184 protein-coding genes and 5 pseudogenes (3 of these 189 running past the window's edge) are annotated in these 230,686 nt (G+C 43.5%); 92 read left to right on the top strand and 97 right to left on the bottom strand.

What is annotated here, in order from left to right; translation table 11 throughout:
- Window positions 1–7, bottom strand: the 5' portion of a protein-coding gene (locus tag NPE20_RS04055; protein WP_256537322.1) for a hypothetical protein. Its footprint begins 167 nt before the window's first position; the window shows 7 of its 174 coding nt (coding positions 1–7); the start codon lies at window positions 5–7; its stop codon lies off the left edge, out of view.
- A protein-coding gene (locus NPE20_RS04060) for a TolB family protein (RefSeq protein ID WP_256537323.1) crosses the window boundary here: on the bottom strand, window positions 1–798 show its 5' portion. Its footprint begins 27 nt before the window's first position; only the first 798 of its 825 coding nucleotides appear in the window; its start codon is at window positions 796–798; its stop codon lies beyond the left edge, outside the window. The genes NPE20_RS04055 and NPE20_RS04060 overlap by 34 nt, the downstream gene beginning before the upstream one ends.
- 188 nt (window positions 799–986) lie before the next feature.
- Complete coding sequence (locus NPE20_RS04065; RefSeq protein WP_256537324.1) at window positions 987–3,029, bottom strand: alpha-amylase family protein; 2,043 nt, start codon at window positions 3,027–3,029, stop codon at window positions 987–989.
- Between the two features lie 31 nt (window positions 3,030–3,060).
- A complete protein-coding gene (locus NPE20_RS04070; protein WP_256537325.1) occupies window positions 3,061–5,385 on the bottom strand; it encodes a glycoside hydrolase family 95 protein in 2,325 nt (774 codons plus the stop codon).
- A 140-nt stretch (window positions 5,386–5,525) separates the two neighbouring features.
- A complete protein-coding gene (locus tag NPE20_RS04075; protein WP_256537326.1) occupies window positions 5,526–6,731 on the bottom strand; it encodes an SGNH/GDSL hydrolase family protein in 1,206 nt (401 codons plus the stop codon).
- 114 nt (window positions 6,732–6,845) lie between these two features.
- A complete protein-coding gene (locus NPE20_RS04080; RefSeq protein WP_256537327.1) occupies window positions 6,846–8,075 on the bottom strand; it encodes a DUF4998 domain-containing protein in 1,230 nt (409 codons plus the stop codon).
- 29 nt (window positions 8,076–8,104) lie between these two features.
- Window positions 8,105–9,349: a DUF5000 domain-containing lipoprotein gene (locus NPE20_RS04085; RefSeq protein ID WP_256537328.1), complete on the bottom strand. Its 1,245-nt coding sequence runs from the start codon at window positions 9,347–9,349 to the stop codon at window positions 8,105–8,107.
- 39 nt (window positions 9,350–9,388) lie between these two features.
- Complete coding sequence (locus NPE20_RS04090) at window positions 9,389–11,299, bottom strand: RagB/SusD family nutrient uptake outer membrane protein (RefSeq protein WP_256537329.1); 1,911 nt, start codon at window positions 11,297–11,299, stop codon at window positions 9,389–9,391.
- 28 nt (window positions 11,300–11,327) lie between these two features.
- Window positions 11,328–14,588, bottom strand: coding sequence for a SusC/RagA family TonB-linked outer membrane protein (locus NPE20_RS04095; RefSeq protein ID WP_256537330.1), 3,261 nt, complete (start codon window positions 14,586–14,588; stop codon window positions 11,328–11,330).
- Between the two features lie 621 nt (window positions 14,589–15,209).
- On the bottom strand, window positions 15,210–16,862 hold the full coding sequence (locus NPE20_RS04100; protein ID WP_256537331.1) for a sodium:solute symporter: 1,653 nt from the start codon (window positions 16,860–16,862) through the stop codon (window positions 15,210–15,212).
- 16 nt (window positions 16,863–16,878) lie between these two features.
- A complete protein-coding gene (locus tag NPE20_RS04105) occupies window positions 16,879–18,111 on the bottom strand; it encodes an enolase C-terminal domain-like protein (protein ID WP_256537332.1) in 1,233 nt (410 codons plus the stop codon).
- Entirely contained in the window at window positions 18,111–18,941 is an 831-nt protein-coding gene (locus NPE20_RS04110; protein ID WP_256537333.1) for an SDR family NAD(P)-dependent oxidoreductase, read from the bottom strand. The genes NPE20_RS04105 and NPE20_RS04110 overlap by 1 nt, the downstream gene beginning before the upstream one ends.
- Before the next feature lie 370 nt (window positions 18,942–19,311).
- Between NPE20_RS04110 and NPE20_RS04115 the strand changes: the two genes are divergently transcribed.
- Window positions 19,312–20,220: an AraC family transcriptional regulator gene (locus NPE20_RS04115; RefSeq protein WP_256537334.1), complete on the top strand. Its 909-nt coding sequence runs from the start codon at window positions 19,312–19,314 to the stop codon at window positions 20,218–20,220.
- 8 nt (window positions 20,221–20,228) lie between these two features.
- Here NPE20_RS04115 and NPE20_RS04120 read toward each other — a convergent pair whose 3' ends face one another.
- Complete coding sequence (locus NPE20_RS04120; RefSeq protein WP_256537335.1) at window positions 20,229–21,059, bottom strand: phytanoyl-CoA dioxygenase family protein; 831 nt, start codon at window positions 21,057–21,059, stop codon at window positions 20,229–20,231.
- A gap of 155 nt (window positions 21,060–21,214) precedes the next feature.
- Between NPE20_RS04120 and NPE20_RS04125 the strand changes: the two genes are divergently transcribed.
- A complete protein-coding gene (locus tag NPE20_RS04125; RefSeq protein ID WP_256537336.1) occupies window positions 21,215–22,060 on the top strand; it encodes an AraC family transcriptional regulator in 846 nt (281 codons plus the stop codon).
- Window positions 22,061–22,063: 3 nt separating this feature from the next.
- On the opposite strand, the gene NPE20_RS04130 is transcribed toward NPE20_RS04125, so the two are convergent.
- The 4 genes from NPE20_RS04130 to NPE20_RS04145 form a co-directional block, all read right to left on the bottom strand.
- Window positions 22,064–22,897, bottom strand: coding sequence for a sugar phosphate isomerase/epimerase family protein (locus tag NPE20_RS04130; protein ID WP_256537337.1), 834 nt, complete (start codon window positions 22,895–22,897; stop codon window positions 22,064–22,066).
- Between the two features lie 83 nt (window positions 22,898–22,980).
- Window positions 22,981–23,709, bottom strand: coding sequence for an MIP/aquaporin family protein (locus NPE20_RS04135; protein WP_256537338.1), 729 nt, complete (start codon window positions 23,707–23,709; stop codon window positions 22,981–22,983).
- Window positions 23,710–23,733: 24 nt separating this feature from the next.
- Window positions 23,734–25,245 carry a glycerol kinase GlpK gene (glpK, locus tag NPE20_RS04140; protein WP_256537339.1) on the bottom strand — a complete coding sequence of 504 codons (1,512 nt, stop codon included), beginning with the start codon at window positions 25,243–25,245 and terminating at the stop codon, window positions 23,734–23,736.
- Window positions 25,246–25,299: 54 nt separating this feature from the next.
- Window positions 25,300–26,886 (bottom strand): glycerol-3-phosphate dehydrogenase/oxidase, encoded by a 1,587-nt coding sequence (locus NPE20_RS04145; RefSeq protein WP_256537340.1) that lies wholly within the window; start codon window positions 26,884–26,886, stop codon window positions 25,300–25,302.
- A 204-nt stretch (window positions 26,887–27,090) separates the two neighbouring features.
- Between NPE20_RS04145 and NPE20_RS04150 the strand changes: the two genes are divergently transcribed.
- On the top strand, window positions 27,091–28,437 hold the full coding sequence (locus NPE20_RS04150; RefSeq protein WP_256537341.1) for an FAD-binding protein: 1,347 nt from the start codon (window positions 27,091–27,093) through the stop codon (window positions 28,435–28,437).
- 83 nt (window positions 28,438–28,520) lie between these two features.
- Here the strand turns inward: NPE20_RS04150 and NPE20_RS04155 are convergent, their stop codons facing one another.
- On the bottom strand, window positions 28,521–28,982 hold the full coding sequence (locus tag NPE20_RS04155; RefSeq protein ID WP_256537342.1) for a hypothetical protein: 462 nt from the start codon (window positions 28,980–28,982) through the stop codon (window positions 28,521–28,523).
- Window positions 28,983–29,359: 377 nt separating this feature from the next.
- Between NPE20_RS04155 and NPE20_RS04160 the strand changes: the two genes are divergently transcribed.
- From NPE20_RS04160 to NPE20_RS04175, 4 genes are all read left to right on the top strand, one after another.
- Window positions 29,360–29,578: a CHC2 zinc finger domain-containing protein gene (locus NPE20_RS04160; RefSeq protein WP_256537343.1), complete on the top strand. Its 219-nt coding sequence runs from the start codon at window positions 29,360–29,362 to the stop codon at window positions 29,576–29,578.
- Window positions 29,575–31,389, top strand: a complete 1,815-nt coding sequence (locus tag NPE20_RS04165) for an AAA domain-containing protein (protein ID WP_256537344.1) — start codon at window positions 29,575–29,577, stop codon at window positions 31,387–31,389. The genes NPE20_RS04160 and NPE20_RS04165 overlap by 4 nt, the downstream gene beginning before the upstream one ends.
- Before the next feature lie 299 nt (window positions 31,390–31,688).
- Complete coding sequence (locus NPE20_RS04170) at window positions 31,689–34,868, top strand: GH92 family glycosyl hydrolase (RefSeq protein WP_256537345.1); 3,180 nt, start codon at window positions 31,689–31,691, stop codon at window positions 34,866–34,868.
- 181 nt (window positions 34,869–35,049) lie between these two features.
- Window positions 35,050–35,796, top strand: a complete 747-nt coding sequence (locus tag NPE20_RS04175) for a DUF72 domain-containing protein (protein WP_256537346.1) — start codon at window positions 35,050–35,052, stop codon at window positions 35,794–35,796.
- 74 nt (window positions 35,797–35,870) lie between these two features.
- Here the strand turns inward: NPE20_RS04175 and NPE20_RS04180 are convergent, their stop codons facing one another.
- The 4 genes from NPE20_RS04180 to NPE20_RS04195 all read right to left on the bottom strand — a co-directional run bounded on the left by NPE20_RS04180 (window position 35,871) and on the right by NPE20_RS04195 (window position 42,648).
- Entirely contained in the window at window positions 35,871–36,845 is a 975-nt protein-coding gene (locus NPE20_RS04180; protein WP_256537347.1) for a metallophosphoesterase, read from the bottom strand.
- Window positions 36,846–36,908: 63 nt separating this feature from the next.
- Entirely contained in the window at window positions 36,909–37,985 is a 1,077-nt protein-coding gene (locus NPE20_RS04185) for a phosphatidylinositol-specific phospholipase C1-like protein (RefSeq protein WP_256537348.1), read from the bottom strand.
- Window positions 37,986–38,040: 55 nt separating this feature from the next.
- Window positions 38,041–39,627 (bottom strand): RagB/SusD family nutrient uptake outer membrane protein, encoded by a 1,587-nt coding sequence (locus NPE20_RS04190; protein ID WP_256537349.1) that lies wholly within the window; start codon window positions 39,625–39,627, stop codon window positions 38,041–38,043.
- Between the two features lie 18 nt (window positions 39,628–39,645).
- Complete coding sequence (locus NPE20_RS04195) at window positions 39,646–42,648, bottom strand: SusC/RagA family TonB-linked outer membrane protein (RefSeq protein WP_256537350.1); 3,003 nt, start codon at window positions 42,646–42,648, stop codon at window positions 39,646–39,648.
- 448 nt (window positions 42,649–43,096) lie between these two features.
- Here NPE20_RS04195 and NPE20_RS04200 point away from each other — a divergent pair, with 448 nt between their 5' ends.
- Entirely contained in the window at window positions 43,097–44,305 is a 1,209-nt protein-coding gene (locus NPE20_RS04200) for a CehA/McbA family metallohydrolase (RefSeq protein WP_256537351.1), read from the top strand.
- 68 nt (window positions 44,306–44,373) lie between these two features.
- Here the strand turns inward: NPE20_RS04200 and NPE20_RS04205 are convergent, their stop codons facing one another.
- Window positions 44,374–45,873, bottom strand: a complete 1,500-nt coding sequence (locus tag NPE20_RS04205) for a hypothetical protein (RefSeq protein ID WP_256537352.1) — start codon at window positions 45,871–45,873, stop codon at window positions 44,374–44,376.
- Window positions 45,874–45,989: 116 nt separating this feature from the next.
- A complete protein-coding gene (locus NPE20_RS04210; protein WP_256537353.1) occupies window positions 45,990–47,873 on the bottom strand; it encodes a hypothetical protein in 1,884 nt (627 codons plus the stop codon).
- Between the two features lie 155 nt (window positions 47,874–48,028).
- On the opposite strand from NPE20_RS04210, the gene NPE20_RS04215 reads away from it, so the two are divergent.
- Window positions 48,029–48,229, top strand: coding sequence for a lipocalin family protein (locus NPE20_RS04215; RefSeq protein WP_256537354.1), 201 nt, complete (start codon window positions 48,029–48,031; stop codon window positions 48,227–48,229).
- A gap of 37 nt (window positions 48,230–48,266) precedes the next feature.
- Window positions 48,267–48,680, top strand: coding sequence for a VOC family protein (locus NPE20_RS04220; protein ID WP_256537355.1), 414 nt, complete (start codon window positions 48,267–48,269; stop codon window positions 48,678–48,680).
- A 31-nt stretch (window positions 48,681–48,711) separates the two neighbouring features.
- Here NPE20_RS04220 and NPE20_RS04225 read toward each other — a convergent pair whose 3' ends face one another.
- From NPE20_RS04225 to NPE20_RS04245, 5 genes are all read right to left on the bottom strand, one after another.
- On the bottom strand, window positions 48,712–49,365 hold the full coding sequence (locus tag NPE20_RS04225; protein ID WP_256537356.1) for a potassium channel family protein: 654 nt from the start codon (window positions 49,363–49,365) through the stop codon (window positions 48,712–48,714).
- 94 nt (window positions 49,366–49,459) lie between these two features.
- On the bottom strand, window positions 49,460–49,714 hold the full coding sequence (locus NPE20_RS04230) for a hypothetical protein (RefSeq protein WP_256537357.1): 255 nt from the start codon (window positions 49,712–49,714) through the stop codon (window positions 49,460–49,462).
- Window positions 49,715–49,788: 74 nt separating this feature from the next.
- Complete coding sequence (locus NPE20_RS04235; RefSeq protein WP_256537358.1) at window positions 49,789–51,297, bottom strand: glycoside hydrolase family 43 protein; 1,509 nt, start codon at window positions 51,295–51,297, stop codon at window positions 49,789–49,791.
- A gap of 49 nt (window positions 51,298–51,346) precedes the next feature.
- A complete protein-coding gene (locus tag NPE20_RS04240) occupies window positions 51,347–52,996 on the bottom strand; it encodes a glycoside hydrolase family 32 protein (protein ID WP_256537359.1) in 1,650 nt (549 codons plus the stop codon).
- A 282-nt stretch (window positions 52,997–53,278) separates the two neighbouring features.
- Window positions 53,279–53,653 carry a hypothetical protein gene (locus tag NPE20_RS04245; protein WP_256537360.1) on the bottom strand — a complete coding sequence of 125 codons (375 nt, stop codon included), beginning with the start codon at window positions 53,651–53,653 and terminating at the stop codon, window positions 53,279–53,281.
- Between the two features lie 119 nt (window positions 53,654–53,772).
- Here NPE20_RS04245 and NPE20_RS04250 point away from each other — a divergent pair, with 119 nt between their 5' ends.
- From NPE20_RS04250 to NPE20_RS04265, 4 genes are all read left to right on the top strand, one after another.
- Window positions 53,773–55,485 (top strand): tetratricopeptide repeat protein, encoded by a 1,713-nt coding sequence (locus NPE20_RS04250; RefSeq protein ID WP_256537361.1) that lies wholly within the window; start codon window positions 53,773–53,775, stop codon window positions 55,483–55,485.
- Between the two features lie 185 nt (window positions 55,486–55,670).
- The gene (locus NPE20_RS04255) at window positions 55,671–56,747 is read left to right on the top strand and encodes a helix-turn-helix domain-containing protein (protein WP_256537362.1); all 1,077 of its coding nucleotides are present in this window, start codon (window positions 55,671–55,673) and stop codon (window positions 56,745–56,747) included.
- 97 nt (window positions 56,748–56,844) lie between these two features.
- Window positions 56,845–59,208, top strand: coding sequence for a TonB-dependent receptor domain-containing protein (locus tag NPE20_RS04260; RefSeq protein ID WP_256537363.1), 2,364 nt, complete (start codon window positions 56,845–56,847; stop codon window positions 59,206–59,208).
- Window positions 59,209–59,401: 193 nt separating this feature from the next.
- Window positions 59,402–60,385: a family 43 glycosylhydrolase gene (locus NPE20_RS04265; protein WP_256537364.1), complete on the top strand. Its 984-nt coding sequence runs from the start codon at window positions 59,402–59,404 to the stop codon at window positions 60,383–60,385.
- A gap of 73 nt (window positions 60,386–60,458) precedes the next feature.
- Here NPE20_RS04265 and NPE20_RS04270 read toward each other — a convergent pair whose 3' ends face one another.
- On the bottom strand, window positions 60,459–61,922 hold the full coding sequence (locus NPE20_RS04270; RefSeq protein ID WP_256537365.1) for a S41 family peptidase: 1,464 nt from the start codon (window positions 61,920–61,922) through the stop codon (window positions 60,459–60,461).
- 52 nt (window positions 61,923–61,974) lie between these two features.
- Entirely contained in the window at window positions 61,975–62,745 is a 771-nt protein-coding gene (locus NPE20_RS04275) for a helix-turn-helix transcriptional regulator (RefSeq protein WP_256537366.1), read from the bottom strand.
- Window positions 62,746–62,929: 184 nt separating this feature from the next.
- Between NPE20_RS04275 and NPE20_RS04280 the strand changes: the two genes are divergently transcribed.
- Window positions 62,930–64,174 (top strand): thioredoxin family protein, encoded by a 1,245-nt coding sequence (locus NPE20_RS04280; protein ID WP_256537367.1) that lies wholly within the window; start codon window positions 62,930–62,932, stop codon window positions 64,172–64,174.
- A gap of 444 nt (window positions 64,175–64,618) precedes the next feature.
- Window positions 64,619–64,855 carry a hypothetical protein gene (locus NPE20_RS04285; RefSeq protein WP_256537368.1) on the top strand — a complete coding sequence of 79 codons (237 nt, stop codon included), beginning with the start codon at window positions 64,619–64,621 and terminating at the stop codon, window positions 64,853–64,855.
- Between the two features lie 60 nt (window positions 64,856–64,915).
- Here NPE20_RS04285 and NPE20_RS04290 read toward each other — a convergent pair whose 3' ends face one another.
- The 4 genes from NPE20_RS04290 to NPE20_RS04305 all read right to left on the bottom strand — a co-directional run bounded on the left by NPE20_RS04290 (window position 64,916) and on the right by NPE20_RS04305 (window position 68,424).
- Window positions 64,916–66,595 carry a SulP family inorganic anion transporter gene (locus tag NPE20_RS04290; RefSeq protein WP_256537369.1) on the bottom strand — a complete coding sequence of 560 codons (1,680 nt, stop codon included), beginning with the start codon at window positions 66,593–66,595 and terminating at the stop codon, window positions 64,916–64,918.
- An 8-nt stretch (window positions 66,596–66,603) separates the two neighbouring features.
- Window positions 66,604–67,029 (bottom strand): DUF983 domain-containing protein, encoded by a 426-nt coding sequence (locus tag NPE20_RS04295; protein ID WP_256537370.1) that lies wholly within the window; start codon window positions 67,027–67,029, stop codon window positions 66,604–66,606.
- Between the two features lie 64 nt (window positions 67,030–67,093).
- Complete coding sequence (locus tag NPE20_RS04300) at window positions 67,094–67,774, bottom strand: class I SAM-dependent methyltransferase (protein WP_256537371.1); 681 nt, start codon at window positions 67,772–67,774, stop codon at window positions 67,094–67,096.
- Window positions 67,759–68,424 (bottom strand): methyltransferase domain-containing protein, encoded by a 666-nt coding sequence (locus tag NPE20_RS04305; protein ID WP_256537372.1) that lies wholly within the window; start codon window positions 68,422–68,424, stop codon window positions 67,759–67,761. The genes NPE20_RS04300 and NPE20_RS04305 overlap by 16 nt, the downstream gene beginning before the upstream one ends.
- 171 nt (window positions 68,425–68,595) lie before the next feature.
- On the opposite strand from NPE20_RS04305, the gene NPE20_RS04310 reads away from it, so the two are divergent.
- Window positions 68,596–69,303 carry a Crp/Fnr family transcriptional regulator gene (locus NPE20_RS04310; RefSeq protein WP_256537373.1) on the top strand — a complete coding sequence of 236 codons (708 nt, stop codon included), beginning with the start codon at window positions 68,596–68,598 and terminating at the stop codon, window positions 69,301–69,303.
- Between the two features lie 257 nt (window positions 69,304–69,560).
- Here NPE20_RS04310 and NPE20_RS04315 read toward each other — a convergent pair.
- From NPE20_RS04315 to pdxR, 6 genes and pseudogenes are all read right to left on the bottom strand, one after another.
- Window positions 69,561–69,818, bottom strand: a pseudogene (locus tag NPE20_RS04315) (heavy metal translocating P-type ATPase); the annotation flags it as partial.
- Between the two features lie 122 nt (window positions 69,819–69,940).
- Window positions 69,941–71,176, bottom strand: coding sequence for a PEP/pyruvate-binding domain-containing protein (locus tag NPE20_RS04320; RefSeq protein WP_256537374.1), 1,236 nt, complete (start codon window positions 71,174–71,176; stop codon window positions 69,941–69,943).
- Entirely contained in the window at window positions 71,166–71,459 is a 294-nt protein-coding gene (locus tag NPE20_RS04325; RefSeq protein ID WP_256537375.1) for a PEP/pyruvate-binding domain-containing protein, read from the bottom strand. The genes NPE20_RS04320 and NPE20_RS04325 overlap by 11 nt, the downstream gene beginning before the upstream one ends.
- Before the next feature lie 11 nt (window positions 71,460–71,470).
- The gene (locus NPE20_RS04330; RefSeq protein WP_256537376.1) at window positions 71,471–72,781 is read right to left on the bottom strand and encodes an erythromycin esterase family protein; all 1,311 of its coding nucleotides are present in this window, start codon (window positions 72,779–72,781) and stop codon (window positions 71,471–71,473) included.
- A 386-nt stretch (window positions 72,782–73,167) separates the two neighbouring features.
- A complete protein-coding gene (locus NPE20_RS04335) occupies window positions 73,168–73,527 on the bottom strand; it encodes a DoxX family protein (protein ID WP_256537377.1) in 360 nt (119 codons plus the stop codon).
- A 229-nt stretch (window positions 73,528–73,756) separates the two neighbouring features.
- Complete coding sequence (gene pdxR / locus NPE20_RS04340) at window positions 73,757–75,241, bottom strand: MocR-like pyridoxine biosynthesis transcription factor PdxR (RefSeq protein ID WP_256537378.1); 1,485 nt, start codon at window positions 75,239–75,241, stop codon at window positions 73,757–73,759.
- A 70-nt stretch (window positions 75,242–75,311) separates the two neighbouring features.
- Here pdxR and NPE20_RS04345 point away from each other — a divergent pair, with 70 nt between their 5' ends.
- Window positions 75,312–75,887, top strand: coding sequence for a hypothetical protein (locus tag NPE20_RS04345; RefSeq protein WP_256537379.1), 576 nt, complete (start codon window positions 75,312–75,314; stop codon window positions 75,885–75,887).
- Between the two features lie 111 nt (window positions 75,888–75,998).
- Here the strand turns inward: NPE20_RS04345 and NPE20_RS04350 are convergent, their stop codons facing one another.
- The 4 genes from NPE20_RS04350 to NPE20_RS04365 all read right to left on the bottom strand — a co-directional run bounded on the left by NPE20_RS04350 (window position 75,999) and on the right by NPE20_RS04365 (window position 81,056).
- Window positions 75,999–77,483 (bottom strand): MBOAT family O-acyltransferase, encoded by a 1,485-nt coding sequence (locus tag NPE20_RS04350; RefSeq protein ID WP_256537380.1) that lies wholly within the window; start codon window positions 77,481–77,483, stop codon window positions 75,999–76,001.
- Window positions 77,484–77,535: 52 nt separating this feature from the next.
- Complete coding sequence (locus NPE20_RS04355) at window positions 77,536–78,552, bottom strand: hypothetical protein (protein WP_256537381.1); 1,017 nt, start codon at window positions 78,550–78,552, stop codon at window positions 77,536–77,538.
- Window positions 78,553–78,847: 295 nt separating this feature from the next.
- Window positions 78,848–79,864 (bottom strand): NAD-dependent epimerase/dehydratase family protein, encoded by a 1,017-nt coding sequence (locus NPE20_RS04360; RefSeq protein ID WP_256537382.1) that lies wholly within the window; start codon window positions 79,862–79,864, stop codon window positions 78,848–78,850.
- Between the two features lie 4 nt (window positions 79,865–79,868).
- A complete protein-coding gene (locus NPE20_RS04365; protein WP_256537383.1) occupies window positions 79,869–81,056 on the bottom strand; it encodes a DUF1015 family protein in 1,188 nt (395 codons plus the stop codon).
- 351 nt (window positions 81,057–81,407) lie between these two features.
- On the opposite strand from NPE20_RS04365, the gene NPE20_RS04370 reads away from it, so the two are divergent.
- The 3 genes from NPE20_RS04370 to NPE20_RS04380 all read left to right on the top strand — a co-directional run bounded on the left by NPE20_RS04370 (window position 81,408) and on the right by NPE20_RS04380 (window position 83,318).
- Complete coding sequence (locus tag NPE20_RS04370; protein ID WP_256537384.1) at window positions 81,408–81,878, top strand: Lrp/AsnC family transcriptional regulator; 471 nt, start codon at window positions 81,408–81,410, stop codon at window positions 81,876–81,878.
- Between the two features lie 295 nt (window positions 81,879–82,173).
- Window positions 82,174–83,097, top strand: coding sequence for a DUF6268 family outer membrane beta-barrel protein (locus NPE20_RS04375; protein ID WP_256537385.1), 924 nt, complete (start codon window positions 82,174–82,176; stop codon window positions 83,095–83,097).
- 11 nt (window positions 83,098–83,108) lie between these two features.
- The gene (locus NPE20_RS04380) at window positions 83,109–83,318 is read left to right on the top strand and encodes a hypothetical protein (protein WP_256537386.1); all 210 of its coding nucleotides are present in this window, start codon (window positions 83,109–83,111) and stop codon (window positions 83,316–83,318) included.
- A 299-nt stretch (window positions 83,319–83,617) separates the two neighbouring features.
- On the opposite strand, the gene NPE20_RS04385 is transcribed toward NPE20_RS04380, so the two are convergent.
- The 5 genes from NPE20_RS04385 to NPE20_RS04405 all read right to left on the bottom strand — a co-directional run bounded on the left by NPE20_RS04385 (window position 83,618) and on the right by NPE20_RS04405 (window position 93,889).
- A complete protein-coding gene (locus NPE20_RS04385) occupies window positions 83,618–84,736 on the bottom strand; it encodes a hypothetical protein (protein WP_256537387.1) in 1,119 nt (372 codons plus the stop codon).
- 546 nt (window positions 84,737–85,282) lie between these two features.
- Window positions 85,283–85,426 carry a hypothetical protein gene (locus NPE20_RS04390; RefSeq protein ID WP_256537388.1) on the bottom strand — a complete coding sequence of 48 codons (144 nt, stop codon included), beginning with the start codon at window positions 85,424–85,426 and terminating at the stop codon, window positions 85,283–85,285.
- Between the two features lie 256 nt (window positions 85,427–85,682).
- Entirely contained in the window at window positions 85,683–86,396 is a 714-nt protein-coding gene (locus tag NPE20_RS04395; protein WP_256537389.1) for a hypothetical protein, read from the bottom strand.
- On the bottom strand, window positions 86,384–92,086 hold the full coding sequence (locus NPE20_RS04400) for an FG-GAP-like repeat-containing protein (RefSeq protein WP_256537390.1): 5,703 nt from the start codon (window positions 92,084–92,086) through the stop codon (window positions 86,384–86,386). The genes NPE20_RS04395 and NPE20_RS04400 overlap by 13 nt, the downstream gene beginning before the upstream one ends.
- 570 nt (window positions 92,087–92,656) lie before the next feature.
- Window positions 92,657–93,889: an acyltransferase family protein gene (locus tag NPE20_RS04405; protein WP_256537391.1), complete on the bottom strand. Its 1,233-nt coding sequence runs from the start codon at window positions 93,887–93,889 to the stop codon at window positions 92,657–92,659.
- A 163-nt stretch (window positions 93,890–94,052) separates the two neighbouring features.
- Here NPE20_RS04405 and NPE20_RS04410 point away from each other — a divergent pair, with 163 nt between their 5' ends.
- Window positions 94,053–94,856 (top strand): glycoside hydrolase family 16 protein, encoded by an 804-nt coding sequence (locus NPE20_RS04410; RefSeq protein ID WP_256537392.1) that lies wholly within the window; start codon window positions 94,053–94,055, stop codon window positions 94,854–94,856.
- Window positions 94,857–95,080: 224 nt separating this feature from the next.
- Window positions 95,081–96,145: a LacI family DNA-binding transcriptional regulator gene (locus NPE20_RS04415; RefSeq protein ID WP_256537393.1), complete on the top strand. Its 1,065-nt coding sequence runs from the start codon at window positions 95,081–95,083 to the stop codon at window positions 96,143–96,145.
- On the opposite strand, the gene NPE20_RS04420 is transcribed toward NPE20_RS04415, so the two are convergent.
- The 5 genes from NPE20_RS04420 to NPE20_RS04440 all read right to left on the bottom strand — a co-directional run bounded on the left by NPE20_RS04420 (window position 96,142) and on the right by NPE20_RS04440 (window position 104,748).
- Window positions 96,142–97,725, bottom strand: coding sequence for a beta-N-acetylhexosaminidase (locus NPE20_RS04420; protein ID WP_256537394.1), 1,584 nt, complete (start codon window positions 97,723–97,725; stop codon window positions 96,142–96,144). The two genes, NPE20_RS04415 and NPE20_RS04420, sit on opposite strands and share 4 nt — an antisense overlap.
- A 1-nt stretch (window position 97,726) precedes the next feature.
- Window positions 97,727–98,374, bottom strand: a complete 648-nt coding sequence (locus NPE20_RS04425) for a carbohydrate-binding family 9-like protein (RefSeq protein ID WP_256537395.1) — start codon at window positions 98,372–98,374, stop codon at window positions 97,727–97,729.
- A complete protein-coding gene (locus NPE20_RS04430) occupies window positions 98,371–99,930 on the bottom strand; it encodes a beta-N-acetylhexosaminidase (RefSeq protein WP_256537396.1) in 1,560 nt (519 codons plus the stop codon). Before NPE20_RS04430 ends, NPE20_RS04425 begins: the two co-directional genes overlap by 4 nt.
- A gap of 104 nt (window positions 99,931–100,034) precedes the next feature.
- A complete protein-coding gene (locus NPE20_RS04435) occupies window positions 100,035–101,672 on the bottom strand; it encodes a RagB/SusD family nutrient uptake outer membrane protein (RefSeq protein WP_256537397.1) in 1,638 nt (545 codons plus the stop codon).
- Window positions 101,673–101,682: 10 nt separating this feature from the next.
- Window positions 101,683–104,748 carry a SusC/RagA family TonB-linked outer membrane protein gene (locus NPE20_RS04440; RefSeq protein ID WP_256537398.1) on the bottom strand — a complete coding sequence of 1,022 codons (3,066 nt, stop codon included), beginning with the start codon at window positions 104,746–104,748 and terminating at the stop codon, window positions 101,683–101,685.
- Between the two features lie 421 nt (window positions 104,749–105,169).
- Here NPE20_RS04440 and NPE20_RS04445 point away from each other — a divergent pair, with 421 nt between their 5' ends.
- The gene (locus NPE20_RS04445; RefSeq protein ID WP_256537399.1) at window positions 105,170–105,397 is read left to right on the top strand and encodes a hypothetical protein; all 228 of its coding nucleotides are present in this window, start codon (window positions 105,170–105,172) and stop codon (window positions 105,395–105,397) included.
- An 85-nt stretch (window positions 105,398–105,482) separates the two neighbouring features.
- Here the strand turns inward: NPE20_RS04445 and NPE20_RS04450 are convergent, their stop codons facing one another.
- The 5 genes and pseudogenes from NPE20_RS04450 to NPE20_RS04470 all read right to left on the bottom strand — a co-directional run bounded on the left by NPE20_RS04450 (window position 105,483) and on the right by NPE20_RS04470 (window position 111,927).
- Window positions 105,483–106,250 carry a glucosamine-6-phosphate deaminase gene (locus tag NPE20_RS04450; protein ID WP_256537400.1) on the bottom strand — a complete coding sequence of 256 codons (768 nt, stop codon included), beginning with the start codon at window positions 106,248–106,250 and terminating at the stop codon, window positions 105,483–105,485.
- 21 nt (window positions 106,251–106,271) lie between these two features.
- The gene (nagA, locus tag NPE20_RS04455; RefSeq protein ID WP_256537401.1) at window positions 106,272–107,459 is read right to left on the bottom strand and encodes an N-acetylglucosamine-6-phosphate deacetylase; all 1,188 of its coding nucleotides are present in this window, start codon (window positions 107,457–107,459) and stop codon (window positions 106,272–106,274) included.
- Window positions 107,460–107,475: 16 nt separating this feature from the next.
- Window positions 107,476–108,767: pseudogene (locus tag NPE20_RS04460) on the bottom strand (sugar MFS transporter).
- A 1,879-nt stretch (window positions 108,768–110,646) separates the two neighbouring features.
- The gene (locus tag NPE20_RS04465) at window positions 110,647–111,111 is read right to left on the bottom strand and encodes a DinB family protein (protein ID WP_256537402.1); all 465 of its coding nucleotides are present in this window, start codon (window positions 111,109–111,111) and stop codon (window positions 110,647–110,649) included.
- Between the two features lie 234 nt (window positions 111,112–111,345).
- A complete protein-coding gene (locus NPE20_RS04470; protein WP_256537403.1) occupies window positions 111,346–111,927 on the bottom strand; it encodes a Crp/Fnr family transcriptional regulator in 582 nt (193 codons plus the stop codon).
- 302 nt (window positions 111,928–112,229) lie between these two features.
- On the opposite strand from NPE20_RS04470, the gene NPE20_RS04475 reads away from it, so the two are divergent.
- The 5 genes and pseudogenes from NPE20_RS04475 to NPE20_RS04495 all read left to right on the top strand — a co-directional run.
- A complete protein-coding gene (locus NPE20_RS04475; RefSeq protein WP_256537404.1) occupies window positions 112,230–112,727 on the top strand; it encodes an SRPBCC domain-containing protein in 498 nt (165 codons plus the stop codon).
- A gap of 58 nt (window positions 112,728–112,785) precedes the next feature.
- The gene (locus tag NPE20_RS04480) at window positions 112,786–113,580 is read left to right on the top strand and encodes an SDR family NAD(P)-dependent oxidoreductase (RefSeq protein WP_256537405.1); all 795 of its coding nucleotides are present in this window, start codon (window positions 112,786–112,788) and stop codon (window positions 113,578–113,580) included.
- Between the two features lie 33 nt (window positions 113,581–113,613).
- Window positions 113,614–114,204, top strand: a complete 591-nt coding sequence (locus NPE20_RS04485; protein WP_256537406.1) for an NADPH-dependent F420 reductase — start codon at window positions 113,614–113,616, stop codon at window positions 114,202–114,204.
- Window positions 114,205–114,738: 534 nt separating this feature from the next.
- Window positions 114,739–114,903: a hypothetical protein gene (locus NPE20_RS04490; protein ID WP_256537407.1), complete on the top strand. Its 165-nt coding sequence runs from the start codon at window positions 114,739–114,741 to the stop codon at window positions 114,901–114,903.
- 142 nt (window positions 114,904–115,045) lie between these two features.
- A pseudogene (locus NPE20_RS04495) lies at window positions 115,046–115,453 on the top strand (glycoside hydrolase family 97 N-terminal domain-containing protein); the annotation flags it as partial.
- Here NPE20_RS04495 and NPE20_RS04500 read toward each other — a convergent pair.
- Window positions 115,398–116,114 (bottom strand): LytR/AlgR family response regulator transcription factor, encoded by a 717-nt coding sequence (locus NPE20_RS04500; protein WP_256537408.1) that lies wholly within the window; start codon window positions 116,112–116,114, stop codon window positions 115,398–115,400. The pseudogene NPE20_RS04495 and the gene NPE20_RS04500 overlap by 56 nt on opposite strands.
- On the bottom strand, window positions 116,111–117,172 hold the full coding sequence (locus tag NPE20_RS04505) for a sensor histidine kinase (RefSeq protein WP_256537409.1): 1,062 nt from the start codon (window positions 117,170–117,172) through the stop codon (window positions 116,111–116,113). The genes NPE20_RS04500 and NPE20_RS04505 overlap by 4 nt, the downstream gene beginning before the upstream one ends.
- A gap of 338 nt (window positions 117,173–117,510) precedes the next feature.
- Here NPE20_RS04505 and NPE20_RS04510 point away from each other — a divergent pair, with 338 nt between their 5' ends.
- The 6 genes and pseudogenes from NPE20_RS04510 to NPE20_RS27050 all read left to right on the top strand — a co-directional run.
- A complete protein-coding gene (locus tag NPE20_RS04510) occupies window positions 117,511–117,951 on the top strand; it encodes a hypothetical protein (RefSeq protein WP_256537410.1) in 441 nt (146 codons plus the stop codon).
- A 2-nt stretch (window positions 117,952–117,953) separates the two neighbouring features.
- Entirely contained in the window at window positions 117,954–118,943 is a 990-nt protein-coding gene (locus NPE20_RS04515) for a DUF6268 family outer membrane beta-barrel protein (RefSeq protein ID WP_256537411.1), read from the top strand.
- A gap of 20 nt (window positions 118,944–118,963) precedes the next feature.
- On the top strand, window positions 118,964–120,316 hold the full coding sequence (locus tag NPE20_RS04520) for a TolC family protein (RefSeq protein ID WP_256537412.1): 1,353 nt from the start codon (window positions 118,964–118,966) through the stop codon (window positions 120,314–120,316).
- Complete coding sequence (locus NPE20_RS04525; RefSeq protein WP_256537413.1) at window positions 120,306–121,364, top strand: efflux RND transporter periplasmic adaptor subunit; 1,059 nt, start codon at window positions 120,306–120,308, stop codon at window positions 121,362–121,364. Before NPE20_RS04520 ends, NPE20_RS04525 begins: the two co-directional genes overlap by 11 nt.
- Before the next feature lie 143 nt (window positions 121,365–121,507).
- On the top strand, window positions 121,508–124,630 hold the full coding sequence (locus NPE20_RS04530) for an efflux RND transporter permease subunit (protein WP_256537414.1): 3,123 nt from the start codon (window positions 121,508–121,510) through the stop codon (window positions 124,628–124,630).
- A 152-nt stretch (window positions 124,631–124,782) separates the two neighbouring features.
- Window positions 124,783–125,077: pseudogene (locus tag NPE20_RS27050) on the top strand (heavy metal translocating P-type ATPase); the annotation flags it as partial.
- 119 nt (window positions 125,078–125,196) lie between these two features.
- Here NPE20_RS27050 and NPE20_RS04535 read toward each other — a convergent pair.
- The 14 genes from NPE20_RS04535 to NPE20_RS04600 form a co-directional block, all read right to left on the bottom strand.
- Complete coding sequence (locus NPE20_RS04535; RefSeq protein WP_256537415.1) at window positions 125,197–125,613, bottom strand: VOC family protein; 417 nt, start codon at window positions 125,611–125,613, stop codon at window positions 125,197–125,199.
- Between the two features lie 90 nt (window positions 125,614–125,703).
- Window positions 125,704–125,787, bottom strand: coding sequence for a chromate resistance protein ChrB domain-containing protein (locus tag NPE20_RS04540; protein WP_256538670.1), 84 nt, complete (start codon window positions 125,785–125,787; stop codon window positions 125,704–125,706).
- Between the two features lie 17 nt (window positions 125,788–125,804).
- Complete coding sequence (locus tag NPE20_RS04545) at window positions 125,805–126,419, bottom strand: efflux RND transporter periplasmic adaptor subunit (protein WP_494337220.1); 615 nt, start codon at window positions 126,417–126,419, stop codon at window positions 125,805–125,807.
- Between the two features lie 479 nt (window positions 126,420–126,898).
- Entirely contained in the window at window positions 126,899–127,408 is a 510-nt protein-coding gene (locus NPE20_RS04550) for a DUF3347 domain-containing protein (RefSeq protein WP_256537417.1), read from the bottom strand.
- Window positions 127,409–127,542: 134 nt separating this feature from the next.
- Entirely contained in the window at window positions 127,543–130,386 is a 2,844-nt protein-coding gene (locus NPE20_RS04555) for a M16 family metallopeptidase (RefSeq protein ID WP_256537418.1), read from the bottom strand.
- Window positions 130,387–130,673: 287 nt separating this feature from the next.
- Window positions 130,674–131,888, bottom strand: coding sequence for an alpha/beta hydrolase (locus tag NPE20_RS04560; protein WP_256537419.1), 1,215 nt, complete (start codon window positions 131,886–131,888; stop codon window positions 130,674–130,676).
- 1 nt (window position 131,889) lies between these two features.
- The gene (locus NPE20_RS04565; RefSeq protein WP_256537420.1) at window positions 131,890–133,215 is read right to left on the bottom strand and encodes a MutS-related protein; all 1,326 of its coding nucleotides are present in this window, start codon (window positions 133,213–133,215) and stop codon (window positions 131,890–131,892) included.
- Complete coding sequence (locus NPE20_RS04570) at window positions 133,212–134,564, bottom strand: MutS-related protein (RefSeq protein WP_256537421.1); 1,353 nt, start codon at window positions 134,562–134,564, stop codon at window positions 133,212–133,214. The genes NPE20_RS04565 and NPE20_RS04570 overlap by 4 nt, the downstream gene beginning before the upstream one ends.
- Window positions 134,565–134,566: 2 nt before the next feature.
- The gene (locus NPE20_RS04575) at window positions 134,567–136,867 is read right to left on the bottom strand and encodes a Gldg family protein (RefSeq protein WP_256537422.1); all 2,301 of its coding nucleotides are present in this window, start codon (window positions 136,865–136,867) and stop codon (window positions 134,567–134,569) included.
- Window positions 136,867–137,805 carry an ABC transporter ATP-binding protein gene (locus NPE20_RS04580; RefSeq protein WP_256537423.1) on the bottom strand — a complete coding sequence of 313 codons (939 nt, stop codon included), beginning with the start codon at window positions 137,803–137,805 and terminating at the stop codon, window positions 136,867–136,869. Before NPE20_RS04580 ends, NPE20_RS04575 begins: the two co-directional genes overlap by 1 nt.
- Window positions 137,806–137,887: 82 nt before the next feature.
- Window positions 137,888–139,258, bottom strand: coding sequence for a RagB/SusD family nutrient uptake outer membrane protein (locus NPE20_RS04585; protein ID WP_256537424.1), 1,371 nt, complete (start codon window positions 139,256–139,258; stop codon window positions 137,888–137,890).
- Between the two features lie 18 nt (window positions 139,259–139,276).
- Window positions 139,277–142,816, bottom strand: a complete 3,540-nt coding sequence (locus tag NPE20_RS04590) for a SusC/RagA family TonB-linked outer membrane protein (RefSeq protein WP_256537425.1) — start codon at window positions 142,814–142,816, stop codon at window positions 139,277–139,279.
- A gap of 207 nt (window positions 142,817–143,023) precedes the next feature.
- Entirely contained in the window at window positions 143,024–144,235 is a 1,212-nt protein-coding gene (locus NPE20_RS04595) for a FecR family protein (protein WP_256537426.1), read from the bottom strand.
- A gap of 85 nt (window positions 144,236–144,320) precedes the next feature.
- Window positions 144,321–144,911: an RNA polymerase sigma factor gene (locus NPE20_RS04600; protein ID WP_256537427.1), complete on the bottom strand. Its 591-nt coding sequence runs from the start codon at window positions 144,909–144,911 to the stop codon at window positions 144,321–144,323.
- 471 nt (window positions 144,912–145,382) lie between these two features.
- Here NPE20_RS04600 and NPE20_RS04605 point away from each other — a divergent pair, with 471 nt between their 5' ends.
- A complete protein-coding gene (locus NPE20_RS04605) occupies window positions 145,383–145,556 on the top strand; it encodes a VOC family protein (RefSeq protein WP_256537428.1) in 174 nt (57 codons plus the stop codon).
- Between the two features lie 652 nt (window positions 145,557–146,208).
- Here the strand turns inward: NPE20_RS04605 and NPE20_RS04610 are convergent.
- The 5 genes and pseudogenes from NPE20_RS04610 to NPE20_RS04635 form a co-directional block, all read right to left on the bottom strand.
- Entirely contained in the window at window positions 146,209–147,705 is a 1,497-nt protein-coding gene (locus tag NPE20_RS04610) for an arabinan endo-1,5-alpha-L-arabinosidase (protein ID WP_256537429.1), read from the bottom strand.
- Between the two features lie 51 nt (window positions 147,706–147,756).
- A pseudogene (locus tag NPE20_RS04620) lies at window positions 147,757–149,318 on the bottom strand (RagB/SusD family nutrient uptake outer membrane protein).
- Between the two features lie 31 nt (window positions 149,319–149,349).
- Window positions 149,350–152,646 carry a SusC/RagA family TonB-linked outer membrane protein gene (locus tag NPE20_RS04625; protein ID WP_256537432.1) on the bottom strand — a complete coding sequence of 1,099 codons (3,297 nt, stop codon included), beginning with the start codon at window positions 152,644–152,646 and terminating at the stop codon, window positions 149,350–149,352.
- Between the two features lie 219 nt (window positions 152,647–152,865).
- Window positions 152,866–153,945 (bottom strand): FecR family protein, encoded by a 1,080-nt coding sequence (locus tag NPE20_RS04630; RefSeq protein WP_256537433.1) that lies wholly within the window; start codon window positions 153,943–153,945, stop codon window positions 152,866–152,868.
- Window positions 153,946–154,007: 62 nt separating this feature from the next.
- Window positions 154,008–154,598 carry an RNA polymerase sigma-70 factor gene (locus NPE20_RS04635; protein WP_256537434.1) on the bottom strand — a complete coding sequence of 197 codons (591 nt, stop codon included), beginning with the start codon at window positions 154,596–154,598 and terminating at the stop codon, window positions 154,008–154,010.
- A 700-nt stretch (window positions 154,599–155,298) separates the two neighbouring features.
- Between NPE20_RS04635 and NPE20_RS04640 the strand changes: the two genes are divergently transcribed.
- Both NPE20_RS04640 and NPE20_RS04645 read left to right on the top strand, forming a co-directional pair.
- The gene (locus NPE20_RS04640; RefSeq protein ID WP_256537435.1) at window positions 155,299–156,318 is read left to right on the top strand and encodes a glycoside hydrolase family 43 protein; all 1,020 of its coding nucleotides are present in this window, start codon (window positions 155,299–155,301) and stop codon (window positions 156,316–156,318) included.
- Between the two features lie 22 nt (window positions 156,319–156,340).
- Window positions 156,341–157,348 carry an arabinan endo-1,5-alpha-L-arabinosidase gene (locus NPE20_RS04645; protein WP_256537436.1) on the top strand — a complete coding sequence of 336 codons (1,008 nt, stop codon included), beginning with the start codon at window positions 156,341–156,343 and terminating at the stop codon, window positions 157,346–157,348.
- Between the two features lie 132 nt (window positions 157,349–157,480).
- Here NPE20_RS04645 and NPE20_RS04650 read toward each other — a convergent pair whose 3' ends face one another.
- The 5 genes from NPE20_RS04650 to NPE20_RS04670 form a co-directional block, all read right to left on the bottom strand.
- Entirely contained in the window at window positions 157,481–158,095 is a 615-nt protein-coding gene (locus NPE20_RS04650; protein ID WP_256537437.1) for a YdeI/OmpD-associated family protein, read from the bottom strand.
- A 10-nt stretch (window positions 158,096–158,105) separates the two neighbouring features.
- Window positions 158,106–158,513, bottom strand: a complete 408-nt coding sequence (locus NPE20_RS04655; RefSeq protein ID WP_256537438.1) for a VOC family protein — start codon at window positions 158,511–158,513, stop codon at window positions 158,106–158,108.
- Between the two features lie 79 nt (window positions 158,514–158,592).
- Window positions 158,593–159,639, bottom strand: coding sequence for a helix-turn-helix domain-containing protein (locus NPE20_RS04660; protein WP_256537439.1), 1,047 nt, complete (start codon window positions 159,637–159,639; stop codon window positions 158,593–158,595).
- Between the two features lie 739 nt (window positions 159,640–160,378).
- Window positions 160,379–160,687, bottom strand: coding sequence for a hypothetical protein (locus tag NPE20_RS04665; protein WP_256537440.1), 309 nt, complete (start codon window positions 160,685–160,687; stop codon window positions 160,379–160,381).
- Between the two features lie 72 nt (window positions 160,688–160,759).
- Complete coding sequence (locus tag NPE20_RS04670; RefSeq protein ID WP_256537441.1) at window positions 160,760–162,715, bottom strand: IPT/TIG domain-containing protein; 1,956 nt, start codon at window positions 162,713–162,715, stop codon at window positions 160,760–160,762.
- A 302-nt stretch (window positions 162,716–163,017) separates the two neighbouring features.
- On the opposite strand from NPE20_RS04670, the gene NPE20_RS04675 reads away from it, so the two are divergent.
- Complete coding sequence (locus NPE20_RS04675) at window positions 163,018–164,394, top strand: DNA/RNA non-specific endonuclease (RefSeq protein ID WP_256537442.1); 1,377 nt, start codon at window positions 163,018–163,020, stop codon at window positions 164,392–164,394.
- A gap of 378 nt (window positions 164,395–164,772) precedes the next feature.
- On the opposite strand, the gene NPE20_RS04680 is transcribed toward NPE20_RS04675, so the two are convergent.
- Both NPE20_RS04680 and NPE20_RS04685 read right to left on the bottom strand, forming a co-directional pair.
- Window positions 164,773–165,642, bottom strand: coding sequence for an NmrA family NAD(P)-binding protein (locus NPE20_RS04680; RefSeq protein WP_256537443.1), 870 nt, complete (start codon window positions 165,640–165,642; stop codon window positions 164,773–164,775).
- A 312-nt stretch (window positions 165,643–165,954) separates the two neighbouring features.
- Window positions 165,955–166,398, bottom strand: coding sequence for a winged helix-turn-helix transcriptional regulator (locus NPE20_RS04685; RefSeq protein ID WP_256537444.1), 444 nt, complete (start codon window positions 166,396–166,398; stop codon window positions 165,955–165,957).
- A gap of 363 nt (window positions 166,399–166,761) precedes the next feature.
- On the opposite strand from NPE20_RS04685, the gene NPE20_RS04690 reads away from it, so the two are divergent.
- The 4 genes from NPE20_RS04690 (at window position 166,762) to NPE20_RS04705 (ending at window position 169,004) form a co-directional block, all read left to right on the top strand.
- A complete protein-coding gene (locus NPE20_RS04690) occupies window positions 166,762–167,337 on the top strand; it encodes a Crp/Fnr family transcriptional regulator (RefSeq protein WP_256537445.1) in 576 nt (191 codons plus the stop codon).
- A 58-nt stretch (window positions 167,338–167,395) separates the two neighbouring features.
- A complete protein-coding gene (locus NPE20_RS04695) occupies window positions 167,396–167,845 on the top strand; it encodes a carboxymuconolactone decarboxylase family protein (RefSeq protein WP_256537446.1) in 450 nt (149 codons plus the stop codon).
- Between the two features lie 23 nt (window positions 167,846–167,868).
- The gene (locus tag NPE20_RS04700) at window positions 167,869–168,291 is read left to right on the top strand and encodes a cupin domain-containing protein (protein WP_256537447.1); all 423 of its coding nucleotides are present in this window, start codon (window positions 167,869–167,871) and stop codon (window positions 168,289–168,291) included.
- Window positions 168,292–168,353: 62 nt separating this feature from the next.
- Window positions 168,354–169,004 (top strand): HD domain-containing protein, encoded by a 651-nt coding sequence (locus tag NPE20_RS04705; protein ID WP_256537448.1) that lies wholly within the window; start codon window positions 168,354–168,356, stop codon window positions 169,002–169,004.
- 260 nt (window positions 169,005–169,264) lie between these two features.
- Here the strand turns inward: NPE20_RS04705 and NPE20_RS04710 are convergent, their stop codons facing one another.
- A complete protein-coding gene (locus NPE20_RS04710; protein WP_256537449.1) occupies window positions 169,265–171,703 on the bottom strand; it encodes a TonB-dependent receptor domain-containing protein in 2,439 nt (812 codons plus the stop codon).
- 237 nt (window positions 171,704–171,940) lie between these two features.
- On the opposite strand from NPE20_RS04710, the gene NPE20_RS04715 reads away from it, so the two are divergent.
- Together NPE20_RS04715 and NPE20_RS04720 are read left to right on the top strand one after the other, a co-directional pair.
- A complete protein-coding gene (locus NPE20_RS04715) occupies window positions 171,941–172,168 on the top strand; it encodes a hypothetical protein (RefSeq protein WP_256537450.1) in 228 nt (75 codons plus the stop codon).
- Window positions 172,169–172,503: 335 nt separating this feature from the next.
- Window positions 172,504–172,743 carry a hypothetical protein gene (locus NPE20_RS04720; RefSeq protein ID WP_256537451.1) on the top strand — a complete coding sequence of 80 codons (240 nt, stop codon included), beginning with the start codon at window positions 172,504–172,506 and terminating at the stop codon, window positions 172,741–172,743.
- 91 nt (window positions 172,744–172,834) lie between these two features.
- Here the strand turns inward: NPE20_RS04720 and NPE20_RS04725 are convergent, their stop codons facing one another.
- Entirely contained in the window at window positions 172,835–174,196 is a 1,362-nt protein-coding gene (locus NPE20_RS04725) for an alkaline phosphatase family protein (RefSeq protein ID WP_256537452.1), read from the bottom strand.
- 11 nt (window positions 174,197–174,207) lie between these two features.
- Window positions 174,208–177,384 carry a TonB-dependent receptor gene (locus NPE20_RS04730; RefSeq protein ID WP_256537453.1) on the bottom strand — a complete coding sequence of 1,059 codons (3,177 nt, stop codon included), beginning with the start codon at window positions 177,382–177,384 and terminating at the stop codon, window positions 174,208–174,210.
- Between the two features lie 102 nt (window positions 177,385–177,486).
- Between NPE20_RS04730 and NPE20_RS04735 the strand changes: the two genes are divergently transcribed.
- Window positions 177,487–177,936 carry a VOC family protein gene (locus NPE20_RS04735; RefSeq protein WP_256537454.1) on the top strand — a complete coding sequence of 150 codons (450 nt, stop codon included), beginning with the start codon at window positions 177,487–177,489 and terminating at the stop codon, window positions 177,934–177,936.
- Between the two features lie 209 nt (window positions 177,937–178,145).
- Here NPE20_RS04735 and NPE20_RS04740 read toward each other — a convergent pair whose 3' ends face one another.
- Window positions 178,146–178,637 carry a hypothetical protein gene (locus NPE20_RS04740; RefSeq protein ID WP_256537455.1) on the bottom strand — a complete coding sequence of 164 codons (492 nt, stop codon included), beginning with the start codon at window positions 178,635–178,637 and terminating at the stop codon, window positions 178,146–178,148.
- 117 nt (window positions 178,638–178,754) lie between these two features.
- Between NPE20_RS04740 and NPE20_RS04745 the strand changes: the two genes are divergently transcribed.
- The 3 genes from NPE20_RS04745 to NPE20_RS04755 are packed head-to-tail and all read left to right on the top strand — an operon-like array spanning window position 178,755 to window position 182,840.
- Window positions 178,755–179,375, top strand: a complete 621-nt coding sequence (locus NPE20_RS04745; RefSeq protein WP_256537456.1) for a hypothetical protein — start codon at window positions 178,755–178,757, stop codon at window positions 179,373–179,375.
- Window positions 179,376–179,421: 46 nt separating this feature from the next.
- Window positions 179,422–180,210, top strand: coding sequence for a DNA/RNA non-specific endonuclease (locus NPE20_RS04750; RefSeq protein WP_256537457.1), 789 nt, complete (start codon window positions 179,422–179,424; stop codon window positions 180,208–180,210).
- 8 nt (window positions 180,211–180,218) lie between these two features.
- Complete coding sequence (locus NPE20_RS04755) at window positions 180,219–182,840, top strand: T9SS type B sorting domain-containing protein (protein WP_256537458.1); 2,622 nt, start codon at window positions 180,219–180,221, stop codon at window positions 182,838–182,840.
- A gap of 36 nt (window positions 182,841–182,876) precedes the next feature.
- On the opposite strand, the gene NPE20_RS04760 is transcribed toward NPE20_RS04755, so the two are convergent.
- Entirely contained in the window at window positions 182,877–184,694 is a 1,818-nt protein-coding gene (locus NPE20_RS04760) for a patatin-like phospholipase family protein (protein WP_256537459.1), read from the bottom strand.
- Between the two features lie 75 nt (window positions 184,695–184,769).
- A complete protein-coding gene (locus NPE20_RS04765; RefSeq protein WP_256537460.1) occupies window positions 184,770–186,005 on the bottom strand; it encodes a DUF2264 domain-containing protein in 1,236 nt (411 codons plus the stop codon).
- Between the two features lie 280 nt (window positions 186,006–186,285).
- Between NPE20_RS04765 and NPE20_RS04770 the strand changes: the two genes are divergently transcribed.
- Together NPE20_RS04770 and NPE20_RS04775 are read left to right on the top strand one after the other, a co-directional pair.
- Window positions 186,286–186,558: a CHC2 zinc finger domain-containing protein gene (locus NPE20_RS04770; RefSeq protein ID WP_256537461.1), complete on the top strand. Its 273-nt coding sequence runs from the start codon at window positions 186,286–186,288 to the stop codon at window positions 186,556–186,558.
- Between the two features lie 29 nt (window positions 186,559–186,587).
- Window positions 186,588–186,809: a DUF6965 family protein gene (locus tag NPE20_RS04775; RefSeq protein ID WP_256537462.1), complete on the top strand. Its 222-nt coding sequence runs from the start codon at window positions 186,588–186,590 to the stop codon at window positions 186,807–186,809.
- Window positions 186,810–187,027: 218 nt separating this feature from the next.
- Here NPE20_RS04775 and NPE20_RS04780 read toward each other — a convergent pair whose 3' ends face one another.
- Window positions 187,028–188,578, bottom strand: a complete 1,551-nt coding sequence (locus NPE20_RS04780) for an IS630 family transposase (protein WP_256537463.1) — start codon at window positions 188,576–188,578, stop codon at window positions 187,028–187,030.
- 428 nt (window positions 188,579–189,006) lie between these two features.
- Entirely contained in the window at window positions 189,007–189,516 is a 510-nt protein-coding gene (locus NPE20_RS04785) for a sigma-70 non-essential region-containing protein (RefSeq protein WP_256537464.1), read from the bottom strand.
- Window positions 189,517–189,703: 187 nt separating this feature from the next.
- On the opposite strand from NPE20_RS04785, the gene NPE20_RS04790 reads away from it, so the two are divergent.
- The 41 genes from NPE20_RS04790 (at window position 189,704) to xrtY (ending at window position 229,630) form a co-directional block, all read left to right on the top strand.
- Window positions 189,704–190,306 (top strand): hypothetical protein, encoded by a 603-nt coding sequence (locus tag NPE20_RS04790; protein WP_256537465.1) that lies wholly within the window; start codon window positions 189,704–189,706, stop codon window positions 190,304–190,306.
- Between the two features lie 111 nt (window positions 190,307–190,417).
- Window positions 190,418–190,714 carry a hypothetical protein gene (locus tag NPE20_RS04795; protein ID WP_256537466.1) on the top strand — a complete coding sequence of 99 codons (297 nt, stop codon included), beginning with the start codon at window positions 190,418–190,420 and terminating at the stop codon, window positions 190,712–190,714.
- Window positions 190,715–190,919: 205 nt separating this feature from the next.
- Complete coding sequence (locus tag NPE20_RS04800; RefSeq protein WP_256537467.1) at window positions 190,920–191,900, top strand: acyltransferase family protein; 981 nt, start codon at window positions 190,920–190,922, stop codon at window positions 191,898–191,900.
- Between the two features lie 422 nt (window positions 191,901–192,322).
- Window positions 192,323–194,746, top strand: coding sequence for a polysaccharide biosynthesis tyrosine autokinase (locus NPE20_RS04805; protein ID WP_256537468.1), 2,424 nt, complete (start codon window positions 192,323–192,325; stop codon window positions 194,744–194,746).
- A gap of 11 nt (window positions 194,747–194,757) precedes the next feature.
- Complete coding sequence (locus NPE20_RS04810) at window positions 194,758–195,273, top strand: UpxY family transcription antiterminator (protein ID WP_256537469.1); 516 nt, start codon at window positions 194,758–194,760, stop codon at window positions 195,271–195,273.
- Window positions 195,274–195,370: 97 nt separating this feature from the next.
- Window positions 195,371–197,152, top strand: a complete 1,782-nt coding sequence (gene asnB / locus NPE20_RS04815; protein WP_256537470.1) for an asparagine synthase (glutamine-hydrolyzing) — start codon at window positions 195,371–195,373, stop codon at window positions 197,150–197,152.
- Window positions 197,145–198,266 (top strand): glycosyltransferase family 4 protein, encoded by a 1,122-nt coding sequence (locus tag NPE20_RS04820; protein ID WP_256537471.1) that lies wholly within the window; start codon window positions 197,145–197,147, stop codon window positions 198,264–198,266. The genes asnB and NPE20_RS04820 overlap by 8 nt, the downstream gene beginning before the upstream one ends.
- Window positions 198,259–199,119, top strand: a complete 861-nt coding sequence (locus tag NPE20_RS04825; protein WP_256537472.1) for an ABC transporter permease — start codon at window positions 198,259–198,261, stop codon at window positions 199,117–199,119. The genes NPE20_RS04820 and NPE20_RS04825 overlap by 8 nt, the downstream gene beginning before the upstream one ends.
- Window positions 199,119–200,384: an ABC transporter ATP-binding protein gene (locus NPE20_RS04830; RefSeq protein ID WP_256537473.1), complete on the top strand. Its 1,266-nt coding sequence runs from the start codon at window positions 199,119–199,121 to the stop codon at window positions 200,382–200,384. The genes NPE20_RS04825 and NPE20_RS04830 overlap by 1 nt, the downstream gene beginning before the upstream one ends.
- Window positions 200,385–200,387: 3 nt before the next feature.
- Window positions 200,388–200,789 carry a sugar 3,4-ketoisomerase gene (locus tag NPE20_RS04835; protein ID WP_256537474.1) on the top strand — a complete coding sequence of 134 codons (402 nt, stop codon included), beginning with the start codon at window positions 200,388–200,390 and terminating at the stop codon, window positions 200,787–200,789.
- Complete coding sequence (locus NPE20_RS04840; protein WP_256537475.1) at window positions 200,779–201,201, top strand: sugar 3,4-ketoisomerase; 423 nt, start codon at window positions 200,779–200,781, stop codon at window positions 201,199–201,201. The genes NPE20_RS04835 and NPE20_RS04840 overlap by 11 nt, the downstream gene beginning before the upstream one ends.
- The gene (locus NPE20_RS04845) at window positions 201,201–201,737 is read left to right on the top strand and encodes a GNAT family N-acetyltransferase (protein WP_256537476.1); all 537 of its coding nucleotides are present in this window, start codon (window positions 201,201–201,203) and stop codon (window positions 201,735–201,737) included. Before NPE20_RS04840 ends, NPE20_RS04845 begins: the two co-directional genes overlap by 1 nt.
- Before the next feature lies 1 nt (window position 201,738).
- Complete coding sequence (locus tag NPE20_RS04850; protein WP_256537477.1) at window positions 201,739–201,975, top strand: acyl carrier protein; 237 nt, start codon at window positions 201,739–201,741, stop codon at window positions 201,973–201,975.
- Window positions 201,976–203,034, top strand: coding sequence for a 3-oxoacyl-ACP synthase III family protein (locus tag NPE20_RS04855; RefSeq protein ID WP_256537478.1), 1,059 nt, complete (start codon window positions 201,976–201,978; stop codon window positions 203,032–203,034).
- Window positions 203,027–203,773: an SDR family NAD(P)-dependent oxidoreductase gene (locus NPE20_RS04860; RefSeq protein WP_256537479.1), complete on the top strand. Its 747-nt coding sequence runs from the start codon at window positions 203,027–203,029 to the stop codon at window positions 203,771–203,773. The genes NPE20_RS04855 and NPE20_RS04860 overlap by 8 nt, the downstream gene beginning before the upstream one ends.
- On the top strand, window positions 203,774–204,778 hold the full coding sequence (locus tag NPE20_RS04865) for a 3-oxoacyl-ACP synthase III family protein (RefSeq protein ID WP_256537480.1): 1,005 nt from the start codon (window positions 203,774–203,776) through the stop codon (window positions 204,776–204,778).
- A gap of 10 nt (window positions 204,779–204,788) precedes the next feature.
- On the top strand, window positions 204,789–205,892 hold the full coding sequence (locus NPE20_RS04870) for a DegT/DnrJ/EryC1/StrS family aminotransferase (protein WP_256537481.1): 1,104 nt from the start codon (window positions 204,789–204,791) through the stop codon (window positions 205,890–205,892).
- Window positions 205,885–206,430: a glycosyltransferase family protein gene (locus tag NPE20_RS04875; protein WP_256537482.1), complete on the top strand. Its 546-nt coding sequence runs from the start codon at window positions 205,885–205,887 to the stop codon at window positions 206,428–206,430. Before NPE20_RS04870 ends, NPE20_RS04875 begins: the two co-directional genes overlap by 8 nt.
- Window positions 206,417–206,965, top strand: a complete 549-nt coding sequence (locus tag NPE20_RS04880; protein ID WP_256537483.1) for a hypothetical protein — start codon at window positions 206,417–206,419, stop codon at window positions 206,963–206,965. Before NPE20_RS04875 ends, NPE20_RS04880 begins: the two co-directional genes overlap by 14 nt.
- Before the next feature lie 13 nt (window positions 206,966–206,978).
- Entirely contained in the window at window positions 206,979–208,013 is a 1,035-nt protein-coding gene (locus tag NPE20_RS04885) for a glycosyltransferase (protein WP_256537484.1), read from the top strand.
- The gene (locus NPE20_RS04890; protein ID WP_256537485.1) at window positions 208,006–209,109 is read left to right on the top strand and encodes a hypothetical protein; all 1,104 of its coding nucleotides are present in this window, start codon (window positions 208,006–208,008) and stop codon (window positions 209,107–209,109) included. Before NPE20_RS04885 ends, NPE20_RS04890 begins: the two co-directional genes overlap by 8 nt.
- Window positions 209,063–210,043, top strand: a complete 981-nt coding sequence (locus NPE20_RS04895; protein ID WP_256537486.1) for a glycosyltransferase family 2 protein — start codon at window positions 209,063–209,065, stop codon at window positions 210,041–210,043. The genes NPE20_RS04890 and NPE20_RS04895 overlap by 47 nt, the downstream gene beginning before the upstream one ends.
- Window positions 210,040–210,720: a CatB-related O-acetyltransferase gene (locus NPE20_RS04900; protein WP_256537487.1), complete on the top strand. Its 681-nt coding sequence runs from the start codon at window positions 210,040–210,042 to the stop codon at window positions 210,718–210,720. Before NPE20_RS04895 ends, NPE20_RS04900 begins: the two co-directional genes overlap by 4 nt.
- A gap of 125 nt (window positions 210,721–210,845) precedes the next feature.
- Window positions 210,846–212,117, top strand: a complete 1,272-nt coding sequence (locus NPE20_RS04905) for an MBOAT family O-acyltransferase (protein ID WP_256537488.1) — start codon at window positions 210,846–210,848, stop codon at window positions 212,115–212,117.
- Window positions 212,117–213,217, top strand: a complete 1,101-nt coding sequence (locus NPE20_RS04910) for a hypothetical protein (protein WP_256537489.1) — start codon at window positions 212,117–212,119, stop codon at window positions 213,215–213,217. Before NPE20_RS04905 ends, NPE20_RS04910 begins: the two co-directional genes overlap by 1 nt.
- Window positions 213,214–214,110: a glycosyltransferase family 2 protein gene (locus NPE20_RS04915; RefSeq protein WP_256537490.1), complete on the top strand. Its 897-nt coding sequence runs from the start codon at window positions 213,214–213,216 to the stop codon at window positions 214,108–214,110. The genes NPE20_RS04910 and NPE20_RS04915 overlap by 4 nt, the downstream gene beginning before the upstream one ends.
- The gene (locus tag NPE20_RS04920) at window positions 214,097–215,188 is read left to right on the top strand and encodes an acyltransferase family protein (protein ID WP_256537491.1); all 1,092 of its coding nucleotides are present in this window, start codon (window positions 214,097–214,099) and stop codon (window positions 215,186–215,188) included. The genes NPE20_RS04915 and NPE20_RS04920 overlap by 14 nt, the downstream gene beginning before the upstream one ends.
- A 45-nt stretch (window positions 215,189–215,233) precedes the next feature.
- A complete protein-coding gene (locus tag NPE20_RS04925) occupies window positions 215,234–216,151 on the top strand; it encodes a glycosyltransferase family 9 protein (protein ID WP_256537492.1) in 918 nt (305 codons plus the stop codon).
- On the top strand, window positions 216,144–217,058 hold the full coding sequence (locus tag NPE20_RS04930; protein WP_256537493.1) for a glycosyltransferase: 915 nt from the start codon (window positions 216,144–216,146) through the stop codon (window positions 217,056–217,058). Before NPE20_RS04925 ends, NPE20_RS04930 begins: the two co-directional genes overlap by 8 nt.
- 11 nt (window positions 217,059–217,069) lie before the next feature.
- Window positions 217,070–217,987, top strand: coding sequence for a hypothetical protein (locus tag NPE20_RS04935; protein WP_256537494.1), 918 nt, complete (start codon window positions 217,070–217,072; stop codon window positions 217,985–217,987).
- Window positions 217,969–218,937, top strand: a complete 969-nt coding sequence (locus tag NPE20_RS04940) for a glycosyltransferase family 2 protein (protein ID WP_256537495.1) — start codon at window positions 217,969–217,971, stop codon at window positions 218,935–218,937. The genes NPE20_RS04935 and NPE20_RS04940 overlap by 19 nt, the downstream gene beginning before the upstream one ends.
- 16 nt (window positions 218,938–218,953) lie before the next feature.
- Entirely contained in the window at window positions 218,954–219,721 is a 768-nt protein-coding gene (locus tag NPE20_RS04945; protein WP_256537496.1) for an FkbM family methyltransferase, read from the top strand.
- Window positions 219,721–220,878: a glycosyltransferase family protein gene (locus NPE20_RS04950; protein ID WP_256537497.1), complete on the top strand. Its 1,158-nt coding sequence runs from the start codon at window positions 219,721–219,723 to the stop codon at window positions 220,876–220,878. The genes NPE20_RS04945 and NPE20_RS04950 overlap by 1 nt, the downstream gene beginning before the upstream one ends.
- Window positions 220,879–220,889: 11 nt before the next feature.
- Complete coding sequence (locus NPE20_RS04955; protein WP_256537498.1) at window positions 220,890–222,101, top strand: glycosyltransferase family protein; 1,212 nt, start codon at window positions 220,890–220,892, stop codon at window positions 222,099–222,101.
- Window positions 222,085–223,038, top strand: a complete 954-nt coding sequence (locus tag NPE20_RS04960) for a hypothetical protein (RefSeq protein ID WP_256537499.1) — start codon at window positions 222,085–222,087, stop codon at window positions 223,036–223,038. Before NPE20_RS04955 ends, NPE20_RS04960 begins: the two co-directional genes overlap by 17 nt.
- A gap of 4 nt (window positions 223,039–223,042) precedes the next feature.
- Window positions 223,043–224,356, top strand: a complete 1,314-nt coding sequence (locus NPE20_RS04965; protein ID WP_256537500.1) for a glycosyltransferase family protein — start codon at window positions 223,043–223,045, stop codon at window positions 224,354–224,356.
- Window positions 224,353–225,507 carry a glycosyltransferase family 4 protein gene (locus NPE20_RS04970; protein ID WP_256537501.1) on the top strand — a complete coding sequence of 385 codons (1,155 nt, stop codon included), beginning with the start codon at window positions 224,353–224,355 and terminating at the stop codon, window positions 225,505–225,507. The genes NPE20_RS04965 and NPE20_RS04970 overlap by 4 nt, the downstream gene beginning before the upstream one ends.
- Complete coding sequence (locus NPE20_RS04975; RefSeq protein WP_256537502.1) at window positions 225,497–226,900, top strand: exosortase Y-associated Wzy-like protein; 1,404 nt, start codon at window positions 225,497–225,499, stop codon at window positions 226,898–226,900. Before NPE20_RS04970 ends, NPE20_RS04975 begins: the two co-directional genes overlap by 11 nt.
- The gene (locus NPE20_RS04980) at window positions 226,897–228,039 is read left to right on the top strand and encodes an XrtY-associated glycosyltransferase XYAG1 (RefSeq protein WP_256537503.1); all 1,143 of its coding nucleotides are present in this window, start codon (window positions 226,897–226,899) and stop codon (window positions 228,037–228,039) included. Before NPE20_RS04975 ends, NPE20_RS04980 begins: the two co-directional genes overlap by 4 nt.
- Before the next feature lie 111 nt (window positions 228,040–228,150).
- Window positions 228,151–229,086 (top strand): glycosyltransferase family 2 protein, encoded by a 936-nt coding sequence (locus NPE20_RS04985; protein WP_256537504.1) that lies wholly within the window; start codon window positions 228,151–228,153, stop codon window positions 229,084–229,086.
- Complete coding sequence (xrtY, locus tag NPE20_RS04990) at window positions 229,073–229,630, top strand: exosortase Y (protein ID WP_256537505.1); 558 nt, start codon at window positions 229,073–229,075, stop codon at window positions 229,628–229,630. Before NPE20_RS04985 ends, xrtY begins: the two co-directional genes overlap by 14 nt.
- 641 nt (window positions 229,631–230,271) lie before the next feature.
- Here xrtY and NPE20_RS04995 read toward each other — a convergent pair.
- Window positions 230,272–230,686, bottom strand: partial view of an IS110 family transposase gene (locus tag NPE20_RS04995; protein WP_256537506.1) — the 3' end only. Its footprint extends 647 nt past the window's final position; 415 of the gene's 1,062 nt are visible here — the last part of the coding sequence; its start codon lies beyond the right edge, outside the window; its stop codon occupies window positions 230,272–230,274.

The raw sequence follows: 230,686 nt of genomic DNA on the forward strand, positions 1-230,686 counted from the left end.
AGGGCAATAATCAAGTGATGTACTATTAATTATGTCCGGCAAGTGCTTTGCTGGCAGCCAGCTATTTGTTTTATCCTTTTTACTGATGTAAATATCACCTCTGCCTTTATCATCAGCACGCCCGTCTGATGTAAACATTATAAACTGCTCATCGGGGTCTACAAACGCGTTAAATTCGCCATGAGAGGTGTTAATACCTTCGGGTAAGCTTACAGGTGTCTGGTAACCCGACGCTGTGTACGAGCATACCACTATATCTTCCCCGCCCTTTCCATAAGGTGCTTCCACGGTAAAGTAAAGATTACCGCTTTTAGCAACGCTTGGATAAAATTCGTTTTTGGCTGTATTAATAGTTATTCCCAAATTTTCGGGTTGCCCCCAATTACCATCGGCTGTTTTAGACACTTTCCAGATATCAAAATCGTGTTTAGGCCGGTTGCCTGTAAGCGGCCTGTCTGACGAAAAGAACAGGGTCTTTCCATCCGGTGAAAAGCTGGCTTCCAGATCCCTGAAAACGCCCGAGAAAGGCGCCACTTCAGGCTTACCCCATTTGCCATTTACTTTGGTTAACCTGATAATTACGCTTGCTATAAATTTAGGGTGTTGTATCGTATAAAACAACTCATCACCTTTAGGCGAGATGGTAAAATCGCGGTTAGCTAAACCTGTAGAAATAATATCTCTTGCAAATAGTCGTGGTGTATCTACAGGTAAATTATTATTCGGATATGTTATTTGGGCAACAGCCAAATGGCTGCAAATTATTGAGGCAACAACAACTAAAATAACCTTTTTCATATAACAGTTTATTTCACTTACAATATATCAATAAGTTAAAACATTACTGTTAAATACAACAATTACTTAGATGGGTAGAAAGTATTGCTTGCCCGGATCAGGCTTAATATGAAGTTACAGGCAAATTAATTTTTAAGCGAAAAAGGCTGTAGGTAGTTAAATAACTACCTACAGCCTTAATCATACTCTTATTTTTTAAGCGTGAATTTGTACAATACGGCATCTGCCCCATCCAATTTAAACTGAAGGCCGCCTTTAGTATCTATCGCATTATCCTGCAGCAATTCTTTCGTAGCTATTACTTTAGATAGGTCTATCCCAAGGCGTTGTGCTGATATATCGAAAGCCTTGCTGTCTTTTCCATAGTTAACCACGGCCATATAAAAGCTATCGCCTATTTTTTGGGTGAATATTTCGGATGCACCGGTACCTGTATTACCTTCAACCGGGCGAAATGCCTTGCCATTTTTTACCAGTTTAAGCAATTCAGCATCCTGGTAGTACTTTTTTACACGAGCAGTCCACTGGCCGTTTACTGCAAAATCATCACCAGACAACCACGTACCGGTAACCAATGCCGATAACATACGTGCACGGTTTGCTCCCATTGTTTCATCATTAAAAACAACGTGATCGGCATCAATAAAATTATACAGGTTAGACTGCCACCAGCCATAGCTTACGCTGTTTAGCGTATATTGTGTATGCCCTATTGTTTTAAAGGCATCACAGGCAATACGCCTCATGTGCACATACCTGCCTGTTGCCATACTGGGCGATATAGCTGCGTAGATCAGCATTTGACTGCCCAACTGATCTACCAGGTACTCCATACCTTTGCGATAGGCCTGCATCCCAGTAGTTACTTTGGGGTCATAAAACTTATTAGCTTCAACAGAGGCATGGCCTAAGAAGTCTATCTTGATCATTTTAAAGCCGCAGGATTTAAGTTTACCTATTATATAAGCCACACGTTTTTGCGTACCAGGATGTGTTGCGTCTATAGCCCTTGCGCCATCAATATCATTGTAACCATCACCAATTTTTGTCCACAAGTCGCCAAAGGTATAATCACTGCCGTCTACCTTTCTGTCCGGACCTCCTTTGTGACCCCAATCCGTAAATGGTGCCCAATAAACGCCGGGTTCTAAACCTTTTGATTTGCAGTAATCAGCAAATTGCTTAAGTTGACTATAATCGCCATGCGAAACTAATTTATCCCAATACGAATCAAGGTCGATATATGCGGTATTACCTGTACGGAACGCCGGGATACTATCCGCAAAGAAATTAGCTACCTTAATAGCCTTATCATACGTAATTTTTTCCTGTATAACACCCCAGCTATTCCAGCCTACCGGGGTAGGTTTATACCAGTTAAATACATAAGGTGGTTCCGCAATACGGTTTGCGCTGCCGTATTCTTCCATACCGGTGCGCCAATCGTTAAAGTAGCCTACAAATATTTTTGGTGATGTAATAGTATTACCACCGATAGTACCATGCGCTATTTTATCGCGGGTTACCGCTTCTGCGGTGTAGCCGCCCCAAACTTTAATTTGGTTTAATTGCTGCGCTGCTTCCATATCCACGCCGGTTTTCCAAACTTCATGTTCCACAGAGCCAGCTACTATACCTGCCCTACTCTGGTTTGAAAACACTGTGCCTACTTCAGCACTTATACCATTGTTGTTAGAGAATGATTTTGAATTATAACTGATAAAGGTATCGTTATCAAAAGGCACAAACAACGTACGTACATCATCGCCTTTTACAGTACCGAATTGCCCGTTAACCGGTGCCATGTAATTAGTTTTAAGTGAAGTGCCAGTAAAGGATACCTCTGTTAGAAAATAGTTTTTGCCTGTGTATGTATAAAACACCTGCTTCATTTGCGGCAGGCCTTTAGCTGTTAGTAGTATGGTATGTTTAAAGCCTTTGCCGAAACCGTTTTGTATAAACAGTTTGGTATACTTTCTTACCTGATAATCTTTTGAACTGATGGTATCGGCATTCACCTTAGCAGCCGAATAAATATTAGAGAAAATGCCCTGACCGTTTTGATACACATTAAATGTACCTGTTTTTAGGTTATAGTTTATTTTGCCATCTTTCCCAAAAGGGATTACCACTTCGCTTTTTGCAAGCGGCTTGATAGCAGCATTAGCCTGAATAAAAACAAGAGAAAATAGAAGGCAACTTAAGCATCGGGTATAAATTTTAAACATCATGTATAGTTTATATAATTGCGAAAATATAATATTACGCTTTTACTGTATTAAGCGTTTTTAGCAAACCATTAATCTTTACTTTCACTTTTCGGGGGCGGGAAGAGATTATCCGACAATTAATCACCTTCCCATTTTTCCAACTAAAATCTACTGTATAATTCCCCCGGGCTTTTACACCTTTTACTTCGCCTGACGCTTTCCAGCTATCGGGCACGGCCGGCAATAATTCAATAAAACCGGCATGGCTTTGTATCAACATTTCTGCGATACCGGCTGTGGTGCCAAAGTTCCCATCGATCTGGAACGGCGGCCCTGCCGATAATAAGTTTGGATATATACCACCACCCGCACCGTAATTAATATCGGTTTTAAGAGTAGGTTTCATAATCTCGGTAAATAGTTTGTATGCACGGTTGCCATCGTGCAGTCGCGCCCAAAACAACAATTTATAGGCTATTGACCAGCTTGGCCCATCATCTCCCCTAACCTCTAATGTTTTTTTACAGGCTTCGGCTAATGCGGGTGTAGCGTCGGGGGTTATTAACGAGGCGGGATACAAGCCGTACAAATGCGAGATATGCCTGTGCTGTAGGTCAGTTTCTTTATAATCTTCCAGCCATTCCATCAGCCGGCCATCTTTAGCAATTTGGCCGGCAGGAGGTAATTTTTTTAGCTTAGCAGCAAGATCTTTACACAAACTTGCATCCTTGCCCAAAAGTTTGGCCGCTGTAATTACATTATTAAATAATTCCCTTATTATTTGGTTATCAATAGTTGGCGCCACGCATATACTGGCGGTTTTACCATTGGGCAGGTAAAAAGTATTCTCTGGCGATGATGATGGCGAAGTTACCAGCCAACCAGTTTTAGCATCCGGGGTAAGCATACTGCTGTAAAACTGGGCTGAGCCTTTTAATATAGGATAGATCTCGCGCAAATAATTCTTATCCTCAGAGAAAGCGTAGTGTTCCCACAAATTATTACATAACCAGCCCGAGCCGGATTTGGTTACCCCCCAGGACGCACTTTCACCTGGTTCCGTAAACCCCCACACATTGGTTATTACGTGGGCAACCCATCCATTAGCATTATAATAAGCTTTTGCCGTGCGTTCGCCAGGTTTTACCATTCCTTTTACCAATTCGGCTAAAGGCAGGTTAAGTTCCGACAGGTTGGATACTTCTACCGGCCAGTGGTTCATTTGTACATTCACATCAAGGTGATAGTCGCCATTCCATGGCGTATTTACTTGATTTGCCCATAAGCCCTGTAAGTTTGGCGGCAATAAGCCAACACGTGTACTGCTGATGCTAAGGTATCGCCCAAACTGGTAAAACAGCACAGGTAAAAACTTATCGGCATTCGGGTTTTTATGAAAACTGATCAGTCTTTTATCGGTAGTTTCTTCAGCTACGGTACCGACTCCTAAACTTATAGTGACCCGTTTAAACAGTTTTTGATATTTGGCAATATGTTGCGCCCGCTCAACAGCATAACTGGTTTTCATGGCCGATGCCAACTTATTATCTACATTTGTTTTATAATCGGCACCTCTAAAATCTGTTCCGGCAGATACATAGATGACAACTTCAGAAGCGTTTTTAACTACTAATTCATTCCCATCATTACTTAAGCTGCCGCCTTTTAATTGTGCTTTTACTTTGGTTAAGTACTGCATGCCACCGTTATCGGTACCGCTTTTTAACTGCCCATACATTTGAAGTTCACTATTCTTTTCAACAGTAACAGACCTTTCCGGGCGGGATAAGGCAATAGTAAGATTTAACCTTCCAGGTTTATCTGCAGATAATTTAATAATGCTTACATCATTGCCAAAACTTGTAAAGTATTCGCGTTTATAGGTTACATCATCAATTGTATAAACGCAGTTTGCAATAGCGTTATCTAAAGATAGTTCGCGTTTATAGTTGGCAGGTTCGTTATTAGGGTTAGCATAATCGAATTTAATGTTCAGGTCGCCAAGCACCTGGTATTTGCCAAATGGCTCACTACCTGAACCAACGCCTTTACAAATGAAGTTTTTATCTACCAGCTCCTGTGCTTCATTATTTTTTCCTTCTGCTAAAAGTCTTCGTATCTCGGGCAAGCTTTTGTAGGCTTCGTAGTTGTTTGCATCCTGCGGTGCGCCAGACCATAGGGTAATATCGTTCAATACAATATGTTCTTCCTTTATACCGCCATCAGGTGTCATACCTAAACGGCCATTACCCAAAGGCAGGGTTTCTTCCCACTGCGACGCGGGCTTATCATACCAAAGTTTTAATGGTTTATTTTGTGAGTAAGCAACAGTAATTATAAAATTAGCGAGGATAAAGAGGTAGACGTATCTTTTCATTATTTATTAAGCGTTCACCCAAAGGGCTGTTAATTAATTAGCTAAACAGGCTGGTTAACAATTGGTAAATATTAATTGGCAGGATAAAAATATATGCTTGTATCCGGTTTTAAAATGGACAAATCCGGCAAATAAATGGATTATTCATTCTTTAAAAAATAAACTATACGGCAGGCGTTACCTTTGCTGTTAACATTATGGTGGTTAGCTATTTTGAGCCTTAAAATATGGCTGCCTTTACTTAAATTGCCATTAAACAGCACATACCATGGCAAATGCAGCATGCTGCTCCAAGCGGTGTAAAGGTCAATATCCTTATATGCACTATTATCAACTGAATAAGAAACTATACCAGCATCGGCACCAGATACAATGCCCATACCAATAGCCGTCCCACTGAAGGGTAGCGTTATTTCGGCACCGGGTTTATCAGCCATTAATACAGGAACATTTACAAACCCGGGACGGGTGCCTAAATTGTCTTTTGGCACCCAATTATTATCCAATACCCAGTTTTTATCATGATAAGCATTGGTTATGTTATAATAGCTACCATGCTCGAAGTTTGATTTGTTTAATGGCCTAGGCAAGGGTTTTACTATTGACCTGTGAACAGGTTTATCTATGCAAGTTTCTAACAGATGTTTTATAGTTGCAAAGTACAGTTCCTGCCCAAACGGAGCTGGGTGCAGGTCTTTAAAATCATGATCCCAACTAAACTCCTTATTTTGTATTTTATCATAAACCTCTTTTGCCAGGTTTATAGAAGGCAAATCATAGTGCTGTGCTATTAATTCATGATTAACTACTTCTGCGGGAGTTTTACTTTTTGCATAATCATTGTTCTTGTCGGGATCGGCAAATGACATCAGGATAATATCCATTAAGGGATTACTGCGTTTAGCCCGCCTAACTATCCCCTCCAGATCACGCACCTGTGTTAGACTGTCAGTTCCGTTTACCCGGTCATTTACAGCAGCTTCTATAAACAACAGATCAACCTTACCAGAGTCCAGCACATCCCGTTTAAAGCGGAAAGCATTGGGTAAACTACCTAATGATGGTATGCCGGCTTGTATAAACCTAAACTTTGTTTTTGGGAAACGTTCTTTCAAATAATTAGAAATTTTATCGCGCCAGCCGGGATTGAATGTAATAGAGCCTCCTAAAAAGGCAACTGTAGCTGATTGTTTTTTCTTAACAATCGAAAGGAAATTATTCACCCCTCCCCTTACCGTGTAATAATTATTATAGGGAAGTACACTTTCTGTAGACTGGTTAACTTTTTGCGCGTTTACAGGCAACAGGAAACAGATATAAACCAAGGTGAACAAGTATTTTAACATAGGTATTAATGGCTAAATGGCCATATTAACAAATTTAAACTCTTTATAATCAATAAACCATCCTTTTGCAAGGATGGTTTATTGAAATCATTATAATAATTAATGGCTTTATTATTAATTAAACACATTTTTCCAGAAAGTTAACTCGCTCATGTTACTGTAATTACCGTCTCCGGTGGTAACATGTTTAATCCTTACGCGTATGTATCTCACAGGAGATATACTGGGATCAAAATCAACTTTTAATGCGGCCTGTCCATCGTCAGTGCGTTTAACTTCTTTTAACAATGTCCAGCCTTTAGATTGCATTTCTGCAGCCCAGCCCGAATTGGTAGGTGACAGATTTGTTGCGGCATTAGTGATATCTGCAATACCCCAAATTTCAAAATCATCGGGGTTGTTACAGCAGTTACGGCCGGTTTCTTCGACGCTCGTTAGCTTTTTGTAAACCTTGCCCATATCAAACGTAAGCGTATGCGGCATACCAGAGCCACCATCACTATGGAAGATGTTATCGAAAGGTTGCGGGCCAACAGAGCCATCCCATAATTTACTTACTCTTGTTACATTATCATAAGTACCCACATCGCCCGATAGTTTATTTTCTTTAAACAATGATTTAGCACATACCGATATCCCGTTAACATCAGGGAAGTTACTGTAGCTATCTACATAAAACGTATCTATTGCGCCCCTTACCGGTACATATCCGGAATGGTAAGTAATAGGAGACCCGGATTTGAAATCTGTAATAGTAATGGTTGTACTATCCGGGCTTAACATTTTCTCTGCTTCCTCTCCCATTCTGTTTGTATATTTTATTACAGTTGAAACATTAAGAGAGGCGGTATCCGCCTGTAAAAAGTTAAGTACTACATTACCCTCATCGGTTATTGTAAATGGATTCGCAGCGTTATATACCCTGTTAAGTAAACCGCTCTGATAAATAGGGCCATAAACTTTAACGTTGTTGATATCCAACGGCACAGACCTGTTTCCCTTATTATCATACGAGAATATAGTAAATGAATAAATGTACTCACTTAGACCAGGTATAATAGCTGTGATAGAATCGGCCGTATTATGGTTAGTTGAATTTACAACAAGCGAATCTGCTTTATTATTCCAGTAAATAACATACTTGCTTATACTTGGATCGGGACTTGGGTTCCAAACAAGTGCAGCACGTAAGTTACCAGATTTAGAGTGTGGTTTTACAACTTTACCCGGATAAGTTATCTCTTTATCTCCAAGAAAATTTTTAAAATCTGTATCCTTTTTTTCACAGCTCAAAAAGCCAATACTAATAAAGGAGAACAGACAAATACGAAAAAGACTTTTCATAATTTCTTATTTAAATTATTGATCAAATATTATTGCGGCTTTCCAAAAACGGTTACTTCCATTAAGTGGGCGGCGTCACCTTTCCCCCAGGTATCATGCACTAACAGGCGCAGGTAATGTACCGGCGGTGCGGATGCTGAAACCAGGAAATCGACCCCTTCTTTTACAAAAGCCTCATCAGCTGCATTTGTAAAGCCCGGCGTTAAGCCCGATGGCGGGTTTGGATAGCGGTAATTGCCCAGGTTGATCCAGTCGCCAACCACAGTACCAACCGGTGCTGATTGTGGCAAAACAACATCAACCGGCGAAGCTGCATTTGAACCCCACCAACTAAAGCTTTTAGGGTTGCCGTGGAAAAACGCGTACTCTAACGGGCGCTCGTAAATTTTAACGCGGCTCAATTGTGCGCTTATGCCCAGGTTAAACGTACACTGCATTGGCTTGCCTGTACCCGGGTTTGTGTGCCAGCCGTTTGAGTAACCGTCTACTTTCCCATCCCATAAATAAGGAAGGTCCCAACCATAGCCTATTTCGCTATCGCTTGGTTGTTTATAAACCGAGAACTTTGTTTTATCAAGCTGGGTTTCAAAAAGCGGTGTAAGATCAAGTATTGTTGTATCAGATATATTGCCGAATTTATCGGTTACGTATACACCAAATTTTCTTTCCACAGATGGGAAACCCCTTACCGAATAATTTATGCTATCTACATTTGTATAATGCTGATCGCTTACTTCAAGCCGCTGAGTAGAATTATCCATCGCTATCAATATCATACCTATTGCCTTTTTAAAGGGGTTTAACGCCTGTATGTTAACGCCACCAAAATCTTTGGTAATAACTACGGTTGGTTTTACCAATTTGTAGTAAGGTACATCGGGGTTTACAACAACCTTAACCGGGTCTGATTTTACGTTTGCCCTGCTCACTGTATAAAGTGTTACATCATAAGGTTTGTTGGTTGCAAAACCTTCTACGTTAACAGTATCTGTATAATAGCTCGATTTTGTTTCTCTTGAAGTTTTGTCGTTTATTTTATACTGTGCAAGCACATACAAAATATTATCAGAGTTAGGCAGGCTATAGGTTATATACGCCCCACCGTGGTAGTTATCAACTTTTATATTGGTAACTACACCCGGTTTTGTTTTATCGGTAGATATGGGCTCTGTGTTGTAACCATCATTCTTTTTACAGGCTGATAGCAAACAAACAAAAACTAATATCTGCAGGCTAAACAATGCCTTAGCGAAATATTTATTTATCTTTTTCATAATTCAATTTCTTTTATAAATTTCATCACACACTAATTCCTACCAATACGGGTTCTGCACTAAATTGCCGTTAACAATAAGACTGTTGTCTTTTATTGGCCATAAATAATTCCTCAGCCCAAAAATAGCGGTGAATATTGTATGCGGTTGATAATAGTTGGCTGCGTCTGATTCATAAACATTCCATCCCTGCATAGGTAAACTTAACACACTTTGCAATTCTTTCCAGCGACGCAGATCCCAGCCTGCTTGCCCTTCAAAAACAAGTTCAAGCCTTCTTTCCTGGTGGATGATCTGGCGCAGGCCATCTTTGGTACCAACCTTACCCGGGTTTTTAGAATAATCCGTCCAGGCTGCAACAACACCCGGTAAACCAGCCCTTGTTCTTACTTTGTCAATGTAAGTATAAGCTTCGGCAGACGGGCCGTTAACTTCGTTTAACGCTTCGGCATATAAAAGGTATAAACCTGCAAGGCGTATAAGAGGTAAATGATATTGAATTGTTTGAAAGCCATCATCATATACTGATTGATAATGTGCCAGTTTTTTTGGCCAATAACCGGTAATATTTAATGTGTTAATATCCTTAGGGCCCGCAAATGATTCGATACCACGTGCTTCTACATGGTACATATCGGTAAGATTAAGCTTACCATTGCCATACCAAATACCACCATCAAACCCAAGGCTGGCATAAAAGCGAGGCTCACGATTAAAGTGTTCTTTTACAGTAGAGTAGTTTTTAGCAATGTAGAAACGACTGGCCTCATCACCTGTTTTAATACTATACCTGCCTGCATAATCAAAGGTTTTATCCTCATTTATCGGCACACCTTTATCAGAATAGAATAATTCCTGAGTTGAAAGAGGTACTGCAAATGTAGACGGATTTGAAAAAATATTTACTACACCTTTTTGTGTTAAGCGCGGCGTAGCATAACCCTGCCATCCAAACGTTGGGTTTAACGCCCATATCAATTCGCTGTTTAGGTCCCATTTTTCGGTTACTGCGTTTTGCAGTGTTAAAACTGTCCTTAATGAATCTGGCAATACTGTAATACTTGCCGGTGGTATAAAACTGTATAACTTTAGTCCGTTTGCTTCACAAACTTCAATAGCTTCTTTACAAGCGGCAGCGGCCCTAACCCATTTTGCAGGATCGTAGGTTGCAGAGAATAGTGGTTGGCCATCTTTGTTTTTTGTGCTAACAAAATCAGGGTTACCATTGAACAATGGGCTAGCAGCAGTCATCAACACTTCGGCTTTAACTGATAAAGCAATTGTTTTTGTGATGCGACCAAGTTCCTGTGCCTGGTTATCAATAACAGGTGGCAGGTCTGGTGCTGCCTCATCTAACAATTGTACAATGTAATTGAACGTTGAATCGATAGGAGCGCGTTTAACCTTTATTTCATCTGTTGATGCTGTAATATCCAGGTTGGTTTTTATTAAAGGGATAGGTCCATACAAACGGGCTAAGTAGAAATGGTAATAAGCTTTTAAAAACTTCACCTCTGCTATCCATCTCTTTTTTTCACCGAAAGAAAGATCGACAGGTTTGTCGATATTCTCGAGCATTGTATTGCACCTTCTAATTGAACGAAATATGGCTTTGCCACTATTTTCGCCATCCCAATAATTAAGACCCGGATTGTTGCTGTTTTGTGTCCCTCTAAGCAAGTTAAACCCTGTTTCATCAATGGGGTGCTTGGTTAAATTATTGGGGTAGATAATTTCTGACGAGGTGGTAAAACCAGCATTGGTTGTAGCATCAGCAAATTGCTGTAAAGTTGCGTAACAGGTAAACAGATAATTTTCTGCCTCGTTACGGTTCCTGAAAGCATACTCTAATGTGCCAGTATTATCCGGAGCCACGTCCAGGTATTTTTTACAGGATACGCCCAGTAGCAGTACTACTAACACGCATAAAAAATGAGATATTCTTTTCATATAACTGATATGTAAAATTGTCGTGTTATTATAAGTTAATGTTAAGGCCTATGTTAAATACCTTTTGTATGGGGTAAGCAAAACCATTGCCCCCTACTTCGGGATCCCATAATTTAAATGGACTCCAGGTATATAAATTCAATCCGTTGAAATAGATACGGCATTTGGTCATTTTCCATTTTTGGGTTAAACGGGCCGGTATTGTATAACCTATTTCTATCGATTTTAATCGTAAAAAGCTTCCGTCACGCATCCACCAGGTACTGTTTTGCCTGTTGTTTTCAATCTGGTTGCCGGTTACACCTAATCTTGGGTATTGTGCATACAGGTTTTGGTTATCTTCAGACCAGTGGTCGTCTGCAAATGCTTTTAACAACTGTGTGTTGCCACTTGCATAAGCACCATCAGGGCTTTGTATGAACGGGCTTGTACGGCTTGGATCAATAAAGAAACTAACCTGTGCCTGGCCCTGGAAGAATGCCGAAAGGTCAAAGCCTTTATAGCCGCTTGATATACCATATCCATAAACAATTTGTGGTACTGTTGGGTATCCGACAAAAGCAAGATCGGCACCATCAATTTTACCATCGCCATTTAAATCGCGGTACTTAATATCACCACCCTTTGGTGCAACGCCATTAGTTGAAAATATTTGGCTTGGCGAGTTCAATGCTTCGTTATCATCAACAAATAAACGCTCAGCTATGTAGCCATAGTTACGATTGATAGATTGCCCTGTTTGATATCGGTAGGCCTCTGGATATTCTGGTTCTTCATATTTGCTGTATTTACTTGCAGCAATAGTTAAGTTACCTCTACCTTGTATCCACCCGGATTTCCCGAAGGAAGTTTTATAATCCATCTGCAGATCGATACCTTTTGATTCTGCTTCACCAAAGTTTGCGCTAACATTTGATTCTAAACCCATAGTTGTTGGGATAGAAGTACGTGTTTGCAGGATATTGGTACGGTGATATTTATACACCTCGGCCACAATATTCAAATTTTTGAATAGTGTAAGCTCCATACCAATGTTTAGTTGTCTTGAAGTTTCCCAGGTGATAGCCGAGTTAGCATAATTATTTACGGTAACCCCGTTACGCCCATAACCATTGTTGGTACCAAAATATGCCGGGTTACCGCCATTAAGGTTAACATCTGACAGGTAGAAGAACCGCTGTGAACCGATCTGATCGTTACCTACTGTACCGTAGCTGGCCCTCAGTTTCATGCGGGATATAACCTGGTATAGTTTATCGCCCCAAAATTTCTCATCAGATACTATCCATGAACCGCCAATGGTTGGGAAAAAACCAAACCTATGGTTGGCAGAAAAACGCTCGGTACCATTATAACCAAAGTTAAATTCTAAGAAATAGCGGCTCTTGAATGAATATGTAGCACGGCCCGCAACTGTTAAGTTACGGTATGGCAACGAGCTAAATAAATCATTAGCGCCACCATAAAGGGTTTGTTGTTGTGTAGCGATCAATGAACTACTAATGTTATGATCGCCAAGCCTTTTTGTATAGTCTACCACTCCCTGGAAAAACAGGTAGGTATTTGCCTGTACGGCGTATGGGTCGCGGTTATAGATAAGATATTCAGTAGCAGCACCCGGAGTTGAATTTAACCACGACAGGGTATACTTGTTACTTGTTTTATCATACGAGCCAATGTTGTAATAAAAAGGCTGGTAACCCATTGACGATTCAAAGTACGAATACCTGTTAGTGTGAAACAAACCATGGAAGTTTAACCCGCTGGTTAAAAAATCAAGGTTTTGGTTCAGCTCCAATTGTGCCGATAAACGTGACTGTGAAAAGTTTTTATGCCCTCTTAGTAATGCGGCATAAGGGTTTACATAAGCAACCGCATTTGATGAAACGCTACCCGGGGCCGGGGCATTACCAAACAGGATATGCTGTGTGTTTTGGTTAGCCGCATCTGCCGGATAATAAGCCGGGAACAAAACCGGGCTGGTGTGCATGGCAATATTATACAGATCTGTCGAGAAAGAAGCATCGGATGTTAACGGGCCGTTGTATTCATTAAAGGTGCCTACCAACCTAACTACCAACTCGGTTGATTTAGTGACGTTTATGTTAACGTTTGAACGTAATTGATAATTACGGAAGTTTACGTTGTTATTATTATTGTTTTTAATATCCTCGCGTAATATACCATGGTCAATATTATATGAGCCGGATACATAGTAACGGGCTACACCACCGCCGCCACTTACACTTAGGTCCGCACGTTGTGTATTTGTGCGGTCTTTAAACAAAGTTTTTAACCAATCTACAGCCGGGTAAACATATTGGTTACTGCCCGGTGCATTTGCTATTGTAGCTTCTCTGTTTAAAATATCATTAGGCGTAAAAGGTAACTTGCTTAATGGGTCGCGCGTAATGGTTGCTTCATTAAACAAGCGCATGTAAGTAATAGGATCTGCCAATTCAATGCTTTTTGCCGATTGAGAAATCGAATTCTCTACACGTACATTAATTACAGGTTTACCTACTTTACCCTCCTTAGTGGTTACTAATATAACGCCGTTTGCTCCCCTTGCGCCATATAATGCGGTAGCACTGGCATCTTTTAAAATAGAGAAACTGGCGATATCATCAACCTGCAAACGTGCAAGGTCTGATGTAGACAGCTCCACGTTATCAATTAATATAAGTGGGTCTTTCTTATAACCGAAAGTAGTTACCCCCCTTATAAAGAAGGATGAATTATCTAAGCCTGGTTGGCCGCTTGGCTGGTAAGCAATTACACCGGCTACCTGCCCTGCCAAAGCATTAGTAAGGTTACTTGCTGGTATCTTTAAATCACTTGGCGTAATAGTCGTTACTGATCCTACAACGGCTTCCTTACGTTGTTTACGGCCATAAGCTGTAATAACAACATCAGCAAATTCGTTCTTTACCTCTTTTATTTGAATACTATAAGTACGGGTATCGGCCAAAACAGTAAAAGTGGTTTCCTTGTAACCTACATAGGTAACCCTGAATATAGTACCCGGCTCGGCATCAATAACAAACTTACCGTTAACATCTGTTGCTGTACTTACGTTTTTCTTGTTAGTAGCAGTAATGTTTGCACCAACAATTTTGCTACCTGTTGTATCTGCTATAGTTCCCGTTATGGTTATTTTAGTTTGTGCATAAGCATTGTTGCTAAATATGGCACATAATATTATTATACAATATAATGTACCCGCAACCTTACTAAGCGCAATTTTTGGTAACCAAAAGCTTTTTATGCGTTCGTAAAATGGTTTCATAAATTTTTTCTCATAATTGGTTTTATAGTTCTTATTACCCATTAAAAATGAGCTGTTATATTTCAGAAACTGAGATATAACTCTGAAATCTCATCATCTAGACAATACAATTCTGTTGCCTGATAAACTTAAGTTTTCAACGCTGTGTACAGGTTCAAATTAAAACCCTGTACGATTCGATGATTTGTGCGACAGATTAAATCCTAAATCCTATTGTGAAAAGTAAACCTTTGGAAAGTGGTAGCACCAGATATGGCGAATGCGATAAAATTGAACAAGACGTATTTCTTGCCTGATTTTTGTAAAAGTGTTTCATAATTATAAGAATTTGGTTAATTGGTTCGATAAATTTAAATCCTTTAAAATCACTTTAAAATGGATAAACCTTTAAAGGTGATGGACTATCGTATTATTTTATTATAATATTATAATTGGTAGTACAAAGGAAACGTATCGGCATCAACAATACTTTTACGTTATTATCCAATTATTAAGCGATATTGGAATTATTATAAAAACAGCCCATACTAGTACAATAATATTAGAAGACGGTATGCCTACAATTGGACTGAGCATCAGTAATCTTAGCGATATTAGCCTTGGTTATTTTGCTATATTTTACTATCTAAAAACCCAGAATAATACAACCATTACCGAGATAAGTAATACCGATAGGAATTTATAATTGCCAAAACCGCTCCAGCCGGTGCTTTTTAACGATTCGAGTGGCGATTTCCAATAAAGATCGGAGCTTTCGGAAGTATGTTTTGCGGGGGATACCAACGTAACTGCAATTTGTAGCAGCACGCAAAATACAAACAGATAAAAAGCCATCATCATAAATGGCACCTGTCCAATAACAGATTGTGGTAAAAGTTTACTGTAAGCAAAAACCAACACACCCGCTGCCGAGCCAATATATAGTGTAAGCTGCGCTGATCTGGCAGATGCCTTACCCCAAAATATCCCCAATAAAAACACACAGGTAATGGGCGGCGCTATGTGGGCTATAATATCGTTTAATCCGTTAAAAATACTTTCGTAACTGTTTAATAGCGGTAAAAGCATTAATGATAATACAAACGATAAGCCTGCTGCTATTTTGCCTGCAGTAACCAGTTTTTCGTCAGTAGCCCCTGGTTTGTAGCGTTTGTAAATGTCATAGCTGGCAATGGTTGATATGGAATTTAACGCTCCCGAGATCTGGCTCATTAAACCCGATAATAAGGCCGCGACCAATACCCCAGCTAAACCTTTGGGTATTAATTGCAATATCATGAGAGTATAAATGCCTTTACTGTTAACGACCTCTTTGCCGGCAACTACGGTTTTTAAACCGCTTAAATCTAAATGCCCGGTTTGATACAAAGCGTAAGCGAACAAGCCTGGCATAACAAATATAAAAACAGGTAATATTTTTATAAAACCACAAAATAGGGGCCCTACCCTTGCATGATTCTCGTCTTTAGCGCCTAAAACCCGCTGTACAATTGTTTGATCGGCGCACCAGTACCAAATTCCCAGTACGGGGTAACCCAGTAAAACTGCATACCATGGTAAGCCACTGCTATCGCCATGCGGGCGCATCATTGATAATTTGCTTAACTCGTTCTTTTGATCCAGCACGTGCACCATATTATCCCAGCCACCCATTTTATTATAAGCGACAACACTCATAATAACCGCGCCGCTTAACAGCACTACTGTTTGGATAGACTCAGTAACCACCACGGCTTTTAAACCGCCAACTATAGTGTAAATAGTAGTAATAATGGCTATGATAATAACGCTGGTGTACATATTTACGCCAAATAAGGTCTGCAAAACAATGCCACCCGCCAGTAAAGAGAAAGAGATATGTATTATAATGGCCGATAATATGGATATAAATGCAAGCCAATCGCGACTTGCACGATTATAACGTTTTTCTAAAAAATCGGGTAAGGTTGACACATCGGATTTTATGTAAAATGGCACAAAAAATAAAGCCAGCAATATCAGCGTGAACGATGCCATCCACTCGAATGTGCCATTAAGCAGGCCGGTATCAAACCCGCTTTGCGCCAGACTTACCAGGTGCACACAAGAAATATTTGTAGCAAATAGCGCTAACCCTATCATTGGCCAGCGTAAGCTTTTGCCCGCCAGGAAATACTCATTAGCTACATTGGTTTTCTTACTGGCAGACCGATGCCTTAAACCCGTCCATAACCCTATGGCAAGGATTGCGATAACATATAAAACACTTACAGTGGCATCAAACGAACCTATCATATATGCTTCTCGTAATTTAATCTTTTAAAACAATAAGGTCGCAGCTGCTGCCGGCTTCCTGCGGTGTTTTATAAACTCCGCTAACTATCTGCGCCGGGTGCACAAAATGCTTTTGCAAATGTGGGATATGTTCCAAAAATAAAGCTTCGTGCCCCATGGCAATATGATTAAATAATACCAAATGCTGGTGCAATTGCCCCATATCGCCCACATGTGGTACAACAGGTACGCCAAACTTTTTACAAAGTAAACTTATAGTTATAAACTCGCTTACCCCGCCAACACGCACGGCATCAACCTGCATAAACGAAGACGAACCCGCTTGCAGGTAATTTTTAAAAATGATCTTGTTGGGTACGTGCTCGCCCAGTGCAAGCTTAACCGGTGTTATAGCCTGCGCCAGCTTAGTATGCGCGTTTATATCATCGGGGTGCGTTGGTTCTTCTACCCAGTACGGGTTCATATCTTTCAGCCTGGTACAAATTAAAATAGCTTGTGGCAGGTTCCATTGCTGATTGGCATCAAGCATTACTTTTATGTTATCGCCGGCCACTTCGCGTACTATGTGCGCCCTGCGGATATCACGGTCAGGATCTGCAGAACCCACCTTTAATTTCATGGCGGTAAAACCTTCTGCTAAAGCTTTTTTACAATTCTCCCTAACCAATTCATCCGGATAGTTGAACCAGCCTATAGAAGTGTCATAGCCAAAGTAACCTTTATCTAAAATTGGCGTCCTGTCTTCTTTTTGTGACTGCTGGGCAGTAAGCATTTCTATTGCCTGCACATACGTTAGTTCATCTTCCAGGTAAGAAAGATCGAGCGTGTTAACAATTTGCTCCGGCGATAAATCTATTAGCAGCTTCCATAATGGCACTCCCCTTTTCTTCGCCCATAGATCGTAACAGGCATTGGTTACAGACGCTAAAGCTAAATGTACAACCCCTTTATGCGGCCCCAACCATCTAAATTGCTGATCGTTTGAAAGTTTCTTAAATAGCTCTCCAAAATTAGCCATTGTATCTTCAATATCCTTCCCTACCAATTGGCGGGCATAATACTCCGCAGCCTTACAAACCAGATCATTGCCTTCGCCAAGGGTGAAAGCAAAGCCCGTACCTGTAATACCACTATCATCGCGTATCTGTGTTACCGCATAAGAGTATACCGGGTCGCGGTGAATAGCATCACTGCCTGCATTACCATCCAATGGATATCGAATATCTGATATATTTACTTTTGTGATCATTAGCTCTTCTCTTTTTTATCAACAGGCAATACAACATCATTTTTTTGCACTTGCTGGCCCATATACTTTCTGTACCCCAACTCCGCACCGCCAGATACCGGCAAAATGCATCCGGTTATAAACCTGGCTTGTTCTGAAATCAGGAAAAGACAGGCATCGGCAACAACATCGCCTTCGGGGCAATAGCCTAAAGGATGTATCTCGTCTAAATAATTTTCAATATGTGCAACATTAGGCTGCTGGTTGCTCCACCGCCTCAACATGGGTGTCCATACCCCTGCAGGTGCCACCGCATTTACGCGGATGCCAAACGGAGCGTAGTCAAGCGCCATGGATTTGGTAAGCGTATTTACAGCGCCCTTTGTAGCTGTGTAAGCCGCATGCAGCTCCTGCCCTATGTTACCCACCAGGCTACCCGTATTCAATATCGTGCCCCTGCTTTGTTTTAGGGCTTCTATACCAAACTTTGTGGTATGATAAATCCCTTTAACGTTTACATTGAACACCTTATCCCACTCTTCATCCGTAGTACCACATACTGTTTTTGACGGACTGGAAACCCCGGCATTATTATGGATCACGTCTATTCTTCCAAAATGGCCGATTGTTTCTTCAATGGCACTTTGTACATCTGCGGGATTAGAAACATCAGCCAGAATATAATGGATATCATCGTTAAAGAATTGCATACGGCATTGCTGCAGGCTGCTTTCTTTATGCGTAATGAGGCTGACCTTCGCCCCTGCTTTATGATATATTTTGGCACATTCATAACCTATACCTTCGGTACCGCCGGTTAAAAAAACAACCTTATTTTTTAATAATTGCATATTGGTGTACGTAATTGTTTGTTATAAGCAATGCAATACTGTATTAAATCCTACAGTATATACTGCTTAATATCTATCTGTTTTTGTAACCGTATTTAATTGGTTTGATCAGAAATAAAAGCTTAGGTTTTTTTAATAATGCTTACAACTGGTTTGTTAAATACGCTGACCAAATTTAGTTTGCGGTGAAAAGCTATCTAATAGGTAATTCATTTATTTTAATGGATAATTCCATCGGCACAAAAACACGTGCAGAAATAATTTGCAAGTAACAACTTTCGTTATATTAAATTAAAGGCTAATTTTAGCCTACCGATTGGCAATATTGCCATCCTAATGGAATATTCTATTAATTATCGTATTTAAAACTATGGGCAGTTCTTTTAAAAGAAAAGATGGATTTGACGGTGAAAAACTGATAAGCATCCCACAAAAGGTGTTGAAAGAATACGTTAAAAGATATCCGGCGCTATTTAATATTTACATTACACACATTGGCTATTTCCCAAAAGCATCTTATCATTATAAAGAACGAAGAAGAGGTTGTGACGATAATATCCTTATTTATTGCCTTAAGGGAAAAGGCTATTATATAATTGATAAGAAAAAGTTTGAAGTAACACCCAACCAATTTTTCTTACTACCTGCCACCGAAGCGTATATGCGCTATTGGGCTGATGAAGAAGATCCCTGGACCATTTATTGGGTGCATTTTACAGGCGATGATATAGCAAACTTCAACTCATCGTTAAGCTTAAATGCTTTAAAAGGCCCTGTACAGATCCCTTTTAATAACAAAGCCCTTGATATCTGGCAAAACATTTATCAAAACCTGGAAATGGGTTACAGTATCGAAAATTTATGTAACGCCAGCTTTTGTCTTTATAATTTAATAGCCACCTTTCTGTTTCCGGATAAACATGTTGTAAGCGAGCAAAACGAGTCATTGGATATTATTACGACCACTATACTTAATATGAAAAACAACATTGAAAAGAAAATGACTGTTGATGATATGGCGGGACAGCATAAATTATCCACCTCGCACTTTTCCAGCCTGTTTCGTAAAGCTACCGGCATGCCACCTATTGATTATTTTATTCATCTTAAAATGCAAAAGGCCTGTCAGTTTCTTTACGCTAACGAGGCCAAGATAAAAACCATTGCGATGGACTTAGGTTATGATGACCCTTATTATTTTTCGCGTGTATTTAAAAAATACATGGGCATGTCGCCTGAGCAGTATAAGCTAACTACCAATGTGCGCTCGCAGGTATAAATTGGTAACTATTTTACTTTTAAAGTTATTTCGTTCTCTTTATTCAAAAAATCCGACTGGGCGGATAATCCCGTCGGGGCAGATTCCATTATCGCGTTATCGGGCACCATACTTACAGGCGTAATACAGGAGGTGTTTTTTTCGCGAAAAGGTTTATTATAACTTAAGTTATAGGCTGATATTAACGACCACCGTGGTTTATCTGATAAATTAGCTTCAGACATATGCAACAAATTTGAGTGAAAAAACAACACATCACCCGCTTTTAATTCTACGTACACTTTCTCACAAAATTTTAAAGCTTCTTCCACAAAGGGCATATCTGCGCCCTGCTGTTCACCGGCAAACAGGTGTTCAAACCGTCCCATTTTATGCGATGCTTTAAGTACCTGTAAACAGCCATTCTCTTTAGTAGCTTCTGTAAGTGCCAGCATCACACTTATTAATGCATCTGGATATAGGAATCCATTTTTATACCAGTAACCATAATCCTGGTGCCACTCCCAGGCACCACCTACCTTGGGTTCTTTTTGCATTAACTTTGAATGAAAATGACAAACCTCGCCATCGCCCAGTAAAGATTGCACTGATCGTACCATTCTTTCGCTGCGTGTTAACAAGCTAAAAGTATCATCGCCGGGTGTAAACCACAAAGTGAGCTTAGTACGTTTGCCCGCCTGATCGTTCAGATCAAATGCATGGTTACGCAAAATATCATCGTTGGTGGCAAGATTATATAGCAGGTCAACTTCTGGCTGGGTAAGAAAATTTGGAATAATTAGATATCCATCATTATCATATTGGGCCTTTTGTGAGGCTGTTAAACTTTGGTAAGGCATAATTTTTTATAATTTGGTTATTCAAATTTTCACTTAATAATTCTAAAATAAAACAAGTATCTGTTCAAAAAAATAAAGTTTTTCGACATTTTTTAATTACTTGTAATTAAAAATGGTATATATATTTATACTATCAATTATTAAACGCCTACTATATGCGCCCTCATATTCAAAAATTGCCTTTATCAGAGCACTCCTCTTTTCTGGCAGATACGTTTATTACACCCTATTTTGAAACGCCCTGGCATTATCATTCAGAATATGAGCTTGTGCTTATTATTAAAGGCAACGGAAAACGTTTTGTAGGTAACCACGTTGCAGATTACAAAGAAGGCACCCTGACTTTTATAGGGTCGAATTTGCCCCACTTGTTCCGAAAAGAGAATAGTGCCGCCGATGGAGGATCGCTGGTAATTCATTTTAAAGAAGATTTTTTAGGGAACGAGTTCAGGACGATACCCGAAATGCAAAAAATAAAGCTACTGTTCGAAAAATCAAAAATGGGCCTGCATATTAAAGGCAGCACACGAGATAAGATAAGCCTGCAAATGCACGAGATATTAAGGCAAAAGGGTATGGAAAGGTTAATTGCCCTTTTACAACTGCTCTCCTCTTTAGCTGATTCTGCCGAATATGAATTATTATCGAACCCCGACGTGAGTGGCCAAAACGGAAAGGACAACGATAGGCTGGATAAAGTTTTTGATTATGTAATGACCAATTTTACCAACAATATCCAGATAGAAGATGTAGCCAAAATTGCGAATATGAGCTACTCAGGGTTTTCCAGGTATTTTAAAAATCGAACCAAAAAAACCTTCTCACATTTTGTTAATGAGATACGTATTGGCCACGCCTGTAGATACTTAATGGAGGGCGATGCAAGTATAAGCACAGTTTGTTACGAAAGTGGTTTTAATAATTTAACTCATTTTACCGAACAGTTTAAAAAAATCATTAAGCTCACCCCCAACCAGTTTAAAAAGCAAAACAAGGTTTAGCTTTTAAAGCTTACTATTTTCATACCGTTCTTTTAACATGTCTTTCATATATAAATTAACATCCCATTGATTTGTAATAGGGCTTTGATTAAATGGCAAATGAACCATGTAGGGATAAGGGCCAAATTCAGGCGTGATGGTTATTATTGAATTGGGGTCTGCCGCAGTTTTACGCTCAATGATCTTATCCCATATTTTAAGGTGGTGAGCTACTGCATCCTCCCATTCCGGGGCACGTGGATCCGGCACTTGTGGGCCTTCGGGATAGCCAACCCGTGCATGGATATGCTCTGTTCGTTGTATGGCAATATCCAAAGCTTCCTGCTGATCTTCTAAAAATGATTCGGCCACGTTGATCCAATGCGATACATCCAATGTTATTTGAAGAGAAGGGATCTTTTCGAGGTATTGTTTAGTTATATGAGCGGCAAATAAAGATTTATTGCGGTGCGTTTCGTGATAAACATTAATACCACAATTTGTTGTATGCATTGCAGCTACATCTATCAGTTGTTTATTTTGCTCGAAAGTAAAAAAGTCTTTACCCGTTTGCGAGTCTATTTTAATAGCCGGATAAGGTTTAACTAATTCTAACCACGCCGAATATCTTTCAAAATGTCTATTAAAATCAGCGTCGTAAGTACCATAGTGCTGCGGTATTACATGTAGCTGATGTTTATCCAGCTTCTCCCACACTTCGTCCAATTGCGTAGAGGTGGTTTCGTTAGATATGCCATACTCAATGCCATCATACCCGTCATCTTTTACTTTTGTTAGAAAGTCTTCCCAGCTTATGTTTTCACAACCCCACCTGGGGCAAAAGAATAGCAATTTCATCCGGATAAATATTTTATAGTTAAAGAAACCACAAAGTTAATTTGTTTATTAAACTTACCGCTTTCACTAGCATAGTACAAGTATTATGAAATAGAAAGGTACAGGCCTGCCGCTATAGTAGCGCCAACTAAGGGAGCGATTACCGGAATCCAGGCATAGCTCCAATCGCTGGTACCCTTTCCTTTTATAGGCAGGAGCATGTGTATGAACCGCGGCCCCAGATCACGCGCCGGGTTGATCGCATAACCGGTGGTACCACCAAGGGATAAACCAATTACCCATACTAAAAAGGTTACGGGTATAGCTCCTACCGAGCCCAAACCAACCGGTGTTTTAGCCGGCGCAATCTCGGCACCCGTAATATAAAATATAGTAAACAATAATACGAAAGCGCCTATAACCTCGCTGGCTATGTTTGATATGTAATTGCGCACTGCCGGGCCGGTACAAAACACAGCAAGTATGGAAGCAGGATCATTAGTACGTTTAAAATGATCATAATACATTATCCAAACTAAAAACGCTCCAAGGCAGGCACCTATAAACTGGGCTATAATGTAAGGCGCAACACTTGCCCATGCAAACTTACCTGCAATGGCCAGTGCAATGGTTACAGCAGGATTTAGGTGTGCGCCGCTATACGGGCCGGCCACCACTACGCCAACAAAAACGGCCAGCCCCCAGGCGGTGGTGATCACTATCCAGCCGCTATTATTGCCCTTGGTATCTTTCAAAACTACGTTGGCTACAACGCCATCGCCTAATAGTATCATCAGCATGGTGCCAATTAGTTCGGCTACAAATGGAGACATATTTAAGTATTTTAATTGTGAATATTAAATTGATACAGGATTGCCGTTGTTCGACCAGCATTGAGCCGTGTTTACTGCCCGTTTCCAGCCGTCTATTCCTTTTTTTACATCCTCAAGGTCACCCTGAGGGTTAAATGTGGCTTCAACTGCCCACAACTGTTGGATTTCTGCAATGTCTTTCCAGTAACCCACAGCAAGGCCGGCCATATAAGCAACACCAAGCGCGGTGGTTTCAACCACGCCGGGCCGTATCACATTGCAGTTTAAAACATCCGATTGAAACTGCATCAACAGGTTATTGGCTGTGGCACCGCCGTCTACACGTAACTCCTTGATCTCCATTCCTGCATCAGCTTCCATTGCTTTGAGCACATCCATGGTTTGATAGGCTATTGATGCCAGGGCCGCCCTTGAAATATGAGCAGCCGTAGCGCCACGGGTTAGTCCAACTATTGTTCCCCGTGCTTCGGCGTCCCAATATGGCGCTCCCAAGCCTGCAAATGCCGGTACAAAGTAAACACCGGCAGTATCTTCTACCGATGTGGCCAGCCTTTCAACATCTGCCGATGTTTTTATAATACCCAGTCCGTCGCGCAGCCATTGAACAACTGCACCGCCTATAAAAATACTACCTTCAAAGGCATAAGTAATTTCGTCGTTAATTTTCCAGGCTATGGTGGTTAACAGGTTGTTTTTCGACTGGATAAATTCATGCCCAATATTCATCAGCATAAAACAACCCGTACCATAGGTGTTTTTAACCATGGCTTTATCAATGCACATTTGCCCAAACAATGCGGCATGCTGATCGCCTGCTATCCCGGCTATAGGGATCTTATGAGCAAACACACTGCCCGATGTTTCCCCATATATCTCGCTCGATTGTTTTACTTCGGGCAACATGCTTTTAGGGATGTTAAAGAGCTGTAACAGCTCCTCGTCCCATTGCTGGGTGCGAATGTTGAACAACATGGTACGGCTTGCGTTAGTTACATCAGTTGCATGCACTTCGCCGTTGGTAAATTTCCAAACCAGCCAGCTGTCCACAGTGCCAAAGGCAAGTTCGCCTGCTTCGGCCTGCTGCCGCGCCCCATCTACATTATCCAGGATCCATTTTATTTTTGAGCCGGAAAAATACGCATCAATGATCAGGCCCGTTTTCTCGCGAATGGTATCGCTGTGGCCATTTTGTTTAAGCCCTTCACAAAAGTCGGAAGTGCGCCTATCCTGCCAAACAATAGCATTGTATACAGGTTCGCCGGTTTTACGGTTCCATACAATAGTTGTTTCGCGCTGGTTGGTAATGCCAATTGCTTTGATATTAGCACCGCTTAAGCCGGCTTTTACCGTTACTTCAACAGCTACAGCTATCTGGCCCGCCCAAATTTCGTTCGGGTCATGCTCCACCCACCCGGGTTTTGGAAAATACTGGGTAAATTCTTTTTGTGCTAACGCGATAACTTTTCCGGCATGATCAAAAATTATAGCACGCGAACTGGTAGTTCCCTGGTCAAGGGCTAAAATATATTCCTGCATAATTTGGTTTTGGTTTAACCTTGGTTTATTTAGTGAATATCAGATTAATATTGGTTATTTTAAAGCGGATGATAACACATAATTTTTTGCCGTTTGATAAAATGCCTCAACTTGTTCTCTCTCCCAGGCTGTATCTTTTTTAAGTTCGGAGGCCATTAGGCGGGCTACTTCGGGGGCCATTTCTATAGCCAACCGGGCGTTTAAGAACAATACACGGGTACGGCGGGCCAATATATCTTCTACTGTGCGGGCCATTTCATTTCTTACCGACCAGATCACTTCGCCCTTGGTATAGTTATCTTTTGCATGGACAGGATTTTTCCAGTCGGGATTTTCATCATATAAAGCCAAAACTTTTTCAATATCGGTACCATAAACAAACAAATGGTTGTTGCGGTCGGGATTAGGGCGACTGCCATGGATAGGCAACCCGGCAGTTTTGCAAGGCATACTTTTGAGCCCTCCGGTTTCAATGGCCTTGTCAACAATATCCTCGCCCATTTTACGGTAAGTGGTCCATTTTCCGCCAGTCATGGTAAGCAGGCCAGATTCGGACACTATCAGCTTATGGCTTCTTGATATTTCCTTTGTTTTTGACGATCCGTTTTGTGGCGCGGCAAGCGGTCTTAACCCTGCAAATACACTGAGAACATCCGGGCGGGTTGGTGTTTTTGTCAGATACTTTCCTGCTGTGCGTAAAATAAACTCTACCTCGGCATCTAAGGCTACAGGTTCAAGGCTGGGAGATTCTATAGGTGTATCGGTAGTGCCAACAAGTAATTTACCATGCCATGGTACAGCGAACAACACCCGGCCATCTTCGGTTTTAGGGATCATAAGGGCATCCTCTGCCGGTAAAAAAGAACGGTCGAGCACGAGGTGTACACCCTGGCTTGGCCTAATCAGCGTTTTTTTATCCGGAGCATCCATTTTAAGTATATCGTCTACAAATACACCTGTGGCATTAACAATTACCAAGGCCTTTAATTGATAACTTTCGCCGGTTTCAATATCGCTGGCCGTTACACCGGAAAGGTGCCCATCGGTGTTTTTAAGTAAGCCTATTACCTTAAAATAGTTAAGCAGGGTAGCACCTTGCTCCATAGCGGTTTGTGCCAGGTTAACGGCCAGCCTCGAATCATCAAATTGCCCGTCATAATATACTACGCCCCCACGCAAGCCGTTTTCTTTTAAGCCGGGCAGGCGCTTCAAAGTTTCTTTTTTTGACAGATGTTTCGCACGGCCAAAGCTCAGTTTACCGGCCAGGATATCATAAACGGTTAGGCCGATAGTATAAAAAAGGCCTCCCCACCAATTATAGTTGGGAATGATAAAACTTTCGTTTTTTACAAGGTGAGGTGCATTTTTTAAAAGCAATCCTCTTTCACGCAAAGCCTCACGAACCAGGCCGATATACCCCTGTGCCAGATAGCGCACCCCGCCATGAACCAGCTTGGTTGCCCTGCTGGAAGTTCCCTTAGCAAAATCAGCTTGTTCCAGTAATAATGTCGAGTATCCACGTGAAGCAGCATCAACAGTGGCACCAAGGCCGGTAGCCCCACCACCTATAATGATAAAGTCCCAGGTTTTACTGGTATCGGCTATATTTAGCAGGTTACGCTCTCTTTTGAATAGGTTCAATTTATTTGAAAATATTTTGATATGTATCAAATATATCAAAAGGTGCAGATTGTTTCATCGCCAATATATAATGGTATCAAAATAATAATACTAATGATAAATGATAACAACATATGCTGAAGGGACGATCTAAAAATCATCGCCCCTTCCATTTCTAAAACATTAGCTCTACATTGCATTAACCAATTCAAGCTGAAAATATTTATGAAAAGGAAAAACTTTATCCGCCTGGGTGCTACCATTGCCGCAAGCCCATTGTTGGCACCGCTTGATTCCTGGGCACAAGCACCAAGACTCAAAAACTGGGCGGGTAACCTTACTTTCAGTACAGGCAATGTACAATATCCAAAGTCTGTGGCCGAGGTACAGCAACTTGTAAAAAAGCACCCCAAACTAAAAACGCTGGGAACAAGGCACTGCTTTAACAACATCGCCGATAGCAAGGATGACCTGGTATCGACCCGTGACCTGAATAAAGTAGTTTCTTTAGATAGAAAAGCAAAGACAATTACTGTAGAAGGCGGCATTAAATACGGAGAGCTGGCACCCTATCTGCACACGCAGGGCTTTGCGTTACATAACCTGGCTTCACTGCCGCATATTTCGGTTGCGGGATCTATTACAACCGCTACACACGGCTCGGGTGTCAAGAACGGTAATCTTGCCAGTTCTGTCAGCGGTTTGGAAATGGTAATTGCAGATGGTTCTGTGGTGCACTTCTCAAAAGCCAATAATCCGGAAAAACTTAACGCTGCGGTTGTTGGGCTGGGTTCTATAGGGGTGATTACAAAAGTTACGTTAGACATTATCCCCACCTTTATGGTAAGGCAGCGGGTGTTTACAAATATGCCTTTGGCACAGGTAAAGCATAATTTTGAAAAGATAGTTTCTGCCGGTTATAGCGTGAGTCTTTTTACCGATTGGCAAAATGAGAACGTAAGCGAGGTTTGGATAAAAAGCCGTGTAGGCACCGAAAAAGACCACACCGAAGCGGAGTTTTACGGCGCTAAGGCGGCCACTAAGAACCTGCACCCCGTGATAGCACAACCTGCAGAGAAATGTACCGATCAGATGGGCGTTCCCGGCGTTTGGTATGAGCGTTTGCCGCATTTTAAAATGGGGTTTACGCCCAGTACCGGTAAAGAGCTACAGTCGGAGTTTTTTGTACCTCTTCATCACGCTGTGGAAGCCATTTCGGCTATATCTAAATTAAGCAAGCAAATAGGCCCGCATTTATTTATTACCGAGATACGAACAATAGCCGCAGACAACCTATGGATGAGCCCCTGCCACAATCAAACGTCCGTTACCATACATTTCACCTGGAAACCAGAAACCGCCGCGGTAATGAAGTTATTGCCCATCATTGAAAAAGAGCTCGCGCCATTTAATGTGCGCCCGCACTGGGGTAAACTATTTACAATCGCCCCAAAAGTACTGGCATCGCGGTACGAGAAAATGACTGACTTTAAAAAGCTTGTTGCCACTTACGACCCGAAAGGCAAGTTTCGTAATGCATTCTTAAGCAGAAACTTGTACGGTATTATTTAAACCTTGCCCCCCGGGATTAGCTGCTATGCATTACCAACGGGCAACATTTGCATCGACTCTATTTGCTTGCATAAATGCTTCATTTATTCAACGCGAACCATTGCAAGCATTTCGCCTTTAGGAAGTTCCCGTGCTGTATAATGAAGGCTAAGCTCGTGCCGGGCGTTATTCTTTTCTAACTGCAATAGCTCTTTTACCGCTATCGCCATACTTAAATCAGAACCTGTTGCATCGGCAAACCCCCATTTCTTCACTGTATTTCCCTTCTCATCTTTTAGGATAATGTTTCTGTTTGTGCCGGCACCATCCTTTATTGTACAATGTTTGTATTTGATATGTAACTGATCGCCGTCATTTGCTTTATGCAATTTCAGCACCCTTAAATTCAATGGCTGGTTCACCGCCTGCTTTAGTATAAGCTTATTATTTAAATAGATCTCGTAACTATCCAGCCCCCAATTATTTGTAAAACCAAATAATGCGAAGGATAGTGTAATCAGCGTAAATAACCTAATAAACGCCTTACCAAATGTGATGTGTTTCATAATTTAAAATTTTAAGTAAAAAATTCCTGATTAGTTTCTGATAACAATATTACGCCTAAGGTAAATGAAGCAGAAAATTAGTAGACGAACAGCCCGAATAGTAGACATGCGACATTAAAGTTTAACTTTTTATTTTTTAACTGGTCATTGCATACAGTTGGATGATTAGGTAATTAGCTCAAAAACACATCAAGCATCCGGCCTTCTGAGCACTTAATGTTTTTATAGAAGTAACAATAGATATGATTCTGATAATAAAATTTATATATTTTAAATTATGAAATTCGCAATGGAACTCTATGAGCTTGACAAGGTTCTGTATTCGATACAGAACTTATTTTTTGATTATACTTGCAGAGCTTACTACCGCAATTTATATGTCTGCTACTTCATCCGACCTGGTCAAACTGGCTACTGTTTATATCAGTTTAAAAGAGAGTCGCCGGACTTTACGGGGGCGTTGTCCCTTTCACCGCGATGCAGGAGAATCGTTAATGATCTCGCCGGAAAAGAATATTTTTAAATGTTTCGGCTGCGGCAAAGAAGGTGGGCCGGCAGAGTTTAAGCTGGCCATGGAACAGTTGATTAAATCATGAGTTATTTCAAGAACCTTATAGCTTTACTGGCGGCCGAGCGTTCTGCTGATGAAGCAGCGTTTATCAGCCTCACCGCGGGCACAGGCGCGGTGCAACGGCGCACTTTAGGGTTATGTTGGTACCCTATCGCTATACGGAACACCGAACCGGTACGCGGCGATTATATTAGTGTTGAAGTAGAGCGAACCACGCATAAAGACCTTGCGCACCAATTGCGGTTCGGCAGTTCGGTGGCGCTGTTTTCAAATTATGACAATAATGACCGGGTAAACGGAACGATAACTTTTATCGGCGGCGACCGGTTGAAGGTAACATTGCTTACGGAAGAATTACCGGATTGGGCAAGTAACGGTAAACTGGGGATTGACATCCTATTTGACGCTTATAGTTATGATGAGATGCGGAATGCGTTGAAAAAGGCGGAACAAACTGATTCACATCTAATTAAGGTGCTTACCGGAAGTAAAAAACCAACTTTTGTTTCTACTGATTATACTACTCCGAACCTAAATAAATCACAACAAACTGCGGTCAAAAACATATTAGGTGCACAAGATCTGGCTATTGTACATGGCCCGCCCGGCACTGGGAAAACAACCACGTTAGTGGCTGCAATAAATGCGTTGATAGCACATGGCGAACCGCAAATTTTGATAGTGGCACCGAGCAATACGGCGGTGGATCTATTAAGCGAGAAACTCTCGGAAACCGGATTGAATATACTACGAATAGGTAACCCTGTGCGTGTGACCGAACGTTTGCAGAAACTAACCCTCGATAGCCGAATGGCCGAACACGGACAGATGAAAGAAGTCAAAAAGCTCAAAAAAATGGCTGCCGAATTCAAAAATATGGCGCATAAATACAAGCGAAGCTTTGGCAAAGCCGAACGCGAGCAACGCAAGGCCTTATTTAATGAAGCGCACCGCATTATGCGGGATGTTGCCAAAATTGAAGAGTTTGTAGCCGAAGATGTGATCAGCAAGGCACAGGTGATAACCGCTACACTGGTTGGTGCTGACCATTATACCATTAAGGACCTTACCTTTAAAACCGTAATAATGGACGAAGCCGGGCAAGCACTGGAGCCAGCGGCCTGGATACCGGTTTTAAAAGCACAGCGCGTTATTTTAGCCGGCGACCACCTCCAGTTGCCGCCGACGGTAAAATTGCAGCAGAGTGGCTTAACCACTACCCTACTGGAAAAATGTGTGGCCCTGCACCCCGAAGCGGTAACATTGCTCGAAGAACAATACCGGATGAATACCCAGATCATGGGCTTTTCATCTTTAAAGTTTTACAATAATAAACTCACCGCACATCCGCTGGTGGCCAACCGTTTATTAAATCCGGAGGATAAGCCTTTTACTTTTATTGATACAGCCGGCGCCGGTTACGAAGAGCAAGCCGAAGGCACAAGCACCGCCAATCCGGAAGAAGCTGCTTTCGTGGTGCGACATATTGTTGCGATGAATTATAGCAATGTGAGTGTTGCGGTCATTGCCCCATATAAAGAACAAGTTAGTTTATTGAAGACTTTACTTTTGGGGGCGGCAGTAGAAGTAAATACAGTAGATGGTTTTCAGGGCCAGGAACGCGACGTGATCTATATCTCACTAACGCGCAGTAATAGTGAGGGTACAATTGGTTTCCTATCAGATTATCGCCGGATGAATGTAGCCATGACCCGCGCCAGGTTTAAATTGGTGCTGGTTGGCGATAGCGCTACACTTGCACAAACGCCGTTTTATGCAGAATTGATCGCATATGCGGAAAGCCTTGGCGGTTACGAAAGTGTTTGGGAATATTAACTTAGAGCAAACTGCATTCGTAATTATGTATTAACATATAAAGTCATACAATCGAATAATATAGCTTTAGCATCCTCATAATAAAGCAGTGAGTTGCCCATGTCATTGACAGCTTCACCCTTCTCTGCAATAAATTTAGCCATGTTTTCGTATTCTTTTGTATGAACATATTGTAGCAATTAAGCTATCTTTTAATTATGTTTGCCATTGTATCGTTATTAACAATCCGCCCGCATAGGGATATTATTTAAGAATTGATATACCATCCTAAACAAATGCAATAGTTTAATACCTAAAGAATGAAAAGAAGACTCATATTAATTTGCTTGCTTACTAATGCAATAATTACATCCTCTTTTTCTCAAAAAAAAAAGGCAATTTGGCATGTAGGCAAAGCCGATAACTCAGCATCAGAGTTTGCACTTGCCCCAAACGGATTTAAAAAGTTTGTGGCTAACGACTTTGGCTACGAAGACAAGTTTTTTTTAATTGAGCATTCTAAAGAAAAAAAGGACTTCCCGTATGTAATTCCTGGCCCTGTTGATACCTGGGGTGGCACCTGGCCAACTGCAGGCTGGAGAACTAATGAGGTGAATATCTTGTTTGGTATTCAGGCGTTACCGGCAAAGGGCGACTATAAATTGGTTATTAAGCTAAGGGATTATGCAAAAAAATTCCTCCCTCTTATTAAAGTGAGCATCAACAATCAGGATGAAAAAATACAATTAACAGCCGTTGGGTATGATGTAAATAAACAACCCCAACCCAAACTAAACGAACCCTTTATTGACACGGCTTCTCTACTTGGAAATTTATCATCGGCAACTCCTAAAACAATAGAAATCCCTGTTAGCCCGGATATCATCAGGAAAGGTGGAAACAATGTAATGATAACCGTAGTACAGGGTTCATGGATAATGTTTGATGAAGTGCGCCTTGAAGGGCCATCACAGGTTGTTTTAAAAACGCCCGGTCAAATGTTTGTCAATGAAGTGAAAGCCGCTGATTATGAATTAGAAACTAATGGTAAAAAAACACAGCCTTTACTGGTGAGTGCAAGGCATTTAAAAGGTTCGCCTAAAATAAGTGTTGAACTGGATAGTAAAGTAATTTTTAATACAACTGTAGAAAAGGGAAATTATGAGCTGGAAGCTTTAATGCCCGCTGTAACAAGTCCCCAAAAAAGCCATTATAAAATACTTGAGAATGGAAAGGTTATTGAAGAAGGTATTGTAAACAGATCAAAACAAAGGCTACAAACGCCGGCTGATTATGTTGATACACGCATAGGAACAGCTCACTCCCGCTGGATGATTGCCCCAGGCCCATGGATGCCCTTTAGTATGGTAAAAATGAGTCCTGATAATCAAAATTCAGGCTGGCAGGCTGGTTATCAGCCAACATATGAAAGCGTGGGTACATTTAGTCATATCCATGAATGGACCATGGCCGGGCTTGGCATTTTTGCATCAAACGGAAAATTAAAAACAAATATTGGAGATGAGATCAAGCCGGGCTCGGGCTATCGTTCTGCCATAGATAAAAAAGGAGAAGAGGCGCCTATAGGGTACTACAAAGTGCAGCTTACCGATTATGATATTAAAGCAGAAGTTACAGCTACTACCCGCTGCGGATTTGAGCGGTTTACTTTCCCAGCAGACAGGGATAGCGCCCGCATCCTGGTAGACTTGCATATCCCATCAGAATACGATTATAAACTGAAAGAGATCAAGCTTAAAAAGATAAATGATTATAGAATAGAAGGCTCCGCGCACCAACTTTCTACGAATGTTTGGAGTACCGATGCCTCACAGGATTACACCGTTTATTTTGTTCTTGAGTTTGATAAGCCCATTAAAACCATTGGAGGCTGGATAAATGATAAGATCCAATATGGTGATACATTTGAAGCAAGCGACATTAAAAACGCCGGCCTATTTTTACAATTTGATGCAAAAACAAACCCTGTAATACAGGTTCGCTCGGGAATTTCATTAGTAAGCATTGATAACGCAGACCTAAACTTAAAAACAGAAATAACAAAACCTTTCGGGTGGAATTTTAACGCTGTAAGGCAAAATCAGGTAAATACCTGGAACGATATATTTAACCGGATTAAGATCAGCACCACAAACAGGTTAGATAAAGTACGTTTTTATAACTCTATGTACCGGTCTATTTGCAGCCGCAATACCTGGAGCGATATCAACGGTGAGTGGCGCGGAACAGATGGCAAAATGCAACAATTAAAAAACAAAGATGATGTTGCCCTGGGATGTGACGCTTTTTGGAATACCTTTTGGAACCTGAACCAGGTATGGAACCTGATAACGCCCGAATGGAGCAACAGGTGGGTTAACTCGCAGTTAGCGATGTATGATGCTTACGGTTGGCTTGCAAAAGGCCCTGCAGGGATGAATTATATCCCTGTTATGGTTGGCGAGCATGAGATCCCTCAAATGGTGGCTGCATATCAGATGGGGATCCGTAGTTTTGACGCCGATAAGGTGTTGAAAGCTGCTGTAAAAATGCAAACAACACCCGCGCAAAAGGTATTTAGCGGTTTTGCGGGGAACAGAGACTTGGTTGAATATGAAAAACACAAGTATGTTCCGTCTGATAAAGGCCGTTTTTCGAATTCAATGGAGTATTCTTATGACGATTGGACTGTTGGGCAGCTGGCTAAATCTTTAGGTAAAACAGACGTATATAACAAATTTAACGCCCGTGGTTATTGGTGGCGAAACACAATTGATAGTGCCGGATACTCACATATGAAGCTGAGTAACGGGGAATGGACAAAAAACTTCGACCCTTTCCGCAGCGGTGCTAATGAACATTATGTGGAAGGCAACGCCTGGCAATTAACGTTCTTTGTACCTCAGGATGTACCGGCGTTGGTTAAAATGATTGGGGAAAAGAAATTTATTGACCGGTTAGAATGGGGTTTTAAGGAAAGCGAGCCATGGCGTTATAATGGTATGAATGATCAATATTGGGACTACCCTGTTGTACAGGGGAACCAGCAATCTATGCACTTTGCGTTCTTATTTAATTGGGCCGGTAAACCCTGGTCAACTCAAAAATGGAGCCGTTCTATACTCGACCGCTTTTATGGTTATGGAGTAGGGAATGCTTATTTAGGAGACGAAGATCAGGGCCAAATGAGTGCCTGGTTAGTAATGGCCTCATTAGGGTTGTTTCAAACAGATGGTGGCGCCCGGGTCAATCCAATTTATGAGATTGGAAGTCCGCTTTTTGCCAAAACAGAAATTGATTTAGGAGAAAGATTTGGCCGTGGTAAGAAGTTTACAATTATCGCCAAAGGAGCTTCGCGCAATAATATGTATGTACAAAAAGCAACTTTAAACGGGCGTGTTCTAAATTCGTTTAATTTCCCTGCTTCTGAGTTATTAAAAGGCGGTTCACTGGTACTACAGATGGGTTCACAACCAAATACTAAATGGGGAATCAATTGATTATAAGGTTATTACTGTAATATTTGGCGCTGTAAACAAAATGCTTTTCCGGTGGTTTTGAATTGAAATAGTACCGGATGAACAAAACGCCAAAAATCGCCTTTTTTAGTACAAGAAACGCCAATTTAACGACCTTATTTGGCCTCATTAGTTCCGTATTTAGCCGTTTTGGAGGAGGTGTATGAGCCAGCCCGAATTTTATGCCGGTACCAGCGGCCTGGTGTTGCCTGTCCCGAATAAGGCGGCTTACCCGCCCGAGTTTCAGGACAAAAGCAGGCTCTGTTATTACGCCTCTCTTTTCAACAGTATCGAGGTCAACAGCTCCTTTTATAAAATTCCGCAGGCTGCCACCATCCGTAAATGGCGCGAAAGCGTACCCGATAATTTTAGGTTCACCTTTAAGTTATGGAGAGGCATTACACACGAGAAGGACTTACAATTTAACCCGGATGATATCACTCGTTTTATGAATGCCATCAATGAGGCCGGCGAAAAAAAAGGCAGTTTATTGATCCAGTTCCCACCCAGTATCCGTGCCGGGCAACTCCCGCAGTTGGGTCGGTTGCTGGAGGCTGTTCGTGAGGCTGACGATGCCTGGGACATCGCCGTCGAGTTACGCCACTCTTCCTTGTATCAGGAACAAACCGACCAGCTGCTTACCAGCCTGAATATGGCAATGGTTATCCATGATTTGCCCGCTTCTGCCGCCCCGCCGGAACCGCTTGACCTCGATTTTATTTACCTGCGCTTTCACGGCCCAAACGGCGGTTATCGCGGCAGTTACGCCGACGACTTTTTAGCCGAATACGCGCAGAATATCAACCAGTGGATCGCCGAAGGCAAAAGGGTTTATACTTATTTTAACAACACCATGGGCGCAGCCGTACATAACCTGGCTACGCTAAACCAACTCATACAGGATCTGTAAGGTAAACGCCAGCAAATGAGCGAGATTACCCCTATCCTGTCCTAACTACTTGGATTACCCCTATCCTGCCCTAATTACTTGCTTAATTCTGTTTGATACAAAACTGTGCCAGCGGCGTTTATGGCTTTAACATTTAGCTTGTTTTTATTGATGGCAAAGTACATAAAGCCATGATCTGACGCCTGAAAGCGGCTGTAAGGGATCCCTGTGCTTACCCCAGTTAGTTCAGACCCTGCACCTGATATAAACTGATGTGTAAACCCTTCCGTTTTTAGGTGCTGTAAGGAATGATCATGGCCGGATAAATAAACATCCACTTTATGGGTTTCAAAAACCTGGGCAAGCTTTGCACGAACCGTTAACGTGTCATAATTTTTTATACGTGGCCCTACCGTATAGTATGGATGGTGCCCTACTACAATTTTCCATTTAACATCTGCCGATGCATTTTTCAGGGTATCGTTTATCCAGATCATTTGCTTCTCTACCTCCTGCTTTTTATTGTCATGAAGCATGGGGTCGGTATCTATCATCAGCATTAAAACTTTATCACCTGCGTTGCCTAACGAAAATTCCTTGGTATAATACAATGCGGGCATATTCCACCTGCGGCTCACCTTGCTGTAACGCACCTGGGCTTCCGGTTCAGAGCCATAATCATGATTACCCAGAACAGGGTACCAGTCGCATTGCAGGGAGTGCGCCGTATAAATGTTTTCAAAGGAGTAGTGCCACAACGGGTCGTTCTCGCTTACTACTCCTCTTGGATAAAAATTATCACCAACCGATATTACAAAATTATTTGGATTGGTTGCAGCCCAAACACCCATTTGTTTAGCAACCTCCTGCTGGTCGTACTCACCATTGCGGCCCCAATCGCCAACGGCTATAAAATGCACATCATATTCATCTTTCAACACTGCCTTTGATAGGTCATCACTTTCCAGATGGGTAACGCCACTACTTTCTGCTAAAGATGCTAATGGTGAAATAAGGGCCGATCCCAATGTGGTAAGGGCAGTGTTTTTGATGAAGTTTCTGCGTTTCATGTTCTGTTGATACGTTATAATGATTTATAAAAAATGGAGTATGTGCCGGCTAAATAAGTAAGATTATTGTACCTGTGCAAATAAGGGGTTCATCCTGAAATAGCCTCCGTTAGGAAAGTGGATAACATAATCGGATTTAAAATATTCGCTTTTTTTGTAATAATCTGTAGAAATGATCTGCGCACCCGACTTCATAGCAGCATTAAAGCTGCTTTTATCGTTTTCCCGGGCCTCTTTTGTATCGCTATCTGCCCTTGTGCGAATGATGTACCCTTTTTTTACTAAGCCCTGAATACCGGCGAGGTCTTTCTTAGAATTGTTCATTACATGAATAGCAGCCTCGGGCGTGCCTGGCTCTGAGTTAGTGAAAAGCACCCTACCTTTTAGCGATGGATGGCCGGCTACGTAAACTTCTGTTTTAGGGCCCCCTTCGTCCAGCAGGAAAATGAACTTACCTTTTGCCTGTTTCAATGTTGGCCAATTTTGGTGCAGCACTGCTTCCTCTAATGTATTGTATCCCCCTCTTACCTTATCAGGGGTAATTACGTGATCAATACCAAGGTAATCTGCTATTTCCTTATCCAGTTTATCATATATTGATGAAGTGAACCTGTCCGGAACGGTGAAGCCACTTTTTTTCATCGGCTCATCTTTCGCATTCATAGTAATAAATACGGGGTGATGATCGGGGTGCGCATCAGACCATTTCCTTAATTCCTGCAGGCACAGCTTAAAGGTGGGGCAATTACTGCGGTAATCGATATCCTGGATATGAAAAACTTTAAAACCGGGTTGTTTCATTAAACCCTCTGTATCGTAAGCCGGCTGGCCGGGTGCCCAGTCCAACCCTTTCGGATGCGCGTATTTTCCACCGGCAGTATCCGCATAAACATCTATCTCCAGATCTAACAAACCTAAATTAAGCTGTTCGGTAAGGCTGATATGACTGTAGTCTATCTTACTCATCGAAGTTGAATCTGCCTTTTGCAAGATTTTGAACAGCTTGGGGTCAATCGCTTTTTTATAGCTGTTATGTGACCCAATAACCTGTATACGGTTAATGGGAATATTATCGCCGGGTTCATTTAGGGTTGAAAGAGGCAATAGTGTGATGAGCAATAAACCAGATAAATATCTCATGTATATAATATTAAACAGCCGGTTGTTACCCGGCTGTTGTTATTCATTTATTTTATTAATAACCCGGGTTTTGTACCAGGTTCGGGTTCAGCCTTATTTCTGCTGCCGGTACAGGGTATATCCTGCGGGTAACACTCTTATCCATGGTTAGCACATCGTTAGGCAGCGGGTATTCTACTTCAAATTTCCCGAAACGGATCAGGTCATTACGGCGCCATGCTTCCCACGAGAACTCGCGGGCACGTTCGTCCAGCAAGCCGTCTAAATCAATACCTGCAACCGCCGGGGCACCTGCACGCGCGCGAATTTTGTTTACCAATACGTCTGGTGTTTGTAATTCGCCATTAACCGTTGTAGCCGTTGCGCCACGTAATATAGCTTCAGCTTTCATCATCATTACATCGGCTAACCTAAAAACTGGCACATCGTTACCATTTAATCTGGTAGCCTGTATAATGGTAGGATCCGGATAGTATTTTATAGATCTCACACCTTCTGATTGGCTGGCAATGGTGTTACCCAAATCCATCGGCTTACCCGGAACTAAAGTTAGTTTTGGCTCGATATAAATTTGAGTGGTAGTACCCGGGTAATAAACAGGCTGGTTAGTAAAGCCGCCGCCGCCATCAGGTGCAAATTGCGGGCCTGCAAGCCAGGTTTTAGTACGTACATCTCCGGGTAATTTAAACCTGTTATAAAATTCGGGTGTGGTGCTCATTGCTATGCTTAAGCCCACATTAAACCCATAAGCGTTTACCAGATAGTAAAAGAAACCAAACCTGGTAAATTGGTTACCGGGGATTTGCTGGTCATAAGGGATGGCAAATATGGTTTCGTTGATCAGCGGGCCATTATTTGGCAAAAATATATCACGGTATTTGGCGTCGAGGCTATAATTACTATTCTTTAAAACGCTATCGGCCATGGCAACAGCTTCGGTATATTTTGCCGTACCTGTGTACACTTGCGCATTTAAGTACATTTTTTCTAACAAAGCAAAAGCCATGGCCTTAGTAGGGCGGCCATAATACAAAGTAGCATTGCTGCCATTTTTTACAGGCAACAATGGTATAACATTTAGTAATTCGCTTTCGATAAACTGGAAAGCCTTAGCGCGTGATTGTGTAGCAGGCGGGTTGGCAACCGGGAAATCGGTAATGAGGGGAATGTTACCATACAGGTCCATCATAAAGTAATTGTAAAGCGCCCGCATTGCCCTTACTTCGGCAATAGAGGCGGTCTTTTTCTCTTCCGAAGACGGTGAAGCGTTTATAACACTTATGATACGGTTACATGTATTTACACCTCCAAAGCCCCATTGCCATACACCTGTAACGTTGGCATGGTCAAATGTCCAGGTGTGGTAATGTAATTGGCGATACTGTCCACCGTCGTCAAAGTTACCATCGCGGGCGGGTAGTATGGCTTCATCTGTAGATAGCTCCTGCATCCTCCAATAAGGCACCGCGTAGCTCGACGATAAGTTGGAATAAATAGTACCTAATAATGCATTATAATCTGCATCTGTTATCGGGAAGTTAGATTTTACGTACTGCGATTCTACAGGCACATCTAATTTAGTACATGAATAGGTGCCGGTAAGCACTGCTAATACGGCACATAATAAAATTATCTTTTTCATCTATATTGTTATTGATAGTTAAAATGATGCGGTTATACCTACGCTTAAAGTGCGGGTTTTAGGATAAAAGTCCTTATTATCGATACCCGGGGTTAAACCGCCTATGTTGATCTCAGGGTCGATGCCCCTATAGTTTGTTATTATGAATATATTATTGCCGGATAAGTACAGGCGAACACTCTTTATAGTTTTTAGATTTGGCCTGATGGTGTACCCTAATGTCGCGTTATCTAAACGGAGGTAAGCACCGCTCTCCAGAAAACGATCTGACATCAGGTAAGCGTTTACATCCTTAAACGATTCGCCAAGGGTAAACCTTGGGATATTCTGTATTTTAGCATCAGCCGGGTTATTAAGGGAAGCAAGTGTTCCGTTTAATATTTTGTTGCCGGTAACCCCGCGAACTAAAAAGTTAAAATCGAAATTTTTGTAAATGAAAGTGTTGCTCCAGCCGTATACAAACTTAGGCTGTGCACTGCCTGCTATGCGCTGATCTGTACTTAGCGGTTGGCTTGCGATTATTGAGCCATCGGCTTTTTGATAGGTACTTACACCATTTTCATTTTTGCCTACGTAGTGCCACAAATTATACGTACCAACTGCATAACCAGGCTGTATGATCTGGCTGCTTAATGATGATTGGCCTTTACCACCTAACTGTGCTGTTTGGATATAGTCGATGGGAAACTTAGTGTTAGATATACTTTCTACTATGTTTTTATTGTGCGATACATTAAATGATGTACGCCAGGTAAAACTTTGAGATTTTACAGGGACAGCATTTAACACCACCTCGATTCCACTATTTTTAATTCTGCCAACATTGGTTGTAAAAAATGGATAGAAATATTGTGTTGTTGATACCTGGTAGGTATAGATCAGATCTGATGTTTTCTTGATGTAATAATCAACTGAACCGGTTAAGCGGTTGTTTAACAAGCCAAAATCTAAACCGATGTTGGTAGTAGAAGTGCTTTCCCACTTTAAGTCAAGGTTTTCATTACGAACCGGGCCAATAGGGTTAGTGATATTTCCGTTGCTCAGAAATTTCCCCCCACCCGGAGGGATCCCATAAATTAACTGAGCGGTAAAAGCATCAAAACCCAAACTGTTACCAGATACACCATAGCCGGCTCTCAATTTTAGGTCGGAAATAACAGGCAGGCTCTCCATGAATTTTTCACTTATAATTCTCCATCCCGCAGAAACTGCAGGAAAGTAGCCATGGCGCTCATTTAAACCAAAAGCTGATGATCCGTCTTCTCTTAGCGATGCCTGTAAAAGGTATTTATCGTTATATTTATATTGTACACGACCGTAGTAGGATATTAATCGTAAGGTGGATATATAATTTTGATTGAACTGGATCTGCGCCAGGCTCGTTGGATTTGAAAGAAATAGGTTATTATAAGTAAGGTTATCATTAGAAAACCCTTGTGTTTGCACACCAAACCCATCGTTTGTACGATCTTGCTGATAAGAGTAACCTCCTAATAATTTAATTGAATGCAGGCCAAAATCCCTGTCGTAATTTAAATACGCCTCTGCAACATTTGTAGTACTGTTATAGGCACTACGATTTGCAACACCATTTGCGCCTATTGCCAAACCCGATTTGCTGTTTAAATAGGTGTTAATGTTGTTTTGATCTTTTTGGGTAGACCCGCTAAGCGTAAACCGCAAACCTTTTAAAATATCAACCTGAACAACACCATTTATCAGGGTTTTGTTGTTATCTGTTTTTGTAAAATTATTATCAATTAACGATAGTGGGTTTAACGGGCCACTGCCTGTACGTGTCAAATTCTCTTTATAACTTCCATCCGGGTTATACGGACTAACAGTTGGCAAATAAAATAACATGCCGGGAAGTACCTGGGCTTGAAACACATCGTTTTTTTTGGTAACGCTGTTTGTTAAGCTAAGGCCCAGTTTAAGCCTGTCGTCAAAAAAGCGCTGATTAATGTACCCTTTAAAAACAGTACGCTCCAGGTCGGTATTTTTTAAGACACCGTTGTTTTTATAATAGTTTACGCTTGCGCCGTAGTCTGAATTTGTACCCGCCCCGCCATAAGAAAGATTATGGTTTTGTGAGTAGCTTGTTTTTAAAGCCAGATCCTGCCAATTGGTATTAGAGCCATCGTCATCTATGGGCTTTGCCAATGGCTTTACCCCGTTATCTGCCAAATATTTACGTAATTCATCGGCTGTTAGCATATCTATCGTTTTAGATACCTTTTCCATTGCGCCGTAAGCGCTGTAGCTAAGCCTGGTTTGACCAGTCTTTGATTTTTTTGTGGTTACGATAATTACCCCGTTAGAGGCCCGTGAACCGTAAATTGCTGTTGAAGATGCATCCTTTAAAACATCTATGCTTTCAATATCAGCCGGTGCTAAAAGGTCTATTGAAGCCCCTGGTACGCCATCGATAACATAAAAGGGCTCTTGAGCTGCGCCTTCACGAAAGGTAGATGGCCCCCTTAAAATAGTAGCCGGCTGTTTATTAGGGTCGCCACTTTTAGTAATATTTAAACCTGCAACCTTACCTTGCAAAAGCTCTGCGGGGGTGGTTAATACACCTGCATTAAAATCCTCGGCCTTTACAGAAGTAATAGCGCCGGTTACATCTTTTTTGCTTGATGTTCCGTATCCTATTACCACTACATCTTTTAATTGTTTAGCATCAGGTAACATGTTAACGTTAATTGTAGTATTTGTGCCAACCCTAACCTCTTTTGAAGTGTACCCAATTGAAGTAAATTTCAGCACGGCATTTTCACCGCTCACATTAAGCGAGTAATTACCTTTTATGTCGGTCATAACGCCTACAGTTGTACCTGCAACTACTACAGAAACGCCGGGAAGCGGCTCATTTTTTTCATCGGTAACGGTACCTTTAATTGTTTTTCCGGTTTGCGAAAATGCCGGCGAAACACTAAAAATAATGGCGCACAATAACAGCACCCATTGCCGGGAATGAATGCAGGAGCCACTTAAAAAGCGCTTGTAGATTTGTTTCATAAATGATGTGATTATTTGTGATGTAGATATTTAAATTTCATTAAATGCAAAATAACAGATGCTTTGTTATCAAAACATCAACTGATTATTAGCTTATTTGCCATTATCTACCCTACAGATGAACTATCTGGCTTCAATATGAATTTAAAGTAACTAAACGTTTACGTAGGTATGTAATTGGCGAAAGGATGGTATACGATGATGCCGCTTTTTTAGTTTCCCATTATTGAGATGTACAATAATGATAGCAGACCTCACCTATTTGCCTACTATTGGAAATACTTGTTTAAAGCTTAACACAAACTTAATCGGGCTGATTGCAGTCCAAACGCATAGCTCGTTAAATTTGCACCCGGTTAAACAGCACCAAGCTAAGGCATCTCTTATCTCTGTATTTAAGATATTTGTAGAATGGAAATTTTCAGCCTGAACCTTAATAATAATTAACATGACATTCAAAAACACCAAAGGCCCAATACTATTTACAGGTATTAAATGTACCGTACTGCTCCTTACTATAGTAGCTTGCATCAGCAACCCAGTATTTGGCCAGTCAAAGAAGATGGCTAAACTACCCCCTATTGCCAGCCTTACTGACGGTGTGTGGCTAAAGGGAGACCTGCATGTACATTCACGTCATAGCAAAGAATCCTCTAACAACCCTGTTGCAAAGATCATCGCTTTTTCCAGGTCGGTGGCTATGGATTACATCTGTATCACCGACCATGATAACCATGTGGATGGCGATGTTGCACATAATACCTGGGCCGATCCGGAGTTTAAGTCAGACTCCCTGTTGCTGCTTTATGGTGCGGAGTGGACAACAACCCGGGGCCATGGTAATGTGTTCTCGGCTAAACCTTATGATCACAAGCGGTTATATGATGTTCGCGATCAGCGCGATACGGTGATCGGCAGAGTTAAGAATAAACTGGGCATTCACCTGTCGGCTAACCATCCGAGTGGCAAGGATCATTTTGGATACTCTTATGATATTATTGAGTCGATAGAAGTGTGGAATTCTGCAATATGGTCCAGAAATGCCAATGCCATCATGATTTGGGACGATATGCTATCATCAGGCCGGAAACTTACAGGCCGAGGCGGAAGCGACGCGCATCACGGCAACCCCGAAACACCAGATAAGGCAACCGCGAACAGCGGCCAGGCTAAAGCAAACTATGTTGGTACGCCAACAACCTGGGTATTCGCGGTAAAACGGACCACACAAGCGGTTGTAGACGCGCTTACAAACGGGCGGGTTTCCATTAGTGCCAACCCTTATGCACCACGCGTAGAGTTTTATGCAGACCTTGATCAGGATGGTAAAATGGATATGATGATGGGCGATAATACCAGAGCAACGGGCAAACCCGTAAAGTTTCGTGTTCAGTTAACAGGCAATACTTTACCTGATGGGAACTATACCATTAATGTTGTAAAGAACGGCAGTAAGTTTGGCACCTACCAGGTTACGGGCAAAACGCCTGTAGTAGAGTTTACAGATACACCGGCAACAACGGGCCGTAGTTACTATCGCGTAACGGTAGAAGGACAGGCTACAAACTACCCACAGGTTCCACAATCTATGGCGCTAAGCGGGTCAATGGTGGCGTTATCTAACCCAATTTGCTTCAATTTCGATCCAAACTTTTGATGATTATTCTAAAAAAGGAGTGTGACTATCTATCGTAAGGATGTTACCGCATTATTGAAATCACTGGTTTATTTATTGAGCCGCGCTTCAAGTTTTTCTATTCGTTTATTTTGTTCGATCAGGTAAAGAGTCAGCTCTTCTATCTTCTTGGTTAATAGTGCGTTCATTTCCCCCAAGTTCAACCCGTTATCCTTAACCTCTTTTGCGGAAGGCATATCGGGCAGGTGGTGGTTTTTATCAATATAATTTTTTACCTGGCTAAGTGTAGGCAATTTATAATCCTTATCAAACACATAGTCAGACCATTCGCTGTACAGCTTAACGGTTACAGCAGTAGCAAGGACATTCCCATTAACGGCCAGTTTATAGCCTGTTGGCGGGGCTGTTGTCCCTATCCCAACGCTGCCGGTAGCATTGATAATAAATTGATCGCTTATGTTATTGGTTCGAAACGCCATTGTGTTTGTTGCGTTGTCATAAAGAATACCTCCAGCATAGGCATCCGCCGTATTGGCAAAGTATATGCTTGATTTATTTGCCGGATTTGCTACTATTGAAATCGAAGCGTGGCCATTCCTGCCAAATGATGCAATGCCTCCTGTTAAAGGCGCAGGGATATTAACAATGCCAGATTTTACTTCTAAAGCAGTTTGTGGAGTGGTTGAACCTATGCCAACACTTCCGCCATTCGGATTCAGGAGCAGGGGATAATTTGCGGTAAGTGCAGTTTGGTTGGTTGCCTGCAAATAGGAGCCAGATGCTCCGTTAACCCCAAAGTCCAATACGGCTTGGCTGCTTGAACCCTGCAGGCGTAACACTCCTGTTTGAGCAGTTCCTGTTGTGGCGGGAAATCCTGTTATCCCAAAAATGTGCGTTTTTAATCCAGGGGTAGTTATTCCAATACCAAGATTACCGTCACTTGTTAAACGCATCCGTTCCACAGAACTAATGCCATTTTTTCTGGTGATGAATTGAAGATATCCTGAGTAATCATTATCTGTTGCATTTTCCTTTCTGCCTGCAATCCCTGCCCAATATGTTTGTGCGGTCCCTGTAAAAGATCCACCAAAGCTTAATTGACCGCCCACATCAATTGCAGCAACATCGGTTGTGCTGATAAATGCATTGCCTCTTGAATTGGGAATGGCATTTATAGCATTAAGATGTAATAATGCAAACGGATTATTCGTTCCTATACCTATGTTCCCATTATAGTGAAACGTCATAGCGGTTACAGGAGTGGATACACTTCCGGTAACCATGTCCATATCAAACGCTCCTCCTAAATCATATGCCCGGGATTGAATAGAGGTTGCAACACCTGCTCCGCCGGTAGAAGCATCCACCTTATAGAAATTCAGTTTGCCGATAACATCATTAGCCAGGATTTGACTTTTCAGAGAAGATATCCTGATAGCACCGGTTGTTGGATTGGTTACTTCCAGCTGCTCGGCCGGTGTTATTGTTCCGATACCTACACTGGTACCAGCGGCTGTCGGGAAAACGTTTTGAGCAGATGCAAGATTAACAAAACCCAACAAAGTTGCAAAGCAGAAGATTTTTTTCATAAAGAATAAGCGTTTAGGATCGGCAGTCCAAAAACAAAAGCATCCCCGGACTGGTAAGTATCATCGATAATATGTTAATTTCATTGGTATTATAAACACAGTTGCAGACGCTTTTTTTATTTTTTCGAATAAGTTGAAATAAGCTTTTCTAATTTTTGAAGCCGCATTTCCTGCATTCGTATCAATTCCTTTTGTTCAGCGTTCTTTTTATTCTCCTCGATCAGGTATAAAGTCAGCTCTTCTATCTTCTTGGTTAATAGTGCATTCATCTCGCCCAAATTTAACCCCTTATCTTTTACCTCTTTTGCGGAAGGCATGTCGGGCAGGTGATGGTTTTTATCAATATAATCTTTTACCTGACCAAGCGTGGCCAATTTATAATCCTTATCAAATACATAGTCAGACCACTCGCCGTACAGCTTAACGGTTACAGCCGTGGCAATTACGCCGCCGTTAACAGCCAGCTTATAGCCTTTCGTATCTGTTGTACCTATCCCTACATTACCAATATTTGCATTTAAAAAGCTTGATCCGTTAGCGCTTAAATAGGTATTAGTTGTTCCTGTACCATTACCTGCATAAATAGCTAATGCAAGGGCCCCTGTTGTGCTACTACTACGAAACAACCTTACCTGGCCGGATGCACCTGCGAGTCCGGGAAAGTCAAAGTTAGTGAATGTGGCTAGATCTCCCCCGTTTGGAGCGATAGAAAAGCTTCCAGCTGCACCGGTTGTAAGGGAGGTAAAATGGCTGCCATCGTATGCAAGGCGAAGTTGTTCCGTCGTAGCAACCGACGCTAATTTGGCACTAGGTGCTACCGTCCCTACCCCAACGTTGCCATTCTTCACGGTAAATGTGTTATCATATATCCCGCCGGGGAGCATGCTTTGAATAGTTGTTCGTGCATTATTATAACTCGTTCCTCCGTCAAACAAACTGTAGATCCTACCCGAATTAAGGCTGGAAGTGGTATATCCGCCCCTAAAAGCGATAGCCGATTCATTACCGGTAGCGCCAGGATTCTCTATCGTAATATTGGAAAACCCCGGAACGGCACTTGTTGCACTAACATGAAAAGCTGTAACCGGGGTAGTTGTACCTATACCTACATTACCTCCGTTAGGGTTAAAAAGCAACGGATAATTTGCATTAAGAGCAGTTTGATTAGTTGACTGTAAATATGCCCCTGAAACCCCGTTGACCCCAAAGTCTAATACAGCATTGTTTGACAAACCCTGTAAGCGTAACACTCCTATTTGAGCAGTTCCTGTTGTAGCCGGGAACCCTGTTATCCCGTTAATGTGCGTTTTTAATCCAGGGATATTGGTTCCGATGCCAAGATTGCCGTCACTTGTTAAACGCATCCGTTCTAATAAATTACCTGCATTTTTTCTTGTTGAAAACTGAAGGTATCCCGCATAATCCGCGTCCGTTGCGTTTTCTTTTCTTCCTGCTATCGCTGTCCAATAGGTTTGAGTGGTTCCCGTATAAGATCCGCCAAAGCTTAATTGACCACCAGCATCAATTGCGGCGGCATCGGTTGTACTGATAAATGCATTGCCTCTTGAATTAAGGATGGTATTTATACCATTAAGATGAAATAATGCTAACGGATTATTCGTTCCGATACCTATGTTCCCATTATAGTGAAACGTCATGGCGGTTACTGGAGTGGATACGCTTCCTGTCACAAAGTCCATGTCAAACGTCCCTCCCAAATCAAAAGACCGGGTTTGAATAGATGTGGCAACACCTGCCCCACCGGTAGAAGCATCCGCTTTATAAAAGTCGAGTCTACCAATAACATCATTGGCAAGCAGGCCGGTTTTCTGCGAAGATATTCTGATAGCACCGGTTGTTGGATTGGTTACTTCCAGCTGTTCGGCTGGTGTTATTGTTCCGATACCTACACTGGTACCAGCGGCTGTCGGGAAAACGTTTTGAGCAGATGCCAGATTAACAAAACCCAATAGGGCGGCCAGGCAGAGGATCTTTCTCATGAATGATAAGCATTTAGGATTAAAAAACCAGGAAGTTTTAGTTTCCCGACAAGGCATAAACATAGGTAAAATTTATGCATTTATGAAGAATATCAGGGCAGAAAATCGAGCACATTGTTAAAAATTAATAAAAAGTTAATTTTGTTTTTGATGGCATGCAGATCAATAACATCGTGCTCTATTTCAGGAGTGATGGCACCTTCAATAATACATTAAATAAAACCGACTGGAAAACGAAGGTCAGCGGGACCTATTCTATTATAAACAATACGGTACAGCTCTCATTTAAAAACGGCCAGGAAAGCAAAAAATATAAGCTGGCTGCCAACAGCAATCTGAAAGCACGGTTGGTATAAAACATACTTTACATAAAGTAAAAAAGTGTAAACTAACATGGCTACAACAGAAATTTCCGGCATTGCTCCTTTCTTTATCGTAAAGAATGTTCCTGCCGCGCTGCGTTTTTATCGGGATTACCTGGGCTTCGATATAACGTTTGAAGGAACCACTGAAGATGATATCTTCTTCGGCATTGTTCAACGAGGCTCAGCGATGATCATATTGAAGGATATTGGCGTCGATCCTGTACCCAACTATACACGTGATATCAAAAAAGGCATCGCCCGATGGGACGCTTATCTGCATGTTCCGGATCCGAACGAACTGGCAGCAGAATTCTCGTCGCGCAATGTCGTATTTTTTAAATCACTCACAGATGTAGACGACGGGGATGATGGTTTGCGCGGATTTGAAATTGAGGATATCGACGGGTATATATTGTTCTTTGGGCGTCCTGAAGCCAGGTAACCCATTCCAAACAAATTGGCTGATTCGCTATTCACTTCGTTGGCTCCACAAACCAGCTAGCCACATAAGCCGTAAACGTCCCAAAAAGCCCAACACCGGCCGTCATCAACAACGCCGCGATCAACCTCCCTTCGGTTGTCACCGGGAACTTATCCCCGTAACCCACCGTCGTGATCGTCACATAAGCCCACCAGATCGCATCCTCCGCGGTTTTAATATTACTGTTCGGATCCTTCTCCACCTGCAGGATACCGATGGAACAAAAAATAATCAGCAATACCGCCAGGATGGCAACAGAGGTAAAAGCCCCCTGCGCCTTATTCTTGAACACATACCTAACAAAAGACTGGGTAGAGCGAAACGCCCGGATCAGGCGCAGCAAACGGATCAGCCGGAGTAATCGCCCAGCCCGCAGAAAGTTCACCGCCGGGATACTCGATACCAAATCGATCCATCCCCAGCGCATAAAAGCCAGCTTATTCTTCGCCCCATAAAAACGCACACAAAATTCTACGAAGAAAAACACGCATATCGCATGATCAATATACGTCAGCAGCAAAGAAGTTTCCGGCGGAAGCTTCACCACCGTATCCACCAGCAAAGCGCCCAACACATATACCGACAATACGAAAACGATCAGATTCAGCAGACCCATCTGCTGCTCTTTTTGTTCATCAGCAGCCATATAAAGAAAAGTGATTATGAAGTTTCAAGATTAGTTCAGGTTAGGTAAATATAAAAAAAATGTGATTACAATTCTGCGCCATGGCACGCGTTTACTACATCGTACCTGATGGGGTTATATAATGAAAAACCTCTTTATTCTTTCCATATATCACACATTCAATTGTCTTATGTTGTAATACAATTGATTGGGCGAAAGATAAAGCTACCTCAACGTCATTAAACAAAGTAAATACTGTCTGATTATCTTTTATAGCTAATTCAAACTGTTCATCTAAGACATGTCCTGTTCGTGTATCTGCTCTCATTAAAACTACTTCTGCGCCCTTCAATTCGGGGAAATTTTCCATATAAAAGGCTGTTCATCAGAAAATATTGTACTCACACAATGAGTAATTCTCCTTTATAAATAATCAGATGATATTCAATAGTTTGTTACGGTGAAATCAGCAAATTGCGCATCCTGTTTTTCATCGCCTTTAAAATGAAGGCCTGCCCTTGGGCTTCGGTCCCACTGCGGTAAAAAATCTGCTTTTACCGGGTTATCAGTCGTTAATGCTTTCCAGCCCGCTTTGCCCTGCCGGTAATAAAACCTGCATGTTTTATCAGCTTCCAGCTCCAGCCTAAGTTGTACAGGTAATTTTTTGTTTACCAGCGACTGTGCTAAAGCGGAGAATTTGTTGTCTTTAACCTGCCACAATACTACCTCATCATTTTGGGTACCGATACCCAAAGCCATATTAGCATCGCCATAAAAAGTGAGCCCCTTAAGCGCAGCATTATGATTAAGTACGGTTGCAGCCATAACAAAATGACCCGAAACCGGCCTGGCAGTTAATACAATGCCGCTTTGATTGCCCTGCTTAACACTTCCTGATAAATATAACACACCCTTTTGCTGTTTTGTACGCGGGGTAGAATTGCGAAAATCCCATTGCCAATACCTGGCTATCGATAGCGTACTAAAATTCTCTCTGATATCAGGTACCGTAACGCCCGATATTTTTTGAGCTTTAAATACCGGCCATCCGTTTTTTTGCGGCCATACCAATTCAGATATCATACCCTGCCTCCCTGTAAACACGGTGCTTTCCTTATTATAGGCATGATGCAGGTAAAACTCGGCACCATTTGGCCCTTTAACAAAGGTACCATGGCCCATACATTTCCATTTGGCATTTTCAGATAAGATAGGGTTGCCTGAATAGACTTCGTAAGGCCCGGTGATATTTTTTGCACGGGCTACGCGCACGTTATAACTGCATCCTACCCCGCAGCAATCGCCTGCCGAGTAAAAGAGATAGTAATAGCCGTCTTTTTTTAGGATGCTTTGACCCTCCATACCAATACGCTGCTCATCTTTTAATAAGGAGAATGGTTCGCCTTCCAGTTTAAGGCCGTCTGCCGAAAGCTTACTGCCCAATATCTCTATTGGCCGCTTATCAAGGCCATAGGCCTTAAAGGTGATATATAATTGCCCGTTATCATTAAAAATAAAGGCATCAATAGCTTCCTTACCAAATGCAATGAGCACACCGTGGTCGGTAAAGCCCCTATCGGGGTATTTGGATGTGGCCACACCGATATAAGATGTATTGTCGGCTTTACGGCGTGCGGTGTAATAAATGTAATAAGTATCTTTTATCTTATAATATTCGGGTGCCCAAAAAGAACCCGAAGCCCATTCGGGTGTTTTATTAAAAACGTAGCCGGTTTGCCGCCATTTTTTTAGGTCGGCAGATTGGTAAACAGGGAATTGTGGCGCCCACTCAGAGGATGTGCCCACTGCAAAATATTTATTATTAACCCGGATGACAGATGGATCGGCAAAATCTCCGGGAATAATAGCACCGTCATTGCGTTGGGCCTGCAGCATTAACGGAAATGTAAATATCAGCACCAAGTGCAAAATGACAGCCTTGATTGTTTGCATATCAGCGTAGTTAAATTGTAGTATAGTTAGAAGCCGTAATATAAAAAAATTACTGCCAAATGGATTTTACCGTGTATACTTCCAGATTTTTGACATCGATATTATTACCCCAGAAGTGGAACCCTTCGGTGTTTTTTACATCCGGCTTTCTTTCCGTCGAGTAAGAATAAGCACCACCATCAATGAATACTTCTATGGATGTACGGTCGATATAAATATCTGCCGTTAGTTCCATACTTGTCATATCTTCGGGCGAATAAAACGTACCGTTGACCAGGTTAAAGTTCATATCGTAATCAATAATATGCTGCCCAAACAGGTTTAGCCCGGCGCTTGTTGCATGCGAAAGTTTAATGGTTGTTTTAATGCGCAGGCGGTCGCTGCCATTGTACTCCTTTAACTTATCATTGGCATCATTTTCTTTAAGGTTGCTCCACTGGTTTACCTTATCAAACAACTGCCCGGTTTCTTTAACCGGTACGCTAAACAGCCTTATTCCATCTTTAGTTGTTTTTAAGGTTAGCTCGGTAGGCATCAGCATCATCCCGTTAAATGGCATTCCCGGATGGCTCACCTTTCCCCAGCCAATTTGGATCCTTCTACCATCAGACTCGGGCATATTAGTGATGGTTTGCGCGGCGTATATGGTTCCGGTAACATAATAATGTTTGCCCGTTTCTGGCTTAAAGGTTTTGCCATCAAACGAACCTATCATATAGGTATTTGATGCACCGTACATTACCCATTTTGTTTTGCTTTTATCGCCATCTACGGGTAGTTCAAACAGATCGGGGCATTCCCAAAAACCGGTTACGTGGCTTTCAAATGTCCAGTCTTTAAGGTTCGCTGAATTGTAAATAGAGTGCCCGTCACGCTCGTTCAACACCAGCACCCAATGGTTACCTGGTTTGTACCAAAACACACGCGGGTCCCTGGTATCCTGGCTGTTCCACTTGGCTTTCGAATCAATGAGCGGGTTTTTACTGTACTTTGTCCAGGTGCGGCCCTTATCTAAACTGTAAGCCATACATTGCACCTGTTTCGCGTCGGAATTAGCGGTGTAAGTAGCAACCATTGCAGGCGTATTTCCTTTATTAAAACCGGCGGTGTTGTTATAATCGATCACTGCCGAGCCCGAAAACATTGTGCCCAGGTTATCCGGACTTAAAGCGGTAGGCAACTCTTCCCAATGGATCATATCTTTACTCACAGCGTGCCCCCACGACATATTTTCCCATTCCCTTTCGTACGGGTTATGCTGATAAAAAAGATGGTATTCACCCTCATAGTAAATTAAGCCGTTTGGATCATTTATCCATCCACGGCGGGTGGTAAAATGAAATTGCGGGCGATTTTTCTCTTTGTACATAGAGTCCTGCCCTGCTATTTTATCGTCCTGGTAAATTTTGCTTAGGCCAGCGCCATCGCCATCATAGCTGATAGTGATGGTTTTGCCTTTCAAGGCAGTCATATCGCAAAACACCCAGTACTGGGGTTCGCTGTTAGCCAGCCTGATCTTGAAAGACCGCTCCTGCTTACCTGCTATTTGAAACTGCATTGTTCCCCGGGCCTGCGCCTGCGATACGGGAAGGTTTAAATACCGCTTGGTTATTTTGATGTTGATATCAGCTCCTCGTAACGATATCGAAATACACAGCAGAAAACAGGCTGCTATAGTTGCTTTTAATTGGCTTTTCATAATGGTTTTGCAATATAAGGTTTTCGATGTTTTTTCTGTACCAATAGGTTGTAGCTGAAACATCGACGATGACATTAGTCACCCAAGCATTTTACATTGTAGCGAAAATGTTTGTTAAACGGGGATCACATTGAAGTTCGTGTCCTGGTATATGTATTTTGAAGAATCTTATCGACCCAGAGTTTTGATATTTCCGGATGAGACCACAGATTGTGTAAGCATATCACTCCCTGCAACCTGGGTTGATCAATATTGGTTACCTGGTACCTGTCGCAAAAAATATTATTGAGCCGCTGTAATTGCTGCTGCCAACCAGCCGGGGTGCTGGGTGTTAGCATCCGATAACATTTCCAAATTTTCTGAATTCTCCCTTTCACTGAAAAGTAATTCTTCCAGTTCAAATTCTCCATCAAGCCAGTTCCTTGCATCCATTGCAGCGCGCCACATTGTATTATCCGGATTTTTTTCCATTAACTCATCGGCATTCAGATATTTCGAATTGATCCACACCTTGGAGCGGTCCATCTGGATCACCTCCAGCATTGCCTGGATCTTAATTCTGTTATCATGACCGAAACAATCGTAAGGATGACAAAACCACAGGTTGCTTTTCAGCGTGTTTATTGATTCTACAAGTTCGGAAGGGCTTCTTTGCATTATCTAAAAAAATATTGTTAATGTAGTTGCCATACTGTTACGATACTTTTCTCGATAAGGTTACTATCCAGGGAATAAAAAATTTGAATTTTATTTATGCAATGAATATTGTAAATTAGATGATGATGAAAATAGTTTCTCCGATATTATTATGGGGTACACTTTTCCTCCTGGCAGGTACTACGCTGTTCAAGCCCCGATACCGAGCCTACTCCCCTGACGTGAGCATTTGCGGAGGTGCCTTACCTTCAGATATTACGCCGAATAAAGACGGGAAATTCATCTCGATAATTGCCGGTACCGGGCATCATCATTATAAGATCAACACCAGATCTGACAGCGCACAAATTTACTTTGACCAGGGGCTTTCTTTTTACTATGGTTATCATTTTACCGAGGCACTGGCTTCTTTTAAAGAGGCCGCTCGTTTCGACCCTAATTGTACAATGGCCTGGTGGGGGCAAACACTTGCATTAGGCCCCTACTATAATAATTACAATTATAGGATGCCGGCTGCCGTGACAATTGCGAAGATGTCTTTACAACGCACGAACACCGGGGCCAGCGCAAAAGAAAGCGACTTAGCAAACGCAATGGCAAAGCGCTACTCCTCAGATACCACCAATGCCGATCGTGTACAATTAGATGAAGGCTACGCCACAGCCATGAAAACGCTGATGAAGAAATACCCGCTTGATAACGACATTAAGGCATTGTATATAGATGCTGTGATGCTATGTCACAAATGGGATTTTTGGAATAACGATGGGACGCCCAAATCATGGACACCCGAACTGGTTTCGTTATGCGAAAGCATCTTAAAAAAAGAACCCCGGCAACCCGCCGCATTGCATTATTATATCCACCTAACCGAGGCCTCGCGCAACCCGGCAAAAGCTTTACCTTATGCCGATGTATTAAAGGACCTGATGCCCAGCGTGGCGCACATGGTGCATATGCCCACTCACTCTTACCAGCGTAACGGGCTTTTTGCCAAAGGTGTATTTGTTAATGAACAGGCAAACGCGGTTTTCCAAAAAATGGATTCTACTTCCGGCCTTCGCCTGAGTAAATATAATCCGATTCATTTTTTCGCCGTGCAATCCTATTGTGCCATGAATGCCGGGATGTATACAAAAGGCCGGCCGCTTTATTATAGGGCCAGGGAAAGGATGAAAGCTTTAAACCCTGATTTTAAGAACGACCCTTATGCCCAGTTTGTCTACTCATTACCCGATATTGCACTGGTGCGCTTAGGTAAATGGCAGGAAATTTTACAACAACCCCGTCCTGATCCCCAATGGAAATACGCCCGGATAATGGATGATTTTGCCAAAGGCATTGCGTATGTGCGCAAAAATGACCCTGGCGCTGCCCGGCAATGCTTAAGCGACCTCCAGGTAAATCTTACCGATAGTTTGTTGGCTATCCGCCGCATGCCTTTTAATAAACCAAAGCAATGCGGCGAAATTGCAGCTGGCATTCTTTTAGGCGAAATATTATTTGCTGAAGGAAAAACTGCTGAGGCTATTAACGCGTTTAAAAATGCTGTAAACGCCGAAGACAAGTTGATTTACCGCGAACCGCAGGAATGGTTAATACCTGCCAGACAATACCTGGGAGCCTGCTTGTTAAAAATAAACAGAGCCCGGGATGCAGAAATGGTTTACCGGGATGATCTGGTTTACAACCCCGGCAATGGTTGGTCGCAGTTAGGTATGAATATCAGCCTCAAAGCACAAAAAAAGTTAAAAGAGGCAAGGAAATATGAAGCGCTTTATCAGCAGGCGTTTGCAGCCGGCGATGTAAAGCCTGTTGCCTCGGTGTTTTAAAGCTGTTTAACTCACTATTAAACCCTATCACATTTTCTATTAGCACAGGATGGGGATATGGTACCGCAACCAATAACGAAATAACGGTGATTGAAAACACCATTTCTGTCGCATTTTTTTGACCTCTTGAGCCATTTTTTCTGTTTTGATGCTACCCGTTTATTTTAGTTTGCTATTTTTGATACATGAGCCCCGGTCAACAGATACTATTCTTTTTTAGTGCATTAGGCGCCTTCAACGGCTTCGTTATCAGCGGCTATCTGTTGTTCTTCAAAAAGCAAAAGTCCCCTGCCTCTTATTTTTTGGGGCTGCTGCTACTGGCTCTTAGCATGAGGATCACCAAGGCTATCTTTGGTTATTTTTACCCCCACCTTCCGCGGATCTATCTACAAATAGGCTTGTCCGGTTGTTTTCTGATCGGGCCGTCACTCTATTATTTCACCAGGGCAGCGCTTGAAAATATCCAGAAAACACCAATCAGGTGGAAATATACCTATTGGGCATGGATAACTGCGATTGTCATTATAGGGGTGTTGGTCCCCTACCAGACGCATCCCTGGGACTGGAACCATTATATCGTACATATAATCTATGCGCAATGGGTAGCCTATTTCATCCTGACGGGATGGATGCTTAAGGGTGTAATAGCGAAATCATTTGTCAAAACAGAAAAGCTATCCCCCGGGGAAAAACCAATACTGTCGATCTTTCTTGGTAATACAGTGATCCTGATCGCCTATCTGATCGTTTTTTTCTGGTCCTTCAGCAGCGTATATATCAGTGGCGCGCTTTTCTTCTCGTTGTTACTCTATCTAAACATTCCGTTGTTCGTTAATCGGAAAAAATCCGATACGGCTTTCCTTGGTAATGGGGAAACCGGGCGTTATGCCGGAAAGAAGATCACCGAAGACCAGGCCCTCGGCCTAACCAACAAGCTTCAGAGAATCATCATAGATCAGGAACTCTACAAGAACCCTGATCTTAAGCTCAATGATCTGGCCAAAGCGGTCAATATTTCGGGGCACCAGCTTTCCCAGTTACTTAACGATAACCTGGGCAAGAGCTTTGCCATGTACATTAATGAATATCGTATTGGCCGGGCCTGTGAACTGATCGTAAATGATAAAGGGATAAAACTGGAGGAGATTGGATACGAGGTAGGTTTTAACTCTAAATCTACCTTCTATACCGCTTTTAAAAAACACAGGGGCACCACCCCCACCCTCTATAAAGAAGGATTGTCGTCTGCCGCACTCCTGTAATAGGTTCTGAATTATAATTCCGAACTCCCAAATCTCAAATTCAAAACCACCTTGCTAACCCTGCCGGATAGCTTTGGACATCCAAAGTCCAAAGTACATGAAATCTACTTTTTTATTATTTCTTTGCCTGCTAACAGGCACATCACTTTATGCACAGGTCAAAAGCATTTCGGCAAAGGTAGCCGATGCAAAAGGGATGCCATTAGCGGGTAATTTCTTATTGACCGATACTGTAGGGAAGCTCATTAAAAACGGCAGTTTCAACGGAAATATAGCTATTACCGGCCTCAATAATACCAGGCTTAGGTTGAAACTCAGCTCAATATTATTTGCAGATACCATCATCAATATACGGTATGCGGGAAAAACGGATGTTGATCTGGGGACGATAATGCCAGAGGAAAACACTACTACGCTCGGGCAGGTCACTATTACCTCATCTGCACCGCTGATGAGGTACGGCAATAATGGTAACCTGGAAGTCAATGTCGCCGGAACCATCCTGGCCAGCAGCAGCTCGGTCAACGAAATCCTTTCCAGGACTCCCGGGATTACGGTAAACGAAGGCATTATTTCTCTTCAGGGAAAGGGCGAGGCGATCATTTATCTGAATGGTACGCTTATACCCGGCGAACGCCTGGCCGGTATCCCCACATCACAGATCACCAGGATCGAGATCATCGCTAATCCTTCGGCTAGATATGATGCCGGAGGACGGGCAGTGATCAATATCACCACAAAGGCACCGGGCGGGAACGGGTTAAGTGGCAGGGTTAGCCAGCATCTTACAGTATCCAATTTTGCCGGTACCAATGCCAACACCTTTGCCGATCTGGGTTACACAAAAGATAAGTTATCCCTTTCGGCTAATATCGTTTTGCTTAAAGGCAGCGGACGGGAACTGCTCTACACCGTCAGGAACCGGCCAGATACATCAGAATACCTAAATTCTGCGCTAACCACGGATTGGAACAGAGATTTTAACGTTTATGCGACATACGGCATCGGTGCCCGCTACAGTTTTTCGTCCAGGTCGATATTGTCACTTTCCTATAGCGGAAACAGGGATCGGCTCGGCGGAACAGTGAACAGCCGGAATCAAATTACCACATTAACAACTGATAATATCTATGGCAGCAACATTGTGAGGGACGAACTCCGGAAAAATAATGCCATCGTAGCCGACTTCACAAAAAACACCGATACCCTTGGCTCCGGTATTTTCTTTAGCGCCCAGTACTCTGGCTACCGGACCGATAATGAAGACCGCATCGAAGAATTCGGCGGCCCTGTCCCCCGCTATTTACAAAACACTTTTTTCCAGCGCCTGAACATCGCCAGCATACAAGCCGACCGCACCAAATTCTTCAGAAAAGATCTGAAACTGGAGGCCGGGCTAAGATTCAGTAATGTGGGCAATAATTCGGATACCCGGTTCCTCATCGGGAACAACCCCGGCGGGCCATATTTGCCTGATGAAACCCTTTCCAGTCTATTCGACTATAACGAAACGATCGCAGCGGCCTATGCCAGTCTATCTGCTAAAACCGGAAAGCTGGGCATCATCCTTGGCGTACGTAGCGAGTGGACTACCTATAAATTAAGCACTACAGCAGGTGAAGGACAGGATTTCAGCAAAGATTATTTGAACACCTTTCCAAACCTGCAACTGGAGTTTCCGCTGGCAAACGGGAATAAGCTAAGGGCATCCTACAACGCAAGAATCACCCGGCCCAGATACCAGGCCCTCAACCCGTTTGTTACTTATCAGGATGCCTTCACCACCATTGAAGGCAATCCCAACCTTGTGCCGGAAAAGGCGCATGCATTTGAGATCGGTACGAATTTTAAAAGGATGGAACTTAAGATCGGCTACACTTATACCATCGACCCGCTATCGGGCGCCGCTCTGCGAGGAAACACGCCCGAAAGCTATGTACTCAAGTCCATCAACAGAAGCAGTGACCATACTTTTCTTGCATCGGTGACAAGGCCCTTTTCTATTGGTGACTGGTGGCAGTCGATCAATACGGTGAGTATCACTTACGGAAGATCCTTTGATGATCAATACAATTATGCGACCGGGAAAGTAACGCCTCAGGCCTACTTATACACCAGCAATACCTTTAGTTTGAAGCATGGCATTAAATTACAGTTGCTTGCCTGGTACCTTGGTGACCGTTACTACGGTATCCGGCATGATGACAAACGATCTATCATAACTGCCGGAGTTGAAAAATCAATGATACAAGGCAAGTTGAAGATAGGACTGACTGCCAACGATATTTTTAACCGGTCAATTGCAGAAGGCGATTATAATGTAGGTAAAACACAAGTATACTATAACCGGCGCTACGGCAACAATTATTTCAAGCTCACCGCCACCTACAGGTTTGGTGGTACCGAGGCGACGCCACAACCGCAACGACAGGCACAACCTGAAAACAACAGGGCTAATTAGCAAAGCACTTTAGGCTTGACCTTGGCAAAACTGAAACAGGCACTTTTGGGATGGCTTATATCAGAGGCTATAAATATAATGGCATTGCAATTCATATTTATTCCGCATTTTAGATTTCTTAAATTTGACAGAGATATAAGTGTAGTAGTTCTCCACGGATTTAAAAGTGCTTTTAAATCCCATTAAACATGTTATGAAGTATATTTTCACAGTCATTAATATCCTCTTTTTTACTACGACATTATTTGCGCAAAGAACTTCTATAGAACCCGGACAATTATGGCCGGATCAGAACGGGAACCATATACAGGCGCATGGTGGTGGTATCATTAAAATTAAAAAAACGTATTACTGGTATGGAGAAGAACGCAGGCAGGGGCTCGACCCGAATTTGCGTTATGTAAGCTGCTACGCTTCAAAGGATCTCATGAACTGGACATTTCAGAAAGATGTGGTACAGATGTCGGATCCGGAAAACCTCGGACCCGGCTGGATACTGGAAAGGCCTAAAGTTTACTATCAGCCCCAAACAAAAAAATATGTAATGTACTTTCATTTAGATAACAAGGCTTATTCGTACGCACGTGTTGGCATTGCCGTTAGCGACAGCGCAAACGGCGATTTTAAGTTTGTAAAAAGCTTTCGGCCACTGGGCCGCCCCAGTAGGGATATTGGCCAGTTTATTGATAATGACGGGTCCGCCTACCTTATCTTTGAAGATCGCGAGCTCGGATTCCACATTGCTAAACTTTCAGCAGATCTGATGAGTGTGGAAAAAGATATGAGTCTTATAAAAGCATCTCTTGAAGGCGGCGCTGTTGTGCATTATGACAGTCTTTATTACGTTATCGGTTCCGCCTTAACTGGATGGAAACCCAATCCCAATAAATATGCAACCGCAAAATCACTGGAAGGTCCATGGACGGATTTTAGGGATATCGCTCCGCCTGAAACCAATACTTATCAATCTCAGTCAACAATGATGGTTAAAGTGACCGGCACAAAATCTACAACGGTTATATTTATGGCAGACCAGTGGAAGCCTTCAGCTCAATGGGATTCCCGCTATCTTTGGATGCCGCTGGAGATAAATGATGGAAAGTTGTGGTTGCCTAAACCACGGCCATGGTCGCTTAATATTAAAACAGGTTTATTTAAAATTCTGCAACAAAAATAGGCAGGTAAAATTCTACGTTTCAATCAGTTTAATAATATACACATCTATATTCCATTCTAAAACGCCAGGGGTATTATTTCATAATGATTTCTTTTGCCCGCTGCAGCTCCACGTCCAGGCCTTTAAGGTAATCGGCTATAGTAGGTTCAATGACGATATCCGGTATTACACCATGGCCAAAAGGATTGTCGGCCTTAGGCGTGGCCACAACAAACTTCAACAGGGGTATGCCAATTTCCAGGCCGGTATGCGGGAGCTGCAGGGTGATCTTATAGCCACTGGTATTACCGTAATAACCACCACCCGTTTCCTCACCTACAAAGGTGGCAGCAGTATGGTTACGCATTAGGGAGGCAAACTCCGATCCGCCGGAATAGGTTAGGCCGCTGGTTAGCACCACTATTTTACCCATATAACTGTGTTGGTGCGGCTTTTCATGCTCCTCTATACCCGGCTTGCGAAGGATACGACCGTCTTTTTCGAGGTAATGCTCGGCGCGCAGGGCGCTGTCAAGTTCGGCCCAATCGCCGGCGTAATCGGTATAACGGTAAAAGGAATAGTGAAAGGCAGAGGCCTGCACATAGTTGTATTTGATATAATCCTTATCCGTCATAAATGATAGCAGGTAATCTTCATAGCCCTCGGTACCGCCGCCGTTTCGGCGTATGTCGATGATCAATTTGTTAATACCCAATCGTTCAAACGACGTAAAGGAGCGACTGACAAAATCACGAAATTCCATCCCGGCAGCCGTATACCGCTTTTTCTGAAAGGTATTAAAGGTTAAGATCGCCAGGTGCCTTACACTATCGGTCTCCAGTGTTGCGGGCAGGCTGTAGTTACTGTTTGAAATGGCCTTTATAGCTATAGTATAGGCAGCCCGGAACTGCTCCAGGTTCAGGGGCAAACAGCTTAATTTTCGCAAAACCCCTGAGGGGTCTTTGTATATGATCTCAAATGATTTAACAAACGGATAACAGCGGGCGTAGTACTGATTAAATTTGGCATTTTCTTCTATCCAGCGGTACTTGCCGGTCAGGTTAAAGCCATCCGACGGTTCATAGGACATAAACCTCCGCAGCAGCGAATCGCCGGATACCCCATTCACTGAAACCAGTTCACAGCCCTTTGTTTGCAAGCGGTTAAGGTTATTGATCATATAAACCTTCCCTTTGCTGATCTTGATGAATGCCGGAAGGTATACCGCGCGCAGCCTCATAACGTTTTGCAGCTGTTTGCTTAAACGTAGCGAAGTATGGCCTTCTTTTGTAAAACCAACTATCGGGGCAATAACCTGGTAAAAATCCAGGCCGTTCATGCCTTTATGGATTTTTGCCCGCTGGCCGGTAGCTACACTGTCAAATTCGCGGTAGCTGTTGTACCAGTATAAGCCCGTATGCGCTTCTTTCAACGCACTTATCAGTAAGTCATAATCTGCATATAGTTCGCCCGTTGGATAGGCTTTCAGTGCAAGGCTGTCCTGTGCATCCGCCAGCATGAACCGGTAGCAAAAAAGAAACGTTATAAGGTATCTCATGCGGCTAATTTAGGAGGAATAACCAAGCTAAAATAGAATGTAATTAGCCATATTACAATGCACGGTAATCGCCGGGCCTTAGGCCGGTTAGTTCCCTGAAGGTCCGGGTAAAATGGCTTTGGTCGGCAAAACCGCAATGAAAGGCAATATCAGTAAGCGAAAGCCTGCCCGAGCGCATAAGTTCCATGGCTTTTCCGATTTGCAACTTTCGTTGGTAGGCGCTGAGCGTACAGCCGAAAAAACGCGGGAAATACCTCGAAATAGTGACCGGATGAACGCCGGCAACGTTAGCAAGGTGGGCCAATGAAACAGGCCGACCGATATGGTCCCGCAAAAACTCTTCAACCAGAAAAATCCAGGCTGGTTTAATAAGAGGCAAATCGCCGGTTACCAATTGCATAAAGGTCTCTCCCATTTCGTTTACACGGCCCAATTGCATCCCCTGGTAAAGGCGCAGCATGCCGAATCGTGTATCCGGCCGTGCGAGCGCAGATTCAATAGCCGCTTCTGTGATTTCGTAGCGTTTTAGGAGACCGGCATCTATCTCAACATTGATATGCCGGGAATCTTTACTGACCGCGGTCACCTGGTGAGCTTCCCCCGCATGATAAAAGGTGATATGGCCAGGCCCGCGAACAGTCTCTACTTTTTTCTTTTCGGTACAATACCCGGTGATCACGAAGCTGAAATGTGCGTTCTTATGGTAGTGCCGTTCGCTATTGAACCGCTCACACAGATACGAAGTATGACAACAAATAAGGCCATCATGCTCTGCGCGCCGGAGAATGTTGCCTGAATATTGGCCATTAGCGAGTTCCTGCATATTGTAAAAGACACCTGGAACATCAAAACGTTACAGGTTATACAGCTAAGTTAGTGATAAAATTGGGCCGATTAAATTGTATGCCAATTGACAGACTTAGATAGTAGATTTGGTATTATACTTTAAGATAGTGGTTTTAATGCCTAATTTTATTAAAAAATAACTACCTCATAACGCAGTAACTATGAAAAAACACTGTCATCTGCTTTTCATATTGGCGCTGTGCTGCCAAACCAGCCTTAGCCATGCGCAAAAAAATCCAAAGACAGGCATTCAATTTTTCCGTGGCAACTGGGCCGCGCTGCTCAAGACAGCCGCCCGGCAACATAAACTGATCTTTGTGGACGTTTACACCGAATGGTGCGTTCCCTGCAAGCGAATGGAAAAGGAAGTTTTCCCGCTGGCAAAAGTGGGGAAGGTATACGATTCGCTTTTTGTAAGTTACCGGTTGGACGCTGAGCATGGCCAGGGCCCCAAACTGGCTGCTGCATATGCCGTTAAAGCTTACCCTACCTACCTGTTCCTGGATAGCGCAGGTAATTTGTTATATCGTAGTGGCGACTATATGAACGCTTCAGCCCTGATCGCCGAAGGCCGTAAAGCAGCTTCTAAAAAGCAGGCTGGCGAAACGCTGGCCGAACTGGAGGACCGTTTTAAACGCGGCGACCGGCAGCCCGAGAGCCTTAAGGCACTGCTGGATAAACGGACGAGCCTGGGCATGGACAATGCCGAAATACTCAACGCCTATGTGGCTGTAATACCGCCCGAGCGCATACACAGTGCCGAAACGATCATCTATCTAAGCCAACATACGGGCAGTACGGTGTCTGCCGCCTTGCCGGTTATTCTTGAAGGTTTGAAGGGGCTGGATAGGGAACAGCAAAAACAAGTAAGCGACCGCCTTTACAACGGGTTGCTTTATTATGCACTTGGCAACGCGATCAAAGAAAACAGATTGAACGATGCTGAAAAGCTGCTGGCAGACGTCAACAAGATCCGCCCCTGGCTGGACGAGCGGCGCCTCCCCTCGGCGGATAACCTTGCCCTGCATTATTACCAGGCCACCCGAGACACGGCGGGACTGAAAAAGACCGGCTACCGAATGGCCGCCAAACAAATGACGATCAACATTGACTCCATCAAAAAAACAGATAGTGTGTTGTTTGTGAAGGTAATGCAGCCCTTCCTGACAGGTAAACAGGATAGCACTAAGATCCCTGATTTCCAGGAGGAGAAACGGCACGCGGCAAAACAGTACTCGGCAAATATCGCCAGTACCTTGTATACCGTAGCCAATGCCTTCAAGCTAACCCTCGATCCGAAAGACAAAGCCCTTTCAGATGCCTTGGTATGGATGCGTTTTGCCTGCCAGATCTACCAGAACCCGGCCACACAAAAATTGAAAACGGAGCTGGAGGCGATGCGATGAGCTGTAGTTTAGTTGAATAACTAATTGCAGTAGTACAGACCGTCATCACTAAGGAGCAGGAACTTTCCATCGGGTTTGATAAAAATAAGAATTAATAGTTTTGTTAAATAAGCCCGCTCAAAAACTGACCGGGCTTATTTTATGATGGCTATTCAAGTGTTTTATGGGTAGCACAAACTGATAAATATCAGTATCGGGGCTGATATTTTATTCCTATAGCGGGTGGAGTTTGAAGTATTTTTGACCATTGGGAAACTGAAGCCATGGAAGGTAATAAGGAGAACCGGATATCAAAAAGCTTGATGAGTTTATTTAAAAAAAGCAGCAGCATCAAGGATCATTTCTTTATAGGTTATGATTTGCATAAAATATTTGTGCCGGTTTTTTTGTGCCGGTTATTCCTTGTTTATATATACAGCGATTTAACCTAATTTCTATATACCTATGATCGGATTTCCTTTACGTGTAAATTATAATCAGCAAGGCTATAGCTATTATATTATCTCCGCTCCAAGTAAAAGGAGCCTTACCATTGAAATTCTTTTAGATGGTAAAAGTTACACGCTTATCCTGAATGAGAATAAATTGTGGATAGAGAAAGCCAGTGAAGAGAATTGCCCTCTGGAACCCGGATTGATCCTCGCCATTAGCAAGGCTGTGACCCAGCGCTATCCTATTTAAACTCAGGAATTATAGTGGCCGGTTGTATAGGATAAATGTTGAGGATAGATCATGAGTGTACTATTTATGATGCATTTGGTAAATGATGGCTTCTGATAAAACATCGTTTGCCCGTTTTAAAGCTTTTTCAAAAGTGTCACTGACATTGCCTTTCCCTATTTGAAATAATAAACGTGCTTTTTTTAACTCAGCCATTACCTGTTCGCTATTCACCTCGGAAAGAATGAGTTTTGTTCCTTTCTTTTTTATTTCCTGATGAACATCCCTTATTACCCGAATACCAGTCGCATCAATAACAGGTACGTTCCCCATCCGGATGATTAGTACCCTGGCCGGCTTCTCCAGCACTTTCATAGCGTCTTTAAATTTATAGGCCGCACCAAAAAACAGGGGACCATTGATCTCAAACACATCAACTCCCACTGGAATAACTTCCGGGGTACGTTCCCGGTCAGGTAACTGATCTGCAGAAAAAACGGCCTGCTGTACAGAACTTGTCTGCATCATTTTACGCATAAACAGAAAGGCAGCCAGGATCATTCCAATTTCAATAGCTACGGTAAGGTCTACCAGTACGGTCAGTCCAAAGGTGGTCAGTAAAACGGCGGCATCACTTTTTGAGCCTTTAAATACATCTATAAAATTTTCCAGTTCGCTCATGTTCCAGGCAACCACTATCAATATCCCCGCAAGTGTTGCCATCGGGATCAGCGCAGCCCATTTGCCCGCAAAAAGCATAATCAGGAGCAGGGAGATGGCGTGGATGACACCGGCAATGGGCGTTCGCCCACCGTTTTTAACATTAGTGGCTGTTCTCGCAATCGCACCGGTGGCAGGTATTCCCCCAAAAATGGAGGAGCAGATATTCGCGAATCCCTGAGCGATCAGTTCTGTATTAGACCGGTGGTTCCCACCGATCATACCATCTGCAACAACAGCTGATAATAATGATTCAATACTGCCCAGCAATGCGATTGTAAAAGCAGGCCTGATCAATTGCTGGAAGGTTGCCAGGCTAACGCCCGGAATAACCGGGCGTGGTAAAGACGATGGGATTTCTCCAAAGCGACTGCCAATGGTTTCTACAGGAAGATGAAAGAACCAAACAACCCACGTGCTTATTACAATAGCGATCAGTGAGCCTGGAATCTTTTGGGTTATTTTGGGCCACAGCAAAACAACCAGTACGGTAAAAACCCCAATGAACAAGGCATATAGATTCACCGAGGCCAGGTGCTGGCCGTATGTTATCCACTTGCTGATAAAATCAGCAGGAACGCTTCCCATTTTCAAACCCAAAAAGTCTTTGACCTCGGAGGAGAAAATGATCACAGCGATCCCGGTGGTAAAACCAATGATCAGAGGATAGGGAATGTATTTGATAGTATTGCCCAATTTGACCACGCCCATTATAACCAGGAGTATCCCGGCAATAAAAGTGGAGATAACTAAGCCGCTGACCCCAAACTGCTGAACGATTTCATAAACGATGACGATAAAGGCGCCTGTAGGTCCGCCGATCTGTACCCGGCTACCTCCCAACGTGGATATAATCAAGCCAGCAATAATAGCCGTAAAAATTCCTTTTTCAGGAGGTACACCAGAAGCGATAGCAAACGCTATAGCTAAAGGCAAGGCCACAATACCAACAATTACACCGGCAACTACATCTTTATAAAATTGCGCCAGGGTATAATTTTCGAGGGTATCAATCAGCTTTGGTCTGAACAAATTTGTCATACTGCTCATTATTTGAACCATTTATATTTATTCCCGTCTGTTGGTGTATCTGCATCCAGATGTGGCCGATAATGCACCTTGGGTGACAACCAGTAGAGCAGTATCACGCGGGAGTATCGGAAATTCAGCGGTGAAAGGACGAATAAACCGCCCAGGATTGTGGCAAGATATAACCATGGTGAATCGTTATTGCCAGTGATCAGGAAGGTGGCTACCCATAAAATCCCCCCTTCTACAACATTCATGGCGTAGCTCACATACATCGCCGCATAGAAATAGCCCGGCTCGATCTCAAAGACCATCTGGCAATGCGGGCAGTTCAGGTTGACTCTGTTGGAACCAAAGCTGTAAGTGGCCCCCTCAAACATATCCCCCCTGCGACAGCGCGGGCATTTGGCATGCAGCATGGCCCATGATTTTGTTGTTTTTGCCATTATCTATTTTATCAATGCTGAGCTTCATTTATAAGCCCTTGAATTATTATGTTGGTCCCGGAACTCATTCTTTGATCCACATTTTCAGAAACCTGCTATAGGAATTACTGACCAACCGGTAACCTGGCGGAACCTGGCCATCAGCGCCATGGAATGTCACCAGCCTTGTCTCCGGAGGCTTTTTGTCCAGCATTTCATAAACAAACCGGCTATAGCGATCATAAAGCTCAAAGGATGTTTTTACCGCATAATCAATCCGGCTATCAGGTTCGATATTTTCGTAAAAAGGATTGTAAAAATAAAAGTGGTCGTAATCATCAAAGGCCAGCTCGGTCAGGTTACCATGAATGAAACTCACATTGAGTAAATCGATCTCTTCCCTGGCCATTTCCGCGAAAGTAAATAGTTCGCTCCGCTGTTCAATACCGTAAAATGTCGTTCCGGGATGAAAGAATCCTGCTACGAGGCAGAACTTTCCGACACCGCTGCCAATGTCCAAAACTTTGGCGTCTGGCATTGCCAGGAACTCACCCGCTTTTTTAGCGATATCGACGGAGGTCCAGTGCATAGGTGATAATGCCCGAATATGCTCGGGGTACAGGTCGTCAAAAGCATTATCTTTACGGAAAAGGGACGGACTTAAAGTATCGTCGAGCATACTGCTGTCTTTTTTATCGGTTTCAAAACTCCTGAAGGGAGCGGTTAAAAATTTGAACACATTCACTTGCATTATTCTTTGATCCACATTTTTAGCAAAGTATCTGAGGAAACATCTGCCAGCCTATATTCTGGCGGGATCTCATGTTCTAAACTGTGGAAGGTGACCAGGCGCGTTCCCGCAGGTTTTGAACTTAGCGCCATATAAAGGTATTGGGTATAGTAGTTATATAAGCCCTCTGATAATTCAATGGTATTATCAATTTGGTTTACCGGATCAATATTCTCGTAGAATGAATTATAAAAATAGAAGTGATCAAATTCCTTAAAATTGATCTGGGTGATATTGCCGTAAATAAAGTTTACATTGGGTAAGTTTGTAGATTTTTTGATATCTTCTGCCAAATGATGCAATTCATGTCTTTGCTCAACCCCGTAAAAAAAAGTTTCCCGGAAATGATAACCCGCAGCCAGGCAGAATTTACCAGCGCCACTACCAATATCAAGCACCCGGGCGTTTGGTAAAGACAGGAATTCGGCAGCTTTTTGGGCAATAGACAACGGGGTGAAATATTTGAGTGGTAGTAATTGAAAATGTTTTGGGTATAGCCAATCAAATTCCGTGTCGTTGCTGAATATGCGTTTATTGACCAGGTTGTTTTCCGGCGACCGGAGTATTTCTTGTTTGATCCAATCCCGTGGACGGAGCGGCAGATGCGAAAACGGATCATCTTTCATTGTATACAAATTTAGACCTATAGCGGCGGCAATGGTATGGTATGACATCAGTATACGGGCTGATATTTATCAGTTTTTGCCAATAAACAGGAGCTTTATATCTTCCGGGCGAGTTCATGCGGCGTGCGGGAGCAGTTAAAAACAGGCTTTAATAATTCGTATCTTTGTAACATGAGCCTATCAGGAATTTTTCCGATTGACAAATGGGAATTCACAACACCGTCTGTTCTTAATACCCTCTCAGAAGACGATTACAATTTTTTGATCTCCCGACAGGGGGCGCAGAAATATCAAAAAGGAGAAATTATTTTTAAGGAAGGTATTGTGCCTTCCGGTATTTATTTTATCCACCAGGGGAAGATAAAAAAATATAAAGTTGACCGGAGTGGCAGGGAGCAGATCATCTATGTAGCCAACAAAGGCGAACTGATAGGGTACCACGCTGTTTTAGCAGAAGAACGCTGCCCTGATTCTGCCGCTACATTGGAAGATAGCCTGGTCAGTTTTATTCCTAAAGAAGACTTTTTAACTATCCTGGATAAATCACCGCTTTTTGCCCGACGCTTATTGAAAACATTGAGCCATGAGTTTAGTGTGCTGGCCAATGGTATTTCCGTGATTTCGCAAAGAACCGCGACGGAGCGGCTTGCCATCGCGCTGATCGTGTTGCGGGAAAAGTTTAAGGATGAAGGATCCGGCGAACAAGAGATCATTCTGAATATCTCCAGAATGGATCTGGCCAGCCTGGCCGGGATCGCCCAGGAAAATGTGATCCGCCTGTTAAAGGAATTTAAAGAAGAAGGTATTTTGGAAACGGATGGCCGGAAAATATGGATCAAGGATATTAAGCGGCTGGTTAAAAAGTCAAATTATCAATAAAAAGTGATGATTTGACGAAATCTAATATAGAAAACGAAAAAACATTATCGCCCGGTGCAAGTTGGGAGCCACATGTGCATAGTCCTTGAACTGAAGTTTTCGGATCGCCTGGAAGCGGATATGGTTTTTCCTGCCGGCAGTTACGGGAAACAGTATGATATTAACCCTTCGGCGCATCTATACACCAGACCACACTGGTGCTTACATATATGCTGGATAAGCATTGAACGCGGGTGATGGTGGCTATTTAAATTGTACTAAGCCTTTACTTTCAGCAGGCTTGCATTAATAGCAACAACAACCGTACTTACGGTCATTAAAACAGCTCCTGCCGCCGGGCTTAATACAACTCCCTGATGATAAAGCACACCGGCCGCGAGTGGCAAGGCAACTACGTTATAGCCAGTTGCCCAAACCAGGTTCTGGATCATTTTTCTATAAGTAGCTTTGCCAAATAAAATTAAGCTTACAATATCCTTCGGATTACTATTTACCAAAACAATTCCTGCGGTTTCCGGCTAGAGTGTGAAGCCATGAAAATAGTCCGTGAAGGCTTCCTGATCTTTCAATTCCCGGTATTTAACCAGCGCCATAGGGTGAACTTTAACCGTGTTATTAATGACAAACTCGATACGCATCAGGCCAACACCATCATTGGGGTAAAAGGAGGAAGTAAATGCGCTGCTGGGATCGCCAATGATGAGCATGACTTTGGTCTTTTGGGGCATTTCCACATGACTGAGGTTATGGATGCTCTCCTGCCATTCCAGTTCCCCTTGATATACGGTACCGGTTTACCTCCTGTACAACTTACGGTAATTACCTGTCCGTCTTTGATTTTTTTTGTTGCCTCGGCGGCCCCTATAACCGCCGGGACGCCCAGTTCCCGGGCAACAATAGCAGCATGGCTGGTACGGCCGCCTGTATCCGTGATGATAGCCCCTGCTTTTTTAAGAATGGGATCCCAGTCAGGCGAGGTGCGTTCGGTCATCAGTATTTCACCGGCCTTCAATTTTTCAGATTCTTTGGCTGACTTTAACAGTCTGGCTTTGCCCGATGCGATCTTATTGCTTACTGCTTCACCGGTAACCATAACGGTTCCTTTTTTAGTAAGTGTATATTCCTTTACCTGCGAAGGGTTCTTTCGGCTGTGTACGGTTTCGGGACGTGCCTGAACAACAAAAAGCTCCTTAGTCTTGCCGTCTTTAGCCCACTCGAAGTCCATAGGTTTGCCGTAATGATCCTCGATGATAACTGCCCATTCCGCAATTTTGATGACCTCCTGATCACTTAATACATATTCGCTTCTTTTTTTATCCGGTGTATCCTGACTGATGACCGGCTTCTCACTTTGATTTTCTTTTGCATAAATCATCATCGTAGCTTTATCGCCCAAGCTTTTCTGGATGATGGCTTTTTTTCCGTTTTTTAATGCCGGCTTGAAAATCAGGTACTCATCCGGCGATACATTGCCTTGCACAATATTTTCGCCCAAACCCCATGTTCCGGCTATATGCACCACGTTACGGAAACCCGATTCCGGTTCCAGAGTAAAGCCGATACCTGAACAGGCCCTGTCTGAACGGACCATTTTTTGAACGCCTACTGATAAAGCGATCTGATTGTGGTCAAAGTGATTATCCTCCCGGTACTTGATAGCCCTGTCGTTAAATAAAGAGGCATAACAGCGCTGCACCGCTTTTACCACTTCTTCCTGCCCCTTGATGTTTAAATAAGAATCATGCTGCCCGGCAAAGCTGGCCTCGGGCAGGTCTTCGGCTGTGGCGCTGCTGCGCACGGCTACGGTAAATGCCTGCTTACCAGACAAACTTTGATAGGCATCAATAATGTCATACTTCAAGTCATCTGGCATCCCCGGCTTTCATGATGAGCGCCCTTGCCTGCCGGCCCGTAGCTTTCAGGTTGGTAAAATCTTTTTTATCCAGGTGAGCCAACAGTTCCCTTAGCCGGTTCCTTAATTGATTCTCATCGATGAAATGCCAGTAAGCACCGGCCGTGGTTGCGAAGCCATCCGGCACCCGGATTCCGTTTTTTTTCAGTTGGTTAAACATTTCACCCAGGGATGAATTTTTACCGCCAACCTGCGCGCTATCCGCTTTACCAATATCTTTGAATGCCCGGGTATATGCTGCCATTATGTTTTGCCTTAAAAATTAAAAGGATAAGTTTCCGGCACCAGGTTGCCATCGGGTTTAATATGTAAAGAATGCAAAGCTGTGGTTTTATCGATGTACAGAAAAGCGTCATACCTGGAGCTAAGTATGGTAGGCACATAATTGCCGTATTTTTCGTGCAGCGGGTTATAAACAACGCCTATGGCCCGGTGTGGCATTACTTCATTGTATCGGTCATTATTGCCATCGAAAATAAGCAGGCGGTTTTCACCATATTTGCGGTGCATCCGTTCTTCCACGCTTCCCTCCCTTGCCGCAGGCACCGGCATCACTTCCATAGTGGCTCCCCATTGTTTACCGGCGATCACCGTTCCGAGATAGGAGCCAAAACCGACCAGTACGGTTTCACTTTCGCCAAACTGCTCCCGAGCCAGCTGCCCGGTATTGAACATCCCGTGTCGTTTCATGTCGGTATAACGGGCATCGCCGATATGAGTATTATGTTCCCATACAATGGCTTTCGCGCCGGGACTATGGAATGTCATCAACCTCTGCAATGTTTCCATCATGTGGGTATCACGCAGGTTCCAGGTGTTATCATTAAAGCCCACCATATTAGTGTAATATGCTTCGGCGTTGACGGCGACATGTGCATTCTGTTCGGTGTTCAGGGCCGCTTCAGGATCGTGATCATAAACCGGCGTTTTTTTCCTGATCTCAGCCAGCAGGTTAATAACCTCCTGCCGGCAGGAACTTTCCAGGCTGTATTGGGCCCGGGCATACTCCTGGCCATCTTCACCATAGGGCTCAAAACAGCGGATTGCCTGTTTGGCCAGTTCCGCCGCTTTCGGATCGTTGGCTTGCAGGTAATTAACCAATGCTTCCATCGATTCCCACAAACTGTATACATCCAGGCCGTAAAAACCCACGCGTTTGTTGGCAGCCTTCCCGGTATTGTAAACCTTCAGCCAGTTCATTAAGGCGTCCACTTCCCAGTTGGCCCACATCCAGGTTGGCCAGCGGCGGAAATTTTGCAGTAACTGATGGGATTTTTTATTCTGGTCGGCGTAGCACTTAATATAGCGGTTAAGCCGGTAACAATCCGGCCAGTCACCTTCCACCGCAATAAAACTAAAGCCTTTTTCTTCAATGAGCCGTTTGCTGATTGCCGTGCGCCAGGTATAATATTCATGAGTGCCATGGGAAGCTTCACCCAGCATCACGCAGCGGGCATCACCGATACGTTCCATCAGCGGATCCAGATCTTCGGCGTTTTTCAGGGAATACGTCTTTTGTACAGGCGTTGTTAATGAGGCTATTTTTGAATTCTGTTCCGGGGTCATATTTACAGAATTAAAAGATGAATAAAAATGATACACGGGGCTGAATTTTAGCACCAATGTCCCCTATGCCATCTGTAGGTACGGCCGGCATGTTTTCATGAGCCGAGTATATAAGTGCGTCCGGGTCCTGGCCTTTTTCAGTAACCGCGCGTGTAAACATACCTTCCGCCGCTCCTGGTCCAGTCCCCAGACGGCACCGTCATAGGAGGCAACTGGTAAGCACCCAAACATTACCACTTATATGGCAAAAAACAACAAAAATTAACTACAGTTTTAATTATTTTTGTTAATATTATATTTATCTACAAGTCAAACAGATAAAAAACGAAATGTCCGGGAGAATGATCGCTATAAGAAAACAGCCTGCTTTTCCGGCAATTTCTTTTCTAAAACCTGTACCATGCAATTAGCAGGCAAAGAACGAACAGGACACCGTTGGTAAAAACATTTTTCGGCTCTTTCCTGATCAGGTGTATCCGTACCGCCAATAGCATGATAATCGCAAAACCGATAGCGGTTAACGGCGTGATTACAGGGAGAGTATTTAAAAACCCCGGCAAAATTAGTCCAAATGCCCCGAGGATCTCAATGATGCCAATAAATTTTATCTCGGCAGCAGGCAATCCTTCCACGCCGGTTTGACCGACGGCAACAAGATGCCGCTCGGAATAGATACTTTTGTTGATGCCTGAATACAGGAATGTTAAGGCAACCAGTGATTGGATGATCCAAAATATGATATTCATGTCGCTTAATTTTAGTATAATTTATATACCAGGCTATTTCAATTCCACTGTTTAAGTATCAAATAAATTATCAAACATTGGGCCAAAGGGAGCTGGATCTTCAGATAATTATTAAGCATTTGCAGCTATCGTCAATGAAATTAACAATGCAGTTTATTTGCCGGTCACAAGCATTGTCTGATCCTATGGCAATTTATTTAACGCAGTTATCGTTTGTTAACCAACTGATTTAGTCGGGTCCGCTGAGTATCCGTTTTAATACAAGAACAGCCTTTTCCATTTCTGCAGTAGAGAACCCCGAGAAGCCCAATATCAAGCCGTTCCTACCTTTGGATTGAAGACTATAGCGCTCAAGGCTATTAAGGATGACCCCATGTTCTAAAGCCTTATCGGCGATGAAACTGGCATCTGCTCCAGCCGGAAGCCAGGCAAGAAAATGCATGCCCGTTTTAACAGGTACCGGTTCCAGCTTACCCTTCAGATGCTGATGAATGAGTTTTACGAGATCATCCTGCGCATTTTTATATAAAAGCCGCATCTTTCTGATGTGACGGCTAAAATATCCTTCCCGGATAAATTCGCTAACAACTGCCTGAGTTATAATGTTAGTTTGACCGTCGATCACAGATTTACCAATAGCGAACTGCCTGGCCATAGCCTTACTGGGAAATACCATATAGCCTAAACGCAGCGCAGGCAGCAAAACCTTACTGAACGTTCCCAGGTAAATAACATTTCCGCCGGTGTCCAGACCCTGCAATGCCGGAACCGGCCTGTTGTTGTAACTGAATTCACTGTCATAATCGTCCTCAATGATCCACAATTTATTGTTCCTGGCCCAGTTCAAAAGCCTGATACGCTTATCAAGCGTCATCGTACAACCTGTTGGAAACTGATGTGAGGGCGATACATAGGCAAGTTTAGCATCAGGATAATTCCGGATGGCGAAATCAATATCTAGACCATCAGCAGTAATCGGGACTGGGCATATTTGCCCTCCGAAACGCTTCATCGCCGATACCGCTCCCGGATACCCGGGGTCTTCCATCCAGCAAAGATCTCCATCTCGGATGACCATTTCGGCCGCCAGATGCAGTGCTTGCCTCGAACTATTTACGATCACTATATTTTCCGGATCACATACTATCGATCTGGAGATCCTCAAGTGGTCAGCCAAAACCTTCCTCAACGGCTGATAGCCTTGTGCATCATCATAGCCCAGGTGCAGCGATCTGATATTTCGATGCACACTCGCACTTATGCGTGCCCAGGTATCAAAAGGGAATTCGGCAACCGAGGGCACCGACTGTTGAAATGGGATCATTGGCTCTAACGCGCTTATATGTCCTTCAAAAGCACTATTAAGGCCGCCTGGGAACAAAACAGGTGAGGCTTCATTTTTAATAAAGGGAGACTTACGGCGACCATTATCCGATATATGGAAAACACTCCTGCTGATGAACGTGCCTGCCCCTGTCTTTGATTCTAAAAAACCTTCCATCCGCAACTGATCGAAAACCTGCAATACCGTATTTCTGGATACTTTAAATTCTAAGCTCATCTCGCGTGATGAGGGAAGCCTGTCTCCGGGCATCAGCAAGCCACTATAAACGCCGTTTTTTAATTGTTCATACAACTGCCCGTGGATTGTCTTACCTATATTCTTATGAATATTAATAAACGTCATCAGGATCTGAGGGGTCACTTTTCCCATAAAATTGGCTCCAAAAAATATATTAAAATGGCTCTTTTATAAGGGCCAATTTACTTCTAATTTTAAACGTATGAAACAGACCAACAAACTGATTTTATTAGCGGCGATTTGTGTAATAATAATTGGCACCTTCCCGGCGCATGCTCAACAAAAGGATAATACCCAGGTATCTGTTCAGCGTGATGGCAGTCACGATTTTGATTTCGAGATAGGTACCTGGAAGACAGAATTAAAACGCCTGCAGCATCCTTTGACAGGATCATCATCGTGGGTAGAATACAGCGGCACCACCGTAGTAAGTAAAGTTTGGAATGGCCGTGCTAACCTTGTCGAGCTCGATGTAACCGGCCCCTCAGGACATATTGAAGCATTAAGCCTGCGCCTATACAACAAAGAAGCGCGTCAATGGAGTCTTAATTTTTCCGGAATCGGCAGCGGGGTCATGAGCCAGCCGACAATTGGGCAATTCGAAAACGGTCGGGGAGAATTCTATGATCAGGAAACCTATAATGGCAGGGCAATCCTCGTCAGGTTTGTGATCTCGGATATTAAAGCCAACTCTTGTCACTTTGAACAATCCTTTTCGGCCGATGGCGGCAAAACCTGGGAGGTGAACTGGGTGGCGACAGATACCAGAATAAAATAGCAGGCAGCTTATAAAATAAAACGTCTATTAACCGGATTGGCCAGCGCTGCTTTGACGGGTTATCAGCGCTATAGCGATCGCCACAGCCGCACCTGAGGTCTCAACGGACATTTAAAACTGGAAATAAATAAATGATTTACTGGTGCCCTGACTTAAAATGATCAGGATCAATAATACGGCCCATACTATACCCAATAACCACCATGGCAGTTTTGAAGCCGTCTTCAAAACTGTTGTATCACGCATAAACCAATGAGAAGCAAGCATGAGCGTAATAACAACTCCTACCTGCAATATAGCTGCTGTAGTAAGTAAAGGCGGGCCTGATGGCAGGGCCTGGCCCGCCATGGATCGCAGCAAGCGCCATGCCGCCGAGAACGTTGCCGAACGGAAAAACACCCAGGTGATACAGATCAGCAAAAATGTAAATAAAGCGTATAAAAATCCGCCGTTACCCCGGGCGGGTAATGTTGGGGCCAAAGATGCCTGGACTACAACCGGCACCGGGATGTTGCTGTCTGGCATGCGTGGTGTTTTTTCGCGGCTATCGCTCAGCGCTTTTTCTATCCATAAATAAATGCCATGCAGGCCACCCCAGGCAACAAATGTCCAGTTGGCGCCGTGCCATAAGCCGCCAATCAACATCGTGATCATCACATTTACATAGGTCTTGAACTTGCCTTCGCGGTTGCCGCCTAATGGGATATAGAGATAATCGCGCAGCCAGGAAGACAGGGTGATATGCCATCTTCGCCAAAAGTCTGAAAAACCGATAGCCGCATAGGGGTATAAAAAGTTTTGCGGCAATACAAAGCCGAGACAAAGGGCAACGCCTATAGCCGCTGTAGAATACCCGGCAAAGTCAAAAAATATTTGCCCCGAAAAGGCAAGTACCCCCATCCAGGCGTCAAGCATCCCCAGGTTGCCGGGTGAACCGAAAATAGTGTCAGACGTTGCCGCAAGGAGCGTATCGGCACATACTACTTTCATAAATAAGCCCAGTGTCAACAACAATAAACCGTTCAGCAATTGTTGCCCGGTAGCCTTATGAGGTGTTTCAAATTGTGGCACCAGTTGTGGCGGCCGCACGATAGGGCCGGCAACAAGATGCGGAAAAAACGTAACAAACAATGAGAAATCAAGTAGTGAAGCAACCGGCTTACTTTTCTTTTTATACATGTCTATCGTATAGCAAAGCGTAGTAAACGTATAAAAAGATATTCCGGCGGGTAATATGATATTCGGTTTTGCAGGGTGATAATCTATCCCTACGGCATTACTAAGAATCACAAAATTCTCTAATATAAAGCCGCCATATTTAAAAAAACATAACATCCCCAGGTTACCTATTAAACTTATTACCAAAAGCATATGGCGCTTACTTTTATTTGGCTGGGTATATAAGGCCCGGCCCACGAAAAAATCAACCACGGTAGATAGCCATAGCAGCAGGATAAATGGCGGGTTCCATGCCGCATAAAAAATATAACTGGCTATCAGCAGGTTAATTTTCTTAGCCTTCCACGAGATGGGTAGGTTATGCAAGACGAGTATGATGGCAAAAAATGCAATAAACGTATAGGAATTAAAAACCATGGCGTGAACATTTAAGGTTGATCAAAGTCTTTTCCGTGTATTAACAGTACTGTTATAGCCCCCAGGTCCTGTTTCGTTTTAAAACAGCCACCAAATTATTCGTGTATATTATGGCATCTGCAGGCGATAAATGTGAGAATTCCGGACAGGTAAGCGATGCCATCCCGGGATAGTCAGCATAATAAATACCTTTGCAGCCGGTTTCTTTTAGCAATCTGTCCCAATAGGCCTCCCGTGGATACATGTGGTGTTCTGCCTGGAGAAAGAAACCGCTCGAAGGTGTTCTTGTGAAGATCACATCCCCTCCCCGTGCTTTAATCCGGGCTACGTCGCGGGTTACCGATTGCATAACCTTGTCGAGCGCTTTGCCGCTCATGGGCGGAGTAGGATCATTTCTCAATAACCCCCAGATGGCTTTTACCTGATTCTGCTTATTGGTGTCGGCAACAAAATCAGCACTCATTTTACTCTGCCTGTTAAAAAGGGTGACACCGAACCCGATCGGAAAATCAAGAAAAGGATATACCATTGGCCTGTTCGGTATATGCATTTCGCCGATCAGGGCATTAAGGGCACAATTGCGTTCGTTTAAAAACGCCAGGCGGCTCTCAATCGGTTTGTTGATATCGAAACTTACTTTTTGAGCGGGTGTACGTCCTTTATAATAAGCGATTCCTGCATCTGGCGAGGCATTGCCGCGGTTACTGAAAAACAACACTTCAGTTACATCGACAACCAGTTTTCCTTTAAAATTTGGATCATCCGCTAAATTGGTGAGCATGTGCCTTGGCGATGAAGCTACCATGGATAACTGGATAGCGCGGGTGTTAGTTTGCTGCTCCCAAGTGGTAATATCAAGATCGTATTTGATACGGGAAGAGCCGATAAAAACTACTGCCTTATCTGCAGGCTCGTAAACCTGGCCACGGGTATATGCCCATAATTCAGGTCCGTCATCGTAATCGGCTTCCACGCCTTTATGCCGCAGATATAATTCCCATGAAATAACAAACGCTAAAACCAGCAGCAAGGCTAGTACGGCTGATTTTACAGATAATTGTGTTTTCATTAACAAAAAAATAAAAGTTCGGGTAAAACGTGAAATTCTATTATATGCTTTGGTAAGGGTAAAGATGATAGAAGTATCGGGATACCTGACCGCACTGCTTAAAAACCCATATAATTAACTTACAGTGAAGACAATAGCTCGAAAATAAGTAAAACCAGGGCGAAAAAAAATAGCTATTGATAGCCATTCTTACAGGAGAGTGTTGGCGCTCCTTAGGGCACCCTCCCATTACATTTTTGGTACTGCCGATGGATTAGATGATTTAATTGTTAAAGGTTAACGATTAATCTTTTCCTCATATTTTAAAAACTCCCGTAAAATCGTGGTCCTCATTTGGAAAATCCGGAAAATCGTGCAAGGCCATTTGTTCCTGCTCCGGGTATGCTCCTTTAATTTTTGTCAACTGGGCGAGCATATCCGCCGTCATTCCTTTCAAGTCGAAGTGTGGCTGCCATCCCCAATCCTTCCTGGCTTGTTCATCTTTAATGCTGGCAGGCCAGCCGGCAGCGATCATCTCCCGGTGATCCGGCTGGTAATCGATTCTAAACCCAGGAATATGTTTTTTGATCTCAGCGGCCAGGTCGCAAGGTGCGAAGCTCATACCCGCCAGGTTATAAGAGGTCCTTATCGTAATCGCTTCCTTTGGCGCATCCATGAGTTCCAGTATGGCCCTTATCGCATCCGGCAGATACATCATTGGCAAGCAGGTATCCTCATTCAGGAAACAAGTGTAATGCTGCTTCTCGATAGCCTGGTGAAAGATGCTCACGGCATAATCCGTTGTGCCGTAGCCTGTTGGCGCCGTACAAGCAACCAGGCCGGAAAAGCGTAAGCTGCGCACATCTACGCCGTATTGCTCAAAATAATAATTACACCAGTACTCTCCTACTCTTTTACTGATGCCGTAAACCGTATCGGGCTCTACGCAGGTTTGCTGCGGGCAGTTATATTTAGGAGAACCCGGCCCAAACACGGCGATGCTGCTTGGCCAAAACACTTTATCCAGCCGCTGTTCTTTGGCCACTTCCAATACGGAAAGCAAGCTTTGAATGTTTAGTTTCCATCCCGGAGGAATGTCCTGTTCGGCCGGGGTCGAAAAAGTGCCCGCCAGTAGATAGATCTGCGTTACACCACAATTCCTCACCACGTTCCTCAATGCGTCCTGATCAAGCGCATCCAACAGGATATCTGCTGTTGCAACCTTATCTGCCGCGATGACATTAAACCGGCCATATCGCTCACGAAGGGCAACCGTCAGTTCGATACCGATCTGCCCGCAGGCCCCAATCACCAGAATGATATCCGTTTTCATATTTTTAATGTTTATAAATTAACAAACCGTAAGGGATCTTTGGATCTATCCAGGTTGCTTTAGGAGGTAATGTATGCCCTGCATCGGCAACCTCCATCAATTGTTGAGGCGTAACCGGGCATAGTGTAAATGCGACCGAGCAGGGATATTCGACCATAAATGCCAGCAGTTCTTCCATCGCGTTCCTGCCCCCTATATAGCTCATTCTCTTATCCGTTCCCGGATCGCTTATCCCAAAAACCGGATGCAATACGTGCTTCTGCAGTATCTCTGCATCAACCAACGGCCCCACGTTATAGCGGGGAGTTAAATGGAACCACTCCCCTCTGACAAGCATACCCAAATGGTGTTTGGTTTCCGGCTCAATAGGCCGGTTATCCATAGACCTGCGGATAATGAATTCTTTCTCAAGGCTCGTAAAAAAGCTTTCTCTTTCTATACATACCTCCGGCTGAAACACCCGGTGATAAGCGCGTATACATAACTGATCGGTGGCCATATAAAGCGAGGCGATGGTATCATACACCTTTCCGCCCCGGGTTCTTTGTTCCTGCAACAGGCGGGCCGAGGAGGCTAAGCGGTGATGACCGTCTGCCATATAAACAGCACTGATGCCCGCAAAAGCTTCGGTCAATTCCTGTATGATCGCGGGATCGACTATTTTCCATAAATAATGCATACCAGCTGCATTGCCCATGGTCGCTTTATTATTACTTGCTTTGGTTTCCCTGATGATCCTGTTGATCCTTTCATCAGGCTCATAGGTTAATAATATAGGGCTTCCTTCCAGGCCAGTAGATTCCCTGTAGTTTTTCAGGCGCCGTACGCTGTCGCAAAAAGTTTGCTCATGTATCTTTACGACGTCGTCCAGTGAACTTAGGGCCCAGACGCCGGTTTGCTGCAAGCCGCCATGAACGGTCTCATAAACATAGAAGCCGGGGGTTTGTTCCTGCCATAATTTGCCGTTATCAAGCATTTCCCTCAAGGTTTTGTCAATGGACGCATAGCCCGCTTCCTGGCCTTCCGGTGTTTCTGGCCGCAAACGGGCCGCGTGTTCCAGGGATTCCTTCAGTGGTGCCAGTTTTTTCTCGGTCCTGCCGTATCCCAATACCACAACCTGTTCGCCAAAGACCAGCTGATCTGCGTAGAAAGTATTAGGGCGCAAAGCGCAAAAGGGTTGTATGGTCGCCATATGAGTAAACTAGGGTAAGCGTCTCTGAGTTCCTACCGTTACGGCAAATATCCAAGCTTGTAGTGATGCAAACTATAACACCCCATATATTTGGGATACCATTCTAAAAATCGGTTGTATTTTGTTGTTTATTTCTATTTACAACAGTAAAAAGCCGCTTTTTTAGATTTCATGTTGCCACGATCGCTCTATTCATATCAACTCCGTACACTTTGAACTCGTTTAAAAATACAATTAAAATAAAAATAAAGTGTCAATACTTTATTTTTAAGCACAAATTATTCCCTATTTTGATAGCGCAAATAGAAAACAAATAAACGTACTTAATACACTAAGCAACCACCTGTTCATATGATCAATAACACATTGGATAAAACCGACCTGGGGATCCTGAACATACTGCAAAGGGATTCCCGGACATTTTACAAGGATATCGCCCTGGAACTGCATAAGTCAGTGACCGCGATACACACCCGTGTAAGGCGCCTGGAAGAAGAGGGGTATATCAAACACTATACTGTCATTCTCGATCATAAAAAGGCCGGACGTGGCCTGATCGCTTATACCCAGGTCTGGATCGAAAAGCACAGCCAGGAAAGCATGAAGGCCTTTCAGGCCGAAGTGGTCAAACTCAGGGAAGTTATGGAATGCTCACAAATGACAGGCGCCTTCGATTTTCTGCTTCGTATCGCCATCCGCGATATGGATGAATACAATGTGCTTTATAACGAAAAGTTGTTAAAGTTGCCCTGCGTGGATAATATGCAAAGCTTTTTTGTAATGTCTACCACAAAGAATGAGACAGCTTATGTGTTGGGTTAATAGGAGTGCAAACGCCCTCACCGAACACTTGTTAAATAAGCCCGGCGGAATCAGTCAAATCCGGCCATGTTTAGCCTAGGCAAAATCTTTAGTCAGTAAAAGGGCAAACAATTACCCTCTTCTTTTTTCGTACCGAAGTTCACTTTAAGGGCTTTCTTTCATTTTAATATTAGTTTTCGAAAGGGTAACGTTTAAAATACCCCATTGGGGAACAAAATCAATTTCCTTTTCGAGTAAGGGTAAACTCAATCTTGTGTGTCTATGTGGAATTATAATAAAATTAACCACAACAAACATGAAAACTAAGGTTTTGTATTTTATCGCATTCTTTTTATTTGTATTACAATTGGCCGCACAAGCGCAGCAAAACGAACAAACTCCGGTACCGCTTCAATTGGGGTCGTTCAGCACACAATATAGCTATTCGCCGTTTTCGGTCAATGGTAAAAAAATGAATATACAACAAGTAGGAGGCGCGCTTACCCTCCCGGTATTTTACACAATGAAAGATAATAAATTAGACTTTTTACTTGCAGGTATCGAGTATAATGGGTTATTTCTTTCCGGCCTTGGTTCGCAATTTGGGGGAACACAGTTTAATAGTTTTTCGGTACCAATTACCTTTCAAAAATCGTTGTCGCCTAAGTATGCGCTTTTGGCAACATTTATACCTACGTTATCCTCAGACCTGAAGGATATCTCGGGAGAGGACATGCTTTATTCGGCAGCTGTTATGTTGAGGATACGGAAATCGGCAACGTTTAGTTATTCAATAGGTGCGGCTTATTCCAGGCAGTTTTTTGGGAACGTACTGATACCGCTTGTTGGTATCGACTGGAATATAAGCGACCGCTGGACCTTTAGCGGCACGCTGCCTGTTTCCGAAAAAATAAAATACAAATTTTCAGATAAAAACTTCGCCGGTGTTAATGCCGATTTTAGCATTGGCGGCGGCTCTTACCGTTTATCAAAGAAAACAGGGTCTGACTATTTGCAGGTGCAGCAGCTTAGAAGCAGCCTATTCTATGAGTACGTGCCTGCAAAAAACTTTTCGATACAAATAAGTGCAGGCTATAATTTTTCCCAACGGCTAGATAGGTACACTAAAGATCAAAAGGTGGGTTTAGTACCGTATCATGACCTTAATAAAAGGGTGCCTTTGGCGGAGTTAAAGAAAACAGGTGTTGCATTCCAAACAGGTATTAATTACCGGTTCTAATATTTATAAAAATGATCGAGGTGTTTAAAACAGATGTTCAGAGCGTTGAACAATCAAAACCGCTTATCAGGAAACTTAAGAATTATATACCCGGCGGCTGGGTAAATTTTGACCTGGAAGATTGCGATAAGGTTTTGCGGGTTGAAGGAAGCGTTTTTTCAGTAGAGGCGATTATTAAACTACTGCATAAAAATGGCCATCATTGTGAAATTCTGGATTAGCGAATGTTAGGTTAGCTGTACTTACTCTCTTATTTGGATATTGCCCGGTATTCCAGCTTTCATCCAAACTTTATACAGAGTCCTGTTTCTATCTTTATCGATGCAATAGGGCGAGTACCAGGTACGACCGTAACACCTAACTTGCTGAGCAGGCTTTTTATTAGGCTTGATTGACTCTACAATTTACCTTTAATCGCTCATTCTCTTTAATACTTAATTCATTTTTTATACATTAAGTTTAAATAATAAACCCCGCTTTACATAAGCAGGGTTTATTATTTACATAAGTTTAAACTTTATTAGAAATGAATTACAGGCGCATCTGGTCCCCATGCCTGGTTAGCATTGATGGTAAATTGCTGCAAAGCGGGATCCGTACCGAACAACTTGCCGGATAGGATGGTTCGTTTGTTTTTATAGATCCGTACATTAGGAATTGTCTTTTGAACTATAATGTTGAAGTTTGCATCTAATGCAAACAGTCTAACACTAATAGGCGTTACCGTATTCATTACAAAGCGGTCAGTTTTATAGTTAGTTTTCGCTCTGTCTGATGCCGTAATTTTGCCCATATCTGAGTCCCAGCCAATGGGTTGATCCTGTAAAATAGTACCTCCAAAAGGCACCTCATTGTAAAACGAATAACCTTCATATTCATTCTCCCGTGCTACCCCTATCCAGGCGACATTACTTGGTATGGCACCTTCCAAATCAACTTCAAGCTGCCCAACAATACGATTTATACAAATGCTTTGCGTGCTGTTCTGATTACCCACGGTAATTTGTACTTTGCCAAAGTAAATTTGCTGTGATTGGGGTATGGCATCAACCCCTTCATCAACATATACTGCGGCTCTTGAAGAAAAATCGCCACCTGACGGAGGTAAAAGCGGATTGTAAAATGTAAAGTCATACCCGAGACCAGTGTCATCATTATTGATTCCAATATCTTCATTAGAACCGGTTACTACTATGGTATAGGCTCCGGCTGCCAATGAATCGGTAATTACATTAAATGGATCTGTTGTGGTTGCGCCTACTTCTATTCCTGGTATGTAAATATTATATTCCTTTCCATCTTCATGATAAATATCTTCAGTTCCCGGGTACGCGGCTGTTCGGTAAATTCTCTTTACCTCGTTTCCATTTGCATCGTAAACGACGTAAAAGTACTGATTTATAGCCTGGCTCAGGGTTGACGTATCAGTGGCCAGCGCTTTAGTTGACATCAGTTGCGGTGCTTTGTGTAAATCGATATTGCCCACCGTTTGCGAGAACTGGCTCACTGTGAAGTTTACTTTATACTTCTTTGCATTGGCATCAATGGTTACAGGTTTAATGCCGTCAGTTTTCATATCCTTTTTGCAGGATGCTGCCAGCAAGCAAAAAGCAAGCAGGGCTAATAGTACCTTTTTCATAATTTAGTGATTAATGGTTAAGATTTAATAATTGAAGTTTAATCAGTACTTAGTTATCGCTATTTTGGTGGGGTATTATTACTTTAAAGTTAAACACTTGTTCTTTTTTTCATTACACAATCTATCTGTTCTGATATACAATTTATATCACAGATCAGAGAAATGGCTGTGAAATAGAGCTCTTTATAGACGCGTCTTGGGAGCTAAAACCACGCATTTATGTATCTAAAAAAGGTCTTAGATCCACCTTTGCTGAAAAGTTTAACAACCGTGTCAGAAAAATCCCCCCTGATGGTAATGTTACCGCCATAACAGGTTCAACTTATGGTCATAAGGATGGCATGTAGAGGAATAGGCTTTAGAATGACTGAGTTAATCCGGAAACAAAAAAATGCCTGTAAATCATACAATTTACAGGCATTTTCCGTTTTGTTAATCTTATAAATGGACGACCAAACTTCCTCTTTGAATTCGTTGTCTTTATTTATTTTCTCCTGCTTTTGCTTTTCCAGGGGTGCCGCTTTGGCTATTCCGTCCGCCTTGATGTCAGGCACTTTCTATCTTTTTTTGATCGATAACCGCAATGTCCTCTTTAGTAGCCTGCCCAAGCGTAAACACACTGTTTATGGTTCCTACACCAAAATACGGTCCGGAAGTCTTTGTTATAAACCAGCGCATAATCTCTTCCATCCTGTTTGATCGTTTTAATTATTACCAGGAATAAAAGTAAAGACAAGCCAGGAGGATAATTTACGGTTTACCGTAAAGCGATGAGTTTTGTACAAAACAATCAAACGAAAGCGAACAATCAATGAATTGTAAACGTGCGCGGCTTTAAGAGCATTAAATTAATTGAGCACTACTTGAATCCCCTTTGATCTCCTCCGTCCGCTATGATTGCTATTGAATTTGATAGCTTGTCATATAAGGCGCGCTGATCAACTGTTTACCGGGCATAAAAACTATAAACCTGTGACGTGGAGGTATTGCCAAGCAAGTCTTTTGTTACAACTTTCCAATACACAAGCGTTTTGGGAGAGACCGCAAGCGTAAAAACGTTACCTGCACCAATCGTTCCTGCCATGTAGCCCGTGCCCGCGTCTGTTCCGGTATAGATCATCATTTCTTTTATTGGGCTGCTGCCGGCAGCGGACGTCCATTCTACCCGCACCAGATTGTTTGCAGGGGTATCAAACTGCGCCCCGTTGGCCGGTGCGAGTAATTGCGCGGGATAAGGCGGGTAAACCGATATGCCCGGGCCGGAGTTATAAAATTTCCAAACCTTGCTGGCCGCGGTAACAGTAACCTTACCGGATCTGGAAACCACGTACCAGGAATAGGGCGTATTTTTTAATAAACTAACGCTGGCCGTGGGCATAGTTGTACTTTGCCTGGTCGAATCTCCGGTCAGCAAATTTTTGATATGCAGCTCGTAACTGTCCGTATTTGCCGCCATATTCCAGCTAAAGCTTACCTTACTTTGAGTATCCGAAACAGATGTTCCTAAAAAGCATGGCTGACCATCTTCCGGCAGGCTAAGCAAGGCCGGCCTGGGAAATTCCGGCGTTACCGGTATCGGGTCATGCGGCTTGTCCTTTTTACAAGCGCCCGCGGGCATCAAAAAAAGGGATAATATTAAAAGGCGCTTTATCTTTTCCATATCTTATAAACAGATGGTTTGTTATCTAACAGCAACCGGAGCACGTAAACCCCGCTTTGGAGGCCGCTTACATCCAGCGCTATCGTCCCGTTACCTGGTTTTACGGTTTGCTTTATTACACTTTTACCAAACGCGTCAATAACTTCTACACCGGCGGTTAAAGCAGTACTTCCGGCAATATCAATCTGCAACAGGTTTGTAAAAGGGTTAGGGTAAGGGGTGATCTTACCGCCCACATTTATCATCTTGCTAAACACACCCTGGCAATCTTTGTCTGTACTTACCTGCAGCTGATTATTGCCATTGTGCAAAGCGAGGGTAATACGCTGCTCGCTGGTTTCCAGCCGGGTATCATTTAAGGTTATCCGGTAGCTGCTGCCGCCGCTAAGCGACAATACAACATTCCTGGAAGACGGGTCGACGGCCGTATAAACAGCAAGGTCCCTGGGTTCGGTTATCGTACCGGTAAAACATTGCTGAAAATCGGGATAGCCATCAACGGTAATACACACATTATATTCACCCGGCGCAAGACCGGTAACCAATAATGTTTTTGTGAATTTTTTGCTTGTACCAAAGCCCAATTTATTAATAGTTACGTAGTAGTTTTGCTGGCTGGCGGCTGTAATATTGATTGTACCGTTGTTTGCGCCCTTGCAAGTTGCCGAAACAAATTCGGCACGCAGGTTCTTCCCGGGCAAGTTTAGCGGCGGTTTGGTTTTGTTGAGCATAATGGTGATGCGGTTGCCGTAGTAGGCGAGAATATCCGGCCTCCCGTCCATATCCATATCCGCTACAGAGCTGATATCCCCAACGCCCGGGGCATAGTAAATATCATCGTCATTAAAGACAGGATCACCTGCGGTGCTGCTGTTTTTTAGCAGCATGAGCTGTGTTTGCGTAGTGCCTGCAAGAATATCCGGTTTGGCATCTCCATTCAGGTCCGCCAGCACCATAGTGCCTATCGCTAACCCTTTACCTATAAATGTACTAGCAAATTTGATACCGCCGGTCGCTTTGGTCATATTGCGCAATACCGCCGCCTTTTCAGTGGGGCCGTCGGCGAGCACCACATCCGGGATATGGTCACCATCAACGTCGGCTACACTCATGGCAAAGCCCTGTCCTTCTATCGGAAAGGTAAGACGCGGCGCAAAATTAATCTGACCTTTAGTGCTGTTGTTTTTATAAACCGACAGCAGGTTTTCACCGCCAGAAGTAATCACCAGCAGGTCGGGCCTGCCGTCCCCATCCATATCGCTTAAGTGCGCCTGGTTAAAAGCGTATAGCGGGATCGTAAAATCAGTTCGCTGGCCAAAATGCAGGTTCCCGCTAGCAGAGATATTCCTGTAAACAGACATCACCGAAGTATAAAACCCGGATGTTACAAGGTCCGGTAACCCATCGCCGTCAATATCTTTTATGGTAGCCATTTGATAGGTATCAAAATTGGGGCTGTCGGCAACATCATTCAGGTTAATCAGCGGCAAAAAACCAATCCGGCCCAGGGTACTGTTATTGAGCAGCAGATACATAGTGCCGCTACTGGGTGCGCCCAGTGCCGGGCGCCGCGCGAAGATAATATCCAGCTTCCCGTCGGCATTGATGTCCGTAAATTGCAAAGAAAGTTCGTAGATGAGGCCGGGCGCTATAACCTTTGGTGTATCAAATAAAGCGGTATCCGCACCGGCAGCAGTGAGGTTTCGGGCTACCATAAGGTCCTCCGCAGCAGATCCTGAGGTGTAAACAAGGTCGGGTTTGCCATCCCCGTCAAGGTCAGCGGCGAATGGCATACGGCCGGGCAGATATTGCCTTACATTAAACGCCTGCGCATCAAACTTTTTAAAGCCGTTTGGGTAGGTAACCGAAAAGGGCAAAGCAGAACTTGCGATAAAGTTATGGGTGGCTACGCTGATGGGTTTATACGTTGCCTGCGCCGGTGCGCTTACGGTCAGTGAGGTTGCTGATGCGGCTGTAACCGTACCTTTTACATCACCAAAGTACACGATGTTCTTATCCGGTACGGGGTCAAAGTTACTGCCCGAGATCACAACAGGTGTGCCTGCCGGCCCTGATAGCGGCGATACAGAAGTGATCACAGGCGGCAGGCCGTAAACAAACCCGGGCAGGGAGCTGGTACCGTAACTATTGGTAACGCTAACCTCACCGGATGCGCCGGCGCCGGGTATGGCCGTAATGAGCGTGTCACCGGTAAGGGTAAAAGTACCTGCAGCGATGCCTCCAAATTTTACGGCAGTAGTACCCGTAAAATTGATGCCGCTGATCTTTACCTGTGTTCCGGAAATACCCGAGCCCGGTGTAAAGCCGGCTATAAATGGCACTGGCTTTATAACATTTAACAGTACAGCAAGTTTATTGCCCCCCGAAGTATACAGCATATCATTTTTGCCATCGTTGTTTACATCCCCCGTTATTATCCCGGTAGGGATGCCCGAGGTCGCTATCTCAACAGGCAGGCTAAAGGCGGTTTTGCCGCCGCTGCTTATATTTTTAAAAATGGAGATACTTTTCCGGTTATAGTAGGTAAGGATGATCTCGGGCCTGCCGTCACCGTCCAGGTCATTTGATATTATATCAGCCGGCGGGTCGGTTGTCCCTAAATCCGTTTTGTTTTCGAACTGCAGGACGCCCGCGGCAGAAATATTCCGGTAAACAGAAATCTTATGCGTTTCGGGATAAGCCACTATAACATCCATTTTGCCGTCGTTATCCACATCGCTCAGCGTAGGTACCCCGCGGCTACTTCCAAGCTTCCAGTCACCCAAACCGCTTGCAGGAATATTTATTACCCCTGGTTCGCTATCGTTTTTTAGAATGAAAAAATTCTCCCCGAAATCAGGTAGCTGCCCCATAAGGTCGGGTTTACCATCCTGGTCAAAATCATTCACAATGTCTTTTAACATCTGGTTAGTCCAGTAGATCATCTCGGCCCCGTAAAAAGAAATACTTCCCGGCTCGCCTTTATTTCTCAGGATAGCGGTTCCGTTAAATTGCCCGATCTGAGAAACTACAACGTCGGGTTTACCGTCGCTGTCCATATCGTGTACCACAACGCCCCAGGCAACCTGAACCGCTGCAAGCACTGTAACCGCCTGAAAAGATACTTTACCGGGACTGGAGGTATTCCTGAAGGCAATTACCTGCGAGGCGTTGCGCGCTACCAAATCCGGCAGCCCGTCGCCGTCAAGGTCTGCTATCGTATAATAAAAAAGCTTGCCAACGAGTGCAGAAAGATCAAGTTGTTCAAAAGAGGTTGTCCCGTTGCTGCCGGTATTCCGCGAGAGCATGAGCGAGGAACTCACCGGCGAATAGGATATAATATCCGCCCTGCTATCACCATCCATGTCTGCCATGCGGGTGCCACCCGCGCTGTTTAAAGCCAAACTTGTTGTATCGCTGACAAAAGATTTCGATGTGATGCTGCCGCCTCCGGTAAAAGTCAAAGTAAATGGCTGGGCAGAATAGCTTTGCAGGTTGTGCGCGGTTACCGTAATTGGCTCGTAAGCGATGCCTGCAGGCACCCTCACCGTTAAGGTAGTGGCGCTGGCCGTAATTACCGGTATTTTTACAAGACCGATGTATACTGTATTTTGAGCGGCCACCGGGTCGAAATTTGCACCTTTGATGGTCAGCTCCGTTCCCACCGGTCCCGTCAGCGGGGCAAAAGACCGGATCACCGGGGTGGCATAGTATTTAAATGTGCCCGGCGACGTGCTATAACCGCCAGGTGCGCTGACTTTAACAACGCCTTGCGCATTTGCCGCAGCAACCGCCGTGATGGATGTTGCCGAATTAACGACAAAGGAGCGCACAGGCACACCGCCAACAGTGATCTCTGTTACGTTGGACAGCCCCGTCCCGGTTAGATTTAATAAAGTGCCGTTCGTTCCTTTATCAGGCGTAAAACCGTTGATGGCTGGTATCATCGTGAAGCCGGGTATGCTTGAAACACCAGCCGGAGATACAACCTTAACATCGCCTGCCGCGCCGGAACTTACAATGGCTTTGATCTGTGTGGCCGAAACTATAGTGAACGAGCCGGCCGCGGTGCCCCCAAAACTAACTGCCGTAACGTGATTAAAACCGCTGCCGGTTAATGTAACCATATCACCGGCCCCGGCCACGGCCGGCGATATAGCGGCCAATAGCGGCGGGGATATATAGGTGAAGCCGGCCTTTGACCCGCTTCCGGTGTAAGTGGTAACTACTACCTTACCAGATGCACCCTTCCCGGCTACAGCGATGATACTTGTGGGAGAAACGACCGTGTAGGAGGTTACTGCAACGCCGCCGATGGTAACGCTATAAACATCTTTAAAGTTAAATCCGGTAATGGTGATTCTGGTACCTGCTATGCCCGAGACCGGCGAAAAACCGGTAACGAGAACAGGGACTTTGAATGCCTGGTAACGTGTAAGCGTATCTGCATACAACTGTTTGTTGCTCACAATAAGCCGAACGGTATCATATGTCGAAAAAATATTGTGTGTGTATTGCACGTTGTATGCCTTGCTTACCTCCTTACCATTAACCTGCCACCTGTAACTGTTGCCTGTTTTTGACAAGTTCTGCAATTTTACCTGCCCGGTACCGGCTGCGCCCGCGGTATCAATGGTAAAAAGCGCCTTGGGTATGGGCGTGCCCCCACCATTGCTGCTTACCTGTATCTGCCCGTGCCCGCCCGCGGTCCAAACCGTATTGCCGTTGAACTGAAAATCATTAAGGGTATAGCCCAGATAGGCGTAATTATTATCGCGGGGCAGCGGCTCCCAGATCTTACCGCGATCGCTGGTTTTATAAACGTTAAAGCCATTAGTAAGGGCATAACCTGTGCTGTCATTTACAAATTTTAACTTATAACAGGTAAGGGCGGTACCCATGATCGTATTTTGCTTTGCCCAGCTGGCACCGGCGTTAACTGTGTAATAAACGTTGCCTTCGTTATCGCCCGACCATCCTATAGTCGTATTTAAAAAATAAACAGACCGCAGATAAGACCCCTGGACCGCAATTTGCTGCCAGGTAGCCCCCCCGTCCGCGGTTCTGAACAATTGGCCGCCCGCGCCAAATGCGATAAGCTGCGTGTTATTAAGCGCCTGTATGGCTATAAAATTATTATTGGTGGCCGCATAACTAACCGCCCAGTTTTGCCCGCCATTCACCGTTTTAAGGATACGGTCGTTATCAACGGCGTACCCCGTGTTTTTATTCTCGGGGAATACCATATCTGTAATGGCTGAGTTGGGGACTACACTATACTGATCATGGTACACGACTTTAAAAGTGGCGCCACCATCGGCAGAGCGCAGGATAGCCGGCACCAGCCCATAGTGCCCGTAAACAAGTATGTTGTTCTGATCAAAGGCCTTTACACCAAGAATGCCAAAGCCAAAAGTAAGGTTGACATTGTAATCGCCATAATTGACGTTATTTAAGGTAATCTTTTTTTGCTGAAAAGTTTTTCCGCTGTCGGTAGTAAAGCCAACCGACCCGGTAAAAGCCACGTACCCTTCACCGCCGGAGTAAAAGCTGAGCTTAAGGGCATGGTTCTCATCCGGTTCGACGTGCAATTGCCTGAATTGCGCGCACGTATAATTGCCGTATAAAATAAATGCTGATAAAAAGATAAGGCGGGTTAAATACGGAGGAGCTTTCTTTAGAAAAATCATTAATCGGGACGATATTGTGTTTGGTTTAGAATTCTAAAAATAAATAAATTATAGCATATTTATAGATAGATTAATCACCCTTTCTCACCTGACGAAAACCTGCAGCCAATTATTGCGGTTAAAAATTTGTGAGAAAGAAAAATATGTTAATCATTTATTGCGTAATGTACAAGCGGACATTTTCGTTTGTGGCAGCTGTTATGACACAATATTATGGTTTAAGTATGCCGGACACCCAAGCCAATCCTACATTTTTGTGCAAAACAGAAAAGCGCCCCTCCTTTAAGTTGTTCTTTTCACATAAGCCCACCACATCGCATCCTCCAGATCTTTTGGCATACTCCAACAAGGGAATCGGGATCGAATTTAACTGCGCTTTTTACCCGTTTCGACTAAAAATTTATTAAAATCATTGCCGCCAAAATATTAGTGAACACACTTGGCTATGATAACCAGGCTTACGTGCCGGCCCTTCGTAATTGTGGCGGGTGTCCAGTCCGTTTATTCGGCTATCTTTTCATTTTTCAAATTCAAAAAAAGAGCCCCTTTTCAGGGGCATCCTTTTCTTAATCAACTATATTTCTCGTTATAAGTTGCGTTGTTAAAACTTGTTCTTGGCCTTTCATCTGCTATTTTTATGATCACTTCCCTTTTGTAGAGAATGTACATGATGAGCCATATAAAAACTACAAACACGCAGGCGGATAGCAGTGAAGCGTTTACAGGCGAGAAATGCGGCAGAAAAACAACCTGGTAAAAATATTTCATCCCGCTTACCGCCCCTCCATCGTGCGATATTTTTAAGAAATTGATAAGCCCCGGCATAATTTCGGATAGTACATAAGCGCTTATGGCATTTATCCCGAATACCGTAAAGGGCCACACCAATTTCTGATACCCTTTAACATCAATTATCCAGAATGCCGCCGTTAAACCCAATGTGCCAAGCCCGCCCGAGTACAGTACATACGAGCTGCTCCACAACGATTTGTTAATTGGAAAAACAAGGTTAACAATCAGCCCCAGTATAGTAGCCAAAAGCCCAATTAAAAGCAGTTTGATACACTTTCTATTCACATCAACATCTTTTTGCTTTAACAATGCCCCTATGCGGATACCGAACAGTGTTGTTGCGATAGCCGGCCAGGTACTCAGCAGGCCTACAGGATCCCACAGTTTGGTGTACCTGTACAAATGATTGGTAGTAAAAACTGCCCTATCCACCCAGGCCGCAAGGTTTAATTCAGGGCTCAGATTAGGGGGGTGCCCATCCGGCACGGGGATATAAAAAAGCATCAGGTAATAGCTCACCAAAATTAATCCCATCAGCCAGTCGCGCGTTCGCTGGCTTGTTTTAAGATATAACAAGGTTGTAATAAAGTATACAACCCCTATTCGTTGTAACACCCCCGGAAAGCGGAGGTGCGAAAGATCGGGCCGGTAAAATAAGAATATACCCAGGCCCAGGGCTATTAAAATAAGCATCCGCCGCAGCGCGCTTAATATGATCCGGCTATGGTTTTCAGCAACGGGTTTCTTGCCTTCTAAAGCATAAACGATGGATACTCCTACCATAAATAAAAAGAATGGGAAAACCAGGTCGGTTGGCGTGCAGCCATCCCATTTTGAATGCTCAAGCGGCGCGTAAACATAGTCATAATCTCCCGGTGTGTTTACCAGTATCATGGCTGCGATAGTAAATCCCCGAAAAAAATCGAGCGATAAAAGCCGTGGTTTTTTATTGATCATATTTTGTTCCGTATCTGGTGTGTTCTGGGTGTGCTTTGCGCCCTCTGTTTCCATATAACTATCTAACTAACAAGATAATTAAATACCGATTTGGCCTCAAATCTTTTGCAAAGTATAAATAATAATTATATATTCGTGTACGTACACGTTATTATTTTTAATTCTTTATTTTTATCCGTTTTTTTAAACAATTTTCAAACACAACTAAACTACAATTATGAAAAAAACAGTTTATCTACTGCTGCTCGCGTTACCTTTCGCGGCCTGCAAAAAGTCAGACGGGGCCCGTTCGGATACCTCTAAAACGGTACCTGCAACCAACCAAATTGCCGGGGCCAATTCAAATAAGCTAAAAACCAATGCTACCCTATCGTTTGCCGGCTATACCTGGGCGGTTACAACAAACCCAACCGGCCAGGGGCCCGGTCCAAATGTGTTTAGCACAGGCAGTGCCTATGTAGATGCAAGTGGTTTTCTGCATTTAAAGATTAAGAAAAACACCAGCACAGGTAAATGGGAATGCGGGGAAGTTACCATGCTATCAAACCTTGGTTATGGTACCTACCAATGGAAAGTGGAAGGCGCTATAAGTACGCTGGATAAAAATGTTGTTTTCGGTATGTTTAATTACTCCGGTAACGATTTTTTCGATGAAATGGATATCGAATATTCTAAATGGGGTTATGCAACAAATAACAGGGTACTTAACTACACCCTTTACCCTGCAACCGGCAGCAGCCTCGACAGCGTAGAGACCACATACCCGGTTACTTTAACGGGCACTTATACCACGCAAAGGTTCAAAAGATCAAGCAGCGCGGTAACTTTTAAAAGTTTAGGTGGTTTTCATGATGACGATACCAACCTGTATGCCAGCAAAACCTGGACCAGCCCGCCGCAATCTATCAGTACATTAGCAATGCCTGTAATGATGAATCTTTGGTTGTTTCATGGCCTCGCTCCTTCAAACAATCAAAACGTGGAGATCATCATCCATGATTTTAAGTTCACTCCTTTATAGGATCATCAAAAAATAAATAAGGATCTAAGTAATTAATTTAGTTAATAATGCTGCGTTTAGGGAAGAACTATTGTTCTTCCCTATTTTTTTTACGTTTTTTTGGATGGTATGCCTGCTCATTTTATTCATAGAACCTATGTAACACCTACTAAATTTTTACACAGGCAGGCTTGGCTGTGGCTAACAATGATTATTAAAATATATTATATTTGGTTCATCCATACATGAAAAAGACAGAAACCGAGCTAACAGGTGTTAAAGAAATAGCCCGAAGGGCAAACGTATCTATCGGTACGGTTGACAGGGTTATCCATAACCGGAAAGGGGTATCAGAAAACACTAAACAAAAAATAAATTCCATTATTGAAGAGCTGAACTTTCAGCCCAATAAAATGGCCAGCCTATTAGCTTCCCGGAAGATGTTAAATTTTGCGATACTGATACCTGCGGTTTCTAATGAAACAGATTATTGGAGCTACCCGTTAAACGGGATAAAACAAGCCGCTGCAGAAATAAAACAATTTGGCGTTACCGTTAAATACTATTTTTATGACCTCGACTCAAAAAATAGTTTTAATGCATCGGCCGATGAGATGCTAAACAGCGAACCGCATGCTATCCTGATAGCGCCGTCATTTGTGGAGGAATCTATCACTCTGGCTAAAAAGATCCAGGAGCTTGATCTGCCCCTGGCTTTTATAAACTCCGACCTGCCCAATCAGCAAAACCTTACTTATATAGGCCCGGAATTGTATCAAAGCGGTAAGCTGGCCGCGCAGCTGATAAGCCTTTCCATTCAAAAAGCCGATAAAATTTTAACCGTTAACATTTCCACAGACCTTGAAAACGATCACCATTTATTACGGAAGGAACAGGGTTTTAAGAAATTTTTTGAGGACGCCAAAAAGCCCAACCAGGTATTAACCCTTAACATTAACGATACTAAACTGGCTTATGTAGAAAAATCGCTGGTGGAGGTATTATCGGCCAACCCCGACATTAAAGCCATATTTGTAACCAATTCCAGGGTAAATATCATCGCCAAAATTCTTGAAAAACGCAGAAGGGATGATATTTTACTGATAGGGTACGATTTTTTAAAGAAAAACATCAATTACCTCATTAGTCAGCAAATTACCTTTTTAATTTGCCAGCGCCCTAAAGAACAGGGATACCTGGGTATTATGGCGCTTTACAAGCACCTCTTTAAAATAAGCGAGGTTGAAAAATCCGTTTATATGCCCATTGATATCATCACCAAAGAAAATTACCAGTTTTATAACAGTTAATCCTGTATAGCACTTTTCGGGTTTACGTCGATAGCTTCCGGATGATAGCCCGGATTAAACGGATCGTAATAGTAAAGACCTGCCTGCTTGTAATATTGTAAATGAGCGCTTAGCCTTTTGTTAAACAGCTCATCGTTTTTTGTCGGTTCGGCCACCCAGCCCGCTTCCGCCATAGCGGCCAAACGCGGAAACAGCAGATATTCAAGTCTTTTTTTAGTGACAACAGTTTCTGTCCACAGGTTGGCTTGCAGGCCTATAACGTTAGCTTTTTTGTAAACCGTATCGGCAAGAGCATTTTCCGGGAAATGGTAAACATCAAGATACGTATTATACAGCTTACCCCATTTACGGCCGGATACATGGGTGCTATCCTGCACAAAATCAAAATACAGGGGCAGCCTTGGGCAAAGCACCACTTTATAACCTTTGTTAAGCGCCTCGGCCAGCGATTCGGGTTTGTTTTGCCGCCACCAGTTTACCACAACCTTAGCTGTAGGCAACCCGGCGGGTACGGCTTCGTCCCAGCACATTACGCGACAGCCCAGTTTTTGTACGGTATCGGCAATACGTTTTAAAAAATAAAACTCCGCCTGCCGATAATCAGTCATTTTTTTGGCGGCCAGCAGCCTGAGCACATCCGGGTTGGTTTCCCAGGCTTTAATACCCAAAGTAACCTCATCGCCACCTATATGGATAACATGAGCCGGGAACAACGTCCTAACCTCTTTTAAAACATTGCTCAAATATTTATAAGTTGTTTCTTTAGCTGGATTAAAGGTGAAGTTCTCGTATCCCGGCGTAGTGCCGCCCGAAAGCTCGGGGTATGCACTGGTTGCACCTGTTGCATGGCCCGGCATATCAATTTCGGGAATGATCTCGATATTTCGTCTTTTGGCAAATGCCACTATTTCTTTTATATCCTTTTGTGTATAGTATTGGGCTTTTGCGGTAGAATCCGTAAAATTTCCCTTACCGCCTTTGGTGGCCAGCAGCGGATATTTTTTAACCTCGAACCGCCATCCCTGCGCATCAGTTAAATGCCGTTGAAAACGGTTCAGCTTGTAAAAAGCCATCCAGCTTAGGATACTCTTGACAACCTTTTTCCCAAAAAAGTGTCTCGACTCATCAAGCATAAAACCACGCCACTGGTACCGGGGCTGGTCAGTAATTTTTACGCCGGGCAGTATCATGTTTGTGTAATCGCTTTTTGCGGATCTGTAAAGCTGCGATAGGGTGATCATTCCGTAAAACACCCCTGCCCTATCCGCGGCTGTTATTTTTATTATTTTACCGGATGCGCTTAGCGTATAGGATCCGGGCGTTGTGTTATTGCCGTTAATGCTGATCTGGATCTTTTGCATCGCGAGTGCCTTTTTAACGGCCTTATTCAAATCCTCATTTAAATAATTTACAACACCCTTAAACTTTTGGTTATCGGTATAAAACCTGCTGTTTTTTGCTATGAGCAAATTATCCTTCAGCCTGGTTACCTCATTTGGATAAGGGATGAGGTTTAACTCCTGCGCATATAAAACACAGGGGAAAAGGAATACCGTTAACAATAAAACATACTTTTTCATACTACACGAGTTTTAAAATAGGGTCCGGGTCAAACTTCACCTTACCAAAAGATGCCGGTTGGTGAAAATCGGGTTTTTCGGAGATAATTTCAACCCAGCTTAAAAAATGCGGCTTTGGCAGGTTATCGCCGCACTTGGCAAAGTTTACCGAGCAGTCTTCGCCGCTTAGCGATTGTTTGTCGCTGTAACAAAACACCGATACCGGCAACACTATGGTGATATCCCATTTAACCGGCTTACCAGCCGAAAGGTTGTCCATACAGATGGTGATATTATCCTCTACCCCTTTTAAAAGTTCGGGCGGCAAAAACCTACGATGAAGCCGGCCCTTGCCATAAGCCGCTTTTACAGAACCCAGGCAGTTAAACTCAAAATTATAGTAACTGGCTTCCTGGCCAAAGGCTATAAAAAACTCTACGCAGTTATCTTTATGAACCTCGCCGTTTATCTTTCTTTTTTTTGCCCGCAGAAATGGCTCAGTAACCGAAAACCTGAGGTGGATCCCCTCCTCGAAATGCGAGATAGCAAAAGCGGCCGAGCATGAGAGGGTGCTTTCCGGGTTCCATGGTTCGTTATCGATGGGGTGCAACGTTAGTTTTTGGTGCGCATAGGTATCTTGCGTCACAAACGGAATATTTAGAAACTTCATTTTACTTTTGCTAAACGATCATATAAAACGTGCACCTTTTGGCTCCTCAACAGGTTCTCCTCATCTATCGACGATTTAAAAAGAAAATCCTGGTTAAGGGCCGTAAACTCATCGTTTAACCTTTGCTCATCGGCCAGTAATTTTTTCAGTTGCAGTACATACGCCGGTATTTGTTTATCAGTAACGCCGGGGGCATTTACCTCGGCCTCAATTTTCATATAGGTGAGGTAATAAACCCTTATATCGGCCATTAAAATATAGTGTTTAAACTCCTGCAAACCTTTTACGGGCTGTAGCAACCTTAGCGTTTTAAGTGAGGTTTTGGCGCTATCAAGCAGTTGCCCAATTGTTATTGCCGACGGTGATATCACCTTGCCGTGTACAACATTATACGGCGTAGAACAAAGCGCTTTTTTAAACAGCATGGCTTTGCGGGCATCTAAACCGTAACGGCTGCTGCAATAGCTTTTTATAAACTGATCGTTTGTTAATTTAGAGGCGGGGTTTAACGCATTAAGGTAATAGTTAATCAAAATATTAAAACCACTAAGCGGGTAAACGTGCCTGATGGCGTACAACTCGATAGGTTCGTCCTCCGATTCGAAAAGGGTTGAGTAAACACCCGAGGTTGACCAGGAGGTCATCACTATGCCCTTATATCCAAGCTTTCGGCTCAGGGGCAGAAAATCCCGCACGTTGTTAAAGTGCTTCTGCCAATCCGTAAGGAAATAATTATCGGGGTGGCTACGCAGCGCCGGCGAGCCCCAGATCTCGTAGCCCGATTGCAGCAGTTTAGCATGGTCACCAAACCGGTTTACATCCCAGCCATAATTCCAATCGATGAAAATGGTTTCTTTAGGCAGCAGGTTGATGTAATCAGGATATTTAAGCGCTATATCCGCCCATACTATTGGTTTTTTACCGAGACTTACCACAATATCGCAAAGCATTTTGATATGATCGAAATAAAGGCGCGATAGCCCGATCTCGGCTGCTCTTTTTTTACATTTTTCGCAGTGGCCAAGTAAATAGGTCTCGTCGCCACCAATATGTACGTAGGGCGAGTTATGGGTTGCTACCAGGTCAGTATAAAGTGTTGTAAATAACTTCTTGTTCAGTTCCGGTTCACTTGGGCATACCTGGCTAAAATCTTTCTGATCTTCGCGCAGGGCGGCGTATTTATAATTCCTTAAAATATACTCCACATGTCCAAAGCTTTGCTGTAGCGGAATAACCTGAATGTGCAGCGAATTACAATAGCCGATAAAATCGCGGATCTCCTGCCTCGAATAGGCGTACTTATTGGCAATAAGGGGTTCTTTAACAAAAGGGTAGCTGCCCTCCCATTCAACCAATAAGGTGTTGATACCGTTCTTACTCAAGTTTAAAACAAACTTTTTCATGGCGGGCATTTTCATCACCTGGATACGCATATCCAGATGAAAGCCTTTAACGGCAACCGAATCTGCTACATTTAAGTTTATGGCAGATGACGGGCGCGCCATCCCGATAACTAAGAGGATAAGTAGTAAGCTACGTTGTAAATAAGCTTTCATAAAATATGATAAAGATATTTCCCCATGCCTGTTACGGCATAGGCAATATTGCCACCCGTGTACGCACACGAATGGCAATTATACTCAATTTATTATTAGCAATATCAATAGCCCGGGTTTTGCTCTAATTTAGCATCTTTATTCAAATCTATCTCTGATTGTGGGATGGGCAACAACAGGTTTCTTGACGCTATACCCGTAATTTTCAAGCCCCTGCCTACAACCCGTTGCAGCAGCGTACCGGTGCGCATTAAGGTCATCCGGCGGTTCTCTTCGCCTATCAGTTCCCTCACCCGCTCATCCAAAATAAAATTCATAGTGATATCGCCGGCTGCTACATGGCCTGCATGGGCCCTGTCCCTTAAAATATTGATGGTAGTTGCGGCACCGCCCGTATTGCCTTGTTTAAACTGGGCTTCGGCTTTTAGCAAATAGGTTTCGCCCAGGCGCATAATGATAAAATCTTTAATCATGCTGCTTCCAAACGTGTCGTTCGGATCAAACTGGTCCCATTTGTTTGTTTTGGGTACTATATTGCGGTTGGTATCAATACCCAGCCCAGGCACCACAAGTTGCCCGTAATTTGGCGACGATGGGTTATTGTAATAGTATTTTCTGCGCAGGTTGTATTGCGAGTTACGCATATCATTAGCGCCGTAACTATTTAACACAAAATAAGTTAATGCCATCCGGCTGATACCCCTGCCGCCTAAAGTATCGCAAAGCAGCATGCCCGCCTGATTGTAATACCTGCTGCCCCAGGCACGCCTGTGCTGCGAACCCAGGAACCGGTATCCTCCAAATTTCGACTGGATATCCGGCCCTGCGCCGTTTGGTACCGATGCCGGGTTTTCCGTTTCTTCCACCCAAATAGCTTCCTTATTACCCTGGCTGCGGCGTTGGTTACCGTATATAAACATATCCGAGAACGGATCGCCGGGTTGCGAGGCTTTTACGCCGTAGCGCGCATCGATCAAACTAAAATCGCCGCTATTAATTATTGCATTACATTCAGCCTCGGCTTCGGCATCCTTACCCCCCATCCTCAAATAAGCCTCGGCCAGTAATTGCGATGCCATTGATTTATTTGGAAGTGATTTAGCCTCAAGTTCATCTATTGATGGCGCGTTCACCTTGGCAAAGTTCAGGTCTGATACTATCAGGTCATTGATATCTTTTACCGGCGCCCTCACAAAGTCGGTTTTAGGAGCAGTTAGCGGCTCTTTAATGAGCGGTACGCCCCCGTAAAGGGTTGCAAGGTAATTATAGGCCAGCGCGCGGTAAAACATGGCCTGGCCTTTTATTTTACCTCTAAAACTACTGCCTACCGGGATAGACGGCTTATCGATATTGGCGATAACCACGTTTGCATTATTGATGAGGTTGTAAGCCCATTTCCAAACAAACGCAGATGCGCCGTTCGCCGAATTCAGTTTTTCATAATTTGTATAGGGTATCGAAACCGGGTCAAGGTCATCGGGTGCTTTGTTATAAGCCACATCAGTGCCCATTTGCCAAACGCATAAAAAGCCCTGGTTACCGTTATTATCCTCGTTCATGGTGTTCCAAAGCGAGTACTGGCTTTGCAAGCCAATTATACCAGCCTCAAACGCTAAGGAATCATTTAAGGCTTCGGGGGTGAATTTTGAATAGACCTTTTCGGTCAGAAAGTCCTTTTTACACGCCTGCATCGTACAAATTGCTGCTGCGGCGACTGTTAATATTATTTTATAAGTTTTCATTTGAGTTTGATTAACGAAGTGTGATGTTAGCACCTAAAATAAATGTACGTACCAGTGGGTAGTTGCCCTGGGTATCGCCTGTAGTGCCGTAGCCTACTTCAGGGTCCCAACCGTACCATTTGGTAAACGTTGCAAGGTTGCGCCCGCTCACATAAACGGTAAGGCCGCCAAGTTTTAATTTATCAAGTAAGTTTTTAGCCATAGTGTAGCTTAGCGTTACATCTTTTATCCGGGTGTAGCTTGCATCTTCCGGGTAACCGTAGTTGAGGTAGTTAACATAGGTTAGTTTTGGACGGGTGTTGCTTTGGTTGGCTTCTGTCCAGTAACCTAAACCGCTTGGCAGGTTTTGCCGCCCACCAAAATCTTTAAAATTAGTAGCGTCGTTATTTTTGGTTACACCCTGTACAGTTTGTATAAAAACATTTAAATGAAAGTTTTTGTAGTGGAAGGTGTTGGTGATACCGCCCGTCCATTTAGGGATCTCCTGGCCAACTATCATCTGGTCTTTACCATCAGAACTAATGACTCCGTTACCGTCCAGGTCTGCAAATTTAAGATCGCCCGGTTTAGCATCGGGGTCTTGTTTAGACGGGTCTTCACCTACTTTCCAAACGCCGGCTTTTTTGTAATCATAAACAATGTTAACCGGGTGGCCAATAAAGAAACGGTTACCTAAGTCGTCTTTTTTATCGCCATACAGGTCAACTATTTTGTTGCTGTTGGTAGAAAAATTAAGATTGGTTTCCCATTTAAAATCCTGCCCTGTTATGTTTTGGGTCCTAAGCGATACCTCTAACCCTTTGTTTGATACCTTGCCAATATTGGTAACTACTTGCGAGTAGCCCGTGGCTGATGGCAGTGAGCGGTATAGTACCAGGTCTTTTGTATGAGTGTTATAGGTTTCGATAGTACCGGTAATTCTATTGTTAAACAGCGCGAAATCGATACCGATGTTGCTACCATAAGTACTTTCCCATTTCAAGTCTTTATTACCCATAATATCGGCAATTACACCGGTGGTAGGACGGCCGTTGGAGGGGATAGATATTGTAGTGAAAGTTGAAATGGTAGAGGTTGGATCGACAGCCGATTGGTTACCCGATAAACCGTAAGAACCGCGTAACTTCAAATTGTTTACGAAGCTTACGTTACTCATAAAGTTTTCATTGCTGATGTTCCAGCCTAAGGCAACGGATGGGAACAAACCATATTTGCTGGTATTGGCGCCAAATGCCGAGTAGCCGTCCCTCCTGGCGGTAGCGGTAAACAAATATTTGCTATCGTAATTGTAGTTAACGCGCAACATTTGCGAAACCATTTGGGTAGTTATCGCTTCAGATTCCGCCGAGATGGTATTGGCACCCTGCAGGTTGCTAAATCCCAAAGCATCATTAATAAACCCAGAGGCCGAAGTGGAAGACGAATAGAGTTTGTTTTCCTGAGCGCTGTATAAACCGGTTAGGTCTAAGTGGCTTTTATTCCAGTTTTTCTCATACGATACAATGTTCTCTACTATCCATCTTTTCCGTTCGCTGTTTACCACCGCTGCCGTGCCGCCCGCAATATCGCCGGCAAGCCTGCCCTGGTAACTCTGAAAAAGTGTTGGGGTATAGGTATAACCCGCGTTTATGCGATATTTAAAACCTGCAAAGGGTTTTAGCTCGGCATATACGTTGGCAATAACATTCTGGCGCCTGTCGTTCCGCTCGGTAGTAAGGCCAAGCATCGGGCTTTGAATTGCCTCCTCTCCCTCCATCGGGAAAATAGCATAAGTACCGTCGGGGTTTTTAAACCGGCCATAGGGGCTTACTTCTGATGCCTGCTTTAAACTTGCCCGGCCGCCGTCAGAATTGTTCGACACCAGGTTTAGGTTTAAACCCGCGCTTAAATAATTGGTGATCTTAGCGTCAATGTTCGACCGGATGCTGGCACGTTTGTTCTGGTAACCTTTTATCACCCCCTTCTGGCTAAAATAATCGCCTGAAAAGTAGTACTTCACATCATCGTTGCCGCCAGATACGCTTAAGGTATGATCCTGGATAAATCCTTGCTGCTGAATAGCTTTCAGCCAATCGGTTGTAATACCGGCGTCATAGTTTTGCTGCTCATATAAATTCGGCACAACAAAATCATTGATAACATCTGCCTGCTTTTTCCAGTCGGCATACTTTTGAACATACTCGGCGGGGCCCATGGGTTTTAAAGTATGGGCAAAGTTTTCGTAACCGGCATAAGTGTTAAAGTTGATCGACGCTTTACCTATCTTACCGCGTTTTGTGGTGATGAGTATAACGCCGTTTGCGCCCCTTGTACCATATATAGCGGTTGCAGATACATCTTTTAAAACATCAACCGACGCAACATCTGTTGTGCTGATATCACTTAGCGTGCCATTCTCGAAAGGGAGGCCATCAATTACTATTAAAGGGGCCGTTTGGCCATTAATGGTATTAACGCCCCGTACAAGCACAGAAGGCGATTCGCCGGGAACGGCCGTGCCGGTAGAAATATTTACCCCCGCCACCGCACCCTGCATGGCCTGCAGTACATCGCCCACAGGCAATTGCGATAACCTGTCTTTCGGCAGCGAGGAAACAGAGCCGGTTACATCGCTTCGTTTGGCAGTACCATAACCAACAACCACAACCTCGGTAAGTGATTTATTTACCGAGGTCATTTTTACCTCTATTACCTTACCAAATTCCGCCCGCACCTCTACCGGGGTGTAGCCCATGCTTGTAATTTCAAGAAGCGCCCCCTCGGGCAGGTTTATTTTAAACATACCCTGTGTATCAGAAATTACACCGGTTGTAGTGTTCTTGATTTTTACGGATGCACCGATGATAGGATCATTTGTGGTATTGTCGGTAATTTTACCGGTAACGGTTTTGTTTTGCGCCTGCGCAGTGTTGATTAATAACAACAATGTTGTCACCAAAACCGTAAAGCTTTTGATATTGCATAGGCCGGATATCTTTTGCAGAAAGCCGCAACAGTTTATTGCGGTTTCAATAGGACCGTGCACCCTATTTACTTCCTTAAATGAAAATGCACCTGGAGGTCGTTGTTTAATCATAATCTAAGTTTTAATTAGTTGTTAATAATGAGTTATACAGATAGTTAGTACTGGTATATACTTAAGCCGGTTATCACCCTCACCTATCCTCCTGACCTTATCCCGGGCAATCCTGACCGGAGCAATTCACAACATCCCTCTTCTCCATCGCCCACTCTTTTTAGAGTGGTTTTCCATTCATATCGTGTACGTATACAATTTTATCGTGTACGTACACGATAAACAAATATAGACAGTTAATTTATTTATCCAAATTTATTTTTATGTATTTCGCGATAATCGAAATCTCCGGACTATAAAAAGTCGTTTCAAGGCGGTTTAAGTCCTGTTTATGCCTCTAATTCGATATAAAAATTGGTATTGTGGTGCAATAAAGTTAACGTCGTGTACGCACACGTTAATATTTATTTAAAACTTTTTTATGAAGGCACGCGGAATCCAAAATTCGATTGTATTTAAAAGCCTGAACGGTTTCCATGATGACGATACCGGTATATTTGCCAGCAAGAACTGGGCAGCACCTGATAACTCGGTAAGTAAATTAGAAATGCCCGTAATGATGAACTTATGGCTGTTCCGCGGTGTAAAACCGTTGAACGACAAAGATATGGAGATCATCATACACAGCTTTAAATATACACCGCTATAATAAGTGGTTTTAAACCTGCCGCATAAACAAGAAAGGGGTGGTAAAACCATCCCTTTCTTGTTTAGTATCAATTATCAGTAGTTACTTACGTTAATACCTGGCTAAAACTATCGCGGTCTACAAACAACATCGCGCCTTCGTGTGTTTTTAATATGGTTGATGGGTAGCGCTCTGATACCGGCTGCTCCAGTGTAAGTTTAACAGCTGCCGCTTTGTTGATGCCCGGCACCATACAAAATATATAAGACGCACTCATCAGCGCCGGTACCGTTAAAGTTAACGCGTAGGTTGGCACATCAGTTAAGGTATCAAAACAACCATCGTTAACCTGTTGCTGCCTGCAGGCCGGGTCTAACAACGCTACTTTAACCAATTCGGGGTCATTGAAATTTGCTACATGCGGGTCGTTAAAGGCAATATGCGTGTTCTCCCCTATCCCCATAAATACAATGTCTGCCGGGTTTTCTTTCAGAAGGTTACTGTACCGGGTGCACTCTGCTTCAAAATTCACCATGCTGCCGTTTATACAATTCACAGATGCAAAAGGTACGCGGCCGAAAATTTTCTCCCGCAAAAAACTGCTGAACAACTCCGGGGCATCCGCGGGCAGGCCCAGGTATTCATCCATGTGAAAAGCATTTGTCTTTTGCCATTCAATGCTGTTATCGGCAACCAATGCGGCCAAAAACTCGTTTTGTGAGGGAGCGGCAGCAAAAATGATATTGATAAATGGTTTTGTACCCAGTAGCTGTTTAATCTTTTCGCTTGCCAGTTTTGCTGCAGTATTGCCTAATATCGCCCTGTTCTCAGAAACAAATACCTCTAATTTATCCTCTTTTATATTTTGTAACATGTGTTTAATTATCTTCATCAGTTAAGCGGAATGCACAACCCTGCCGCCAATAATTGTTTTATGCAAATTAATGTTATCATCAAAAATTACCAGGTCGGCATCCTTTCCTATTACAATTGATCCTTTTTTATCATCTGCCCCCATAATTTTTGCCGGGGTGATGGTCATCATTCTTATAGCGTCGATAAGGGGTACATCTGCCAGGTTTATCATATTACGCACCAACTGAATGGTGGTAGCCACGCTGCCGGCAAAAGCGCTCCTGTCGGGTAATTTTGCTACGTTATCTTCCACAATAACTTTCAGGCCGTGTTCCAAACCGCCTAAAATACTTTCGCCCGGCGGCATGCCTGCGGCCCGCATAGCATCGGTTACCAGCGCAATTTTATCGGGGCCTTTTATTTTATAAACCAATTTAAGCAGGGGGGGCGGCAAATGAATGCCATCGGCTATGATCTCGACGGTCATATCATCCAGCAAGTAACCGCTTTCAACAACACCGGCGTACCTAAAGGCATTACGGCGCGACACGCCCGACATACATGAATAAAAATGCGTGATATGGGTGTAACCGCTTTCATAAGCTTCGAGCACTTCCTCGTAGATGGCATCGGTATGGGCTATGGAAGGCAGGATGCCTTTTGATACCAGGAACCGGCCAAACTCAACCGCGCCATTTACCTCGGGCGCAGCACTCCATCTTTTTACAATGGATGAATGCTGCAGGATCTCTTTGTACTCCTGTGGATCGGGCAGCCGGATAAAGCGGGGATCCTGCGCGCCGCGCTGCTCCATTGAAAAATACGGCCCCTCAATGTGCATGCCCAGGTAATTTGAGCCCATAATATTTAAAGGTTCAGATTCTTCATACAGGCTTAATGTTTTAAGCAGAGCGTCTTTTTCGCAGCTAAGCGTTGTTGGTGTAAATGAGGTTGTGCCGTGGCTGGCATGCAGTTTTGCGATTTCCAGGTAGGCGTTAACTGTATTATCCATAAAATCGTGACCGCCGCCACCATGTACATGGATATCGATAAAACCGGGCGACAGATATTTACCACCGGCATCAATTATGTTTTCATTCGCTCCTTCTATTTCGCCCTCCGAAATAGCTGTTATTGTGCCATCATGCACCAGTAACGAACCATTATTTAATATGCAGGTTGGGGTAATGATCCGGGCATTGATAATTTTTAAATCTGAAGAATCCATTTTTGAAATATTTGTATTAAAAACTCCATTTTTTGACCTTATGGCCATAAAACGCGTAAAAAATCAAGTAGAAATAACAGGGCAGCAATACCCAATAGGCCTGCCGTAGGCTAAAATGATCGGCAAAGTAACCGTAAAACAACGGCAGAATAGCGTTGCCACAAAGCCCCATAATAAGCAACGATGCGCCTATTTTTAAATGCCGGCCCAGATCATTCAGGGCCAGCGGCCAGATCCCAGCCCAAATCATAGAATTTGCAAAACCTAAAAGTACAATAAACCATAACGAGATATCTGGCTGATGGCCAAGAAACTGAACAGGCCCTTGCCCATAATTACCAATACAGAAAACATAAAACCCAGCACAGTGCATAACCTAAGTGCAGTTTTTTGAGAAATAGCCCAGGGAATTAAAGTGATACCCAGTAGGTAACCACAAATAGTTGCAAATAATGTGTAGGACGGAAATACCTTAGCCTCGGCGAGCGAGATCCCCATACTTTGTGCATATGGAATAATGGTATCGATAGCGATAACCTGCGAACCTACATGGAAGAAAATAGCCACGGCACCCAATATAAGGTGCGGGAATTGGAAAATCCCCGTTTTGTCTGTCTTAGTAGTTATGCTTTCTTTTGCATCCTCTGCCCTGTCTATCTCCGGTAGCGGCGAGTATCTGACTAAAACACCAAGCAAAGTTAGCACGCAACCTACCATAGCATAGGGCAAAATAACCCGTTTGATGAGCATATCCAAAACTTGGTTCTTTTGAACATCGCCCATCAGGTGGATATCCTTAAACAGCTGGCTGTCGCCCGGTTTTATGATAATTGCAGCTAACAACAATGGCGCTATGATACCCGCGGTTTTATTACAGATCCCCATAATGCTGATACGCTGGGCCGCCCTTTCTTTTGCCCCTAATATGGTAACATAAGGGTTGGCAGCAGTTTGTAATATAGCCAGCCCGATCCCGATAATAAAAAGGCCGGTCAGGAACAGATAGTATGACCTGATCATCGCTGCCGGTACAAAAACAAATGCGCCAACAGCCATTATCCAGAAACCAACCATCATACCTTTTTTAAACCCTATTCTTTTTAACAGGAATGAGGATGGCACCGATATAACAAGGTAAGAGATATAGAAAGCGAAGGTTACGAGGTATGATTGAAAATTACTGAGCTGGCAGGCCAATTTAAAATACGGGATAAGCACCGCGTTTATCCATGTTGCAAACCCGAAAACAAAAAACACGATACAGATGATCATCAACGGTATAATATTTTTAGACGGGGAGATCTTCATATCAGCCAAATTGACGTGTTGGGGTTTATAAATTCGTGTACGTACACGGATGCAATAATAGGTATATTATTGATAAAAAAAAATCTTCTTTATCTGTTTTAAAATGGATATTAAAAAAAACTCCTAATAATTACGGATCTGAAGTAAAGTAAGTGACTTCACCGTTTAAATAGCCAAAAGGAGTTTTTGGTTAAAAAAGATTAATTTAAAACCAATTTTATTGTTATCGTTATACAATTAAATTTTATTGAGTTTTTGTCAAAAACAACGATATTTATATCATAAGCATTAGCGAAAATTGAATTATTTTTTGGGTGACCTATTCGGTGAACCGGCAAGTTTTAAGATATATAATGCGTTGATTTAGAGAGTAAAGGAAATTCTTTTTTGTTCCCTCCGCCTCCCAACCGGCAGGCCAGTAAACTTTGTTCTTTATAAATAATATAGTGACAGATTAGAGACCCTTAAATAAAGTTAACGCGCAAAAGATTCTAATTCAATGAGTTGCGACGAAGGTTAAAATCCCTCCCGATCCACGTACATCCCAAATAAAAAATCAAGGTTTTTAAGTACTATATTACGGTTACCTAAATACTTTGCACATTCTTTGTTTGCAATCTGTAATCAATAAACTAACGAATTACCATTTTGAAAATCTTATAGTGATATTTTCATATTAAAAACTTATCAAATCCATCCGGTAATACCATTAGTGGCACCTTACTTTTAACAGCAAGCTTTTGAGTAAAGCTGTTATTAAAAAAATTATTGTGGCGATGTACCATAACCAACAGATTTATTTGTCCATTCTCGGTAAGCCAGTGTAAGCCATCGTTTATGCTGTTACTTTGTAAAGCACGATAATAAATGTGAGGATAGTCTACTTTACAAGTTACATCACTTAAAAATGCGTCAACCAGTATTTGATCCTGCCCCGGAATCGACGTAATATGGCTGATCAATATTTGCAAAAGCACAATTGCAGGCTTTTGAGGATATATTGCTTAAACAGCCTCTGTTTAATCTACAAATCAGCTTATTATGACTGTAATCATTTTTATAGTGACCGCGCCTATTTAGTTTAGTTTATAAAATAAGACGAACATGAAAACTATAAGGTTTAATTTCAATCATCCGGTGAAGGGAAATGCGACACTTTCGCCAGTTAATTGCAGCGGCGGCTCTGCCTAAGGATGAAAGTTGAGAGCACGCAAAATAATTTATTAGAAATACCGGTCAACGATTGTAATGAGGGAAGATGGAAACTTATACTTGATTGGGAACACGATGGTCGCATATTTTCTCACTAGGAAGATTTCGAGGTAACGAAATGAAAACATTTTAAAGCACTGCTTTTTAACTCTTGCTAATTGATACACTATAATAAGATTTAAATTCATTGCCGGCAATCGGAAATATTGAGTATTAGTTTTTAACGAAACTGAAGGAGATAGGATTTGCGTGTTTCATCAGAAAAACCGTTATTTACATCATAAGCATTAGCGATTATTGAACGATTTATAGGTGACCTATTCGGTGACCCGGGAAGTTTTAAGATACGTAAAGCATTGATTTAGTGTGAACAAAATAACCATCTTTGTTCCCTCCCTCTCCACGAGGTATATCTCAAATAATTCAAAAACGCCTTAAATACATCATTTAAGGTGTTTTTTGTTTTTAGACCAAACCAAAACATTCAATAAATCGCATTGTTCTGGTGACCTTTTGGTGACCTGATAGGTATCCGACCCAATAGGTCACCAGAAAGCCCGTCATTCCTATTCCAAAACCGCCTAACGCCAGGGGTATCAAGTTTTTTTCTCATTTTCTCAGGTATGTTATTCACCGTTATGTTCGTTCAAATCGTCTGACAAGTCTATCAATCTATTTGAATAAGCGCCAGTTGTCCTAAATGGTGAAAAAGGTGCCCGATTAAACACTGAAAACCATGGAACTTATTTTTATTAGGTTGTAAAATGAAATCCATTTCGCTGATGTAATGCTGCTTAGACAGCCATTCATCGGGGCTTATATGCCTGAGCTGAAATATCAACGTTTCATTCAATGCAATCCATTGCTGCAACAATAACCTGTAAGGCGGATACACATTCGCCGGATGCTGAGGGGTTAGAAATAAATCATCGTAATGCGTGTACTTTCTCTTACCCACTTCTAAGGTCTCAAAAATGCCGTCGTGTATCACCAGCAGATGCCCTAACAGATATATCAGCCTGTTTTTACCGGCAGCCACGGGTTTCATAGCCCTACGTTCGCCAAGCAACTCAAATATTTCAGTCGTTTCCTTAATCTTATTTTCCCACACCTCCAGCAGCTGTTCGATCATGAAATTATTCCGTTCCATTTATTCCTCAAAAAAGCTTTATTAACTCCGAATGTTCAACGGGCTTTTTCTGTTCAAAGGTGGGAAGAATGCGCTGGGTTGGACAAGGACATTTGACGCAAATTGATTGTGACATTTATCACCAACTATGCAATTAACGGCGGTGCCGGGTATTTTTTGGAAACAAGAATAGCTATAAAACCAGATTGTTTCATCTGTAAAAGACGGCAGGTTTATTTAATGATCCTTTGCATATTGATTCCTGATGCGGCTCAGGGTTTCACGGGATACACCAAGGTAAGAAGCGATCATATGAAGCGGTACCCGGTTAAAGATATGCGGATATATTTTTATAAAATTTGAATACTTCTCCTCAGCGGTATCACTGATATTGCTCATGATACGGTTTTGGCTGGCGTCAAAACTTCTAGCCTTTAAATTGTAAATAAAATCTTTAAAACGGGGAATGTTACTCAACAAATTAGTGAAGTCTTGTTTTTCAATCAGAATCATTTCGCTATTTTCCAGCGCATCAATATTGTTTTTGGAAGGTGTGCCATTATTATAGCTTTCAGGATCGCTGACCCACCAGTTTTCTACTGCGAATCTTAAAATATGTTCATTACCATCTTCGCTCACCCGGTAATTGCGTAAGCAGCCCTTGACCACAAAGCAATTGTAATGACTAATGTCGCCCTCCTGTAAGAGGTACTGCCGTTTACGAAGTTTCCTGTTAACCGTTACTACGCGTATCTCGCCCAGTTCAGCATCGGTAAGGCCCCCCTTTTCTTTTAAATAGGATGAAAAGATTTCAAACATGGCATACACTTTTGAACAAATCTATTTAAAAAATAAGGGATGATCCGGGCAGATCGGAAATATGTAATTAATGTGACCAAAAGAACTTAATTAAAATAGGCATCGTACGCTTTGTCTAATTGGCCGTCACGCCTTTATATGAGTCATATTCGCAAACCTCCTTATCTTATTTACCCTTCTGCGAACACACACGAACATTTTCGAACCAATTAGCGTGACATTTATCACATACAAATTCTGTCAAATACCCTCGTTGTTTGGAGCACATTGCCGGAACTTTGGCAAAAACAAGAACGCATACGATGTACAATAAAACAAATTGGCCGGCGGATCAGCGGCCGGAGATATCTGCGATCTACGCGCTAAATGATATCGATATCAAAGCACCGGCAGAGGTGGTTTGGAAACTATTAGTTGACGCCGAAAACTGGGTGAGCTATTTTCCGCCCGAAGACCAGGTTAAAATTTTAAGCGGCGGAAGGCAACTGACAGCCGGCACCAAATGGAGCCGCGTTACTGTCGGCTATTTGATGCACCTCACTGTGACTGAGTTCGAACCCTTTCACAAGCTGGCCTGGAAAACTACCGTCGACGGTGACGAGACCGGTTCAACCGCTTACCACGGTTGGGTGATCACGCCAACTAAAGAAGGCGTTCATGTCCTTACCGAAGAAACGCAGCAGGGTGAATGGTTTCTGGATATATTGGGTCACAAAAATCCGGGAGGCCTTTATGCCTATCACCAGGATTGGGTAGAACGACTTAAAATTGCCGCCGAGGAAATTGCAGCAGGCAAATAAATCATTAAGGAAGCGAACTACATAGAAATATCACTAATACTATCAAATCATAAAAATCATGGATCTTCAATTAAAAGAAAAAATCGCGCTTGTTACCGGCTCAACTACCGGAATAGGTTTTGCCATAGCAAAATCACTGGCAACCGAAGGCGCAAAAGTTATTGTTAACGGGCGTACTCCCGACCGCGTGAACGCAGCTGTTGAAAAAATCAAATTGGAAACCGGTAACTACAATATATTTGCGGGTGTGGCAGATCTTGAACAGGCTGACCACGTAAATGCCCTCATTCAGCAATACCCTGATGTGAATATTCTGGTAAACAACGCCGGGGTTGCCCAGCCGAAGGCGTTCAATGATATACCTGACCAAGAATGGTTGGATATCTACCAGGTAAATGTGATGAGCGGAGTGCGTCTTTCGCGTGCCTACATCGGACAAATGCTAAAAGCCGGCTGGGGTCGGATCATTTTTATCTCCAGTGAATCGGGTGTACAGGTACCAGCGGAGATGATCCAGTATGGTGTTTCGAAAACCGCCCAGATCGGTTTGTCGCGCGGACTTGCAGAAATGACGGTTGGTACCGCAGTTACCGTTAACACCGTTTTACCCGGACCAACATCGACGCAAGCTATCACCAATTTTATGAAAGCAGCCGCTGAGCAGCAAGGCATCAGCGATACCGAAATGGAAGAGGTATTTTTTTCCAGTATGCGGGGCACCTCGCTGCTCAAGCGCTTTCTCCAGCCGGAAGAGATTGCCAACCTGGTGACCTACATCGCCAGTCCGCTTTCAGCGGCCACCAACGGCGCTGCACTTCGTGCGGACGGCGGTGTAATCAAGTCTGCATTTTAAAGAATTATCATAAACATAATAAACAAAAACATTATGAAAACAATCGGAATTATTGGCGCAGGCCATATCGGTCAGGCAATCGCCTTGCAATTGCTAAAGATCAACGTTCCTGTTTTGATCAGCAATAGCAGGGGACCTGAAACCCTGCAACCGGTCCTGTCCAAATTAGGTAACGGGGCAAAAGCGGTGAGCGCGAAGGAAGCCGCGGAGGCGGATATGGTTATACTTGCGCTTCCGTGGTGGAAAGTAAACTCACTTTCCGGGCTCATTAATTGGAGCGGCAAGGTCGTGATCGATATCACCAACGAGTTTTTGCCCGGCGGTAAAATAGCTGACCTGGGCGATAAAACGTCAACCGGGATCGTGCTGGAACAATTGCATGGCGCGCGTATCGTAAAAGCATTCAATACACTTTTTGCTGCAAGAATCGCCGCAGATCCGGTGATTGGCGAAGGTCGCCGTGTGGCATTTGTCGCTGGCGACGACCAGCAGGCTAAATCAGAAGTGGCTGAACTGATTAAATCTATTGGATTTGCGCCGATTGATCTGGGAACACTGGCTGTCGGAGGCAGGCTCACTGAGGCTAAAGGCGTGTTCTCGGGAATGCACCTGGTCAAACTATAATTTGCTAATAAATCATACGAAAAAAGGTATGGCTTAATGCGGAGGGACAGCCATAAAATGGCTGCCCTCTTTGTATATCCCATTCTTTTTTGGGGGTATATTCCAGATCCCGATCGTCGACGAATAAGACGGCGACCACCCTTTGATAGACAAAGCCCCAAACAATGTCTTTGTTTAAAGCCAGGGGAAGATGCATTGCCCCCCATGCGGATTTCGTAAGCCGCTTAACGATTCTGCCGGTGATTTCACATTATCGGATGTTAAAAAAAGACCGTTGATAAATGCTGAGTTTATTTAATTCCATAAATTTAAAATCAATGGCTTAAAGGTTTACCTAAGCACTAAATTGATCGAGCCCTACCTGAAAACCATCAAGATCACCTTTTGATCGCTTCCATTTTACAAAATGAGCAGAAAGCGAAGTAATATAATCCATTTATATAACCAGAGCGTCCATTTGTACATAACAATAGTTGTTTTAATTTGATCGCCGCGCAATCAATGCTAAATAGTTGTTGTTATCTACCCTCCTATATGAAAAACAGATTTCTTTATCGCACTTTCAGCTTGCTGACCCTTGAATTGTTTATTTTAACAGCAAGCTGCTTTGCTCAGTCGAAAACTGATCGCCGTTCAGAAGATCCGCTCAATACGATCACCCTGTCGCTAAACGGTGAGGGAAAGCTATCTTATAATTAATGTAACCCGAAAAAAAAATCATAATCGCCGATTCCCCTCTTGGCCTGAGTTGTGATGATCAGGATTTTACATCGGGCTTATCGGTTGCTGACATTTCACCTGTCAGAAAAAAAAGAGAGCAGTACGCGTTAAAAGTGTAGATCACGTCCTGGAACACAGAAGTATTACCTTCAAAAACAAACAGGGAGCATTAATGATCATGGACCTGGTCGCCGGAAAAGAAGGTGTGGCTTTTCGCTATCGATTTCAGGATGTAAATAAGCAAGCGCGGTTAATAAAGGAAGAACTCACGGGTTTTCATATCGCCCAAAATGCAAAAGGCTGGCTCCAGCCGTATGATAAGGCGGGTGATTACACACCCGGATATGAAGATTTTTACCTGAATGTAAACGCCGGTGATCCTGTCGTTGGCGCGCGGAACCCTGCTGTTGGTTGGTGTATGCCTGCTCTTTTTAACGTAAATGACAAAAAAAACGGGGAATGCTGCAACAATGCTACAGCTTGTCTGAAAAAGTTTTGCCCAGGTACATTTCCAGAAAAGGTTTTTTGAACAGGTCGCCGATCGGTATTTCGGCCTGTTTGATATAGATAGTATGTTTATCAAAAGAGTCGATATGGTTGATATTTACCAGAAAAGACTTACTAACCCTGGCAAAGCTGTTCGGATCCAAATGCTTCTGAATGGTCTTTAGATTCATTGCCGTAACAATCTTGTTCTCATCGGTATAGATCAATACATAATCTTTCAGTCCTTCGATATACAAGATGTCTTTAAAAAAGATCTTATGGTAACGGCGTTCTGCCTTTACCAGCATAAAATCGATTTCTATACTTTCCGTCACTCCCGGCCTGTTTAACAGCCCATGATATAACAGCGCTTTATTTACCGCCCGCTCCAACTGTTCTTTAATCACAGGCTTAACGAGATAGTCGATCGCATCGACCTGGTAACTATCAAGCGCATATTTAGAATATGCCGTGGTAAATATGACCAAAGTTTCTTTAGGCAAAGACGCCGCAAATTCAAGACCGTTGACATCAGGCATTTGTATATCCAAAAAAAGAAGATTTACTGGGTTGTCCTGCATAAAAGCCTTTGCTTTTCGCGGACTGTTAAAGCTGCCAACTAGAGTAATGGAAGGCATGCTTTGTAAAAGTAGGAGCAATCCTTCCCTGGCTAATGGCTCATCATCAATAATGATACAATTCATAACGGAACATTTAAAGCGACCTTGTATAACCTGGGCAACTCCTGTACCTCTAGTGAGTATGCGTCGGCATAGAGCAAATCCAGCCTGCGCGCAATGTTAGTCAGTCCCAGACCTCCGGACCTTGCGGAAAACACTATTTCCGGTTTGGTATTCACACAGGTGAATTCCAGTTTTTTGTCACACAGGGCAAAGGAAAGTTGTACGCTTGATGGTGCGTCAGGGTCAGCACTGTACTTGACTGCATTTTCTACAAACGTTAGGAAAAGGCCAGGGGGCAAATCCTGGTCAGCAGACTCCGCGGCTTTCCTGTTAAGAATAGTAAAAGTGAAGTCTTCTCTCCTTATTTTCTCCAGCTCAAGAAAATCCTCCAGAAACTTTATTTCAGAATGCAGCGAAACGGAGCCTCCACTGGTTTCATATAGCTGATAGCGTAGAAAATCCGAAAGTTTCATGACCACGGCAGAAGCTTTTTCGGCATCCTTTTGTATTAAAACGTTAACGTTATTCAGCATATTAAATAAAAAATGTGGATTGATCTGGTTTTTTAGTTCCCGCAATTCGATTTCTAAAGTATTTTTCTCCAGATCAGACATTCTTGTTGAATCCATTTTCCATCGCTGAAAAAGCTTTATTGAAGTTGATCCAAAAATGGCTACACCAAGTTCATTAATATTGGGTACTATTTCCGTAAATAAGTCAAATGTTTGTGCAGTAGGAAGACGATACGTGTCAAAATAATACCTGTAAACAGCGGTCGGAAGAAAGTAGGTTACGGCAGTCATGGAAATAAGGGCGATCAGATATGTAAAATAGCGGTCATTGAACAAAAGCTTTGGTACAAGAACATACATGTTTACATACACTGCCCCTATAAACAGCAATATTCTTGCTATATATCTATAATTATCATAGTTTCCCGAGTATTGACTTCGAAAATTGGCATCCTGAAATTCGGTAACAATAAGGTATACCCATATAAGTATATGCCTGTAAGCCCTGTATTTATCTTCGATAAGGAAATCCACAAACCAGTTTTGCCGGTAGATAGTTTTTTGCATAAATGTTTGACTAATAACGAAACAAAGTACGGGATTTTAAACATGCCTAGACTTTTTTTATACCAAACCCACGGTTTATTATACCAAAGCCTGCCGTGGTATACCGATCTGTAATGCTATAATAATGGATAAACGTATCGTCCATTCGGACTACAAGCTTTAACTTCAAGATATCAAATACTCTTCACACAGCACTTCTGCCTAAAGTGGTGAAAATTGTCTGTTCGCAATCGAAAAAAAGGTTAAAACGACGTTTCGTCGAAAATTGACAGGTGTTTGGTATAAAACAAAAAAATCGAGTTCATTCAGCCTGTTCTTTTGTCCTGAACAAAGGGTATATGGAACAAAGAATGCGAAAAATAATCCCAATAAAGGCTTCTCTGTCAGAGTTGCCGGAAGCTTATGAGCGCGTAAAGCTTACTGAACTAGCATATCTGTCTCATTTTGTTCAATGCTATAAACCAACCATGCAAATCGCGGATTGGCATAAACAGCCATTTTATATCATGGCAGATGGAACTTCAAAAACCGGTATTGCATTTTGTGATCTACTGTTACCCCCTTACTTATCTGATCATATGAATTTACAAGTTTTTACCACCTGCCAGTTTCCTGATCTTCAGGGCATCAAGGAACTCTGGCTCATATTCGTAGCCTGGGATAGCAAATTACCAGCAGAGTTTCTTCAAAAAATGGTCAGTCTACACGGGCTCGCCAATCTTTTCGATAAAATATTTCATTTCGACTTTTTAAAATCTATCATCCAAATCATCAATTAATTATGAAAATTATCAACAAGCCGTTACTTACTCTTGCAGTACTCGTCCTTTCAAACGCCGCTATCGCCCAAAGTCAGGATACTTCGGCCACGACAAAACTCGTAGACTATGCCGCCGATAAATTCCCGGTAGCCCGTAATTTCAACATCGAATTTAACGGATCCGGCGCTTACAATTTCACGTCGAAACTGAGAGGCGTTGACTTACCATCAGGCAAGACAACCAGGTGGCTTCAAACCAAGGTCAGTACAAACATTAACCTCATCCAGTCCAAAAGCTGGATCCTGGGTACAACCTTTACCTATCGCGGGACCTCGTTCGCAGCAAAACTGGATGCGCCGGTGGCAGGACTGGACAATTGGGTGGATGATCGGTTTCATTACCATGCCTCATCGCTTAACCTGACGCATATTTCCAAACTGTTTGGTAAAACAGCTATATTTTCCGGCAGTTTGATCGTTGACGGCAGCGAAAAACGGTTCGAGCGGGTAAAAGGACTGTTTACCGTAAACGTGGTCTTGAAGGCCAATGCACACACGCGCATCGCCATAGGTGCTTTCGGGATGCTTGATCCTAGTTCAGATTTGCCGGCACTGCCGACCTTTACCTATGAGCATCATTTTGATAATGGACTCATAGCAGATATCACTTTCCCGCGAAATATTTTTATCCGCAAGAATGTATTTGGCAACGGCAGGATCACCCTGGGTACGGAGATCGACCGTACAGGTTTTTATCTCTATAACCAGGACAATTCAGGGAAGACCTATGAATATCGCCAGGTTGATCTCAACAACGGGCTGATCTATGAACATAAAGTATTCAAAAATTTTATTATCACCGCAAAAGGGGGCATAAAAATGACAACAGCTGCCAGGGTATTTGACCGTAAGGAATCTTTCGGGGATTTTATCTATGAAAGCAAACCGGACCCTACACCTTACTTCAACATTGGAGTTTCCTTCAATCCGTTCGGTAAAAAGAAACAATAATAAGCTGATGCTCATTTATAATGAAGAACTTAAAGCTCATATTATTGCTTTTCGCAGCGATGCCGTTTCCGGTAGCTGCGCAATCGGCCTGGTCACTTAAAACGTGTATTGATTACGGTTTAAAAAACAACCGGACGAATCTGATTTATGCCAATGAAAAAAAGGCAGCGGATGCGCGGGCGAAAGAAGCATTGGCTGCATACCTGCCAAGTGTTGGTGTCAATGGGACGGTTGACGATAACCTTAAGGTTCAGCAAACATTGATCCCGGCCGGCGTGCTTGGGCCGGAAGATGTTCGTGTTGCCTTTACCAAAAAGTTTAACACTAATCTTATCGCCCGTATTGATCAGACCATTTATGACCAGTCACTGCTTACCAGTTTAAAAGCCAATAAATACAATAAACAACAGGCCGAACTGAATCAGTTGCAAAATGAGGAAATGATCATTTATAACGTCAGCACAGCTTTCGCACAGATTTTTGTCTATCGTGAGCAGCTGAATATGCTAAGATCAAACCTGGAAACTTACCGCAAACAGATGGAGATTACAGCGCTTCAGGTTAAAAAAGGCACGGTGCTTCGAAAAGACCTCGACAAGGTGACGGTAGATTATAACAACGGGCAGTCGCAAATACGGGTAGCCGAAAGTAATCTCAGCCTTTCGGAAAACCAATTAAAGTATGAAATAGGCTATCCGGTAGATAAGGTTTTGACTGTTGACAGTACTGCGGCGGCTGATGTTTTTAAGGCAGATCCTATCAGCGGTAATGGTTCGTTCCTGGCAGAAAATCGCGCGGACTACCGAATTTCGCAGGTGAATACAAAGTTGCTTGAGATCGAAGAAAGCCGCATTAAAGCCGGGGTTCTTCCCAAGCTCAGTGCCTACGCACAATACGGAATGATCGGTTACGGGGATCAACTTAAGCCGTCTTTTTCCACGATGGCACCCTATTCGGCTATAGGCCTCAAATTAACTATCCCGCTTTTTGATTTCTTCAAGCGGAATGCACAGCGTGAACAGGCCATGTATAAACGCCTTAACGCAGAGGAGAACCTGAAGATTGACGAAGACAGGTACCGGCTGGAATACGAGAATTCCGCTACAAAAGTAATGAAAGAGCAAAGCAATGTGGACAACAACCGCCGGAACATTGAACTGGCCCGGTCTGTCTTCCGGACCACCGATCTCCAGTATACCAAAGGCACTACCGATCTTACCGACTGGCTGAACGCTCAAAACTCTTTAAAAGAGGCGCAAAAAAATTATCTGAACGCGCTGCTTACCCATTTCCAGGCCCGCATGGATCTTGAAAAAGCGAGCGGCACCTTAAAAACGTTTTACACAGGCTTACCAACTGCAAATGAAAACTAGAACTATCATCATTATTGTACTTATAGTGATCGCAACTCCAATTGTTGCCCGGCTTGCATCGAATAAAAAGCAGCTGGACGAAAAGAACAAACCGGCCAAAACGGTTACCCTGAAAATTCCGGTAAAAGTGGCGGTGGCGAAAAATCAATTAATGGTCTCACAGGTGATCAAAACGGGTAGTGTTGCGCCGTTCAAAGAAGCAAAAGTCCTCGCCAGGTTAAGCGGCACGCTGCTTAATGCCAATTATGCGCTCGGAGATCATGTCAGCGAAGGACAAGTTCTGGCCGTTACAGACACGCGCATCCAGCAGCTTGAACTGCAGAAAGCAGAATCAAACGCGGCCAAGTTGCGTAATGACCTGGACACCTACATGGAACTGCAGCGCGGCTCAGCGGCCACCCCTGAACAGGTAAATAATATCAGGCTTGATTATTCCAATGCGGTCAACCAGGCGGGCCAGGCCAGGAAAAACCTGGCAGACGCGTATATCAGGGCGCCGACCAGTGGGATCATTTCAGCGCGACAAGCCGAAAAGGGTGTATTTGTCAATGCGGGGAGCGAGATCGCCACCATTGTTAATCTGTCAAAGGCGAAGGTACAGGTTAATCTTACCGAGATGGAAGTTTACCAGGTCGGGCAAGGGCAAAAAGTAAAAATAACGACCGATGTTTATCCAGGCATGGAATTCCATGGGAAGGTGACATTTGTCAGCCCTCAGGCAGACCAGGCACATAATTACGTGGTCGAGATCCAGTTTGGCAATTCTCAAAATACCATCCTGCGGTCAGGTACTTTCGTATACGCGGACTTTTCGAAAAATGCGTCGCAGGAACTTTTAGTCATCCCGCGCGAGGCGCTTGCCGAAAGTGTAAGAAACGCCATCGTCTATGTGGTTGAGCAAGGTGTAGCCCGGCAACGGAAAATCACTACGGGACCGGAAGCCGGCGGAATGGTTGCCGTCCGGGATGGCCTGAAAGCCGGCGATCAGGTCATCATATCAGGGCAGATCGATTTAAGGGACGGCAGTCGTGTCATTATTTCAAAATAGACTTTCAAATAGCTGTAAACGATCGGAAAACTGTTCGCTGGGTTCGGTCACACTTGGTATTCTTTTGGCGCTGGCGATCGCTTTCCAAACGTATTTAAAAATAAAAATTGCACAATCGATAACTCCAGTTAAAATCACCATACATGTCAATCGCGGAAATTGCCGTTAAGCGGCCCCTACTTATTTGTGTAGTATTTACGGTGCTGCTATTGTTCGGCGCGCTTTGCTATTCGAAGCTGAATTACAAACTGCTGCCTAACATTGCGGCACAGGTCGTTTCGGTAAATACGGTCTATCCCGGCGCATCGGCGGCCGAGGTGGAGACGTCCGTCACCAAAAAGCTGGAGGACGCATTCGCTGCAGTTGAGGGCCTTGAAAAAATTACATCAACATCCCAGGAGGGTGTTTCGCAAATCAGCGTACAATTGAAAAGCGGTACCGATGTTGACCAGGCTGAACGGGATATACAGCGTAAAACGGATCAGGCACAGAATGATCTGCCGGATAACATTGAACGTCCCGTTGTCAACAAAATAGATCTGGAAGAACTTCCGGTTATACGCGCCGGTGTGACTTCGGTGCTTACACCTAAAGGTTTTTATGATCTTATCGACCGGCAGGTCCGGCCCGTTTTACAGAACATACCCGGCGTGGGCCTGGTCAATGTGATTGGCGGCGACGAACGGGAAATACAAGTAAATATTGACCGTGAAAAACTTCGTTCCTATGGTCTGAGTATCACCCAGGTGAGTGACGCTATCAACAGTGCAAACGTGTCCTTTCCAGCAGGCAGCATAGAAACCCGCGTTCAACAGCTATCTATTCAGTTCAATGCCAATGTTTCATCACCAGATCAAATTCGTAACCTGGTAGTACGCCAGCAATCGGAGGGTGGTACTATTTATGTTAAAGATATAGCTGAAGTGTTTGATGCCACAGCCAAAGAAACCGCGATTAATCATATAAATAGCATCCCATCAATCGGTATTCAGATCGTCAAACAGACGGATGCCAACGCAGTGGCTGTGAGTAAAAAAGTAAAGGCTGCATTTACCCGGATCGAACAACAGTATACAAGTCAGCAATTGAAATTCAATATATCTACAGATCAGTCCACTTATACACTTCACTCTGCTAATGCCGTCATGGAAGACCTGGTGCTGGCAATTATCATAGTAGGTGTTGTGATGCTGGCATTTTTGCACAGCTTCCGCAGTTCCATGTTTGTTATGGTCGCGTTACCCTCATCGATCATTCCCACTTTTATTGCCATGTATTTCATGAGTTTTTCACTCAACCTTTTAACGCTGATGGCGATGTCACTCGTGGTGGGCATTCTTGTGGACGACTCTATAGTGGTACTTGAAAATATCTACCGCCATCTGGAAAAGGGAGTTGACCGCCGTAAAGCCGCTTTAGATGGCCGTAATGAGATCGGCTTTACGGCCATGGCCATAACGCTGGTTGACGTGGTGGTTTTTTTACCATTAGCGTTAGCTGGGGGTATCATCGGATCTATTCTGCGCGAGTTCTCGCTGGTTGTCGTATGCTCAACCTTAATGAGTTTGCTGGTGTCCTTCACCATAACACCTATGCTGGCAAGTCGTTTTGGCAAGATTGAGCAGTTGCCTGAAGATACGATATGGGGTCGTTTGAATCTTGATTTCGAACGCCTGATCGACAGGCTAAAAACAAGCTACGGCGGGCTTTTGGAAACCGTATTGCACAAAAAGCGCTGGCTGTTGTCGGGCGTCATTGTTTTGATCATTGGCGCAGTCGCACTTGTTTTCACTGGTTTCGTCGGTGCCTCTTTTATCCCAACAGGCGACCAGGGCGAATCTATTATCAAACTCGAACTTGAACCGGCAGCTACCATCTATCAAACTAATATGGTTACCCAACAAGTTGAGAAAATGATCCTGGCCAAACCAGAAGTCGAAAAGGTCTTTTCCAGCATTGGCTTTGTTACCGGTGGTGTTGCAGGAGCAGGAAATAATAGTAATCGTGCTGACCTGACCGTTACCCTGGTAGACAAAAATAAGCGAAGCCTGACCGCCGAAGACTTCGGGATAAAAATACAGCAGGAACTAAGTGCCGCTATACCAGGCGTCAAAATAACGGCCTCCCCAACATCAATTACCGGAGGCAACTCCCGCGCTCCGATCCAAATCGCGATCAAGGGAGTCAATCTTCGCGATGTACGCCTTGTTGCCGAACAGTATAGGCAGATCGTTGCGTCGGTTCCCGGCACACAATTCGTTGAATTATCAGTAAAAGATCAAAAACCACAGGTAGAAGTGAATCTGAACCGTGATAAAATGGCTTTACTCGGCATTAATGCCGGACAGGTAGGCCTGGCACTGCAAAATGCATTCAGCGGTAACGATCACAGCAAGTTCAAACACTCAGGTAATGAATATGACATTTTAATAAGATTTGACCGTTATGACCGTTCAAAGGTCAATGATGTAAGTAACCTACCGTTCGTTAACAGCGATGGACAGACCTTTATATTGAGTCAGTTTGCCCAGGTCCGCGAAAGCCTCGGAGAAAGCATCCTGGAACGTATAGACCGCTTGAATTCCATTACTGTTAATTCGAATGTTGCCGGCCGGCCAACCGGTACGATTGCCACTGAGATCAAAGCGAAAGCATCACGACTTAATGTGCCTGAAGGCATCAGTGTTGATTATCTCGGTGACGTAAAGAATCAGGGAGATGCTTTTGGTAGCCTTGGTTTAGCGCTGATCATCGCGATTCTCCTGGTTTACTTAGTCATGGTCGCTTTATATGAAAGCCTGATCTACCCTTTTGTTGTGCTATTTTCTATTCCGATCGCATTAATCGGTGCGTTACTGGCTTTAGCGCTCGCTATGGAGACGCTTAACATTTTTTCCATTATAGGGATGATAATGTTGTTAGGCTTAGTCTCCAAAAATGCCATACTGATCGTCGATTTTACAAATAAGCTTAAGGAGGAAGGCCGCAATGTCGAAGAGGCATTGATTGAAGCAGGTAAGGAACGTTTACGTCCTATCTTAATGACTACGCTAGCCATGATACTGGGTATGCTGCCTATCGCTCTGGCGAGCGGTGCCGGGTCAGAAATCAAAAATGGAATGGCCTGGGTGATCATCGGCGGTCTGACCAGCTCTATGGTATTGACCGTGTTTGTCGTTCCTGCCATGTACCTGATTATTGAAAAGCTCAAAAATCGTTTGTGGAATTCATCTCCGAAATGTCCGTTAGAAAAGCTATCAACGTAAGTGCCTTGCACCAAGATGAATTGAACAACTATAAATCAGTTAATACAAACAAGTAAAAGGTCCAAGTTATATGTTAGGCATATTTAAATAGCATTAATTGGCTATAAATAGCCATTTTGTTGACGGGATAAAATCTCAAAACGCCGAAACTCATCGGTATAGCAGTAGGTTCGGGAAGCGATATAGCGGCAGAAGCTGCGGGAATTGTTTTGGTGAACAACAATCCAAAGGATATTGTCAGTTTGATCCTTTCGGTAAAGCGACCTATCGGAAAAGATACCAAATCTGGCTTGGGCTACCGGATACAATGTTATCGCCCTACCCCTGGCCGCTGGTGTAATCTATAATCAGGGTATTGTTTTAAGTCCTGCTCCCGGGGCGGAGTTGATGACTGTAAGTACGGTTGTGGTGGCCATTAATGCAAGCTTTTTAAAAGTCAAAACTTAAACATATTTTGGATCGGATCATTTCAATTTTTTATGGGATGGTGATGCGAAAAAAAGGCGCTCCATTAAAGGCGCAAGTCTGCAACCTGCCCAGCCAGCAATATTAGAGCCTTGCCCTATTTATTTGAGGGGTTTGGCCTGTTCATTTGGCTCAAACAACTCAATCAGGTTGCCTGAGGGATCCCGTAACAGAATTTGTCTGCCGCCCTGCCCTGTTACCAGTTCATTACGAAACTGTGCTTTTTTTGTTTTTAATGTGGCAATAGCCGCTTCCAGGTTTCCTACTTCCAGTATTATCCGGGCCCATCCGCCCGGTGCAGGAACTGTACCATCAGGCATTGATTGCCCGGCGCCGCCGAAGCCCGGTCTATTCAGGAATAAACGCAGGCTGCCTTTCGACAACCTGGCTAAACCCGGTGCAACCTGCATATCAACCGTAAATCCGAGCAAATCTTTATAGAACAACACGGCGGCATCTAAATCGCTCACGATATAGCGAACTCCGTAAAACGAGAGATATTCATTTTGCTTCTCCATAGATTTTCAACTTTTTTTATACACAAAAGGAATAACAATAATTGTGCAGGAAAAAAAATACACCTGCTAGGGAAGTGTCCTTGTTTAAATTCATCCAGGGTCAACAAACCGTTTGATCAGCCAGGGACAGGCAATGCGGTCTATTTTCGATTTTTCGCGAGTGATCCATTTCATAAATAATAATATTGATATTATTCATCCTCACTGGTATTTTTCATTTTCATCAGCAGGCTGTAAGCGCCTTTGGTCACAAATATTTGATTACGCAATTCGGAACTGTTCGCCTGTAATTCTACATAGCCGTCTTTGGCTACGCCGGGTTTAACTTCCACGATCTCGAAGGTATTCTTGCCTTTTACTTTAAAAGCATAACTTTTACTTTCAAAATTTACGATCGCATCTTCAGGCAGCATCAGCGCGTTATTGGCGGTGACCTCAATCTCCGCGTTCATAAAAGTACCCGGTAACAGGTTTTTATCGTATTGCTCGAAATGGCAGTGCACCTCCGTCTTACGCTGGTCGGTTAGGTCTTTACCAATCAATACGATGGTGCATTCATATTTTTTGCCGGGGTTACTGTTTGTATAAGCGATCACTTTCTGCCCCTGGTGCAGCAGGTTGATGTCTTTTTCAAACACATCCAAAGCCAAATGGATATCACGCGGATCAACGATCTCAAACAGTACGTCGCTTGGGTTTACATACTTGCCGATATTGACATTTACCTTGCTTACGTATCCGTCAATTGGTGAACGTATGGAAGCGCTGCGGGTAATACTCCCACCAGTTACTTTGGACGGATTCATGCCGATCAGTCTTAGTTTCTCCGTCAATGAGTTGAGAGGCGGGAACATCTTGAAGATCTGACCGTCCTCTCTTTTTGGCTTTGGCCGTTTTTATTATTAACAGGAATAAAAGTAAAACAAGACAGGAGGATACTTTAGGTTTACCGTAAAGCGATGAGCTTGTATAAAACGATCGAAGGGAAGCAGCGCCACGAAAACAAAACGCTGTTGCCATTTGCATGGGCCTCCAAATAAAAGCCTGCTGGTTGTCGCCGCAGGCCGAGGTTTTAGACTTTTATATAAATCTTTGGGGTCACAGAATAAGTGTTTGAGACCCAAACGCCGATGTTTTAGCTAATGGTCCTAATGTTCCAATAGGCGCTGCAGCGCCTAAACTTATGATCTCTTCAAAATTTAACGGAACCGAATTCGGCAAACTATGACAAAAAAGACCATACTTGGGGAATGCCCGGCCCGTACGCCGGGCTTTTTTATTTCATTTACTTTCCCGACGGATCAAGCGTTTCTTTCACTTCGCCGCAGGTCAGCATTTGATCGCCATAATATGGGTTTTCAATAGTCGATGATTCACTTAGCCAATAGCTTTTTTTCATCGGGCAGTATTGCCTGTAAACAATAGCTGTGTTGATTTTAAGGCTCTTCACTAGCTCAAACATGTTGAGCGATAAGCTGGCAAAGTGTTCCCTTTGGTGCGATATATCTGCACTTTCGGAGATATGTCTTGCGTCAAATTTTAATTTGTCCGCATATTTTGACCAAACGGCCTTTTCTTTAGCGGTTAATTGTGTTGCCGAAATGGAAGTTAAAGCAGTTATCAAATCTTTAGCTTTGGCATTAACGGTAGTTGCCGTTCCGATCACCAGCGCGTTCTTTACTTCATAATAGGCATTCAGAATACTGCTTGTATCATTTTTTGTTGCGCTGTAGGCAGTAGCATAGTTTAGGACAAATAAGAGAATAGAGAATAATACAGGTTTTAAAGTTTTCATGATTTTTATATTTGTTTAAGTTCATTGCAATCGCAATATTGTCGATTAGAAAATAATTGTATTAGATACTTTTAAATTTAAAAATGGGCAGCTCAGATTTATATCGAGTGCTCATCATTCAACTCCGTTAATTACTATTGAGATATAACATGCTCAGGCAGCAGAATCAATTTGATGAGATTATGACCGTCTAAATATTTTTCAGCAATTTTCTTTACATCATTCGGTGTTACGGCGTTTATTAAAGTGGTGTTAACACCCGGAATAGTTAATTTCTCTTCATTTTGAACTTGGCCGGAAATATAGCCAAGCCACCATTCGTTGGTGCGAACTTCAGTTTCGCGCAAGCGGAGCATCTCGGAACGCCATTTATTAATATTGACCTGTTGCGGCCCGTCAGTGATTAGTTTAGTCACTTCATCCAACGTCGATTGGATTAACTTGTCAACATTTGACGGTGCACAACCGAAATTCACAATCAGGGAGAAGCGTTCCTGTGGTAACTTGGCAACATTTACAGATGCGCTCGGTGTATATACGCCGCTTTCTTCTTCCCGTAACCTTTCCAGCAAGCGTATGGTAAGTACTTCCTTCAGGGCGTCCATGGTATACCGGTTCGACTGGCTGTATTTGAATTTACCGGACCAGACCAATAACACAGTTGCTTTATCTTCCGTGCCTTTAAAAACCTTTTTTTCGTAATTCCCTTCCGGAATGTTGATGTTCAAATCCTTCGCGGGCGTTACAGAATCCATTGCCGGCAAGCCGCCGATATATTTTAACAGCAATGGCTGTATCGCCTTTACATCAAAATTGCCGACAAAAGTAAATGTACTGCCCGAGGCATTTCCAAAGCGTTCTTTATATATGTCATAAGCTCTGTCCAGGCTTATCTGATCAATTTTTGAGATACTTGGACCGCTTCTCCGGATATTGTGGTTACCTAATACTGCATACACCGTATCCTGAAAAACACTGACCGATGAGTTAGCACGATTTTCGAGGCTGGCTTTCGACTTGGCGATCAATCCTGCAAATAGGTCTTTGTCCTTTCTTGGTTGGGTATAGTATGCATACAATAACTCCAGTGCGTTTTCTAATTCAGCGGGAACTGCGGATCCGCTAACGCCTGTCGTGCGTTCTGACATTTGCATCTGTACCCCAAATTGTTTGCCCGTCAAGAAATTATTCAACTGGATAGGATTATAATTACCGGCGCCGAAAGATGAAATTATGCCGGCCGCGTTAGATGCTGATTCATAATCGCTATCGCTATACAAGGAGGATCCACCGGGAGTAGAACTACTGAACAGAATCTGATTGTCTTTGAAATCGGTCGGTTTGAGAATAACTTTGACATGGTTAGCAAATTGAATAGTGGTAAGGTTCAGTAGACTATCGGTGATCACACTCATGATACGGCCACTCTTTGGTTTAGTTGTAAGTAAAGGTTGTCCAATTACAACGTTTTGGTACTGCGATTGCTTTTCCTGCTCAACCTGGCTCATCCAGGTCAGCACCTTTTTTTCATCAGGCAGACTGACTTTATCCTTGTCCGGAGCCATTATCAATATATCCCTGTCATTTGTTTTAATCTGTGCCTTAGCCAGGTTGTTCAGGTCACTTAAATTTATTCCGGGTAACGATTTCTTGAGCAGCGTATATTCAAATTGTATACCCGGAGATGCGGTTCCTTTCAAGAAATATTGAAGGTATTCATTAACGTAGCTGTCCGAGTTTGTTTTTTTACTTTCCTTGACGCCGGCTTCCATTTTACTCAGGTAACTTTGCTTAGCCCGGTTGAGTTCCCCTTGCGTAAAACCTAATTTCTTTATCCTGTCCGTTTCCCGCCAGATAGCTTTAAGGCCTTTTTCCAATTGACCCGGGTTTGCATTTACAAAAACTGAAAACTGGTCAAGCCCGCCTAAAAGTTCACCGATACCCATGCCACCGCTTATAAATGGTGGATTAGCCTGGCGCTGCAAATCAGTAATACGCTCATTCATCATAAAATTGAATAGTTGCCTGATTGTGGATTGGCGAAAATCACCTGCTGATTTCAGTCCAAGGCCCGGATGCTTAATGATTATTTGCAGCACGGTTGATGTCATTTCTTTATCAGTGACCGTTAAAAACTGATTTTTACCGGTAAGCGGAATGCTGTATTGGGTTCTTGATCTTTCGTTTTTGGGGTTTTTCAGGTCGCTGAATTTTTTCAGGATGCTCTTTTCCATCTCGTTCACATCAATATCGCCCACTACAATTAGCGCCTGCAGATTAGGGCGGTACCAGTCCTTGTAGAACGACCTGATGGTTTCGGGCTTAAACCATTTAAGTACCGAGTCCGTCCCGATCGGGAGGCGGGATGCGTACCGCGACTGATTAAGCACAACCGGCCAATATTGCCGTTGCATCCTGTCCTGGGCTCCTTTACCCAAACGTTTCTCTTCCAAAATCACCCCTCGTTCTTTATTGATCTCGTCCAGGTCAAGCGTGGCGTCCTGTGCCCAATCCCGCATAATCTGTATACCTTGAGATAGAATCTCTGGGTCATCAGACGGCAAGGGCAGCTGGTACACTGTTTCGTCAAACGAAGTATAGGCATTCAGATCAGCGCCAAATCGTACACCTGTTTTTTGAAGGTAGTTAACCAGATCACTTTTTGGAAAGTGCTTCGTTCCATTAAAGTTCATATGTTCGAGAAAATGCGCAAGGCCTTGCTGTTCATTGCTCTCAAGTATAGACCCGGCTTTATTGGCCAGGTAGAATACTACCCTGTTTTTAGGTTCTTCATTATGACGGATATAATAAGTAAGGCCGTTGGGTAGTTTACCTGTACGAACTGCAGGATCTAATGGAAGTTCGGCAGCCATACTTTTTTTTGGAACCGCCCTTCGGATTTGAGCGATCGTTCTCTGACTTACTATACAAGCCAATAAAGCCATGGTGACCCCTCCGGTCAAAAGTATTTTTTTCATTGAAATGTTTATTTAGTTAATTTAACTTTTATCGATTTGCAGGCTTATGTATTACCTTTCTTTATTGATGATTACACCTCCTCTATGTGCCTCACTTGCTAATCCTATTATTGGCAGCGATACAGTCATTAAGCAGTAAGTTCATATCTATATACTAAACACTGATTGAAACCGCTGATAAAAGCTTGCCATAAATTCACTGACAACTATCGCCAGGAAGGAGTATTCTTCTCGCCAGTGGCAATGTTTCTGCGACCATGTTGGACAGTTCCTTCACATAAATCGGCTCAGGAATTTTTCACAGTCACTTTATCTCCCATTAAAATTAATTTCACGGAAAAGATCATCTGAGGATCCTGGTATTCATGGATTGTCCTTTTGATTGTGTTTAAATTTCGTTTGACTTTGCCCCGGAATAGGATACGCCCGTTCTCTATAACAGTAATCTTTCGATCCAGGTCCATCATTTTATCATTAAGATTGATATTTAATACCTTGACGGTGCTCTTAGTTACGGTTATCTGGTTTCCTTTTATGCTCAGTTCGGCCGCTGCACCTTCGCTAAGCGTTTCGACAGGTGCGGATAACCAGTAAAAGCGATGTTGAAGCCGGTTGTCTTGTACCCATGATACTTTTTTGGGAAGTGGGTTCCTTGTAAAAGAGGCCATCCGTGATATTGCTATAGTGTCTCTGTGATCCATCCAGTGTGCCTTATCTGCATATAAATGAAAATCGTGGATAAATCCTTGGGGGTCGAGCCTCTGCAGGCTGTCTAATTTTTGGTTAAAAGCGATGGCCAGGGTATTCCGGCTATAAGCCGTGTCTCTGCCGCCTATGTAAATGGCAAATGGCAGGTTTCGAAGATTGAGGGCATTGGCATCACCCGGATGCCCTGCCATCATCGAAGCGGCGGCCCAACGGTCTGCCATACGCGGGGCTAGTTGAAATACCCCGTCACCCCCTGCAGAGTACCCCAGGATGTAGACTTTATTTGGATTGACATCTTCTAAGATGACAGCGTACCGGATTAAAGAATCCAGCAAATTGTCGATATGATCTTCGTGCCATAAATTCCAGGTATTAGTAGGTGCCCTGGGCACGATACAAAACCCTTCTTTTATCGGATATAGTGTCCGCTGGTTCTCCCACTGCTGATCATTGACCGCCGGAGGTGCATTTCCACCACCGTGAAGTGATATGTAGAGGCTACGCCCGTCAGCAGGTTTATCGCCGAATGCCCGATAGGCAAAAGGCATAGTATATTTTCCAAAGCGGATAACTCCTTCTGACCAGACCTTCTCTGCCGCCGGACGTAACTTGTTTTTCTCTATCGTCCATTCTTTTTTTGCAAGCTTTTCCGCTTCCACACGGCTTAACCCTTTTTGAGCAAAGGAAGGTGCAGCTAAGATGAACAGGATAAAGATCAGCGGAAGCAACTTTATCCAATGAGAAAGGAAATTACTTTTTTTTGAAGAAAAAGTTTTAGTTATATAGTTTTTCATGTTATTTTTCAGTTAATAAGGCTAGTATTCCTTCATTTTCGATAATGAGCATACCCTGACGATCAGTGGTTATGCCTGACTGCAGCTTATAAGTATACTTTGGTACATTGCCGTGCATAACCGTTGGTAAAAAAGCAAACTGTACATTTTCGGAAGTTTTCTGCAAAGCTTCGCCTACCTCAATAATATGTGTAGAGATGATAAAAAAGGACTGATGATATTGCGCAAACGCTGCTGTAACAGCCAGTGTGGCGTCATAGGCATCCTTTACATTGGTGCCTTTGAACAATTCGTCAAATAAGACGACGAAGCTATTTCCGGTAGCTACTTCCTCCGCCGCCTTCTTTACGCGTAATACTTCTGCATAAAAATGACTATACCCCATATTCAGGTTATCGGAGACGTTGATGGAGGAATAAATACCATCGCGAACGGAAAACTGCATGGATTTGGCAGCAACGGGAAACCCCATATGGGCTAGGTAAACTGCAATGCCAAAAGCTTTCATGAACGTTGATTTACCGGCCATATTGGCCCCGGTCAGAAATAGCATGTTACTGCCTTCGTCAAAATTTACAGGATTGGCAACTCCATTAATTAACGCCGGATGCCATACTTCGCTGATCTTAATCAGATGCCCGGCTTTTGGCACCGCTTCCGCATAGGTAAATCCACGATCTCTGCCAACTGCGCTTACGGCAATGTAGATATCCAGTTTATAGATATTCTCCAGCAGGGTTTCCATGTCGGCCTGTAGCGTTTTTTTGATCAGATAATCATAAGCTGCCAGCTGCATGATGGAAAATTTTGCCGAATTTATCTGTTCCAATAAATTCCGGAGGCGGGGATGGGCCAGGATACCTAAGAGTATGTTTTTTTCATGATCAAAGGGCGTCGTTCCGCCATCATTTAACGCGTCAAGAAAGCTGCGCAAATCATTCAACATTTTAATCGTTATCGAAAGGCCGTCTTGTAATTTCACATAGCGTTCATCCTTTAAGAGATAGTTTTGTACCCTGGTAGAAACGACATGCAATAAGGCGCCCGGATAATTGCTGCTGGTGCCTATGCGAAAATAATTTTCTACTTCCTGGAAATCCTGCTTGCTAAATGGGAATAACAACTTTTTCTGTCCGAAGTACTTAAATAAACCGCTTCGTGTATTTATTGCTTGCGGATCCGTAAGTGGTTGTTGGAACATTTGCTGTAGCAGCCGCTCTCCGCCGCTGGTTTGCACTTTGTTGAATAAATTAAAGACAGAACCCGGTGTGTATTTACCCAGTAAGTTCAGGTCTTCCTGAGTTTGTTTGTCGACTTTAAAGCTCATAATCCTCGATTAGATATCCGCTCCAGGCCGGATTTTAAGATTTCCAGGATACCTTCATTTTTTACAATCACCATACCATGGCGATCTGCGGTTAACCCCTGTTTTAACGAATAGGTATATACCGGTTGGTTCCCATCCATAAGTGTCGGTAAATACACGAAATTGATATTGCCGCATTTCTTTTGAAGCATTTCTCCTGCCTCGATGATGTGTGTGGAAATCACAAATTGGCTATTTCGCTTACCTGCAAAGGCTTCTGTAAAAGCAATAGTCGCTTCGCAGGCATCCTTAACATTCGTGCCCCTGAACATTTCATCGAACAGTACAAACAAGTTCTTCCCCTGCTTAAGCTCTAATGCTATTTTTTTAATCCTTAAAACTTCAACATAAAAGTGACTGGCACCCATACCCAGGTTGTCCGGCAGGTTGATGGTCGTAAACATGCCGTCCAGAACGGAAAATTGCATGTTTTTTGCCGCAACCGGGAAACCCATATGCGCCATATAAAGCGCAATGCTCAGCGACTTCATAAAGGTTGATTTGCCCGCCATGTTTGCTCCGGTCAGAAAAACCACGTTACTGTCCGCTGTAATACTTATGGAGTTGGGCACCGCCTTGTCCAGCTGCGGGTGGTAAACGCCTTCAAGCCTTACTTCATTCTGATTTTCAGGCATTGCCTCGGGGAAAATAAAGCCCCGATCTGCAGCGACCTTTGCAACAGTGATATATACATCCAATTGATAGATATAGTTCAGTAATTTGACGACCATATCACGGAAGCGAAACCTGAAAAATTCATCATATTCCGCAAATTCCGCGGTCGAAAGTTTTTTTCCTGGCTTTGTTGCTAAGCCATGTGAAAACGCAGGACTATTCAGAATATCCAAGATCTCAGTCCTCTCAGAGCGGTAAGAGTTCATTGCGTCCGCTTCTAAACTTTTTAGAAAAAGACTCAACCCCTTCATGAGTTCTAATAAAACAGTTACCCCATTATACATGGAAGAGGTATCCCCGTCCGGCATAACCATGTTGCTTAGCTTTTTGACAACCGAATCATCCTGTGCTGAAAGCTTGGTCCGATGATCATTATTCCGTAAATACGATTCTACCGTATCAAACTGATGGGCAGGAAAGGGAAACTGTAATCCGGCTTTAGCGAAATATTGAATAGTTTCACTTCTTTGAGTAATCTGCGCATAATCGGAAAGCGGGGAGCGGAACATCTCTTCCAGTATGACCGCTCCGCCACGGGTGCTGGTCTTGTTAAATAGCTGATAGATGGAATCAACGCCCTGTTTGCCGAAAATATTCAGGTCATTAATTGTTTGCTGATCGGTTAAAAATGACATCGTTATTTTCTTTTTCTTCTGATGAGTATTAAACTGCCTATGGCCAATAATATGCCCGGAAGCACCCAGATCAGCACGATTCTTAAATTCTTAACCTGGTCTTTAGTAACCAGTACCAGGAGATCCTTCGGCATGGGCCGGAAACTGCTGATAGGAAACTGACCATAACTCAGCCAGCTGAAAACGCCCGTATTAAAGGCAAAGTTGCCAGTCCTCATATTAAAGCGATTCAATTCAACATTAGACATTACATCAGCATCTCCGGCGACGATGATGCGTTGTTCTTTGCCGTTTAAATTTCTCGTAATACTTACCGCGAGCGGAAATGGTTTTTTCAGGTCGCCTTTCTCCGGTTCAAACCGGACGGTAGCAGAGTCACTTAAGAATTTGTCTTTTTTTAACCAGCTTTTTCTCGCATTGGTGATCAGCAATGGTTTAATATCGTATGCCGTTGAACCTTCAATTGAAAGGGCGGCCGCCGTCGGCATGGAGACAACGATGCTATCATGATGAACTTGTTTAAGCGGCGGGAAAAGGTTTCCTGCCGCGCTGGTCAGGAAGGGTGCGGCCAAGTCGGGCTGGAGGTCCTTACTTTGTTGTACAATAGCCCCGTTCATCAATTGTACCCCAAATTGTTTGAGCAACGGATTCAAAACAGCTTGCTTTCCGGGTTCGCCGGAGATCAATAGGTTACCACCGGCATCTATATATTTTTGTAGTTTGGCCGTTGCTGAGGAACTAAGTACGGTCTTCGGATCTGCCAGTACGAGGGCGGAAATATCGGAAGGAATAACGCCGGACTCCAATGAAACGGTATCAACGTCGAAACCCTGATTTAACAGCGAGTTCCTGAAATTCTTCAGGTTTGTCAACGCACGGTAGTCGCGATCTCCGATTTTGTTGATGTTACGTTCCAGGTTACCCGTTGCAAAAAGAATTTTGGGCATCTTAGTATTCAGAAGCCTTTTTAACGCAGCCGATACCTCCGTTTCAGATGGCCAGTGCTCGTTATCAGGAAACACGCGCAGGAATGTTTTTCGCCCCTTGTATTTCAACTCCATGATGTAATAATTGGGCTCGTGCGACAGGTCGATCATTTTTCTGATCTCTTCTGGCCGCTTAAACTGATCCAGGCTCATGTCACCGTTTTTAGCCGCCTTTTCCGCAACCTGCGCTAAGTATTTTCCCGGGTTTCTTCTACTAATCTCTTTACCCAGACCCAGCGTATCGTAATACATGACACTTTTTAGTATGATGTTGTGTTTAAAACGAACGTAAGGTGCCCATTCGTTGATGTTTTTCTGGTAGGATTCCGGATTCCCGTCTTCTAAAAATCCGCCAAACAAATTAGCATACCCGGTCACTTCCAGCGGCTCGTCACCAAGTTCCCTGATGATCTTTTGGGTCTCCGGGCTAATGGTATTCGTTTTATTTTCCGTGACATCGAAATACACAATGAGTTGAGGTATCGCACTGATGCAACCGATAGCAAGCGTGCAAATGACAATGATGCCATAACGGGAAACTTTTACCAGCGGCGATGTCGATTCCATGCCGGACTTCAACTTATAGATGGTTAGTCCCAGAAAAAGGAACACTATAGACAGGAAGTACACGATACCATTACTGGTGATCAGCCCGGCAAGCATCCAGTCAGTACGACCGGCTACGGAAAGGAAGTAAGTTACATCCCTTAAAAATGGTACCCCACGCCACAAACCTGAAATATTATACAGGATACCGAACGTTACAAAAGTGCAGACAGCTGCCACGATCTGATAAGTGGTCAGGGAAGACATAAATAGCCCGATAGCTGAATAAGCGCAAAGTAACAGGAACAGGCCGAGCAGGCAGCTTAAAAGTAAACCGGTATCGGGTGATTTTACCGTAAAATAGCTTAACGTTATGAAAAAAGCTACGATGGCGACCAGCAAAAAGCTCAGTGCTACCATTGCTGCAAATTTTCCCAGTACAATTTCGCGTACACGAATGGGCGAGGAATAGAGCAGCTTAATGGTGCCACTGCTGGTTTCCCGGCTGATAAGGCCCATGGTAAGTAAAGGAAGATAGAGATACAGGTTTCCCATTACAGTCGACAAAAGACCGTTTGCTCCGGAAAATATCCCTGCAATTATGCTGAAGGTATTTTTAAAGCCGCCTTCCTGAATTTCAGCAGAGGATTCCAGCATTTTTGAATACACGATGCCGCATTGAACCGTAAAGATGATAATGAGAAACCAGGCTATTGGAGAATAAAAAAGTAATTTTAACTCTGTTTTTGCAATTCTGAAAATAGTTTTCATTAAGATATATTATTGGACTGATGTTGTGATAGTTGTTTAAATATTTCCTCGACCGAATTCTTTTCGAGTGTGATCTCCTGAAGCCGCCAGCCTTTGTTAACGCTTTCATTGACTATGGTCTCGGCAATTCCGGAATCGCCGCTAAAGAACAGCCGAACGAGCTTCTCTGTAAGCAGATCTGCCTTCATGACCCCTTGGATAGCTTCAAGCTCCATGATTGCCGGCATATTGTTCAGGTGAACGAGCATGCTATGCGGTGCTATGTAATTATTGAACGCATCCATGCTATCTTCAAAAACAATCCTGCCATTCTCGATCATCATAATATCCCTGCACAGCAATTGTACTTCAGAAAGGATATGAGAAGAAAATATAACAACCCTGTCCCTGGCAATGTCTTTGATCAACGCCCTTACTTCTATGATCTGGTTTGGATCCAGCCCATTTGTTGGTTCATCCAGGACAAGCACTTTGGGCCGGTGTACGATTGCCTGTGCTATCCCCACGCGTTGCCTGTATCCGCCGGAAAGGTTTTTTATCAGCCGGTTGCTAAAGTGTGCGATCCCGCAACGCTCTTTGGCTTCTTTAACCGCGCCTTTTCGCTCGTTACCCGACATATGCCTTAATCCGGCGCAATACATAAGATACTCATCAACGGTAAGATCCATATACAGAGGCGGGCTTTGGGGCAAAAAGCCAATTTCCCTTTTTGCCCGCATAGGATCATCCCTGAAGTTTATACCGTTAATGTAAACGTTGCCTTCGGTTTGGTTTAATGACCCGCAAAGAATATTCATGGTGGTAGATTTACCGGCACCATTTGATCCAAGCAGGCCGACGATCCCGTAGCTGTTGATTTCCAGGTTAATGTCACGAATAGCCCAGTTGGCGCTATATTTATGTGACAGATTTTCTATTTTAACAATACTTTTCTGCATAACAGACTTTTTTTTAGGCAATTCAATTCCGTATTGATGAACCCGGTAAGGGTAGATCAATACGGAAAATGAGTAGATGAATTTATTTTGGGTTCTGTATTAGTTCCGGATTCTGGTTTACGATTATGGAAGAAAACGGGAATACGTACCCGTTGCTGTTAGGCGTCAGGGTATAAGTAACATTCTTAAAGGTACGTGTGACCGTTTTGGCCAGCGAAGGCTCTTTATTTAAGCGTTTCTGGTCAAACCAGCGCAGGCCCGTTCCGAAAAATTCCCTCCGGCGTTCATCAATGACCATTTGCAAAGCCTGCTGATCACTCGTGGCGGTCAGGGCTGCATAATCGCCTGGGGTAAACCTGAATTTACGCAGGTCATTCAGCATTTTTACCGCTTCATTACGTTGCCCTGCCCTTACCAGGCATTCCGCCCTGATCAGCCACGTTTCGTTAACTGTTAAGCCAACGCATGCCGGATCAGAACCGCCGCCAGCCCAAAAACCTCTGCCATTAAAAACAGGATAAAACTGATCACCAGTTCTGGTAAACAGCACATATCTTAGATCTTTGGTCCCTAATAAATTCAGCAAGTCATCACTTAACTGCAATGCCGAGTAACTAGTCCTGGGTATTTTCCGCAAAAGGATTTGTTTATTCTCCAGGAGCGTTGGAAAAGGAGCGTTTAAAGGGTCGGCTGATTGGTTGTAATCATAAAGCTCTCCTGAAAGGGCCAGCGATTGTTCTGCGGCCTGGCGTGCGGCCTCAAAATTCCGCATATTTAAATGTACCTTGGCCAATAAAGCATAAGCAGCGGCCCTGCTGGGTCTTACAGCATTTTCCTTGATAACCGATATCAGGGGGATAGCTATTTCCAGGTCTTTAAGCACCTGCGCATAAACCTGAGCAACGGTCGCTCTCGGTAAGGGTACAAATAATTTCGCTTCGAGCAAGAGCGGTACCCCTGGGTCGGTATTGGCCGTACCAGCGTCATACTGCTTCGCATAAGAGCTGACCAGGGTAAAATAAGTAAAGGCCCGCTGTACAAGTGCCTCAGCATAAATTTCATTCCGTTCCGCCGGCGAACCGCCTTTACTATCCAGAACGCCTGTTATCACGGTATTATAGGTGTACATCGCTTTATACATCCCATTCCAGTCAAAATCGTCAACTTTTTCAAGATAAAAGGGCTTATCCCAGGTATACATCGCAAGGTTCGAATTGTCTGTTGAGATTTGATCCTGGATATTTGGATCTTTTAGATCAATGTCATCACACCCCAGGATGGCCGAATTCCCCGAGCCAATTTCTGAATTGTTTTTGCTATTGATCAGCAGACGGTAATCCTGCGTATAAACCAAAACTCTTTGTCCCTGGACAGGAACATTTTCGACGTACTTACGGCAAGATGCCAGGGCAAATGTTAGTATGGCTACTAAAAATATTTTTACAATATTCATGATGATGTCTTTGTAAGGTTATAAACTCAGGTTAATTTGGAACGAATAGGTTCGTACGGGAGCCAATTGGTAAGCGCTGCTTTCGTTATAAAGGTAATCGGGATCGATTTTCTCTTTGTTCGCAGCCCAGATCATACCCAGGTTACGGCAAACCGCCGATACGCTTAAAGCTTTAATTCCGAATTTAGCCACTACCTGCTGAGGTACCGAATACGCCAGGCGTACTTGCTGCAACTTTACATTACTTCTGCTTCTGACCAGTAGATCAGAATTTGAATACCTTTCCACACTGGCGCCATAAAAGTAACCGAGGTTATAATCAGTATTAATTCCGGGAACAGTTGTTGTCAACTCGTCACCGGGATTTTTCCAGCGTTTTGCCAGATCTCCTGCACTGCTTACAAAATCAGTAAGCAAATTGATCGATGGTTTCCGAAAAACACCACCCAACTGATACTGGAACTGTAAACCCAGATCAAAGTGCTTATAAGTGACATTTGTGAAATAAGCGCCAAACCAGGGAGACGCTGTTCTGCCGGAATACGCTTTAATGTCATAGTAAGGAAAGTCTGCTGTTGTGTAAATCTTACCTGGTTCTTTCGGATCTTCAATAAGTGTTTCACCCTTGGCGTCCAAACCCTTAAACTTGTAGGAGAACAGGAAGTCAGTTGGGTAACCGTCGTGAATAATTTGTCCTTGCATAACATCTTCATTGCCGATAGGCAACTTAAAGCGCTCGTCATGAACAATGTTGGTATTGTAGGACAAGTTGATGGTATTGTTCCAGGTTACCGTTTTAGACCTTACCAGGGCGAAGGATAGCCCAAGGTCAACACCTTGCCCATCCAATCTTGCCGCGTTGAATAAGGTTTCCCTGAACCCGTAGGTTGCGTTGATCGGCAAGGTATAGAATATGTCTGTGGTGTGTTTCTTGTAGTATTCTAACGTACCGGAAATGCGGCCATTAAACAGTGAAAAATCAATGCCATAATTTGACATCCTCGTTTTCTCCCAGGCCAGGTTATCCCTTGCCGGAGTTTTTATGTCTGCATAAGGAAGCCCTGAATAGGTATCGGTCCCCGACAAATCGATGACAGTTACCGGCGCGTAGCCTTGTGGCGCGTTCCCGGTGAACCCATAAGTAAAGCGGCCGGACAAGGCGCTTAACCATTCGACGTCCTTCAGGAAGCTTTCTTGTTTCAGGTTCCAGCTGACTCCGCCGGACCAAAGCGGGATGGCCCTTTTTCTACGCTCAACGCCTAAAAGGTTAAAATCATCAAAACGTGCGCTACCCGATATGGTGTACTTTTTGTCGTAGGTGTAAGCGGCGTTTGCGTAATAGGAAAGCGCCCTTGTCGTTTTCTCCACCACTGGCCCGGTCGTACTGCCTATATAGGGACGCTGGCCGTAGATATCCGTGTATCTTTCTGTTGGGTTTACAGTACTGAACGAATTGATCTCTTTATTGTAGCCGTAACGGTTCTCTCCACTGGTTTTGTTAAATACCTCGCGGATTTCATTGCCCAGAACCGCATTCAGTTCATGCTTGTCGTTCCAGTTTTTATTCACGTTCAGCTGGCCCCTGAGGTTGTAACTTCTTACTAAGGAATTGTCTAATCCAAGTTTTCCGCCCATTGGAATGCCGTAAACCAGCCTGCCGAAGGAATTGATACTTGTAGCCTGATTGATCATGATCCTTGATGCATAGCTGTCAGGTTCCTGATAATTTTCCCGCTCATTAAAATTTCTGGCCAGATTCCCGGATACTGACAAACTCAGCCAGGGTGTGATCTTACCATTAACGTCAAGGATAAGGCCCAGGTTATTCCCGGTAGTTACGGTATTGTTATAATTTAATTCATCAATTGGTGAATATCGAAACGGAAGATATCCTTGACCTTCAAAAGCCCGGGCGCGTTCAGGCACCAAAAAGACATCATAGTATTTAGTGTTCCCGTCAGGGTTTTTGAGCATATCGTACGGACGCAGACCTCCAGGTGACATATTCAGGGCCGATGACATGCTCATGGCCTGTGCTGACGTAGGATTGGTTTTATCTGTGGTGTTGGCATAATTCAAAGATGTATTTATGGTTATGCGATTTTTAAAGAGTCCGGAGCTTGTGCCAATATTGAAGGAATATCCTTTGTTCCGGTTGCTTTTATATACCCGGTCATCCGTATAGTAGAAGCCGGACATATAATAGGAACTGTTGATACCACCGCCTGACAGTGACAAATTATATTGTTTCGTGGCAGGCCTTTGCAATAAATACCGGGAGATCTGGTCCCTGTTATTATTCTGGCCGAGTGCGGCCAGCTCGGCATTCATTTGAGCTTCACTGATCTCGCCGCGTTTATTTCTAAAAATAATAGCCTGAGCCTGACTGTTATTACGCGGAAGGTAGCTTGAAGGTACCGGATCTGATAAGAGATTATTGGTGATCATATCTTTCTCCAGGTCTATATATTCCGGGACTGAAAGCGTTGGCCCATAGTTAATCTTTGGCTTCCCACTCGTACTGTAAGTCATCGAGAAATTAAGCGTAGGCGCAGTATTTTGCTTACCCCTTTTTGTAGTGACGACAATTACGCCGTTGGCAGCCTGGATTCCCCATATGGATGCGGCAGCCGCATCTTTGAGAAAAGTTATCTGTTGAATGTCTTCCGGATTAAGAAAGTCTAGCGCGCCCCGCGCGATGGAAATCTGCGATGGAAATCCGTCAATAACGAGCAAAGGTTCCACGCTCACCTGCGTGTACTTGCCAACTATTGTCGAAATACCGCGAATGTTAATGGTTCCGTTGCGGCTTTGGCCGGCTGTTGTTTTTGTGGAAACATTAACACCCGGAACCATCCCCTGTATACGTTCAAGTACACTGATCGTCGGAAATTGTGCAAGTTCTTTAGCGGTTATAACGCCAAATGAACCTGTCGCCCGTTCTTTATTTAAATTCTGGTAACCTGTATTGACAATGGTGACCATTGATAACTGTGCCGCTAAGGGCTTTAATGCAATAACAACGCTCGTTTTCGATTTAAGTACCGTTGTGTCCGGCTTATAGCCGATAAATCTGGTAATGATCGTCTCTTTCCCGGAAACGTCAAGTAGTTTGAATGTACCTTTGGCATCGGTAATATATAACTTTCCTCCACCCTGAACTGATACACTTGCTCCCGGCATGGGTTCTCCGGTCTCGTTAACGACTAAGCCATTTACATCCATGTTAGTAAAAACTGCGCTGATCCTGTCAAATAATGATGGTTCTTTCCGGGATACTACCACTATTTTATCCTGAATTTCGTAGGCTAACGGCTGGTCTTTGAATAATATTTCCAGGACATCTTTCAGCTCCATATTAACCACCCGGATATTCACGGGCCTTGCTGCCTTAAGGATATCCCCATCCGCCACAAAATCAACCCCGGTCTGCCCTTTAATATTAGCAAACAGCTTGACCAAAGGCGTATTTTTTTCTGACAAGGAAATTTTCTGTGCAAATCCGGCAGCGGCAACTTGCATCAGCGATGCAAACAAAATGAAGCAGGTTAATCGCATGATGAGGAAAATTTTATGGCATACACAATTGCGTATACCCAATTGTGTGGTATATTTTCTATACATTTATCTGAGTTTAGTTTAATGCGGCAGACCTCAACTTTCCAGGGCGAAGGTTCGCTGCAAATAGTTTTTAATTAATTTAGAGCTAAACGAAACTTAAACCAGGTTCCGGTTTCCGGGATCTGGTATTTTTTTGACAGGTAATTATTTACTGACGTATACTTTCCTCCCTTCGATTTTAAAGTGAACTAGTTTTGTTGATTCTAAAGCCCGTAGAATCTGGCTTATATTCTTAGATCGGGAGATATTGCCGGAAAATGCACCCGTTGGAAATGGTCCTTCGTACAACACTTCAATGTTATACCAGCGGGCGATGTCCTGCATTATTTTTTCAATATTGGCGTCGTTAAAAACAAAGTTGCCATCCTTCCAGGCAAGCGACTCTTCCAACGCTGCTTTTGAAACGCTTATCGTTTCCCCCTTCAAAAGCGACTGTTGTCCGGGACTTAGAATGACTTCATCTTTATAAACAATTTTTCCGTGATCACTCCAGGCGGAGGCCTGATAGCCGACCCTCACACTACCCTCAGCAAGTGTCGTAACAATATTTTTGTCTTGCTTGTAAGCTTTAATGTTAAAATGCGTCCCTAAAACGGTCACTTCCTGTCCATCTGTCTCCACTAAAAATGGATGCAGCTTATCCTTTGCTACCTCAAAATATGCCTCGCCGTGAAGTTCAACCCGCCTGTCTTTTAAAGATGAAAAAGAGACAGGGTATTTTAGGGATGAGGCTGCATTTAACCACACTCTGGAACCATCGGGTAATTTCACCTGATAGGTTTCTCCCATTGCTGTAGACAGCAGATTATGCTGTCCCGGTTTAGTCTCACTGTTTTCTTTGATTTCATAAAGGATTTCTCCATTTGAAGTTTTAGATATTGTCACACCGGATTCGTTGGCCAGTTCGCCGGAAGGAACACTAGTGAGTAGAATTTTTCTCCCGTTAGCCAGCGTTAACGTGGCAGCGCTTTTGCCAGGTGCAATATCCTGATTTGAAGAAACAACTTGTGATTGGTTGCCTATGGATAAGAACTGGTCTTTGAATAAAATTGAAATAACCAGCATCCCTGCAATTGCAGCCACCCCGGCAATGCGGGGCCATAAACTCCTAATCTTACGATGGGTCTGAGGCTGGCTCGTTATCTGCTGAAATATTTGCGCGGCGCGAAATTCGGAGAGCTCGGGTTGCTTAATTTCGGATAACTGATATTCTTTTTCAATAAGTTCAAACAGGTGCTGCTCGGCACCCTCACTGGCTAAGAAGTTGTTCAATTCCGTTAACTCTTCAACGGATGCCGTTTTAGATTGAAATTTCTGATATAATAAAAGGAGCCTGTTGTCTTCTGTATTCGACATGATTAATGTTCAGGGAATAATAATTGTCCCTTTCCTATATTAATCCATGAAAAGTCAATAAGGGGGTATCGAAGAAGAAAAAAAATTAAATAATTTTTAGAATAATCAAAATCACGGCAAGATCGGTATGCGATTTCATGTAAGATCTAAGCGAACGAAGCGCCAGTTTCATATAACTTTTAACCGTTTCAACACTTAAATTCATACACTGAGCCGCCTGTTCATATTTAAGCCCGTCAACGCGGCAAAGTTCATAAACCATTTTTTGCTGCGGGGGTAACAGCGCAATGCCGTCGGCGAGTATTTTTTGAGTATCCGCCAGCAAGATTCCTTCCTCTGTTTCGTTGTGGCTTTCTGTCCAATCTTTTCGCAGTTCAATTTCAGTCTTAGCTTCCAGGACTCTTCGCCGCAGTATTTGAAAGCTTCGGTTACGTGTTAATGTGGTTAAGTAAGCGCCCAGATTAGTTTCATCTGTAAGTTTCCCTGCACTCTGCCAAAGTTTCAGCATTACTTCCTGAAGTACTTCTTCAGCTAATACCTCCGATTTAAGTAAAAAAATCGCTCTTGCATAAACCGCCCGCCGATGGTAATCATAAATTATTTTGAAGGCGTGCTGATCACCTTCCGCGATTTTGCGGAGTAGTTGGCTTTCATTATTTAGCGACCGTACAAACATTTAAAGGGGTGTAATAATCTTGTCATGTCATTTTAACCACACTTAAGGTAATTTTAATGTAATCCCAGATATAATTCCGACTGGTGATTTCAGAAACACGAATAATAACTTAACATCTATATCATTTATGCACTTTAAAGACAAATGATGCCTTTTCGTGGTGCAATTGTCTCTATATGCGATTGATGTCGTAAATTGAAAGCTTTAAAAGAGCCTGCAGCGACAATCCATCATCAATTAATAACATTTAGTGTAAATTTAGCAATAAGTTAACATAAAAATTGTAGTTGCAGACTAATTCATGAAAAAAAACCGTCCAAACTGCGATTTTACAAAATGATCTCAAGCGCGCAGAATAAGCTTTGGCAGGTCCCTAATAAGCAAACTATGAACTTTCGCGGTTTCTTTCTCCACCTGTTGTTTCGGATCACCGGACAGCGTCGGTAAACACCCCGGGGGTATCTGCGTGTCATGTTCACGGTAACAGACATTGACGACGTGGCAGCAAGGCTCAGCAAACATGGCGCGCAGCTTGTTGGTGAAATGGTTCAGTATGAAAACTTCTACCGGCTTTGCTACATGCGCGGAACTGAAGGGATTCTGATCGGACTCGCCGAACAACCCGGTGACATTACATTTGACTGAAGTGTGAGACAGATACCAGGCGCCGTAAAAAGAATTAATTCACGAAAAGCTTATTAAACAGATTGGGGGAAGCCGGAACCTCCGACGTCCCCTATCTTTATGAACGAACGCGGACGATGGTCTTACCCTTGACCCGATCGGCCGAGTTGTATGTCGCGATCGCCTCGCCGAGCGTAACGACGTTGGCGTTATTCGTTTTCAAACCACCTTCGCTATCTCCATCAATTGGGAACGGTCCGCTTCGACAACAAAGTCTATATGCAGAACGCCGTTAGCCGGCCCTTCGACCGGCCCCGTAATGGTCATGAATCTTCCTCCCGCGCGAATTACACCCAAAGAACGCTTCGCGATATCGCCGCCAACTCCATTTGTCTCCCCTGCCCGGGCGCCAACGTCTGTCCTTCCAAAGGACCTCCAGCACTTTATCGCTGCGTCCATCGCCCGGTAAATAACAAAGGAATACCACTCGTCGGGGCGGAAAAAAATCTGAAAAAAATGCACTTTTTCGTCCCTTGTTCAACTGTCGATTTTTCACCGAAGCCTGGCAACGATGTTTGCACTTCTCCTTGGAGAACCTAAAATGAATAATATCAATCGTAAGTCAAAGGTCCTGCCTTTTAGGGAGGATCAGGTGTGGCCTTGTATGATTTTATTATTTCATTTTACCCCATATAGCGGTACCTGTATTATCCAAACCGGTAAAAATGATAGTCGATGTTATTTTGTTTTCCCAATCCCTTTCCCTTTCTGCCCTGAGTTTATAGGTATCACCGTTGCTGTATGCTAAGGTTATCCATGGCCTGTTAAAGGTCCATTTATCATTTGCGTTCCCATTTATAGTACCACCGGCATCAAGCTTAAAATCCATGGCAGTTTGAAAATCGGGCGAAACCTGTTCAGTCCCATAGCCCGGCACCACATGATAGTTCAGCGTGATCCTTTCATATGTGCCTGTAACATCGGCAGCTGTAATAGCGGTTTGGGCAACATTGGCATATCTTTCGGGTGATACTATGGGCCAGCCGTCTGTTGTCCACGATATTTTGCGTACATGGAGATCCATAAAAAAAGAATTAACGCCAGGCCTGGCCTGATGCGCCATAAAATATTGTCCGCTGCCATTATCAAAGACAGCGCAATGCCCGGTTCCCTGCCAACCGCTTTGGTTAGCGAATTGATACGGTGCCAGTATCATGGGACCGTGGTCTTCGTTAGTGTTCAGATCATGCCCGTTATAGTCGTAAAATGGGCCTGTAGGATTATCGGCACGGCCTACCCTTACATTATACTTGGTTTGCAACCAGTCATAAGAGATAAACAGGAAATACTTTTTCAGATCGGGGTTGTAGATCACCTCTGCACCTTCGATGTTACCGTTGTATTTACCGGCAGTAAACCCCCTGTTTGCTATCCTCTTTCCTTTGTCGCCTGATGATGAGGCAAGGCCGGTAGCCGGATCAAGCTTAAGGATATAAATACCGTCCCATGCCGAACCGTAATACATATACTGTTCTCCGCTGGTTGTTGTGATCACCGTCGGGTCAATGGCATTGGTTTGTATGCCGGCATCATTGGCAGATGTTACTACAATATCTTTTTCGGTCCAGGGCCCTTCGGGCGAGGTGGCGGTTGCCATCCCGATCACACTGAGGCGCGGAACGGCTGATGACAACGAATAATACAACCGGTACGCCGAACCTGCTTTTAGTACATAAGGAGCCCATAGCGCATTAAAGGCTGTTCCGCCTAAATTACTAATAAACGCCGCACCTTTTGCCGGGATAGTATTAAACACCCAGCCAACATACTCCCATTGCACCAGGTCCTTTGATCTGCGGATCTGCAGACCAGGCCTTATGCCGGCACCAAAGGCAACATCGGTACTGTAACTATAATAATAATCACCAAACTTTTTTACCGATGGATCATGGACATTGTATACCGTCCATTTTTGATAGGTCACAAATGACGCAATATCAGCGTAAGTATCATTAATAGAATTAATATCAAATATCGTTGTTACCGGCGGTTTTACAGCAACCGTATCGGTTGGGTTTGGCTCTCTTCCCTCCTTTTTACATGCGCCTATTAAGCTTGCTGCTAAAATAAAGGGCATAAAAAACTTCCCTGACCTGCTCAGATTTTTCATAAAATTAGATTTTAATCCCTTCCGGCAATTAAGCCGGAAGGGAGGTTACGTTTAGTTGGCAGGGTTAGGTTTCAAATTCCTGTTCACATCCAATTCAGTTTGCGGTACCGGCAAATATTCGTTGCCGGGCGTCCAGGTATTAAACTCTACGTCGTGGGTTTTTAACTCTGCCAGCTTATCCGCTTTATACAGCCAGCCCCAGCGAATAATGTCGTTGATACGTTGTGCTTCGATAGCAAATTCCAAAGCCCTTTCATGGCCCAATTGCTCACGCATACCAGCCTGGCTCATGCCCGGTTTGGTCGTTGCCAAATTGGGCAGATGGCCCTGTCCCTTACCTGCTGGATATATTGATAAGCTGCGGTTGTCTGACCTAATTCGTTCAGTGCTTCAGCATACATTAACAGCACGTCTGCGTATCTTAAAACCCGGTAATTAATACCTGAGTTTTCAATGCCATTGTTCTCATTGGTAAAGCCCGGGATGCCGTCATGGGTATACTTACGCGGATAAATATTGGTTTTGGAGTTAAGCCATGGTCCAAAATAAGCCAGCTCAGATACACCAGGTTCGTATGATGCTATAGTAGCCAGCAATCTGGGGTCGGGCTGACCATCAATCGTTTTTTCTTTTTTAAATTCATCGTAGATCCAGCGGGTGGGCAAAAAGTCCGAATAACCAAAACCCTCCATGGCATAAGTATGTCCTATTGATGAGACCTGCTTCCAATTGGCATTCGGCTCGCCTCCGTAGTTCCCTACCGTACCGCCAACCGTTGCCGGATCAGCAAACTGTATTTCAAATAACGACTCGGCATTGTTCTCGTTAGTAGGTTTAAAGTTATCCCTGAAATCCGTCATCAGGTTATAAATATTTAACTCCGGCCCGTCAATGAGCCGCTTAAACTGATCGGCTGCCTCCTGCCATTTCTGGCGATACAGGTAAGCCTTACCAAGCAAGCCAACCGCAGCGCCTTTTGTAGCGCGTCCCTTTTGTCCCTGATCGGGTCCGTTAACACCGGCATAACTTACCGGCAGCATGGTCGCGGCTTTCTGGAAATCATCATAGATCTGGTTCCATAGCTCATCCTCGCTTGCCGTTGGCGGATAATAATCTTTCTGATCTTTAGGTACGGTTAAAATAAGCGGAACCACTTTGTAGGTACGTGCCAAATTAAAATACGCAAGCGCCCTTAAAAAATAGGCTTGCCCCAACAAGCGTGTTTTTAAGCCTTCGTCCATGGCAATGGCCGGCACGTTGGTTAAAACCTGATTGGTACGGTATACCCACTGGTAATGCTGGGCCCATACCCATTGCACCGGCCCCGATGTGGTTGGAATAGTAAAATTGGCCACCTGGACAAGGTCGCCCCAGGGACTGTCGCCCTTAAAATCATCGCCGCGGCCATCGGTAAGTGCAGGGTACATACGCATATAGCTGCCATCCTGTATCATACTGTTGTAAATGGCCGAAACCCCGGCACTGGCATCGGCAGCTGTTTTCCAGTACTGTATTGATGTTTGCGCATTAGGATTTTGAAGATCCAGCTTTTTATCGCACCCAAACAGGGATGCTGTTAATATTATTATAGCGAAATATTTAATTTTTTTCATGTTGATTCAATTAACGATCTAAACAACTTTGTTAAAAACCTACCTGTACACCCATTAATATGGTTCTTGGCTTAGGAAAGGAGCCGGCATCAAATCCCGGGTTAAACACGCCCGAAGTAAAGTCGGGGTTAAAGCCTTTATAAGCCTGGAACGAGTACAGGTTTTGGGCCGTACCATAAACCCTTAGGTTTGATACACCTTTAATAAGGTCCTTCTTGAAGGCATACCCCAACTGTACGGTATTAATGCGCAGGTATTTACCATTCTGCAGCCAGCCCTTGCGGTTCGAGTCGCGCTGGTTTTGGTTAGGATCGTTTTGAACCACGCGAGGGATATCGGTATTAGTGTTGGTCGGTGTCCAGCGATTTAATATATCAGTGCTCCTGTTGATGTAATCAGTAGTCAGCATCAGATCGCGGTATAAGCGACTGTTAATCAGGAAGCCGGAACTGCCGGAAGTGAATACAGAAATGTCAAAACGTTTATACGCCGCCGAAAGGTTCAGGCCGTAATTTAATTTAGGTATTGCGCTGCCCAGATAAGTACGGTCCGCAGGGGTTACTACACCGTCACCGTTGATATCCCTGAACTTGATATCACCGGGCGCGGTGCCCGCTTCCTGTCTGGCGTGCGCGTCGATTTCTGCCTGATTTTGGAAAATGCCTTCGGCCACGTAGCCATAATGCTCACCAATTTCACCACCTACTTCGGTTTTTGAACCCACGCCATATATGGGCTCGTTATTACCGCCCAATGCAAGCACTTTGTTCCTTACAGTGGCGATATTGGCCGCAACATCCCAGGTAAATTCGCCTGTACGTTTATGATAAGCCACTGTAACTTCAACCCCCCGGTTACGTAAAGTAGCCGCGTTAACTACCGGTGCCTGGTTTACAGAACCTGTTGATGAAGGGATTGGTACACCTACTAATACATCAGCGGTTTTGCTGTTATAATACTCAGCCGACAGGTCGACAGCGCCATTCAACAAAGTGGCGTCAAAACCCAGGTTGGTTGTTGAACGGCTTTCCCATTTAATGTTCTCCGAAACCAGGTTGGTTACCAGCCCGCCGGTAACCTTCGTATTATTAAAATTATAAACGATGTTGGAGTTAATGTATGAAGTGTACAGATAATCGCCGATATTTTGGTTCCCCAGTTTACCGTAGCCACCTCTGAATTTCAGGTCACTGACGATATTCTTAAGCGGAGCAAAGAATTCCTCGCTCGAAATACGCCAGGCCAAAGCAGCCGATGGAAAATAACCATACCGGTGATCAGGCGCAAAACGCGATGACCCATCGCGGCGTAATGTAGCAGTTAACAGGTAACGATCATCAAAATTATAGTTCACCCTGCCAAAGTATGATGATAATGTACTTTCAGATTTAGTGCCATCAGTGGTTTTGTTAGTCCCGTTACTCAAAGTAAGGTATGGTGCAATAACATTTTCGGAATGGCCGTAAAGGTTTTGAAAATTATTTTGCTGGTATGACTGGCCTAACAACACGTCAACAGCGTGCTTACCAAACCGCTTGTTATAGGTTATCGTATTTTCTATCTGCGCTGTGGTGTACAAACGCTCGGTATTATCCAGGCGCGAAATGGCTTGGTTAAAAAAGTAACCCAGGTCAAAAGGAGGCTGGTATGAAAAATCATTAGCCAATACCTTATCATAACCCAGGCTGGTTTTAAACCTTAAACTATGCCCTTTGTATTTTAGCAGGTCTATTTCACCAAAGGCGCTGGCGAATATCCGGTCAACGTCGGTATAGTTTTTTATCAGCGAGTTGATACCTACCGCGTTGAGCGAGATTACATTTTGAACCGTGGACAGGATACCGCCGAAACCGCCAACCTTTGTAGGGTCATATAATTGCTGGGTTGGCACAGCTTCGATTAAATCGATAATAAGCGGTGGCCTGTTACCTGTGAGGATATCAGAACGATAAGTTAACGCGTTTTCATGTGAATGGGTGTAAACCACTGACTCACCGAACCTGAAGATCCCCTTTTCGCCGGTTGTATTTACACGGGTCGAATAACGGTCATAAGTTGGACCATTACCCACAAAAGTTCCTTTATTACCAAAATAATCTAAGGAAACATTATAGGTAAAATGCTCACTTCCGCCCGAAAAATTCAGATCATGATTCTGGCGGTTACCGTTCTTTTGACCTACTTTTTGCCAGTCGGTATCCGTATTGCTCACAAAAACTGACGACGCCGGATCGTTGCCGGGGATAAGGGGTAAACCGGCATTGGTATTGACCTCGTTAATAACGGTTTGGTATTGTACCCTGTTAAGTACGGGGATTCTTTGCCAGATCTTGTCTACGCCATAATAAGCGCTGTAATCAATTTTGAAGGCCGTATTTTTTTTTCCCTGCTTTGTGGTGATAATTACCACACCATTGGCGGCCCTTGAGCCATAAATAGCCGCCGCCGATGCATCCTTTAACACCTGCATTGATTCGATATCATTGGGGTTAAAATCACGCGGGGAGTTTGACATCGCAACTCCATCAATTACATAGAGAGGCGCTGAATCGCCAAAGGTATTAAACCCTCTAATCCGTACACTCGGGAAAGCGCCGGGCTGGCCATCGCTGTTAACAACAACACCTGCCACCCTGCCCTGCAATAATTGCGACATATCATTGGTAGAGAGCTTTTTGGCTTCTTTAGCATCTACAATACCCACAGAACCGGTAATGTCTTTCTTTTTTACACCACCATAACCTACTACAATTACCTCGTTAAGTGAGCTTGATGCAGGCAGGAGTTTTACATTAACTACCGTGCTGCCATTGAGCGGCAGCTCCTGCTGGTTAAAACCAACATAAGAAAATACCAATACGACGTTGTTGGCATTTGCATCAGGAATGTTTAAGGCATATTTGCCATTTACATCGGTTTGGGTACCTAATTCTGATTTTTTTACTTTTATACTCACCCCCGCCAATGGCTGGTTAGTTTCGTCTGTTACGATTCCTGTTACCGTAACCGCGGAAAGGATGCTTCCTTTTTCGGATAAAATAACAAGGTTATTGTCGCTCAGCGTATATCCCAGGTTGGTTTTATGGAGCAAAGCGTTCATTACCTCATCCAGTGAGGCATCCTTGGTATTCAAACTGGCCGGCAAGTTGTTTTTCGCCAGCACATCATCATTGTACAAAAAGTGGTAATCAGATTTTTTTTCAATCTCTCTGAGCGCTTTCTTTAACGGCACTTTCTCAAAACTGACATTTATTTTGGTCTGACCATACCCTTTGGAAAACGCCTGCATGGAAGAGACGATGACCAGAATAAGGATAAATTTAAACATAAGAAGTACTTTCAAAAATTGGTTCCGCCGCACTTGGTTAATGCGGTGTGCATTTTTTTTCATAATTTAGCATTAAGGTTATTTAACTATTTGGTTTATAGAAGGACTGGTAGTTAACTTGTACCATTTACATGGGGGAATGCGTCAACATTTCCCCATTTTTTTTGGCGTAGTCTTTAGATAGTTATTTATGCATAGGCATTTATGATTGGTTAATAATTAATGAATTACAATTTGATTGTTATTAATTTTATAGTGGAAATTGGTTGTGGTTTGTAAAGCCTTTAAGGCTTTGTTAATTGGTTCATTCTGGAATTTGCCGGTAAATCTTAGTTTTTTCACCTTTTCGTTGTCAAAAACAATAGAAACATTATAACGGCGTTCCAGCTTTTTAGCGAGCCCCTCAAAATCCTCGGCATCAAAGGCCAGCTTATTTTCTAACCAAAGCGCTTCTGATGGTAAAGTATCCTGTTTAGCCTGATGGATCCTGCTTAGTGCAATCAGAGGTGTTTCTTCGCCTACGTTTGCCTGTTGTTTATTGGCTTTACCTGCAACGTTTTCATTATTTATAACAGTTAATTTTTCTGATGGCTTGAGAATAATCTTCTTTTCGGGGTTTCGTAAAACAGTTAGTTCTATTTGCCCGCGTAGCAGCGCGGCTTCAGAAGTTTTATCATTTTTATAGGACCGTAAGTTGAAGCGGGTGCCCAACACCCTGATACTGATGGTTGGGGTCGTTACTATAAACGGATGTCTGGCATCTTTCACCACATCAAAAAAAGCTTCGCCAACCAATGATACCTTCCTTACATCCGTTCCAAAATCGTTGCCATAGGCCAACTTACTGCCTGAGTTTAGCCAGACCTTAGTACCATCGGGCAATTGAATTTTACTGATGCCATTTTTAGGGGCACTTATTTCGTTTGGCCTGTAATTAGCTGTATCGCCATGACGTGTAAACAAAAATACCCCTAAAATTAAACTCGCGGCAACAAGCCAGGAAGCATGTTTAATGAATTTTATTACTTTTTGTTTAGCGTTAATGTCAGCAACCTTCGCGGCTTCTTCAGTTTCGTTTTTATCGGCAGCATCAAGTTTAACCTCAAAAGCCTCCCATGTGTTTAGTATTTTATCGTCGGAATTGTTTTGATGCTCGTTTTCCCAGATCTCCTCGAGCAACCGGAGCGGATACTGCTCTCCTCCCCCCTGCTGCAACAGCTCCTCGAGTTCAAGCAGTTCTTCAGGCGAGGCTTCTCCGCTGAACTTTTTACCAATAAGTATCCAAACGTTATTAATCATTATTTATAGTTCTCTAATAATAGAGTCTGTAAATAATGAGAATACCCTAGTCAGAAAATTAATTATTTTTTTAACGATTCACTAAAGGGCGAAAAGACTATCTGTTTTTTTGAACTTTCAATGCTTTTTGACAGCATTTTCATTGCATTCCCCATATGATATTCTACAGTTTTAACAGATATATCCAGCAATCCGGCAACATCCCGGTATTTTAAACCATCTTCCTTTACCAGTTTGAACACCAATCTGCATTGCCCAGAGAGTTTACTTAAGGCGATATTAATAATTTTAGTGAGATCTTCGCAGGCAAGTTTGTCTTCACCGCTGGCAGAAGGCGCGGCTATCTCTACATCAACATGGTCAATGTTTACGTTATTTACTTGTGCCTTTGAGAGATAGGTAAGCGATTTATTCTTTATAGCCGAATAGACATAAAAAGTAAAATTATTGATCTCTGTTAAACCGGATCGCCTTATCCACAGGCTTAAAAGCACATCATCTGTAATCTCCTCTGCAAGCTCACTTGATTTCACCAGCGATTTAGCCAGGGTAAATAATTTATTATAATAAGCTATATATAACCTTTTGAAAGATGCCCGGCTGTTATTCAAAGCTATATCAATCAGCAGGTCCTTGATCTCTGTATCCAACATCTTTAACTGGTTATATTTATTAATAAATTAAATATCCGCTTTCTTACTATCCGGCCGAAGAAACCTCAAATTAACATACCCATCTCTGGTATCCGGATTTTGGTAATGCTGATCTGGTTATAATTGGTTTTTGGTGCATTAGCCACTGGCTAATTAAAAACTAAGATATGTTATTTTTTTATTGTTAAAAGAACACTTAAAAATAAAAATGAGTAGTACAGTAGTATTTCCTCCCCCATGGACAATCCAGGTGCCCAAAATATACCGTCAAAACCGGATACATAGAATTTATCCGGCCCGGCCGTGTACCCGGAGCAAAAACAGGAGCTGCAGTGTTCCATCTTACCGGATCTGTGTTCTTTTTACAACCAGAAATGGTCTGACCGTACCTATCGCCGCCGCTTTACAAAACCTGGCCGGTGAAAAGAAACTTTTCGTAAATAAATAAATAAATTGGTTAGCGCCTATTCTTAAGATTTCGGCTTTGTCTATTATTTAGTGTTCATTTAACACTTATAACAAAAATGGATTAAAATTCAACTAAGAATTTATCATTCAATTAAAATGAGCTGTAATTAGCAATTTATTAGCGTAAGCAATACACACTTACATTTCATTTTTTTAAGTGTTCTTTTGACAACTAAAAAATTTATCCTACCTTCGGTTTCTTTCGGAGTAATAAAATTAAAACCCAAATAATATGGCGTTATTCAATAAAAAGGATGGAGTAATTATTTCTCTGGCTATAGTGGTCGCTTCAATGACTTTCAATGCATGTTCACCAGCTAAAGACGCGCGGAATATAACGGCCCTTAGACATTTAGACACAGCTGCAGGCAACCCCATAATAAAGAATAAATACACTGCGGACCCGGCCGCTTTGGTATATAAAGATAAAGTGTATCTGTACACCGGACATGACGTGGCGCTGCCTGAAAAGAATTTTTATGAGATGCATGAATGGCTGTGCTACTCATCACAGGACATGGTACACTGGACGGAGCACCCCTCACCATTAAATGTAAAGGATTTTAAATGGGCTAAGGACGATGCCTGGGCATCGCAGGTTATTGAACGCGATGGTAAGTTTTACTGGTACGTTGCGATTGAGCATGCTACGATGCCGGGCAAAGCGATCGGCGTTGCCATAGCTGATAATCCTATGGGTCCTTTTAAAGATGCCCGTGGTTCAGCGCTTATTACCAATAACATGACCACTGATATTAAAATTGGCTGGGACGATATAGACCCTTCCGTAATTATTGATACCGACGGGCAAGCCTACCTTTTTTGGGGTAACTCGGCTTGTTACTATGCCAAACTAAAACCCAACATGACCGAGCTTGATGGCCCGATAATAAAAATAAACGGTCTGCCGAATTTTACCGAAGCACCCTGGATACATAAACATGGCGACTGGTATTACCTGTCGTACGCCTATCAGTTTCCTGAAAAACTGGCTTATGCCATGAGCAAAAATATTAATGGTCCGTGGGAGTTTAAAGGCCTGTTTAACGAACTGGCAGGCAACTCCAATACTAACCACCAGGCTATCATCGAATTTAAGGATAAGTCGTACATTATTTACCATAACGGCGCCATCCCGCCAAACGGCGGCAGTTTCCGCCGCTCCGTTTGTATTGATTATCTGTATTATAACGACGATGGCTCTATAAAAAAAGTGGTAATGACTACAGAAGGCGTTAAGGAGGCTAAGTAGTGTATGCTCTAAAATCATCATTATGAAAAGGCTTTTATTACTACTATTAATTTATACCCTCCGCTCCGTTTGCAGCGCGCAGGAATTAAAAAGGGATATCTCCGTTCACGATCCGGTTATTATAAAACAGGATAGTCTTTATTATATATTTTGCACCGGTAATGGTATAGCCATGTGGTCATCAAAGGACATGGCGAATTGGAAAAAGGAGAAGGCTATTTTTGATACCGCCCCTCAATGGGCTGTGGACTCTATTCCAGGGTTTAAAGGTCATATTTGGGCACCTGATATTTCCTATCATAACGGCAAATATTACCTGTTTTACTCGGTGTCCGTGTTTGGTAAAAATACCTCGGCCATAGGTTTAGCGACTAATACCACCTTGCACACAGGTGATCCCGCATATAAATGGGTTGACCATGGACGCATTATACAGTCTTATCCGGGGAAGACCAATTGGAACGCGATTGACCCGAATTTGATAGAGGATGAAAAAGGTACGCCCTATCTTACGTTTGGCTCATTTTGGGATGGATTGAAGATGGTGAAACTAAATAAAGACAGACTAAGTGTAGCAGAAGACATTGCATACCTCCCAACCATTGCCAGCCGAAAAAAAAGTGCTTCAGCAACTAATCCGCCTGCTGTTGACGGTAACCCGGTTGATGCAGGCGGAAATGCCATTGAAGCACCGTTTATCTACAAAAAAGATAAGTATTACTATCTTTTCGCATCTACAGATTACTGTTGTAAGGGACCGAAAAGTACGTACAAAATGATCATAGGCCGGTCTAAAGAAATAAAAGGACCTTACATTGATAAGAATGGAGTTTCCCTGCAAACAGGTGGCGGCACATTGGTTTTAGAAGGCGATGGTAAGTGGTATGGCGTAGGTCATAATGCCGTAGCCAATTTTAATGGCATGGACTATCTCGTATTTCATGCATATGATGCTTCAGATAAAGGCATACCGAAGCTAAGAATAGAGAAATTGCACTGGAAAAGCGGTTGGCCCGTTATAACTAAATAAATCGGTCGGGATGATTGCGACTGGAGGCTTAACGTCCAATACCATGGTAGCACCATTTGCTGATGTATGTACAAGACGGCCATTGAGGCAAAGCCTTCGCCTCTGTCGAATAGAAGGCCGGGAACATGGCGGCTATTTTTGATGCTTCCAAAACCTGCCTTTTCCTTCGGCTATCCACTCCAAAGCTTCATTTATCCTTTTTTGACGTGTTTCGTCTGTCTTAGCATCGCTGATCCAAATTATGTACTCTTTGCGGAACGAATTGGACCTACTTTCGAACACCTCCTTTGCTTTGAGATTAGCCATTAAAGCAGCCATTAGGTAATCGGGTGTTTCAAGCACCTTGGGTTTAACACTTTCAGGCTTCACGCGTTTTATTTTGATACCTTTTTCATTTAACTGCCTGGCCTCATCGAGCATGGCTGTAAATTCTTCGTCCGGCGGCAACTCCCTTAGGTTAGTAATCTTTCCCAGAAATCTTTGGATAGGTTTCAGGCCCTTGTTTGCCTTTAGCCGCGGGGCGCTCATTATTTCGTCCCTCAGGAACGTAAAAGAGCAATGATTTTTGTAGGACGCCATCACGAACAAGTTATCGTTCTTATGTTCGAAATGTGGGATACCCCATTTTATAACTTCCGTTACATCGGGACAGCGTTCGTGAACAAGCTTGCGCCAATGCTCCATAATGGGTTTTGCAAACGCTGCTGCATTTGCAATATAGCTGTCTATCGCTGAGTTGTAGTTCATGTCTTAAATTTTAGGCTTGCGGAAACTGGCTCAAATCCACATATGCCATTTCCCATTTATGGCCATCAAGATCTGCAAAACTGTGTTGATACATAAAACCATGGTCTTTTGCGGACGCATAGAGAGTCCCGCCCAATGATTTGGCTTTGCTTATAAATCCCTTCACTTCATCTGCTGATCCGGCGTCGAGTGCGATTAGCACTTCTGTAGAACGATGGGCATCGCATATTTCGGTATCGATAAAAGATTTAAAATAAGCCTCCGTGAGCAGCATTACAAAAATACTGTCGCTAACGACCATGCATCCGGCCTTGTCATCGGTAAACTGAGGATTGAATGAAAATCCTAAGTCCTGAAAAAACTGCTTTGATCTGTTAAGATCTTGTACGGGTAGATTGATAAACACTTTGCTTGGCATACAATTAAAATTTGAATACAAATAAAATTAACTCCACTTTGAAATACATATCAAAATCTTGGATAAACAGGTCAATTCCTTATCTGAAGCGTTTTCTGAACTCTGAAGGTGATAAGTCCGTTTGTTTCTTAAAGAATCGTCCAAAATTGGTAGGGTCAGAAAAGTTAAGCTTATAAGCAATTTCAGAAACTTCAAAGCTTGTGTATTGTATAAGCGATTTTGCTTCGGTCGTTAGGCGACCTGTAATAAATGAAAGCGCCTTCTGGCCAGACGCTTGCCTGACGGCTTGTGAGAGGTAATTAGCGGTTACTGAAAGCATACTCGCATACCCTTCCACTGTACGCTTATCAATATAATGATTATCTATTAATTGAATATACTTTCGCAATAAGGTTTGCTGTGGACTCTGAAGCCGGATTTCGGTATTTCGTTCTAATGCAAAGTCTTCCAAATGATAGAGTAATCCCAATAATTTCAATCGCGCCTCGATATGCTGCGCTTTAGCTGACCGCTCATAAGCATCGAACACCGCTTCAAAATGGGAGGCTAATTCATTGAATTTTGCCCGGTTAAATTTGAACAGGTTTGTATGCAATACGTCAAATAAAGGAAATTGCTCATGAAACTCCGGGCGAAAAAAGGCGAAAGCCCCCGGCTTAAAATAAATAACATAACCTTCCAGCGAATTGTTATGTGCAAAGCTGTAAACCAGGTTTGGAGAATGAAACACCAAATAAGAGTCTGGATTCTGCACGGTGTTGCTGCCATAACTCACTTCGATTTTGCCGGAATTAAAAAGTAGTGCAAAAAAATAGAACGACCGTTTAAATGGTGGCCGGTAAACGGATAGTTCTTGTTTATCCAATGGCTTTAACCGAAGACAAAAAAAATCAGGATCGTCTGTGCGGGCCGGCCAAGGAATAGAAGCCAGGAAATCATTAATTTCTCTGTAATAAGGAAAGGCAGCTTTTGTTTTCTTCATATATCCACCGCGAAAGTGCTCCAAAATAGCAAATAAAGTGGATGTTCCGGAGCCATTGATCACCATGTTCGGAAATAGCGGACGAGCAGGAATGTGTTTGTCACCCGCCTGGGAAAACTGTTGCCAAAAGATAGCGGGGTACAAATTGAAAGTATTGAGGGGCTGCGTAAACTTAGCCGGATTACGACACTATTCCTTTAAACTAATCATAAAAAAGAATTCCCATGAAAAATCAAGGGCGTTTAATTCCCTGTGAAAGTTTATTTATTAATTGAAAGATTATTGCCTCAGTCCTTATTCTTAATGCTTCTGCTGAAATAATCGTACCTGCATCCGACTATTTGCCGCCCGATGTAACCATCAGTTGGTTAACTATCTAGTACTAACTACAACACTCTTTGTTTTCGCTTTTACTTCCTCCTTTTTTTCCGTATCTGTTACGGTTTTATGAGCGCCAGAGTCTATTTTATGCTCTTGAAATTGGCTAGCTTCTTTACTGGTTGAATTGCTTCTGCATGAAAATAGGAACATACAGACAGGTATACTATTCTTTTCACTTTATTTTTTGTTATGTCAAAGTCATAAATTTATTGTTGAAGCTCAAGTTGAATTGCGTTCGGATCTTGAGGAGGTTCCAAAACTCTTGCCCTAGCTCTAAGTTCTCGAATAAACTCCCCTTGATGACGTACTGATCTTGGAGAACCCAACGACTGCCAGCAGGCATATCAGAAACACAACCAGCAAGCCGGTGCTCAAAGGCACCCCGCCGATAAAGGGTAACGAAATAAAATTAAAAATGAACTGCATACTGTCAACCGCTGAACTTCAAATTACCGCATTAAACGTGTGCTGAAACTGCAATTGGCGTTAACAAATTGTTACCTTATAGTTGAAATCCCTCTTCTGAAGATCGCTCATGAAAGTTAGGTATATTGGAAGCCACCAGACCATTTTTTGTGTCCTTTTGTTTTATAAATTGCTTTGCCAGGGCTTCTACATCCGCGCTTTTCAACATAGAGGGATCATGAAGTTGTAAACTCAATAACAGTACGGGCACAGTTATTATCCCGTTACCTGTTTTAATGATCATTTGCGAACCTAGTCTTTCCATAGTTTTCAACTTGCCTATTTCGGGGTTGATTTCCTGCAGTCTGATAAGTACTTCTTCAATTATGTATATTGGAATTTTCATTTAGGGTGCTGATAGTTTAAAACGGGGCGGTAAAACCGCCCCGTAACATTGTGTGATCAGAGATCAAAAATATTATTTCAGGAACATTTTGCGTATGGCATTATTATACTGGTCTACAATATAAATGTTGCCATCCTTATCTATTGCCATGTCTGACCTGTTCCTGAATTGCGCCTCATTTAAACCACCGTCCTTGTAGCCTGTAGATGGCTGACTCGAAATAGTACTTAATTCATTTAACGTTAAGTTTATTTTTCTGGTTGTTGCTGCAAACCCGTCAGAGAAGTAAATATTACCCTGCCCATCGGTTATTAAACCCAGGGGGATAACCAGTGATGACTGATTTTTGGGTCCATCAGAATTTCCAAAATTACCATTACCTGCCCAACCACGTATATTGGTTTTATTATCCAGATCGTAACGGTTTATATACAGGCTTTCGGTATCAGAGTAATACAGGTATGACCCAATAATTACAGGCGAACCATAATCCGCGCCACCATAAAAACCACTCATGGCCGACCTGACACCCGATTTATCAACACGTGTAAGACTATATGAGGTTTGTACATATAAAATGCCATTATCATCAATAGCCAGTTTGCCCGGCTGGTTTAAATTTACTGCATACGTACTAACTACTGCCGCCGGTGTAATTTTACGGATCGTATTATTATATCCATCAGATACATAAAGATTATCTTGCTTATCAACAACAATACCATTAGTAAAACCAAAACTGAACAAGGCCGACGTGCCTGTACCATTTTGATTACCCGATTGCTTGCTGGTGCTACCCGCAAAAATAGAAACTACGCCTTGCGGTGTGATCTTCCTGATACACTGGCTGGTAAAATCTACCAGGAACACATTGCCATGGCTATCTACTGCGATACTCGCCCCACGTTCTTTGATATTAAGATCTGAGCTGTTTGGCCCACCGGCTAATGTCATAATACCGGCACGGTTAAAGTTTACCGGTGATGTGGCAATTTGACCGGCATTTGCAACCTTTACCGGCCCCGATGTTAATGTTGGGGGTGCTGCAACTGTCAGGCTTGTTGCCGTGGCACTTATTACCTGTGCATTCTCTCCGTTAAAGGTTACGGTGTTTAATGCCGCATTGGTATTAAAACCAGTACCGGTAATTGTTACCTGTGTACCGGCAAGGCCATTATCGGGGCTTAAAGTAGCTATACCCAACGTTTGATCTTTAAAATCAGGCCCTTGCACAACCTGGTCGTTAACATCTAAAACAACTTTGCCATTACCTGTGGCACCCGGTATGGTTAAAGTAATTTTAAAAGCACTTGCCGTTAAAGCAACCGCAGGCTTACCATTTATGGTTACTTTGTTTTCGTCCGTAAATGTGCTGAAATTTTCTCCTGTAATGGTCATTACCGTACCCGCAGGCCCGCTTAATGGGGTAACCGCATCTATTTTAGGCATGGGCACCACTGTAAATATCGGCCCTGTGGCTTTTTGATTGTTAATGGTTACCGATACCGGGCCTGTTTGCACACCATCAGGCGCGGTTACTACCAGGTATTCGGCTGTGGCTTCTGTAACTAAAGCAGGTTTACCGTTAAAATCTACCAGGTTACCTGCTTTGACATCATCAAAACCACCGCCCGTAATTTTCACGTGGGTGCCTTTACCCCCTGTAGCCGGTTTGATGCCGGATATGACCTGGAATTTAAAGATCTGGCCGTTGGCTTCTTTTCCGTTTACCTTAACCGTAACCGGGCCCGTGCCCGCGCTTTCCGGCACTTCGGCAACTAAAATATTATCGCTTGCACTTACAACCAATGCGGGTTTGCCATTCACAAATACCTCCGCAGGGCCAGTTGTGCTGCTAAAGCCGGCGCCTGTGATACGAATATGTGTACCGGCAGCACCGTTTGCCGGGCTAATACCCTGAACACTTAACTCCTGGTAAGTGTAATTACCAATGGTTAAGGTTTGGTTATTCATTTTCACAACAATGCTGCCGGTAACGCCTGTTAAGTTATTAATATTAACCTCCATCAGTTTGCCTGTTTCATAGGTTGTTGATGGACCATGGCTGAAGAGGTCGCCCTATATCACCAGGTAATTGTCAAACCCAAGGACGATAATTTTTATTAAAATCCGTAAAGGGGAGTTAGCGTTTGACCACCCAACCGGCTTAAAATAATATTCGTATTTGCTATAGCGACACTTCAACGGGGAAATTTTGAACTCACGCACCGTGCGCTTTGCCGCCGAAAGAAACAATATGACCATGATACCTTAACCCAGGCTTAACATACCGGCTATGATTTTTACGTTAAAGCAACCTAAAAACTTATATGAAAATCAGACATTTACTATTTTCCCCGCTGGCGGCGCTGTTCCTGCTGGCCTCTTGTTCCAAGGACACAACCGCGCCCGCTCCAGAGAGCGGAACAGGCCAAACCACCGCTGTATCATCGAAACTGCGAACGACGGCCATCACTCAAACCTTTTCCGAGGGCTTTGAATCAGGCAGCAAGACCGCTTACGCAATAAGTAATGTTACGTTGGGCAGCGGCTCCTGGAGTATGGACGACGCCCTGATCGGCAATACCACATCCGACCATAAGGCGGGCAGCCAGTCGGTACGCATCCGTAATACCGGCACCCTGGGTATGAACTTTAACGTTGCAGCCGGTGCATCTACCGTAACGGTAAAGTATGCCGTTTACGGAACTGATGGTTCCTCGGCGTTCCAGCTGTGGGCATCATCGAACAGCGGCAGCAGCTATACCCAGGTGGGCGGCACCATTACCGCATCATCGGCCGCATTGAATACGGCCACTTTTACGGTGAACCAGGCAGGTACACTCCGTTTCCAACTGCGCAAGACCAGCGGTGGCACCAACCGCATTAATATCGACGACTTTATCGTGAACAGTTATGACAATGGTTCAACCGGTGGCGGCACCGGCGGTTCTACCGGCGATAACAGCAACTTATTGATGGGCAACCCCAGCGGAGCGACCGGCAGCATCGTTTTCCCGGCCAACTACCTGATGGACCAGACTTATTTTACGGAAAGCTATAACCGCGACCGGGGTACCCCGAACTGGGTAAGCTGGTATGTAGGCAGCAGCAGCTTAGGTGCAACCGCCCGTACTGACGCTTTCCGTGCAGACCTTAATTTGCCTTCCGGCTGGTATCAGGTCGGCAGCACCAGTTATTCCGGTTCCGGCTTTGACCGTGGCCACAACTGCCCCAGTGCAGATAGAACCACAACCGTTACAGCCAATGAAGCAACCTTTCTGATGACCAATATGATCCCGCAGGCACCCAATAATAACCAGCAGACCTGGGCTAACCTGGAGAACTATGCCCGTTCATTGGTTGCCGCAGGCAATGAGGTGTACATTGTCATGGGCAGTTACGGCACCGGCGGTACCGGATCGAATGGTTTTGCCAGCACCATCAACAGCGGCCACGTCACCGTGCCGTCAAATGTCTGGAAAGTGGTCGTAGTATTGCCAAATGGCAACAGCGACCTGAGCCGTGTGACCAGTTCTACACGCGTGATCGCCGTGAACACCCCGAACATTAATACGACCAATTCCGACTGGAAGACTTACCGCTGCAGCGTGCGCAGTATTGAAAGCGCTACCGGCTATAACCTGTTATCTGCTTTACCACAATCTGTACAAGATGCCGTAGAGACCCGGGTCGATAACCTGTAAGGCATGCGGCTTTTCCCTGCTTCCTTGATCTTCGTATTATTGAACTCAAAGAAGGCCATAGTCCGTCTTATTCTTTTCATACAGGTCCGGTTTCTCCATGTGCTGCTACACCCGGTACGTGTAATGAAGATTTTATTCGGAACCATAATGTATCAGCTACTTTTGATTCTCACAGGGATAATGAACTTGCTGCCCGCCGTTAGCATATCGCGGATGGCTACCGGGCATTAAAATAGGAACCGGACTTAAATAAAAAATCCCCTGAGCGATCGTCGCCAGGGGATTTAACCTAAGTATTCTTCAAAAAAGAGTACTTATGAAACAGCAAGTAATTTAAGAACCATATTACGCTGAGGCGCTTTATGATGAAAACTTTGCTCATAAGGTAAATGCTCTGCGATTCTTTTCAATAAAATCAGCAAACGTTATTGGTGGCCTTCCGGTGATTTCTTCTATTTTATTATTAAAAGTAGGTTCACCAAATATATTGTCACCTTCTGTATTGGCAACATGGTTTTTAAAATGATCATAACTTCCCAGGCCAATCGAATCAGCCATATCTTGTACGCTCACCTGTTCGTAGACAATGTCTTTCCCTAAGGTCTTGCCGATAATTTCGCCGATTTCCCTGTAACTTAATAGTTCAGGTCCGAATAGCTGGTAAACCTTCCCGATATGCTGATCCGGATCAGCTAAAATACTGCCGACAGTCCTCGCGATGTCTTCGCCGGCAATGGGAGCATGTTTTGCCTCAGCGGGAAAACTCATTTGTAGTTTACCAGCCTTAATTTGGCCGGAGACATATAAGAACCATTCCGCAAAAAAAGTCGGCCTGAGGTGTGCCGTCGGGATGCCGGTCCATTTGAAAACTTCTTCTGATAAAAAATGACGAATCGTCGCCGGGCTTTTTGAAGTTGAGGTCACTTGTTTCTGTGACATGTTGACGATAAATTCAGCGCCGGCTTCTTTAGCGGCCTGCGCAAATATCACGGTTACATCCAGCAGATCGGGGCTTAAAGGATAACAGAAATATCCTCTTTTAACACCTTGCCACGCTAATCTGACATCATCCAGGTTTTGCATGTCTCCGACAACAATCTCAACACCAAGTTCTTTAAGACGGGCTGACCGCGCATCTTCTTTATGCACGAGCGCACGTACCTGAAATCCTTTTTGCAACAGAACCTCAACCGATGGCATACCTGTGGAACCTGTAGCACCGGTAATTAAAATTTTAGGCTTTTCCATTTTATAATCAGTATTAATAATCCTTAGCCAATGCGGATAAAGTACCATAACGTTCAACGATCATCTTGATGACAAACTTATTACATCATAACGCAATTAAAGTAATGGCAATGTAAATTAACTTGCAAATTGCAAGTTAATTTACATTGGTTATTTTAAGGCAACGATGATGGCATTCTTAGATAACTTCTACGATCAGGTTGTTGGGATTCGGGCTACAGCATTTTATAAGCGAGCGTGGAAGCATTGGTTCAGACTAAAGAACAAATAAAAGTGTCGGAAGTCTCGGGGTACAAAGAGAGAAATCAAAGATTAAAGAACTGCTTGTGATGATTTTCTTTGTTGCTCCGCACGCTTTCGTGCCAGCTCTTTATACTTTTTAATCGTCTCCTCCCGGTCAGATTCGAGTGCTATTATTAAATCAGGATCAGTTTCAGGCGGAAAATTGGAAAGACCCCAAATGGATAATTCTAAGATCACCGGAATTAAGGTAATGCTTTTTTCTGTCAGGATATAGGTGAACTTGGATCTTTTATCACTGGCTACTACCTTTTCCACCAACTTTTGTGATTCGAGGATATTTAAGCGATCGGCCAGGATATTAGTCGCAATCTTTTCCGCTGACTGCAGAAACTCATTGTAAGATGATTTACCGGCAAAAATCATATCTCTCAGGATCAATAATATCCACTTATCACCGAGTATGTCAAGCGAGAAACTTATCGGACATCGAGAACGCGGCGTAATTGATTTCATAAAGCCAATTTGTATTGTTTACTGCAGCCTATTGTATATTTACTTGCAAAGCACAAGTAAATATACAAAATAAGTGTAAGAAAAATAGTGAATCACTCAGTATCGTAGGTCCCGGAATCTGATTAGCGAAATCGTGTTATCTTACATTGTTTTTTAACCTAAGTATATGATTTGAAAAACACCCGGGCTCATAAAAATGTATTTTATAGATAATCAACGGAGGATATTTATGAAACAACAAGTAATTGAAGGGCCACTTTATCGTCACGGTTTTTTAACTGCACGAGGCCGGAAGGCTATATCTGTCTTGAGTGAACATTCATTTGCAAATTTTGTAATTTCGCGTGCGGCAATAATACTTTAATGATCCGGCAACTACTCATCCATATTGGAAAATCCTGTTCAATTGAAGCGGTCGACCCCGGTTTGCTCGCGTCTTTCTTTGCCTGTAAAACCTATAAAAAAAACGAACTGCTATTGACAGAAGGACAAAGGTGCTTTGAAAAATTCTTCATTATCAAAGGGTGTGTCCAACTATTTTACCTGAGAGAAAACGGGACGGAACAGACGCTTGACTTTGCTTTGGAAAACTGGTGGGCTTCGGATTTTACCGCTTTCCCAAACGGGGGCATAGCGCAATTTTCAATCCGCGCCACAGAGGATACTGAGGTTTTATGTATAAGTTCAGACGGCCAACGCGCGTTACTCAAACAGCTCCCGGAAATGAACGCTTATTTTCACGTGGTTTTCCAGCGGGCCTACGCGGCCTCACAAATGAGACTAAGATATCTCTATGAATTTTCTAAAGAAGAATTGTACCGGCATTTCCTCGAGCATTTTCCGGATTTTACACAGCGTGTTCCCCAATACCTGCTTGCTTCTTTTTTAGGGTTCACACCGGAGTACCTGAGCGAAATAAAGAAAAAATATCTTTCTTAAACCAGTTTAAGCATATCGGAATTTGTGCGCTTTACCTTTGTGAAACACAAATAAAGTTATGAATAAAGTAATCAAACATCGTCTCGATGTATGGAAAGAAGAGCCCTTATACTGGGAACTGGTATCTCAGATCGATAAACGCTTATATCAATCTACCCTTCCTAAAAACCTGATAGAGATCATTAAGATCAGGGTTTCTCAATTGAACAAGTGCGCCTATTGCATCGATTACCACACGCAGGATGCCTTGCAGCATGGAGAGACATCCCGCCGCATATTCGCCCTGCCGGCCTGGCAGGAAAGTCCCCTGTTCAGCGGGATCGAGCGCGCGGTCCTGGAGGTAGCTGAGGAAGTAACATTTATTTTCGATCATGGCATGTCAAACGACGCGTATGAAAAACTCCGCTCCTATTTTACACCAAAAGAAATAACCGACATCATCATTTGCATCTGCCACATGAACTTTTTAAACCGCATCGGCATATCAACCAAGACAGAAGCTATTTAAACAATATAATAAATTGACCCCAAATGAAAAAAGCAACGATCACCTTTTTAACCTATTGCGTTATCTTCACATTAAATGCAAAGGCACAGCATTCCGGCCATGCACCTGTTGCCGGTACTCCCCCACGCGTTATTCTTAAACAACTTATCCCATCCTCCGGCCTCAAAGAGCAGGAAGTCAAAATGGTTATTGTTAATTTTGCCCCTGCCGAGAATCTGGCGGCCCACCGGCACCCTATACCAACCTTCGGCTATGTTCTGGAGGGTGAGCTGGAATCCACCTTCGATGGCAAGGTTTATCATTACAAAGCGGGCGATGCTTTTTACGAGAGGCCAAACGGCCTCCACGCCAGAACAAGAAATACAAGCAAAGACAAACCTGCTAAACTGATCGCCTTTTTTGTCGGGAACAAGGGGAAAGCCTTTCTGGTCCCCGAAAAGAAATAATGACCTGAAACGGCACCTTTCCCAGGGCCTGCGGGCATTAAATTCGTTTTTTTAAAGTGTATATGATGGAAAATTCAGGAAAAATTATCGCTGGTATAAAAATACCCGACAGCGTGATCGCCAGGCAGGCAACAGAACTATTACGCGAACACGGCAGTGAACTGTTGTACAACCATTCGCTTCGTACATTTCTTTTCGCAGCGCTGAACGGCAGGCAAAATAATAGCCGGTATGATGCAGAGTTATTGTTCGTCAGCGCAATGTTTCATGATCTGGGGCTAACCCCTCATTACCGGAGCGACGATAAAAGGTTCGAGGTTGATGGCGCGAATGCGGCCCGGGATTTTCTGCGTGCTCACGGTGTTTCACCGCCATCGCTGCAACTGGTCTGGGACGCCATTGCGCTTCATACCTCACCGGGTATTGCCGAGTACAAAGAGCCGGAAGTAGCGCTGCTTAATTTTGGAGCGGCGCTGGATGTAGTGGGCAGGGGCTATGATCAGTTATCGGATAACGACCGTGAAGCAATTGTCAAACATTTTCCGCGCAACGGGCTAAAGAAAAACATGATAACGACTTTTTTTGATGGTTTTAAACATAAACCGCATACTACCTACGGAAGCATCAATGCAGACATTTGTGTATGCATGATCCCGGGGTATAAAAGACAAGACTTCTGTGACGCCATTTTGCATTCGCCCTGGCCGGAGTAATGGAGCAAAACGCTATAAGCAGCGCAAACAGACCCCGAAAGCTTCCGGCTACCGTTGCCGGACGAGGCACCCGCAGGGCCCGGTCATTCTTTTAACCAGGTTATTCGGAGAGCGGGCCCGGAACGGGGCGATCAAAGCTTGCAGCAAAAAAACGCTATGCTGAATCGAGCCTTACAGTTACCATTGTTGCAAAAAAGCACCGCAGAATTCGGGTATCCGGTTTAATATTGTACTGCTGTTCTTGAATTTCGAAAATGCTTTTAGTTCCCCGAAGCCGCTCCCTGAACATCGTCGTTACTGATACCCCTCTTGCTTTTCTTCACCGCTTCTTTCAGCTTGCCGAAGCGGTAATTCAGGCTGACGGTGAAGCCTCTGAAATAGGCACGGTTAATATTTGTTTGGGTAAAATCGGGTCCGAATGAATTCCTGATGTTATTCCTATATTTAGTGAAAGGGTTATTGACCGTGGCCGAGAACGAAAGTTTATCCTTCACCACATCTTTATTAACCGTGAACGATACACTGGCATAAGGGTTTGAAGTACCCTGGATGGAAAGGTTCGGGCCATTCAGAAACACGTTGGTGCTAACGCGCCAGCCCTGCTCAAAGTTATAAGCGCTGCTGACCGATGCGCCATACATAAAGCCCTGGTTTTTTACCAGCTGACCATTCACTATACCCTGCACACGGCCATGCGCAATTCTGCCGTTGAACGATGAGCTCCATTTTTTGGTGATGGGGTAATTGATATTACCGTTGAAGGTAAACAGGCGGGCTTTACCAGTGTTATCAAAACTGTTGCGGGTAATATTCGTGGCCGGATCGAAAACCACAACAGGCATGATCAGGTCATTAAAATAATTATAGCCGAGCATCAGGTTCAGTGAAGCCTTTTGAGTTCTGCTATAACCTAACTGGATATTATTAGATACCGCGGGCCTGAGATTGGGGTTTCCCGACGATTCGAAGTTTGGGTTCGAGCGGTCTACAAAAGGGTTTAGCTGATATATACCCGGACGCTGTATTCTTTGCGAAAACCCGAGGTTTACTGTACCGGAGTTTTTAAACTGCTTACTGATACTTACCGAAGGCACTATATTAAAGAAGTTTTTACTCAGCTGCGATGTGGTAGAAATAAAATCAGCATCGATCAATGTCTCCTCTACCCTCGCGCCTGCTTTAAAGCTCCAGCTTTGCAGGGTGTAGCTATAGCTATTGTATGCGCCCAATACATTTTGGCTATTATCAAACTTATTGCTTCGCGACGGGTCGGCCTCAAAACCGCCTGTTGCCGCATTATATCCGAGGTACTGAAAATCACTGTTGTTATCACGCATAATTGCTTTTACCCCCATTTCGATATTCAGCTTCTTTACAGGGTGTACGTAATCTACCTGGAAAGTCTGTTCCGAAGATTCGCCTTCGTTGTTTTGCAGGTAATCGGGCGTGGCATAGTTCACCCGGTTCGATGCCGTCAGCGCCGCATGCTGCCTGTTGTTGAAGGTATAATACTGGTACGAAAAGGTGAGCAGCCTTTGCTTGCTGCTTTTAAAACCCAGTTGGTAATTTAAAGCCACATTCAGGCCCCTCCCGCCTGCCGTATTGTTATTGTAGAGGTCGTATTGCTGGACCATGTTACCCGCTTCGTTCAAAACGGAACTTTGCGTGTTGATACCATCCTGGTTATTTCCATTAACATTGAATTGCCCCGAGATCAGGTTAAGACTGTCTATTTCGTAGCTGATCCCGACTTCTGCATAGCCATTCCTGCCATCCCATTCTGCCGTATTACGCTGGCTGAGGCTGGTTGGGTTGCTCCCGGCAGAAAGCCTTGTAATGGAATTGAGCACTTCGGGCGAGTTGGAAACATTCGCACCAAAGTAACCCGACAGCTCCAGCTTGCCCTGTTTAGACGAAAACGACCCGCCCAACCGCGGGCCGCCTACCGGGAACACCTGGCTAACGTTTAGCGTACCATTGTATCCGTTACTCACTTTTTTATTGGTGACAATATTGATGATACCAGCCATTCCCTCGGCATCATACCTGGACGAAGGGTTGGTGATTACTTCGATGCTTTGAATGGTTGACGCCGGCATGCTTTTGAGGATATTTTTGGGGTCACGCTCCATCATGCCCGATGGCTTGCCGTTAACAAATATCCGGTAGCTGCTATTCCCCTTCAAAAGAATATTATCGTCGCCATCCACGCTCAGCAAAGGCACTTTCCGCATCATCTCCAGCACACTGCTGCTTTTGCTGTCGGGGTCGGATTTTAAGTCGTAGGTGAGTTTGTCAATGTCCTGTTTAATGATGGGCCGATCGGCTGTAATAGCCACCGTTTTTAGCTGTGTGATTTGTTCGCTGATAGCAATGTTGCCCAGACTGATGGAAAGCTTCGCACTGTCTGTCAAGTCGACGGGGAGTGTTTTTGAGTTAAAACCAACGCTTACCAGCGAGAGCAGGTATTTTCCGGATGGCAGCTTTTCCAAAATGAACGTCCCGTCGGGTTTGGTCACGGCGGTTCGCATCAATTGCTTTGCCGGGTTGCGGAGGTACACAGTTACATAGCCGACCGGTCGTTTCGATAGTGAATCGGTGGCCACGCCGTTTACTGCGAATAATGACGGGCCTGCTTGTCCGAATGCCCGGATCATAGCGATTGAACACAGGATGAGGAGTAAAAACTTTAGTTTCATGAGGTGATAGCTAAATGTTTGACAATACGTTTCTGAGCTGTTTAAACCACTGTGAGATTTACACAATACCATGCAATACATAGTACTATGCACATATGACAACGTACGCAAAGATTTGTTACACTTACCTCAAATTAAAATTTCATTAAACTGACCGGCATCTCAGTCCCCGTTTTTGAAGGGATGCCATCACCGCATCACCACGTCCGCATCAGGGATGGCAGCGGCATCCTCCGCATGTATATACGGTTTCAAGAGGATATTCCGGCTTTTTTCCGGCGTAACCCGTCTTCTCTTTTTGGCTTTATCCCCGGTTTCGCAGTTAGAGAATATCTTCCCATTTTTGCCTGCAGCATCAACCAGGAAACGATGATCACCTTATACGACTTCCATGCCATGACCCTGCCTGAAAAAGCCGCGGCGGTCTGGGAAGGCACCTTTATCGGCGACAGGCAGGATAACTAAGGTAGATTAAACCAAAGCGAAATATCAGTTAGTACACGAAGGTATGATTTGCAGTTTTATTGCTCATCCATCGTACACCAGGGGGTATCTGGGCGATTGCTGCCCATGCTTAATACCGGCACTTGCCGGGAAACTAACAGAGCTGGTCGGTGAATACGACAAGCCAATCAGGCCCTGGCTCCACTTTTCCCTCTAATAGGAGAACCTCGGTTAAGGAAGCAGAAGATAAAAATGGCTTCAAATGCCACGCGCTTTACCCCGCATACAAAAAACCTGTAAATTCACTGGTTTTAGAAAATATCTCTCATCTTTGGAACTGAAATAATACGAAAACCATGATCACCCTATACGACTTCCATGCCATGACCCTACCCGAAAAAGCCGCAACGGTCTGGGAAGGCACCTTTATTGGCGACAGGCCGGAAGGCGAGCTGTTTGTACAGCTTTATAACATGGGTACCTTTTACGCCGAAGTCTTCTACAACCGGGAAATCAATGAAATTGTAAAAGTGCGCGGTTTTAAAAGCACTAAATTGATCGAGCCTTACCTGAAAGCCATCAAAATCACGTTTTGATCTCCTCCATATATTGGAGGAACCCGGCATTGTGAAGTCCTTACGAAACACTTGTAAATAAAGAGGCCGGAAAATTCCGGCCTCTTTTGTTTTAGTAAAAAAGCTCCGGATAAATTTCACCATCGGCTGAAGGCAGCGGTACCCCGGTTAGCTTGCTGATGAGCGGGGCAATATCTACCATATTCATTACCGGGATAACCGTTCCTTTTTTAAGGCCCGGGCCAAAGGCTACAAAACCTGTCCGGATCTGTTTATGATCCGGGTAAAAACCATGGGTCCCTTTCACCTTGTTAAACTTTTGAATTAAGGTTTCTGTGCCGTTACCCAAGGTTGTACCGTTCAAACCACTCAACGCAAGCTCAACATTGGGATCCGCGCCAACTTTATCAAGTCCGGTTTTGTTTACTACCTGATAGTATTGTTTTATAGAATCAGGTTGTTGTGCTAAAATAACGGCAACTTTGCTTAGTGTAGCTTTATCGTTCTTATCCTTTAACTGCAGGAACGATGATCCGCCCGAGGAATGGAACTGTGCTTTCCAGTTGCCTGTTTTAACATCGGTCATTAAACCGGCCTGCTTCAGCAGGACATTTGGGTTGAAGCTGCGGCAGATATTCTCGAATCCATGGTCGCCCAGGATAATAATTAAGGTACTATCTGCAATCTTAGCCCTGTTTACGGCTTCAACCAAAGTTTTGATAGCCCTGTCCGCCCCTGCCACAGACGCTTTTACCATGTAGTGGTCGCGGCCGTTTTCGTGTTCGTAATGGTCGGTACAAGCCAGGTGAAGCGCTAAAAAGTTTGGCTTATACTTTTTAATGATGTACCCGGCTATACGGGCTACATTTTCGTCCTGTATCAGCTCATCATTATCCGCGTTAAGGTCGGTTGCTTCCAATATACCCGTAGCATTATCCTGTACTTCTTTCCACAAGGTTGCAGGGTACGTGGCAGCAGCCGTATACGGCCTTGCATCGGCCATATTTTTATAGTCCCAATATTCCGGTATCCTGTAATCTATCGGGGCATTAAAGGTTACCGGCCAGCGTACACAGGCAGTTGTTTTCCCTGCTTTATGCATCGCGTCCCAAAGCGTTGGCGCTTTTATCAGGTTATAATCCCAGTACCATTTGCCGGTTGCTCCCCCGGGTTCAAACGGTGTGTTATAATAGATGCCATGTTTTGCCGGTGTTACGCCGGTTACCATAGTGGTATGATTTGGATAAGTCACCGAGGGAAACACAGGGTTTAAACCCTGTGCAGCAACCCCGTTCTTCATTAATTCCCGGACGGTAGGCATCGCGTAATTGCTGTCCAGGTAAAATTCCGGCCGGAAGCCGTCTACCGTAACCAATATCACGTACTTTGCCTGCGGGGCCTGCGCCACGACATTTTCTTTCAAACCGAATAGTACCGCAAGTGCTATGAGTATGCTGTATATGTTTCTTTTCATGTTAATGTCAATTAAAATCCGTAACGTAAACCCAACTGGAACTGGTAAGGGTTACCACTTAAGTTGGATACACCGGCGTTGGTGTTAACCGTATATACATACTGTTGCTTGGCGGTATCAAAGCTTTTAATGTTGTAGATGGAAGTTGCGCCAAGGTTATGGTTTACGCCCCAGTTTTTGTTCAGCAAGTTGCTCACGTTAAACAGATCGACTGATAATTCTATAAACTGTTTCCTGTAAACTGCCAGTTTTTTGATCAGCCTTAAATCCACCACACCATAAAAAGGATTTACACCGCCGTTGCGTTCGGCTATTTTGCCAAAGCTGTTACGGATGTAATCTTTCATACCTTTCTCCACCTTCGGGTTGTTTAAGATAGCATTGATACCATCTTTAAGATATTGGGGAGTAGAAGCAGCGTTAGGGTCATAGATATACGCCAGGTCATTACTTGCCACAAAATCACCGTTGACGTTCCCGTTCACAAACAGGGTATAACGGGTACCGCTTAAGCCCGAAAACCGAACGCCAGCGCTAAAGCCATGGAACGTTGGCGAGCTGCCATAAGCTACAATTTTACTTCTGAACTGGTTATCGGAATAGCTCATGCCGCCCAGGTTGCGCGGGTCATCTTTTACGTATTGTACCAGGGTAGCTGTGTTGGCGACATTACCGTTGTAAGAGGTATTGTCTTTGGTTTGGTTCCAGGTGTAGGATACCGAGATCTCGCCCTGTTTGTAGTACCTGTAATCGGCATCAAACACCAATGCCATCTGATTTACCCGGCCAACGCTTTGCAATTCCAATACACGTCCAACTTCAGTAGTTTTTCTGCCCTGCGTCCAGTCGGCTGTACCATTGTCTGCTTTAATGGTATTTGCGGGCACGTATACTCCCCTGTTATCCTCAGCGGCGATGCGGAAGTATGGTTGGTCTGCCATATTTTTATCAAGGTAGGTATAGTTGTTGCGGCCTAAACTTAAATATCCGCTTGCCGTAACCCTAAAGTTTTGCGCGAAGAAGTGCGAGTAGGACAGGTTGGCTTTGTATACAACCGGTACCTTAGCATCCTTACCATTCATGTTAATGGTGGCCAGTTTTGGTATCGCAGGGTTGTTAAGCAAGTCCAAACCAGGTGCTGTAGATGGATCGTTCCGGTATCCCGGAAAGTTTGGCTTTGGTATCAAAGCTGTATTGGTAATATCAACTCCTATAATGTGCGAACCATCGAACAGCATATTATTGATCATGGAGTACGGGTTTAACGCCGACCCCAGGATACCGCCGCCTAAGCGGATAATATCTTTACCGTTCTGGCCAACATCCCATGTTGCCTGAACCCTTGGCTGTACCTGGAAGGTGGCCAGCTTATTGGATGTATTCAGGCCGAGCGTGTTGTACACCACCTGGTTAAAGTTCGCCTGGTCAAGGTACGTAGTATAATCGGCACGAATACCGGCCGTTAAATCAAAACCCGGGAATAAGGTTGTTTGTACCTGCGCGTATAAATTGGGGGCGAGGATGTTAAATTTTATATTCCTGTCTGATGCGGTGTAGATATCTCTTGCATAACGGTATGGCGTAAGGTTATCAAAGTTAGTTAAGCCGGTAAAGTAAAAACGGCCGTTTATTTCACTGCCATAAATAGAATTTTGATTAGTGAACGTTAAACCACCGCCAAAGGTAAAGTTGTATTTTCCTTTCGTCCAGTAAAGGTTGTCGGTTAGCTGGGCAACATTGTTGTTAAAATAATCGCCACCGTAACGCTGCCCGCCCAACTGTATAGCAGTTGAATAACTGGTCCCATCAGCCGCCTTTGAAGGAATGTTCTGAATAATAGCGCGCGGGATGTTGTCCGCAGGCAACTGGCTGTTCGCAAACAGCTTGTTGTACTCCCAGTAATGCTGGACTTTTAACTCGTTGGTCAAATTTGGGCTCAGTATACTACGTAACGATGCCATTACGCTGTTGTTTAAACTTTTACGTGTGCTGTATACCTCGTAAATATTGATAGCCGTATTATCACCATCTGACTGATTGTCCATATCGTAGATAAAGTTGTCCCGTATGGTGAAAAGGTTCTTAGGATTTATCTGCCAGTCGATACGGGCAAAGCCCGCGTGCGTGTTTTTAAACTTATCAAACTGGCCAAACTGTGGTGAGCTTGCCACGCCATATTTATTCCTGGCAATGGTTAAAAAGTTGTCTAAGGTAGCCTGGGTTACGTTAAATCGTTTTTCGTCATCTGCCGATTGTATATTGGCGATATACAATGGCCTTGAATCGGCCTGGTGATCCCACGCGATAAAAAACTGTGCTTTATCCTTAACGATCGGGCCCCCTAATGAGAAACCATACTGGTAGGTAGAAAATGCCTGGTTACGCTTTAAACCGTTTAAACCATACGGACTGGACAGCCAGTTCGCACGCGCATAAGTAAAGGCACTTCCTGACAGGACGTTTGTTCCTGACTTGGTTACCGTGCTGATCGTACCACCACCTGCATTACCGTAGGTAACATCATATTGATTGGTAACTACCTGGAACTCCCTTACTGCCTCGAGCGAAATAGAGTAAGCGCCTGTAGGCTGCCCGCCTGATATTGTACCCCTTGCTGCCATACCATCAATCGTATAGTTGGTCGCAGAAGCTAACTGGCCGCTTAAGCTGCTGCCCGCGCTCAGCGGGGACAGATCTGCAAGTGAGGTAAAATTACGGCCGTTTACCGGTAGCTTCGCAATATCCTTAGCGGTCACCGCTGTTGCGGAACCAATATTCTCAATTTTATTACGTGTTGACGGTGCTTTGACCTCCACAGCATTAAGCTCCTGAATTTTTTGCTCCATCACGAACGAAACCTGTAGCAGGTCACCCTGGTTTAGGGCATACCCGGTTTGTTTTTGTGTAGCTAAACCCATGGCCTCTACCGTAATGCTGTAAGGCGAACCCAAGGGGAGCTCTTTCAGCAAAAATGTTCCTTTTGAATTAGAGGTAGCTTTAATTGTAAAGCCGGTAGATTCGTTTTTAACAGTGATGCTTGCATTGGGTAACAATGCACCGCTTACATCGGCTATTTTACCGGAGATGCCGGCTAAATTAGTTTGTGCCATGCCGGCCGTTGTAAACAGCAAACTGAACAGGCATGCGAGCGATGCCCTTCTGAGAAAATCTTTTTTTACGATTAACATTTTGTAAGTTTTAGTTAAGCGCAAAAGTGTCTGCAGTATATTAACAGGGAATTGTCCGGCGATTATGGTTATGTATTCATTTGATTAATTCCAGGTTAAGGCTTGGCACGAATAAATCTAACTTTCAGATCGGTTCCGGCTTATAAACTTTATAGAAGTTTGTATTGCATATTAAACGATGGCAGAAAATTTAAAAAAATGGACAATGCCGGCATCGTTGTCGAATCTCTGGATAAGGCCATTGCTTTTTTTACGGAGCTTGGTCTGAAGCTGGAAGGCCGGGCAACAGTCGAAGGTGAGTGGGCCGGCCGTGTGACCGGACTGGGTGATCAGAACGTAGAAATTGCGATGATGGTAACGCCTGACGGCCGCAGCCGGCTCGAGCTTTCGCTATTTAATTCTCCATCTGTTGTTTCAGATCACCGGGCAGCGCCGGTAAACGCCCTGGGGTATCTGCGTGCCATGTTCATGGTGCGCAGCTTGTTGGCGAAATGGTTCAGTATGAGCACGCATGCCGGCTTTGCTACATTCGCGGAACTGAAGGAATTTTAATCGGACTGGCAGAACAACTCGGTGATAAATAGCCCGAACTGACATTACATTTGATTGAAGCCTGAAATGGGCAGCATCGTTCCTGGAAAGGGAACAGATACCAGGCGCCGGGTAAAAAGAATTAGTTCATGAATAAGCGTCCTGATCATTTCATTGCTGTCTGCAGATGTTAAGCTACCGGAAGTTCGTCCGCAGTAACATGGTAATACCTAATTTTCTTTGTTATAAAAGTAGTGATATTGAATTTGGTCAAACCGGTCGTTCCCATAAAAGTAAACTCCGTAAGGGAACCATTTGCCGGTTAGCTGCATTTTGCTATTATCCACTTTGGTTATAAACAATACAAAAGCACCGGTGCCAATATAATTATCCGTTGCATTATCGAATACATCCGTAAAATGAATAACTGAATCGGTGGCATCGTATTTAAATCTGGTTACAGCAACCCCCTTTATCATCATCACTCCTGTACCATCAGCTTTAAAATTGATGTGGTCAATTGTATCAGCGGGCAGCGGGTGATTAACGGATATAACACTCTTCTCTCCAAAAATATATTCGTCAATAGCTGATGCCAACTTCCAGTTACCCGATATGTCATTACTTACAAGAGCCGGCTTGTCAATAACCTTATCTTTTTTACAGGAAGAAAGGCCAATACCAATAATCGCGATAAAAAGCAAAAGGTAATTTTTTCTCATAACACAAAATGTTTCCACAAGATAAAATAATTCCCTGAATGAATCAACTCCGGCTACACGCTTGATATCAATGTCATAATGATTGTATATTTATTCTCTTTCGTTATATCTTTAAACATGCGTAAGAACCGCGTCGCCCCCGATGGAAATATTATTCAGAACAGCGCCCGTGGTGCCTGGATGGGAAATCGCGGTGTGCTGCATGATAAGGGTAAAACAATATTGCGACCATTCAAACACCAGGCCTGGATCATTTGCGCGCTGGAATTTAAGGGGCGGCACCGGAAGCTCATGGCACCTGACCGCTGGACGGAATTGTTTTTTCTGGATGAAGCGACCGCCTTCGCTGCCGGCCACCGGCCCTGTTTTGAATGCCGCCGGGAGAACGCCATTCGCTTTAAGATGGCCTGGCTGAAAGGCAATCCGCAATACGGCTTTGATCAGAAAACTTCCATCAAAAAGATCGATGAAGTGATTCATCAGGAACGGATTGATAAAAAGGGCCAAAAAGTAACCTCCGAAGCGACAGTTGAATATTTACCAAATGGTACTTTTATCAAACACAATGGCGAGCCTTTTCTGATTTCTGCCGGCCGGCGTTATCTCTGGACTCCTTCAGGTTATGAAAAACCACAAAAGCTCGGGGAAGGTAAGGTAACCGTGCTCACCCCCGCGTCGATAATAAATGCATTTAGAGCTGGTTACGATCCCCAGATCACAATACAGGAATGGATATAACTGTTACGTCCAGGATTACAAGAGGACTTAATTATTATATTTGACCATGCCTAAACCACTAATTATTACGCTGATCATCTTTTGTTTTTTTACCAGGAGTGTATCAGCACAACAAATCAATGCAGCCTACGTAAAGGCGCTCTACAAACAATACCCCACCCAGAAATCCGATCTCTGCGCCGGCTGTAAATTATGGATCAATCCTTATTACCGCTCGATCGCGGATACGGCTGCGCACAAACCCCTCCTCACCTATTATGTCTACACCAAAGCGCACCGCCTGGAGCAGGAAGCCCTGGATCTGCCGCGTAAGGGTATTTACGCGTCCTGGCATGCGGCTTACGGGCAGCCTGATGAAACAAAGCTTTACCGGTACGCGAACGGAAATAGTGCAGATATGATCGCAAAAGGCCATTGTCAGGCCTGGATCCTGATGGCCTGGTCAGCAGATGCGGCGATCCTTTCCAATACATACACTTTCAACGCGGCGATGGAATACCAGGGCCAGAACATCGGAACCGAACTGGCGACAGAAGAATTCTGCCGGAAATTAACGGGTTTCAAAGGAGCAGCTTTGACCGACAGCGTAAAGATCTGGTGCGGGACATTTGGCCATAAGCAAACCTATACCTTAGATAAACTAACCGCTATGGTGCCCAGCTATTACTACAAGATCATCCAATACCGTGATCATAACGCCGGGGCTGAGATCGTGCTTTGTTACTGGATGCCCAATGATCCCGGCGAAAGAAGAAGCCTGTTGCCGCAACGACTGATCAGTTACCCGGACCTTGTTGCCAAACTTGGTTTTGACCCGAAAGCCATATTTAATTGAGTTTATTGATGAGATCGCTGTCTTATATTTTCTTATTTACCCTGCTTTTTTTTGTATTACCCGAAGCTTACGCACAGCAGGATATTGAGTTTCATTTAAATGCCACCCTTCTGCCTGGCAAAAACATACTGAAAGTAAAACGTGACTTTAATGACCCGTATTTATGGGTCTTGGCTGAAAACAACGAAGTTTACCGGATTAACAGCCTGGATAATTCCATTACGGATCTGAGCCCGCTTTTCAAGCCTTATCCTTACACATTCACTGATATTGCCGGACAAAACAAGGACGTGGTCTTTATAGTCACTGGTACGAACACCATTCTCCAGTACAAGAACGGCATCATAAAACTCATCGGTCAGTCGAACGGAATAGCGGGTGCCGTCAACTCTATTGGAATTACCGACAACTTCTCCTATTATGTCCAGCCGTATTTTCCGACCGCACTTGACATATTAAATATCGGCACTGATCAGGGCATCTACAAGTATAATATCGCAAATGAGACCGCGACGGCACAGTTCACCAACAATATAGATAAGCCGGCCAGGATCTACGATGCAACCTATCGTTCCACCATGCAGACCTACAATTTCATACCCTACAATCAGCAAGATACGATCCATTATTATTCGGTACTCTCGAATGGGTACCATGCTGAATTTTTATGGGGAGGCGGATCCTTCGGCGAGCATATTTACACGGCAACAGAAACAACTGCGATTATAGATCACTATACGGATCTGGTCAGCTACCAAATGCTCTTTTTTGGCACGGAAAAGGGCTTATATGAGATCGGCGCCAACGGAAGTCATAACTCCGGGACTGCTCACAAAAGGTTCTTGCCAGGGCAAAAAGTAAACAAGGTAGCCACCATCTATGGGCTGACAAGTTTTGGCAACGGCAACCAATTTTTTGGCGTGGGCCAAATAAAAGAAAACTTACTGGTGGGTACAGATGAGGGGCTTTATTTCAGCAATTCCTTTTATAATACTTTTGGCAAATTATATGGTTCGGCAAGTATCGAGCTTCTTCCCTATGCTCCTCTGAACGGCGTCGTTATAAATGATGTTTGTGTGAACCATGTACTTAATTCCAACCCCATTTGTGAGGATGGAGTATGGGTGGCGGCCAAAAACGGCCTGCACTTGTTAAAGCCTGATTATGGAAAATTTTTTGGTGCACAGCAATTGGAAGCACTGCATTTCGAAGATGATTATGGTAATCTGGATGAGAAAGAAATTTGCAGTGACGGATCAGTAAAGTTGACTATAAACGCCGGTGATTATGCCGGCAATACTATACAATGGTACAGGAACGGATCTGAGTTGACCGGAATAAGAGAACGGGATCTGGAAGTCAATGAGGCTGGAGATTACTACGCGGTGGTCTATGATCCCTGCGGGGCTGAGCATATGGAAACCAATCATTTAAAGGTGAAAAAGATTGCCGGACCGGAATTTATTTTTGCTTATAATGACAAAGTACAGGTTTGTGAGAATGCTCCGTTCAGTTTAGAAGTGCAAGGCAGCGCTGCTTATCAATACCGCTGGTATCGTGATGGAGTACTGACTGATGAGATCGGGCAAAGCATAACAGTCAATAGCAATGGCAAATACAAAGTCGTTGTCAGCGCATGCGCTGACAACGGGGTTCAGTCCAAGGAAGTACAGGTTGAGTTCGTTACGCTGCCTACAGCTATAATTAAAAAGAATAAGCAGTTATACTGTATCGGGGACCAGGCTGTTCTGTCGACCGATATTGCCCCGAACGGGGCTTACACGCTGAACTGGCTGCGGAATGGTGTTCCGATAGAAGATTCGGCCGACAAGACCTCATTGAGTGTAACCCAGTCTGGTGCTTACTCAATCGTTATCAAAAGCAACCTCATCAATTGCTCACGAACCATCGTTCCCGTAAACATTGCTTTTACACCACCCCCTACGCTAAGCGTTGAAAAGACCAGCATCACTTCTTTTTGCGACGGCGAGACTATCGTTCTAAAGGCCACGTATTCTTCCGGCAAACTGACCTGGTCAACCGGGGAGACGACAGACGAGATCAAAGTAAAAACCCCCGGGCATTATACAGCGATCGTGAAATCAGGTGACTGCGTGAAAGAGGAGTCACGGGATGTCCTCTTTTTTCCCAAACCTTCACTGGCTTTGGCCAACGCCTCGCTCTGCCCGTTCACGGGCGGCTCCGTCATACTCGAAGCGCCATCCGGATTTAACAGGTACCAATGGAACGGGGTTGATGGCAGCGAAAGTTTTACCACAGGCACAACCGGGACCGTGACACTTACCGTAACAGACGCCAACGGCTGTACCGCTTCGCAAGTTATCCGCGTTGCCAGTGATTGCCCCGATATCAGGTTCGCAAATACCTTTACGCCGAACGGTGACGGCGTTAACGATACATGGAATATTGCCGGCCTTGGTGCCGACCGGTCCATTAGCGTAACTATTTTTAACCGCTATGGCGCTTCTGTGTTTGAAGAACGTGGCTATGCCACTCCCTGGGACGGTACCTCCAGGGGGAAAAATGTACCGGCAGGTGTTTATTATTACGTGATCAGCATAAAAGAAAGCAGCCAGGTTTTAACTGGGTCCCTGGCGGTGATTTATTGAGCAAATACCTGCCCCCCGCCATCCATGCTAACGCCCCTATTCCGATCCGGCAACCGGCCGCGCGGCTAACTTATCATAAAGAAAATAAGGATCTGCTTTAAAGGCCCCGAGATCTTTGATGATCTGTTCTTTCAGCTCCTGCAACCTTTTTTTGCCCCCGGCATCAAAGGTCACTTTTTTACGTTCGACAGAAATAATATATTCCAGCAGGTTAACGCAGATGGTTAACTGTCCGGTGGCGATAAGGGTTTTTAACTTTCCCGCCTGCTGCTCCTTTTCGCTGAACCAAAGGGTCGTGCCCATGACCCGGGCTTCCTCGGCAACCGGGCTGATCTTTTCCAGTCCTTCCAGTAAGAGCGCTTTGTCTTCGTCCGTAGCGGTCCAGCCTAAACGGCCTTTGCTGTTCAGGCGGTTGGCGCGGGTCGTGGCGTTGTAGCTGCTCAGTTCATAAATAAAATTCGGAACGCGCCGGTTTTCCCAGCATCCGGCGTCATAGAACATCTCAAAGATCAGCCGCCTGACCTGTTTGAGGTTTACATCCGAGACCATGCTTACGACAGAAGTCGCGCGGGCTTCCAGCATTTGCGCCAGAACATTGAACCGGGCATTGGTCAGAAAATTCAGTACCTTTTGAATGATCCTTTGCGGAAGAATGGCACTCGTGTCGAATACGCTGTTTAATAAAGCCAAAGGATTGAAACGGCTGATCAGATTAAACGCACCATGAACAAAAGCGACCTGCCTGATGCCAAATACAACGAGGAACAAGGTGCCCAGGCTGCAGCCCAAAGCCAAGGTCCAGGTCAAATTAAAGACCGCATAAAGCACGAGCAGCGTTACGGATATTAAAAGCAAGGCGTATTCCGCCACATTTATCCCTTTGATCAGCTTTTGCAGCCCGCTGACCCGGAGATTGGTCGTATTCATAAGGGCAGCCGGTTTTTCCCGGGTCACAGGAACCTCGTAACTCTCCATGAAATAACTGGCCACGTCGGTCACGATGATCAAATCGAAGGGGTCCGGTTGAGCGTGCTTTTGTCTTTTCTGATCCGCCAGCATCACGCTTTTCAGTCCCTGATTATCGGTGATCCCGCCGTCCATCAGCCCGAACGAGCGCAGCGCGGCTCCGGGATCGGACAGGTGGTGTATTTCTTCTTTATAGTTTTCATACTGCATGGCGGCGCTTAGTTCTTCGCTGCTGAGCGTGGCATGTGCGAAATCCCGGGGATAAACGATCGGCTCGAAACCGATGGGAAAACAGGAAGACGATGCCAGTACATCGCCCAGTTTGATCTTCCTGAGGGTTTCCAGTTTGCCGGTATCGAACTTCAGGTATTTGTTACCGATCACCTGGAAATTATCCTTTTTGCCACTGGTCTGGAAACGAAAGCTCAGCCCGCGGTAAAACTCCGTGGTATTAAAACACACCTCGTAGCCCGAAGCCTTCGCCGGCCAGTAAACGCCCAGGTCACGATGCTCAAACAGCAGCTCGTCATAAGCCATCGCAAAGGCGTTGATCAGGTTCCGCTGTTTTCCCTTATCGCCGTCGGGCCAGAGCGCCGTATTATTCAGGTTATCCAATGCCTTTTCCAGCAAACCCGAGCCGCTTAATTCCTTTTGCAGTTTTTGGTAAAATTCATCAAAGCTCCTCCCCTCATGCTGGTAAGCCGTATATAACAAATTGGTAATGGTCCCGCCCGAGGCCGATGAGCTAAAGCTGATCCGCTGATCAAGTTCGAGGTGGTGCAGGTAACTCAATGTCCCGAGCGCGAAGGATGCCGCGCGGAAACCACCGCCCGAAAAGGCGATACCAATATTATCAAAAGGCCTGATCGTCTGTGCTGTACTTTCCATAGAATGCGAGGTTTAAGGCACTTAAAGATAAGCATTTACAACAAGGTTCACAATTTAAGTCAGTAAGTTTAAACTTCACTCATCATCCGCATGATCTGGTGCTATATTCTCCCCCTTCCAAACTTTACGGGCTGTCCAGTCGGCATCCTCGCCTGTCCAGAATTGATCATCTGCAGGCAACCCCAAAATTAAAAAAGCCTGAGAACATAAATAAAGACTGCCGGTTGAAATATAGGTTTCGCCGATGTCCGGCTGGTGGCCGTATAAGCCTATCGTCAGCCAGCCATTATTGTCAAACGTGCCCGGCACTTCTATCTGTTTTTTAATCATGGTAAAAAGCGCCGCCCTCACCTGCTGCGGTTTTATCGTACCGGGCAGCGCTTTCAAAAGCGCTATCTGCGACAATAATTGAAACGCGCCAAAGCGGTAGGCCAATGACCGGCCAATCGGGGGGTAAGTACCTTCGGGTGAGATCAGCCTTTCCTGTACTGCGGCATAACGCTGAGCCCGTTTTAAAACCACCTCATAATTCTTTTTTGCCGCAGGCGTTTTATCTGCATCCGCTATTGTTTGGGCTACTTCCAGCAGCATAGGATGGATAACAAAGCTATTATAGTAATCCCAGTGAAAGTTTGGTCCGTCACCATAAGCCCCGTCGCCCTTGTACCATAACTGGTGTGATCTGAGCGCGTAATCTATCCGCATCCGGTCGCATTTTCCGTCAAACTTTAATAATGCGGCTTCAATTTCGGCGCTAAACAGTAACCAGTTGCTATAAAAAGGGGTAATAACACGGGTAGATTTTAAAGCATCGATCACCCTGGTTCTGGTAGCGGCATCCAGCCTTCCCCAAAGCTGGTTAGGCGCGCGTAATAATGCCTGCGCCAAAAAAGCCGCATCAACAACCGCTTGCGCGCCATCGTCAAAATTCATAAAATCGGGGCTTTGCGGGTTTGTAGCATTACGCAGCGATACCACGGTCATATCAATATACTTCTTTCGCAGTAAACCTTCGGCTGTATTGTCGGGCCCTAATTCCAGCCAGGGCGCCATGCCGGCCAGCAAGCGTGCGAAAGCCTCCAAATGGGTGTACCGTTCCCGTCCGCTGCTCCCGGCTTCGACCGGCATGTTAGCTCTAAGCTTATTTTGGCTTAAAGAGCCGAGTACGGGGTCAGCTATATGTAAAAATGCCTGTATCAGGTATTTCCTTTCCGCGCCACCGGCATCGTTTGATGCCTGCGCGGCAGCATTACCCCGGTATAGGATGAATGTGAAGCAGGTAAGGAACGCGATTTTTAATTTATATATCATTTATTCGTATATATGAAAGCAAATTTAATACGGAGCCTGTCAAGATAAAATTATTTATTTTTAAATGAATAAGCGGATAATTTCAAAACGAGATCCGCCCCGGTTACGAGCCAAACGGCTTTTTACCCGGTACCAGTTCTGTCCGCTTTTGTCTGGTAAGTGATTCTTCATACAAGCCGGATCAACGCGCCGGTGCGGCCGGTGCCTGCTATACGATTTATCCACAACCGTTGCGCATCAAAACAGCTTTAGTTATGTTTGAGGGCGAAATTTTGATCCTATGACCGAAAAGCTGAACCTGGCCGAGATTGTATCCAAACATGTGTTACTGCAGCAAAGCCGTAAAGCACTGAAGGGCAAATGCCCTTTTCACAAGGACGAAACAACTTCCTTACTCGTTATCCCGCACAGCAATATTTTCAAGTGTTTTGGCTGCGGCGTAGAAGGCGGCCCGGTCGAATTCCTGATGGGTATCAAAGGCAAAAGCCGCGCCGAGATCGTCGCCGAACTCGCGGTACAAAATTTCCCCGACCAGCAAAAGCGGTCCGCCTAGTTCTATCCGCATCTTTTTACCTTTGCCCAATGACAGACGAAGAACTCATCATCTATTTTGAAGATGCCAAATTACCGGAAACATTACGCCTGGACCGGGCGACGACACAATTTAACCTACAAGAGACGGTAAAAAGAAATTTAGAAACGATGATGGCCGACCCCAGAGACCACCGGTGCCGTCACCGCCTGAAAAGAATCGTTGAGGCGATAGAACGCCCCTATGACGGCCCGGAAATTCCCCGTTTTTAAATTGTAGTTAATCTTAACAAAGTTGAGATAACGCACCTATCAGTCATATTGAAGATTTTAAATTTTGTCCAATACAAATTAATAAGATCAGCACGCCGATGTAATGGAATAAAAAAATTCAACACTTATATCAATAAGCTGGCCAATAATTTTGCTGGTCGACCGGGGCGAAAATTTCTATGTCAACAAGATTGTAATTAGCCATTTATAATTTAAGGTCACCATTTACCCGGATCTTTACAAAGATTAGCCTTATCAAATACCGGCTTTACTCTTTCCTTCCCCCATATTTTGTCGCCTGCCCTTTTAGGATTGTCCTTAAAATACTGATTTCGTTTATCAAAATATTGATCTATTGCATATTTACAATCTTCTAAGGAACCATAATCGCTATTCCTGATAATTGACTTCGACATGCCGCTAAAAACTGACTCTATTACGTTTAGAAACTGTGCACATGACGGAAGGGGAGCAAGAACTATCAGAGGGGTTTCATTTATGCCGCGATAGGTGTCACTGTTTAATTCTTCAATATACGCTAAAAGAATTTTTGAAGCATGCCAGCTTGCAGCATCCCATGACAGGTAAAGCTTATTTTGATCTTTATATTGACTAATTAATAAGTCGATCAGTTTAATCATTTCGGCGGTGTCTTTCTTTAAAGAATAGAAATGCGTCACCTGATTTTTGGACAATTCAAGCGCAGCAGTCATCACGAACCATCCCTTACTTTGTTTAGCTTGTGGAAACGTTGGTCTAACTCCCGGCAATGCCAGAACTTTACCTCCTTTTGGTTTTACAGCGAAAGGACCGTACTCATCAATGGAAAAGAACTTCTCGTTTTCAGTTATATTCTCTAATATTGTCTGTATTGCCAGGAACTTCGCTTTGTACATCGGATCAGGGCTGGTAAGTACTTCACGTGCTCTTCTAAAAGTAATTCCCTGCTTAATCAGATATTTGGAGACTGACGCTTGAGACATCTCCACACCATATTCCCGCGTGTATACTTCTGCCAGTTCGGTTGTCGTCCAGGAAACCCTTTGCAATCCATAGATTTTAGGACTTTGCTGTATTAAATGAATAAGATTGTCCGTTTTTTCCTTTACACTGTTTACAATCCTTTCATTCACTTTATAAAAGCGTTCAAAGCCCTGTATGCCCCGCGTCTGGTAAATATCTATCCACCTAATTACTGTTTTAAAGCAACATTCGACTTTTTCCATGGTCTTTAACAAGGATTTCCGCGTATTTGCTGCCTCTAAAACAACCGCGATTTGCCAGTGCTGGCGGTCGTTAGACAAGCGCCACTTTTTCAGGATTTTTAAATCTTCCTCGCGAAATTGTTCGATCCGCTTAACCGATATCAGACTAATTTCGTTTTCTTTGCACCAAACGTAAAAATGATCTTTAAATGGGCTGTAAGAATAACCGTCAGGATATAACTTTTTATACTCCTGCCAAATTTGCACAGCTCGTAGTCGTGGGCCAGTTTGTTTTTGGATCAACTCAGGCAGTGCTTTACACAACTCCCGGTAGAGTTCTTTACGAGGTCTGCCGGGTACTACAACCGGCATGAAAAAGTTAAAATCAAGTAGCTTCTCAGGATATTGTTCCTTGATGGCTTTAAATTCCATCGCATGCTTTGTGACCGTTGTCCTTGACAACCCTAAATTAATAGCTGCTGCAACGCGGTTAAATTTTGGATTCGCTATAAATAACCGCCTTAGCTGATTAACGGTTACTTTAGGAAGATTGTGTCTGTACATAGTGTTTGCTGTTCATCACAGCAAGCATTCCTTGTTACGCTTTCCCTGGAACTATGGCTGTGTAAAGTCCTTTAATAACTCGCTTTTTACAATATTCTGTTCAGGCAGGTTATAAATGCGCTCATACTTGTTGATTAAATCGCAGGAACTAAAACTGTACTCTCCGTACAAAAGGTTTTATCTTCGTCGTTGAACCTTAATCTTTCTGCTATTTACCTTACCTTGTGGATAACCATATGTGAGCTTCACATCAATGTGTAAATTTACTAAATTATACTTCCGGTTCTCTGCATATACTTTGCGATTTGCTCTTCAGTTCGCTTAATCTCTTTGCCGGGCGGCTGTGGAAGCTAAACGTCCGCGGTCAGCTTTCTGTTACTCAATTCGTCCTGCGTATCCAGATATTATTTCCGCACCTGTATACAATCTTACAAATTGAAAAACCATTTATTACCATCTATCTTTCCCCAATCGACAGTCTCATGGAACTTAAAATAATCATAAACTCTTATTGGTTCATATAGAGACGGCTCTTTTTTTATTCCATGACAATCCAGCCAATTGATATATTCTTCATGCTTCGTGAAAATTTTTATAAAGTTGTCGCGAGGTATAAGTATAAACCATCCTTCCCCGGCGTCCTGATAATTTATCAGGGTATTTACACCATAGGCTAAAATCACACGATCATTTAAAACCTTAATCCCTTTTACACCTGGTATCGTAAACAAAACACTGTCAGTAACGGAATGAATTAACCAATCATGGTCACCGGTGGCAGGAACTACCGCTTCATAAGGTTTTATAAGCGGGATCCGTGCCATATCATAGCTGCCTTTATCCGTATAAAACTCATCCAATGCTGACTTCTTGCCTCCAGCCCCACCTTCACAGGAAGCGAGATAAAAGCATATAATTAAAAATACGACCTGCTTCATATTCTAATGTCCGGTATGAATAAACATAAATAAATAATATTTACCAAAGAAAAAACAGGTGGTAAATATCCCAGCCATAAAAGATGGCTTACCAATCGCTAAGCCGGTATAAATTACTAATTAAATTAGCAAATAGTGATCGTTTTTTATATTTTTGGGTTTAGGTCGAGTAACATAAACCGTAAAAATGATGGCAGATAATAGTATATTGATACAGGTAAGCGCCTTTTCCGGTTTGATCGGGGCCTTGCTGACGCAGTGTTTAACCGGCCTGTTCGCTTATATTGGCGATAAAAGAAAGTCGGACACGGCGCTTAAAAATACCTACAGGAACAAACAGGTTGATATCGCCGAGAACTTTTACTTTGTCACCGGTGAGAAGATGGCCGTCGTAAAAAAGAACATCGGTTACTGGAAAAACTATAATAATGCCAGGGGTGAAAAAAGTTTAGATTTTTTGAATAAAGAAATGAATAAACTGAATTCTTACATGGATAAACTGGATGCAGAGAACTGGAAATACAACCTCATCAGTCTGTACTTTGATGTTTCATTAGCTAATGATCCGGTGATCGAATCCAATCTCAGATCAAAGGAAATGTATATGAAGGTTTTAGATTTAACTGATGGAATCAGGCACGCGCTGGATGAGGAAAAAGGCGACCTGTATGAGCTGTATAACAAAGCTATTAATGAAATGTGCGCTCACTATGAAGCACTTTATCATAGGATGGCAGGCGATCTGGGGATAGTAAAAAGGGGGCTGACAAAAGAGTTCGGTATAAAGTAATATAGCGCACCCGCAATTGTTTAATTAATTAAGTATCTTCCCAGTTCCTTAATATGATCGAATCCGTATTTGCAGGATTGGCAAAATCGGTTTTACGTAACAGCGATTGACATGGGGCAGGAAATCGTAAAGCCTGCGTTTTATGAAGCCCATGACTGCAAAGATCCCAACGTCGCTGGTGACAGCGGTTGTAACATTATCTGTCGCTTTCCATCTAATACAGAAAGAACAATGACTATTCTCAAATCGGATTATTTCTCCAGTCACGAGCGGCTAACGCGTTTCATCAATGAGAACAATATCAAACGGGAAGATATTCTGGTGATTACCCAGGCGCCGGGCGCGTTTACGATATTCTTTTACGGAGATCCGGCCATTGCAGAGATCACTCATGGCCTGTTTTCTTAGAACGTATACCAGGGTCAAACGGTAACACCGCGTGTATTTCCTAAGAAAATATATAATGAATATTTAATTATTAGCGATTCAATACAATTGTTGCTGACACATGAGCCTACCATAAGCTTCGATTACGGCGTGTTTTCCCTCAGATTTATAAATCCGGCCCGAAGCCTTACCTGTTTTAATTTATTATTGCATTTTTGCAATAATAATGACGTTAACACAACCTAAACATCTGGCGGGTATAACAACTTTAAGGGCTATAGCGGCCCTTTGGGTTTGTTTAATACACCTGGGGATGGTTACCGGTTTCCATACAGAGGGGGCTTTACAAACCATAGTTAATGAAGGGCAGTCGGGTGTAGCTGTATTTTTTGTTATTTCAGGTTTTATATTGCCCTATTCTTTGTATAAAAGAGGCTATTTAATAACGGATTTCGGTCGATTTTTATTAGGGCGGATTGTCCGGATAGACCCTCCTTACTGGGCGAGCATTGTGATCGTCTTCTTAATCGGGCTGCAGCCTGTTTCTGCATTAACCATCAAATCTTTATTATTACATGTCACTTATTTAGTGCCCTTTATTAAAGGCGCTGATTGGTTTAGTAATATCTATTGGACACTTTCGATAGAATTTCAGTTTTATATAATAATCGGGTTGGTATACCCTTTCTTAATGCGGTTAAAGGCTGTTTATGCCTTGGCTGCAGTTGTCATACCATCGATTATTTGTATAATGTTAAAAGCCGATTTCAGAGGGGTGATTGTTACCAACCTGTATGACTTTACCATCGGATTTATCGTATTCTTAGGCTTTATGAAGAAAATAAATGCCAGGCTTCTAATTGCCGCACTGGCTTTATTTTCGGCGTATGTAATGTACGCTGTTTCGATCAAGTCAGGGATGGTACCATTGATAACCTCTTTAGCTATCGTTTTTTACAGGGATAAACTATCGTTTAAACCAATATTGTTTATTGGGGAAATTTCTTATTCCTTGTACCTGATACATATACCGGCATCGGTTTTAATTGTGCAAATACTACAGAATTACACAACCAATAAAGGTTATTTATTTGTCATAAGCCTGGTCTTCAGTTTACTGTCAGCATGCGCCTTTTACCTGCTTGTCGAAAAGCATTCAGTCGAATACAGCAAAGTATTCAAATCGAAAAGAAAGCCGGCCAGTTAACCCAGGTGAATAAAAACCGCTAAAAGAGGGATAAATCAAAAACCACGGTATGACTGCCTTACTTATGTAATTTTAAGCAAATCGTTACTGCTCCTAAGCTGCTCGGTCGCATCTCCAAATTATCATACCGGCCATAACTCAAAAATCAAGTGATTTTTAGTAGCTTTAAGCGCTAATTAAATTGAAATGGCGAAAAAGTCACCCCGGGCTATGATCGACGAAATATTACTTTTAAATTCAATAAAAACCGTCGCAACCCTGAGTGTATTGAACAAAGCGATAGCAAAGATACAGGCCATGGTTTTTGAACGAGCTGAAAGTATATAACAAGATCATGACGGCGATAACACAAACAGAGACGGAAATGACTTTTTACGAAAGTTAAACCGTAGCGCTGATCATTTTACCCTTAGCAGGCAGTAATGGAAGAAACCGAAAAGAGCATAAAAAAATTGCCGAACCAGGAAATTGACTATTTTAAAATAGGTAAAATATTATTAAGCCGCTGGTACTGGATAGCAGGTTCCCTTTTTATATTCATACTGTGGTCATATGTTTATTTGTGGTACACACCTAAAACATTTGCAACATCCGGCACCATGAAGCTGGAAGAGAAGAAGTCGGAAATAGCAGACCTGGTAAATGTGATGAGCACTTCTGACAGGGGGCCTTCAAAAATACAAAGCGAAACATCGGTAATACAAAGCCCCACGGTTATTTTAAGTGCCATTAAAGACCTTGATTACGACATTAGTTTTTATATAGAAGGCCGTGTACGCACAAGTGAGATCTACCCCCAAAAGCCGCTTGATATACAAACCATACAATTTGACAGTTTAAATTTTTACCGGGATATCATAACTTTTAAAGCCCTTAATAAAAACAGCTTTAACCTTTCCTATAAAGCAGGCGCTAAAGAGGTTTCCAAATCCTATAAATACAATACCCCAATTACCATCGGGCCTACTACATTTAGCATAAAACCTCCCGGTTATATAGGCAACAACACCTTATATCTTTTTAAATTTAATATCCCCGAAGATTTTATTGGCCGGGTAAGAGGCGGTTTACGTACCAGTGAGATGGTAAAAAACTCCAACATACTTTTATTGCAACAAACCGATGCAAACCCACAGTTTGCTGCCGATGTGCTTAACGCGATAATGAAGGAGTATTTAATATACGACCGCAACCGCAAAACACAATCAGCTACGCAAATGATCAATTTTATTGATGATCAGTTAAAGTATCTGTCAGGTGCGGTAAAGGGTTCTGAAAAATCCATCCTGGAGTTTAAGCAGAAAAATAAATTAATGGAAGTTAGTTCTTCTGCCGAAACAGCTTTATCAAAGGCAAAGGATATAGAATCGCAGCAAGCTATATTAAAACTACAGCTGATAGCTATTGAGCAGTTAAGGGATCAGATAGATAAAGAAAAAAACAACGTAAACCTTAATTTTAACGCCGGTAGTGGAATTGACCCTGCGCTAACTACATTAATAGAAAGGCTTGATAATTTACTTAACCAGCGTTATGAGTTATTAAAAACGTATAACTACAATTCGCAGCCCATACAGGATATTAACCGCTCTATTTTACAGCTAAAAGGCAATGCCTTAAACAGCATTAATACCACCTATACAACTGTAAAACGAAACCTTGATTATTTAACCTCGCAACTGGCGGTGGTTAATAAACAAATATCTATTTTCCCGGTTGCCGAGCGTGATCTTATCGCCCTAAACCGGCCTTATGAGGTAAATGAAAAAGTGTTATCGTTTTTATCAGAGAAAAAACTTTCGGCCCAGATAAGCCGTGCGGGCATACTGCCCGGCGCGACAATTGTTGAGCAGGCCCAGGCCAACCTCTCCCCCATATCACCGGATGAGCATGGCATTCGCCGCTCGGCAATGATCTTTGGTGTCCTTACCGGCATCGGCCTGATCATTTTGATACGACTGCTCAATCCCTATATATATGATAAAGAGACCGTTGAGAGTCTTACCACTGTCCCTATATTAGGGGTTATCAGAAAGTTCCCGGAAAAAATAGATGAAGACAATTCTCAGATACTGGCGATAAGTAAACCAAAAACCATGTTTGCGGAATCGGTGAGGTCCGTACGTACCAATTTAAATTTTCTTGCGTCAGAAAAGACCAGTAAAGTCATCTGCATAACATCCGAAATAGCCGGCGAAGGAAAATCATTTGTGGCTGTTAACCTGTCCAGTACCTTATCGTTAATAGATAAAAAAGTAATACTGATAGGTGGCGACCTGCGCCGCTCCAAACTTCATAAAACGTTTAAGAAAGCAAATGACACCGGCTTAAGCACCTACCTTTCCCGTCAATCCGCATTAGAAGACATCTTATTAAAAACTGAACAGGGAAACCTGGATCTCATTACTTCGGGGCCCGTTCCCCCGAACCCGTCAGAGCTTTTGCATAGCGAACGAATGACCGAACTCATAAAAGAACTGAGAACAAGGTATGATGTAATCATGATCGATACTGCGCCAATTGGGTTGGTATCAGATGCTATACCCCTTATACGGGTGAGCGATATCAACATATTTGTGATACGATCCGGAAAATCTAAATATTATGCGGCGACCATACCGCAGCGGATAGCCCAGGAATATCATCTGGATAATACGGTTATCGTACTAAATGCCTTTGCCGAAGACCTTTTGCATTCCAGGTATTATACAACCCGGTTTACCGGCGAAAGCTATGGGACACGGTATTATTATTATTCAGATTACAGCGGCTATGAAAGCTCCGGCTATTATGTGGACAATGACAAAAAGAAGTGGTGGGATTTTAGACGATGGTTCAAAAATTAAGTTTTTAGCGTATGGACTTAAAAGTAAGCGATAGTAATCTGAAGTGGTACCCTGTTTACACCCAACCACGTGCAGAAAAAAAGGCATACAGCGCTTTAATAAGTAAGGGTATTGAGGCCTACCTGCCCCTCCACCGCCGTTTAAAGCAATGGAGCGACCGAAAAAAATGGGTGGAAGAGCCGCTTATCAGCTCCTATCTGTTTGTGCGTATTGCAGATCATGCCCAAACAGAGGTATTAATGACCAAAGGGATCGCCCGCTTTATATATTTTTCGGGCAAGATCACCGCAATGCCCGACAGGCAGATAAATGAACTTAAATTATTAATGGCAAGCGCTTTGGATATGGAAGTAACCGAAGAAGATTTACAGCCGGGAGAAAAAATAAAAATCAAAGCAGGCCCTTTAAAAGGTATTACCGGCGAAATAATAGCTTATCGTTCGCAAAAACAGCTATTGTTACGATTAGAAAACCTTGGCTGCTCAATCATCGTAAACGTTGCAGCATCATTAATTAACAGGCTTTAAATAACATAAATCAATATGTTATTTAAAATATTGATAATAAATAAGTTACATAATTAAACTGTGACTTACGGGGCGAAGCTATATACTATAGGATACAATGTGCAGGATAGCAGGACTGGTTACAAACCGGTTACGGGGAGATGAAGTTAAAAGAGTAGTAAATGTAATGTGCCATACATTACAGCATGGCGGGCCGGATGATGCCGGCTTATACTGCAATGCAGATACCCGGGTCGTATTTGGGCATCGCCGGCTTTCTATTATTGACCTTAGCGCCAATGGCCACCAACCCATGGCCGATGCCGAACTGAAAGCATGGATAACTTTTAATGGCGAACTATATAACTACCGGGAATTAAAAACAGAACTGCAGCAGTTGGGTGCCGCATTTCATACCGGCACCGATACTGAAGTAATCATACAAGCCTATTTACATTGGGGCACAAGCTCGTTTGATAAATTAAGGGGCATGTTTGCTTTTGCGTTGTATGATACCATTACTGAGGCGGTTTACCTGGTACGTGATACCACCGGCATTAAGCCGTTATATTACTATGCAGAGGACGGGCAGCTATCTTTCGCGTCGGAGATACGGGCATTTAAAGCAGCAGGTATTGCCACTGCAGAAGACACAAGGTGGCCGGTTTGGTTGTTGGCATTTGGGCATATCCCCGAACCATACACGACTTTAAAAAATGTGCTAAGCGTCCCTAAAGGGTATTTTTTATGCTGGAATAAAAATGGCGCTTACACTATAACAAGTTATAACCGGGCAACGGCAGGTAATTACATCACTGATATACAAACCGCACAGGCGGGTATATCACAGCACCTTAAAACCGCAATAAGCAGGCAGTTAATTGCCGATGCACCTATCGGTGTTTTTTTAAGCGGCGGTATCGATTCAAGTTTGCTTGCTTTACTGGCCAATGAAGAAAGAAAACAGCTTAAAACCATCTCCATACTTTTTAATGAGAAAGAGTATGACGAGCGGAAGTATCAAAACGCGGTTTTAGATAAGCTTAGCGGCGAAAACTTTACCCACCTGGTAAAGCAGCAAGATTTTGAAGAACATTTCCCGCAGATACTACGCGCTATGGATATGCCAACAACCGATGGTATTAATACATGGTTTATTAGTAAGTACGCACACGAAGATGGTTTAAAAACAGTACTATCAGGTGTTGGCGCCGATGAACTATTTGGCGGATACCCCTCCTTTAGCAGGATAAAGTACATGGGCTACCTTAAAATGTTACCGCCCGCCCTTTTTTCGGCATCAAAAATATTCAGTGCAAGTCGTTACAAAAAGCTGGCATACCTGGCGCATAATAATTCAATAGCCAATTATTTGTTTCTGCGCGGGTTGTATGCGCCGGCCGATATTGCGCTATTAATTGATATGGATACAACCGAGGTAAACAATATACTTTTCAATACCATTACAACACCTGATTTAGGGGCGCATAACAAATCACAGGCTGCCTGGCTGGAAACAAACCTGTATATGCAAAACCAATTGCTGCATGATACAGATATCATGAGCATGAGCCATGGTTTAGAGGTTAGGGTACCCTTTTTAGATGAAGATCTGCAGCAATATGTATCGCAGATAGACCCGGCTATAAGATTTGATAATCATCAGCCAAAAAAAATATTGATAGATACCTTTAAGGAGCTTTTACCAGAAACTGTATGGAACCGGCCCAAAATGGGCTTTAGTTTCCCACTACAGCAATGGATGGTCAATAATAGCGCCATTAGCGATGAAGAGTTGTATCGGGGCAAATCCGCTAAAGGGCTTATCAATAAATTTAACAAAGGGCAAATACATTGGTCAAGGGCGTTTGCTTTATACCAGATACAGGGGCATGTCTAAAAAAATAACCCTCTTCTCGTTACAAACATTCAGCACAACCGGCGGCATCCAAAAAATGACCCGCACGCTTGCGCACTCGCTTAATAATATCTGCCTTAAAAATAACTGGGAATTTAAACTTGCATCGTTATATGATGCAGATAGCGACATAATGCCCCAGTACCTGCCGCACAAAAATTTCAAGGGGTTTAACAATCACCGGATAGCTTTTATGCTTAGCAATATATTCGCAGCAAAAAAGCCCGACATAATAATACTAAGCCACATTAACCTGGCGCTTGTTGGCTTATTAATTAAACTGATCAGCCCCAAAACAAAAATTTGGTTAATAGCACACGGTATAGAAGTTTGGCGGCCTCTATCGTTTCATAAAAGGTTGCTTTTAAAAAGGTGCAGTAAAATAATTTGTGTAAGTAGCTTTACAAAAGCCCAAATGTATAGCTGGCATAAAACAGATCAGGATAAATGTATCGTTTTAAACAATGCGCTTGATCCGTTTATGACACTGCCGGCAAATTTTGTAAAACCAGCATATCTGTCAGACCGTTATGGGCTAACCGGTGCCGGCCCCGTCATATTTACCTTAACGCGCCTGGCATCAACCGAGCTTTACAAGGGGCACGATCGGGTGATAAAAGCTATTGCTAAACTGAAGCCAAGGTTTCCGGGAATTAAATACATTCTGGCCGGTAAATACGACGAAAAAGAAGGGATTCGGGTAAAACAGCTTATCGCGGATGTTGGCGTAACCCGGCAGGTGATATTAACCGGGTTTATTAAAGAAGAGGAACTTCCCGACCATTTTTTAACTGCTGATGTATTTGTACTCCCCAGTAAAAAAGAAGGCTTTGGCATCGTATTTATTGAAGCGCTTGCCTGCGGGCTGCCTGTTATATGCGGCAATGCCGACGGCAGCATTGATGCTATACGCAACGGCGAGTTGGGCACCGCCATCAATACGGACGATGATAACGCATTAGAAGATTGCATTGCCCGGCACTTAACCCTGCCGGTAACGTTAGCAAAGCGTAAGCTTTTAAAAGATAAATGCCTGCAGTATTTCAACGAACAAACTTATATTAATACCCTGCAAAAAATGCTGACCAATGACTGAGCCGGAGGATTACTGGGACCTGGAGATCAAATCAAGCGGCAGCCTGTTTGATCTAAAACTCAAAGATGTCTGGCAATACCGCGACCTGCTGTTGCTGCTGGTACGCCGCGATTTTGTCTCATTTTACAAGCAAACCTTACTTGGCCCCTTATGGTTTTTTGTACAGCCCGTTATCACCATAATGGTTTACAATTTAATATTCAGTAACCTGGCCGGTATAAAAACAGACGGGATACCCGGACCGCTTTTTTACCTGGCAGGCACCATTATATGGAACTACTTTGCCGACTGCCTAACAAAAACATCAACTGTTTTTAAGGATAATTCGGCCATGCTGGGTAAGGTTTACTTCCCCCGGCTGATCATGCCCCTTAGTGTTGTTTTCTCTAATCTTATCAGATTTGGGGTACAATTTATATTGTTTATCATGTTGCTGCTTTACTACCTATTAGCAGGTTACCCCATTGCACCTAACGCCTGCCTGTTATTATTCCCGGTACTGATACTAATGATAGCAGCGCTTGGTTTGGGTTTTGGAATGATAATATCGGCCGCTACCACTAAATACCGCGACCTGGCATTCGTCGTATCGTTTGGCGTGCCACTACTGATGTATACCACTACGGTTATTTACCCACTATCTGAAGTTGTTAAGAAATACGACAACTATTCCTGGCTTATCAAATTCAATCCGCTTACCGCAGTAATTGAAACCTGCAGGTTTGGCTTTTTAGGCAAAGGCAGCTTTAGCTGGGATCTGCTGTTGTATAGCGGCATATTTACCCTGGTAATTCTCTTTACCGGCGTAATCGTTTTTAATAAGGTTGAAAAAACATTTGTTGATACCGTATAATGGGTAAAGTTATAAAAGTTGAGAATTTATCTAAAGCTTATCAGTTAGGCGATTTTGGTACCGGTACTATCTCCAGGGACCTGGAGCGGTATTGGGCGCGCTTTAGAGGCAAAGAAGACCCTTTTCTGAAAATTGGCGAAATAAACGACCGCACCTCAAAAGGCGCGAGCGATATCGTATGGAGCCTGAAGGATATCAATTTTGATATTGAACAAAGTGATGCCGTTGGTATAATTGGCCGCAACGGTGCCGGTAAAAGCACCTTGTTAAAAATTCTAAGCCGGGTGACCTCCCCCACTTCCGGCTCCGTGAAAATCAAAGGCCGCATCGCCAGCCTACTGGAGGTCGGCACAGGTTTCCATCCCGAGCTGACGGGCGGCGAAAATATCTATCTGAACGGCGCCATACTGGGTATGCGGAAAGCCGAAATCAAGCGTAAGTTTGATGAAATAGTAAATTTTGCAGGTGTAGAACGCTATATCGATACCCCTGTAAAACGTTATTCCTCGGGTATGTATGTACGCCTGGCCTTTGCGGTTGCGGCGCACCTGGAGTCGGAAATATTGATCGTGGATGAGGTGCTTGCCGTGGGCGATGCGGAGTTCCAGAAGAAATGCCTGGGTAAAATGGGCGATGTAAGTAAAAGCGAAGGGCGTACCGTTTTGTTTGTCAGCCATAATATGGCCGCCGTGAAAACACTTTGCAACCGTGCCATTGTGCTGGCAAACGGACAATTGGCGTATGACAACAAACAGCTTGAGGCGGTAAGCTTTTACCAGGCAAATAACAACACAAAATCCAGCTTTGAACACACCGGCAATATGGAAGATGCCCCCGGGAACCAGCATATCCGTGTTTTGAAATTTATTATAAGGTCGCTTGAAGGTGAAAGTATCTCCATTTCAAGCGGGCTCAGTTTCGAGATCACTTTCTTTAATCAAAAGGCAGGCATCAACCTCGATTCAACTTTCGAACTAAAAAACAGTGACGAGATCCCCGTTTTCCATAACGGCGCCTTAATATCAACCAATAATGATTCAAAAAGAGGTTTATATACGGTTAAAGGCATCATTCCCGCTTATCTGTTAAATGCGGGTAATTATACATTTAAGCTGATATTTGGCGAAAACCAGCGTTATTTACTTTATGGTGCGGATGATTTTATCGGATTTGAAGTTGAAAACGAAACCAAAGGCAGTAACAGCCATTTAGCCCCGGGCGTCATATGCCCAAAACTTGATTATACCGTTAGCTACCACGAATAAATAATGATACCGCACATAATAAAACTGCCCAAATTTTTAGATGACAGGGGTAATCTTTCGTTCATTGAAGAGCATAACCACATTCCTTTTAAAATTGAAAGGGCCTATTGGATCTACGATGTACCGGGCGGTGAACGCCGTGGCGGACATGCATACAGCAACCTGCAGGAATTTATCGTCGCGCTAAGCGGCAGCTTCGATGTGATACTGCATGACGGTAACGAGGAACTGCGCTTCAGCCTTAACCGCTCCTATTACGGGTTGTATGTGCCGCCGATGATCTGGCGCGAAATAGACAATTTCTCCACTAACGCGCTGTCACTGATACTGGCGGACGATAAGTACGATGAATCGGCGTATATCAGGGACTTTAATGAATTTAAAAAAATAAAAAATGCCGGATAAAAGATCAACTATTTTTGACTGCAACATTATCCCGTTACGCCGTATAAACAACAGGGCCGGTAATATCACGCCGGTCGAGAATAATGTTGACATACCTTTTGATGTAAAAAGGGTCTATTACCTGTACGATATCCCCGGTGGCGAATCAAGGGCGGCACACGGCCATAAACACCTTGAACAATTTATCGTGGCGGCAAGCGGTAGTTTTGACATCACCATTGATGACGGTACCGATAAAAAAACCGTACAGTTAAACCGGCCTTACTTTGGCTTACATATGCAGCCGGGTATCTGGCGCGATATTTCAAACTTTTCATCGGGAGCAATTTGCCTGGTACTGGCTTCGTTACCTTATAATGAGGCTGACTATATAAGAGACTACCAGGCTTTTAAAAAATACAAATCACTGTAGTGCAATTTCCTGTTCACAAATACGGACTGATATTCAGACTTGTAGAAGAAAACGATGCTGCATTTATATTAAGTTTGAGGGCTGATCCGAAATTGTCAAAGCATTTATCGGCGACGGATAACGACCTTGATAAACAAATACGATGGATCAGGCAATACAAACAAAGAGAAGCCGAAGGCAGCGAATATTACTTTTTATATACTGACAGGCAAAACCAGCCTTTAGGCGTGTTCAGGCTATATAACATCGCCAATAAAACTGTAACATCGGGCAGTTGGCTTTCAAAACCGGGTAACGATGAATTTACCCCTATAAAAGCAGATCTCTTTCTTACGTCGCTTATTTTTGAAAATCTTAAATTTGATAAATGCTTTATCGATGTAAGAAAAGACAACAAAAAACTGGTCCGTTATCATAAAATGTTTTTTACCGTTATAAACGAAGACCATCAAAATATTTACATGTTTATGGATAAAGAAAGTTACCAGCATAAGCGTGAATTTTTAACAAGTATCATTGAGCCCCAAAAACAATAATATGAACATCGAAACATTTGTACAGGCGTTTGCCGAGCAGTTTGACGAAGTCCCGGCAGTATCATTTACCCCCAAAACCTTATTTAAAGAAAACGACGAATGGAGCTCGATGACAGCGTTATCGGTGATCGCCATGGTCGATGAGAATTACGGGGTGAGACTTACCGGCGATGATGTGAGAAAATCGTCGACAGTTGAAGATATATACAATATTGTACTATCAAAAACCAACGCTTAAATGGCATTTTTGCATATTAAAAATGTTGTAATAAAAGGCCTGGCGGCATGTGTCCCTTCGGGTATTGAAGAAAATTCGGCTATAACCAGTATCTTACCTCCCGATCTTGAGAAGCTAATTAGAACCACTGGGGTTGAGCGCCGGCACACGATTAAACCCGGCGACTGTACATCCGACCTTTGTTTTAAAGCGGCCGAGAAATTAATTGACGAGCTGAGATGGGATAAAAGTGAAATTGAAGGTTTAATATTTGTTTCGCAAACCCCCGATTTTATATTGCCGGCCACTTCGGCGATCCTGCAAAACCGGCTGGGCTTATCAACCGATTGCTTTACGCTTGACATTTCATTGGGCTGCTCGGGGTTTGTCTATGGTTTGAGCGCCATCACCAGTTATATGCAAACCGGTATGATAAGGAAAGCGTTGCTTTTGGCAGGCGATACTTCATCGATGACCTGCTCCAAAGATGACAAGAGCACCTATCCGCTTTTCGGCGATGCCGGGACGGCCACGGCGCTTGAATATAGCGAAGGTGAGGACGGCTTGAAATTTCATTTGGGAAGCGATGGCAGCGGCTTTAGCTCCATTATTATAAACGATGGCGGATACCGCAACCGGTTCAACGCCGGATCGATGAATGCGAATTTTATTGCCGAAGGGATAAGCAGGAGTAATTTACAGCTTACGCTGGATGGAATGGATGTATTTTCATTTGGCATATCTAAAGCCCCCGAAACCGTCAGTGCGCTGCTCAATAAATTCGGTGTTGATAAAGATAACGTCGATCACTTCTACTTTCACCAGGCTAACTTAATGATGAACGACCGGATCAGGAAAAAACTACAGCTACCTGAAGACAAGGTACCGCTTTCATTGAAAAACTTTGGCAATACCAGCAGCGCCAGCATCCCTTTAACAATGGTAACGGAAACCGCAGAAGCGCTCAGGGCCGGCGAAAAAGAGATAGTCGCCTGTGGCTTTGGTGTCGGTTTATCATGGGCAAGTGTAATATGCAAAACTACTCACCTTACAATACCGGACCTGATCTATTATGATTAATCCTTTTTCCTTAGCAAATAAAAATATACTTGTAACCGGCGCATCGTCGGGCATCGGTAAACAAATAGCTATTTCAACGGCCGCGATGGGCGCATCAGTACATATTACGGCGCGCGATACCAACAGGCTGGACAACACCCTAAAACAACTTGGCGACGGCCATCATCGCCATTACCTCGCCGACCTTACCATTGGCGAAGAACTGGATGCGCTGACAGATTCGCTGCCAAACCTGGATGGCCTGGTACTTTCGGCAGGGATTGTGAAAACACTTCCGTTTAAGTTTGTTAACCATACGGAGCTGGATACCATCATGCAGACCAATTTTTTTTCGCCTATTGTATTGCTGAACAAACTGCTCAGGAAAAAAAAGCTTAATAAAAATTGTTCGGTGGTGTTCATATCCTCCATCGGCGGCAACTTTATTGGCGCAAAAGGCAATTCGATGTATAGTGCCTCAAAAGGTGCCATTAACGCTATGCAAAAAGTAATCGCACTTGAACTGGCCCCACAAAAGATCCGGGTAAATAATGTTTCGCCAGGCATGGTGAGAACAGCGATGCTGGAAAATACAACGGCCTTTTCGCAGGAGCAGATAGAAAATGATGAAAAAAACTATCCGTTGGGTTACGGGGAAGTAACAGATGTGGCAAACGCGGTCATCTATCTGTTAGCCGACGCCAGTAAATGGGTAACAGGTACATCGCTGCTTATAGACGGTGGTTTCACAATTCAATAAATGAAAGCCTTTATAAAAGCGATCTCTTACTACCTGCCCCAGCAAGAATTGAGCAATCATGGATTATCCGCGCTGTTCCCGGACTGGAATGTAGAAAAAATAGCGAACAAAATCGGAATTGACACGCGTCATATCGCCGCAAACGACGAGTTTGCTTCTGATATGGCAATCGCCGCCGGCCGCAGACTTTTTTCAGAACACGCTGTCTCCCCGTCGGAGATAGATTTTATACTTTACTGTACACAAAGTCCCGATTATTTTTTACCGTCAACCTCCTGCATTATACAGGACAAATTGAACATACCGGTAAAGACCGGCGCACTTGATTTTAATCTCGGCTGCTCAGGCTACGTGTATGGGCTGGCACTGGCAAAAGGGTTGATATGCGCCGGTATAGCAAAAAATATCTTATTGCTTACCGCTGAAACCTACTCGAAATTTATCCACCCGAAAGACAAAGGGAACCGTACTATTTTCGGCGATGCGGCAGCGGCAACGCTGGTCAGCACTTCGGGTTTTGCCGGTATCGGCGAATTTGAGCTGGGTACTGACGGCAGGGGTGCCGAAAACCTGATCGTGAGGCAGGGTGCCATCCGTTATCCCGAAAAAACCGCGAATACCTTAAGTGACGAATATGGGAACGAACAGTCGGCAGGGAACCTGCATATGAACGGCCCCGAGATATTCTCCTTTACATCCCGCGAAATTCCGGCGTTGATAGCAGATACCCTTTTGAAAAACGAATTGGCAAAACCGGATATAGATCAATTTATATTACATCAGGCCAATGAATATATGCTGGAGCATTTGCGCAAAAAAATGGGCATAAGTCCAGCACACTTTTATATTTATATGGCTAAGGTGGGCAATACCGTTTCGTCTACCATCCCCATCGCGCTTTATGAAGCGATGAAAGAGAAAAAGGCGACGGCTGGTTCCAGATGGCTGCTCGCCGGTTTCGGTGTGGGTTACTCCTGGGGGGGCACTGTAATAAATTTTAAATGATCCTGATGATATGAACGTCCCTTTTTTATCCTTCGCCGGTCAAAACATTTTAATTGAGAAGGAGATCCGCGCAGCATTTGAACGGGTTTTTCAAAATAAATGGTATATACTGGGTAATGAATTATTGGCTTTTGAAAAACAGTATTCCGCCTATAACCAGGTAGAACATTGCATTGGCGTAGCCAACGGGCTTGATGCTTTACATATAGCTTTAAAAGCGCTTAATATCGGCTGCGGAGACGAAGTAATCGTTCCCGCGAATACGTTTATTGCTTCCTGGCTCGCGGTATCCGGCGCTGGTGCCACTATAGTTCCGGTCGAACCGGATATTAAGACATACAACCTGGACCCTGATAAAATTGAAGCGGCGATAACTTCAAAAACCAGGGCCATTATGCCGGTACACCTTTACGGACAGGCCTGCCGGATGGACGCTATAATGCGAATTGCCCAAAAGTATCATTTATCTATAATTGAAGATAACGCACAAGCGCACGGCACCCTTTATAAGGGTAAGCTTACCGGCAGTTTTGGCGACATTAATGCGACCAGCTTTTATCCGACCAAAAACCTGGGCGCCTTTGGTGATGCAGGCGCTTTAACCACCGGCGATGCCAGCCTTGCACGGAAAGCAATGCTGCTGCGTAATTATGGTTCTGAAACAAAATATCATAACGAGATTATTGGCGTAAACTCGCGGCTCGACGAGCTGCAGGCTGCCTTTTTATCCGTAAAGTTAAAATATCTTAACAGCTGGACCAGCGAAAGAAAAAGCATAGCTGCTATTTATGATAAGCAACTGGCGGGTATTGCGGGATTAACGCTTCCATACCTGGCACCAGGGGCCGGTCATGTGTACCATTTGTATGTTATCCGCACCGAAAGGCGCAATGAACTGCAGCAACATCTAACCGGAATGGGGATCGGTACCGCTATCCACTACCCTATTCCATGCCATTTACAAAAGGCGTATCAACACCTGGGTTATAAAAAAGGAGATTTCCCGATAACCGAGCATCTCGCCGAAACCAGTTTAAGTATCCCTGTAAATCCGGGGATGAGCGACGAAGAAATAACCTGCGTATTTAAAAAAATACAGGAATTTCATGGGTAAGATTTTAATAATTTCTAACAAACTATCCCTTGGCGGCGCGGAGAAACTTGCTGTTGAACTGGCTTTATTTGCAAAAAAAAACGATATCGAACCAACGGTACTTATTCTCGAAAATTACGGGAATGAACATTATGATACTATTTTAAAAGAGCAGGATATAAAAGTGATACGCACACGGATAAAACATATTAAACATTTCAGGGCTCCTCTAAAAATGGCAATATCGGCATGGTGGGCAATTAAACTAAAATATTTTTCCGGGGTATTTTATGATAGTATACATGTTATCGGGTTGTATAATATTGATGCTGTATTGAACAATGTAATACATCAGCACCGCTTTTTCTGGAATGTTAACAACAGCATTCAGTACCATAATAAAGAATATCCCTATCAGCGTGAAATCTTTGCAAACAAGCATGATACTATCGTAAATATAAACGAATACCAGGCAGGTGAGCTTTATGATCAGTATGGTAAAGAAGCGATAAAGACAAAAATGGTTCAGGCTAAATTGTTTGTTAATGCTGCGGATTAATTTAGTTGCCCGGATAGCCAAGGATAAAAATTCCTTTTTGGACCTTGTTTATGTCGCCCATAAATTAAAGCAAAATAATTTCGATGACTTCGCGATCCTTTTCATCGGTGCGGTTGAAAGCATCAGTATTTACCAAAACATTGTTCGAATGGCCGAATTGCTGGGGGTTACTTCCAACATTAAGTTTACAGAGAAGTCCATCGCTATGACCGCTCTGCCGGAAGACGTTAAGGATGGTTATTTTTTCAATTTCACGGTCGGGAACTTCATGGGTTATTCATCTGTCGAGTGCGTAAACCTCGGTTTTAAAACGATATTCTGCAATGCCGATAAGCGCCTTGTGAATGAACAATATAATTATATTAATGTATGCCCGGATATTGATTCCGTTGTTGATTTAATTTTGCTCATTAGCAAGGACCCGGCGCCTGTCAATATGGAAATTCAAAAAAACAACCTCAGCATGAAAAGGTCTTTCCTGTTAAACCAGGAAGAAGCCGGCCTTTTAAGATCGTGGATTGTTCCAGCCCAATAATATTATTAAAAGATTGAATCTGCATTCTGATCATACAGCAGCCGGGCTTACCACTGCGGGCGTATCGGTATTGATTTGCTGTTACAATAGCGCTTCACGTTTGCCTGCCACCCTTCGCCATTTAGCTTTACAAGACGTTAGGCCGGCTATCGATTGGGAAATTATCGTTGTAGATAATGCGTCCACGGATGATACGGCAGAAGTGGCTAACAAAGAATGGGACAGGTACCAGTTACCCAAAGTTGCTTTTAAGGTTGTAAACGAACCCAAACCCGGCAAACACAATGCATTAAATACGGGTATCGGTTGTTCGACCTATGAATACGTCATTATTTGCGACGATGATAATTGGTTGAACAATGATTATATTGGAAAGGCTTACGAAATCATGCGCCTTGAACCCCTTGTTGGTGCGGCCGGAGGTCAAGGTATCGCCATAACCGAAATGCAGCTACCGGACTGGTTCGGGCGGTATCAATACGCCTACGCTGTTGGCAAACAACGCGAAAGAACAGGCTATTTGCCCTATGCTCAATATATTTGGGGTGCGGGTATGGTCTTCAGGAAGTCACTTTACAAAAAGGTTTATAAAAATCTTCCCTCATTTTTAACCGGCCCTCATACAGATACCCTGGCCAGAGGAGAGGATGTTGAATTTTGCTTTCGTATTCAACTGGCGGGCTGTAAATTATATTATAATGACGGGCTGATTTTTAAACACTACATGCCGGCAGAAAGGTTGACGACTACCTATCAGCGAAAGCTTCTCGGCGGCAGCGCTTTTGAATCGCGCATTCTAAATCTGTACACCAGACAAATTAAGATAAACAATTTGCCGATCTATAAAAAAACTTTGCTTTTATGTCTGGTTTTTATACGATACGTTGTAAGCAGGGTTTTCCCTGACAGCAAGTGGGTTACTTCTTATGAATCCGAATCATTTTATCAATTTACCGGGTTCCGCCTTTCTGATGTTGCTGATGATACCATAAAAATCCGAAAATTATCTCAGGAGTTATCAGCACGTAAGCAAGCATTAAATGTTTAAAATATATAAGCATTCACATTTCTTACCTGACGCTTTCGGGCATGGCGGCAACAAACGTACCGCACAGATCAGCGAAATACTGATTAACGCGGGTATAACCGCAGGGACTGCCGACCTTGCCAATAATTTCTCCGCCAATTGGAAAATATTACTTTATCTCAAAGGATTGGGCCATAACCCCAATTTGAAAACCGGCCATAAAAACAAGTATGCAGTCGGCCGGTATATCAAGCTGTTTGAAGAATTTGTTCGGGAACAAAAACCCCACTTGTTCATTTGGGAGTCGACGGTTGAATATAATCTGCTATTAGCTGAGGTATTGTATAAAAATAACATATCTGCAATAGCTTTGCCTCACAATATTGAATCGATGGTAGCGGGCTCTAAAAGTGTATTTTCCGGTAAAATGTCACCCGACTGGTTACTTGAAGAATTAAGATATTTAGGCTATTGTAAAAAAACCTATACCATATCCCGTGAAGAACAATGGTTACTTTCCAACGCGGGCTTAAACGCCTCGTATCTGCCCTATTACCCGCCCCGCGAAGCAGAGCAATTTTTGCTGAGCATAAGGAAAAAAAGGCAACATATACCACCGTCAGGCAGGTCAACAAAAAACATCTTACTGCTTGGGACCTTTCATAACAAGCCAACCTTTGATGGCTACTTTGATTTACTCAAGCATATTGAAAATATACAGGGCCTTAAAATACAGGTAGCGGGCTTCGGTTCTGAACGGCTGAAGGACACGTTTAAAGGCAGCCATATACATATTTGGGGGGGAGTGGATAACGACACCCTGTCTCGTCTTATAACAGCGTCTGATTGCGCCATTATTCATCAGCAGCCCTCCGGCGGGGCACTAACGCGCGTGCCTGAATTATTGCTGGCGGGGCTTCCGCTAATATTGAACATACACGCGGCAAGAAGTTGTTTTGATCTTAAAGGTATAGCTGTGTATGACTCTTATCCGCAACTTTTAGATATGCTGCATGAAATTGATCTGCAGATGCCTCCGCTTATCAGCAGGCCGCTTGAAGAAAAACAGTTTGCCGAATATATTAACTCCTGCATTCCCGCCGGTCATCCGTTTTAAAATGAACCTGCCCGATCTAAAAAAATATAGAACAATCTTTAAAGACAACGGTGTCACTACGCCGTTGTCGCAAAGCGGCCATGCCAAAACAGGATTGTACAAAATGATACCTAAGCCGGAACAGGAAAACAAAGGCTGGCCCTGGGATGAAGAAACCAGTCCCGATATTTATGATACCCGTATAAAATGGCCCAAACTGACAATTGTTACCCCTTCATTCAACCAGGGTCAATTCATTGAGCAAACCATACGGGCAGTATTATTACAAAACTATCCAAACCTGGAATATATCATTATTGACGGCGGGAGCACAGACAACACCACGAAAATACTCGAAAAATATTCGCCATGGATAAGTTACTGGCAAAGCACCAAAGACGATGGGCAGGGCAATGCCATTAATTTGGGATTTAGTTTATCATCAGGCGAATACCATGCGTGGATCAATAGCGATGACTATTATTTAAAAGGCGTCTTTCAAAAAGTTATTCAGCAATTTTTAAGTTCAAAAGCAGAATTTATTTACGGCTATGGTTACAATTATAAAGTCGCAACAGGGGAATTTGAGCAAATTAAAACACTTCCTTATACTGACTACTTTATAAAAATCCCGAGCTTAATACAGCCATCAACTTTTTGGAACGCCCGCATACATGAACCCATCTGGGAGGAATTGTACTGTGCGCTTGACTACGAACTGTGGCTCCGTATGGTAAAAGGCCACAAGAGGGCTTTAATAAAAGAGCCGCTGTCCGTAGCTCATGTACACGACGATGCCAAAACATCAGACCCGAAAATGAAAGCGAAATGGGAAGAAGACCATCAAAAAATATGGGGCCCGGATGCTCATGGGACCGTACATGAATGGAAGCGCATCGTTTTTTTAAATCGTATAAGGAAAAAACTATATAAACTATTCGATGATTTAGGATGAAGTGGTCGTTAAGAAATATACTGTTCAAATTAGTTAAAACATTTATTCCGGAAATAGAGGAACTGCGGTGGCTCAGCGCTCACCGGCTGACATCCTTATCTGTGTCCGAAATCAATGAATCTGAAATAAATGACGTGAAAATATTAGCGCCTTATAATATATATAAAACCACGGTCGGTAAAGGTTCTTATATATCCCGGAATGCTTTCATTAGTTTTTCTAATATAGGTAAATATTGCTCTATAGGCCCGAATGTCATTTGCGGCTGGGGTATCCATCCAACTGACGGGCTTTCCACATCACCTGTTTTTTATTCGACATTAAATCAGGCGGGGTTTCATTACGGAAACGAAAATAAAATACAGGAGCGAAAACCTATTAAAATAGGCAACGACGTTTTTATTGGAATGAATGTGACGATTCTGGACGGAATAACAATTGGAAATGGGGCAGTAATTGGCGCCGGAGCAGTCGTATCCAAAGACATCCCCCCCTATGCAATAGCATATGGTTCACCGATTAAAATAGTTAAATACCGATTTAACGAACAACAAATAAGCCAGTTAGAACTAATAAAGTGGTGGGATTTTGATAGCGAAAAAATCAGGGAAGTTGAAAAGTATTTTTTTGACATTGATAAATTTATAGATAAATATGGGTTTCAGCACGCTAAATAGCAGATAGGATGTTATTCAATTCTCTTCTGTTTCTTTTATTTTTTTCAATAGTCACGATATCCTACTATCTGCTGCCGCATAAATTCAGGTGGGCCTGGCTTCTGGCCGCCAGCTGTTATTTTTACATGTACTTTAAGCCAACGTACATTCTCATTATTATTTTTACCATTGTTGTTGATTACTGTAGCGGCCTCCTGATTCAGCGCTCGCGCGGGAAGACCCGTAAACTGTTTCTTGTTTTAAGTCTTGCGGCAAATATCGGGGTGCTGGCCTTTTATAAATATTTTAATTTCCTGGCAGAAAACATAAACATCATTTCACCATTGTTCAACGGGCCGCAATTACCGCTGCTGGATTTTATATTACCCATAGGCCTGTCATTTCATACTTTCCAGGCTATGAGCTATACGATCGAAGTTTACAGGGGCAATCAAAAGGCCGAAAGACATTTTGGCTTGTATTCTTTGTATGTCATGTTCTATCCGCAAATGGTGGCCGGGCCTATTGAAAGGCCGCAGCATATCCTGCCGCAGCTGCACAGGGTCAACAAGTTTGCAAGCAAAAACCTGGTAACCGGATTGTTGTTTATAGCGATCGGCCTGTTTAAAAAAGTGGTGATCGCCGACCGGCTGGGGCTTTACGTCGACCCCGTATTTACCCATCCGCACGGACATTCATCGCTTGACCTACTGGTGGCCACTTATTTTTTTGCATTCCAGATTTATTGCGATTTTAGCGGTTATTCTGATATGGCCATCGGTGCGGCGCTGGTCCTGGGCATCGAACTAATGCAAAATTTCAACCTGCCATATCTTGCAGGTAATCTTGCGGATTTTTGGAAACGCTGGCATATATCACTCTCTACATGGTTCCGCGATTATTTGTACATTCCATTGGGGGGCAGTAAAATTAATTTCTCTGTGACATGCATCAACCTTCTCATTGTATTCCTGATAAGCGGCCTGTGGCACGGTGCAAACTGGAAATACCTGGCCTGGGGCCTAATACATGGCTGCCTGCTGATCGGCTATCAGGTCCTGGGGAAGCTCGGTATACATCTCAAAGGCTTTGCCTTTTTGAAATGGCTTATCACTTTCAACCTGGTTTGCCTCGCATGGATCTTTTTCAGGGCTTATAACATCACCGACGCTATGTACATTCTCAACAGAATATTTGCCGGAGGCGATTTCAAATACTCCGCGGGCAAGATCATGTCTGTCAACGAAATAGGCTACTGCGCCCTGATCATTATGGCCTTGCTTTTAGGGGAGGGGTACCTTCGGCGTTCCGCTGCCTGCTCCAGCCAAAAAAAACTATTGATAACCGGCGCGTTATGTTGCGCCTGTTATTTATTCGGTGTATTTAACGAGGCGCAATTTATCTATTTTCAATTTTGATGAAAAGGATTGCGGGTATAATTTTATTGGTAATTAGCATCATTATGCTGGTGACGGCCATGAATCAGTCATTTATCAATAAAATCAAACAGGAAAAATATTTCGGCCACCTGGACCCGAAACCCACCCGGGATAACCTTATTTACGGCTTTTTATTTACCCATTCCGACAGGTGGCGTTATGGTGACCTTTACGGTTTGTGTTATCTGCCACAGTATAAATTTGAATTAGAACCCTTTAAGCGGTATAATTTGAAAAAAAAACAAACTTCCACCGGCAGGATACTCTACATTATCGGCGACAGTTTTTTGGCTGATAAAACGCTTTACGGTGCCTTTGAGGATTTCGACGATGTCATTTTCCTGGACAACCGGTTCCCATTCGGACCGGTTATACCGGACCCTACCAAGCAAAATTACCTCGTACTCGAATTTGCGGAACGCAATCTCGTCGGATATGAGCTGAACAAAACCGGGGAAGCGAAACAGCGCCCGACCGATAAGCCAAATAGTTCTGTTACCACCACAGGGTCAGTAAATAAGCCCGATATATCTATTGCGGAACGCCTAGGTAACGTTATTTTCAATAAAGCGCTAAGCCGCAATCTTGAAATGATATTGTTCGACAATAAGATCGCTACCATTTTTAAAGAAACAAAGGCGTCGCTAAATTATTCCTTGTTTAAAAGAGTTGCCAACGAGGTTGCCGTAAGCACCGATAAAAAACGGTTATTCCTGAATACCACTGTAGATACCGACAGCGTTCAATCTGCGTTCCGGCACAGACCCAACGCGGAGGTGAACAGCATCAGGCAGAATTTGAGCATAGCAAAAAACTATTACAGCTCCATAGGCTTTAATAAGGTCTTTTTATCTGTGATACCGAACCCGGTATCCGTATATGATAACAAAAGAATGACCTATAATCACTTACTGGAACGTATCGAACAGGGTACCGACCTTCCCGTAATATCGATATATAATATTTTCAGAACCGATAAGCGCAACTTGTTTTACCGCAGCGATGCCCATTGGAACCCGGACGGTTTTGAAATATGGATTAACGAAACCAATAAAGTTTTAAAGGCCAATCTTAATTGATCCCATTTTTTTCCATTATAATCCCCTTATATAATAGCGCTGAAACTTTAGCTGATACGCTCAATAGTATTGCAGGCCAAAGTTTTAAAAACCACGAACTGATTTTTGTTGACGGCGGGTCTGCAGATAATACCTTAGCAATCATCAGCAGTTTTAGAAGCCGTTACCCGGCAACAACTGTCAAGGTAATTTCGGAGCCGGATAAAGGGATTTACGATGCTATGAACAAAGGCATCGACATGGCCGCAGGTGAATGGGTTTATTTCATGGGTGGCGATGATACCTTTTATTCGCCGGTTGTTTTAGCTGAAGTTTCGGAAGCGATAAAACAGGAGGAGGTCGACCTGGTGTACGGCAACGTATGGGGTGCCCTTTCTGAAATAAGATATGCTGATGACACCGTATCCAAAGTTTTGTCACGGGGTATCCATCATCAGGGTGTATTTTATAAGCGGCACTTATTTAATTATACGGGCAGATACAGTCTTGACTTTAAGATAGCGGCCGATTACCATTTAACGCTCAAGGTGTTCTGTAATGAAGTGTTTAAGACAAGGTATATCAATACCGATATCGCTCGCTTTGGTGAGGCCGGTCTGAGCTCTACTGCTTACGATTACCGGTTTTTCAGTTATCATTATAAATTCTTAGCGGTTAACAAAGCCACCGGCAAAATAGATGATGTATTAAAATGCCTGGATACATCTGTTTATTGCTGCCTGTACCTGGCCAGACAAAAAAAGGATATGCGTTTTGCCTGGGGAAATGTTTTTTATTATATGACAAAACCAAGTGACCTTGGGTTTCCGGCCCGCATTCAGATCCTTTTCAGGATGATCTATTGGAGCTTAAAGCCAGGCCACGTTAACGATAAAACAGATGCAACGGCTTAAATTTATCGACGCGTTAAGGGGCATTGCCATAATAATGGTTATACTTCATCATTCGCACCCCAATTTTGCAGGTGTAGACAACTATTTTTTGCCTGTATATTTGGATGATATTTTACAAAACGGGGATAAAGGAGTAACCTTATTCTTTTTAATGAGCGCGTATACACTCTGCCTTTCGTTTGGAAAAAAGAAAGAAATTGAGTATAAACCGGTACGTAATTATTTCCTGAGGCGGATATTCCGGATAGTGCCGCTTTACTATTTTACCATACTAATGGTATCCCTTATCCAAATAAATACCCTTTCGGCCGTTTCTGTGGCAGCCAATGTATTTTTCGTGCACGGGCTTAATCCCAACTGGACCAATTCCACCATACCGGGCGGCTGGACGATAGGTATTGAAGCGCTTTTTTATCTTCTGTTTCCATTTTTGTTCTACCGGATCAAATCGGTATACGGCGCAATTAATATTACACTTGCTTTTATAGTGGCCGCAAAAATTGTGACCAGCGTCATGTCAAAAAATCCTCCCCTGAAGGATGGCGTTTGGTGGAGCGTATTTGTTTATGAAAATATAATTTCACAACTCCCCGTATTTTTAATGGGGATTTGTCTATATCACATTTCAAATCACAAATCAGATAGCACACAGCTATTCAAATCGTATAAAACCTATTGCTTTATAGCCGCTTTAATCCTGGTTCATCTATCAGGTGGCAACTTATTTAAAGCGCATTATCTTTTTGCAATAGCATTTGCGTTCCTGGCTTACGGTCTATCCGTATACCCCACATCAATTTTAGTGAATAAATTTACCATTTGGGTAGGGAAATTAAGTTATAGCCTATACCTTGTTCATTTGTTAATTGCCAACTTGCTGGTTAAATATAATTTAAACCACTATGGTTCAAATGCGTCCGCCGAAGTATTTATCAGGTTTGCGGTCATATTCTCAGTAAGCGTTTGTATTTCATGGGTTACTTATACATTGATCGAGGTGCCCGGCCAGGAACTTGGGACGCGAATTATTAAGAAGTTAGAATCAAAAAGAAAAGTACAGCTTACATTCCCTGCTTAATGCAGGACAGACCAACTATCATTGATCCGCCGCATTAAAACCGTCTTGTCAACCTTAAGAAAGATCCATAAATATGGCAGTCCATCACATATTTTAGTATTTGGGGATTCGCTGGGTGATAATCTTCTGCTTACTATTTTGGCCCGTGAGCTTTTTGAACGGGGATATAAAAACATCTGGATAAAATGCAATCATGCCGAACTTTTCGAAAATAACCCTTACATTAAACTGGTATTGCCGTTTAACGAGTTACTCTCCGGTCTTGTTTTACGTGCGCTTAACGTAAAAACAACTTACCCCAGGTACACTTCCTATGACCAAATTACCGACAGGGACGACATACCCCGGAAACATATTGTTTTAAAAATGGCCGATTCCTTATCGTTAAATGGCCATATTGTTAATAAGCCAGTTTTTCACCTGACCGATCAGGAAAAATTAAAGGGACAGCTAAAAAAAAATCAGGTCGTCGTCACCACCTCAAGCACGGGAGCACGTTTCCCCATGCAAAACAAGGAATGGTCAATAGAAAAGTACCAGCAGGTAGTTGATCATCTATGCGAGACTTACAATTTTGTTCAGCTAGGCGCATCTACCGATTCCGCCCTGAAAAATGTCACAGACCTGCGCGGAAAAACATCCATAAGGGAAACTGCCGCCATACTTAGCAATTCTATGCTCATGATATCACATGTGGGCTTTTTGATGCACCTGGCAAGAGCGGTTGATTGCAGGTCTGTAATCATTTATGGCGGCCGCGAAAGACCTGATCAGTCGGGTTATGCTTGCTTCGATAACATCTATTCGGCAGTAGAATGTTCACCGTGCTGGTTACATAACATTTGCCACTACGACAGAAAATGCATGCGACTCATATCGGCAGACAGGGTCATAAATTCCATTTTAGATCAGCTTAAACTGGCTGACATGCCTTTGATTGCAAATACACTATATAATGACTGAACTTTCGGTAATCCTGTCAACATACAACCCGGATAGTAAAAGGCTTAACCAGACATTAAATGGTTTAAGGGCGCAAACATTGCCTATCGATGCCTGGGAGCTCAAAATTATCGACAATAATTCTGATACGGATTTTTCGGGCCAAATCGATATCTCATGGCACCCGAACAGCTGCATCATAGGCGAACCAAGGCAAGGATTGACTTATGCCCGGTTAAAGGGTTTTATCACTTCGGATAGCGGCACCATCGTTATGGTTGACGATGACAATATCCTGGCCGCAGATTATCTTGAACAGGTGCTGAAGATCTTTAAACATCGTCCCAAATTGGGCGCCATAGGCGGCAAATCGCTGCCTTTGTTTGAAGCAGAGCCACCGGGTTGGCTCGGTGCTTTTTACAGCAACCTTGCACTCCGCGATTTAGGTGAACATATGCTTATTGAAGAATGGAACAATAACTATCCGGCCTGTGCCCCCATCGGCGCCGGTATGGCGATCAGGAAAACCGCACTGACCACCTACATCGGTAAAATATTATCGGGCCAAAGCGGCGTAAGCGACAGGATCGGTTCATCATTGAGCTCGGGCGGTGACAATGATATTGTAATAGAAATTTTGAAATCCGGCTGGGATGTTGGCTACTTTCCCGAACTTGAGTTAAAGCATATTATACCCGCCCAACGGATGCAGGCTGGTTATCTCGCGCGTTTGGTTAATAACACCAATAAGTCATGGGTGCAATTGCTGCAAAGCCACGGGATAAACCCCTGGCCCCAAATACCGGTATGGGGCGTACGACCCCGGAAAATAAAAGCCTGGTTTACCTGCAAAGCCTGGAAAAGCAAACCCAATTACATAACCTGGCGTGGCGCCTGCGGTCTGTACGATGGCTTAGCAAACAGTTAATCAAAAGAACAGTGCAATCACTTATCGATTTTTTATATCGTAACCCAAGGTCGCAACTAAGGACGTTTGGTCGTTTCGGAGGGTATATCAATTACCGGAAGATGATGCACGGACGCAAATTGATGGAAAAGAGATCGGTTGAGCTGCCTCCAGTGATCTCCAAAAGTGATGGCCTGCCCGTTTATTTTTTAACCGGAAAAAACTATCTGTACCAAACGCTTTACTGCATTCAATCCTTATCTGTAACTACAGCAACGCCGTTCAAATTCATTTTGGTCGACGATGGCAGTATGAATGACGCGCTAATGGAAAGGATCCACAGGCAGCTTCCGGGTGCAGAGATAATTACCCAGTCGCGGATCGGCCGGAACCTGCAAAAATCCTTACCCGCCGACTTATATCCCTGTCTGCATTATAAACGGAAAGTTTACCCTCATATCAAAAAACTAACAGATATACACACCATCCCCGGCGGTACCTGGAAGCTGGTGTTGGATTCGGATATGCTTTTTTGGAACAAGCCCGACGAACTGATACAATGGCTGACCAAACCGGAGCAACCGCTGCATATGATTGATTGTAGTGACGCTTACGGGTATTCAAAAAAACTTATGGAAGAACTGTCCGGTTCGAAAATATCGCCCCTGATAAATGTCGGTGCCATTGGGTTAAACAGCCAGACCATTAACTGGGCCGAACTGGAGACCTGGGTTAAAACCCTGGAAGCACGGGAAGGTACAACTTACTATTTAGAGCAGGCACTATCGGCTATGCTGATTGGCAATAGCAGTAGGACTGTGTTACCGGCCGAAAAATATATAGTTAATCCCGATAATGCCTCAATTGATTACAACAGAGGGGTTTTGCACCATTATGTAGACCTTTCTAAAGAAGGCTACTTTAAAACCTCATGGAAAAAACTGATCTGATAAATCCTCCTTTAGTCTCCGTATGTATCCCGGCTTACAATTGTGAAAAACACATTGGCGAGTGCGTGCAATCCGTATTAAACCAAACCTATAAAAACCTAGAGGTCATCATTGTGGATGATGGGTCGACAGACAGGACGCCATCTATATTAGCGGACCTGAAAAATGATCATGTTCGTCTATTCCATCAAAAAAAATCCGGCGCTGCCGCTGCCCGTAATTTAGCTTACAATAAATCCAGGGGGCAGTTCATAAAATTTTTAGACGGCGATGATATCATCAACCCCGGCATGATAGAAAGCCAGGTCGAACTGGCCGTTACAAATAACAAATGTATAATTTCGGCGACGTGGGGCCGGTTTTATAACAATGATATCCATACTTTTAAATTTAGCCCGGAAGAATGCTGGCAAACCTTACCAGCCTGCCAGTGGATTTGTTCTTCCTGGAGAAACGGCCATTCTATGATGCAGCCGGGTATATTCTTACTTCCCCGGCGAATAATTGAGACAGCCGGTTACTGGGACGAGGGACTTAGCCTGATCGACGATCTTGATTTTTTCACCCGGGCCATCCTCACATCTCCCTTCGTTATTTTTGATCCAAACGCAATTTTATATTACCGTTCGGGCAACAGCGGCAGCTTATCGGGTCACAAACATCACCAGGCAGTGCAGTCAGCTTTCAGGTCAATGGACAAAGCCACAAAAACCCTTTTGGCCATCTGTACCGGGCCGGAAGCCAAAATGGCCTCCGCCAATATCTGGCAACATTTTATTTATACTATTTATCCGCAATACCCAAACCTGGTCAGCATGGCGCAGGAAAAGATCAACCAACTGGGCGGTTCATCCCTCCCGTTCGTTGCCGGTGGCGTAACAAAAAGGACCGCTTCCCTTATCGGGTGGAAATTGACAAAGCAACTCAAAAACCTGTTTCGCCTGCCTTAACATTATATATACCGCGATGAACCTCTCCCTTCTTTATAATCCTTACAAACTCCTTGAAAGGTTAGCGATCGAGTTAACCAGAAAACGAAGGCTCGGCAAACTAAAAAATAAACCGGGCGCCCGCCTTCAGCTCGGCCATATTGATACGCTTGAACTGCTCGAAATCATCAAAAAGGACCAAACGATAAACAGCCGGCCGACCATATTCGACATAGGCAGCAATACCGGCACCTGGACCTTACTTGCAAAATCCATTTGGGCATCGGCTACCATACATGCATTTGAGCCACTTGCTGAACACGTCAACGCCTTTAAAGACAATTGCATTGCTTTGGAGTCTGTTTTTCTGCACCAGTACTGCGTGGGCAGCACGGACAAAACAGCTATACTGAATATTTCCAGTTATTCCGATTCCTCAAGCCTGCTTGATGCCACCCCTTTAGAATTTGAGCATTTCAGGATCAAAAAAGAAAAGGAGCAAAGTGTGGAAGTCAAACGGCTTGATCGCCAGATAGATGAGCAGGCGCTTCCCGCGCCGGAGATCATCAAACTGGATATCCAGGGATTTGAACTTGAAGCGCTCAAAGGTATCGGTACTTGGTTACACGCGGTAAAATATATCATTTGCGAAGTTTCATTTAAAGAATACTATTATGGCCAGGCGCAGTTTTTAGACATAGCCGGCTATTTATCAGGCTATGGGTTTCAGCTCTTTGCATTTGGCAATAATACACCCGTCGGCGCAGAGCTGAACCAGATAGATGTTCTTTTTAAACGCATTTAATGAAAATACTCTTATCATTTTTACAGGATAATACGGCCATCCCCCATCCGGTCCCGGCCTATCGGTTTTGGAGTTATTCCATTAAAAACGGGATTGAAGAGGCGGGAATGCACTGGGCGGAAGTACCCGGAGCAGACTGGGCGGAAGGCCTGGTGCCATATGAAAATGACCCCGCCCTCCAAAAATGGAAAAATAAGATCTGGGAAAGCACGTTATCGTACATCAGGGCGAACAGACAGCATATCGATGTTTTCCTTTGCTATTTATACCCCAAACAGGTCAGTGTTCAGGCGATCAAAGATATTAAGGCCATGGGTATACCCTGTGTTAATTTCTTTTGCGACAACGTCCGCTCATTCAGAAAACTGCCGCCCGAATTCAAGGTATTTGACCTCGTATGGGTCCCAGAGGTTGAAGCGCTGCCTCTTTATCAAACAGCAGGCCTTGTACCTATCAATTTACCGATGCCCATATGGGTTGATGTTAAATATCGCAGCCCGCCCGAACAAAGCACGAATGCCATTTCATTTATAGGTTCCAGAGATTATTTACGCGCGCAGCTGCTGGCCGAAGCGATCAGTAAGGGGCTTGATATCCAAATAAGGGGAAGTGGTTGGGATACTACGCCTGAACAACCCTTAAACCCGGTAAATTCCAACAGGTTCAAAAAAATCAGGAATCAAATAAACCTTTTACGCCATTCAGGCGCACAGGGCTTTGTGGCCTATCATTTGAACCGCTATCATAAAATATCACCTTCGAATGTGCCTCCCGCAAACATTTTTGCGGCACCCGGTTTTGACGAGTATATCAGCTTATCACGTGAAAGCAATATAACCCTGGGGATAAACCGGGTGCCTGTATTTAACACTTTATCCGCAGATATCATGACGTACAGCAGGCTCCGGGACCTGGAAGCACCGATGCTTGGCGCCTGTTATTTAACCGAGTATACGGAAGGTCTGCCGCACCTGTATGAAATAGGTTCCGAAATTGAAACGTACCGGTCAGCTGATGAATTAGTTTACAAATGCCGTGAACTCACCAATTCGAAAAGCAGGCAAAAAGAACTCCGGGTAAAGGGGCAGCAGAGGGCGCTCAATGCACATTCAATCCCCGTCTCTTTACAAAAAATCAAAGCACGCCTTTTTAATTAAACGAAAAACCATTGTCTAAACGAATCTGTATTATTACACAGTCGCATCTTTGCCGTAATCCAAGGGTATTAAAGGAGGCTACCGCGCTTGCAGCAGCGGGTTATAGTGTGCAAATTCTAACGGGAACAATTTCAGCGGACTTATACCGGCAAGACCTGGAGGCCATAAAGGCTTACCCCAATATAAAGCTGCAGATCCTTTTCAATGTTTCCGTTTTCACCATTGCATCTTTTATTGATCGGTTGTTACACCGGCTTGGCCGGTTATTGGTAAGTCACTTTAAAATAGAGAGCAGTTTTGCGCTGGCATACGGTTCCACCCGCTACTATAAAACCGCAAAGTCCATTAACGCCGATCTCTATATCTGCCATCAGGAAATGGCAACCTATATTGGCACAAAGCTTATGGATACGGGTTTCAGGGTCGCTTTTGACTTCGAAGACTGGTATTCAGAAGACCTGCTCCCTGAAGCACGCGCGGCCAGGCCTGTTCAGCTGTTGCAAAAAACCGAAGCTATTGCTTTAAACAGGGGTGTTTTTTGCACAACCACGTCAAATGCACTGGCTGATAAATTATCAGAAGCGTATTCAAGCCCCCGCCCGCAAGTTATTTACAATGTATTTCCTGTTGATTTAATTACCGGTCTTCCCGACCCGCCCGGGGAACCTTTAAAGCTCTTTTGGTTTTCGCAAACCATCGGGCCCGGAAGGGGCCTGGAGCAATTTATCAGTCTATGCGGTGTATTCCAAAACCAGCTGGAGTTTCACCTGCTCGGCAATATCAATGAGGGGTATAAGCGGCTGCTGTGCTCATTATTACCGAAACAACATCAGTTATACTTCCATCACCTTGTTGATGAACATCATCTGGCCTGTAAAATAGCAACATTTGATATTGGCCTGGCCTTAGAACTTAACACGCCTTTGAGCCGGAATTACACCATAACCAATAAGTTTTTCCAATACATCCAGGCTGGGTTACCCGTTATAGCAACGGAAACCGAAGGTCAATATGAGGCCTTTGCAAGATACAAACCCGGGTTTATGTTAAGGCAACAGCCAACCGGATCAGAAATCGCCCGCCTCAAAAAATGGCTTAATGATCCCGTTGCGCTAAGCGAAGCGAAAAACAGGGCTGTTGAAGCGGCGAAATGTTATACCTGGAAAATCGAATCTGCAAAATTGATTGCGCTTATAAAAAACGGCCTTGAAAAACAAAGTTAGCCTTCAGATCAATCTGGCCCCCGTTGATTATCCGCATGCCAGGTATTTGCTGGAGCACCAGCTGCGCGCCCTGGCGGGGCAGGTAAACGAGATCATATTAACGGTTGACACCCGCCCAAGTAAGGGCCGCTTTGGCGAAGGATGGGAGAAAAATACTGACCTGTTGGATAATTTTCTTTCAAATGAAATCAAAAGCAGGTATGCCGTAAAAATTGTCGGTGTAGATTATTCCCCCGTTATGAAACGGAAGGTCGCCCGGTTTTTTTTTGGTACAGATTACATACCGGACAAAGATTTCAGGGGCGGGCCTTTTTATGCTTATTTCTTCGGGCTTTACACAGCGGCAAATAATCTTGTTTTTCATTTAGATTCTGACCTTTTTATAGGCGGGGGCAGCACCATGTGGGTTAAAGAAGCTGTGCGATTTTTTGAAGACGACCCATCTTGTTTTATAATAGGGCCGCTTCCCGGTCCGCCCCATCATGCAGATGTGCTGACTGACCAGTTTGTGATAAAAAAAATCGCACCTTATACCTGGCAACTGGGCAGCATGAGCACGAGGGTATTTATGACAGATAAGGGTCGGTTTACCCAAAATAAACTGGCATTGACTAAGCCGCCTCTACGCGGGCAAATAATGGCATTGCTGGGAGGAAACAGCAACGCCGACCTGCCGGAGCATATCATCGGGGCTTACATGCATAAACACCGTTTAAAACGCATAGATTTTTTGGGCGCCGGAAAAGGACTATGGTCACTGCATCCGCCCTACCGCACCGGGGATTTTTATAAAAATTTACCGGAACTCATTACCAGGATCGAAGTGAATGACCTCCCGGCAAAGCAACAAGGATTTTACGATATTATTGATGATGTTTGCGATTGGGCGCCCGCACGCAAAAAGATGAAAAATAACAGATGGTGGAGGAGAATATAATATTTTGAAGAAACTGCTTATTATTTCGCCATACTTCCCCCCTGCTAACGCCGCCGATATGCAACGGGTGCGTATGAGTTTGCCTTATTTTGCGGCTTACGGCTGGGATGCTGAAATTGTTATGGTTGATGAAAAATATGCAGATATCATTCATGATAAATTGTTGCTAAAAAGCATACCCACTGACTTGAAAATACATAAGGTAAAGGCTTTAAAAAAATCGCTTACTTCAAAATTAGGCTTAGGGAGTATAGCTTTGCGATCATTATGGTTTTATAAACAAAAGGTAAATGAGCTGTTGAAAGCCAATAAATACGATCTCGTCTACTTCTCCACCACCCAGTTTCCGGTTTGTGTTTTGGGACCTTATTGGAAAAAGCGTTTCGGTGTGCCTTATATAATTGATATGCAGGACCCCTGGTTTTCTGATTATTACCAGAACAAGCCAAAAGATCAGCGACCTCCTAAATACTGGTTCTCCTACAGACTAAATAAATACCTGGAGCCTATTGCCATGAAAAGCGCAGACGGGCTGATCAGTGTTTCTGACGATTATATCAGCGATTTAAAAAAACGCTATCCGGGCATCAAGGACATACCTTCCGCAACCATTACTTTCGGGGCATTTGCGCCGGACCTCCAAATCGCGGAAACATATAGTAAAGAGTTCCCCCACCTGCTCTGTAAAGATTATACTAACATCGTGTACATCGGCCGGGGTGGGGCCGATATGGAAAAATCCATAACGCCGCTGTTTACATCATTGAAAGTTGGATTAGCAAAAGATAAGGCGGCTTTTAAATTGTTGAAATTGTATTTTATCGGCACAAGTTATGCCCCAAACGGGCAGGGTAAACCAACGGTAATGCCCATTGCAAAAGGGCTTGGAATAGAGAACCATGTGATTGAAATTACCGGCCGGATAAGTTATTATCACACATTACTCACCTTGCAACAGGCGGATGCCGTTTTTATCCCCGGATCTGATGACCCCAGATACACGGCCTCAAAAATTTACCCTTACCTGCTGTCGCGAAAACCACTACTTGCGGTTTTTAATAAGGCAAGTTCAGCTATAAAAATACTGAAAGAATACGGCGTTAAAACTGTTTATGATTACGAAACGGTGACGGCTGAAGATATCAATTTATTTTTATCCTCATTAATGACCGGCGGACTTGGGTCGCCACAATATGACCCGCAGGTTTTAGATAAATATTCGGCCAGGCAAATGGCTTTAAAGCAATGCAAACTTTTTGACAGTGTTGTAAAAGACCGGTTAAAAACCGCTGAAGGATTTAAAAACGATCTGGTATGAGATTGGCCATTATCACAACCCACCCTGTACAATATTATGCCCCGGTTTTTAAATTGCTGCAACAACACCCCGGATTGGATATAAAAGTATTTTATACCTGGGGTAAAAATGCTGTAGAAAAATTCGACCCCGGTTTTAGGAAGATCGTTGAGTGGGATACCCCGCTATTGGACGGGTATGCCTATGAATGGGTTAAAAACACCTCGGCTGATCCCGGATCACATCACTTTAATGGCATAATTAACCCCACTTTGATTGATGACATTAAGGCCTGGCAGGCTGATGCCCTGTTGGTTTATGGTTGGGCTTATAAAAGCCACTTAAAACTCATCCGTTATTTCAAAAACAGGATACCTGTATATTTCAGGGGTGATTCCACCCTGCTTGATAATCGGAAAGGCCCCAGAGCGATATTACGCGCTGTTTTTTTAAAGTGGGTGTATGCTTACGTTGACCACGCATTTTACGTGGGTTCTGCGAACAGGGCATATTTTAAAAAATATGGTCTAAAGGATAATCAACTGACTTTTGCGCCTCATGCGATCGACAACGGCAGGTTCGCCGCTGACAAAACCGGTGAAGCCCATAAAATAAGGGAATGTTTTAGTGTCGACAATAGTGATGTATTGATACTGTTTGCCGGTAAATTTGAAGAAAAAAAATCACCGCAGTTATTGCTGGATGCTTTTATAACTTTGAACATGTCAAAAACTCATTTGCTGTTTGTTGGTGATGGCATTTTGGGGCCTCCATTAAAACACAAAGCCGGCAACTATCCAAATGTGCATGTTCTAGGGTTTCAGAATCAATCGGTTATGCCCGCGGTTTACCAGGCTTGCGATCTGTTTTGCTTACCCTCAAAAGGACCGGGAGAAACATGGGGACTCTCCGTAAATGAAGCGATGGCCGCAGGTAAACCTGTATTGGTATCAGATAAATGCGGCTGCGCTATTGATCTGGTAAGGCAGGGCGTTAACGGGGAAATATTCGAAAGTGATCAAACAGATTCTATTGTCGCAAAATTAAGCCTACTCCTAAAAAATAAGGCCGAATTGAAGATATTAGGCCTTAATGCAAAGCATGAGATCCGGCCCTGGAGTTTTAGCCACCAGGCAAATGCTATTCTAAATACCCTGTTTAATGAAAAATAACAAGCTGGCATTAGAGCGTATTATCGTATTGTTTATCCCCTGGGCCTTTGCTTCCTTGTTAAAAAGCGATTATGAACTATCATACATGATAGCGTGGCTTGGCTCGTTCCTTATCTTTGCGCTGACCTTAACCGGTTGGATAAAGCCGCTTCCCGAAGACAGGGGAATTGCGGAGCAGTTGATGAGGCCCATTTTTTTAGTTCAGATAATTTTCGCCGGGTACATGGCCTGCACTTCTATATTTTACTTTATGGACGCTTTGGGCTACCAGAACTTCGAACAGCTGGGTCAAACCATAGTTGACCGCGAAAGGTTACAATCTACGGCTACATGCCAGCGATATTATTGTTTAGGACACGCTGCTTTTGTATCCGGCATTTTAGTTTTTATGGATTATTCCGTAAAGTCAAAATATTATATCGAAAAACATAAACTGGCCAACCTACTGATGATGTTCGCCGTTATAAGTTTCCCGGTTTCCGTTGTATTTTTAACGTTACCGGGATTATCGCAATTTTATTACCAGCTAAATTCCCTCAGCTTTATTTCCGGTACATTAGCGCTTGCTTTCGCCATTCCCCTTAAAAAGCCCGCCAACACGCTTATTTGCTTAGCTTTTTATTCATTTAACTTTTACCAGGCCCTGATCTCCGGTTTTAAAGAGCCCATTATCCTAAGCGTTTTAATTTTAGGTATTTTCCTTTATCCGAATTACAAGAGACTGGTGGCGGCAACCTTCATTCCGCTTTTGCTGCTTTTATTTACGTTGTTGCCTACCTATAACAGAATTTTCAGGCAAAATGCATGGTCTGGCGATACCTCGGCTGATGAGGCCACGCAACTGGCAATTGATGCCGCATTGAACAGTGATGAGAATGATGATTCTAACTGGGGCTTCCTTGTATACCGTCTGAGTGAAATTGATATGTTCATCAAGTTCACCCAGTCAACGCCTAAATCGGTTGACTATTATGGGTTAACTTTGTTAAAACAATCAGGAGCAGCTATAATCCCACGCTTATTTTGGCCATCAAAACCAAACACCGAAGACCTGGTTATGGAACGGGTGTATGACGCCGGTGTTGTTTACCGGGCGTCAAACGTGTCCGCTAAACCGGCGTTTATCGTTGACGCGTACCTGTCAGGCGGCACTTTGGGGATTTTTTTATCGATGTTCCTGTATGGCGCGGTTGCCCAGCTGATCTCCATGAAGGCGGAGAGGCTTTTTGGTGGCTATGTTTTAGGTACCGCTCTTGTTTTTACCGGTTTGTTTCAAATCATGTGGCGTGGTTTAAGTTTTGAATTTCTGATCAACACGGTTTTTTGGAGTTATATTACCATGCTTATCATTCATAAGATACTGACCGCATTAAAAATTTTAAAACAGGTTTGAAGATACTACAGATTTGCGCGGCCTATAAGCCAGCTTATATTTACGGCGGCCCCACCATGTCGGTGGCCATGCTTTGCGAGGCTTTAGTGAATGCGGATATACCAACAGAAATGTTTGCGACAACGGCAAACGGTGCCGCCGAGCTACCCGTTGAGGCGAATAAGCCAACAAATATTGATGGGGTAACGGTAACCTATTTTAAACGCATTACAAAAGATCATACCCACTTTTCGCCGGCATTGGTAAAAGCTTTGTGGACAAGAGCCAAAGAGTTTGATGTGATACATATACACGCCTGGTGGAACCTGGTATCGGTATTAGCCTGTATGGTCGCTTTACTAAAGGGTATCCCGGTTATCTTGTCTCCAAGAGGCACATTAAGCGATTATTCTTTTTCCAATAAAAACACCGGCAAAAAAAAACTGATCCATCATGTTTTTGGTAAAAAGCTATTGGCAAAATGCCACATACACATTACAGCACAAAGGGAAAGCGTATCTGTATTAAACTTCATAAAACCGGTAAGTATTACTACTATCCCTAACTTTGTAAAACTGGAAGCAGGTGCCGGTAAAGAGAAACCTATTGCCGGTGATGAATTAAAATTGCTCTTTTTCTCGCGTATTGAAGAAAAAAAGGGCCTTGATATTTTACTGAATGCCCTTAACGCTGTGACCATACATTTCCGTTTAACTATTGCAGGCGATGGAGATAAGGCTTATATCGATCACTTGAAAGCGTTGATAAATGACCCGGTAATAATGAATAAAATAACCTGGGCCGGTTTTTACAATGATAATAAATTTGACCTGCTCCGCGGGCATGACCTGTTAGTGCTCCCCTCTCATGATGAAAATTTTGGCAACGTGGTCATAGAAAGCCTGAGTGTGGGCACACCCGTATTAATCAGCGAAAATGTAGGTTTAGCAGCATATGTGAAGCGGAATAAACTGGGGTGGATCTGCGAAACTAACGCAAGTTCGGTTAGCGGAGCCATAAATAATATCAGTAATAATCATCATAACGAGATGATGAATATAAGAGAAAATGCCCCGGATATGATCCGCAAGGATTTTTCCGGCGATCAGTTAGTGCAGCAGTATATTCAATTTTACCAAAATATTATAGGACATGAGTGATTATCCAAAACGAGACCATGACTTACAATTTTAACTCTGTCATGCTGCCGTTGCCTAATATGCTGAATAAAGAGGAGAACCGGTGCACTTTAGATCGGCGGCCATTCAAAAATGTGGTCAGCAAAAACATTAAGCGGTGCCCTATCTTTGGAAATCCATGATGATAAAAGCAAAACTAAATTGAACCAGCAGTATTCCTTCATTATACTTACTTACAACGAGGAAATGCACCTGCCCCGGCTGCTAGTATCAATAGCGGGTTTAAATGCTGCAACATTTATAATGGACTCGGGCAGCATGGATGGTACCATAAAAATGGCAGAAGCGGCCGGTGCAACAATAAAGCAGCATCCGTTTGAAAATCATCCGAAACAATGGGATTTCGCGCTTAAAAATTTCGATATAAAAACCCCGTGGGTCATTTGCCTGGATGCCGATCATGTTGTAACGCCAGAGTTATACAAAATCCTGCAAAATTTCAGGGACGAAGATCATCAACATATTAATGGTATCTATTTTAACCGCAAAAACTTTTTTAAAGGCCGGTGGATAAAATATGGCAGCTACTACCCCTTTTACATGCTTAAAATGATCAGGTATAATGTTGGCTTCTCGGACATCAACGAAAATATGGACCACCGCCTGGTTGTGCCCGGCAATACTCTAACCTGGAAACAGGGCCATATATTAGAAGAAAACTTAAAGGAAAATGATATTAGCTTTTGGATAGATAAGCATAACAAATACAGCGATTTACTTGCGATTGAAGAAACCGAACGTATGCTCAATCTTAGGCAGCAAACTGTTAAACCCCGCTTTTGGGGACCGCCCAATGAACGTAAGGCATGGTTTAAGCAAATATGGTGGAGGCTGCCGCGCTATGTAAGGCCCATGCTATATTTTATTTACCGTATTATATTTAAACTGGGTATATTGGATGGCCGGACCGGGCTGATCTTCCACTTTATACAAGGCTTTTGGTTTAGGTTAGTGGTAGATATCAAGATAGATGAGCTATTAAAACAACGGGCGAATGAAAGAAAATAAACTAAAACTAAGCCCTGCGCTAAAGTTTGTTATTAAATTTTTATGCCTGTTTGCTTTTATTTATGGCTTTTACGTTTTCTACCTCGGCGTAATGTCTCCAGAAGGGAAGCTATATTCAGTGTTTTTAGATGAACACCTTAATTTCATTAACTGGTTAAGATATGTACTTATAGAAAGCAGTGCTGTTATTTTAAACCTGCTGGGTTACCAAACGAAAACGGCCGCTGACCAGATGCTGGTTGTTGGCCATAACATTGTACACATAGGGTATGATTGCCTTGGCTTCGGCGTCATGAGCTTTTTCACGGCTTTTGTGATCGCTTACCCCGGCCTGCTAAAAACTAAATTATACTTTTGGGGTATTGGCTTACTTGTGATCCAAATGCTAAACCTATCGCGCTTTGTAATACTTTCTATTTACTGGAGGCCCACCAAAAATGTTTATATGTCGGACCATCATACCATATTTAATATAGCCGTTTATATAGTCATTGCCATCAGTTTATATTTTTACACCCGGCATCAGGACAAGCCATACTTTTGAGCCCTGGTTCTCGCGTAAAAAATGAAAATTGAACCGGGTTTTTGTCTTTTAGCGGCCAAGTCCGATAAAAGACCGGCAAAGCGCATTATCCATCACACCAGGTAAGACCTATGTATTTTTTAAATCTTTGCTAATCTTTTTCCGGCTATGTATCTTTGCATAAAGATTGGCAGAGCTCATTATTCATCATAGCAGGTAAGACCTATAAAATGTTTAAATCTTTGCTGATCTTTTTCTGTCTAAAATAATGTCAGTTATATAACCGTTCAGGCCGTTTTCATGCCGGTAAATCTTCCAACGTCTGTGCTCAGCCATCTGTAATGGGAGCAGGCGGCTTAACAGGGATAGCTTTCTCCTTAAATCGATGTGGTCACATTAAACAGCGGACAACTGCTACTGTCGTTAAGTCTCCAACCTGGTTTCCTTCATAGTTCATCCGCTGTTATTTTTTGATGGTGACGGTCATTTACAGCCTGTCTTATTCTGACCTCCACCGTAAGCTTAAACCGTTTTCTTTTTGATCGATTTGGTCACATTAACAGCGGACAACTGATACTGTGGCTAAGTCTGCAACCTGGTTTCTTTGATAGTTCATCCGCTGCTATTCATTTGATATAACAGGCATTTACTAGCTGTCTTTTTCAGTCCTTCATTCCCGGACGGGCACAGCTCTGTGCTTCCGGCAAACGGTCTTTTAAATAAGGCCGGTCCTGCCGGACACACGCAAAGACCCTTAACACCAGTTTGTTTCTGATCGCATTCACTACGAGCATACCTGATTTCCCATCCACTTTTGTCTTTCGGTCAAAATATCGCTTAAGCGGCGTATCCGATTGTAAAGATACCATCGCACACATATGCAGCAGGGCTTTCATCTTTTTATTGGCCTGGTGTGACACTCTCGGTTTAAATACCAGCTTCCCTGATTCCTTTTTAAAAGGCGCCACCCCTGCATAACAGGCAAACTTCTTCGCTTCTTTTATATCCTTAAATTCGTTCGTGCAAATAATGAACTGTCTCGCCGTTATTTTTCCAATGCAATGAACAGAGGTTACC

The sequence above is a fragment of the Mucilaginibacter aquariorum genome (genome assembly GCF_024498135.1).
GTDB classification, from domain to species: Bacteria; Bacteroidota; Bacteroidia; order Sphingobacteriales; family Sphingobacteriaceae; genus Mucilaginibacter; species Mucilaginibacter aquariorum.

Bases quoted from the DNA above. Each gene is read 5' to 3' on its own strand.
- NPE20_RS04805 (WP_256537468.1), top strand. From the start codon at position 192,323: ATGGAAGAAACCGAAAAGAGCATAAAAAAATTGCCGAACCAGGAAATT.
- NPE20_RS04865 (WP_256537480.1), top strand. From the start codon at position 203,774: ATGAAAGCCTTTATAAAAGCGATCTCTTACTACCTGCCCCAGCAAGAA.
- pdxR (WP_256537378.1), bottom strand. From the start codon at position 75,241: ATGGGAAAAGTGACCCCTCAGATCCTGATGACGTTTATTAATATTCAT.
- NPE20_RS04195 (WP_256537350.1), bottom strand. From the start codon at position 42,648: ATGAAACAAATCTACAAGCGCTTTTTAAGTGGCTCCTGCATTCATTCC.
- NPE20_RS04585 (WP_256537424.1), bottom strand. From the start codon at position 139,258: ATGAATATTGTAAAAATATTTTTAGTAGCCATACTAACATTTGCCCTG.
- NPE20_RS04110 (WP_256537333.1), bottom strand. From the start codon at position 18,941: ATGCAATTATTAAAAAATAAGGTTGTTTTTTTAACCGGCGGTACCGAA.
- NPE20_RS04235 (WP_256537358.1), bottom strand. From the start codon at position 51,297: ATGCAAACAATCAAGGCTGTCATTTTGCACTTGGTGCTGATATTTACA.
- NPE20_RS04580 (WP_256537423.1), bottom strand. From the start codon at position 137,805: ATGCAGAAAAGTATTGTTAAAATAGAAAATCTGTCACATAAATATAGC.
- NPE20_RS04730 (WP_256537453.1), bottom strand. From the start codon at position 177,384: ATGTTAATCGTAAAAAAAGATTTTCTCAGAAGGGCATCGCTCGCATGC.
- NPE20_RS04515 (WP_256537411.1), top strand. From the start codon at position 117,954: ATGAAAATTATCAACAAGCCGTTACTTACTCTTGCAGTACTCGTCCTT.
- NPE20_RS04075 (WP_256537326.1), bottom strand. From the start codon at position 6,731: ATGTTAAAATACTTGTTCACCTTGGTTTATATCTGTTTCCTGTTGCCT.
- NPE20_RS04390 (WP_256537388.1), bottom strand. From the start codon at position 85,426: ATGGAAGAGATTATGCGCTGGTTTATAACAAAGACTTCCGGACCGTAT.
- NPE20_RS04665 (WP_256537440.1), bottom strand. From the start codon at position 160,687: ATGAAAATTCCAATATACATAATTGAAGAAGTACTTATCAGACTGCAG.
- NPE20_RS04375 (WP_256537385.1), top strand. From the start codon at position 82,174: ATGAAAACTAAGGTTTTGTATTTTATCGCATTCTTTTTATTTGTATTA.
- NPE20_RS04395 (WP_256537389.1), bottom strand. From the start codon at position 86,396: ATGGAAAAGATAAAGCGCCTTTTAATATTATCCCTTTTTTTGATGCCC.
- NPE20_RS04970 (WP_256537501.1), top strand. From the start codon at position 224,353: ATGAGATTGGCCATTATCACAACCCACCCTGTACAATATTATGCCCCG.
- NPE20_RS04425 (WP_256537395.1), bottom strand. From the start codon at position 98,374: ATGAAGTTTCTAAATATTCCGTTTGTGACGCAAGATACCTATGCGCAC.
- NPE20_RS04670 (WP_256537441.1), bottom strand. From the start codon at position 162,715: ATGGAGGTTAATATTAATAACTTAACAGGCGTTACCGGCAGCATTGTT.
- NPE20_RS04540 (WP_256538670.1), bottom strand. From the start codon at position 125,787: ATGAAATGGATCACTCGCGAAAAATCGAAAATAGACCGCATTGCCTGT.
- NPE20_RS04775 (WP_256537462.1), top strand. From the start codon at position 186,588: ATGACAGACGAAGAACTCATCATCTATTTTGAAGATGCCAAATTACCG.
- NPE20_RS04830 (WP_256537473.1), top strand. From the start codon at position 199,119: ATGGGTAAAGTTATAAAAGTTGAGAATTTATCTAAAGCTTATCAGTTA.
- NPE20_RS04330 (WP_256537376.1), bottom strand. From the start codon at position 72,781: ATGACCCCGGAACAGAATTCAAAAATAGCCTCATTAACAACGCCTGTA.
- NPE20_RS04840 (WP_256537475.1), top strand. From the start codon at position 200,779: ATGCCGGATAAAAGATCAACTATTTTTGACTGCAACATTATCCCGTTA.
- NPE20_RS04685 (WP_256537444.1), bottom strand. From the start codon at position 166,398: ATGAAATCAATTACGCCGCGTTCTCGATGTCCGATAAGTTTCTCGCTT.
- NPE20_RS04975 (WP_256537502.1), top strand. From the start codon at position 225,497: ATGAAAAATAACAAGCTGGCATTAGAGCGTATTATCGTATTGTTTATC.
- NPE20_RS04230 (WP_256537357.1), bottom strand. From the start codon at position 49,714: ATGGAAAATTTCCCCGAATTGAAGGGCGCAGAAGTAGTTTTAATGAGA.
- NPE20_RS04115 (WP_256537334.1), top strand. From the start codon at position 19,312: ATGGGCAGTTCTTTTAAAAGAAAAGATGGATTTGACGGTGAAAAACTG.
- NPE20_RS04785 (WP_256537464.1), bottom strand. From the start codon at position 189,516: ATGAAGCAGGTCGTATTTTTAATTATATGCTTTTATCTCGCTTCCTGT.
- NPE20_RS04920 (WP_256537491.1), top strand. From the start codon at position 214,097: ATGCAACGGCTTAAATTTATCGACGCGTTAAGGGGCATTGCCATAATA.
- NPE20_RS04475 (WP_256537404.1), top strand. From the start codon at position 112,230: ATGTACAATAAAACAAATTGGCCGGCGGATCAGCGGCCGGAGATATCT.
- NPE20_RS04490 (WP_256537407.1), top strand. From the start codon at position 114,739: ATGAAAAACAGATTTCTTTATCGCACTTTCAGCTTGCTGACCCTTGAA.
- NPE20_RS04890 (WP_256537485.1), top strand. From the start codon at position 208,006: ATGTTTAAAATATATAAGCATTCACATTTCTTACCTGACGCTTTCGGG.
- NPE20_RS04305 (WP_256537372.1), bottom strand. From the start codon at position 68,424: ATGAAAGATGATCCGTTTTCGCATCTGCCGCTCCGTCCACGGGATTGG.
- NPE20_RS04545 (WP_494337220.1), bottom strand. From the start codon at position 126,419: ATGAATCCGTCCAAAGTAACTGGTGGGAGTATTACCCGCAGCGCTTCC.
- NPE20_RS04810 (WP_256537469.1), top strand. From the start codon at position 194,758: ATGGACTTAAAAGTAAGCGATAGTAATCTGAAGTGGTACCCTGTTTAC.
- NPE20_RS04070 (WP_256537325.1), bottom strand. From the start codon at position 5,385: ATGAAAAGATACGTCTACCTCTTTATCCTCGCTAATTTTATAATTACT.
- NPE20_RS04440 (WP_256537398.1), bottom strand. From the start codon at position 104,748: ATGATTAAACAACGACCTCCAGGTGCATTTTCATTTAAGGAAGTAAAT.
- NPE20_RS04860 (WP_256537479.1), top strand. From the start codon at position 203,027: ATGATTAATCCTTTTTCCTTAGCAAATAAAAATATACTTGTAACCGGC.
- NPE20_RS04820 (WP_256537471.1), top strand. From the start codon at position 197,145: ATGTCTAAAAAAATAACCCTCTTCTCGTTACAAACATTCAGCACAACC.
- NPE20_RS04415 (WP_256537393.1), top strand. From the start codon at position 95,081: ATGAAAAAGACAGAAACCGAGCTAACAGGTGTTAAAGAAATAGCCCGA.
- NPE20_RS04080 (WP_256537327.1), bottom strand. From the start codon at position 8,075: ATGAAAAGTCTTTTTCGTATTTGTCTGTTCTCCTTTATTAGTATTGGC.
- NPE20_RS04770 (WP_256537461.1), top strand. From the start codon at position 186,286: ATGACCGAAAAGCTGAACCTGGCCGAGATTGTATCCAAACATGTGTTA.
- NPE20_RS04780 (WP_256537463.1), bottom strand. From the start codon at position 188,578: ATGTACAGACACAATCTTCCTAAAGTAACCGTTAATCAGCTAAGGCGG.
- NPE20_RS04225 (WP_256537356.1), bottom strand. From the start codon at position 49,365: ATGGCTGCTGATGAACAAAAAGAGCAGCAGATGGGTCTGCTGAATCTG.
- NPE20_RS04875 (WP_256537482.1), top strand. From the start codon at position 205,885: ATGGGTAAGATTTTAATAATTTCTAACAAACTATCCCTTGGCGGCGCG.
- NPE20_RS04180 (WP_256537347.1), bottom strand. From the start codon at position 36,845: ATGAAACGCAGAAACTTCATCAAAAACACTGCCCTTACCACATTGGGA.
- NPE20_RS04835 (WP_256537474.1), top strand. From the start codon at position 200,388: ATGATACCGCACATAATAAAACTGCCCAAATTTTTAGATGACAGGGGT.
- NPE20_RS04520 (WP_256537412.1), top strand. From the start codon at position 118,964: ATGAAGAACTTAAAGCTCATATTATTGCTTTTCGCAGCGATGCCGTTT.
- NPE20_RS04190 (WP_256537349.1), bottom strand. From the start codon at position 39,627: ATGAAAAAGATAATTTTATTATGTGCCGTATTAGCAGTGCTTACCGGC.
- NPE20_RS04525 (WP_256537413.1), top strand. From the start codon at position 120,306: ATGAAAACTAGAACTATCATCATTATTGTACTTATAGTGATCGCAACT.
- NPE20_RS04405 (WP_256537391.1), bottom strand. From the start codon at position 93,889: ATGGAAACAGAGGGCGCAAAGCACACCCAGAACACACCAGATACGGAA.
- NPE20_RS04500 (WP_256537408.1), bottom strand. From the start codon at position 116,114: ATGAATTGTATCATTATTGATGATGAGCCATTAGCCAGGGAAGGATTG.
- NPE20_RS04245 (WP_256537360.1), bottom strand. From the start codon at position 53,653: ATGCAAAGAAGCCCTTCCGAACTTGTAGAATCAATAAACACGCTGAAA.
- NPE20_RS04120 (WP_256537335.1), bottom strand. From the start codon at position 21,059: ATGCCTTACCAAAGTTTAACAGCCTCACAAAAGGCCCAATATGATAAT.
- NPE20_RS04485 (WP_256537406.1), top strand. From the start codon at position 113,614: ATGAAAACAATCGGAATTATTGGCGCAGGCCATATCGGTCAGGCAATC.
- NPE20_RS04125 (WP_256537336.1), top strand. From the start codon at position 21,215: ATGCGCCCTCATATTCAAAAATTGCCTTTATCAGAGCACTCCTCTTTT.
- NPE20_RS04655 (WP_256537438.1), bottom strand. From the start codon at position 158,513: ATGCCAAGCAAAGTGTTTATCAATCTACCCGTACAAGATCTTAACAGA.
- NPE20_RS04220 (WP_256537355.1), top strand. From the start codon at position 48,267: ATGGCTACAACAGAAATTTCCGGCATTGCTCCTTTCTTTATCGTAAAG.
- NPE20_RS04985 (WP_256537504.1), top strand. From the start codon at position 228,151: ATGTGGTCAGCAAAAACATTAAGCGGTGCCCTATCTTTGGAAATCCAT.
- NPE20_RS04175 (WP_256537346.1), top strand. From the start codon at position 35,050: ATGAGCCAGCCCGAATTTTATGCCGGTACCAGCGGCCTGGTGTTGCCT.
- NPE20_RS04750 (WP_256537457.1), top strand. From the start codon at position 179,422: ATGCCTAAACCACTAATTATTACGCTGATCATCTTTTGTTTTTTTACC.
- NPE20_RS04850 (WP_256537477.1), top strand. From the start codon at position 201,739: ATGAACATCGAAACATTTGTACAGGCGTTTGCCGAGCAGTTTGACGAA.
- NPE20_RS04710 (WP_256537449.1), bottom strand. From the start codon at position 171,703: ATGAAACTAAAGTTTTTACTCCTCATCCTGTGTTCAATCGCTATGATC.
- NPE20_RS04630 (WP_256537433.1), bottom strand. From the start codon at position 153,945: ATGATTAATAACGTTTGGATACTTATTGGTAAAAAGTTCAGCGGAGAA.
- NPE20_RS04690 (WP_256537445.1), top strand. From the start codon at position 166,762: ATGATCCGGCAACTACTCATCCATATTGGAAAATCCTGTTCAATTGAA.
- NPE20_RS04560 (WP_256537419.1), bottom strand. From the start codon at position 131,888: ATGAAAAACTATATAACTAAAACTTTTTCTTCAAAAAAAAGTAATTTC.
- NPE20_RS04945 (WP_256537496.1), top strand. From the start codon at position 218,954: ATGAACCTCTCCCTTCTTTATAATCCTTACAAACTCCTTGAAAGGTTA.
- NPE20_RS04270 (WP_256537365.1), bottom strand. From the start codon at position 61,922: ATGAGATACCTTATAACGTTTCTTTTTTGCTACCGGTTCATGCTGGCG.
- NPE20_RS04635 (WP_256537434.1), bottom strand. From the start codon at position 154,598: ATGTTGGATACAGAGATCAAGGACCTGCTGATTGATATAGCTTTGAAT.
- NPE20_RS04595 (WP_256537426.1), bottom strand. From the start codon at position 144,235: ATGTCGAATACAGAAGACAACAGGCTCCTTTTATTATATCAGAAATTT.
- NPE20_RS04105 (WP_256537332.1), bottom strand. From the start codon at position 18,111: ATGATCACAAAAGTAAATATATCAGATATTCGATATCCATTGGATGGT.
- NPE20_RS04930 (WP_256537493.1), top strand. From the start codon at position 216,144: ATGACTGAACTTTCGGTAATCCTGTCAACATACAACCCGGATAGTAAA.
- NPE20_RS04470 (WP_256537403.1), bottom strand. From the start codon at position 111,927: ATGTTTGAAATCTTTTCATCCTATTTAAAAGAAAAGGGGGGCCTTACC.
- NPE20_RS04855 (WP_256537478.1), top strand. From the start codon at position 201,976: ATGGCATTTTTGCATATTAAAAATGTTGTAATAAAAGGCCTGGCGGCA.
- NPE20_RS04280 (WP_256537367.1), top strand. From the start codon at position 62,930: ATGAAAAAACACTGTCATCTGCTTTTCATATTGGCGCTGTGCTGCCAA.
- NPE20_RS04420 (WP_256537394.1), bottom strand. From the start codon at position 97,725: ATGAAAAAGTATGTTTTATTGTTAACGGTATTCCTTTTCCCCTGTGTT.
- NPE20_RS04255 (WP_256537362.1), top strand. From the start codon at position 55,671: ATGAGCCCCGGTCAACAGATACTATTCTTTTTTAGTGCATTAGGCGCC.
- NPE20_RS04705 (WP_256537448.1), top strand. From the start codon at position 168,354: ATGATGGAAAATTCAGGAAAAATTATCGCTGGTATAAAAATACCCGAC.
- NPE20_RS04365 (WP_256537383.1), bottom strand. From the start codon at position 81,056: ATGGCGACCATACAACCCTTTTGCGCTTTGCGCCCTAATACTTTCTAC.
- NPE20_RS04720 (WP_256537451.1), top strand. From the start codon at position 172,504: ATGATCACCCTATACGACTTCCATGCCATGACCCTACCCGAAAAAGCC.
- glpK (WP_256537339.1), bottom strand. From the start codon at position 25,245: ATGCAGGAATATATTTTAGCCCTTGACCAGGGAACTACCAGTTCGCGT.
- NPE20_RS04765 (WP_256537460.1), bottom strand. From the start codon at position 186,005: ATGATATATAAATTAAAAATCGCGTTCCTTACCTGCTTCACATTCATC.
- NPE20_RS04450 (WP_256537400.1), bottom strand. From the start codon at position 106,250: ATGTTACAAAATATAAAAGAGGATAAATTAGAGGTATTTGTTTCTGAG.
- NPE20_RS04605 (WP_256537428.1), top strand. From the start codon at position 145,383: ATGTTCACGGTAACAGACATTGACGACGTGGCAGCAAGGCTCAGCAAA.
- NPE20_RS04950 (WP_256537497.1), top strand. From the start codon at position 219,721: ATGAAAATACTCTTATCATTTTTACAGGATAATACGGCCATCCCCCAT.
- NPE20_RS04310 (WP_256537373.1), top strand. From the start codon at position 68,596: ATGAGCCTATCAGGAATTTTTCCGATTGACAAATGGGAATTCACAACA.
- NPE20_RS04325 (WP_256537375.1), bottom strand. From the start codon at position 71,459: ATGGCAGCATATACCCGGGCATTCAAAGATATTGGTAAAGCGGATAGC.
- NPE20_RS04355 (WP_256537381.1), bottom strand. From the start codon at position 78,552: ATGAAAACACAATTATCTGTAAAATCAGCCGTACTAGCCTTGCTGCTG.
- NPE20_RS04435 (WP_256537397.1), bottom strand. From the start codon at position 101,672: ATGAAAACTTATAAAATAATATTAACAGTCGCCGCAGCAGCAATTTGT.
- NPE20_RS04910 (WP_256537489.1), top strand. From the start codon at position 212,117: ATGAAAAGGATTGCGGGTATAATTTTATTGGTAATTAGCATCATTATG.
- NPE20_RS04205 (WP_256537352.1), bottom strand. From the start codon at position 45,873: ATGAAAAAAATCTTCTGCTTTGCAACTTTGTTGGGTTTTGTTAATCTT.
- NPE20_RS04465 (WP_256537402.1), bottom strand. From the start codon at position 111,111: ATGATCGAACAGCTGCTGGAGGTGTGGGAAAATAAGATTAAGGAAACG.
- NPE20_RS04715 (WP_256537450.1), top strand. From the start codon at position 171,941: ATGTATATACGGTTTCAAGAGGATATTCCGGCTTTTTTCCGGCGTAAC.
- NPE20_RS04095 (WP_256537330.1), bottom strand. From the start codon at position 14,588: ATGAAACCATTTTACGAACGCATAAAAAGCTTTTGGTTACCAAAAATT.
- NPE20_RS04800 (WP_256537467.1), top strand. From the start codon at position 190,920: ATGACGTTAACACAACCTAAACATCTGGCGGGTATAACAACTTTAAGG.
- NPE20_RS04085 (WP_256537328.1), bottom strand. From the start codon at position 9,349: ATGAAAAAGATAAATAAATATTTCGCTAAGGCATTGTTTAGCCTGCAG.
- NPE20_RS04360 (WP_256537382.1), bottom strand. From the start codon at position 79,864: ATGAAAACGGATATCATTCTGGTGATTGGGGCCTGCGGGCAGATCGGT.
- NPE20_RS04100 (WP_256537331.1), bottom strand. From the start codon at position 16,862: ATGATAGGTTCGTTTGATGCCACTGTAAGTGTTTTATATGTTATCGCA.
- NPE20_RS04430 (WP_256537396.1), bottom strand. From the start codon at position 99,930: ATGAAAGCTTATTTACAACGTAGCTTACTACTTATCCTCTTAGTTATC.
- NPE20_RS04645 (WP_256537436.1), top strand. From the start codon at position 156,341: ATGAAAAGGCTTTTATTACTACTATTAATTTATACCCTCCGCTCCGTT.
- NPE20_RS04345 (WP_256537379.1), top strand. From the start codon at position 75,312: ATGAAACAGACCAACAAACTGATTTTATTAGCGGCGATTTGTGTAATA.
- NPE20_RS04535 (WP_256537415.1), bottom strand. From the start codon at position 125,613: ATGGAGAAGCAAAATGAATATCTCTCGTTTTACGGAGTTCGCTATATC.
- nagA (WP_256537401.1), bottom strand. From the start codon at position 107,459: ATGGATTCTTCAGATTTAAAAATTATCAATGCCCGGATCATTACCCCA.
- NPE20_RS04295 (WP_256537370.1), bottom strand. From the start codon at position 67,029: ATGGCAAAAACAACAAAATCATGGGCCATGCTGCATGCCAAATGCCCG.
- NPE20_RS04590 (WP_256537425.1), bottom strand. From the start codon at position 142,816: ATGCGATTAACCTGCTTCATTTTGTTTGCATCGCTGATGCAAGTTGCC.
- NPE20_RS04675 (WP_256537442.1), top strand. From the start codon at position 163,018: ATGAAAATCAGACATTTACTATTTTCCCCGCTGGCGGCGCTGTTCCTG.
- NPE20_RS04480 (WP_256537405.1), top strand. From the start codon at position 112,786: ATGGATCTTCAATTAAAAGAAAAAATCGCGCTTGTTACCGGCTCAACT.
- NPE20_RS04745 (WP_256537456.1), top strand. From the start codon at position 178,755: ATGCGTAAGAACCGCGTCGCCCCCGATGGAAATATTATTCAGAACAGC.
- NPE20_RS04900 (WP_256537487.1), top strand. From the start codon at position 210,040: ATGAAGTGGTCGTTAAGAAATATACTGTTCAAATTAGTTAAAACATTT.
- NPE20_RS04905 (WP_256537488.1), top strand. From the start codon at position 210,846: ATGTACTTTAAGCCAACGTACATTCTCATTATTATTTTTACCATTGTT.
- NPE20_RS04210 (WP_256537353.1), bottom strand. From the start codon at position 47,873: ATGAGAAAGATCCTCTGCCTGGCCGCCCTATTGGGTTTTGTTAATCTG.
- NPE20_RS04825 (WP_256537472.1), top strand. From the start codon at position 198,259: ATGACTGAGCCGGAGGATTACTGGGACCTGGAGATCAAATCAAGCGGC.
- NPE20_RS04680 (WP_256537443.1), bottom strand. From the start codon at position 165,642: ATGGAAAAGCCTAAAATTTTAATTACCGGTGCTACAGGTTCCACAGGT.
- NPE20_RS04285 (WP_256537368.1), top strand. From the start codon at position 64,619: ATGATCGGATTTCCTTTACGTGTAAATTATAATCAGCAAGGCTATAGC.
- NPE20_RS04275 (WP_256537366.1), bottom strand. From the start codon at position 62,745: ATGCAGGAACTCGCTAATGGCCAATATTCAGGCAACATTCTCCGGCGC.
- NPE20_RS04565 (WP_256537420.1), bottom strand. From the start codon at position 133,215: ATGAGCTTTAAAGTCGACAAACAAACTCAGGAAGACCTGAACTTACTG.
- NPE20_RS04790 (WP_256537465.1), top strand. From the start codon at position 189,704: ATGATGGCAGATAATAGTATATTGATACAGGTAAGCGCCTTTTCCGGT.
- NPE20_RS04150 (WP_256537341.1), top strand. From the start codon at position 27,091: ATGAAAAGGAAAAACTTTATCCGCCTGGGTGCTACCATTGCCGCAAGC.
- NPE20_RS04740 (WP_256537455.1), bottom strand. From the start codon at position 178,637: ATGAGAAAAAATTACCTTTTGCTTTTTATCGCGATTATTGGTATTGGC.
- NPE20_RS04135 (WP_256537338.1), bottom strand. From the start codon at position 23,709: ATGTCTCCATTTGTAGCCGAACTAATTGGCACCATGCTGATGATACTA.
- xrtY (WP_256537505.1), top strand. From the start codon at position 229,073: ATGAAAGAAAATAAACTAAAACTAAGCCCTGCGCTAAAGTTTGTTATT.
- NPE20_RS04795 (WP_256537466.1), top strand. From the start codon at position 190,418: ATGGGGCAGGAAATCGTAAAGCCTGCGTTTTATGAAGCCCATGACTGC.
- NPE20_RS04870 (WP_256537481.1), top strand. From the start codon at position 204,789: ATGAACGTCCCTTTTTTATCCTTCGCCGGTCAAAACATTTTAATTGAG.
- NPE20_RS04410 (WP_256537392.1), top strand. From the start codon at position 94,053: ATGAAAAAAACAGTTTATCTACTGCTGCTCGCGTTACCTTTCGCGGCC.
- NPE20_RS04185 (WP_256537348.1), bottom strand. From the start codon at position 37,985: ATGAGATATTTATCTGGTTTATTGCTCATCACACTATTGCCTCTTTCA.
- NPE20_RS04320 (WP_256537374.1), bottom strand. From the start codon at position 71,176: ATGCCAGATGACTTGAAGTATGACATTATTGATGCCTATCAAAGTTTG.
- NPE20_RS04725 (WP_256537452.1), bottom strand. From the start codon at position 174,196: ATGAAAAGAAACATATACAGCATACTCATAGCACTTGCGGTACTATTC.
- NPE20_RS04510 (WP_256537410.1), top strand. From the start codon at position 117,511: ATGGAACAAAGAATGCGAAAAATAATCCCAATAAAGGCTTCTCTGTCA.
- NPE20_RS04530 (WP_256537414.1), top strand. From the start codon at position 121,508: ATGTCAATCGCGGAAATTGCCGTTAAGCGGCCCCTACTTATTTGTGTA.
- NPE20_RS04445 (WP_256537399.1), top strand. From the start codon at position 105,170: ATGAAGGCACGCGGAATCCAAAATTCGATTGTATTTAAAAGCCTGAAC.
- NPE20_RS04265 (WP_256537364.1), top strand. From the start codon at position 59,402: ATGAAGTATATTTTCACAGTCATTAATATCCTCTTTTTTACTACGACA.
- NPE20_RS04090 (WP_256537329.1), bottom strand. From the start codon at position 11,299: ATGAAAAGAATATCTCATTTTTTATGCGTGTTAGTAGTACTGCTACTG.
- NPE20_RS04940 (WP_256537495.1), top strand. From the start codon at position 217,969: ATGGAAAAAACTGATCTGATAAATCCTCCTTTAGTCTCCGTATGTATC.
- NPE20_RS04600 (WP_256537427.1), bottom strand. From the start codon at position 144,911: ATGTTTGTACGGTCGCTAAATAATGAAAGCCAACTACTCCGCAAAATC.
- NPE20_RS04160 (WP_256537343.1), top strand. From the start codon at position 29,360: ATGTCTGCTACTTCATCCGACCTGGTCAAACTGGCTACTGTTTATATC.
- NPE20_RS04215 (WP_256537354.1), top strand. From the start codon at position 48,029: ATGCAGATCAATAACATCGTGCTCTATTTCAGGAGTGATGGCACCTTC.
- NPE20_RS04760 (WP_256537459.1), bottom strand. From the start codon at position 184,694: ATGGAAAGTACAGCACAGACGATCAGGCCTTTTGATAATATTGGTATC.
- NPE20_RS04335 (WP_256537377.1), bottom strand. From the start codon at position 73,527: ATGAATATCATATTTTGGATCATCCAATCACTGGTTGCCTTAACATTC.
- NPE20_RS04880 (WP_256537483.1), top strand. From the start codon at position 206,417: ATGCTGCGGATTAATTTAGTTGCCCGGATAGCCAAGGATAAAAATTCC.
- NPE20_RS04550 (WP_256537417.1), bottom strand. From the start codon at position 127,408: ATGAAAACTTTAAAACCTGTATTATTCTCTATTCTCTTATTTGTCCTA.
- NPE20_RS04240 (WP_256537359.1), bottom strand. From the start codon at position 52,996: ATGAAAAGCCAATTAAAAGCAACTATAGCAGCCTGTTTTCTGCTGTGT.
- NPE20_RS04640 (WP_256537435.1), top strand. From the start codon at position 155,299: ATGGCGTTATTCAATAAAAAGGATGGAGTAATTATTTCTCTGGCTATA.
- NPE20_RS04250 (WP_256537361.1), top strand. From the start codon at position 53,773: ATGATGATGAAAATAGTTTCTCCGATATTATTATGGGGTACACTTTTC.
- NPE20_RS04505 (WP_256537409.1), bottom strand. From the start codon at position 117,172: ATGCAAAAAACTATCTACCGGCAAAACTGGTTTGTGGATTTCCTTATC.
- NPE20_RS04200 (WP_256537351.1), top strand. From the start codon at position 43,097: ATGACATTCAAAAACACCAAAGGCCCAATACTATTTACAGGTATTAAA.
- NPE20_RS04755 (WP_256537458.1), top strand. From the start codon at position 180,219: ATGAGATCGCTGTCTTATATTTTCTTATTTACCCTGCTTTTTTTTGTA.
- NPE20_RS04350 (WP_256537380.1), bottom strand. From the start codon at position 77,483: ATGGTTTTTAATTCCTATACGTTTATTGCATTTTTTGCCATCATACTC.
- NPE20_RS04555 (WP_256537418.1), bottom strand. From the start codon at position 130,386: ATGAAAAAAATACTTTTGACCGGAGGGGTCACCATGGCTTTATTGGCT.
- NPE20_RS04260 (WP_256537363.1), top strand. From the start codon at position 56,845: ATGAAATCTACTTTTTTATTATTTCTTTGCCTGCTAACAGGCACATCA.
- NPE20_RS04700 (WP_256537447.1), top strand. From the start codon at position 167,869: ATGAAAAAAGCAACGATCACCTTTTTAACCTATTGCGTTATCTTCACA.
- asnB (WP_256537470.1), top strand. From the start codon at position 195,371: ATGTGCAGGATAGCAGGACTGGTTACAAACCGGTTACGGGGAGATGAA.
- NPE20_RS04570 (WP_256537421.1), bottom strand. From the start codon at position 134,564: ATGTCATTTTTAACCGATCAGCAAACAATTAATGACCTGAATATTTTC.
- NPE20_RS04170 (WP_256537345.1), top strand. From the start codon at position 31,689: ATGAAAAGAAGACTCATATTAATTTGCTTGCTTACTAATGCAATAATT.
- NPE20_RS04695 (WP_256537446.1), top strand. From the start codon at position 167,396: ATGAATAAAGTAATCAAACATCGTCTCGATGTATGGAAAGAAGAGCCC.
- NPE20_RS04575 (WP_256537422.1), bottom strand. From the start codon at position 136,867: ATGAAAACTATTTTCAGAATTGCAAAAACAGAGTTAAAATTACTTTTT.
- NPE20_RS04290 (WP_256537369.1), bottom strand. From the start codon at position 66,595: ATGACAAATTTGTTCAGACCAAAGCTGATTGATACCCTCGAAAATTAT.
- NPE20_RS04130 (WP_256537337.1), bottom strand. From the start codon at position 22,897: ATGAAATTGCTATTCTTTTGCCCCAGGTGGGGTTGTGAAAACATAAGC.
- NPE20_RS04625 (WP_256537432.1), bottom strand. From the start codon at position 152,646: ATGTTTAAATTTATCCTTATTCTGGTCATCGTCTCTTCCATGCAGGCG.
- NPE20_RS04155 (WP_256537342.1), bottom strand. From the start codon at position 28,982: ATGAAACACATCACATTTGGTAAGGCGTTTATTAGGTTATTTACGCTG.
- NPE20_RS04370 (WP_256537384.1), top strand. From the start codon at position 81,408: ATGATCAATAACACATTGGATAAAACCGACCTGGGGATCCTGAACATA.
- NPE20_RS04065 (WP_256537324.1), bottom strand. From the start codon at position 3,029: ATGATGTTTAAAATTTATACCCGATGCTTAAGTTGCCTTCTATTTTCT.
- NPE20_RS04165 (WP_256537344.1), top strand. From the start codon at position 29,575: ATGAGTTATTTCAAGAACCTTATAGCTTTACTGGCGGCCGAGCGTTCT.
- NPE20_RS04385 (WP_256537387.1), bottom strand. From the start codon at position 84,736: ATGAAAAAGGTACTATTAGCCCTGCTTGCTTTTTGCTTGCTGGCAGCA.
- NPE20_RS04610 (WP_256537429.1), bottom strand. From the start codon at position 147,705: ATGAAAAATCTGAGCAGGTCAGGGAAGTTTTTTATGCCCTTTATTTTA.
- NPE20_RS04380 (WP_256537386.1), top strand. From the start codon at position 83,109: ATGATCGAGGTGTTTAAAACAGATGTTCAGAGCGTTGAACAATCAAAA.
- NPE20_RS04650 (WP_256537437.1), bottom strand. From the start codon at position 158,095: ATGAACTACAACTCAGCGATAGACAGCTATATTGCAAATGCAGCAGCG.
- NPE20_RS04400 (WP_256537390.1), bottom strand. From the start codon at position 92,086: ATGATTTTTCTAAAGAAAGCTCCTCCGTATTTAACCCGCCTTATCTTT.